Origin of the sequence: Halopseudomonas sp. MFKK-1, from assembly GCF_027474385.1 — a bacterium.
GTDB classification, from domain to species: domain Bacteria; phylum Pseudomonadota; class Gammaproteobacteria; order Pseudomonadales; family Pseudomonadaceae; genus Halopseudomonas; species Halopseudomonas aestusnigri.
Map to the genome: position 1 here is coordinate 2062696 of NZ_CP114836.1, position 227951 is coordinate 2290646.

Sequence of the window (227951 nt, forward strand, 5' to 3'; positions counted from 1 at the left end):
TCGCGCCGTCGTCCGGCGGTTTACGAGCTCCCGGTGCGGCTGGGTGGCAGCTTGCGTACCGGCAGGGGGGCGAGCGAATAAAGCTGCCGGGCAGGCCTACCCGGTCGGTCAAACAGCTGCTTCAGGAGGCCCGCGTACCTGCCTGGCTGCGTCCTTCGGTGCCGTTGCTATACTCAGGCGGCGAGCTGGTTTCGGTGGCGGGGCGCTGGAACGCCGAGCAGGCTCTGGTGGACGGAAATCAGAGTGGTTTTACGGTCAGTTGGAAGCCTGTTTCGGATTGAGCAAGCGGGGCCCGTCTGGTATCCTGACTTCCCATCTTGACGAGACTTTGGCTGACCCTTCAGGTCACCTCTGACTCCCTTCGAATTCCTCGCGGTGCAAACCGCTTAACTGTTCAATCTATGGGTTTTTCATGACGCGCTACATCTTCGTCACGGGTGGTGTTGTTTCTTCTTTGGGTAAGGGCATCGCCTCGGCTTCCCTCGCGGCTATCCTCGAGGCGCGTGGTCTGAAGGTCACCATGCTCAAGCTGGATCCCTATATCAACGTGGATCCGGGCACCATGAGTCCCTTCCAGCATGGTGAAGTCTTCGTGACCCATGATGGCGCGGAAACCGACCTTGATCTGGGGCACTACGAGCGTTTCGTCAACGCTACCATGACTCAGAACAACAACTTCACCACCGGCCGTGTCTATGCCGACGTGCTGCGCAAGGAGCGCCGTGGTGACTATCTGGGCGCGACCATTCAGGTCATTCCGCACATTACCGACGAGATCAAGAGCCGCATCATCAAGGGTGCCGGCGATGCCGACGTGGCGCTGGTTGAAATCGGCGGTACCGTGGGCGACATCGAGTCCCAGCCGTTCCTGGAAGCCATCCGTCAGCTGCGGGTGGAGGTCGGTGCCAAGCGCGCGATGCTGATGCACCTGACGCTGGTGCCCTACATCGCCACCGCTGGCGAGACCAAGACCAAGCCGACCCAGCATTCGGTCAAGGAGCTGCGCTCCATCGGCCTGCAGCCCGACGTGCTGATCTGCCGCTCCGATCATCCGATCGATCTGTCTTCGCGCCGCAAGATTGCGCTGTTTACCAACGTGGAAGAGCGTGCGGTGATCGGTCTGGAAGACGTCGACACCATCTACAAGATTCCGTCTGTACTGCACGCACAGGGCCTGGATGACTTCGTCGTCGAACGCTTTGGTCTGGAGTGCGGTCAGGCTGACCTGTCCGAGTGGGACCGCGTGGTAGACGCCAAGCTCAACCCCGAGCATGAAGTCACCATCGCCATGGTCGGCAAGTACATGGAGCTGCTCGATGCCTACAAGTCGCTGATCGAGGCACTCAGCCACGCCGGCATTCAGGCACGCACCAAGGTGAATGTGCGCTATATCGACTCCGAGAATATCGAACAGCAAGGCACCGGTCTGCTGGAAGGGGTCGACGCCATTCTGGTGCCGGGCGGCTTTGGCTCCCGTGGTGTCGAGGGCAAGATCTCGGCCGTGCGCTATGCCCGCGAGAACAAGATTCCGTACCTGGGCATCTGTCTGGGCATGCAGGTCGCGGTCATCGAGTACGCCCGCAATGTGCTGGGCTGGAGTGATGCCAACTCCACCGAGTTCGACAAGACCTCCGGTCACCCGGTTGTGGGTCTGATCACCGAGTGGCAGGATGCGACCGGTCAGACCGAGCTGCGTACCGAGGCGTCCGACTTGGGCGGCACCATGCGTCTGGGTGCGCAGGAATGCACGCTGGAGCCGGGCTCCAAGGCGCACGACTGCTATGGCAAGGACGTGATCGTCGAGCGTCACCGTCACCGCTACGAGGTCAACAATAATCTGTTGCCCGATCTGCAGGCTGGCGGTTTGAGTATTTCCGGTCGTTCCGGCGACGGCGCGCTGGTCGAGGTAGTCGAGGTCAAGGATCACCCGTGGTTCGTGGCCTGCCAGTTCCACCCGGAATTTACTTCGACGCCGCGTTACGGCCACCCGCTGTTCAGTGGTTTCATCGGCGCCGCGCTGCGTCAGCACAAGAACGGCTGAGATTAAGGAAGAAGCTGGCTTATGGCACAGAAAATCGTGCGCGTTGGTGACATCGAGATGGCCAACGACAAACCCTTCGTTCTGTTTGGTGGCATGAACGTACTGGAGTCGCGAGATCTGGCAATGCAGATCTGCGAGCACTACGTTGAAGTCACCGGCAAGCTGGGGATTCCCTACGTGTTCAAGGCCAGCTTCGACAAGGCCAACCGCTCGTCGATCAACTCGTTCCGCGGCCCCGGCATGGAAGAGGGTCTTAAGATCTTTGAAGAGATCAAGCGCACCTTCAACGTGCCGGTCATCACTGACGTGCACGAGCCCTATCAGGCTGCGCCGGTTGCCGAAGTGTGCGACATCATCCAGCTGCCGGCCTTCCTGTCCCGGCAGACGGATCTGGTTGTGGCGATGGCCAAAACCAACGCCGTGATCAACATCAAGAAGGCCCAGTTCCTCGCGCCGCAGGAAATGAAACACATCCTCACCAAGTGTGAAGAAGCCGGCAATGACCGCCTTGTGCTGTGCGAGCGCGGTTCGTCCTTCGGTTACAACAATCTGGTAGTCGACATGCTTGGCTTCGGCATCATGAAGCAGTTCGAGTACCCGGTGTTCTTCGACGTGACCCATGCCCTGCAGATGCCGGGTGGTCGCAGTGACTCGGCCGGCGGTCGCCGGGCACAGGTCACCGATCTGGCCAAGGCGGGCATGAGCCAGGGCCTGGCGGGTCTGTTCCTCGAAGCGCACCCCGATCCTGACAACGCCAAGTGCGACGGCCCCTGCGCCCTGCGCCTGGACAAGCTGGAGCCGTTCCTTGCCCAGTTGAAGGCCCTTGACGATCTGGTCAAGAGCTTCCCGGTGCTGGAAACGGCTTGAGCCGCTACCGCTTTCACCCGATTGACCCGATATACGGAGCTAGCAAGTAAAGATGGCAAAAATCATTGATATCAAGGGCCGTGAGGTTCTGGACTCGCGCGGTAACCCGACCGTTGAAGCGGACGTAATTCTGGAAGGCGGCATCATGGGCAGCGCCTGTGCACCCTCCGGCGCCTCTACCGGTTCGCGCGAAGCACTGGAACTGCGTGATGGCGACAAGAGCCGTTACCTCGGCAAGGGCGTGCTCAAGGCCGTCGCCAATATCAATGGCCCCATCCGTGAGCTGCTGGTTGGTCGTGATGCCACCGCTCAGGCTGACCTGGATCGCGCCATGATCGAACTGGACGGCACCGAAAACAAGGCCAAGCTGGGCGCCAACGCGATCCTCGCCGTTTCCCTGGCGGCAGCCAAGGCGGCTGCCCAGGCCAAGGGCGTGCCGCTGTACGCGCACATTGCCGACCTGAACGGTACCCCCGGTGTCTACTCCATGCCGGTACCGATGATGAACATCATCAACGGCGGTGAGCACGCCGACAACAACGTCGACATCCAGGAGTTCATGGTTCAGCCGGTTGGCGCCAAGAACTTCGCCGATGCGCTGCGCATGGGTGCCGAGATTTTCCATCACCTCAAAGCGGTTCTGAAGGCCCGTGGTCTGAACACCGCAGTCGGTGACGAAGGCGGCTTCGCGCCGAACCTGGCGTCCAACGAAGACGCGCTGGCAGCCATCGCCGAGGCCGTTGCCAACGCCGGTTACACCCTGGGTGACGACGTCACTCTGGCACTGGACTGCGCTTCCAGCGAGTTCTACAAGGACGGCAATTACGACCTGGCCGGCGAAGGCAAGGTGTTCGATGCGGCCGGTTTTGCCGACTACCTGGCTGGCCTGACCCAGCGCTACCCGATCATCTCCATCGAAGACGGCATGGACGAGTCCGACTGGGCTGGCTGGAAAGTCCTGACCGACAAGATCGGCGAGAAGGTACAGCTGGTTGGTGACGACCTGTTCGTGACCAACACCAAGATTCTCAAGCGCGGTATCGACGAGAAGATCGGCAACTCCATCCTGATCAAGTTCAACCAGATCGGTTCGCTGACCGAGACCCTGGAAGCGATCCAGATGGCCAAGGCTGCCGGCTTTACCGCCGTCATCTCGCACCGCTCCGGTGAGACCGAAGACAGCACCATCGCCGATCTGGCTGTGGGTACCGCTGCCGGTCAGATCAAGACCGGTTCGCTGTGCCGTTCCGACCGCGTATCCAAGTACAACCAGCTGCTGCGTATCGAAGAGCAACTGGGTGACAAGGCGCCCTACAAGGGTCGCGCCGAGTTCCGCGGCTGATCGGTCTGGCGGGTACGCGTGAGCGTACCCGCCGTTCCTTGACAGGAGCATCCGGCTTGAAATGGCTCTGGCTCATTGCGCTGTCGCTGCTGGCGGCGATGCAGTACCGACTCTGGGTCGGCGAGGGCAGTCTTGCCCACGTTTCCCAGCTCAAGCAGCAGATTGCCGAGCAGCAGCGCGAGAACGAGCAGCTGCTGGAGCGTAATCGTGTGCTGACGGCAGAGGTCATTGAACTCAAGCAGGGGCTGGAAACCGTCGAAGAGCGTGCCCGTCGTGAGCTGGGCATGGTCAAGCAGGGCGAGACCCTGTTCCAACTGAGCGACCAATGAGCGTCGCTACACCCGATTTCTGGGTCGTTCTGCCCGCCGCCGGTGTCGGCGCGCGCATGCAGGCAGACCGTCCGAAGCAATACCTTCTCTGGGGTGAGCGCACCCTGATCGAACACACCCTGGCCTGCTTCCTGGATCAACCGGGGCTGCGCGGGTTGGTGGTGTCCCTCTCTGCAGATGATGGCTGGTGGCCGACGCTGCCCTGCGCGCAGGATGCGCGTATCACCCGTGCAGTCGGCGGCCGCGAGCGTGCCGACTCGGTACTCAATGGCCTGATTGCGTTGCGGGAGCTGGGCGCGACCGATGACGACTGGGTGCTGGTGCACGACGCGGCTCGCCCCAATCTCGCCGATAGCGACCTGCACAAGCTGCTCAGCACGTTAGCCGATGATCCGGTCGGTGGACTACTGGCTGTACCGGTGCGCGATACTCTCAAGCAGATCGGTCCGGATGGCCGGGTGTCATCAACACCCGATCGCAGCCTGTTCTGGCAGGCTTACACGCCACAGATGTTTCGTCTCGGGCCATTGCAGCAGGCGCTGGCCGAGGCGCTGGCCGCTGGCGCCCGGATTACCGATGAGGCCTCGGCGATGGAGTGGGTCGGTCAGGCACCGCTGCTGGTGGAAGGCCGTGCCGACAATCTGAAAATTACCCGCCCCGAAGATCTGGAGTGGCTGCGTCAGCGCGAGCGCTGATGTTGACACGCTTGCGCCAAATCAGTGGTTACGCTGTGCCGTCAGTCAGGCCAAGGCCCTGCTGCAGTGCGCAGTTGGCTGCGGTGACCACCCAGCCCTGTTGTTCGGCAAACGCCTCGCTAAGCAGCAGGCCCCCCGTTGGCTGGGCGACCAGTTCGCCGCGTTGCAGATGATATAGCTCGCCGGTGGGTTCGCCGTTGCGGTATTCGGCCAGAAACAGGTCCGGTTGCTGGTGGTCAACCCGGGCGATCAGTTCCCTGCTGTCCGGATCAAGATATTCGTCGGCATGCAAGAGCGAAGGGGCGTCTATGTCGTCCGGCAGAGCAAGCTGCATCTGGTAGACCAGTTGCAGCGAACTGGTCGGCAAGTGGACGTATGCCCGTGGGCGCTCAAGCAGGTTCAGCTCACGGCAGAGCACCGGCCTGGTATTTCCGGCGCGTGCGCCAAGGGTGAAATGGCGTTCACTGTCCAATGGCAGGCTCTCTGCATAGGGCGTCGGCAGCCAGGTATCCTGATAGCGCCCCTGCAGCCAGCCGCTTCGGGTCTCGATCAGCAATTCCTCGGCGATCTCGGTCATGACGGTCAACAGTGGCACGCGCAGTTCGTGGGAAGGAACGTAGCCGGACAACAGTTTCAGAACCTGGTCGCCGTGGTCCGGCCGGTCCTGACGTACCAGCAGGCGGAAATCCCGCTGCTGCCAGTGCAGATACAGATCGACCGAGACCCCCAGGTTGGCCAGAACGACATTGAAGTGGTTGGGGTCGCTGAGCTGGAGCGGGACGCGACGCTCCTGTATCTGGGCAAAACTCAAAGGGCTGCCGGTTGGTTCGTAGCGTAATACCTCTGCACTGGCGGTAACCGCGATGGCCTGGGTCTTGAATGCGACGGGGTTTTTCCGGGCAACGATTTGAGTCATGCCTTACTCCATGCTGGATAGTACCGACAGGGCCGCGCTGACATTCTGCGCAAGGTGGCTGGGGGTTATGGTGCCGATAATCGCGCTGGTCACGCCGGGGTGTCCGAGAACCAATTCCAGGCTCTTGCGTATCGGATCCTCGCCATTCAGGCAGACGTGCCCGCTGGCCAGCGCTTTTTTGATCAGAATGCCCTTGTTGTGTTGCAGGGCGAAGTCGAGCACCTCGCGTTCTGCCTGTTCGTGCAGGTTGTAGGTCACCATGGCGCAATCGCCCTGCTGCAGGGCACGCAGACCACCGGCTACCGTCTTGCCGGAGAACCCGTAGGCGAGAATCAGGCCTTGTTGCTTGAGCTGGGCCAGCGTCGGGTAGACTTCCTGATCCAGCACTTCAAGATCGTTGCCGTCGGAGTGCACCAGTACCAGGTCCAGTCGATCGGTGCCCAGGCGCTGCAGTGACCGTTCTACCGAATGGCGGGTATGTTTGGCCGAGAAATCAAAATGCGACTGGCCTTCGACAAACTCCTCGCCAACCTTGCTGCAGATGATCCAGTTGTCCCGCTGGCCCTTGAGCAGCGGGCCAAGGCGTTGCTCGCTGGTGCCGTAGGCCGGCGCGGTGTCTAGCAGGTTGATGCCCAGATCATGTGCGAGCGCGAGCAGGTTGCGCACAGCGTCGTCGTCTGGCAAGTCGAAACCGTTCGGATACTTTACGCCCTGATTACGGCCGATCTTGACGGTACCCAGCCCGAGGGGAGACAGGCGCAGGCCGGTGTCTCCCAGGGTGCGGTAGAAGGGGTGCAGGGTACTCATTGGAAGCAGGCGTCCCAAAGCGGTGCTGCCACACGAGGGCGCGGCAGGTCTGACGGCAGCGGCGGATGCCCGGTCGATGTTACCTGCTGGCGGTTCAGTTCCTGCATTACCAGATCGCTCAGATTGGGTGCCAGGGCCAGCTTGGTCGGCCAGCTGATCAACGCGTTGTGGCAGGCTTGAACGTAGGCGTTATCGGGGCGTACCAGCCCGCTCTGGGCCGGCTCGGCCCGGTTGACCGGCAGCGTGGTCCACTGGCACGCGCTCAGGTCGATCCACGGCAGCAGCTCACGGAGTTCGCGGCGAGCCTGGTCGATCAACTGGTCCGGTGCTTGATTGACCCCTTGCTCTGCGAGGTCGCCACCCAGATACCAGCACCACTGGCCGTCTTCACAGGGGTGAGTGGTGACGGTCAGGCGCGGCTTGGGGCTGGCGCCGAGACAGTGGGCATACAGGGGTGGCAGATCCGGGCCCTTGACCAGCACCATTTGCAGCGGGCGACGCTGCATTGCCGGCTCGCTGACGCCCCAGTCCTGCAGCAGGCCTTCGGTACCTTCACCGGCGGTAAGCACATAACGGCTCGCGCGAACCCGTGTGCCGGCCAGCTGAATCCCGGCTATCTCGCCGCTGTCGTCACGCAGGATGTGTGGGTTATTGTCGCTGATCAGGCTGTCGCCCGAGAGCTCTGCCAGACGCTGGATGACATCCGGCACGTCCAGTACCAGCTCACCGAGCTGATACACCTTGCCCTTGAAACCCGGGTTGTTGAATACGGTGGGTAACGCCTTGCCCTTGATCTGATCCACCCGCCCGCGCAGGGCCTTGCTGGCAAAAAAACCGGCCAGATTGCTGATCAGGCTGCCGGGTGACCACAGATAATGGTGCTGGGAAAGCACCCGCACGCCACTCAGATCCAGTTCGCCTTCGCCGGTCAGGCACTGCCGCCAGCGGTTGGGCATGTCGGCGATCGCCTCCGTTGCGGCGTTGAGCTTGCCACCGAGTGCATACTTGATACCGCCATGGATGATGCCCTGTGACTTGACGCTCTGACCGCCTCCCAGGGCGCCACGCTCAATCAGCACGGTATGATAGCCAGCCTTGCGCAGGCGCGCATTGAGCCATAGTCCGGCGACGCCGCCGCCGATAATGCAGATGTCAGTATCCAGGGTTGTACTCATGTGCTCCCGCAGCTCTGGTTAAAAAGGCTCCCTAGTATAGTCACTGGGGGCCTGCCTGGTCACATCTGTTACCCTAGGAGCCAGCGCTGTTTTAGCGCAGCCCTTACCGGACGCCTAGCTGCTACAGGATGCTTTCATGGCCCGTCGTCTCTATACCCTGTTTTTCTTCCTTTGCCTGCCGCTGATTTTGTTGCGTCTGCTGTATCGCGCGATCAAGGCGCCTGCCTATGCCCGCCGCTGGGCCGAACGTTTTGCTCTGGGAGGCGATGTGCGCAGCGGCGGAATCTGGGTGCACGCCGTGTCGGTCGGCGAGAGTATTGCCGCCGCGCCCATGGTGCGTGAATTGCTCAAGCGGTATCCGGCGCTGCCGATCACCGTCACCTGCATGACGCCGACCGGTTCCGAGCAGATCCGCAAGCTGTTTGGCGGTCAGGTTGGTCACGCCTATCTGCCCTATGACCTGCCGTGGCTGCAGCGTCGGTTATTGCGCCGGCTGCAGCCAAAGATCGGCATCATCATGGAAACCGAGCTGTGGCCGAATCTGGTGGCCGAGGCCGGGCGCGCAAGGGTGCCATTGGTGCTGGCCAATGCGCGGCTGTCGGCTCGCTCCGCCCGTGGCTATCAGCGGGTAGGCGCGCTGGTTCGGCCAATGTTTGCGGCGCTGGACTGGGTTGCCGTGCAGAGCCAGGCCGAGGCTCTGCGTTTTATCGAGCTGGGTGTGGGGCGCGAGCAGATGCAGGTGACTGGCAGCATCAAGTTCGATTTTCGTCCCGATCCGCAGCAGGTGCAGCAGGCGCAGGAGCTGCGCGCGCGCTGGGGCAGCGACCGCCCGGTATGGATTGCGGCCAGCACCCATGCTGGTGAGGATGAGCAGGTGCTGCGAGCGCATCGTCAGGTACTGGATACGCTGCCCGATGCGCTGCTGATTCTGGTACCGAGGCATCCCGAGCGCTTTGATTCGGTCGCGCGCCAGGTCAGTGAGACGGGTTTCGGTATGGTACGGCGCAGCAGTGGTGCGCTGCCGGCTGCTGACCAGCAGGTGCTGGTTGGCGACACCATGGGCGAGCTGGTGTTTCTCTACGCCTGTGCTGATCTGGCGTTTGTCGGCGGCTCTCTGGTGCCGAACGGCGGTCACAACTATCTTGAGCCGGCGGCACTGGGGCTGCCGGTGTTGTCCGGGCCGCACCGCTTCAATTTCACCGAAATCAGCGAGTTGCTTGAAGGCGCAGGCGCCCTGCAGGTGGTCGCTGACGAGACAGCGCTGGCGGTCGCCGTACAGCAATGGTTGCAGGACAGTCCTGCGCGTCAGCGCGCGGGCCAGGCAGGGCAGGCAGTAGTGGCTGACAATCAGGGGGCGCTGGAGCGCTTGCTGCAGGGGATCGACCGGTTACTGCATTGAATGCTCAGAACAAACCAAAACAGCGCCCTCGGGCGCTGTTTTGGTTTTCGTGCTCCGCGTTCAAAACGTGCTGCTGTCGCCGTTGGCTGGCATGGCAGGCGGCTGCGGCTGGCCGCCCATCGACATCTGCCGGGCTTCCTCTTCGGTTGTCTGCGGGATGAAGTCCCGATCCGGGTCGTAGTTCGGGTTCAGCCACTGTGACAGGTCCTGCAGATCCTGCGGGCTGAGTGTACCGGCCGCCTGCTTCAGGCTGAGGTTGTTGATGATGTAGTTGTAGCGCACGGTGTTGTAGTCGCGCACGGTGCGGAACAGGTTGCGCTGGGCTTCCAGCACATCCACCACGTTGCGTGTGCCGACCTCGTACCCGGTCTGGGTGGCGTCGAGCGCGGCCTTGGCGGAGACGATGGCCTGACGCCGTGCGGCCACTTCATCAACGCTGGAGGTGACGGTGCGGTAGAGGTTGCGCGTGCTTTCCACAACCCGGCGCAGCTGCGCCTCGCTGCTCTGCTCGGCCTGGGTCAGGCGGTAGGTCGACTCGCGCACGCGGGAGGTGGTCAGGCCGCCGGTAAACAGCGGCATGCTCAGTTCCACGCCAAAGCTGGTCAGCTCTGTATCGGTGCTGGCCTGACCGGTACCGGCGATACTGGCGCCGCCGTTGTCGTTGCTGTAGCGCACAAAGGCATCGACGACCGGTGCATAGCCGGCCTTGCTGCTGCGCAGGCTGTCTTCGGCGCTGTCGATGGCGTAACGGCTGGCCTGAAGGGTCAGATTCTGTTCGGCGGCGGTTTCGACCCACTGCTGCATGCTGGCCGGTGTCGGCGGCAGGATCGGCAGCTCGTGGCTAATGCCGTACAGGCTGTCGTAGTCCTGAGTGGTCAGACGGGTCAGCGCCTGGTAGCTGACGTCCAGATTGGTCTGGGCGGTCAGGCGCGCTGCGCGGGCGCTGTCGTATCCCGCCTGTGCCTCGAGGACGTCGGTGCGTGCGGACAGGCCGACTTCAAAACGCTCCCGTGCCTGCTCCAGCTGGCGGGAAAAGGCTTTTTCCTCGGCTTTTGCCGTTGCCAGGTTGTCTGAAGCGCGCAGGACGTTGAAGTAGGCCTGGGAGACCTCAAGGATCAGGTTCTGCTGGGTCGCCGAGAACTCCAGCTGGGCCTGCTGACTCACCGACTTGGCGGCCTGGTAGCTGAACCAGCGGTCAGCCCGGAACAGGGGTTGGGTAAGGCTGGCCTGATAGTAGTGGTTGGAGTATTCGTCGCCGCCTACGTTATCAATGTCGAGGTCCTGGCGTGAGGCGCCGGCGGCGACGCCGAGGTTGGGCAGCAGCTGCGAGCGGGCCTGGGGCAGGGCTTCCTGACGGGCCAGTGCATCCGCTTGTGCTGCGGCCAGGTCAGCGCTGTTGAGCACCGCCTGCTGGTAAACGGTCATCAGATCGGTATTGGCAGCGGCGTGAGCGGAAGCTCCGGCCAGCAGCAGTGCAACGGTAAGCGGACGCAACATGCACGAATCCTTCGCATGAGAGGAGGTCAGGCAAGGCTAAAAGGGTCGGGGGCCGGGGTCAAGCGGCTTTGGGGGACACAATTGGGAACAATCTGTTGTTGCGACTTTTGCTGACGTTTTCGCGGATTTTGTCAGCCATCACGGGCGCTTTGATCTGCGTGTCGGGAAGGGATATCTGTCGTGGGCTTGAGACGGTAACAGCATATCTCTAGACTGTGCGGACATCTTGACGGGGTGCTGCCTGCTTGCAGGGGGCTGAGATGATACCCGTTGAACCTGAACCGGTTAGTACCGGCGTAGGAATCGAGATCGATCGCAGGCTTCAGTCCGTCCGGGCTGGGGTGGTCGTGGTCATTCGGTTCCCTGCGCACCTCAACGCAGTGGAGCACAATAATGAACAGCACGTTGCCTGATACCGCCATCGCCACCTCTGGTGCCGACAGCGCCGCCACCCAGCCTTTCCCCAATTCCCGCAAGGTCTACCTGACCGGCTCGCGCCCGGATATCCGCGTACCCATGCGGGAAATCAGCCTGGCCGACACGCCAACCGACTTTGGTGGCGAGGCCAACGCACCGGTGCTGGTCTATGACACCTCTGGCCCCTATACCGATCCGGGTGTCAGCATCGATTTGCGCGCGGGGCTTGCCGATGTGCGCAGTGCCTGGATCAACGAACGTGGTGATACAGAAGTGTTGCCGGGGCTGACGTCCGAGTTTGGCGCCGCGCGTCTGGCTGACCCGTCACTCGACCATATGCGTTTTGCCCACGTGCGCACGCCGCGCCGCGCCAGGGCCGGCTGCAACGTGACGCAGATGCACTACGCCCGCCGCGGCATCATTACGCCGGAAATGGAGTTCGTCGCGATTCGCGAGAATATGAAGCTGCAGCAGGCGCGTGATGCGGGGCTGCTCAAGGATCAGCATGCCGGTCACAGTTTCGGCGCAAGTATTCCGAAGGAAATTACCCCCGAGTTCGTGCGCGAAGAGATCGCCCGTGGTCGAGCGATTATCCCGGCCAACATCAACCACCCGGAACTGGAGCCGATGATCATCGGCCGCAACTTCCTGGTAAAGATCAACGGCAATATCGGTAACTCGGCCCTGGGCTCCTCCATCGAGGAGGAGGTCGAGAAGATGACCTGGGGTATTCGCTGGGGCTCCGACACGGTGATGGACCTGTCGACCGGCAAGAATATTCACGAAACCCGCGAGTGGATCATCCGTAACTCGCCGGTGCCGATTGGCACCGTGCCGATCTATCAGGCGCTGGAGAAGGTTGGCGGCGTGGCCGAAGACCTGACCTGGGACATCTTCCGCGACACGCTGATCGAACAGGCTGAACAGGGCGTGGATTACTTCACCATTCACGCTGGCGTGTTGCTGCGCTATGTGCCGATGACCGCCAAACGGGTCACCGGCATCGTGTCGCGCGGTGGCTCGATCATGGCCAAGTGGTGTCTGGCGCACCACAAAGAGAATTTCCTCTATACCCACTTCGAGGACATCTGCGAAATCATGAAGGCCTACGACGTCAGCTTCTCGCTCGGCGATGGCCTGCGTCCCGGCTCCATTGCCGATGCCAACGACGAAGCCCAGTTCGGCGAGCTGGAAACCCTGGGCGAGCTGACCAAGATCGCCTGGAAGCACGATGTGCAGGTCATGATCGAAGGTCCGGGCCACGTGCCGATGCAACTGATCAAGGAGAACATGGACAAGCAGCTGGAGTGCTGCGATGAGGCACCGTTCTACACCCTGGGTCCGTTGACGACCGACATAGCTCCCGGCTACGACCACATCACCAGCGGTATCGGTGCGGCGATGATCGGCTGGTTCGGCTGCGCCATGCTGTGCTATGTAACGCCCAAGGAACACCTGGGGCTGCCGAATCGGGATGACGTCAAGACCGGCATCATTACCTACAAGATCGCCGCCCACGCTGCCGATCTCGCCAAGGGGCACCCGGGCGCGCAGATTCGTGACAACGCCCTGAGCAAGGCGCGCTTCGAGTTTCGCTGGGAAGATCAGTTCAACCTGGGTCTGGATCCGGATACCGCGCGTGCCTTCCACGATGAAACGCTGCCGAAGGAGTCGGCCAAGGTGGCGCACTTCTGCTCGATGTGCGGCCCCAAGTTCTGCTCTATGAAGATCACCCAGGAAGTGCGCGAATACGCAGCCGAACAGCGTATTGCTGCGGTTGATCTGGCGGTTGAAGAGGGCATGAAGGCCAAGTCGCAGGAGTTTCGCACTACCGGATCGCAGCTCTACCACAAGCTCTAGCAAGTCAGTGCGGCGAGGGTTCTGGCACGTCTGAACCCTTGCCGTTGCCCCGAAAGATATGCGAGCTTAGACGCTCGGCAGCCGATCCTGCTCCGTTATGGATATGCCTGATCTGCTGCGATTCGTTTCCTTTGGGGGTATTGCCTTGTCCTTTACGCGTGCCGACGTGGAGATCATCAGCCGGGAAGATGGCTTCCGTGGTTTCTATCGCCTGGATGTCCTGCAGCTGCGCCATCGTCTGTTCGACGGTGGCTGGGGCCCGGTACTGCGCCGTGAGCTGTTCGTGCGCCACGACGCTGTCTGTGTCTTGCCCTACGACCCCTGGCTGGATCAGCTGGTGCTGATCGAGCAGGTGCGGGTGGGTGCGCTGGAAAAAAGTGACAGTCCGTGGATGCTGGAGCTGGTCGCCGGCCTCATCGATACCGATGAGGCGCCGGAGCAGGTCGCTCTCCGCGAAGCGCAGGAAGAGGCCGGTTTGACGCTGCTGTCTCTGCACCCCATTACCCGCTATTTCCCGTCCCCCGGCGGCAGTGACGAGCGTGTGTATCTGTATTGTGCGCTGGTCGACAGTCGTGGTGCGGGCGGTATTCACGGATTGGCCGAGGAAGGCGAGGATATTCGCGTCAGCCTGTGGCCGCGGGCCGAGGCCATTGCCGCGGTTGAGGATGGCCGGATCGACAATGCCGCCAGCATCATCGCGCTGCAGTGGCTGCAGCTGCATGCCGAGCGCTTGCGCGCCGAGGCGGGGCCCCAGCCATGATGACCTTGCGCAAGCCCCGTTATCACGTTGACCTGATTGGCCTGCAGGCGCTGTGCGAGAGCAATTACTGGAAGCTGCTGAAGCTGATGCCGCGTATGCACGAGGAGGATGAGCACCGCATTGTGGTCGATGCTGGCGATGGTGCGGTTCAGGCGCTGGTCATGCGCGTGCTTGAGCGTTGCCCCTATACCTCGACGCTGCAGCTGTTTCACGAGCGGCGGCACGAGTGGGTAACACCGCCGAGTATGGAAGTTCGGCTTTATCACGATGCGGGCCTGGCGGAGGTGGTTGCGGCCTATAACAGTCGCCGGTTTCGGGGGGTGTACCCCTATCCGAACGAGCAGATGTTGCAGCCGGACGAAAAGTTTCAGTTGAATCAGTTTCTCGGGGAGTGGCTGGGATACTGTCAGCGCAATGGACAAAGCGCGCAGCCGTTATCAATTGCCGGCCAGGGTCTGTGACCGAATCGCTGGATTCCTGTGGCGGCAACGGCCAAGATTGAGTGTAAACAAGGAGCGAGAAGTGGGGGCACGATGTCGTTAGGGGCGGATTTCGTCTGCGTGGTGCAGTTGACGGACAGTCACCTGTTTGCCGATGCGGGTGCTGACCTGCTGGGGCTGGATACGCACGCCAGTTTGAACGCTGTCATTGATATGGTGCTTGAACAGACACCCGAGATGGACGTGGTGCTGGCGACCGGGGACATAACCCAGGATGGCAGCGAAGATGCCTACCGTCGGTTTATCGCCGCCAGCCAGCGCCTGCCCGCACCCTGCTACTGGATTCCCGGCAATCACGATGACGCCGAATTGATGGCCGAGGTTGGAAGGCCTCTTGGCCTTAGCCGGCCCTGGGTTGACCTCGGCAACTGGCGAATTGTTCTGCTCGATACCAGTATTTCCGGTGCCGTGCCTGGCCGACTGGCAGCATCACAGCTCCAGATTGTGGATGACGCACTGGCGTCAGCAGACGAGCGCCACGTCATGGTTTGTCTGCATCACCAGCCGGTCGACATCGGCAGCGACTGGATGGCGCCGATCGGGCTGCTCAATCCGCAGGACTTGCTGGGCCGTATCCAGCATCGCCCCGAGGTAAAGGTGGTGCTTTGGGGCCATATTCACCAGCAGTTCGACCAGCAGCTTGGTCATTTGCGTCTGCTGGCCACGCCTTCCACCTGCGTCCAGTTTGCCGCGGGCAGCAGCGATTTTGCTACTGATACGCTGGCGCCTGGTTATCGTTGGCTGCGTCTGTACGACGACGGTCGTATCGAAACGGCTGTTCGCCGCCTTCCGGAAGGCCTGTTTTTGCCTGAGCCGGGAGCAGTGGGCTATTGAGTTGCAGCCGCACTGACGGTGGCAGGCAGTCCGCTCGCCGGATACTATGTGACCCCATGCAAGCTCACTCCGATGGCCGGCGTCAGTCAGTCAGGCAGGCGGGTGGGCGTTGAAGAAATTCAAGAAGGATACCTGCTCACACCATGTCAGATTCGACCTATAACGCGGATGCGCTTGAAGTACTCAGCGGTCTCGATCCGGTGCGCCGCCGACCGGGCATGTACACCGACACCACGCGTCCCAACCACCTGGCGCAGGAAGTCATCGACAACAGTGTCGACGAGGCACTCGCCGGGCATGCCCGCAGCATCAGTGTGGTACTGCATCAGGACAATTCGCTTGAGGTCAGCGATGATGGTCGCGGCATGCCGGTGGATATTCATCCTGAGGAGGGCGTCTCGGGTGTTGAGCTGATCCTTACCCGCCTGCATGCCGGCGGCAAGTTCTCGAACAAGAACTACCAGTTCTCCGGCGGTTTGCACGGGGTTGGTATCTCGGTGGTCAACGCGCTTTCGCTGCGGGTTGAGGTCCGGGTCAAGCGCGATGGACAGGAATACGCCATGGCGTTCGAGAATGGCGAAAAGGTCCGTGAGCTGGAGGTCATCGGTACCGTCGGCAAGCGCAATACCGGCACCACGGTCATCTTCTGGCCGGATGCCAAATATTTCGATTCCCCCAAATTCAGCATCAGCCGGCTCAAGCATCTGCTCAAGGCCAAGGCTGTACTGTGCCCGGGCCTCAAGGTCGACTTTGACGACCGTCAGGCCGGGGAAAAGATCAGCTGGTACTACGAAGACGGTCTGCGCGATTACCTGGTCGACAGCTGCGCCGAATGGCCAAAACTGCCGGAAGAACCTTTCGCCGGCAGTTTCAGTGCCAAGCAGGAGGCGGTGGACTGGGCCGTGTTCTGGTTGCCCGAAGGCGGTGAGCTGGTCCAGGAAAGCTACGTCAACCTGATCCCGACCGCCCAGGGCGGCACCCACGTCAATGGCCTTCGCGCAGGGTTGCTTGAAGCGATTCGCGAGTTCTGCGAATTCCGCAACCTGCTGCCGCGTGGTCTGAAGCTGGCGCCGGAGGATATCTGGGAGCGGGTCAGCTATGTGCTGTCACTGAAAATGGCCGAGGCGCAGTTCTCCGGCCAGACCAAGGAGCGACTGTCGTCCCGTGAGTCGGCTGCCTTCGTATCAGGCGTCGTCAAGGATGCCTTCAGTCTGTGGCTGAATCAGCACGCAGAGATCGGTCAGCAGATCGCCGAGATGGCGATCAGCCATGCCGGGCGTCGGCTCAAGGCGGGCAAGAAGATCGAGCGCAAGCGCATTACCCAGGGGCCTGCCCTGCCGGGCAAGCTGGCGGACTGCGTCGGGCAGGACAGCAAGCGCTCGGAGCTGTTTCTGGTGGAAGGTGATTCCGCCGGCGGTAGCGCAAAGCAGGCGCGAGACAAGGAGTTTCAGGCCATCATGCCGCTGCGCGGCAAGATTCTGAATACCTGGGAAGTGGAATCCAGTGAGGTGCTGGGCTCGCAGGAAGTGCACGACATTGCGGTTGCCATCGGGGTTGATCCGGGCGCGGCCAGTCTCGAGCAACTGCGCTATGGCAAGATCTGTATCCTCGCCGACGCGGACTCGGACGGCCTGCACATCGCGACGTTGCTGTGTGCCTTGTTTGTCCGTCATTTCCGCCCGCTGGTTGAAGCCGGTCATGTTTTTGTGGCCATGCCGCCGCTCTATCGTATCGACATCGGCAAGGATGTTTACTACGCACTGGATGATGCCGAAAAGCAGGGCATCCTCGACCGTATCGAAGCCGAGGGCAAGCGCGGCAAGATTCAGGTTACGCGCTTCAAGGGCCTGGGCGAAATGAACCCCTTGCAGCTGCGCGAAACCACCATGGCGCCGGAAACCCGCCGACTGGTGCAGCTGACCGTCGATGAGACGCAGGATACAGAGCAGTTGATGGACATGCTGTTGGCCAAAAAGCGCTCCTCCGACCGTAAGGTCTGGCTCGAGAGTAAGGGCAATCTGGCTGAGGTGCTGCTTTGATGAGTGGCATCCGTCTGCGCCTGCTTGGCGCATTCCTGATGGCAGTCAGCGGTGCTGCGCTGGCATTTGAGCGCGCCCCGGAGTTGCAGCTGGAGTCTGCCTTGCCGCTGGATGGCATGCCGCGTGGCAATCTGTCTGCACTGCAGCGCTGCGACGGGCGCTTGCTGGCTGTATCTGATCGCGAAGATAGCAGTCTGTTTGTGCTGCAACGTGCCGAAGACAGCTACCAGGCTGAGGTTGAAGCGTTTTTGCTGCCGGCACAAGCGCCTTCGATGCTGCCTGTGCAACTGCTTGCAGGTGCCTGGTTGCGCGGTCTGAGTGGCCCGGCACTGGATTTCGAGGGTCTGGCGTGCGACAGCGAGGGCAACCGCTATCTGGTGAGCGAAAGCCAGTTGGGGGTGTTGCGTCTGCCGCCGTCGGCTGAGCAAGCGGTGACCGGTGAATGGCTGACGCTGGATGCGACCGTTTACACCGAAGGTGAGGCGCGTGGCTTATGGCAGCAGATAAACGCGCTGGCTGAAGGCATCGCGGTTGACGCCGAGGCTGGAACCCTTTGGCTCGCTGCCGAGCGCCAGGCGCGGGGCCTGATCAAGTTGCAACGTCAGGGCGATGAATGGAAATGCCCGCTGGCCGGTTGTGTCCTGCTGGCGGAGCGTCGATTCCTGCCAACCGAGCCCTTTGGTCCCGGTATTTTGAATCGAGAAGTGATGCCGGTGGATTTTTCTGATCTGGTGTTCTGGCAGGGGCGGCTGTGGACGCTGGAGCGCAATGCGCATCAGGTCTGCCGCCGCAATCCGCTATCGGGCAAGCGTGAGCGCTGCTGGTCCTTTGCCCAGAGCGTTTTGGTCGAACCGTATTTCTATCCGGACGCTCCCTTCGGATTGGCCGAAGCGCTTCTGATCAGCGATGACGGCATCATCATCGGTCTGGATAACAACGGCCGGGCGCGTCCGGATGGTGATAAGCGGCCCTGGTTGTTCCTCTTTGCTCTGCCTGACGACTGGCGTGAGGGCTATCAGCCGTGACCGAGCCGTTGCCACCCTCACAGCGCAAGCTGGGGACCGGGATGATGATTCTGGCCTGGGTGGCCGGGCTGCTGCTGGCGGCCTACTGGTTCAGCAGCGTGGAAGAGCGTCAGCGCAATCCCAATCAGCGACCGGCATCGAGTCAGTTGGGCAATGCCGTGGAAGTGAGGCTGGAGCCGAACAGGCAGGGGCACTATCTGCTCATCGGTCAGATCAACCGCAAGGCGGTGACCCTGCTGGTTGATACCGGTGCCAGTTTTGTCGCCGTTCCTGCCGCGCTGGCTGACGAGCTGGGGTTGCCACGTGGTCGGCAGTTCATGGTCGATACCGCCAACGGCACCGCCGAGGGCTACGCCACGCGGCTGCAGACGCTTCAGCTGGGCGACATTCTGTTGCACGACGTCGAGGCCGGTATCGTGCCCGGTATGGCGGGTGAAGAGGTATTGCTGGGCATGAGCGCCCTCAGGCAACTGGATTTTCGTTCGCAGGGCGGTGATCTGCTGCTGCGACAGTATCAATGAGTTATCTGGCAGGCAGGGCAATGCGCGCTGCCGCCTGTGTGGAGAACAAGCATGAGTGATGCACTGGATCTGAGCCTGGACGGTATTGAGCGACGTTCGCTGGCGTCCTTTACCGAGGAGGCTTACCTCAACTATTCCATGTACGTCATCATGGATCGGGCGCTGCCGCATATCGGCGACGGCCTCAAGCCGGTGCAGCGCCGTATCGTCTATGCGATGAGTGAGCTGGGGCTGTCAGCCAGCTCCAAGCACAAGAAATCGGCACGTACCGTTGGCGACGTACTGGGCAAGTACCATCCGCATGGCGATTCAGCCTGCTATGAAGCCATGGTGCTGATGGCCCAGCCATTTTCCTACCGTTACCCGCTGGTGGATGGTCAGGGCAACTGGGGGGCTCCGGACGATCCCAAGTCGTTTGCCGCGATGCGCTACACCGAGGCCCGTCTGGCGCGCTACAGCGAGGTATTGCTGACCGAATTGGGGCAGGGCACCGTCGACTGGCAACCCAACTTTGACGGCACAATGGATGAGCCCATGGTTCTTCCCGCACGGTTGCCGAACCTGCTGCTGAACGGCACCACCGGTATCGCCGTTGGCATGGCCACTGACATTCCGCCGCACAACCTGAAGGAAGTTGCCGCGGCCTGCATTCGTCTGCTGGACGATCCGGGCGCCGGCCTTGACGAGATTCTCGAGCATATACAGGGGCCTGACTTTCCGACCGAGGCGGAGATTATTACCCCTCGCCAGGAGCTGCTGAAGATGTACGCCAGCGGCCGCGGTTCGGTGCGTTGCCGCGCCGTCTGGAGCAGGGAGGACGGTGAGGTGGTTATCACCGCGCTGCCGCATCAGGTGTCCGGTGCCAAGGTACTCGAGCAGATTGCCGCGCAGATGCAGAGCAAGAAGCTGCCGATGGTAGCTGACCTGCGTGATGAGTCCGATCATGAAAACCCGACGCGTATCGTGATCGTACCGCGCTCCAATCGGGTCGATCTGGACGATCTGATGCAGCATCTGTTTGCGACCACCGACCTTGAGCACAGTTATCGGGTCAACATGAACGTGATCGGCACCGACGGCAAGCCGGCGGTGAAGGACCTGTGGGGCATGCTCAGCGAATGGCTGGGTTTCCGGGTTGCCACGGTGCGTCGCCGTCTGCAATTCCGTCTGGACAAGGTACTGGCGCGTCTGCACCTGTTGGACGGTTTGCTGGTCGCCTTCCTCAATCTGGATGAAGTCATTCACATCATCCGCACTGAGGAGCATCCGAAGGCGGAACTGATTGCGCGCTTCGACTTGAGCGAGCTGCAGGCCGACTACATTCTTGACACCCGTCTGCGTCAGCTGGCGCGGCTGGAAGAAATGAAGATCCGAGCCGAGCAGGACGCGCTGCGCGAAGAGCGCGACGAGTTGCAGAGCATTCTCGGCGACGAGCGCAAGCTGCGCACGCTGGTGCGCGACGAGCTGGCTGCCGATGCCCAGACTTATGGTGACGAGCGCCGCTCGCCGCTGGTTGAGCGTAAGGAAGCGCGTGCGCTGTCGGAAACCGAGCTGGTACCTTCCGAGCCGGTGACGGTGGTGCTGTCCGAGAAGGGCTGGGTGCGTTGTGCCAAGGGCCACGATGTGGATGGCACTGCGCTCAGTTACAAGGCGGGTGACGGCTTCCTAGCGCAGGCCAGTGGGCGGTCCAATCAGCAGACGGTATTCATCGACAGCACTGGTCGCAGTTACTCACTGTCGGCGCATACACTGCCGTCGGCGCGTGGCCAGGGTGAACCGCTGACCGGTCGCTTCAGTCCGCCGACCGGGGCAGGATTTGACGCGGTATTGATGCCGGATGAGCAGGGCTTGTATCTGCTGGCATCCGACGCCGGTTACGGCTTCCTGGTCAGGGGCGAGGACATGCTGGCCAAGAACAAGAACGGCAAGGCGTTGCTGAACATTCCGGACGGCGGTCGAATTCTGGCTCCGCAGCCGGTCCGCTATCCGCAAAGCAGTCACCTTGCTGCGGTATCCAATGAGGGGAGGCTGCTGGTATTTCCGCTCAAGGACCTGCCGCAGTTGTCCAAGGGTAAGGGTAACAAGATCATTTCGCTGCCTGCGGCGCGGGTGAAATCGCGTGAGGAGTTCGTTGCCGGGCTGGCGGTGTTGCCACCGGGTGCGCAGCTGGTCCTGACCGCCGGCAAGCGCACATTGACGCTGAAGGCGGCCGATCTTGAGCACTATAGCGGTGAGCGTGGCCGGCGCGGCAACAAGCTGCCTCGCGGCTTCCAGAAGGTTGATGCGGTTGCGGTAGAGCTGGGAGCTGCGGCAAGCAGTGAATCTGCCGCAGAGTAGCGAGGCTGGCGCCAGTGTCAGGACTGGCGCTGGTTGTACAGTGCGCTGAGCTGACGCTCAAGCAGCGACTGATAGGGCTCGAGCAGGCGTTCGATGCAGAAGGTGCCAGGCTGGCTTGCCAGACGCCGCGCCGATGCGCATTGCGACAGGCCTTCGCTGGCGGCCAGTTCGGCATCCACCAGCAGCAGGTTACGGCTGTGCTGCAGGTGTTCCATAACCTGCTGACAGGCCGAATGCTGCCCCAGGGCTTCATCGCTCATCCCTTCAAGGCCGGCCGCATGACCCAGCGCCAGTTGCAGATGCAGCGCGATACCGGTGTCGGCAATCTCGATCTGCAGATCATGGCCCAGCACGCGCAGCAGTTCGCCGCAGCACAATCCGTGTTTCAGTTCTGATCCATCCCCTGTGCTATCTCGGAACAGTACGATACTGGTGCCATCGTGCAGGGTATGTTGTTCTCCACCGTAGAGTTGACAGGCATGCTGTACTTGCTGACGGTAGCGTTCCAGCAGTCTCATCAGGCGGTCGCGGGGCAGGCGGCGAAGGGCGTCGTGGTTACCCAGGCGCACTGCCAGCAAGCCCTGTTTCTGAAGCGGTGCTTCGGACTCTGCTTCGGTCTCGCTCTCTGTTTCCCCTGCAGTCTGCCCATGCTCGACGGCCTCGCCATCGCTGTCGCTCGTTGACTGCGAGTCTGCGGGTGTTTGCGGGTAGTCTGCGGCGTCATCGTCGTCCTGCGGCGCGTCAGGCACCAGTATCGGGATGGCACCGGTGTTGAGTGCGGGTGCGCTGGTAATCGGTGCCGGTTCGGTTAACGGCTCGGGCTCGGCCATTATTTCTGGCTCTGGCTCTGGCTCTGGCTCTGGCTCTGGCTCTGGCATAAGGCCGCGATTGTTGAGCAGCGTCCGTGACAGTTCACCCAGTTCATCGTTGCGTTTGCAGGCAGGTGCCGGGTAGACGGGGGTGCTGTCCCACAGCGCCAGGGCGTTGAGCTGACGCGCCAGTTCGCGGCCGCGATGCCAGGCGAAAAGCCCGGCGACGCAGCCAATCAGCAGTAGGCCCCAGATCAGGCGCTCCAGCATCAGGTTGGCGGGCTGGATGAATGGCGAGGCTGCCAGTGTCAGCTGGACCTGGCCGGTGAGCTGATCCTGCAGATGTATCGCCGCAATGTATTTCCCCTGGCCGGGTGCACGCTGCTGGCGGGGCGGTTCGCTGCCAGCCTCGGCGATCAGGCGATTGCTCGGTGAGTAGAGGCTGGCGTGGGCGATCATCGGGTTCTGGTTCCACTGGGCCAGCAGGATGTTGAGACTCAAGCGATCTTCCGCTGCCAGTGGCTCGGCGGCACTCGCCGCTATCTGACGCGCCAGTGTGCTGCCAACGCGGTCGGCCTGCTGGGCGACATCCTGTTGTAACTGCACCTTGCCCAGCCAGAGGATGAGCGCCAGGATCAGGACCAGGGGCGCGACCACCATCAGCGGCATCGTGCCGGCCAGCGTCGGTGAGCGGCGGCGCAGGTTGGCATAGCAGCGCAGGAACAGATTTTCGTGGGATGGCGTCTTGTGGCTCAAAGCGGGGCTCTATGGTTGCGCAGGTATGGATCTCGGAGGAGACGGGACATTGCCGGTTTCGCGAGTATAGCCATTCCCTATATGGGGCAAAAGGCTGATCTGTGAGGTGTTGGGCAAATGCGGGTAGAATAGGTGCCTCACTTTTAACTGGGAGCGAGCGTCTTGAAGGAAATCGTTCTGATCAACATCACCGGTCCTGATCGCCCGGGTCTTACCGCGGCCATCACCGGGCTGCTCGCCCGGGCGCAGGTCAATATTCTCGATATTGGTCAGGCGGTCATCCATGACACGCTGTCCTTCGGCATTCTGGTCGAGATCCCAGCCGATCACGGTAGTTCCGATGTGCTGAAAGAAGTGCTGTTCCGAGGCTACGAGCTGGATCAGCAGGTACGTTTTACCCCTGTCAGTGCGGACGAGTACAGCCGCTGGGTCACCGGGCAGGGCAAGGCGCGTCATATCGTAACCTTGCTGGCTCGCCGGGTAACTGCCGAGCACATTGCCCGGGTCAGCGAGATTACTGCGCGCTATGGCCTCAATATCGACCATATTGACCGTTTGTCCGGCCGTATCCCGGAGGGCTTGCCCGAGGATCAGGGCAAGGGCTGCATAGAGTTCTCGGTGCGCGGTGAGCCGGACGATCCGGCAGCGCTGCGTGCGGAGTTTCTTGCCATCGCCCAGGAGCTGAATGTCGATATCGCCTTCCAGCAGGACAGCATCTTCCGTCGCAACCGTCGTCTGGTCGTTTTCGACATGGACTCCACGCTGATTGATGCAGAGGTAATCGACGAGCTGGCCAAGGCGGCAGGCGTTGGCGAGGCGGTAGCGGAGATTACCGAACGGGCGATGCGTGGCGAGCTGGACTTTCGCGCCAGTTTTCGCGAGCGGATGGCCCTGCTCAAGGGGCTTCCGGTGTCTACCCTCGACAGCATTGCCGAATCGCTGCGGCTGACCGAGGGCGCCGAAACGCTGATTTCCCAGTTACGTCGGTTGGGCTACAAGACGGCCATCCTCTCCGGTGGCTTCAACTACTTTGCCGAGCGCCTGCAACAGCGTCTGGGTATCGATTATGTCTATGCCAATGCGCTGCCGGTAGAGGACGGGCTGGTCACCGGCGAGGTGCAGGAGCCGATTGTCGATGGTCAGCGCAAGGCCGAGTTGCTGCGTCAACTGGCCGCCAGGGAGGGAATCAGTCTGGAGCAGACTATCGCTGTGGGCGATGGGGCGAACGACCTGCCGATGCTGTCGATTGCCGGCCTGGGTGTCGCCTTCCGGGCCAAGCCGCTGGTCAAGCAATCGGCCAAGCAGGCGATTTCGACACTGGGGCTGGACGGCATCTTGTATCTGCTGGGCTTTCGCGACCGCGACGGCATGTAGCAGCGTGCACCGGGACCGTCCTGATGGCGGTGCCCGGTGCAGGGTCAGTCTGCGGAGAAGTCGTAGTTCATGCTGTCGCTGGGTGGCTGCAGGTAGTGGCCCTGAATGTAATTGGCACCTGCCTGCCAGAGGGTTGGCATCATGGCTGCGCTATCGACGTAGGGCACAATGGTCAGCTTGCCCTGGCTGTGCAGGGAGTTGATGATTCCCTTGAGCGTCTCTACGGCTTTCGGGTCGGACAGGTCGCGGGTGAATGAACCGTCGATTTTGATGTAGTCTGCGTGCACATGTTTCAGCGCCGCATACGGGTTTAGTGCGCCGCCAAAATGGCTGATGGAGACCCGGCAGTGCATGCGGTGCAGTGCCTCGGTATGCACCTTGGCCTGCTTGAGGTAGGTGTTTATATCGGCGTCATGGAACTGGAATATGATGGCGTCAGCCGGCAGCCTGGCTTCCTTCAGCTTGCCGGCAATCCATTCCACCATGTCCGCTTCCTGCAGGCTTGCCCCGCTCAGATTCAGAAGCAGGTGGGTGTCGGCGCCGCGTCCGCGATGATTGCTGAGGAGCTTGACTGCCTGGGTGATTACCCAGCGATCAATCTCCAGTGCCAGCCCGGCTTCCTGGGCCGCTGGCAGGAAGTCGGCCGCTGGTACTTCCTCGCCTTCATGGTTCAACAGGCGCAGGAAGGTCTCGTAGTTTTCCGCTTCGTCACCACGCAGGCTGATAATCGGCTGGAACAGCAGGCGGAAGCCGTTGGTTTCCAGGGTGTGTCTGATCAGGGCAATCAGGTTGCCGCGGTTGGCCTGCAGTGCCAGCTCTTCCAGCGGGTTGAACACCTTGATGCCGTTGCCGCCGCTGTTGCCCAGTTGCTCGGCGAGGCGGTGTGCGCGATCAATGGCTTCGACCGGATCGGCGTTGGTTTCGCTGATGGATGCGACACCCATGCTGACGGTCATCCGAACTGTCCGGCCGTTGGTTTCAAACAGATGGGTCTCGATCTTGGTTCGCAAGGCTTCGAGTTGCTCTGTGGCCGCCTCGGGCTCCTGGCCCTCAATGAGGATGCTGCAGGCGTCGTCGGCGAAGCGCGCCATCAGGGTGTCTTCACTGAAATGGGTACGGAGCATCTGTGCCAGATCGGTCAGCAGCAGGTCGGCAGCGCCGATGCCAATGTCGGCTTGCAGGCTGCTGAAGCCATCTATGCTCAGGTAGACGAGGGTACTTGGCTGACCTTGGCGAACGGCCTGGTCGCGCACGCTATCCAGTTGCTCCTGGAAGTAGGCGCGATTGAACATGCCGGTCACCAAGTCACGGCTGGCCATCGCCTTGAGTTTTTCCTCGAAGTCGCTGCTGGCCGTTTCTGCCCGGATGACGACCTGGGTGCAGGGTTCGCCGTCATAGCTGGCTGGAGAAAAGTTCAAGACCACCGGGAAGCGCTTGCCGCTGCTGTCCACTGCCTTGCAGCGAATCTCGTTCTGGCCACCCTGGCTGGCGTAGTGGCGAAGGAAATCCTTGAAGGCGCCCTGATCATCGCCATCGATAAGCCCCACCATCGGTTCTGCTGCCAGGTCATCCGGATCTTCATAGCCGAACAGCTCGCCGTAAGCACGGTTGGTATAGATATGCATGCCGTCATGCACGTAGGCGATGGCGTCCACGGAGCTGTCCAGCAACAGCTGGCAGCGCTTCTCGGCTTCGCGCAGGGTCTGTTCGACGATGCGACGTTGGCGGCGCGCATTCAGATTGGCCAGCTCGCGGTCGACGATCAGGGTCAGAAGTACGTCGGCATCATGCGGGACTGCGTCGGTCATGCCGCTGCGGAGCGCTTCGGTGCGCATTTCCAGATCAATTTCGGGCTTGAGCAGGATGAACGGGATGTCTCTGGATTGGCGTTTGATCAGGGTGATGGCGTCTTCCGCCGTCATGTAACTGGTTTCGGTCTGGGCCAGGCAGATATCCCAGTTCTGCTGCAGGCATTCCTGCAGATCTTCGATGGAGGTAACCCTGTGGGCGCGTGTGGCGTGGCCTGCATTACGCAGCAGACTGACCATACGCTCGGCATTGTTCTGGGAGTCGTCGAGGATCAGCAGCTTGATGGCTTGGTTGTCGTTGGCCATGGTCTTCCGGGGGGTGCAGGGCCGGTTTGAATGGCCCCTTACAGATCAAGGAATTTGAATCTACAGAGACTTCCAGAGTGAGTCAAAGTCATCCTCGGGGCCAGTGGTCAGAGATGCGCGCCCCGTCTCAGATTGGCTGGTCCCAGCGGTCTCCTGCTCGATCAGGTGATACTCGAACTGACTGAAACTGCCGGTCGCGCTGACGCGATTGCTCAGATTTGCCTTTTCGACCTTTCCGCCCTGCAGAATGTTGATCTTGCTGTTGACCTGAAATGGCAGACGCGGGGTGATGATGGTGGCCGGGCGGTCGATCGCTGTCACGGCGGGCAACAGCAGTGCACGCAGGTACTGGCTTGGTTCGCCCGTCTTGCGGATCAGCTTGGCGGCGCAGGGTATGCAGTGCGGTGCAATCAGTTCGATGCCCATCTGCGTGCCACCACCGCGAACCTGACGAATCCAGCGCACGACGGCCAGGCTCCAGTCCTGTTCGTTTGCTTCCTGGATACCCAATAGTTCGCCTGCCTGCAGTTGTTTTGGAACCTCTTTCGGCCAGGTCAGGCAGAAGCCGCCGGGGCTGTGGTTGACAATCGGCAGGTTGTGGATCGGATATTGCTCGTCACCCTCTTCGGCTTCTTCCGAGTTGCTGCCGTAGTTGATTTGCTCGACGCCGGCGGCATGCCACTCTACCGAGTCACCACCATCAAACGCGCTGCTCCAGCCGCCTTCACGGGCCCGCTGCGCCGCGTCCGAGAACGGATTGAGCTCGGCATCGCTGGCGTCGATCATGCGTGCGAAGCTCTTGCCGGAAATCCGGTAGTGAGTCGCGCTCATGCCAATGCTGACACGCAGGTGCCCTTGGCTCGGGATTCGGTTGAAGGTGCGCTCGGCCAGGTCTCCCCAGGACTGGCTGACGTGCTGCAGCAATTCCACGCCCAGAACACTGGGGATGTGCAATTCGCCCCGGTAGTCGCTGCCGGTGGTCATGAATTCCTTAATGCCGTTGACCAGCTTGCGGGTGTCGAGTCCCAGGCTGTGGTCAAGGCTTTCGCCACGAATCAGCGATTTGTAACGTGGCGGGCAGTCCATGTCAGGGTTGATGATGAACAGTGCCTTCGAGTCTTCCGGGGAGACCAGCCGTGCATAACGGCTCCAGTCTTCCAGAGTGGCAAACAGGCGACCCATTGCGCTCTGGCGCATCTGATTGGGGCGGCTCGCGCCCATCAGCAGGGCGACCAGATAGCATTGTTCGATACTCAGGGGGCGGCGGTCAGCGCTCTCGCTGTCCGGTACCGGTGTCTGGTGGAGGTTGCGTTTGCGTGCAAGCTGGTACAGCTGGTGCAACTCAAGCCAGACCCCATCTGCTACCGGACAGTAAAGCTGGAAGGCACGCAGAAGTGGCCCGCACAATCCGCGGATTGATCGCTGCAGGGCCAGTGTCATCAGGTTGGCGTGATCGCGTGATTTGATGCTGCGCTCCTGAGCAACGATGATCTTGTAGCCGTTGGCCAGGTGGTTCTGCAGCGACTGGGACAGATTGGCAACCTTGCGCGGCTTGTCCTCGAGCACAATCGATTGGCCCAGGTAGTAGCGCGAAAGGGCGGTGCAGACATAGTGCACCTCGGGCCGAATGCGCTCCAGCATGGCCAGGCGCTTGTCGGCAGGCACGTCGTACTGGTTCAGTTCAATCAGTCCCTGATAGAGCTGGCGCGCCGTTTCACCGATATTGGCTTTTGGCAGGTTGGCTAGCCACTGGGCTATGCCTTTCTCGGACCCTTCTGCAAAACTCAGGTTGCTGAGTGTCTGCTGGGGTATCCGCAAATGCAGCTTTTGCGTTGTGCTATCCATAACTGTCGTATCCAGTACAAGCGTCTATGGCCTGATTCCGGCCCACGGGGTGTGCCGGTCTTCCGTGGCTCAGTGGGGGAAACAGCCTTCCGAAAACACACTCTAGCAGCTTAGCTGACAACTGGCTAAGCCTGCTCCCTGCCGTTGTCACCAAGTCTGATGATTATGCCTGATTGCCCGTTTGGGGCGCGTTCTGTTGCAGCTCGACGCTGACCGGCACCTTGCCCGGCTCGCCGGCAACTTCCCGCACCAGCCTGGGTACCAGGTAGCCCGGCATGCGGGTAAGCATGGTGCCGACCAGCGCGCGAGCCTCGTCGTCCGGGACCATGAAGTGGCTGGCGCCGCGGACGCGGTCGAGCAAGTGGAGATAATAGGGCAATATACCGGCATCGCCTAGTGCCTCACCCAGCGCTTGCTGCGCCTCCAGGCTGTCGTTGACGCCGCGCAGCAAGACGGCCTGATTGAGCAGTATGACGCCGGCCTGGCGCAAAAGGGCTGCTGCTTCTGCGGTTCGGGCGTCCAGTTCGGCTGCATGATTGCAATGCCAGACCATGGTGACCGGCAGGCGTGTGCCGCACAGCGCGTCGATCAGCTCCGGGGTGATGCGTTGCGGTATGACGACAGGCAGCCGGGTGTGCACGCGAAGGCGTCGCACGTGGGCAATGGCGGCAATTTCGCGGGTCAGCCAGGCCAGACGGCGGTCGTTGGCTGCGAGCGGATCACCGCCGCTGTAAATGACTTCGCTGATGCTGCTGTCGTTGCGGATATAGTCGAGGGCCTCGTTCCACTCGCTGGTGCTGAGGTTGTTGTCGTCGTAGGGGAAATGGCGACGGAAGCAATAGCGGCAGTTGACGGCGCAACCACTGCTGACGACCAGCAGCAGGCGACCATGGTACTTGTGAATGATCCCGGGCCTGGCATTGGTGTGCTGTTCTCCGAGGGGGTCGAGTACATACCCGGTCTGCTCTGCCAGCTCTTCGCCGATCGGCAGGACCTGACGCAGCAACGGGTCATTGATATCGCCCGGACGCATCCGGCTGAGGTAAGGCTCCGGAACCCTCAGCGGAAATGTCTCCGCTGCAGCCAGAGCCGCTGGCAGCAGTGTGCTTTCGAGATGCAGGCGGCGCAGAAGCTCGGCGGGGCTGGTGATGCTGTTGGCCAGAATATTTTGCCAGCTGGCGGACTCAACACGAACTGCAGAACCATGTATCATTGGCGTTTTTCCGCGCATGGGTGTCAGGGTGTCCGACTGACTGCCTCGCACACTGGCTGGTGTGGCGCGAGTCGGATCATCCATTCAATTTAAAGTGGGAACTTGTATGGCCAACTATTCTACCAACGAATTCAAACCGGGTCTTAAGGTGATGCTGGACGGCGATCCGTGCTCGATTCTCGAGAACGAATACGTCAAACCGGGTAAGGGCCAGGCGTTTAACCGCGTCAAGGTTCGTAACCTGAAGACCGGTCGCGTCAACGAGCGTACCTTCAAGTCGGGCGACAGCCTGGAAGGCGCCGACGTGATGGATCGCGAGATGGAATACCTGTACTCCGACGGTGAGTTCTGGCACTTCATGGCGACCGACGGCTCCTTCGAGCAGTACGGCGCTGACGAGAAGGCGGTTGGCGACTGCATGAACTGGATGAAAGAGCAGGTTATTTACACTGTAACCCTGTTCAATGGCGCACCGATTGCCGTTACTCCGCCGAACTTCGTTGAGCTGGAAGTGGTCGAGACCGACCCGGGCGTGCGTGGTGATACCTCCGGTGGCGGCAACAAGCCGGCCAAGCTGGTAACCGGTGCCGTGGTCAAGGTGCCGCTGTTTATCAACACCGGCGACGTGCTGAAGGTTGATACCCGTTCCAGCGAGTATGTTGGTCGCGCGTAACGGTTTTGGTGGTTGAAGAAACCGGGGCCCGTCCCCGGTTTTTTGTGTCCGTAAATCGAGGTAGGCAGCATGAATCGACCGTGGCAACCCAGTGCAACCATCGACGCTCTGCGTCGGCGCGCGGGCATTATCAATCGTATTCGCGAGTTCTTTGCCGAGCGTGGTGTGCTGGAGGTGGATACGCCCAGCCTGTCGCATGCCGCAGTCAGTGATCCGTTTCTGCACCCCTTTGCCACCGAGTATGTCCCGGAGGGCGGCGGCCAGGCGGCGATGCTGTATCTGCATACCTCACCGGAATATCCGATGAAGCGTCTGCTGGCGGCGGGCAGTGGTGCGATCTGGCAACTGTGCAAGGTCTATCGCAACGGCGAGATTGGCAGGCGGCATAATCCTGAATTCAGCATGCTCGAGTGGTATCGCCCAGGGTTTGATCACCATCAGCTAATGGATGAAGTTGATGCGCTGGTGCGCGCGGTGCTTGCCGGCGAGTCGGCGCGGCGGGTTACTTATGCCGCCGTGTTTGCCGAGCATACCGGTCTGGATATTCACCAGTGCAGTGATGCCGATCTGCAAAGCCTGGCCGCCGCGCGCTGCGGCTTTCAGGGTGAGTTGTCGCGCGACGGCTACCTGAATTTGCTGTTTTCCGAATGTGTCGAGCCCCGGTTGCAGGCGCCGACCATGGTCTACGCGTTTCCCGCTTCGCAGGCGGCGCTGGCGCGCGTTGTCGAGGGCGATGATCGGGTGCCGAGCGCTGCGCGCTTCGAAATGTTCGTCAAGGGCATGGAGCTGGCCAACGGCTACTTCGAGCTGACTGATGCCGATGAGCAGTTGCGGCGCTTTGAGGCAGATCAGGCGCAGCGTGAGGCGCTGGGTATTGCGGCATTACCGATCGACATGCCACTGGTAGACGCGTTGCGCTCTGGCATGCCCTCGTGCGCAGGTGTGGCGCTGGGGGTGGATCGGCTGGTGATGCTGGCGCTGGGCGCCAGCACGATTGGTGAGGTTATCGCGTTCGATACGCAGCGTGCCTGAGGATCAGGCAAGGCTGCCCATCAGTTGCCCCATCTGCACGCTATCCCCGGCCTTGAGGGTTTCGTTCCAGCGCATCGCATCTGGGCCGAACAGCACGATAGCGGTTGAGCCCAGTTTGAAGCGGCCCATCTCGTCACCTTTTTCCAGGCTCGGTGCGGCCTGGCCGTAGGCGGTGCTGCGCAGCGTGCGGCTGGGCGGGGCAACCAGGCCAGCCCACACTGTCTCAACCGATGCAACGATCATGGCGCCGACCAGAACCAGTGCCATCGGGCCTGCCTCTGTATCGAACAGGCACACCACGCGCTCATTGCGGGCGAACAACTCCGGTACGTTCTCGGCGGTCGTCTGGTTGACCGAGAACAGTTTGCCCGGCACGTAGATCATTTCCTTCAGGGTGCCGCCCAGGGGCATGTGTACGCGGTGGTAGTCCCTGGGTGAGAGGTAAACGGTAGCGAATTCTCCGCCCTGGAATGGTGCTGCCAGCTCGGCGTTACCGCCGAGCAACTCCTGCACGCTGAAGCTGTGCCCCTTGGCCTGGAAGATACGGCCGTGTTCGATCTTGCCGAGCTGGCTGATGGCGCCGTCGGCCGGGCAGAGGATGCCACCCGGGGTTTGATCCAGCGGGCGGGCATTGGGCTTGAGCGCGCGGGTGAAAAAGTCGTTGAAGCTGCTGTAGGCAGTCGGGTTCTCTTCTTGTGCCTCGCTCATGTCGACCTGGTAGCGTTTGACAAACCAGGTGATGAACGGGTTTTTGACCCAGCCCCAGGTGCAATTGGCCAGGCAGCCTGCCAGACGCGAGAGCAGGTGGTGCGGCAGCAGGTACTGAAACAGGATAAACAGACGATCAGGCATGGTGCTTCCTTAAAATTCTACTGCGGTGTCTGGATGGTTGCCCCACTCGGACCATGAGCCTGCGTAGGCTTTGACGCGCGGGTAGCCCAGCAGCTTGGCTGCCAGATAGGTGAAGCCGGAACGGTGGTGCGTCTGGCAGTGGGTGACGATTTCCTTGTCCGGTGTGATGCCCAGCTTGAGCAGCTGTTCGGCCATGTCCGAGCGCATGCGCAGGCCTCGCTCGGGGTCCATCCCGGCAGTCCATTCAAAATTGACTGCGCCGGGAATATGGCCGCCTTTGCTGGCGACAACCTTCTCACCACGGTACTCCTGTGGCGAGCGAGCATCCCAGATGACCCGGTCGGGATTGTGCAGGTCTGCCATCAGCTGCGCCAGAGTGATGGTGTGGTCGTTGTTCGGTGTAATTGTTGGCGTCGTGGGTGTGGCCAGCTGCGGTGCACTTTCCAGCGGCAGCCCGTCTTCGATCCAGGCCTTGAGGCCGCCGTTGATATAGCTGTAGCGGGTGTGACCAATGCAGTCGAGCATCCAGATAAAACGCCCCGCCCAGCCTCCACCCTCGTCGTCATAAACGACATAGTGGAGATCGTCACGGTGACCCAGCTCGGCAAAAATGGCCTGCAACTCGGGCAGGCCGGGCAGCGGGCCCGGACGTGGTGCGGGTGAGGCGGTACGTGCGGGCGCAAGATGCACGGCGCCGGGAATATGCCCTGCCTGATATTGGGCCGTGCTGCAGAGATCAACCAGGCGGACCTGTTCGCTGTTCAGAGGCAGCGGTAGCTCAGCGGGTTCAATCAGTAGTGGCAGCGTAAGGGATGCCATGAACAAGGTCTCCTGCAGTGGAGCAAACTGGCGCTCCGTCAAAAAAAGGGTGGATGCTAGGCGCGTTGCTTGAGGTGAAGCAAGGCTTTATGCAGACATTCGGCGGTTTTAACCACGGCCTGCTGGCGTTTGCTGTCAAGTGGCTGGGGGCTGCCGTTACTGACATAGATCAGACCGACCAGCTGCTCGTTGTGGGTCAGGGGCGCCAGATAAAAGATACTTCCTGCGCCGAGTTCGAGCACCTTCTCGGGCATGGCGCCAGGCGCTTGCTGCGGCTGTACCTCATGGCAGCTGGCGCTGCGTAGCCACGCGGGCCAGTGACCTTCGCGGCTGCTGCCCACGGCTGTGCCAGACAGCGGCTGCCCTGAGGCAAAGCCGCTGGCAACGGCAATTACCAACTGATGGTTGCGAGCGCTGGAGAGGGCGATCCAGCAGGTCGTAAGGCCGAGCCCCTTGATCAGGGCGTGTTGCGCGCATTCGAGCAGTTGGGCCAGGTTGCCGAAGGAGTCGGGTTGTTTGCTCAGGCGCAGGCACAGGCTGCGCCAGAGATCCGGATCAGCTGATCGCGGCTCTGGTCTTGCCGGCTCGGGTTGTGCTTTGGGCGGCGCCCCGGTGCATGCTGCAGGCGTCTTGCCTGTCGCGGGGGGCGGTTGCGGAAGCGTGCTGGCAGGAAGAAAAATGTCGTTGCTGCAGCGCGTAAATTGGTCATGCGCACTATTGACGGCGTTCTCGTGCGTCAGGCGCTGGGCGTCAGCGACCTCAATATTGAGATACAGGGCGCTCAATTTCTGCCAACGGGACGTATGTCGGTTGTACCAGCTGTGATGGGTGCCCAGCGCCATGCCATTGGCGATCAGCGCGCTATTGGCGGGCTGGGTCAGCCAGCGGTAAAGCTCCCGGTCGCCGTCGAGTTGGGCTTGCTGTTCCTGCGGATGAGCGCTGTCCCGCGCTACGCGAAGAGCCTTGACCATGGTACGACGATTGGCGTTAAGCGAGCGGTACCCCTGCAGGATCCAGGGCGGCAGCCACCAGTCCTGCGCTACCAGCTGAACCAACTGAAAGCCGTTTGCGGTGGTATCGGCAATCTGGCGCCGGCTGACGCCGTCAGGCAGAACGCCGTCATTCAGTCGCTCCCACTGCTCGAACAGGTGTGGCTTGAGGTAGGCAAGTGTCCACAGGGGGGAGAGAAACAGCAGGGTCGCCAGTGACATCTCGTGCCACAGCCGGGCAATGCGGTTTGCAAACAGCCCCTGGGCCTGGCTGACAGCGTGTTCGCTTATGCTCAGGAGCTGCCGGTAGGCCCAGGGCAGTTGATCGGGTTCGACCACCGGAATGCCCTTGAGCAGGTCTGAAATGCGCTGGGTCCCGAGTAATGAGCAGGCCTGTTCCAGCGTCAACACGTCCACATCCCTGTTGCGCGCTGCGGCACCGGCTGCGCGGCAGATATGCAGCGCCGCTACCGGGGCGCGCATGATCGCCTGGGTCAGCTCGTTGATGCTGAGCAGGTCACCTTCCAGCTGTTCCACCAGTTGTCTTTGCTGGTCGCGAGTGATCGGCAGCACGCATGCGTTCAGTTTCTGACGCAGCTCGCCGATAACCTCTTTACTACCGATGTTGGGGTGTGTGCTCATGCGCTTCACAGCTTTATACTAGTCTTCTGCACGACTATAACTCGAATGGCAGCAGTTTGCTGCTCTGCGCGGTGATGCGCACCGGCTTGTTCTGGATACCTCGAATATATGTTGAAAATTGGTGGTTTCGTTGTCGTCATCGTCAGTGTTCTGGGGGGGTTCCTGCTGTCCGGCGGGCATATCGCCGCACTCTGGCATCCCTTTGAAATCCTCATCATCGGTGGCGCCGCATTGGGGGCCTTTCTGGTAGCCAACAGCATTGCGGTGGTGAAAAAGTGCCTTGGCGCGGCGCCGGCCATCATTTTCGGGCACCGCTTTTCCAAGCCGTTTTATCTGGATGTGCTGGGTCTGCTGTACGAGGTGCTGAACAAGAGCCGGCGCGAGGGCATGATGGCCATCGAGCAGGATATCGAGGAACCGAACGAGAGCCCGATCTTCAGCAAGTATCCAGCCATTCTCAAAGATCGGATGATGACCGAGTTCATCTGCGACTATCTGCGCATTATGTCCACCGGCAATATGGCTCCGCATGAGCTGGAAGCGCTGTTTGACGTGGAGATTTCCGCGATTTCCGAAGAACTTCAGGAGCCGTCGCATGCGGTGACCCGTGTAGCCGATGCCCTGCCCGGGTTCGGTATCGTTGCTGCTGTCCTCGGTATCGTTATCACCATGAGCATCCTGGGGGATGCGGACAAGGCAGAGATCGGCGAGAAAGTGGCCACCGCGCTGGTGGGTACCTTCCTTGGTATTCTGGCTGCCTATGGTTTTGTTGGCCCCTTCGCCACGGCCATGGGGCATACGGCCCACGAAGAGGCCAACACCTACGAGGCGATCAAAATGACGCTGGTTGCCAGTGCCCAGGGCTTGCCGCCGGCCCTGGCTGTCGAGTTCGGGCGCAAGTCGCTGCTGCCGGAGCATCGACCCAGCTTCACCGAGCTGGAAGATTCGGTGAAGGGACGCTAAGCGGTGGATAACAATCAACCCATTATCGTCAAGCGGGTGACCCGCAAGGAAGCCGGTCATCATGGCGGATCATGGAAGATCGCCTTCGCCGACTTTGCCGTAGCGATGATGGCGTTTTTCCTTGTCATGTGGCTGGTGACCGTCGCGACTCCGGAGCAGTTGCGCAATATTTCCGGTTACTTCAACGATCCTGTCGGCTTCAGCGAGGGCGGCAGTCCTTTTGCCATTGATCTTGGCGGCTCCCCTGCGGTGGCGCCGGAGCGGACCCTTAACAAGACCGAAGACCCCGAGGATCAGCAACTGATTGACGAAGATTCTGCCCGGCAGTTGGCCGATCAGATCGAGCGCCAGGATATGGAGGCGCTGCTGCAGGAGCTGCAGAATCAGATCGACAATGAACCTGTGTTGCAGCGCTTCAAGGATCAGATTCTGATCGAGATTACCCAGGATGGTCTGCGCATTCAGATCGTTGATGCCGAGAATCGGCCCATGTTCTCCAGTGGCAGCGCCCAGTTACAGCCGTATTTTGAGGACATTCTGCTCTCGCTCAGCGATACCATTGCCAAGGTGAACAAGAAGATCAGTATCAGTGGGCATACGGATGCGCAGCCCTTTGTCGGTCGCCGTGGTTACGGCAACTGGGAGCTGTCCAGCGAGCGCGCCAATGCGGCACGCCGCACCCTGCTCGCGGCGGGCTATCCCGAACAGCAGGTCGCGCGAGTAGTCGGTTACGCGGATTCGGCGCTGTTCGACCGTGATGATCCTCTGAGTCCGACCAATCGGCGCATTGATATCGTGGTGCTTAACCGGCATGCCGAAGAGCAGATGCTTGAGGGTGTCGAGGCGGCCGGGGCGCAGGTGCCGGACGAGCCGGTTGTGCCTGAGTCTGAATCTGAGCAGTCCGAGCCTGAGCCTGCAGAGCCGGCTGTCGAACTCCCGGTTGAGCCTGAAGAGCTGCAAGAGGCTGCGCCGGTTGATCAACCGGCTTCAACCGAGCCTGCTCGCGAACGACGTCTAAACCTGTTCGATAACGCCGAGCCGATCAGGCGTCTGCAGCAGTGAGGCAGCTCAGCCGGTAAGGGTCGAGAGGATGTGGCGATAGCTGCTCATGCGAATGGGCGATATCGCTCCGGCCTCAACCGCCTGAAGCAGGGCGCAACCAGGTTCGTGCAGATGCTGACAGTCGCGGAAACGGCAGTGGCCCAGAAACGGGCGGAACTCGATAAAGCCCTCCAGCAGTTCGTCGTGCGAAATATGCGTCAGGCCGAATTCGCGAATACCGGGCGAGTCGATCAGGTCGCCGCCCGCCGGGAAATGAAAGAGCCGGGCCGTTGTTGTGGTATGAGTGCCTTTACCGGTGCTTTCGGAAAGGGCACCGACGCGTAGATCCTGGCCCGGCAGCAGCGCGTTGATCAGGGATGACTTGCCGACCCCCGATTGCCCGACAAAGACACTGGTGTGGTCTTTCAGCTCGGCGCGCAGCGTGTCCAGACCATCCCCCTCGTCGGCGGACAGCAACAGGGTGTGATATCCCAGCTGACTGTAGTCATCCAGCCACTGCAGCAACTCGGGATCGGGGCTGGTTTTCAGCAGATCCGACTTGTTCATTACCAGCAGCGGCTCGATGCCGGCCTGCTCGGCGGCAACCAGATAGCGGTCGATCAGGTTGGTGTAGGGCGTCGGCAGGGGAGCGAAGACGATAATCAGGCGGTCGACATTGGCGGCAACCGGCTTCAGCTGGCCGCGTTGATCGGGGCGGCAGAGTTCGGTCTGGCGCTCCTGCTGCGCGACGATAACCCCGCCTTGCTGGTTGTCTGGCCGCCAGATAATACGGTCGCCAGTGACCAGTGCCGGCAGGTTGGCGCGTCGGTAGCAGCGTCGAATCTGGCCGGCCAGCTCGCCGCTGGTGGCTTCGACGTCAACCTGAACGCCAAAATGCGCAATCACCAGGCCGGACTGCTCGGGGCCAAGGTCGCCACCGACCAGGCTTTCCTCAGCACGTTCGGCGCGACGTTCGGCGCGAGCTGCGCGCTCGTCCTGGATTTTCTGGATGCGCCAATTCTGGCGGCGGGTAAGATTTCGTTTGGCCATGGGCTCTGCGTCTGAATAATCGGCGGCAGTTTAGCACGCTGCAGTTATACTGCAGCCATCGCGCGTTTAGCGCGCCTTTACGCCTAGCCAGGAGCTCCCATGCAACACCCTGACAACCTGATCTGGATCGATCTTGAAATGACCGGCCTTGATCCGGACAACGACGTCATCATCGAGATTGCGACCATTGTCACTGACCCGCAGTTGAATGTGCTGGCCGAAGGGCCGTCGCTGGCGATCAAACAGCCCGATGCATTGCTCGATGGTATGGATGAATGGAATACCCGGCAGCATGGTCAATCCGGGCTGACCCGCCGGGTGCGTGAAAGCAATATCAGTCCGGCTGATGCCGAGCGGCAGACAATCGACTTTCTGTCCGCCTGGGTTCCGGCGGGCAAGTCTCCGATGTGCGGCAACAGCATTTGCCAGGACCGGCGCTTTCTCTATCGGGGTATGCCAGAGCTGGAGAAATACTTCCACTACCGCAACCTGGATGTCTCGACCCTGAAAGAGTTGGCGGCGCGCTGGGCGCCCGAGGTGAAGAACGGCTTCAAGAAGCAGAGCAGTCACCTGGCGCTGGACGACATTCGTGATTCGATCGCCGAGCTGAAGCACTACCGCGAGCATTTCATCAAGTTTTGATAGTCAGCTTGCGCCGTGCTGTTCAAGCGCCCAGCGAACATGCTCACGAACCAGCTCTGAGGTATCGGCGCGCCGTCGTTTAAGGGCTTCGACGACCAGGATACTGGTGGTGGCGTTGCCCAGCCCTACGGCGAGATTGCGCAGCCAGCGTTCATGGCCGATACGGCGTATCGGCGACCCCTCGGTACGTTGCAGAAATGTCGCCTCGTCCCAACTGAACAGCTCGACCAGGTCCGCCTGATCGAGCTGGTGGCGCGGGCTGAAGTCGGGCTCCCCGGTTGGCTTGGCAAACCGGTTCCATGGGCACACCAGTTGGCAGTCGTCGCAGCCAAATACCCGATTGCCCATGGCTGCTCGCAGGTTTTCGGGGATCGCGCCCTTGAGTTCAATAGTCAGATACGAAATGCAGCGCCGGGCATCCAGCACGTGCGGGCCGACAAAGGCGTCGGTCGGGCAGCGCTCCAGGCAGGCCGTACATTTGCCGCAGTGTTCGGTTTGCTGGGGCGAGTCAGTCGGCAGTGGCAGATCGGTGTACAGCTCGCCGAGGAAGAAGTAACTGCCGGCCTTGCGGTTTATCAGCATGGTGTTCTTGCCGATCCAGCCGAGCCCTGAACGGCTGGCCAGTGCGCGTTCCATCACCGGGGCGCTGTCGACGAATGCCCGGTAGCCAAACGGGCCTATCAGTTCCTGTATGCGGTCGGCCAGTTGCTGAAGGCGACGCCGGATCAGTTTGTGGTAGTCGCGGCCCAGCGCATAGCGTGAAATGTAGGCAGTGTCCGGGCTGGCCAGGCGCCTGGCCATGGCTGCGTCGGCAGGCAGATAGTCCATGCGCACGGAGATAACCCGTTGCGTGCCGGGCACCAGCTCCGGCGGCCGCGTGCGTTTGCTGCCGTGGCTGGCCATCCATTCCATCTCGCCCTGATAGCCGGCATCAAGCCAGCGTTGCAGCCACTGTTCATGCTCGCCAATATCAGGCGCGCTGATGCCCAGCTGCTGGAACCCCAGATCCTGCGCGAAGACGCGAATCTGCTCAGCAAGTGCCTGGTAGTCTGGTTGGTCGGACATGATGATGTTGGGGCTGGCTGTCTGGAATCTCGTATAATTGTGCCAGACAACCCCTGCAGGAGCCTATCAATGTCCGACCCGATGCCAGCGTGGGTGCATTCCCGGCAACAGACGCGCCAGCTTGATGCCGCCCTTATCGCCTCTGGTATTCCCGGGATCGATCTGATGCAACGCGCCGCGATGGCGGCATGGCAGGCGGTGTTTGCACGCTGGCCTGATGCAGGCTGCATCACTTTGTTGTGTGGCTCCGGCAATAATGCCGGCGATGGCTATCTGATTGCCCGTCTGGCGTTGCTGGCGGGATGGCGGGTGCAGGTGTGGGCCGTGTCGGCACCGGAGCGGTTGGTTGGAGATGCTGCACTTGCCTGGCAGCAGGCGCGGGACGCCGGCGTGCCGATAGCTAACTGGTTTTCCGGCGCGACACTGGACGGTGTATTGGTTGACGCGCTGCTGGGCACCGGGCTGACCGGCAGTGTGCGCGCGCCCTTCGCCGAGGCCATCGCAGCGATTAACGGCGCCCGCTGCCCGGTATTGTCTGTGGATGTACCCAGCGGACTCGACGCCGATCGGGGCGTTGCGCTGGGTGTGGCAGTGAAGGCCGATGTCACGGTTACCTTTATTGCCTTAAAGCTCGGTCTGCTGACCTCACAGGGGCCCGACCTGTGCGGCGAGCTGGTGTATGCGGCATTGGCTGATCCGCTGCCGAGTAACGTGCCGGCCGCGTTGGAGCTGCTGCAATGGTCGCGTTGGCAGGGCTGTCTCCCTGCGCGCATGAAATCTGCCCACAAGGGGCGTTTCGGCCACCTGCTGCTGGTTGGTGGTGGGCCCGGAATGGGTGGGGCCATCATGCTGGCGGCGGAAGCCGCGTTGTGCAGCGGAGCCGGCAAGGTCAGCGTGGCCACCTCTGCCGAGCACGTGGCACCCTTGCTGGCGCGCTGTCCTGAGGTAATGGTGCGCGCGGTTGCTGATGCCGAGGCGTTGGCGCCCTTGCTGGCAACGGCCGATGCGCTGGTGCTGGGTCCGGGGCTTGGGCGCAGTCCCTGGGCTGAACAGATTATCTCGGCGTGCCTGGATGCCGCGTTGCCGCGGGTGCTGGATGCGGATGCGCTGAACTTGCTGGCCTGCCAGTCCGCCATGCCCGAACTGGGTGCCGATACCGTGATCACTCCCCATCCGGCGGAGGCTGCCCGGTTACTGCGGTGTTCAACGGCCGAGGTGCAGGATGATCGTTTGGCTGCGTTGCAGCAGCTGATCGAACCTCTGGGCTGTCACGCGGTTCTAAAGGGGGTCGGTTCCCTGGTTGGCAGTCCCGCCCGCTTTGAAATGTTGCCGGCGGTCTGTGCCGCGGGTAATCCGGGGATGGCGGTAGGCGGCATGGGTGACGTGCTGTCCGGTTTGTTGGGTGCGCTGCTCGCGCAGCGCGTTCCCGCGGGGCAGGCGGCACGGTATGCTGTGCTGGTTCATGCCCTGGCCGGCGATCTGTTGGCTGGGGAGTTGGGGGAGGTCGGCATGCGTGCCGGCGAAATGATGCCTGCCATGCGCAGGGTTTTGAATCGGCGGGGCGTTGAATGAAGCTGGAGCTGCATGCGGTGGGGGAAAATGCCATGACAGCGCTTGGCGGCGATATTGCCAGGGCGCTGGAAGGGCGGGGGATCGTCTATCTGGAGGGTGACCTCGGGATGGGCAAGACCACGCTGAGTCGCGGCATCATCCGGGCTCTGGGCCAGCAAGGGCCGGTCAAGAGTCCTACCTACACGCTGGTCGAACCCTACGAGCTGGGTGAGGCGAACGTCTATCACTTCGACCTTTATCGCCTGGCGAATCCGGAGGAGCTGGAGTTCCTTGGTGTTCGTGACTACTTTGACGGTGAGAACCTGTGTCTGATCGAGTGGCCGGCGAAGGGGCGGGGGGTTTTGCCAACAGCCGACCTGACGATTACCATTGGCGCCGAGGGTGAGGGGCGTCGTCTGACGCTCGTTGGGCAAACCACCCACGGTGAACTGACGTGTCGACGGATTCAACAGATGCGGAGTGAAGGCTAGCGTGGCGCGCATGAACGCAAGGAAAGGCAGCCGGTTGGTTGCGGGTGGGGTGCTGTTGCTCCTTGGCCTGCTGTCAGGCTTTGTGCAGGCTGCCGATATCAAGAGCGTTCGCCTCTGGCGCGCGCCGGATAATACGCGTCTGGTATTTGATCTCAGTGGTCCGGCTGAACATACCCTGTTTACCCTGTCCAATCCCGAGCGGATTGTCATCGATATCAGTAATGCCCGTCTGATGGCTGATACCAGCGCGCTGGCGCTGGAAAATACGCCGCTTCGTGGCTTGCGCGCTGCACCCCGCGATGGTGACGGCCTGCGTGTGGTGCTGGATCTGTCCGAGCAAGTCAATCCCAAGAGTTTTGTGCTGCCGCCCAACCAGCAGTACGGTGATCGTCTGGTTGTTGACCTCTTTGATAACGGTCGCCCGACTGCTTCCCTGCCGCAACCGGCGGCGCCATCGGCATCTCCCCTGCCGCAGACACCGACCCGCTCTGCGGCCGAAGCGGGCAATCGCGATATCGTGATTGCAATTGATGCCGGTCATGGGGGGGAAGATCCCGGAGCCATCGGGCACGGTGGGGCTCGTGAGAAAGAGGTCGTGCTTGCTATCGCACGCGATCTCAAGCGCCTGATTGATGCAGAGCCGGGGTTCCGCGGGGAGCTGGTGCGTACCGGCGACTACTTTATTCCGCTGCGTCGACGCACGGAGATCGCTCGCCAGCACAACGCCGACCTGTTTGTCTCGATTCACGCGGATGCCTTCACTCGCGCCAGTGCCAATGGCGCCTCCGTATTCGCCCTGTCTGACCGGGGTGCGACGTCGGAGACGGCGCGTCTGCTGGCAGATCGGGAGAACCGCTCCGATTTGATCGGCGGCGTGGGTGGCGTCAGTCTCGACAACAAGGATCAGGTGCTGGCCAGCGTCCTGCTGGATCTGTCCATGACTGCCACCCTGTCTGCCAGTCTGGATGTGGGGCAACAGGTGCTGTCCTCGGTTGGTCAGGTCAATCGTCTGCACAAGCCAAGGGTGGAGCAGGCCGGGTTCATGGTGCTCAAGTCGCCGGACATCCCGTCGATTCTGGTGGAGACCGGCTTTATCTCCAATCCCGGCGAGGCGCGCAAGCTGGTTACCCGCAGCCATCAGCAGGCCATGGCCCGGGCCATTTATACTGGCGTTAGAGGCTATTTCCATCGCAATCCTCCACCAGGTACGCGTATCGCCGCGCTGAAGGCGGGCGGGCAGCTGGCACAAGGGCCCAGGCAGCATACCGTCCGCCGTGGCGACAGCCTGTCTATGATCGCGAACATCTATCAAGTCTCGCTGGCGAGCCTGCGCGCGGCCAATGATCTTTCTACCGACCAGATCCGGGTTGGCCAGGTGCTGAATGTGCCGGCCAGCAGCATGCTGGTCCAAAACGAACGCTGATATGTCCCGAATTCAATTGTTGAGCCCGCGTCTGGCCAACCAGATCGCGGCTGGTGAGGTCGTTGAGCGTCCGGCATCGGTTATCAAGGAGTTGCTTGAAAACAGCCTGGATGCCGGTGCAAGGCGCATCGACATCGATGTTGAACAAGCTGGCGTCAAGCTGCTTCGTGTGCGTGATGATGGCTCCGGGATCGAGCAGGATGATTTGCCGCTGGCGCTGTCTCGCCATGCAACCAGCAAGATTCGTGATCTGGACGATCTGGAAAGAGTCGCCACGCTTGGCTTTCGGGGTGAGGCACTGGCATCGGTCAGCTCGGTATCGCGTCTGACGCTGACGTCCTGTCCCGAAGGCGGCGATCAGGCCTGGCAGGTCGAGACCGAGGGGCGTGACATGGCCCCGAACATCCGACCTGCCGCGCATCCGCAGGGTACGACTGTCGAGGTGCGGGACCTGTTTTTCAATACGCCGGCCCGGCGCAAGTTTCTGCGTACCGAAAAGACCGAGTTTGCGCACCTGGAAGAGGTGGTCAAACGACTGGCATTGTCGCGTTTCGATGTGGGTTTCAATCTGCGGCATAACGGCCGTCCGGTGTTCGGCTTGCCGCCGGCACGTACCGAACAGGAAGCGCGTCGCCGCGTGGCCACGGTGTGTGGTCCGGCGTTCGTTGAACAGTCGCGCTTCATCGATCATGAGCGCAGCGGCTTGCGGCTGTGGGGATGGGTGGGCTTGCCGACGTTCTCGCGCAGCCAGGCCGATCTGCAGTATTTCTTTGTTAACGGCAGAATGATTCGCGACAAGCTGGTGGTGCACGCGGTACGCCAGGCTTACCGCGATGTGCTGTTCAACGGGCGGCATCCAACCTTCGTGCTGTTTATGGAGCTGGACCCTGCTGTGGTCGATGTAAATGTGCATCCGACCAAGCATGAGGTTCGCTTCCGGGACGGCCGGATGGTGCATGATTTTCTGTTCAGCACTCTGTACCGGGCGTTGGCTGATCAGCGTCCCGGCGATCAGTCGGCAGGGGAAGAGGGCGAGGGAGGCGGCGCTCCGGCGTTGAATCCGGTGCAGGCGCAGCCTGCCGTCATTGGCATTGATGCGGGCGTATTTTCAGGGCAGCAGCGAATGGCGCTGAACGAACCGCCCGCCCGCTGGGAAGCTGGAACCATGCCGTTGCCCGGTCAGCAGGTGCAGTCAAGGCCTCCGGCCGCTACCGGCGCAGCCTACGCCGGTCTGTACGGGGCACCAGCGGCTGACGCAGGCCTGCCCGATAGCGGCAAGGACGAAGCCATTCCGCCGCTGGGTTATGCGGTCGCACAACTTCATGGGGTGTACATCCTTTCCGAAAATGCGGCCGGTCTGGTTGTCGTGGATATGCATGCTGCCCACGAACGCATTACCTACGAGCGGCTGAAGCTGGCGATGGATCAGGAGGGGCTGCGCAGTCAGCCGCTGCTGGTCCCGGAAACCCTTGCGGTGAGTCAGCGGGAAGCTGATTGCGCGGATGAACATGCGGACTGGTTTGCGCGGCTGGGCATGTCGTTGCAGCGAATGGGGCCCGAATCGCTGGCCATCCGCGAGGTGCCAGCCCTGTTGCGGCAGGCGGATGCCGGGCAGCTGGTCCGTGATGTGCTGAGTGATTTGCTGGAATACGGCACCAGTGATCGTATTCAGGCGCATCTCAACGAGCTGCTGGCGACCATGGCCTGCCATGGTGCCGTGCGCGCCAACCGGCGTCTTACACTGGCGGAAATGAACGGACTGCTGCGGGATATGGAGCAGACCGAGCGCAGCGGGCAGTGCAACCACGGACGCCCGACCTGGACGCAGCTCAGCATGGCTGAGCTGGACAAGCTGTTCCTGCGGGGGCGCTGAGTATGGACCTGCCAGACAGCGACGCATCGGCCGTGCGTCCGCCGGTCATTTGTCTGATGGGGCCAACCGCCTCGGGCAAGACCGAACTTGCCATGCATCTTTACGACCGGTTTCCGTGTGAGCTGGTCAGCGTTGACTCGGTGCTGGTCTACCGTGGGATGGATATCGGTGCGGCCAAGCCTGATGCTCAGACGCTGCAGCGTTATCCGCACCATTTGATCGATATTCTTGACCCGGCCGAGGCCTATTCTGCCGCGCGCTTTCGGGATGATGCGCTGGCGTTGATGCGCGATATTACGGCGCGGGGCAAGGTGCCGCTGCTGGTGGGCGGGACCATGCTGTATTTCAAGGCATTGACCGACGGCCTGGCAACAATGCCTTCGGCCGATCCGGTGATACGGGCCAGGATCGAACGCATGGCGCTGGAGGGTGGCTGGGAGACGGTGCACGCTGCGCTGGCCGAGGTCGATCCCGAAGCTGGAGCACGCATTCATCCGAACGATCCGCAGCGGATTCAGCGGGCGTATGAGGTATTTCTCAGCAGTGGTATTACACTGAGTCAATGGCACCGTCGCCAGCATGCAGAAAAAGCCTCGGGGCAGGCGCCGGAGAGCGGTGTTTTACCTTATACTGTGCGCTATCTGGCGGTCGCACCGCAGGAGCGTTCGGTGCTGCATCAACGAATTGCCGAACGTTTTTCGCTGATGTTGCAACAAGGGCTGCTTTCCGAGGTCGAAGCGTTGCATGCGAGAGGGGATCTGGATGTCGGTATGCCCTCGATCCGTGCGGTTGGCTATCGGCAGGTCTGGGATTATCTGGAAGGGCGGCTTGATTACGAGCAAATGCGTGAGCGCGGCATTATTGCGACGCGGCAATTGGCCAAGCGGCAGTTTACCTGGTTGCGCGGTTGGCATACTTCAATCGAGTGGCTCGACAGTCTCGATCCGAAAAGGTTTGAGCGGGCCTTGAAAGTGCTGGATACCGTCGCAATATAGGCGTGACGTTTCTGCCAGTTCCCTGTCTGTTCGCGGTACATGCCTGCTCGTCTTTTGGATAATGGACAGGCCGGCCAAATTGCATTGTTATGATGCGTAAAAATTATACGGTTTCCATGAAAGGAGTGAGGCAATGTCAAAAGGGCATTCTCTACAAGACCCTTACCTGAACGTTCTGCGCAAGGAACGTGTTCCGGTATCCATTTATCTGGTTAACGGCATCAAGCTGCAGGGTCAGATCGAATCTTTCGACCAGTTTGTCATTCTGCTGAAGAATACTGTCAGTCAGATGGTTTACAAACACGCCATTTCTACCGTCGTTCCGGGTCGTCCGGTACGTCTGCCGACCCAGCCCGGTGCTGACGACGCTGAGGTTGGCAATCCCTGATGATGCAGGAGGCCTGATTGTTTTTTGAGCGTCATGAAGGGGGTGAACGTGCCATCCTCGTTCACCTTGAGGGCGTTGATGAACAGCGTCGTGAAGACCCGCATGAATTCATCGAGCTGGTGCGTTCGGCCGGGGCTGAAAACGCAGGCTTCCTTACCATCACGCGTCACAAGCCCACGCCGCGATTCCTGATCGGACCTGGCAAGGTCGAGGAATTGCGGGCGCTGGTCAAGGCCAGTGAAGGCGAAGTGGTGATCTTCAATCACACACTGACACCGAGTCAGGAGCGCAACCTCGAGCGTGAGCTTGAGTGTCGTGTGCTTGACCGTACCGGCCTGATTCTCGATATCTTTGCCCAGCGTGCCCGGACCCACGAGGGCAAGCTGCAGGTGGAGCTGGCCCAGCTTGATCACCTGAGTACCCGCCTGGTTCGCGGCTGGACCCACCTTGAGCGCCAGAAAGGCGGTATTGGTCTGCGCGGGCCGGGGGAAACCCAGCTTGAAACCGACCGCCGCCTGCTGCGTGTGCGGATCAAGCAGATCAACAAGCGCCTGGAGAAGGTGCGCAGCCAGCGCGATCAGGCCCGTCGAGCTCGTCAGCGTGCAGAGATTCCGGTGGTGTCGCTGGTGGGCTATACCAACGCCGGCAAGTCAACGCTGTTCAACGCCCTCACTACCGCTACCGTTTATGCGGCTGATCAGCTGTTCGCTACCCTGGATCCGACACTTCGACGCATTGAGCTTGACGACGTCGGGCCGGTCATTCTCGCCGATACGGTGGGTTTTATCCGCCATTTGCCGCACAAGCTGGTTGAGGCTTTCCGCGCGACACTTGAAGAGTCAAGCCAGGCCGATCTGCTGCTGCATGTGATTGATGCGGCGGACGAGGAGCGCGAGTCCAACATGGAGCAGGTGCTCGCGGTGTTGGGGGAGATCGGTGCGCTCGAGTTGCCCATGCTGGAGGTCTACAACAAGATCGACCTGCTGGATGACTTCGAGCCGCAGATTCAGCGTAACGAGGACGGTGTCGCGGTACGCGTCTGGATCTCAGCGCAAAAGGGGCTTGGGCTGGAGCTGCTGCAGCAGGCAATCGCCGAGCGGGTGGGTGATGAGGTGGTGCACGCGCAGATTGTGCTCGAGCATGCCGAGGCGAGACTGCGTGCCCAGTTCTATGCTGTGGGGGCGGTGCTGAGCGAGCAGGTCGGCGACGACGGACGCCAGCAGTTGAATGTGCGCCTGCAGCGCAGTGATTTCAATCGGCTGCTCAAACGTGAAGGCTGGTTGCCCGAGCAGTTTCTGCAGCAACATACTTTGCAATGAAAGTGCGAGGGCGCGGTTCGCGTCCGTCGCGCCCTTTACGGTAGGATGTCACCCGGTTACGGGGCAACTCCCTGACCTTGAACGTTACAGACAACGGAGAACGCTATGGCCTGGAATGAGCCTGGTGGCGGCAATAATTCAAACGACCAGGACCCTTGGGGTAGCGGCGGCAATCGCGGCGGTAATCGCGGCGGCAAGCAAGGTCCGCCGGATCTGGACGAGGCGCTGCGCAAGTTGCAGGACAGCCTGAATAATCTGTTTGGCTCGGGCAAGCGCAGCGGTAATGGCGGGTCTGACCGCGGTAACGGCAGTGGTGCTGGTGTTCCCGGCTGGATCTGGGGGCTGGCGCTGGTTGTGGTGCTGGGTTTCTGGGCGTTCAAGGCTGTGTATATGGTCAATGAGCAGGAGCAGGCCGTGATTCTGCGCTTCGGTGAGTATCACCGGACCGTCGGCCCCGGTCTGCACCTGTATTTCCCGCCAGTGGAAAGCAAGTTTCAGCGCAATGTCACCCAGGTGCGTTCCTATCGCCAGAAGGGGCAGATGCTGACCGAGGACGAGAATATCGTTGAGGTGCCGGTCGCAATTCAGTACCGCATTTCCAATCTGGAAAACTTCGTGCTCAAGGTGGAAGACCCGGAAACCAGTCTGCGCCACGCTACCGAGAGCGCCGTGCGTCATGTGGTGGGTTCCACGCCGATGCACCAGGTGTTGACCGAGGGTCGTGAGCAGATGGCGGTAGAGGTGACCGAGCGGCTTCAGCGTTATCTTGATGCCTACAACACCGGTATTACCGTCACTCAGGTAAACATCGAGAATGCCCAGGCACCGGCCGAGGTGCAGGATGCTTTCGACGACGTGATTCGTGCCAAGGAAGACGAGGTGCGTGCTCGCAACCAGGCTGAAGCCTATGCCAATGGCGTTATCCCGGAGGCCCGTGGTCGCGCCCAGCGCATGCTCGAGGAAGCCAGCGGTTACCACGATGAGGTGATCGCGAGGGCAGAGGGTGAAGCTCAGCGCTTTGATCTGTTGCTGGAGCAGTATCAGGCTGCGCCGGGCGTGTTGCGCGAGCGTCTTTATCTGGACGCCATGCAGGATGTGTTGAGCAACACCAGCAAGGTCTTGATCGCGGGTGGCGAGGGCAGTAACAACCTGCTTTACCTGCCGCTGGACAAGATGATCGGCCAAGGTGGTTCGACATCATCTGCTACCGGTGCTTCCAGTCTGCCGTCGATGTCGCAGGGCGACGCTTCGACACGCTCAACTACATCGCAGCAGCGCGATCTGCGTTCCAGGGAGTCTCGCTGATGAGTAACAAGTCTCTGATGGGTTTGATTGGTCTGCTGGCGGTAGTGATCGTCGGCTGGAACAGCTTCTTCGTGGTCAACCAGACCGAGCGCGCCATCGTGCTGCAGTTTGGTAAGGTTGTGCAGAGCGATGTAGCGCCTGGACTCCACTTCAAGCTGCCGTTCGTGCAGGAGGCGCAGATTTTTGATGGTCGCCTGCTCACCCTCGATACCGCCACCCAGCGTTACCTGACGTTGGAGAAGAAGGCATTGATGGTGGACTCCTATGCCAAGTGGCGCGTTGCGGATGTTCAGCGTTTCTACACTGCTACATCCGGCCTGCGTGCAATCGCGGAGGAGCGTTTGTCGCGTCAGCTCGAATCCGGTCTGCGTAACGAGGTGGCTCGCCGCACGTTGCATGAAGTGGTTTCGGGTGAGCGGGACCAGTTGATGGCTGACATCACCGCTACCCTCGACGAGAATGCTCGCCGCGAGCTGGGTATCGAGGTTGTGGATGTTCGGGTCAAGGCCATTGATCTGCCTGCTGAGGTCAACCGCAGCGTCTTTGATCGCATGAGTACCGAGCGTGAGCGTGAAGCGCGCGAGCATCGAGCCAAGGGCGCGGAACTGGCAGAGGGTATTCGTGCAGATGCGGATCGTCAGCAGCGCGTAATTTTGGCTGAAGCCTTCCGTGAGTCCGAAAAGATTCGTGGTGATGGTGATGCCAAGGCCGCAGCCATCTATGCCGAGGCGTATAACAAGGATCCTGAGTTCTACTCCTTCACGCGTAGCCTGCAGGCCTATCGTGAGAGTTTCGCGGAGCGGTCCGACATGCTGGTGCTGGATCCGGAAAGCGAGTTCTTCAGATACATGCAGGGCAATCAGGCCAATCCCTAACAGGCTGACTAGAGCCATGAAACGGGTCACCCGACAGGTGGCCCGTTTTGCTGTCGGCGTAACGTTAAATTGGCTGAATGCCCGGGTGTCTGCTGCGTAAAACGTGTTACACTTGCGCAGCCGGGAAATCCCGGCTTTTTTGTGACCGCTCCACGCCTATGGCTGGCGGGTCGGCGCTGGAAGAGGCTCGCATGTGGCAGGATTTTCTTACCGCGCTGTGCCTGGTGCTGGTACTCGAGGGTATCCTGCCCTTTCTGGTGCCTGAGCGCTGGCAACGAATGATGAGTGGTATCGGCGACCTGAGTCCGCGTCAGGTTCGGCTGGCAGCGCTTGCCAGTATGGTGCTCGGTACCCTGTGTCTGTATCTGGTTCGCCAGGTGGCGTGATGTGGGCAGGGCTATAGTCCTCCCCCTCGTCACCCTGTATGAAAGGTTCTGAAAATGCCTACTGTAGATCGCTGGTTGCTGCCCGATGGCATCGACGAGGTGCTGCCCCGCGAGGCGGTGCGTATCGAGTCAGCCCGTCGGCAGTTGCTGGATCTGTTCTCCCGCTGGGGCTATGACCTGGTCATCACCCCGCATATCGAATACCTCGAATCCCTGCTGACTGGTGCCGGTCACGATCTTGAACTGCAGACGTTCAAGATGATCGACCAGATGTCCGGGCGCATGCTCGGCTTGCGGGCGGATATTACCCCTCAGGTAGCGCGCATCGATGCGCACACGCTGGGGGCGGAAGGGCCTTCCCGTCTCTGTTACTGCGGTAGCGTACTGCATACCCTGCCACGACCGCTGTCTACCTCTCGCAGCCTGATTCAGCTGGGTGCGGAATTGTACGGGGACGCGTCGAGTGCCAGTGACATCGAAGTCATTTCCCTGATGCTTGAGACCATGGCGGTCTGTCGGGTAAAGGGTGTTCACCTGGACCTCGGGCATGTCGGTATCTATCGTGGTCTGGTGCAGGCTGCAAATCTGGACGAGGCTACCGAGCAGGCACTGTTTGATGCGCTGCAGCGCAAGGCGCCCGATGAGGTGGCAGCTCTGGTTGGAGGTCTGCCGCAGGCGTCTATCGGGGCCATGCTGTGCAGTCTGGTTGAGTTGTCCGGTGGGGTCGAGGTGCTTGACCGGGCCCATGCGTTGCTCGATGGGGCGCCCGAGTCGGTCATGGCTGCGCTGGATGATCTGGCCGAGGTTGCCCAGGTACTGACGCGTCGGTATCCGGGTGTGCCGCTGTATTTCGACCTGGGTGAGTTGCGTGGCTATCATTACCACACCGGGGTGGTGTTTGCAGCGTTTGTACCAGGTATCGGTCAGAGTGTGGCTCAGGGTGGTCGTTACGACGATATCGGTCGCGACTTCGGTCGTGCCCGTCCGGCCACCGGCTTCTCCACTGATCTGCGTTTTCTGGTCCAGCGCGGCGAACTGCCTGATGCCGGCGTCCCTGCTTCAATTTGGGCGCCGCACAGCGCTGAGGCGGATTTGCAGGATGTGGTTGCCGGGCTGCGGGCTCAGGGTGAGCGCGTAATAGTGGCGCTGCCCGGGCAAGGGGATGCCGAGGCTGCGCAGCATGGCTGTAGCCGGCGGCTTGCCTATTCGGGCGGTGGTTGGCAGGTAGTCGAACTGAATTCGTGATTACAAGGCCGAAAGGTCATTTTATTTCTAGTGAGGCATGGGCTGAACATGGGTAAGAATGTTGTCATCCTGGGGACCCAGTGGGGCGATGAAGGCAAGGGCAAGATCGTCGACCTGCTGACCGATCAGGTGTCTGCAGTAGTGCGTTATCAGGGCGGGCATAACGCCGGTCACACGCTGGTAATCGATGGTGAGAAAACCGTACTGCACCTGATTCCTTCCGGGATTCTGCGTGACAACGTCCAGTGCTTTATCGGTAACGGCGTTGTGCTGTCGCCCGAAGCGCTGCTCAAGGAGCTGACCGAGCTTGAGGCCAAGGGTGTGCCGGTTCGCGAACGTTTGCGCATCAGCCCGGCCTGTCCGCTGATCCTGCCTTATCACGTAGCCCTGGATCAGGCGCGCGAGAAGGCTCGCGGCGAAGCCAAGATCGGTACTACCGGTCGCGGTATCGGGCCGGCCTACGAGGACAAGGTGTCGCGTCGCGGCCTGCGCGTGGCGGATCTGTTCCACCGCGAGCGTTTCGCTGCCAAGCTGGGTGAGGTGCTCGACTATCACAACTTCGCGCTGCAGCATTACTACAAGGTTGATCCGATCGATTTCCAGAAAACGCTGGATGAGGCGATGGGCTATGCCGAGTGGCTGGCACCGTTGATGACCGATGTAACCTCGCGCCTGCACGAACTGCGTCGCGAAGGTGCGAATATCATGTTCGAGGGTGCTCAGGGTTCGCTGCTGGATATCGATCACGGCACCTATCCCTTCGTTACCAGCTCCAACACTACGGCTGGTGGTACTGCGACCGGTTCCGGTTTTGGTCCGCTGTATCTGGATTATGTGCTGGGTATCACCAAGGCCTACACCACGCGCGTGGGCTCCGGTCCGTTCCCGACCGAACTGTTTGACGATGTGGGTAGCCGGCTTGCCGAGCGGGGTCACGAGTTTGGTTCGACAACCGGTCGCGCTCGCCGTTGTGGCTGGTTCGATGCAGTCATCCTGCGCCGCGCCATCGAGATCAACAGTATCAGTGGCCTCTGCCTGACCAAGCTGGACGTGCTGGACGGTCTGGATGTGATTCGTATCTGTGTTGGCTATCGCAATGCAGCCGGTGATGTGCTTGAGGCGCCGACCGATGCAGACAGCTACATTGGTCTGGAGCCGGTTTACGAGGATATGCCGGGCTGGCAGGAGTCTACTCTGGGCATCAAGACCATTGAGGGGCTGCCGGCTGCCGCGCGTGCGTATATCGCCCGCATCGAAGAGTTGGTTGGTGCGCCGATCGATATTATTTCGACCGGCCCTGATCGCAACGAAACAGTGATTCTGCGTCAGGTATTCTGACGCGGTTATTGGTTCGGTGCTGAAAAGGCGTCCTGCGGGGCGCCTTTTTTGTTTGGGGTGCCTGGCGGTCTGCGCAAGAGGGTGGCGGTGTTGCGTGTTGTCTGCGGGGGAGGGGATTTGCAGGCATAAAAAAACCGAGCGCAAGGCTCGGTTCTTTTATGAAATTGGTGCCCAGGAGAAGACTCGAACTTCCACGGCCGTGAGGCCACTAGCACCTGAAGCTAGCGTGTCTACCAATTTCACCACCTGGGCGATTTACTACTGTTGAAAATCAGGAGAAGATAATCCGATTTTCGAAATTGGTGCCCAGGAGAAGACTCGAACTTCCACGGCCGTAAGGCCACTAGCACCTGAAGCTAGCGTGTCTACCAATTTCACCACCTGGGCATGTCATGCGGACCTGCTATGCTGAACCGAAGTTCGTTGCAGTAGCTGTTTCCTGCTGACGGCGCGAATCTTAGATAGTCCCGGCGCACTTGTAAACCCCTGGCACGGAAAAATTATTTTTTTAAACAGGTGCATGCAGGCTTCATTTTCGGTTCAATAGGGCCCTATGACGAAAAAGACGAAATCCCCCGGTTCGACCTCTCGGTCGACCACCTCAAACGCTTCCCCCGATCTCGATTTGACCAAGGACTGGAGTCATCTCGACCCGGAAGCTCGGCGCGAAGCCGAAAAGTACGATAACCCCATTCCGAGCCGCGAACTGATCCTGCATCTGCTGGAGTCCCGTGGCGCGCCTGCGACCCGTGCGCAGCTGCAGCAGGAGTTCGGCCTGTCCGATGAAGACAGTATCGAGGCGCTGCGCCGCCGTCTGCGCGCCATGGAGCGCGACGGGCAGGTAATCTATACCCGTCGCGGCGCCTATGCCCCAGTCGACAAGCTGGATCTGATTCCCGGACGTATCCAGGGGCATCGTGATGGCTTCGGTTTCCTGATTCCCGACGACAGCAGCGGTGATATTTTTCTCGGCCCGTCGCAAATGCGCCTGGTCTTCGACGGTGATCGCGCGTTGGTGCGCATCACCGGGGTCGACCGGCGCGGGCGCAACGAAGGTGCGGTAGTCGAAGTGATCTCCCGCGCGCACGAAATTCTGGTTGGCCGGTACTACGAGGAAGACGGCATAGGCTATGTCGTCGCCGATAACGCCCGTATCAATCAGGACGTGCTGATTGCTCCCACCGCCAAGGGCGGTGTAAAGCATGGTCAATATGCCGAGGTACGCATCACCCACTGGCCGACCCCGAGTCGTCAGGCCCAGGGTGAGGTCATTGAGGTGGTGGGCGACTATATGGCGCCCGGGATGGAAATTGAAGTTGCGCTGCGCAGTTACGATATCCCCAGCGAGTGGCCCGAGGCGGTGTTGAAAGAGGCCGCTCTGCTGAAAGATCATGTGGTCGAAAAGGACAAGCAGAAGCGGGTTGATCTGCGCCATCTGCCGCTGGTCACCATTGACGGCGAAGATGCGCGTGACTTTGACGATGCGATTTACTGTGAGCCGCATAAGGCCAGCGGCTGGCGTCTGTTCTCGGGTGGCTGGAAGCTCTATGTTGCCATTGCGGATGTCTCGCACTACGTGCCGCTGGGCTCGGCGCTGGATGAAGAGGCCGAACTGCGAGGTACCTCGGTCTACTTCCCCAGTCAGGTCATTCCGATGCTGCCTGAGGAGTTGTCCAACGGGCTGTGCTCGTTGAATCCGCATGTTGATCGCCTTGCCATGGTCTGCGAAATGACCGTGTCGAAGAGCGGCGAGCTGACTGACTTCGAGTTCTACGAGGCGGTTATCCACTCGCATGCGCGCCTGACCTATAACAAGGTCTCCAGCATGCTTGAACATCCGCGCAGTCGTGAAGGCAAGGCGCTGCGTGACGAGTATTCCGAGGTGGTTGCCCATCTGGAAAACCTGTATGAGCTCTACAAGGCCCTGGCCAAGGCGCGCCAGGGGCGAGGGGCGATCGATTTCGAAACGACCGAAACGCGTATGGTGTTTGGAGATGATCGCAAGATCGTCGAGATTCTGCCGACAACGCGCAATGATGCACACAAGATTGTCGAGGAATGCATGCTGTGCGCCAACGTGGCGACTGCGCGCTTCCTTCAGGAGCTTGAGCTGCCGGGGCTGTATCGTGTGCACGACAGTCCGCAGGCGGAAAAAATCGAGCGTTTGCGCGAGTTTCTCAACTCGCTCGGCCTGAGTCTGACCCGCAAGAAGGGTGATCCGACGCCGGAAGACTATGCAGCAGTGCTCGCGCGCGTACAGGGTCGTCCCGATGCCCAGTTGATTCAAACGGTGATGCTGCGCTCGCTCAGCCAGGCGGTGTACAGCCCGGACAATGCCGGGCACTTTGGTCTCAACTACGAGGCCTATACCCATTTCACCTCGCCCATTCGTCGCTATCCGGACCTGCTGGTGCATCGCGCCATTCGCAGTGTCATCCGCTCGCGTCGTAATACCTCTCTGGTACGTCGCGCCGGCGCCGGCGTGATTCCGAAGGCGAAAATCTATCCCTATGACCATCAGCGTCTGGTCGAGCTGGGCGAGCAGTGTTCCCAGAATGAGCGGCGTGCCGACGAGGCGACTCGGGATGTGGTGAGCTGGCTCAAGTGCGAGTTCATGCAGGATCGCGTCGGTGACAGTTTTGATGGTTTGGTTACTGCGGTCACCGGCTTTGGGTTGTTCGTCGAGCTCACAGATATTTATGTAGAAGGGTTGCTGCACATTACGGCATTGCCTGCCGACTACTACGAATTTGATGCGGTGCATCACTCGCTGATCGGCGAGCGTTCCGGTCGCCGCTTCCGTTTGGGCGACTCGGTACGGGTTCAGGTGGCCAGAGTTGATCTTGATGATCGCAAGATCGACTTCGAGATGGCGGCAGATGCGCCACAGGCCCCTGTGGAACGTCAGGTATCGGCCAGTCGCGCCATGCGTGAAAAGCTGCTCGCTGATGCCCGTCGTGCCGCCGGAGAGGTGGCGCCGCGTGGCAATGCGCCGCGCAAGGGGCGCTCCGACGCCAGCACCGGCAAGCCGGGAGGGGGTTCGCGGAGCAAGACTGCTCGGCCCGCAAAGGCGCCTGCTGGTGGCAAGGCGGATGGCAAGGGTGCGGCGCCGACAAGTCGCGGCCCGCGAAAGCGCAAGGCGCGATAGGGTGAGTGCAGTTTGATGAGTGATCTTGAACGGGTGTTCGGCGTCCATGCCGTGCAGGCGCTGATTGAGCGTTACCCCAAGCGCGTCAAGCGTCTGATAATTCAGTCCGGTCGTCTGAATGAGCGTCAGCAGCGGCTTTTGTCCGAGGCGGAACAGGTCGGACTGAGTGTTGTTCGTTTGGCGGTTGATGAACTGGATGCCCAGGCAGATGGCGTTCATCAGGGCGTTCTGGCAGAAGTATCGCCCAGTCAGCTGTGGTCCGAGGAGATGCTGGGACATCTGCTGGACAGGCTCGATGGTCCGGCATTGCTGCTGGTGCTGGATGGTGTGACTGATCCGCATAATCTCGGCGCCTGCCTGCGCAGTGCGGATGCCGCCGGGGCGCACGCCGTGATTGTGCCCAAGGATCGCTCCGCGACCCTGAATCCGACGGTACGCAAGGTGGCCTGTGGCGCAGCGGAGACTGTGCCACTGGTGGCTGTAACCAACCTCAGTCGTACGCTGAGGCAGTTGCAGCAGCGCGGACTGTGGGTGGTTGGTACTGCCGGCGAAGCGGAACAACTTATTTATGATGTGGATTTCACCGTTCCGTCGGTGATTGTTATGGGTGCGGAGGGCGCGGGTATGCGTCGTCTGACCCGTGAGCACTGCGATTATCTGGCCAAGCTGCCGATGGCCGGCAGTGTCAGCAGTCTCAATGTCTCGGTCGCTACCGGCATCTGCCTGTTTGAAGCGGTACGCCAGCGCGGGGCATCGAGCTGATCCGGATGCCGACGGTGCCGAGGGCGCCGTCGGTGTAACTCAACCCTTGCAGGGTAGCTAGCCCCCACCCACACTATTGGCTTCCAGCTTCCAGCTTCCAGCTTCCAGCTTCCAGCTTCCAGCTTCCAGCTTCCAGCTTCCAGCTTCCAGCTTCCAGCTTCCAGCCAAGAATTGCGTCTTGCTGGCATTTCCCTTGCAAGCTCGGCGGCCGTTCACTATGATGTGCGCCCCAAACCCTATGTTCCACTCCTTGCCAGACTGTTTGGGCAGCTGGCTATAACCCGTAAGGAGCTTGTATGCGTCATTACGAAATCGTATTTCTGGTTCACCCGGACCAGAGCGAGCAGGTTAACGCGATGGTTGAGCGTTACACCAAGCTGATCGAAGAAGACGGCGGCAAACTGCACCGTCTGGAAGACTGGGGCCGCCGTCAACTGGCTTACCCGATCGACAAGGTTCACAAAGCTCACTACATCATGATGAATGTTGAGTGCAGCGCCAAAGCACTGGAAGAGCTGACTGAAAACTTCCGTTACAACGATGCCGTTATCCGTAACATGGTCATCCGTCGTGACGAAGCCGTTACCGAACAGTCCGACATGCTCAAGGCTGAAGAGAGTGGTCGTGGTGAGCGTCGCGAGCGTCGCGAGCGCAACGACGATAATGACTCCGGCGATAACGCTGACAGCAACGACACCGATGACAACGGTGACGACGAGTAAGTTTTTTCAGTTCCCATTCCAGAATTAAGGAGACGCTGCCATGGCACGTTTTTTCCGTCGCAGAAAGTTCTGCCGTTTCACCGCTGAAGGCGTTAAAGAGATCGATTACAAGGATCTCAACACTCTGAAGGCCTACGTTACCGAGACCGGCAAGATTGTCCCGAGCCGCATTACCGGTACCAAGGCTAAGTACCAGCGTCAGCTGGCCGTTGCTATCAAGCGCGCCCGCTACCTGGCTCTGCTGCCTTACACCGACGGCCACGGTCGTTAATTGGTAGCCAAAAGTAATTGATCAGGAAACCGAATCGGCATGCAGGGGCTGGCTGAGTTCATCATGCGCGGTCGCAGACAAGCCACACTGGTGGTGGGTTTGTCGGTCGCAGTACCCATGCTGTTCTGGTTTGGTGCGGTGGCAATGGCGTTGGTGCTGTTGCGCCGCGGGTGGTCGGAAGGCCTTCCGGTGCTGGGTTGGGCGTCCTTGCCTGCAGTTGCCTGGGCGCTGTTGGGTGATCCTACCCCGCTGATGGTGTTGTTGGGCTGTTCGGCGTTGGCGCTGTTGTTGCGCCAGCGCAGTGAGTGGTCACTGGTGGCGATGGCGACTGCGCCGCTCGGGCTGGTTTTTGCACTGGTACTGCTGGTTACCCTGCAGGGCCCGTTGCAAGAGGTGGCAGATCAGATTCGCTCTGCGCTGCCGCAGATGCTGACCGAGTTGAGCGCAGAAATCGACGAGGCTGCACTGGCCCGCCTGCAGGCACTTATGGTGCCGCTGCTGGCCGGTTTGATGGGGGCTACCCACGCAGCCATGACACTGGTGTGCCTGATTCTCGCGCGCAGCTGGCAAGCCCGGTTGTTCAACCCTGGCGGGTTTCGCGACGAGTTTCACCGTTTGCGCTTGGCTCCGTGGATGAGCATCGTTTTGGCCTTGCTGGTGTTTGTTGGCCCGCAGTTTGATGGGCTGGCAATGCTTGCACCGATTGCCACAGTGCCGCTGCTGTTTGCCGGACTGGCGCTGGTGCATGGCGTTGTCGGTATCAAGCGGCTGGGTATCGGCCCGCTGGTGGTGCTTTACGCGACGCTGATTTTTGTCTGGCAAGTGCTGTACCCCCTGATCATGTTTTTGGCGTTTATTGATAGTCTGTTTGATTTCCGTTCCCGCTTGCAGCCGGCTTCCGGTGCCAGTGGAAACGATGACTCAAACGGTCAAGGTTGAATTTAAGAGGTCATCGCAATGGAAGTTATCCTGCTCGAAAAGATCGCGAACCTGGGTAACCTGGGCGACAAAGTCGCTGTCAAGGCTGGTTACGCTCGCAATTTCCTGCTGCCTTTCGGCAAGGCTACTCCGGCTACCGCTGAAAACGTTGCCGCGTTCGAAGCACGTCGTGCCGAACTGGAAAAACTGGCTGCAGAGAAGAAGGCCGAGGCTGACGCCCGTGCCGCTCAGCTGGCTGAACTGACTGTTACCATCGCCGCCAACGCTGGCGAAGAGGGCAAACTGTTCGGTTCCATCGGTACTCGCGACATCGCCGATGCCGTTACCGCAGCTGGCGTTGCCATCGAGAAGAGCGAAGTTCGTCTGCCCGACGGCGCGCTGCGCAACGTAGGTGAGTTCGATGTCGTCGTGCAGCTGCACACTGACGTTGAAACCACCGTCAAGCTGGTTGTTGTAGCCGGCTGATAACGGGTTGCACTGGCAGTGCTCGCCCGTGGCGGGTGATTTGCCGGTGCATTCTCGTTAGACTTGTCACACGGCGCCTGTCTCCGGACAGGCGCCGTGTTGCATTTCTGTACCAGCCGTTTTGAGCGCCCTTTCATGACTGACACACTGTATAGCGAACATCCGGAACTCGATCTGCAGACCGCAGCATTGAAGGTACCGCCGCACTCCATTGAGGCCGAGCAGGCTGTGCTGGGCGGGGTCATGCTGGACAACATGGCCTGGGAACGCGTTTCAGAGCTGCTCAGCGAAAGTGATTTCTATCGGCACGATCACCGAATGATCTTCAAGGCGCTGGTGCGCCTGGCCTCGCGCAACCAGCCATTCGACGTGGTGACGCTGGCGGAAGATCTCGACAAGGAAGGTCTGATTGATCAGGTGGGCGGGCTCGCCTATCTCGGCCAACTAGCCAAAAATACCCCTTCGGTTGCCAACATCAGCGCCTACGCGCAGATTATTCGCGAGCGTTCAACGTTGCGGCAACTGATCAGTGTCAGCACCGAAATTGCCGACACCGCCTTCAATCCCAAGGGAATGCAGGCGACCGAAGTGCTCGATGAAGCCGAGCGCAAGATTTTCTCGATTGCTGAAAGCCGCCCCAAGACCGGTGGCCCAGAGGGCGTCAACAGCCTGCTGACCAAGGCCATTGACCGAATCGATACCCTGTTCAACAGTGAAGGCTCGATTACCGGCCTGTCCACCGGGTTTACCGAGCTGGACAACATGACCTCGGGCCTGCAGCCGGCTGACCTGATTATTGTCGCCGGTCGTCCGTCGATGGGCAAAACTACCTTTGCGATGAACCTGGTCGAAAATGCAGTGATGCGCAGCGATAAAGCTGTACTGGTGTTCTCCCTCGAGATGCCGGGCGAGTCGCTGATCATGCGTATGCTCTCATCGCTTGGGCGCATTGATCAGACCAAGGTGCGTTCCGGCCGTCTGGACGATGAGGATTGGCCGCGCCTGACCTCGGCGGTCAACATGCTGAATGACCGCAAGCTGTTCATTGACGACACCGCCGGCCTGTCCCCGATGGAGATGCGCACGCGCGCGCGTCGTATCGTGCGCGAGCACGGCGATCTTGGCCTGATCATGATCGACTACCTGCAGCTGATGCGCATTGGTGGGGCCAGCTCGGAAAACCGGACCAACGAGATTTCCGAAATTTCCCGCTCGCTCAAGGCGCTGGCCAAAGAGTTCAACGTACCGGTTATTGCGCTGTCGCAGCTTAACCGCTCGCTGGAGCAGCGCCCGAACAAGCGCCCGATCAACTCTGACCTGCGGGAATCCGGCGCGATCGAGCAGGACGCGGACGTGATCATGTTCGTCTACCGTGATGAGGTCTATCACCCAGATACCCAGGACAAGGGTATCGCCGAGCTGATCATCGGCAAGCAGCGTAACGGCCCCATCGGCACGGCACGGATGGCGTTTCTGGGCAAATACACCCGTTTTGAAAACCTCGCACCCGGTTCCTATTCCGGCTACGGGGAGGAGTAAGCATGGCGGTCAGCATTCCGGTCGCGAAGCACCAACTGTTCGACTACCCGCGTTACTGGGCCGAGTGCTTCGGTCCGGCGCCTTTCCTGCCGATGAGTCGGGAGGAGATGGACCTGCTCGGCTGGGACAGCTGCGACGTGATCATTGTTACCGGCGACGCCTATGTCGACCATCCGTCGTTCGGCATGGCCATTATCGGGCGGCTGCTCGAGGCGCAGGGTTACCGCGTTGGTATCATCAGCCAGCCGGACTGGCACAGCAAAGATGACTTCATGAAGCTGGGCAAGCCAAACCTGTTTTTCGGTGTGGCTGCCGGCAATATGGACTCGATGATCAACCGCTACACGGCTGACCGCAAGGTGCGCTCCGATGACGCCTATACGCCCGGTGGCAGTGGCGGCAAGCGCCCGGATCGTGCCAGCCTGGTCTACAGCCAGCGTTGCCGTGAGGCTTTCAAGGACGTGCCGGTTGTGCTCGGCGGGATTGAGGCATCGCTGCGCCGCATTGCTCACTATGACTACTGGCAGGACAAGGTTCGCCATTCGCTGTTGATCGATGCCAAGGCCGATATTCTTCTCTACGGCAATGCCGAGCGGGCGATCGTCGAGGTGGCCCATCGTCTGAGCCGCGGCGAGCCGATCCAGAGTATTACCGACGTGCGTGGCACGGCCTTTGTGCGTCGTGATACCCCCGAGGGCTGGTTCGAGCTGGATTCGACCCGCATTGATCGCCCTGGCAAGATCGACAAGATCATCAATCCCTACGTCAATACTCAGGACACAGCAGCCTGTGCTGTAGAGCAGGCCAAGGGCCCGGACCAGCAAAGTGACGATGATGTTCAGGTAGTCGAGCTGCTGCCGCATCCGCGCCTGGAGCGTGACCGCACGGTGATCCGCCTTCCCGCGTACGATAAGGTCAAAGGCGATCCGGTTCTCTATGCTCACGCCAACCGCGTGCTGCATCTGGAAACCAACCCGGGCAACGCCCGGGCTCTGGTGCAGCGCCATGGTGACCGCGACGTGTGGTTCAACCCTCCGCCAATTCCGTTGTCGACTGAAGAGATGGACTACGTGTTCGGTCTGCCGTACGCCCGTGTTCCGCATCCGGCCTATGGTGATGCACGCATTCCGGCTTACGAAATGATTCGTTTCTCGGTCAACATCATGCGTGGCTGCTTTGGTGGCTGTACCTTCTGCTCGATCACCGAGCACGAGGGGCGGATCATACAGAATCGGTCACACGACTCGATCATTCGCGAAATCGAAGAAATTCGCGACCGGGTTCCCGGCTTTACCGGGGTGATTTCGGATCTCGGCGGGCCAACGGCCAACATGTATCGCATCGCCTGCAAAAGCCCGGAAATCGAGGCTGCCTGCCGCAAGCCATCCTGCGTGTTCCCCGGTATTTGCGAGAACCTCAATACCGATCACTCGTCATTGATCTCGCTGTATCGCAAGGCTCGGGATCTGCCGGGGGTGAAGAAGATTCTGATTGCCTCCGGGCTGCGTTACGACCTGGCCGTGGAGTCGCCGGAATACGTCAAGGCGCTGGTCACCCACCACGTGGGCGGTTACCTGAAGATTGCACCGGAGCATACTGAAGAAGGGCCGCTGACCAAGATGATGAAGCCGGGCATCGGCTCCTACGATCGCTTCAAACAGATGTTCGAGAAGTTCTCGAAAGAGGCGGGCAAGGAGCAGTACCTGATCCCGTACTTCATCGCCGCGCATCCGGGCACCACCGATGAGGATATGATGAACCTGGCGCTCTGGCTCAAGCGCAACGGCTTCCGCGCTGATCAGGTGCAGGCGTTCTACCCTTCACCGATGGCGACTGCGACGGCCATGTACCACTCGGGCAAGAACCCGCTGCGCAAGGTCACCTACAAGAGCGACGGCGTGAACATCGTCAAGGGCGAGCGCCAGCGGCGCCTGCATAAGGCTTTTTTGCGCTATCACGATCCGAACAACTGGCCGATGCTGCGCGAGGCGCTGACCAATATGGGTCGCGCTGATCTGATTGGCAACGGCAAGCATCAGCTGATTCCGGCATTCCAGCCCGCAGTGGCCGGATACCAGAGCGCCCGCCGCAAGAACTCGACACCCGCCGGCAGCAAGAAGGCCGGGCGCGTGCTCACCCAGCATACCGGACTGCCGCCGCGCGAGACTGGCGCGGGCAAGGGCGCAGGGAAGGGGGCTGGCAAGCCGTCAGGCGGAAGGCGCAAGCCGGCCCGTCGCGGATAGAGGCGACGGGGCTATTGTGCTGATAGCCGTTTTCGAATGGCCGTGAGCGCATTCTCTGCCTACAGTGATTATCAGGTGGCGTCGTCAGGCGCCGCTGCAATTCACAGAGGGCTCCGTCATGCTGAACGAAATCTGGATGCGCTGGTGGGCCGACTATGCCGCCGCGTCGGCCTGTTAGAGGCGAGAACCTCAGAGCAGGGACAGGTCGCTCTCGGCCTTGAGTTCGCGCCAGTGTTGCAATTGCTCGCGTAACTGGCTCAGCTCCACCGGTTTTGCCATATGGCCGTTCATGCCGGCCTTGCGTGCCCGCTCGCGGTGCTCGGGAAGGATATGGGCGGTCAGGGCGATGATTGGAATCGGCTGGCTGCCAGTACGCTGCTCCCACTGGCGTATGCGTTCGGCAGCGGTGAAGCCATCCATTTCGGGCATTTCGCAGTCCATCAGTACCAGGTCAAAGGGCTGCTGTTGCACTGCCTCCAGCGCTCTGGCGCCGTTATCCACCGCTGTGGCAGACACCTGCAGCTTTGCCAGCATGCCGAGAATGACCTTGGTTGAAATCGCGTTGTCTTCGGCAACCAGAACCCTGAAGTGGTTTTCCTCCCGGGTCGCGACCGGCTGGTCGCGGTCACTGCTGTCCTGGGCCGGGGTACGGCGCTGTGCCCACTCGTCTATCAGAGTGGTGCGCAGGGTATAGCCGGCAACCGGTTTGCTGAGTATCCGGCGAATACCGGCATTGCGGGCAATGACCCGACTGGGTACCTGATTGATTCCGGTCAGCATGATGATCAGCAGATCGCTGTTTATGGTCGGGTCGTCCTTGATGCGGGCGGCCAGTTCAACGCCGCTCATGCCGGGCATCGACTGATCGAGCAGAATGATTTCGAACGGATTGCCCAGATTGGCCTGGCTGCGCAGCAGGGCCAGTGCCTCGCGACCGTTTGATGCGCATTGCGCGCGCATTCCCCAGGCTGCGGTCTGCTGTTGCAGGACCTTGCGGCAGGTGGCGTTGTCGTCAACGATCAGCACATTGCGGTCAGTCAGGCTGCTGCCATCCGTGTCTGCGTCAAGCCCTGCATCGATGCTGCTTGCCGGCAGGGTAAACCAGACGGTGGTGCCCTGGTCGTTGGCATACTTGATGCCGAGTTGGCCCTTCATCATGCCGATCAACTGGCGGGTGATCACCAGTGGCAACTTGCCGTCAGTATCGGACTGATCGAGGAAGCGGGTGACCTTGAAATCGCTGTTGAGCAGACTGTTGCACGCATCTTCCGGCATGCCGGCGCCGGTGTCCTGAATTGCAAAGCGCAGCTGAGGAGCGCCATCTTTCTGTTCCATTCCGACCACCAGCAGCACCTCACCCTGTTCCGTATAGTGCAGGGCGTTGGCAAGGAGGTTCATCAGGATCTGACGCAGGCGTGTAGGGTCGCCCTGAAGGGTGCGAGGTACCTCCGGGTGGACGAAGCCGATTAGTTCAATGCCCTGTCCTTCGGCGCGGGCGCGGTAGATATCGAGGCAATCGTTGACCAGCGCATGCAGATCGAACTGCACCCGTTCGAGGGTCAACTGACCGGACTCCAGCCGCGACATGTCGAGAATTTCGTTGATCAGGTTGAGCAGGTCGTTGCCGGAGCCATGGATGGTCTGCACGTAATCACGCTGTTTGGCGGACAGGGCGGTATCAAGCAGCAGTTCACTCATGCCCAGAACACCGTTCATCGGCGTCCGGATCTCGTGGCTGATACGTGCCAGAAACTCGGCCTTGGCGCGTTGCTCGGCACGCGCGGTTGCGCTGTCCTGGCGGTCGCGTGCGCGGCGACTGATGATTCCCTGCAGGCGGCGATAAAGGCTCCAGCTGTAACCCACCAGCGCACTCCAGAGCAGCAGCTCCGCCAGATAGGCCTCCGGCTGTTGCTGGCCAGCCATGGCCTCCATCAGGCCGTTACCCAGCAGCAGGCAGGTTGCACTGGTGAAGGGGACGTCCAAACGTTGCTCGCGGATGCTTACCCAGTACGCAAGCAGCAGCAGGGCCGCGGGCAGGCCGATGTGAACGGTATGGATGAGCAGACGCGAAAGCGACGGGAACACCGCGCAGCCAGCTGTCAGCAGTGCTGTTACGACCGCCGCTGCGTAAATGGCATGACGTCGATTGCTGCGGCTGTCGTTACCCAGCAGCGAGCAAGTCAGCAGGGCCAGCAGCGGATAGGCACTGAGATGAACGATTTCGCCGGGATGACCGTACAGTCGCGGCATAGCCTCGGCAATCCAGCTCAAACCGCTCAGGCTGCTGATCGACATCAGCAGGCTTGCACCGCCCAGCAGCAGGTGGAACGGGTCGCGTCCCAGCACGCCGTGCAACAGACAGTGCAGCACCAGGGCCAGCATCAGACCGACCAGTATGCCCTGGAGCGTCTGCTGCATGCTGTGGCGTGCCGAGGCTTCCTTGACATCCAGTAGCTCGATTCGGGTGCTCAGCGGGTAATCGTTCTGCAGGCGCAGAATCAGGGTGTCGCCAGCGCTGGTACTGGCCTCAAGCGGGAAAGCAAAGCCATGGAATGGCAATGGCCGGGTGTCGGCCGGCATCCGGCTGCCCGTGCGATAGAGGTGGCGGGCCTCGCCGTTTTGCAATCGATAGACCTCGATCAGCGCGATGCTGGGGTTTTCGAGGATCAGTAATCGGTTCTCGACATTGTCGAGACGGACTTCGACCCACAGCGCACCCGGTTTGCCGGGCAGGCTAAGAGGCGCGGAAGGTGCGGGTACGAAGCGGTTGGCGTAGCGGTTGGACAGGATGTCCTGCAGCAGCAACTCGCCGCTGGCGTCGACATAGGTTCGATAAGCGGGCGTGCCGCTTTGTACCTTGTCGATCCAGGTAGTGAACGTGAAGGCGATACCCAGAATCAGGGCGAGTATCAACGAGCTGATCTGCTTCACGATTGAGTCCTGTCCTTGGTTCTGGTGTCCGGTTGATACAATGCGTTGGCCAGTATAGCGCAGCCATCTGCCTGCAGAAATGCAACGGCCGGACAGTCTCCTGTCCGGCCGTGCCTTGTTCAGCTCTCCCGGGCGATGGCGCGGTAGCCGATATCGCTGCGGTAGAAGCTCCCTTTCCAGCTTATCTGTCGGGCCAGCTCGTAGGCGCCCTGCTGGGCGGCCTTTACGGTCTCGCCAAGCGCGGTGGCGCAGAGGACCCGACCGCCGCTGGTAACGACCTGGCCATCTTTCAGCGCAGTGCCGGCATGGAACACCTTGCCATTGTCGCTGACCGCCTCTTCCAGTCCGCTGATGACGTCGCCCTTGGCGTAGTCGGCAGGGTAGCCGCCGGCTGCCAGCACAACACCAAGACTGCAACGCGGATCCCACTGTGCACTGACCTGATCCAGCGTGCCCGCATTGGCTGCTTCAATCAGGGTAACCAGGCTCGACTGCAGGCGCAGCATGATCGGCTGGGTTTCCGGGTCGCCGAAGCGGCAGTTGAACTCGATGACCTTGGGATTGCCGTCGGCGTCGATCATCAGGCCGGCGTAGAGGAAGCCGGTATAGACGTTGCCTTCGGCCGCCATGCCACGCACGGTCGGCCAGATGACCTGTTCCATGACCCGCTGATGGACCTCGTCGGTCACCACCGGGGCAGGGGAATAGGCGCCCATGCCGCCGGTGTTGGGGCCGGTATCGCCATCGCCAACGCGCTTGTGATCCTGGCTGGTCGCCATCGGCAGCACGTGTTCGCCGTCGACCATGACGATGAAGCTGGCCTCTTCGCCGTCGAGAAACTCCTCAATGACCACGCGTGAACCTGCTTCGCCGAAGGCGTTGCCGGCCAGCATGTCGCGCACGGCATCCTCGGCTTCCTGCAACGTCATGGCAACGATCACGCCCTTGCCAGCAGCCAGGCCGTCGGCCTTGATGACGATCGGTGCGCCTTTCTCGCGCAGGTAAGCCAGCGCGGGTTCGATCTCGGTAAAGTTCTGGTACTCGGCAGTTGGAATCTGGTGACGGGCCAGAAAGTCCTTGGTGAAGGCCTTGGAGCCTTCCAGTTGCGCGGCCCCGGCGGTCGGGCCAAAGCAGGGCAGGCCGTGCGCGCGGAAACGGTCAACAACACCAGCAACCAGCGGGGCTTCGGGGCCGACGATGGTCAGGCTGACATTGTCCTTGGCAAAGGCAACCAGCTTGTCCAGTTCCAGCACGTCGATGGCGACGTTTTCGCACTTGGCCTCAATCGCTGTGCCGGCGTTGCCTGGGGCGACAAAGACCTTCTCGACGCGCTCGTCCTGCGCCACTTTCCACGCCAGCGCGTGCTCACGCCCGCCGCTGCCGATAATGAGTACATTCATGTAACTCTCCTGTGGAGAGAGCTTCAAGCTTCACGCTGCAAGCGGCGCTGTTTGGGCGCTCTGCTTGCGGCTTGCAGCTTGCGGCTCAGGGATTAGTGACGGAAATGGCGCATGCCGGTGAAGACCATGGCCATGCCGGCTTCGTCGGCTGCGTCAATCACTTCCTGATCGCGCATGGAGCCGCCGGGCTGGATAACGGCGCTGATGCCCACCTTGGCGGCGTTGTCGATACCGTCGCGGAACGGGAAGAAGGCATCGGATGCCATGACCGCGCCGGCGACCTGCAGGCCTGCGTGCTCGGCCTTGATGGCAGCGATGCGGGCGGAGTTGACGCGGCTCATCTGGCCGGCGCCGACTCCGATGGTCTGGCGGCCTTTGGCGTAGACGATGGCATTGGATTTGACGAACTTGGCGACTTTCCAGGCGAACACCAGGTCGTGGATTTCCTGTTCGGTCGGCGCGCGTTTGGTGACCACCTTCAGGTCGTCTGCGGTGATCATGCCGATGTCTCGGCTCTGCACGAGCAGGCCGCCGTTGACGCGCTTGTAGTCCCAGTCTGCCTGGCGCTCGGTGCCCCATTCGCCGCATTCCAGCAGGCGCACGTTGGCCTTGGCGGCGACCGCAGCACGGGCTTCGGCGCTGATGCGCGGGGCGATGATGACTTCAACAAACTGACGCTCAACGATGGCGGCAGCGGTGGCGCCGTCCAGCTCACGGTTGAAGGCGATGATGCCGCCGAAGGCGGATTCGCTGTCGGTCGCCCAGGCCAGATCGTAGGCCTTGCGGATGCCGCCTTCGTCTTCCGGTACCACCGCCACGCCGCAGGGGTTGGCGTGCTTGACGATGACGCAGGCCGGTTTGGTGAAGCTCTTGACGCATTCCAGCGCGGCGTCGGTGTCGGCCACGTTGTTGTAGGACAGTTCCTTGCCCTGCAGCTGGGTCGCGGTGGCGATGCTGGCTTCGGCCGGGGCAGCTTCCTTGTAGAAGGCTGCGGCCTGGTGCGGGTTCTCGCCGTAGCGCATGTCCTGCACCTTGATGAACTGGCTGTTGAAGGTGCGCGGGAAGGTAGCGCGGTCTTCGGTGCTCAGGGTGTCGCGGGTCTGCTCAATGGTGCCGAGATAATTGGCGATCATGCCGTCGTAGGCAGCGGTGTGCTCGAACGCCTTCAGGGCCAGGTCAAAGCGCTGGGCGTAGGTCAGGCCGCCGCTCTTCAGGGCTTCCACGATGCTGTCGTAATCGCTGGCGTTGACGACGATGGCGACGTCCTTGTGGTTCTTCGCTGCGCTGCGAACCATGGTCGGGCCACCAATGTCGATGTTCTCGATGGCGTCGGGCAGGGTGCAACCGGGCTTGGCGACGGTGGCGGCGAACGGATAGAGGTTGACCACGACCATGTCGATTGGCTGGATGCCGTGCTGCGCCATGACGTCGCCATCGAGGTCGCGACGACCGAGGATACCACCGTGGATCTTCGGATGCAGGGTCTTCACCCGGCCGTCCATCATTTCCGGAAAACCGGTGTAGTCGGCTACTTCAACAGCCTTGATGCCCTGTTCGCACAGCAGCTTGTAGGTGCCACCGGTGGAGAGGATTTCAACGCCCTGGGCGGTAAGCTCGCGGGCAAAGTCGACGATGCCAGTCTTGTCGGAAACGCTGATCAGTGCGCGGCGTACCGGCAGGCGGGTAGTTTGATCGGTCATCTTGGATCCAGGCTAGGTTCAAAAAATCAGCTTCAAGCTACAAGCCTCAAGCTTCAAGTGGAGGCAATTCTGGCTGGCAGCTTCAGAGCAGTCCGTACTGTTTGAGCTTCTTGCGCAGCGTTCCGCGGTTCAGGCCCAGCACTTCCGAGGCTCGCGTCTGGTTGCCCTTGACGTAATTCATCACGCTCTCAAGCAGCGGTGCTTCGACCTCCGAAAGCACCATGTTGTAGACGTCGGTAACGTCCTGGCCTTCGAGATGCTGGAAATAGTTGTGCAGGGCCTCTTCGACACTGTCGCGCAGCGTTCTCGGGGTGCGGATGTCATCAATCCCGGTTGCCGGGATGATGGATTGACTGCTGTCACTCACGGTGTGGCTTCCATCAGGTAGGGTGGTGTCGTAAATCATGCTGCCAGATCTCCTTCCAGCAGACGGGCGAAGTAATGCGCGATGGCGATGTGTTGCTGGTGCGCATCGGTAATGCGGTTGAACTCCCTGCGAAACTCGGTGGCGCCAGGCAGGGTTTGCAGATACCAGCTGACGTGCTTGCGGGCTATACGGGCGCCGTGCTCGGCGCCGTAAAAGGCATGCAGTGCGCTCAGATGGTCGGTCAGAATCTGCTGCTGCTCATCCAGTGACGCGGGCGGAAGGTATTGGCCTGTACGCAGAAAGTGGTCAATCTCGCGGAAGATCCACGGGCGGCCCTGGGCAGCACGGCCAATCATGACGGCGTCAGCGCCAGTGTGCTGCAGGACCTGGCGGGCCTTGTCCGGGCTGGTGATATCGCCGTTGGCGAATACCGGGATACGGATGCTTTGCTTGACTTCGGCAATGGTGTCGTACTCGGCGTGACCGGTGTATAGCTCGGAGCGGGTGCGGCCATGCACGGCAAGCGCCTGAATGCCACTGTCTTCGGCAATCCGCGCTACCCGCAGGGCGTTGCGATTCTCCGGATCCCAGCCGGTCCTGATTTTCAGGGTAACGGGAATATCAACGGCCTGAACCACGGCCTCGCAGATGGCTGCAACCAGCGGCTCGTCGCGTAACAGCGCAGAACCGGCGGCCTTGTTGCAAACCTTCTTTGCCGGGCAGCCCATATTGATGTCGATAATCTGTGCGCCCAGCTCGGCGTTCATCCGCGCCGCCTGTGCCATCATCTCGGGATCGCCACCGGCAATCTGCACCGAGCGTGGCTCGGGCTCACCCTCATGCACCAGACGCAGACGTGACTTGCGGCTGTTCCACAGCCGGGTATCACTGGTCACCATTTCGGACACGACCAGCCCGGCACCCAGTCGCCGGCACAGCTGCCGGAAGGGCTGATCGGTAACGCCGGCCATCGGGGCCAGAATCACACGATTGGTGAGTTGATAGGGTCCGATACTGATCACTGCTGGTCCATCCCTGTACTGTCGGTTTTCAGTGCGGCTGGCGGGTCGCTGTATCCCGTCCGCTCTGGCTCAGGGCGAAGATGGGCGAAAAGGGCGCACATGATACCCGCAAAGCATGACCGGTTAAAGACTGTTCTGGGTGTTTTTTGTACAGCTGACCAGCGAGTTTAGGCCAATTGGCGGCACCGCGCGACAGCCAGCGGTGCGCGCCGACGAAAGGCTCAGGGCGTGACGAAGTCCAGCTGGTAACTGGTTGCCTGCTGGCTCGGGGCGACCATGCTCAAGGCGATATGTATCGGCGTCTGTGACGGCATCAGAGTGCGCCCCGCCAGCTCGCCGGCCAGGTACTCGGTGGGACGAAAGTCGCGGGTCGTTGTAACGCGACCGCGGCTATCGCTGAATGCCATGCGGATGACCGGGAATGGCTGGTCGAAATCGGCTCGGTTGTAGATGATGAGATTGATGTCCAGCGTGTTCGGAAACTCCGGGTGCGGGCGGACCAGCAGGTTGCTGCTCCGAATCTGGCTGATATCGACGCGCGCCGGCAGGCGGCAGCCGGTAATCAGACAGATACTCTCCAGCGTGGGGCGCAACTGTGCATTGCGCGCCCACGCATCCAGGTTGTACAGCGCAGCCTGGGTGGCCAGAGCCGCTATTGCGAGCAGACACAGGATGCCCCACAGCCAGTTGTGGCGTGCGCGACGTCGGCTAAGTGGTGCTTCGAACGGCAAGGGCTCATCTTCCAGCTCCGGCAGGTGCAGCAGATCGCCAAAGGCCGGCTCTCTTTGTGCCGGTACGCTGTCCGTCTCCGTATCGGGCACCACTGAGAACGCGGGCTCCCTGCGATCACGGTGTATCGGCTCGTCGGTGTCGTCCGGTTGCGGCACGATGCGGTCGTCGGGCATGAGGGGAGTGGACGGCACCACCTGTGCCGGCGCTGAGGCGGTATCGTTGGTGGTCGAGCGACTGGCGCTTAACGGGCCGATATCACGCGCAGGTGGCGTCGCCAGAAAGGATTCGTCGAGATCCGGCTCATCTTCAATCAATGCGTCAAGGCTGGTTCCGATCCTGGCGTCGGTTTTACCGCGGGCCGGCGTCACGTCATCTGCAGGGTCGACGTCGCCGGTTGCAGGGGGTGGGCTGCCCGCTGCAGATGGATTGATCTCGTCGAGAATGGACTCGTCCAGACCCAGGGCTTCCAGATCCAGGTCGTCCAGTTCCAGGTCGTCATGGATCAGAAAATCCTCCCGATGGGAGCTCGCGGGCCGTTCGGGCGCTGCCGGCAGGTCTGCCATTGCGCTCTGAGGCAAGGCGTTGAACACCTTGAGGCAGGCGCCGCAACGGACATGCCCTGCGGCGGCATGCAGTTGCTCATGAGTCAGACGAAAGTGCGTCTTGCAGAAGGGGCACTGGGTGACCTGCAGTTCACTCATGGATGGCCGGCTGTCCTGTTGCGGAGGTTTGCTGTTCGAGTCGGTATTCTGCCCGGATCAGGGGCGGGCTGTCACCGGCGACGGCCGCTGACCCGAATCCAGCCTTCCTGGTTGGCGACCGGGTCCAGCTCGAAGTCGTCGCGGTAAGCCTGCAGAATCTCGTCGGTCTGTTCCGCGAGGATGCCGGACAGGGCCAGCAGGCCCCCGGGTTTTACCAGGCTGGCCAGACGCGGCGCCAGGCTGACCAGCGGGCCGGCGAGGATATTGGCCACCAGCACATCAGCCGGTGTATCCGGCATCTGCTCGGGCAGATAGAGATCAAAGCGGTTATCGGCAACCTGGTTGCGCTGGGCGTTGTCGCGCGAGGCCTCGAGTGCCTGAATGTCGATATCGGTACCGACGGCGTGCTCTGCACCCAGCAACAGGCCGGCGATGGCCAGGATACCTGAGCCGCAGCCGAAGTCGATCAGTGTCTTGCCTTGCAGCTGCTGTGCGTCCAGCCATTGCAGGCACAGTGATGTCGTCGGGTGGGTACCGGTACCGAACGCCAGACCGGGATCCAGCAGCAGGTTGACCGCGTCGGGCTCTGGCGCTGCATGCCAGCTGGGTACGATCCACAGACGCTCACCGAAACGCATGGGGTGGAAATTGTCCATCCAGCTGCGCTCCCAGTCCTGATCCTCGATTTTTTCCAGCTCGTGCGGCGGCAGCTCGGCTTGCCACAGCAGGCGCAGATGCTGCAGCAGTGCTTCCGGGTCGGTGTCTGCTTCGAACAGCGCGAGCAGGTGAGTGTTTGACCACAGCGGGGTGGTGCCCAGGTCCGGCTCGAAGATGGGCTGGTCTTCGGCATCCATAAAGGTGACCGACACAGCGCCGAGTTCCAGTAGCTGATCTTCCAGCGTGGGGGCCTGTTCGGGGGTAATGGCAAGACGCAGTTGCAGCCAGGACATGGGGGCTCCTTTGGCGCAGCTTCAAGCGGCAAGCTTCAAGCTGCAAGATCAGCAGAAAAAGAAGGGGAGCGATAATTCGCTCCCCCGAATGGTGCAGATAATACGCTGTGAGCCTGCAGCTTGCAGTTACTTCCCTGCCAGCTTGTGCTCCAGATAGTGAATGTTGACGCCGCCCTTGCAGAAGCCGGGGTCGCGGACCAGTTCACGGTGCAGTGCGGTATTGGTCTTGATGCCGTCTACTACCAGCTCGTCGATGGCGTTGCGCATACGTGCAAGTGCTTCATCGCGCGTCGCGCCGTAGGCGATCAGCTTGCCGATCAGCGAGTCGTAGTTCGGCGGAACCTTGTAGCCACTGTACAGGTGGGAGTCGACACGGATGCCGTTGCCGCCTGGAGCGTGGAAGAAGGTGACCGTGCCGGGGCTGGGCATAAAGGTCTTCGGATCTTCGGCGTTGATGCGGCACTCGATGGCGTGGCCACGAATGACAACATCTTCCTGGCGAATGCTCAGCGGCTGGCCCGATGCGACAAGGATCTGCTCCTTGACGATGTCGATGCCGGTGACCATTTCCGAAACCGGATGCTCAACCTGTACGCGGGTATTCATTTCGATGAAATAGAACTCGCCGTTTTCATACAGAAACTCGAAGGTGCCTGCGCCACGGTAGCCCAGATCGATACAGGCCTGAACGCAGCGGGCCTGAACTTCGGCGCGCGCCTTCTCGTCGATGCCGGGTGCCGGCGCTTCTTCGATGATCTTCTGGTGACGGCGCTGCAGCGAGCAGTCGCGGTCGCCCAGGTGAACGGCATTGCCCTGACCGTCCGACAGTACCTGCACTTCCACGTGACGCGGATTGGTCAGGAACTTTTCCAGATAGACCATCGGGTTGCCGAAGGCAGCGCCCGCTTCAACCTGGGTCAGCTTGATCGACTTGATCAGCTCGGACTCTTCATGCACGACGCGCATGCCGCGACCGCCACCGCCACCGGCGGCCTTGATGATGACCGGGTAGCCGACGCGCTGGGCAATCTTCAGGCACCCGGCTTCGTCTTCCGGCAGTGGGCCATCGGAGCCGGGCACGGTTGGTACGCCGGTTTCCTTCATGGCGGCAATCGCGGAGACCTTGTCGCCCATCAGGCGGATCACGCTGGCGCTCGGGCCGATGAAGGTGAATCCGGAGTTTTCCACCTGCTCGGCAAAGTCTGCACGCTCGGCGAGGAAGCCGTAGCCGGGGTGGATACCGTCAGCGCCGGTGACCTCTGCAGCGCTGATGATCGCCGGAATATTCAGGTAGGAATCGGTCGCCGGTGCCGGGCCGATGCAGACGGTTTCGTCTGCCATGGCCAGGTGCATCAGCTCGCGGTCGGCAGTGGAGTGCACTGCCACGGTTTTCAGACCGAGTTCCTTGCACGCGCGGATCACGCGCAGGGCAATTTCACCTCGGTTGGCAACTAGTACTTTTTGCATCTAAGCCTCCGGCCCGGGCTCAGGCGATGCTGAACAGCGGTTGATCGAATTCGACCGGCTGGCCGTTGTCTACCAGAATCGCCTGGACCACGCCGCTCTTGTCGGCTTCGATGTGGTTCATCATCTTCATCGCCTCGACGATGCACAGCACGTCGCCGGCCTTGACGGTCTGGCCCACTTCAACGAATACGGCCGCAGTCGGGGACGGCGAGCGGTAGAAGGTGCCAACCATCGGCGAGCGAACCAGGTGGCCACTCGGTTCGGCCGGAGCTGCTGGCTCGGCGGCCGGTGCGGCGGCCGGTGCAGGCGCGGCGGCAACCGGGGCCGGAGCAGGGGCTACCTGATACTGCGGTACCGGTGCGTGCTGGCTGTGACGGCTGATGCGAACCGACTCCTCGCCCTCATGTATTTCCAGTTCGTCGATGCCGGACTCTTCCAGAAGTTCGATGAGTTTTTTGACTTTGCGAATATCCATTGATGCATGCACTCCAGAGCAGGTTGCGTAATCAGTTTTGGTCGATCTTGTGTATCGCGGCTTGCAGGGCCAGCTCGTAGCCCTTGGCTCCCAGACCGCAGATCACTCCCTCGGCTACGTCCGAAAAGTAGGAGTGATGACGGAAGGGTTCGCGCTTATACACGTTGGATAAGTGAACTTCGATGAATGGGATGCTCACTGCGAGCAATGCGTCACGTATTGCGACGCTGGTGTGGGTAAAAGCAGCCGGATTGATGATGATGAAGTCGATGGCTTCGTCACCCGCGGCATGAATGCGTTCGATCAACTCATGCTCGGCGTTGCTTTGCAGGCTGAGCAGATGATGCCCCTGCTGGCTGGCCAGTTCGCGCAGGTGCTGGTTGATCTGATCCAGTGTCGTCGCGCCGTAGACGCCGGGTTCACGGCTGCCGAGGCGGTTCAGGTTGGGTCCGTGGAGGACCAGGATGCTGGCCATTGTGCGTGTATTCCATTGCAGGACGGGTGCGCTGCGGCAGTGACCCGTCAGTCAAGATTTTTCCGGCAGTTTGCCGTAATCAGGTCGGCCTGTCCAGAAGTGGACTGTTGACATCAGATGTCAGCATGATGGCTGCATTATGGCGCAATCTTTTCCTGCGCGGACTGGCTGGCGAGGCTGCTGAATTCTTCCAGTGAGACTTCGCCCTGAATGCGCAGGTCACGGCGTTCCTGTCCGTTGGTGGCAAAAAACAGGTAGGCGGGTGGGCCGAACAACTGGTGGCGGGTCAGCCAGGCTCGTTGTTCCGGGCTGTTGTCGGTCAGATCAAGCTTGATGCGCAGATGGTTGGCCAGCAGTGCCTGTACCTCTGGTTGGCTGAGGATGGTGCGCTCCATGATCTTGCAGCTGATGCACCAGTCGGCATAAACATCGACGATCGCGGGCTGGCCGCGCTCGGCAGCCAAAGCCAGCTGGCGTTCGAGTTCGACGGGCTCCCTGATCAGCGTGAAAGCCGCAGTGGCCGGCTGAGTCGCGCTGCCGCCAGCCAGTGGCTGCAGCGGCCTGAGCGGGTCTTCGCCGCCAGCCAGTGCGCCGAACAGCGCGGCTGCGGCATACAGCGCAAACAGCAGGGCTATGGTCTGACGAAGGTAGTTGCCGCCTTGCATCAGCCCGAGCCGCACGGCGAGACCTGCGGCCAATGCAGCCCACAGGGCGAGGCTTATCGGGCCCGGCAGGACACGTTCAAGCAGCCAGATGGCGACTGCCAGCAAGCCAAAGCCGAACAGATGCTTGACCGTTTCCATCCACGGGCCGGAACCGGGCAGCAGGCTCTTGCCGAACAGGGTTACCAGAATCAGCGGCACCCCCATGCCCAGACCCAGGGCGAACAGGTTTAGGCCGCCGCCTATGGTGTCCCCGGTGCTGCTGATGTAGACCAGCGCGCCGGCCAGCGGTGCAGAGATGCAGGGCGATACCACCAGTGTCGACAGCGCACCCATGGCAGTGGCGCCGGGCAGCGAGCCGCCGTGGGCTCGGCGATTCAGGCGTTCCAGCGGTTCGCGCAGGAACTCGGGCAAGCGCAGATCGAACAGGCCGAACATGGCCAGTGCGAACAGCACGAAGAACACCGCGAAGGTGCCCAGTATCCAGGGTGATTGCAGCCGCGCCTGCAGGTTGAGGGCGGCGCCGAAGCTGCCGATCAGGGCGCCGACAATGGCCAGCGTCACGGCCATGCCAAGCACGTAGCCAAGCGAAAGCGACAGCGCGCGGCCACGGCTGATATGGCTGCGGCCCAACACCATGCTGGAGAGAATCGGCAGCATGGGCAGTACGCACGGGGTAAAGGTCAGGCCGATGCCGGCCAGCAGAAACAGCAGCCAGGTCATCAGGCGATCATGCTCCTGATCGTCGGGGGCTGTTGCCGTTGCCGGCTCTGTGGCAGAGGCGTTGCTGCTTGCTGTGGTGCCGCCGGCAGCCGGTGCCGGCAGATCCAGCATGACGGTTTCCGGCGGGTAACAAAGACCCGCGTCGGCGCAGCCCTGGAAGCCGACCCGCAACTGGGTCTGACCTGCGGTCAATTGGCTGGCGTCGAGCTGAATCTGCAATTGGTCGTAGTAGACCTCAACGTCGCCGAAATACTCGTCTGTCTTGTGTTTGCCTTCCGGCAGGCTGATCTGCAGGTCTTGGTCCGGGCTTTGCGGGTTGCTCAGGTGCAGGCGGTGGCGATACAGGTAGTAACCAGGCGCCATTTCAAAGATGACCGTGACCTGTTGCGCGCTGGCGTCAAGAATATCCGGGCGAAAGGCCTGATCAACCGGCAGAAAGGTATTTTGGCTGCTGCCGCTCTGGATCAGCCCGGTAAGAGAGCCATTGCCGGAGAGTTGGGCGTGGACGCTGGCGCTTAGCAATACCAGCAGCATCAGGCAAAAACGAAACGCGCGCATGGGATAACCGACCGAAAAGTGGACGGTCATCATAAAGGCTGACGCAGGCAGGTGAAAGGCACTGGCCATGAGGCGCAGTGCCGCAATTGTTGCTGAATGGCTCAGCCGGTCAGATTCGGAAGGCGGAGACCGCCGACAGCAGGGCGCGGCTGCGCTGGCTGATCTGCTGGGTATGCTGGCGGGTATGCACCACCATGCCGAGGTTGGCCTCGCTCAGATGGTGAATCTGCTGGCTGTTTTCTCGGATGGTGCGCACCCGATCAGACTGGGCGTCGGTGTGGGTGGCGATATGCTCGGCCAATTCATTGATGCGCTCGATGGCGTTGACGATGCGGCCCAGTGCCGCGTCCGCCAGTTGGCCTTGCTCGGCGGTATTGCGTGCGTGCTTGACCTGCTCCTCCATCTGACCGGCGGACTGGCGAGCCACCTGTTGGAGCCGTTCGATAAGCTGACGGATTTCCTGGGTCGAGCCGGCAGTGCGCTGGGCCAGCCCCCGCACTTCATCGGCGACCACGGCAAAACCGCGCCCGGCCTCACCAGCCCGGGCCGCCTCAATGGCGGCGTTCAGGGCCAGCAGGTTGGTTTGCTCGGCAATGCCCTGAATAACCTCCAGCACGCTGCCAATGGTGTCTGATTCGGCCACCATGCGGTCGATGGTACGGGCGCTGTTCTGTACCTCGACCACCAGTTGCTGCATCTGGGCGATGGTGCCGCCAATCACCTGCTGGCCATCGCGCACCTCGCGGTTGGCGATCCGTGCCAGCTCGGCGCTTTCGCCGGCGTTGGTGGCCACCAGACGGATGGCTTCGTCCATGCCGCCGATATCCTGGTTGATTGACTGGGTGTCGCGCTGTTGCTGGGCTGCCCGGTCATGGGTGTCGGCAGACAGTCTTTCCAGGTCGTCGCTGGTGCCGCTCAGTGCCTCGGCCTGCTGATTGATGGTGGTCACCAGTTCGATCAGATACTGGCGCAACTGGTTGGCCGAATGCTCGAGCTGTTTCAGTTCCTGTACCCGACTGCGGGTAGCAACGGGCTTGGTGAAGTCACCGCCGGCGTAGGTCGACAGGACCGGCGCGAACTGGCTGATGCCGTTGGCCAGGGAGCGCTGCATGCGCTCGATCAGAATCGCGATCAGAATCAGCATGGCGATGATGCCCAACTGAACGTTGCGCACCTGGGCGGTGACACGGTCGCGGGCAGCGGTCAGTGCCGGCCGCATTTGCTCGGCCCCTTGCAGCAGGCCGGCGATCCGCTCGCCGGTGATCTGTTGCAGTCTGGCGCGCTCGCTGATCAATGCGCTGGTTCGTTCCAGTTCTGCCGGGTAGCGGTTGAGCAGCGATTGCAGGGCGCGCTTGTAGTCGCTGCCAGGGTCGCTGGCGCTTGCCTTGCTGCCTGTATCGACACCCAGCAATGAGGCGAAGGGGTCGTTGCTTTTCTGCTGCGCCTCGACCACGCCGAGCAGCGGCAGCCGGTCGAGCTCGTCGGCGTTCTGGCGTGTGGTGGCAAGCAGGCGCTGCAGGTTTTCAATCAAGGCGGGATCGTTCTGGCTGAACAGGCGGGCTCTTGCCAGGCTGATCCGCACCAGGTTGGCCTGCAATTCGTCAATCAGGCGCACATAATCTGCCGCCGCCTCAGCGCCCTGGCGTTGTCCGTCGCGGCTGTAGGCAGCCAGGTGTGAAAGTTCGGCCAGCACTTCGCGCTCGGCCTGAATCAGTAATGCCTGCGGATCACCGGCCAGCTTGCCGACCGCCAGCAGATCGGTCTGCATAAACTCGACAAACTCTGCCAGAGGTGCGTCGAATGGCTGGCGGATGGTTTCCGGGAACTGCTGCAGGTTTTGTTGCAAGGCGGCAGCCGTATTCTGGGCCTGTTGCAGGCGCAGGGCATCACCGTGCTGGCGGTAGGCCTCGGTGTCCTGTTGCAGGGATTGGGTCTGTCCGACCATGTTGAGATAGGCGTCCATCAGTGCATAGGGAGCCTTCAACGCTTGTTGCGACCACCACAGGCTGGCACCCAGCGCTACGCCGGCAGCAGCGAGCAGCACGGTATTGAACAGGGTGAGAGATTTCAGGCGCATGGCAGTACCCCGGTAGAATCGGACTGCCGGGATAATAATGTCAGTTGTGTGACAGCTTGATGAATGCGCTGGCCGGATGATGGCGCGCCCCCGGCAGTGCGTTTTCGCTGATCTGCGCAGCCATTCAAACAGCCGTGATATGCTGGTCCGCAGAATAGCCACAGGAGTCGGAATATGAAATTTGGCAAGCGCAACGCAGCTACGGGCGGCGACGGTCATGGCTCACTGGTAAGCAGCGCAGTGCTGGCACTGGTTGTGATCTGGCTCTTTATCTGCCTGCTGGTGGGCTGGTACTGGAGCAGCGAGCCTGATCTGGAGTCGGTTGCCGGTGCCCCGCAACCCGAGATGGTCAATGGCGAATACACCGCCCGCACCCTGCGAGCTGTGGTGCAGACCCTGCTTGAGAAGCCGGGTGGCTACCTGAGCAACGACATCATGCCGCCCGGTCTGTGGCTGGATAACATGCCGCGCTGGGAGTATGGCGTGCTGGTTCAGGTGCGTGACATGACCCGTGCGCTGCGCCGCGATATGGCGCGTTCGCAGTCGCAGTCTACCGAGGACCGTGATCTGGCCAAGGCGGAGCCGCGGCTGCATTTCGACAACAACAGCTGGGCCATGCCGGCCAGCGAAAGCGAATACCGCGACGGTATTCGCTCACTCGACAGCTATATCGAACGCCTGCAACGCGGTGAGGCGGACTTCTACTCCCGTGCAGACAACCTCTCCAGCTGGGTAGGGGATGTCAGCACCCGTCTTGGCTCCATGTCGCAACGCCTGTCTGCCAGTGTGGGGCGCGCGCCGTTGACGACCGGCGGAAAGCTTGGCGAGACAACGCCCTGGCTGGAAATCGACGACGTGTTCTACGAGGCTCGCGGTACTTCCTGGGCCCTGGTGCAGCTGCTTCGTGCGGTTGAGCATGACTTCGCCGATGTGCTTGAGAAGAAGAACGCGCTGGTGAGCCTGCAGCAGATCATCCGTGAACTGGAAGCCACCCAGCAGACATTGTGGAGTCCGATGGTGCTGAACGGTGACGGCTTCGGCATGCTGGCCAACCATTCGCTGGTCATGGCCAACTATCTGTCCCGTGCCAACGCCGGCATGATTGAACTGCGCCGTTTGCTGGAACAGGGCTGATTTGTGGATCAGCAACACATCGTGGCCTATCTTCAGGCTTCCGGCAGCGAGCGGGTGATTCATGTCGATGAGCAGGATCGTGAACTGGGTGTCGTGTCGCGTGCCGACGCTCAGTCGCGTGGTCTGATTACCCGTTGTACCTTTATTTTCGTATTCAACTCCCTCGGTGAGCTGTGTGTGCATCAGCGCACGCCGCATAAGCGTCTTTATCCTTCCTTCTGGGATGTGGCTGCAGGCGGTGTGGTGGCGGCCGGTGAGAGTTATCTGCAGGGCGCTGAGCGGGAGCTGGCAGAGGAGTTGGGAGTGTCCGGCGTGCCGTTGACCGAGCACTTCCGGTTTTTCTTCAACTCGGCCGAGAGCCAGCTGTGGGGTGGGGTATTCAGTTGCTGCTGGGATGGCCCGCTGACGCTGCAGCCGGAAGAAGTGCAAGCGGTGCGCTGGGTGGACCCGCGCAGCGACTGGCAGCGTGCGGGGGAGCAATATGCTCCCGACTCCCTGGAAGCGCTGGCGCGTCTGCTGCAACACTCGTCATTGGAACTTCATGCATGAAAAAAACCGGTTTGCAGGCCCTGGGTGGCCTGGTGTATTCGACCGATGCCGGGCGTCTGTGCCCGGGCTGTGAACAGCCGGTGGCGCAATGTCGCTGTGCTGACCAGGCTATTCCCGAGGGTGACGGCATCGCCCGGGTGCGCCGGGAAACCAAAGGCCGCGGTGGCAAGACGGTAACCACCGTGACCGGTGTACTGCTGAACGCCGATGACCTCAAGGCGCTGGCCAAGCGGCTGAAGAATCGCTGCGGCTGTGGCGGCGCGGTAAAGGACGGCATTATCGAGATTCAGGGCGACAAGGCCGATCAGGTCTGCGAGCTGCTGGTGGCGGAAGGGTTCAAGGTCAAGCGCGCCGGAGGCTGAGCGGGTGATCCTTCGGCGGCAACTGCTGAGCGCCTGGCGCGACCCGCTGGCGCAGCGCCGGGTTTGGCATATCGCGCTGCCGCTGATTCTCTCCAATATCAGTGTGCCGCTGGTCGGGTTGGTCGATACCGCGGTTATCGGGCATATGGACGGGGCCCATCATCTGGGCGCTGTGGCTGTTGGCAGCACGCTGTTTACCTTCGTGCTCTGGGCAACGGGCTTTCTGCGCATGGGTACCACCGGGTTTGCGGCGCAGGCCTGTGGCAGCGCAGATGGCGATCAGCTCCGACGTATCCTGCTGCAGGCAATCTGGCTGGCGGTGTTGATCAGTGCACTGGTCTGGCTGTTTCGCACGCCGCTACTGAATATGGGGCTGCACTATCTGCAGAGCAGTGAGGCGCTGCTTGAGCAGGCCCGCGCCTATTTTCAGATTCGCCTGATCAGTCTGCCGGCGGCACTGGCCAACTTTGTGCTGATCGGCTGGTTTATCGGCGCCCAGAACAGCCGCGTGCCGTTCGCGATGCTGCTGACCGTCAACCTGACCAATATGCTGCTGGATGTGCTGCTGGTGGTTGGGCTGGATCTGGGCGTGCAGGGTGCGGCCTGGGCCAGCGTCTGCGGTGATGTGCTCGGCTTGCTGCTCGGGCTCGCGCTTGTGCGGTCTATCCTGCGGCAATACCCCGGGGCGTTTGACTGGGTGCGAGGTCTCAGGCTCAAAGGCGCGGCGCCGCTGCTGCGGGTCAATCGGGATATTCTCATTCGCACCCTGGCGTTGCAGTCGGTGTTCTATCTGCTGGTGGTGCAGGGTGCCAGGCTCGGAGATGAGGTGGTCGCGGCCAACGCGGTGCTGCTCAACTTTCTGCTGATTACCTCCCATGCGCTTGATGGTCTGGCACATGCGCTCGAAGCGCTTGGCGGTCACGCCCTAGGCAAGCGGGACAGGCGTGGGCTGGTCCAGGTGCTGGTGATTACCACCGGCTGGTCGCTGGTGCTGAGCCTGGCTTTTGTTGCGGCGTTTGCTCTGGGCGGCGATCTGCTCATTCGTTTGCTTACGGATTTGCCGGAGGTGAGGGCACTGGCCCGGCAGTATCTGGTCTGGGTTACGATCATGCCGCTGGTGACCGTCTGGAGTTATCTGCTTGACGGCTTGTTCATCGGCGCGTCCCGCGCGTTGGCCATGCGCAATACCATGCTGCTCGCGCTGGTGTGCTACTTGCCGCTGGCGTGGGCCTTGCAAGGCCAAGGTAATCATCTTGTCTGGTTTGGCTTTTTGACGTTTATGGCGTTGCGCTCGCTGCTTCTGGGGGGCTGGTTTGCCTGGCTCTGGCGCACGGACCGCTGGATGCAGCTAGATTAGAAGTGATGCTGAAAGGGCTGGGCAGTAATGGGAGAAGAGCAATGATAGAGGCGTCCATACCGGCAGATGAACAGCAGCGTCTGGCCGCGCTCCGCGCCATGCAACTGCTGGATACGCCACCTGATCCGCATATTGATGCATTGCTGCGCATCGCTCAGCGGATGTTTGGCGTGGGCAGTACGCTGGTGACCCTGATCGACACTGATCGCCAGTGGTTCAAGGGGCGCATCGGAGCGACGAATCTTGAAGGGCCGCGCAACGTTTCGTTCTGCGGTCACACCATTCTGTCCGACGATATTCTCTACGTGCAGGATGCGCACGCCGATGAGCGCTTTTTCGATAATCCGGCCGTAACCGGCTATCCGTTTGTGCGTTTTTATGCGGGCATTGCCCTGCATGCGCCCGATGGCAGCAGGATCGGCTCGTTCTGTGTGCACGATACCGCGCCGCGTGAGCTGACCGACAGCGAACGTGAGGCGATGGGCGACTTTCAACAGTTGCTGGAGGCCCTGTTTGTTGCGCATCAGTTGCGCATGGATGCGGCCTGGCTGCAGGAGGCGCTGGGTGCGGCCGAGCGGCGGGCGCTGATTGATCCATTGACGCAGTTGTGGAACCGTCAGGGGTTGCGCACCATGTTGCCTGCGATCATCAGTCGTGCCGAGCGCGAGGGGTTGCTGGTCGGCTTTGTCTATGGCGATCTGGATCATTTCAAGCGGATCAATGATGAGCGTGGGCACGCTGGTGGTGACCAAGTGCTGATTCAGGCCGGCCAGCGCATGGTGGCGACGATTCGTCCGCACGACCTGGCATTGCGGCTGGGCGGCGAGGAGCTGGCGGTATTAGCGCTGGTACAGGGTCAGGATGAGCTGGATACCGTTGCAGAGCGTTTGCGCGATAGTTTCTGTCGCCACGCCTTCGAACTGGAAGATGGTCCGCTGGAGGTCACCATCAGCCTGGGGACCGCATTGGCCGCAGCGCAGGATGTGGATGGCGCTGCTCAGAATCTCATCGCCCGTGCTGATGCTGCACTTTACCGGGCAAAGCGTGAGGGGCGTAACCGTGTGGTTCGCGGTTAGTCGAGCGTAGTAGCCGGGCGCAGCCACCAGTGCAGGTAGCGTCCCAGATGCTGGTAGGCAGGATGCTGGCTGTAGCGCAGCTCGTATTCAATCAGATCTTCGAGGCTGCTGTTACTGCAGAAGGGCTCCGGCATGTAGTCATAGAACACCCGTACGCCGCTGGTGGCCAGGCAGCTAAGGCTCGCCGCGGCGATCCACTGCATGGCGTCACGCGGGTCAATCGGCTGCTGCGGGGTCAGCCCGCTCGTGCCCTGGCCGGACAACGGCTTCTTGCGCAGCTTTTTGAACTGACCCTTGACCAGATTCTTGTAGATCAGTGCGTCGCGGTTGTAGAACGCGAGGGACAGCGCGCCGGCGGGCTGCACGAGGGCGGCCAGTTGCTGCAGCGCCTGCGCCGGGTCGGCCAGCCATTCCAGTACCGCATGACAGATCACCAGGTCATACCGTTCACCCTGCGCGGCGAGATCCTGCAGCGGCGCCTGCATGAAGCGTACGGGCAGGGCGGGGTTGCTGGCGTTGATGCGCTCACGGGCCGCATCAAGCATCGCTTCTGAAGGTTCGGCGACGGTGAGCTGATGGCCAAGGCCGGCCAGCCAGCCGCTGATCTGGCCGAGGCCGGCGCCAATGTCGAGAATGTGCAGCGGCGATTCTGCCTGCAGCAATGCCGGCAGCCATTGCTGCAGGTCGCGCTGCAACACGGCCAGACGAATGGCACCCTTGGGGCTGTCATAGATGCGCTGGGCGAAACGGGCGCCCAGGTGGTCAAAGTAGCGGTCGGTCATGGCGAGACTCTGCCGTGCAGGCATAAAAAAAGCCAGCTTGTGGCCGGCTTTTTAGCGGGGCGAAACGCTTATTTTTGGTAAGCGTTTACAGCCTTGACGATTTCCGCGCGGGCTTCATCAGCGCCGCCCCAGCGGTCAATCTTGACCCACTTGCCGGGTTCGAGATCCTTGTAGTTCTCGAAGAAGTGCTGGATTTGCTGGATCAGCAGTTCCGGCAGGTCGGTGTATTCCTTGATATCGCGGTACAGCACGCTCAGCTTGTCGTGCGGGACGGCGATCAGTTTGGCATCTCCGCCGCCATCGTCGGTCATGTGCAGAACGCCAACCGGGCGTGCGCGGATAACTGCGCCGGGAGCGACCGGATGCGGGGTAACGACCAGCACGTCCAGCGGATCGCCGTCGTCAGCCAGGGTGTTCGGGATGTAGCCGTAGTTGGCCGGGTAGAACATAGGGGTCGCCATGAAGCGATCAACGAACAGGGTGCTGCTGTCCTTGTCGATCTCGTACTTGATCGGCGCATGGTTGGCTGGGATTTCGATAGCGACGTAGATGTCGTTGGGAATGTCTTTGCCGGCGGGGATCTTGTCGTAGCTCATGGGTTACCTGAGGGGCCATAGTTGAAAACTGGCCGGCATTATAGGCGCATCGCCGGCCGATACCAAGCAAAAACGGGGTGAACCTTGGTCGTAGATGTGCTCTGGCCGAGAGTGTCGGCCACGGCTGTCGGGAAATGGGCGCACAAGCGCCGCCACGCGTGCATCGGCGCGGCGGCGCAGGGCGTCAGAGTTTCAGTGCGAAGTACATGAAATCGTGGTCGTTGGAGAAGCCCAGCGAGCGATACAGACTTTGTGCAGCCACGTTTTCCTCGCCGGTCATCACGGTCATTCGCTTGACCCCGGCCTCGCGCGCCATGTTCTTGGCGTGATTGATCAGCTTGTCGGCAACCAGTTGACGACGCGCCTCCTCGGTGACGTAGATGCCTTTGAGTACCCAGCTGGCCGCAAGCGTCAGGGCCGAGAAACTGGGAATGAACTGGCAAAAGCCGAGGGCCTTGCCGCTGTCTTCATCCTCGGCGATCAGAATGATGGCCTGTTCGTGTACCAGCCGCGCTTCGAGGAAGCGGCGCGATGCCTCGGGCAGCGGCGGCTGGCCGTAGAACTCGCGGTACTTGATAAAGAGCGGCGTCACCTCGTCGAGTCGATCGATATCAGCCTGGACTATGCGCATACGAGTGCTCCAATTATGGTCATTAAGTGGCTGGCAGGTTTTGGGTGGTCATTAACAGCATCGTGCATCAGTACTTTTGAATCTGCAATCGCAGGCCCCTAAAAAAGCTGGGATGCGGTGCTTGCGGGCGCACAGACGCGTTGTGTCGGCCGGCTTTTGGAGCGCTGTCGCGCGGCGGCAGGCGTTCAGGTGGTTCCGATGCTTGACATACTGCCGGCCGTCGCCATGCTGTTGCGCTTTCAGCTTTCAGCTTTCAGCTTTCAGCTTTCAGCTTTCAGCTTTCAGCTTTCAGCTTTCAGCTTTCAGCTTTCAGCTTTCAGCTTTCAGCGTAAGCTGTAGCCATTCGATTGTGACAAGGACATTTCATGCATCTCCACATTCTCGGCATCTGCGGTACGTTCATGGGGTCGCTGGCGTTGCTGGCACGCGAACTGGGCCATCAGGTCAGCGGCTCGGACGCCAACGTCTATCCGCCGATGAGTACCCAGCTCAGCGAACAGGGTATTGCCTTGCAGGAGGGGTACCGTCCCGAGCATCTGCAGCCGGCCCCGGACATGGTCATCGTCGGCAATGCCATGGCCCGCGGCAACCCGGCAGTGGAGTACATGCTGGATCAGGGCATGCCCTACATGTCCGGCCCCGAATGGCTGGCGCGGCATGTGTTGCAGGATCGCTGGGTACTGGCGGTAGCAGGCACCCATGGCAAAACCTCGACCTCCAGTCTGCTGGCCTGGCTGCTGGAAGACGCCGGCATGTCGCCCGGCTTTCTCATCGGCGGGGTGCCGCAGAACTTCGGGATTTCCGCGCGCCTGGGGGGCACGCCGTTCTTCGTCGTCGAGGCGGACGAGTACGACAGCGCCTTTTTCGACAAGCGCTCCAAGTTCGTGCACTACCGTCCACGCACGGCGGTGCTGAACAACCTTGAGTTTGATCACGCGGATATCTTCCCGGACCTGGCCGCCATCGAGCGGCAGTTCCACCATCTGGTGCGTACGGTTCCGGCTACCGGCTTGATCATTCATCCGGCCCAGGATGAGGCGTTGCAGCGCGTGATCAAGATGGGCTGCTGGACCCCGTGCCAGACCACTGGCGAGGGCGGCAACTGGCAGGCCCGGCTGCTGAGTGACGACGGCTCGCGCTTTGAAGTCTGGCTCGATGGGGAGCTGCAGGGCGTCGCCGAATGGCAGCAGACCGGCCAGCATAGCGTTGCCAACGCGCTATCGGCGCTTGCGGCCGCGCGTCACGTTGGCGTGACGCCGGCGCAGGGTATCGCTTCGCTTGGCGGGTTCCGCAATGCCAAGCGGCGCATGGAGAAGCTGGCCGAGATCAATGGCATCAGCGTCTACGATGACTTTGCCCATCACCCAACGGCGATTGCGACCACGCTGGCCGGTATTCGGGCGCAGATCGGTGACGCGCCGTTGATTGCGGTAATTGAACCGCGCTCCAATACCATGCGTCTGGGTAGTCACATGGCTGCGTTGCCGGCCAGCGTTTGTGATGCCTCGCAGGTGTTCTGGTATCAGCCGGCAGGGCTGGACTGGTCGCTTGAGAGCGTGGTTGCAGATAGCCCTGTACCGGCGCAGGTGGCCAGTGATCTGGATGCCATTGTCGAGCAGGTGGTCGCTGCGGCGACCCCGCAAACACGGGTAGTGGTGATGAGTAACGGTGGCTTTGGTGGTATTCATCAGCGCCTGATTCAGGCCCTGGAGGCGCGCCATGGTTGAGCGAGTTACGCTGGCGGTAACCGGTGCCTCGGGCGTGCAGTATGCGATGCGGCTGCTTGGCTGCCTGGTCGAGGCCGGGGTAGAAGTGTCGTTTCTGATTTCGCAGGCAGCGCAGCTGGTCGCGGCAACGGAAACCGAGTGGCGGTTGCCGCCCAAGCCGCAGGCACTGGAGCAATACCTGACCGCGCAGTTCAAGGCGGCCGAAGGGCAGATCCGGGTGCATGGCAAGCAGGACTGGATGGCGCCGGTGGCTTCGGGCAGCGGCGCGCCAGCGGCGATGGTGGTGTGTCCCTGTTCGACCGGCACGCTGTCGGCGATTGCAACCGGAGCCAGCAACAACCTGATCGAGCGGGCGGCGGATGTGGCGCTGAAGGAGCGGCGCAAACTGATTCTGGTACCACGCGAGACGCCGTTCTCCAGCATTCATCTGGAAAACATGCTCAAGCTCAGTCAGATGGGGGCGGTCATCATGCCGGCCAGTCCCGGCTTTTATCACAAGCCGCAGTCGATTGATGATCTGATCGATTTTGTGGTGGCGCGGATTCTGGGGCAGTTGGGGATGGAGCAGGCACTTATCCCGCGCTGGGGAGAGTAGCCCGCGACCCGCGACCCAGCTGTCGTGGGTCGCGGGTTGCAGCACTTGTCTGAATCAGACGAAGTACAGCGACAGGCCTTCGGAGATGAACGCGGGCTTGTCGACGCCTTCAATTTCCAGCGTGTTGCGGGCTTTCATCAGCCACTGTCCCGGGTTCTTCTCAGTCACGTCGAGGATGGTGGTGTGCAGACGAACGCGCGAACCCACGCGCACCGGCTGGATGAAGCGCAGGCTGTCCATACCGTAGTTGACGGCCATTTTCAGGCCTTCCGGGCGCGGCATCAGGCCGGCTGACAGGGCCGGCAGCAGCGACAGCGACAGGAAGCCGTGGGCGATGGTGCCGCCAAACGGGGTCTGCTTGGCCTTTTCTTCGTCAATGTGGATGAACTGGTGGTCGCCAGTGCACTCGGCGAACTGGTTGACGCGCTCCTGGTCGATCTGCAGCCAGTCAGAATGGCCCATATCCTTGCCGATCAGGGACGTAAGTTCAGAAACGGGAATGGCTTTCATCGTGCTCTCCGTGACTCTTATTGTGAGGGTGTGCGTGCCCGCGGCATTGTTGCTACCCTGCCGCAGGAAAATAATGTTCGCAGGCATGGTTGCAAGTGGGGCGGGCGGCGGTCAATGCAAGCCGGGCTTCCATAGGTTTGCTGAATGATTCGACCACCTGTCGGCAGGCTATGTCGTGTCGCAGTTGATGGCAAGGGGGATGTTGTGAGCGAGCAGGTCGCGCTTTTTCCGCTGAAGACCGTGTTGATGCCGGGCTGTTATCTGGATTTGCAGATATTTGAAGCGCGCTATCTCGATATGGTCAGCCGCTGCTTTCGTCAGCAGCAGGGTTTCGTTGTGGTCGGGCTTGAGGAAGGTTCTGAGGTGGGTTCGAGCAACCTGCGTTTCAGCGCCATTGGCTGCGAGGCGCGGATTATTGACTGGCAGCAGCGCGACAACGGCCTGTTGGGGATTCGTGTCGAGGGGCACCGCCGGGCTCGGCTTGCGCAGGTCGAGGTGGCCGCCGATGGCTTGGTATGTGCTGAAGCACAGTGGTTGCCGGAGGCCCTCGATGCGCCGCTGGAGGCCGAGCACGACGAGTTGCTGGCGTTGCACGCGGCTTTGCTGGAACACCCGCTGGTCAGCAATCTGCAGATGCCGGCGGTTGCCGGGAGTCAGCAGGCGCTGGCCTGGCAGCTGGGCTATCTGCTGCCGCTCAGCATGGAACAGAAGACCTCGTTGCTGGCAATGACGCCGCCATTGGAGCGGCTTGATCAGATTGGTGACTGGCTGGCGCAGATGCAGGCATAAAGGCTACGGCGCCGTCAGCAGCAACCAGCATGCGATCAGATAAGGCCAGGATGCGACCAGCAGTCTTGCCAGGGGCGGCATTGGTGCCAGCGGGCTGGCGCGCTGGACCAGCCAGCTGGACAGCAGCACTGCACTGCTGGCGCACAGCAGGCTGCTCAGCAGCGCCATCGGATCGGCAACCTGTTGCAGCAGCAGGTTGCTGTCGAGCAGCGCCAGCAGTGGCAACGGATAGAGTAACCAGCTGACCCGGGTCCAGAATCCCTGCCCACGGTTGCAAAGCACGATGCTGACTCCCAGCATGGCCGTGATCAGGGCGGCAATGCTGCTGGCCGTGGACAGCTCGGCCAGCCAGCTCAGAGCAAGGGTCAGCGTCAGGGCGAGCAGAAGCAGCCAGCACGCGCCCCATTGCCGGGCCAGCAGCAGGCTCAGGGGGATCGGCAGGGCCAGCAGCAGCACCTCCGGCTGTGGCCGGGCAAGCGCTGGCAGGCCAGGCAGCTGCAGGTGCTCCCGGCTGGCAACCAGAGTGGCGCTGAATACATCCAGTGTGTGCTGCTGCAGGATCAGCACCAGCAGTGCCAGCAGGCACAGGCCGGCAGCTGCCAGCGGGCTCCAGCGGCGCTGCCAGCGCAACAGGTAAAGGCTACCGCCCAGCACAATCGCGGCGCCGGCGGCCAGGTTCAGCGCCTGGCCCCAGAACAGTGGGGGGACGGCCCAGCTTGCTGCCTGCCCTGCGGTGTAGCCGGGAATAAGGTAAGCAGGCGCCCAGGCCAGAGCCGAAAGAACGTTGATGGCGATAAAGCGCCAGGCAGGCATGTCGAACATGCCGGCGATCATCGGGATGATCGGGCGCAGCGGGCCGATAAAGCGGCCAAGTACCACGCTTAGCCAGCCGTAGCGGCGGAAAAAGCGTTCCCCCTGGTCAATCCACTGCGGATTGCGCCGGAACAGCGGGAGGCGGCGAATGTCCTGATGAAACCAGCGGCCCAGGGCAAAGCTGAGCAAGTCGCCCAGCACGGCTCCGGCAAAGGCCCAGATGACGGCCTCGGTCAGTGATACGCCGGCGCCCGCTGCCAGTGCGGAAATGGCGAACAGCAGGAAGACGCCAGGCACCACCAGTCCGGCTACCGCCAGCGATTCGGTGAGCGAGACCAGGAAAATGGCAATGCCGAGCCACTGCTGGTGGCTTGCCAGCCAGTCCGTGAGGGAACTCAGCATGTCACATCCCCTGTGCTCGCGCTGGCGTTGGCCAGAGCCTGTGCATGATCCATTGTCCGATAGTCGCGGCCGGGCAGTCGGCTGCGCCCCAGCGGGTTGCGGGTGCAGTGCGGGGCATAGGCAGCGTCTACCCAGCGATACGGCAGATGTTCATCGCGGCCGCTCGGAATGCCGAGGCGAGGAGCCTGAATCACCTGCTCGGGGCGGTAGCCGTCATCCTCAATCAGCAGCCAGTGTGCATCGAACCTGCGGGCGTTCCATTCCGGTACCCGAATGGCCAGCGAGCGGCACAGCAGCGTCTGTCCGGCGCACAGGCGCTCGGGACGGCGTGGCTGGCCATTGCGCTGCGGGTTGAGTTGTTGCATGCGCGTGAGGCTGCTTGGCGGGCTGATGGCATCGATGACCGGATGCGCTGATTTGAGCAGTACGCCACAGCCTTCGCCCAGCGCGCTGCAATTCATCGAGTCGCCGCCACGGGCGTAGTACATGTAAATGGTGCCAGGGTCCATGAACAGGGCGCGCCTGGCCTGGGTGAACCCCAGCGAAGCGTGACTGCCGCGCTCCTCCAGCAGGTAGGCCTCGGTCTCGATGATGCGGGCGGCCAGCCACTGGTCGCCGAGCCGTCGGCGAATGACCTTGCCCAACAGCGCAACCGCCAGTTCGCGTGCGTCGCGCTGAAAGAACCGCTCTGGCAACGGGGTCGGAGAGGGACGGTTGGTACGGGTATCGGGCATGGGATCATGGTAGCAGGGGTTGCATGACACATTGAATTGCACAGCGACCGCAGGCGGCGCTGTCAAGCCAATGGCGAGCCCGCTATAATGCCGCATTTGGCCAGACAGGGGCAGGTGACAGCATGAGCGTTGAACAGGTAGCGGTATACATGACCGAGCTGGGGCAGAAGGCCCGCAAGGCCTCGCGAGTGATTGCCCGCACCCCGACCGCCGTCAAGAATGCTGCCCTGCTGGCTACCGCCGAGGCGATTGAAGCGGCCGCCGAGCGTCTGGTTGCAGCCAATGAGCTGGACCTGCAGGCCGGCCGCGACAACGGCCTTGATGAGGCGATGCTCGACCGTCTGGCGCTCACGCCGGCCCGTCTGGCCGCTATGGTCGAAGGCTTGCGCCAGGTGGCGGCACTTCCCGACCCGGTGGGCGCCATTCGCGACATGAAGTTTCTGCCTTCGGGCATCCAGGTTGGCAAGATGCGCGTGCCGCTCGGTGTGATCGGCATCATCTATGAGTCGCGTCCGAACGTGACCGTCGAGGCTGCCAGTCTGTGCCTCAAGTCCGGCAATGCCTGCATTCTGCGTGGTGGTTCCGAGTCCATCCATTCCAACCGAGCGATCGCCGAGTGCCTGCGTGAAGGGCTGGCGGCAGCGGGTCTGCCCAACGAGGTCGTGCAGGTGGTGGAAACCACCGATCGCGCCGCCGTGGGTGCGTTGATCACCATGCCCGAATACGTTGACGTGATCGTGCCGCGCGGTGGCAAGGGCCTGATCGAGCGCATCAGCAAGGACGCGCGTGTGCCGGTGATCAAGCACCTGGACGGCATCTGCCACGTCTATGTCGATGACCGCGCCGATTTCGACAAGGCCGAGGCTATCGTCATCAATGCCAAGACCCACCGCTATGGCGTGTGCAACGCGATGGAGACGCTGCTGGTTAACCAAGCCGTCGCCGAGCCGTTCCTCAAGCGTGTTGCCCCGCTCTATGCCGCCAAGGGCGTTGAGCTGCGCGGCTGTGCGGCGACCTGTGCGCTGCTGCCGGAGGTGGTCGCAGCGACCGAGGAGGACTGGTCGACCGAGTATCTGGCGCCGATTCTGTCGATCCGCATCGTTGCCGACATGGACGCCGCGATTGAGCACATCAACATCTACAGTTCGCAGCACACCGATGCGATGGTCTCGGAAGATTACACCCGTGCCCGTCGGTTCATTGCCGAAGTGGATTCCAGTTCGGTGATGATCAACGCCTCGACCCGCTTTGCCGATGGCTTCGAGTATGGTCTGGGTGCGGAGATCGGTATTTCCACCGACAAGATTCACGCTCGCGGTCCGGTTGGCCTGGAAGGGTTGACCAGCGAAAAGTACGTGGTGTTCGGTGACGGCCATATCCGTCAGTGAGCCGTTATTGATGCGCCGTGTCGGCCTGCTTGGCGGCACCTTTGATCCGGTGCATTTCGGGCATTTGCGCAGTGCGGTTGAAGTGTGCGAGCAGCTGCAGCTGGATGAGCTGAGGCTGATCCCAAGTGCGCGTCCACCGCACCGCGGAATGCCGGGAGCCACAGCTGCACAGCGGTTGCGGATGGTGGAGCTGGCGCTGGGGCAGGGTGGCGGTCTGCAGGTGGATGATCGGGAGCTGCAGCGTGAACGCCCGTCCTATACGGTAGAAACACTGGAATCGCTGCGCCAGGAACTGGGATCGGACGTGGCTCTGTTCATGGTGCTGGGCTGGGATGCCTTCTGCGGACTGCCGAGCTGGCACCGCTGGGAGTCGCTGCTGGAGTTGGCCAATCTGGTTGTGCTGCAGCGCCCTGATTACGACCTCGAAGTGCCGGAGGTGCTCAAGGATTTGCTGGCCGCGCGCAGCGCAGACCAGCCCGAGCGCAGCCACGGGCAGATCATCTGCCTGTCGCAGACGCCGCTGGCAATCTCGGCAACCCATATTCGCACGTTGGTAGGCAGCGGCGCGTCGCCGCGTTTTCTGTTGCCGGATGCGGTGCTTGACTATATTGAAAACGAAGGGCTGTATCGGCCCTCTACTAAGGATTGAAAATCTACATGCAGATTGAAGAACTGGTTCAGTTGGTGGTCGACGCGCTCGAAGAGCTGAAGGCCAAGGACATCGTCAAGATCGATGTGCGCGAACACACCAGCGTTACCGACTACATGATTATCGCCAGCGGCAGCTCCAACCGTCAGGTCAAGGCGCTGGCAGACAACGTCGTGGAGAAGGCCAAGGATGCCGGCCGTCAACCGATGGGCGTTGAGGGCAAGGAGTCTGGCGAGTGGGTGCTGGTCGATCTGGCCGATGTGGTCGTGCACATCATGCAGCCGGCTACCCGCGAGTTCTATGACCTTGAGCGCCTGTGGCAGAGCGCCGAGTCACGTCGGGCACAGCACCAGCCGACGGAGTAATCGACCTTGCGCATTCGCCTGATCAGCGTGGCCTCACGCATGCCGCGCTGGGTCGAGGACGGCTATCAGGAGTACGCCAAGCGCATGCCGCCTGACTTGCCTCTGGAGCTGGTCGAGATCCCGTTGACGACCCGCGGCAAGAATGCCGACGTGGCACGCCTGATGCGCCGTGAGGGTGAGCAGATGCTGGCTGCGGTGCAACCGGGGGAACGTATCGTGACTCTGGAGGTCAATGGTCGCGCCTGGTCTACCGAGACGCTGGCGGAGCAGCTCGAGAGCTGGCGGCTGGATGCGCGCAACGTGAACCTCATGGTGGGCGGCCCTGAGGGGCTGGCCGAAGAGGTTGCCGCACGCAGCGATCAGCGCTGGTCGTTGTCGCCGCTGACGTTGCCGCATCCGTTGGTGCGTATCCTGCTGGCGGAGCAGCTGTACCGGGCCTGGACCATTCTCAATCGTCATCCCTATCACAAGTGATTCATGGCCAAGCCGATTCACCTGAAAGATCATAACCATGATGCCCGTATCGTCCAGCGTCGCCTGATTCTGGCTGCGGTGTTCATTCTGGGGCTGGTTGGCGCGCTGGTTGCGCGCATGTATTACCTGCAGGTGACCCAGTACGAGTATCACTCGACGCTGTCCGAGAACAACCGGGTCCATGTTCAGCCCATTCCGCCGACTCGCGGTCGTATCTACGACCGTAACGGGGTGGTGCTGGCGGAGAATCGGCCCAGCTTCAGCCTGACTATTACCCGTGACCGGGTTGAGGATCTGCCGGCCACCTTCGAGCTGCTCAAGTCCCTGCTCGAACTCAGCGAGGAGGACGCAGCGCAGGCAGAGCGCCGGCTGTCGCAGGCTCGTCGCCCGTTCGAGTCGGTGCCGGTGATGTTCGAGCTGACCCAGGAACAGATTGCGCGTATTGCGATCAATCAGTTCCGCCTGCCCGGCGTCGACGTTCAGGCGAGCTTCGTGCGCTATTACCCCTTCGCCGATCACTTTGCCCATGCTCTGGGTTATGTTGGCCGCATCAACGAGCAGGAGCTCAAGTCAATTGATCCGGTCGCCTATGCCGGCACCCACTACATCGGCAAAACCGGTATCGAACGGTATTACGAGCAGCTGCTGCACGGCACCGTCGGCTATGAGGAGGTGGAAACCAATGCCCGCGGCCGCGTGCTGCGGGTGCTCAATCGTACCGACCCGATTCCCGGCCGCGATCTGACTCTGGAGCTGGACGTCAAGCTTCAGCAGGTAGCCGAGGAGGCGCTGGGTGATCGCCGCGGCGCGGTAGTGGCTATCGATCCTGCCACCGGCGGGGTGCTGGCCTTTGTCAGCAAGCCCGGTTTTGACCCCAATCTGTTCGTGACCGGCATCAGCTATGCCGATTACGGCGCCTTGCGTGATTCGCTCGACCAGCCGCTGTTCAACCGGGTGCTGCGGGGCCAGTATCCGCCAGGCTCGACGATCAAGCCGATTGTTGCGCTGGCGGGTCTGGATGCGGGTGTGGTAACCCGTACCAGTCGGGTCTATGACCCTGGCTTTTATCAACTGCCCAATGTCAGCCACAAATACCGCAACTGGAATCGCTCAGGGGACGGCTGGGTTGATATGTCCTATGCCATTGCCCGTTCCAACGATACCTACTTTTACGATCTGGCCAACAAGCTGGGCATTGATCGGATGCACGATTTCATGAGTCAGTTCGGGATCGGTCAGCGTGTATCGATCGACATGTACGAAGAGGCTGCCGGGCTCATGCCGTCCAGTAGCTGGAAACGCACCAAGTACCGCCAGCCCTGGTATCCGGGGGAAACCCTGATTGCCGGCATTGGCCAGGGGTACATGCTGGCTACTCCGCTGCAGCTGGCCCAGTCCACTGCATTGATTGCCAGTCGCGGTGTCTGGCACCGCCCGCGGCTGTTGAAGAACGCCGAAGGCGTGCTGCCGGACGAATCCGAGACCCCGCCGAATATTCAGCTGCGCAACCCCGCAGACTGGGATTTCATTACCCAGGCCATGCAGGATGTCATGCAGTCGCCCCATGGAACTGCGAGGGCTGCAGCCGCAGGCGCGACCTACAACATGGCAGGCAAGAGCGGTACTGCTCAGGTGGTTGCGATTGCCCAGGGTGAGCGGTACGACTCCGCGGCGCTGCGCGAGCGGCATCGCGACCATGCCCTGTTTGTCGGTTTTGCACCGACCGAAAACCCGATGATCGCGGTGGCTGCCCTGGTCGAGAACGGTGAGGGCGGCGGCCGGGTTGCCGGTCCTGTGGTGAGGGCTGTGTTTGACGCCTGGGTAGTGCCGCGCCTTGAGGCCGAGCAGCAGCAGGGGCACGCCGAATCTCAGGAGAATGGACAATGAAGTCGATTCCGGTTTCCAGTCATGGTCTTCGGCGGCGCGAGTCGATCTGGATGCGCATTCACGTCGATCCTTGGCTCTTGCTGCTTATTCTTGCGCTGGCAACGGTGGATGCCTTTGTTCTCTATTCCGCCAGTGGCAAGAGCATGCCGATGGTAGTGCGACAGATGGCGTATTTCGCAGTAGGTATCTCGGCGATGATCGTAGTGGCGCAGTTCCAGCCGCGTTTTATGCAGCGCTGGGTGCCGGTTGCCTACATAGGCGGTGCGCTGCTGTTGCTGGCCGTACTGCTGGTGGGTACCGAGGCAAAGGGCGCTCAGCGCTGGTTGACGATCCCCGGGGTGACACGTTTCCAACCGTCGGAAATCATGAAGCTGGTCATGCCGATGAGCGTCGCCTGGTACCTCGGACGGCGTAATCTGCCGCCGAGCTTCAAGCAGGTGGTGGTCACCCTGGCGATCATATTTGTGCCGACCTTGCTGATTCTCAAGCAGCCTGATCTCGGTACCTCTTTGCTCATCGCCGCATCCGGCATTTTTGCCCTGTTGCTGGCCGGCCTGCGTTGGCGCTACATCATCGGTGCCCTGCTGGCGCTGGCTCCGGCGGCGGCCGGTATGTGGTACTTCGTCATGCATGGCTACCAGAAGCAGCGCGTGCTGACCTTCCTCAACCCGGAGAGTGATCCGCTGGGTTCCGGCTGGAACATCATCCAGTCCAAGGCGGCCATTGGCTCGGGCGGGGTGTTCGGCAAAGGCTGGCTGCAGGGCACCCAGTCTCATCTCGATTTTCTGCCAGAAGGGCATACCGATTTCATCATCGCGGTACTGGCCGAGGAGTTCGGCATGGTGGGTGTCTGCCTGCTGCTGGGGGTCTATCTGCTGGTTATCGCCCGTGGCATGGTGATCACGTTGCAAGCCCAGGATGCTTTCTGCAAACTGCTGGCGGGCAGTATTACGTTGACCTTTTTCGTATATGTCTTCGTCAACATCGGCATGGTCAGCGGCCTGCTGCCGGTGGTGGGGGTGCCGCTGCCGTTTATCAGCTACGGGGGAACCTCGCTGGTGACCCTGTTACTCGGATTCGGAATCCTCATGTCGATCCAGACGCACAAGAAATGGATGGCACAAAATTGATCGTATCTTCGTTTTTCCGGCGTGCCCGTTTGGGCGCGGCGTTGCGTACCTGCTCCACGGCGCTGGCTGCCGCGCTGCTTGCCACTGGCGCTGCCGCCTTGCAGGCGGGGGACTATGGCCCTGATCATCCGGGGGTACCGGATTTTGTGCGGCAGATGCAGAGTGAGCACGGCTTCAGTGCCGAGCACGTGCAGGCACTGCTGGATCAGGCGGTGCACCAGGACAACATCATCAAGGCGATCTCGCGTCCGGCCGAGCGGGTCAAACCCTGGCATGAGTACCGCGCTATCTTCATTACCGATCAGCGCATCGAGCGTGGGCTGGCGTTCTGGGCAGAACATGCCGATACGCTCGCGCGGGCCGAGCGGGAGTACGGTGTAGAGCCGGAGGTGATTCTGGCTATCATCGGCGTCGAGACCTTCTACGGCCGCAACATGGGCTCGTATCGCGTCCTCGATGCGCTCGCGACCCTGGGGTTCGACTACCCGCCGCGTGCCGACTTTTTCCGCAAGCAGTTGATGAGCTACATGGTGCTGACCCGTGAGCAGCAGATCGACCCGCTGACCCTCAAGGGGTCGTACGCGGGTGCGATGGGTTTCGGCCAGTTCATCCCGTCCAGCTACCAGGCCTATGCCGTCGACTTTGATGGCGACGGCAAGGTTGATATCTGGAACAACCCGGTTGATGCGATCGGCAGTGTTGCCAACTATTTCCACCAGCACGGCTGGACACACGGCGCCCGGGTCGCCATCGAGGCACAGGTCAGCGGCGACCGCTACCGGGACGGGTTGACCGAGCCCAAGGGCCTGGAAGCGCGGCAGAGTGTTGGCGAACTCAAGGCACTGGGCTGGACACCGCAGGCCACCCTGGCAGACGATGAGCAGGTCATGGCTTTCGAGTTCGACGCCGGGGAACGAATGCAGTACTGGGTGGGTCTGAACAACCTGTACGTCATCACCCGCTACAATCGCAGCGTCATGTATGCCATGGTGGTACATCAACTCGCAGACCTGTTACGTGAGGCCAGGCCCGAATGATGCCGAATGTCCTGTCATCCATGCGTTATGTGCTGCTCGGCGCTCTGGCCGCGCTCGCTGCCTGCTCATCCAATCCGCAGAGCGGACCCTCGACCAGCCCTGGCGCCGCTGCGGGCGCGCCGGCCGACAGCCGGCCGCTGCGTGACGGGCCACCCAGCTATATGCAGGATGTATCGCTGATTCCGGATGCGGTGCCGACGCCGCACACCGGGGCATTCAAGGCGTCGCCCTACACGGTCCTTGGCCAGCGTTACCATCCGATGCAGGATGGCCGCAGCTATCGGGAGGAGGGCACAGCGTCCTGGTACGGCACCAAGTTCCACGGTCAGCACACCGCCAATGGCGAGGTATACGATCTGTATGGGATGTCTGCCGCACACAAGACCTTGCCGTTGCCGACCTACGTTCAGGTCACCAACCTTGATAATCAGCGTAAGGTGATTGTCCGGGTCAATGACCGTGGGCCCTTCTATTCGGACCGGATTATCGACCTGTCCTTCGCCGCAGCAAAAAAACTGGGGTTTGCTGATCAGGGGACGGCCAGGGTGCGGGTCGAAGGCATTGATCCGGTGGCCTGGCAGCAACAGAACAACCCTGACTATCTGGTGACCCGAGAGGCCGTTGCCGCGGCACCGGTCATGGCCGCGCTGCCGCCAGAGCCGGTCGAGAACGTGCAGGCCGGGGGGTATTATCTTCAGGTTGGTGCATTTTCATCCGATCAGGCCGCACAGGCGCTGCGTCAGCGCGTGATGGGCCTGGTTGGCAACAATGTCCGGGTCAGCCCGGTACAGATTGATTCCCGTACCCTGCATCGTGTCAGGGTGGGGCCGCTGAATACTCAGGACGAGGCTCGACGGATGATGGAAACCCTGCGCGTAGCCAACCTGGGGACGCCTGCATTGGTCACTTCCAACTGATTTTAGTACCCGCGTAAACGCAACCCACCATTGATTGTGAGCACCATGTTGAAAAAACTGATTTCGACCCTGCTGATTACCTCCGTCGCGGCTCTGACGCTGACCGCTCAGGCACAGACGCCGGCCCGCCCGACCCTGAATGCGCCGTCGGCGGCTGCGCCGATCGTGCCGACTGCGCCGGAGCTGGCAGCGACCAGCTATCTGCTGATTGATGCCAACAGTGGCGCCGTGCTGGTGGAGCATAATGCCGATACTCCCCTGCCGCCGGCCAGCCTGACCAAGATGATGACCAGCTATATCGTCAGTCAGGAAATCAAGCGTGGCCAGATCGGCGAGAATGATCCGGTGCTGGTCAGCGAGAAGGCCTGGCGCATGGGTGGTTCGAAAATGTTCATCCGCGTCGGTACCGAGGTATCGGTAATCGACCTGCTGCGCGGCGTCATTATCCAGTCCGGCAACGATGCCAGTATCGCTTTGGCCGAGCACGTTGCCGGCAGCGAGGATGCCTTTGCCGACCTGATGAATGCGCAAGCGCAGCGGCTTGGCATGACCAACACGCACTTCGTCAACGCGACCGGCTGGCCGGCCGAGGATCACTATGCCTCGGCCCGTGATCTGGCGATTCTTGCGCAGGCGATCATTCGGGATGATCCGAAATCCCACTATGCGATCTACGGTGAGAAGGAGTTCGTCTGGAATGATATCCGTCAGCCCAACCGCAACCTGATGCTCTGGCGCGACAGTACGGTGGATGGCCTGAAGACCGGTCACACCGACGAGGCGGGTTTCTGTCTGGTAGCGTCGGCCAAGCGCGATGACATGCGTCTGATCTCGGTGGTGATGGGCACCACGAGCGAGGCGGCCCGGGCCGCAGAAACCCAGAAGTTGCTTACCTGGGGCTTCCGCTTCTTTGAAACCAAAACCTTCTATCAGCCGGGTCAGGTTCTGGCCGATGAACGGGTCTGGAAAGGCGCGCAGAGCTCCGTGCAGCTGGGGCTGCAGGACGGTCTGATGCTGACGCTGCCGAAGGGCCAGGCAGACAAGCTGGAGGCCAGCCTGAGCTTGAATAAGCCGCTCATTGCCCCCATTCAGGTGGGAGACGTGTTGGGTGAAGTCGAGGTGAAGCTCGGTGAAGAGGTTGTTCACAAGGCGCCTCTGGTTGCACTCACTGCGGTTGAAGAGGGCGGTTTGTTTGGTCGTCTGTGGGACAGTATTCGTCTGTTCTTCTACGGCCTGTTTGATTGAGGAGGCCGCATATGGCCGATGTAACCGAGCCTCAGGCTCCAAAAATCGAATTTCCCTGTCAGTACCCGATCAAGGTGATCGGGACTGCCGGTGACGACTTTGCCGAGGTGATCTGCGAGGTGGTGGAGAAACACGCCCCCGGCATCGATACCACCACGGTCGAGATCAGGGACAGCAAGAACGGTCGTTTTCTGTCACTGCGGGTGGTCATCACAGCCACTGGTCAGGAGCAGCTCGAAGCACTGCATCGTGACCTCAAGGCCACCGGTCGCGTGCATATGGTGCTTTGATGGCAGGTCCTTCCGGGCTGGTCATTCGCCGCCTCGGGCTGGTGGACTACCAGCCCACCCTTGATGCCATGCGCCGGCTAACCGAGGAGCGTGGCGCCGATACTCCCGACGAAATCTGGCTGCTGCAGCACCCCCGGGTATTTACCCAGGGGCAGGCGGGCAAGGCTGAACATGTGCTGGCGCCCGGTGATATTCCGGTCATCAAGGTCGAGCGTGGTGGTCAGGTGACCTATCATGGCCCGGGGCAGCTGGTGGCCTATCTGATGCTGGATCTGCGCCGCAAGAACCTGGGCGTGCGCGACCTTGTGACTGCCATGGAGCAGAGCTTGGTCGACGTGCTGGCGCTGCATGGCGTCGAGGCGGCGCCGCGTGCGGATGCGCCGGGTGTTTATGTTGGTGCAGACAAGATTGCCTCGCTGGGGCTGCGGGTACGCCGCGGCTGCTCGTTCCACGGGCTGGCACTGAATCTGGATATGGATCTGGAGCCGTTTCGGCGGATCAACCCGTGTGGCTACGCCGGTCTGCGCATGACCCAGCTGACTGAGCACGTCGAGGGGCCGGTGGATATGCTTCTGGTCGAGGAGCAGCTGGCAACGGCGCTACGCAAGCGCCTTGGATACTTCGCAGAGTAGAGTTGTTCGGGCGCGTCTGCGCCCGACTCGGTTTCAGCTCAGATTCAGGGTCGGAATCAGGCTGGCGTTGACTGCCTGGCCCGGCACTGGCGCAGGCGCGGCCAGGCCCAGGTTGTTCTTCTCGAATACCCTGTCGGCTCGGTAGCTGGAGCGCACCAGCGGGCCGGCGGCCACTTCCATAAAGCCCATCTCCAGACCGATCTCGCGATAGCGGTTGAACTCTTCAGGGCTGACCCAGCGTTGTACCGCCAAGTGATTGCGGGTCGGCTGCAGGTACTGGCCAAGGGTAACGATATCCACGCCGATTTCGCGCAGGTCCTTGAAGGTCTCCAGAATTTCGTCGTCGGTTTCACCCAGACCGACCATCAGGCTGGTCTTTGTCAGCACCTGCGGACGGTGCTTCTTGGCGTGGGCCAGCACGTCCAGGGTCTTGCGGTATCCGGCGCGCGGGTCGCGTACCTCGTGGGTCAGGCGTTCGACGGTTTCGACGTTCTGGGCGAAGACTTCCAGGCCTGAATCAACGACCGCTTCAATCGCGCTCAGCTCGCCGTCAAAGTCAGGCGTAAGGGCCTCGACGACCACCTGGGGCGTGCGTGCCTTGATGGCGCGCACGCAGGCGGCGTAATGGGCTGCGCCGCCGTCGTCCAGATCGTCCCGGTCGACCGAGGTCAGCACGATATAGCGCAGGGCCATCAGCTCGACGGATTTCGCGGTGTTCTCCGGTTCTTCCTTGTCCAGCCAGCCGTTCGGGTTGCCGGTGTCCACCGCGCAGAAACGGCAGGCGCGGGTGCAGACCGATCCCATGAGCATGATGGTGGCGGTGCCGTTGGACCAGCACTCGCCCATATTGGGGCAATGGGATTCCTGGCAGACCGTGCTCAGGCGATGTTCGCTGACATTACGTTTGACTGCCTCAAAACGGTCACCGCCCGGTGCCTTGACCCGCAACCACTTGGGCTTTGGCGAAAACACCTGGGGTTCAGTGTTGGCGCGACGTTTCTGGCCATCCTTGATGGCGGCAATGCCCTGGGCGTTGCGAAACTTTTCGCCGCTGGCAACGGACTTCTGCGGGGTGTCGGACATGATCGGCAGGGCTCCAGGTAGAGGCTCCGTAGGGTGCTGAAATAGGCACGGGTCGGCTTGTGGCCGTCGCAAATTCTACCACAGTGGCACAAGCGCGCGCAGCGCTGAGCTGCGCGCTGACGATCATGGCCGGCGCAACGCCTCGAGCAGCTCGACCGAGGCGTAACCGTCGGCCGGCCAGCCCTGTTGCTGCTGGAAGCTGCGAATGGCGCGCCGGGTATTGGCGCCGATAATGCCGTCGATGCCGCCCGGCTCCAGGCTTTTCTCGGTCAGCAGGGTCTGCAGTTCGATGCGCTCACTGCGTGACAGTGGGCGGTCATCGGTCGGCCAGTCGGCGACGATCCGTCCGCCACCCTGAAACCGCTCGGACAGCAGGCCGATGGCCAGCGCATAACTCGACGAGTTGTTGTAGCGCATGATGGTGCTGAAGTTGTGCAGCAGCAGGAAGGCGGGGCCACGATGACCGGCGGGCAGCAGCAGCGCGGCGCGCTGGTCGGCCAGATTATCGGCAAGGCGCTGGCCTCCGGGGGTGGTGACGCCCAGCGCTTGCCATTCGGCAACGGTCTTCTTCACCGCCGGGTCGGCCTGGGCATAATCGAAGTTGGCTGGCAGCAGCACTTCCTGGCCCCAGGATTGGCCGGAGCGCCAGCCGGATTGCTGCAGGTAATGCGCAGCCGAGGCCAGGGCGTCGGCTGGTGAGTTCCAGATATCACGCTTGCCATTGCCATCGAAATCCACTGCGTACTGGTTGTAGGTGGTGGGAATAAACTGGGTCTGCCCCATGGCACCTGCCCATGACCCAAGCATGCCTGCCGGTTCGATGTCGCGGTGCTGCAGGATATCCAGTGCTGCCAGTAACTGATCGTGGGCAAAGCGCGGGCGTCGGCCCTCGTGGGCCAGGGTGGCCAACGAGCGAATAACCGGGCGGTTTCCCATGTTCTGGCCGTAGTTGCTCTCCAGCCCCCAGATGGCGGCCAGAATGTGCCGGTCTACCCCGTAGCGCTGTTCGATGGCATTCAGCGTCTCGCGTTGGGCGGCCAGGCGACTGCGGCCGGTCGATACCCGCTGGCTGGACATGGCGCTGTCGAGATAGGCCCACACTGGCCGGGAGAACTCGGGCTGGCTGCGGTCCGCCCTGATGACATCTTCATCCGGGGTGACGCCTGCGAAGGCGCGGTCAAAGAGTTCGGCGTCGATACCCTTGTCCAGTGCCTCCTGGCGAAAGCTGTCTCGCCATTGGGCGAATGTCTGCGGTTTGGGCGCTTGTGCCGGCACCGCTGCCGGCGCAACGGCTGCGGCGGGCGGCTGGGTCGGTGCCGCTTGCGCGAGCGCGGCGCTGGGTGCGTCTGCGCAGGCGGTGAGCCAGATAAGGCTGAACGAGGTGATCAGATGGAGGCGGGCCTTGCGGCTGAGGGGTGTTGGCATGCAGATTCTCTGGATTCTTGTCTGGGCTGTCGGGTGCTTTACAAGCCCCGTCCTTGAGCTTTTCGAGGTTGTCTTACTGGAAAGGTTCCGGCAGCAAAATCCGACAATGACAGGTGACGCGCGACTCGGCAAGGGCGGCAAATGGCCGTATGCCGGCATTTATGCTAGAGTTCGCGGCCTCTATTGACCCTGCTTCCTTGCCCGCGCGCCTTCGGCGATTTCGCGGGGCATGTGACATTGTGTTGCCGCATGTGAACAGGGGCCCCGCACCCTGACGACGCTGCGGTGTCGTCTTCTGAATTGAAAACAGGTTTGCCTGCCCATGACTGTCATCGAAACCCTGCGCCGCGAATGGTTCTCCAACGTGCGCGGCGACCTGCTGTCCGGCCTGGTCGTTGCCCTGGCGCTGATCCCTGAGGCCATCGCCTTCTCCATCATCGCCGGAGTGGATCCCAAGGTTGGCCTGTATGCCTCTTTTTGTATTGCGGTGGTGATCGCATTTACCGGCGGTCGTCCCGGCATGATTTCGGCGGCAACCGGGGCGATGGCATTGCTGATGGTTACCCTGGTTCGCGAGCACGGCCTGGAGTACCTGCTGGCCGCTTCCGTGTTGTGCGGTGTGCTGCAGATCGGCGCCGGTTATCTGCGGCTCGGCTCGCTGATGCGCTTCGTTTCGCGCTCGGTGGTGACCGGGTTTGTCAACGCGCTGGCGATCCTGATTTTTATGGCCCAGCTGCCCGAGCTGACCGGCGTAACCTGGCACGTTTACGCCATGACTGCCGCCGGCCTGGGTATCATCTATCTGTTCCCCTTGCTGCCGGGCGTCGGCAAGGTTATTCCCTCGCCACTGGTGTGCATTCTGTTGCTGACCGCTGTATCAATCTATCTCGGGCTGGATATTCGCACTGTCAGCGATATGGGCGAGTTGCCCGATACCCTGCCGGTCTTCCTCTGGCCGGACGTGCCACTCAACCTCGATACGCTGATGATCATTCTGCCGTACTCTGCCGCGATGGCGGTGGTTGGGCTGCTTGAGTCGATGATGACTGCCACGATTGTCGACGATCTGACCGATACCAGCAGTGACAAGAACCGTGAGTGCAAGGGCCAGGGTGTAGCGAATATCGCATCGGGCCTGCTTGGCGGCATGGCGGGCTGCGCCATGATCGGTCAGTCGGTGATCAACGTGAAATCCGGTGGTCGCACCCGCCTGTCGTGCTTTGTGGCCGGCAGTGTGCTGCTGGTGCTGGTGGTGTTTGCCAGCGACTGGGTCGGGCAGATTCCCATGGCGGCGCTGGTGGCGGTGATGATCATGGTGTCGATCGGCACCTTCAGCTGGGATTCGATCCGCAACCTGCGTCACCATCCGTTGTCGACCAACCTGGTCATGCTGGCCACCGTATCAGTGGTGGTGGCGACCCATAACCTGGCCTATGGCGTGTTTGTCGGCGTGCTGCTGGCGGCAATGTTTTTCGCCAACAAGATTGGTCATTACCTGCATATCGGCAGCGTGCTGAGCGCCGATGGCGAAGAGCGTCGCTACGAGGTGGTGGGCCAGGTGTTTTTCAGTTCTGCGGACAAGTTTGCTGCGGGCTTTGATTTCAGGGAAGCGCTTGATAGGGTGGTGATTGACCTGAGTCGCGCCCACTTCTGGGATATCACCGCCGTGGGTGCTCTGGATAAGGTCGTCATCAAGTTCCGCCGGGAGGGTACAGCGGTTGAGGTCATCGGCCTGAATGAGGCCAGTGCCACGATTGTGGATCGGTTTGGCGTGCATGACAAACCTGATGCGGTAGACCACATCGGCGGTCACTGAAAGCAACGGAGAGCAGGATGAACGAACCACAGGTACTGGCCTGCATCGATGGCTCCGCATCCAGCGAGGCGGTCTGCGATTATGCCGCCTGGGCCAGCTTGCGCCTGTCCGCGCCGCTGACCTTGCTGCATGTATTGGAGCCTAACGTCGGCGCATCGCCTGCCGACCTGTCCGGCAGCATCGGACTGGGCAGTCGCGAGCATCTGCTGAGCGAGCTGGCGGAGCTGGACGAACGACGTGCACGCCTGCTGCGCGAACAGGGCAAGTTGATGCTCGATGCTGCGACAGCCCGGGTGCGCGCAGATGGAGTGGCAGAACCCGCTCTGCGGCAGCGCCACGGGCGCCTGGTCGACACCCTGCAGGAGCTGGAAAGCGATATCCGGCTGCTGGTGGTTGGGCGACAGGGTGAAGCCGGCGGCTCGGCAGCGAGCCAGGTTGGCAGTCAGCTGGAAAGCGTAATTCGCACCATGCATCGGCCGGTACTGGTCTCTACCGGCGTATTCCGCTCACCGCAGCGCGTGCTGGTGGCCTTCGATAACAGCCCAAGTGTTCGCAAGGGACTGGACCTGTTGTTACAGAGTCCCTTGTTGGCCGGTCTGGCGATGCACCTGCTGATGGTTGGTGCTGATACCGCTGACGCGCGGGAGGCTCTTGAGTTCGCCCGCTTGCAGCTGCAGCAGTCAGGCGTCACGGCAACGGCCGAGATCCGCGCTGGCGCAGAGGTGGACTCGGTGCTTTTGGCCTGTCAGCGCGAGCAGGCAATGGATCTGATCGTCATGGGTGCCTACGGCCATTCGCCCATTCGCCGGTTTCTGGTCGGCAGCACGACCACGTCCATGCTCCGCCATGCCGAGTGCCCGTTGCTGCTGCTGCGCTGACCGCCCCTGAATCAGAGCGCCAGACGCGCGCCCGAGGCCTCGACCAGAATCCGTGCCAGGCCATCCCAAGGCGAACCCGGTGCCTGGCCCTTGATCTGCTCGTCAACGGTTTGGGCATCGCCCAGCCAGCGTTCCCAGGCCATCGCCGGATGGCGTTGCAGTGCCGCGCGGAGCAAGGGTTTGCGCTTATCCCAGACCGGCGGACGCTGGCTGGCGAATACCTTGTCCAGCGGTATGCCGCGGCTGTGCTGCTGGGCCATATCGGCCAGGGCCCGCAGTTCACGGCTCACAGCCCAGAGAATCACCGGAGCCTCGACCCCTTCGCCGCGCAGGCCATGAAGCATGCGCAGGGCATGTTCCGGCTGCCCCTGCAGCATGGCATCGCTGAGGTTGAAAACGTCGAAGCGGGCGCTATCGGCAACAACCTGCTGCACCGTCTCCAGGCTCAGCTGGCCCTGCGGGCAGTAGAGTTTCAGCTTCTCGATTTCCTGCGCCGCCGCCAGCAGATTGCCTTCCACCCGCGCGCAGAGCAGGTCGATCGCCTCGGGGCCAGCCTGCAGGCCGGCGGCAAGCAGGCGCTCGCGAATCCAGTTGGGTAATTGGGCAGGCTCAATCGGCCAGATCTGGACGAACCGGCTGTCAGCGTGTTCGATCAGGGTTTTTGCCCACTTGCTGCGCTGGGTCGTGCCATCGAGCTTGGGCAGACTGATCAGCAGGGTAGTGTCTTCGGCAGGCTGTTCCAGATAGGCCAGTAACGCCTTTGCTCCGGCGTCACCCGGTTTGCCCGAGGGAATGCGCAGTTCGAGCAAGCGCTTCTGGGCAAACAGCGAGAGGCTGTGGCTGGCTTCGTACAGCTGGGACCAGTCGAAACTGCGGTCCACATCAAAAACCTGGCGCTCCTCGCTGCCGGCGGCGCGGCAGGCCTGGCGAATCAGGTCGCAGGCCTCGCCACAGAGCAGCGGGTCATCACCGCTGACAACGTAGACGGCGGCCAGCTCGTCCCTGAGCTGCTTGCCCAGCTGGGGGGCGTTGAGCTTCATTACCTGCTCAGTTGCCCTGCTGGTCGAGACGCGATTCGCGGCTGGACAGGTCGCCTTCGCTGATACTGGAGAGTCGGAACAGCAACTGGCGGGTGAGGTCCTGACGCATTTCCCGGCGCAGCAGCTCCTCTTCCTCGGTGGTGCCGATAATGTTGTCCTTATCGTTGACGTAAATACGGCGTGTGGCCAGGGTTTCCGGACCGATCAGCGGGCGACCCTGACGGTCGGCGATCTGGAAGGTCAGGTTGCTGGTCAGCTCGTATTCTGCCGGAGTCGAGCTGCTGGTATAACTTACTGCTCTGCGCTCCTGACCTTCGTTCAGCAGTTGCAGCCGGTAGGCTGCGGTCGGCGTGACCTGGACCCCGTCCACTTCCAGTGCCTCAAGCACTTGCTGGTAGGTTCGGCCGTAGCGGTTTTGCGCCGTTACATCGAGTTGGGTCAGCTCGACGCTGTCGACACCGGTGCCGCGCAGGTGGAACCCGCAGCCGGAGGCGAGCAGGGTGGCGCCGAGAACGGCACAGCTGAGCAGCAGGCGGGGGGTGGTCAGTGACATCTTGGCTCTCCGTTGCAAAATCAGTTGGCGACAATGTTGACCAGCTTGCCCGGGACGACGATCACCTTGCGGATCGTCAGGCCCTCGGTAAAGCGCAGCACATTCTCGTTTTCCCGCGCGGTGGCTTCAATCAGCTCGCGGCTGGCGTCGGCGGCGACTTCAATGTGACCGCGCAGCTTGCCGTTGACCTGAATAACCAGTTGCAGGCTGTCCTGTACCAACGCGCTCTCGTCGACGCTCGGCCAGCGCGCGTCGATGATCGCATCGCTGTGACCCAATGCCTGCCAGAGGCTGTGGCAGATGTGCGGGGCGATGGGCGCCAGCAGCAGGGCGACGGTTTCCAGGCCTTCCTGCATCAGGGCGCGGTCCTGCTCGGCGTCCTGCGGTGCCTTTTCCAGCACGTTCATCAGGGTCATCACGGCGGCGATGGCGGTATTGAACTTGTGGTGCTGGCCGATATCCTGGCTGGCCTGCTTGATGGCCAGATGGATGGCGCGGCGTACGGCTTTCTGCTCGTCGCTCAGGCTGCCGAGGTCGGCGTTTGCGGCCGGGCCCCTGGCATGGTGCTGCTGGCTCAGGCGCCAGACGCGGCGCAGGAAGCGCTGGGCGCCTTCAACGCCGGAGTCGGACCATTCCAGGCTCATGTCCGGCGGTGAGGCGAACATCATGAACAGGCGGCAGGTGTCGGCGCCGTACTGGTCGATCATGGCCTGCGGGTCAACGCCGTTGTTCTTCGACTTGGACATCTTCTCGGTGCCGCCGATCTCGACCGGCTGGCCGTCGCTGCGCAGGGTGGCAGCAACAATCTTGCCCTTGGCGTCGCGCTCGACATCCACGTCGGCCGGGTTGTACCAGGTCTTGCTGCCGTTGGCTTCAAGGCGGTAGTAGGTGTCGGCCAGGACCATGCCCTGGGTCAGCAGGTTCTTGAACGGCTCGTTGCTGCTGACCAGGCCCTCGTCGCGCATCAGCTTGTGGAAGAAACGCGCGTAGAGCAGGTGCAAAATAGCGTGTTCGATCCCGCCGATGTACTGGTCCACCGGCAGCCAGTGATTGGCCGCAGCCGGGTCGACCATGCCCTTGTCATATTGCGGGCTGGCGTAGCGGGCGTAGTACCAGGAGCTTTCAACGAAGGTATCCATGGTGTCGGTTTCGCGCTTGGCGGCGGCGCCACACTTCGGACAGCTGCACTCATAAAATTCGGGCATCTTGGCCAGCGGGCTGCCGGCGCCATCGGGAATCACGTCTTCGGGCAGGACGACCGGCAACTGGTCATCCGGCACCGGTACGTCACCACAGCTGTCGCAGTGAATGATCGGAATCGGGCAGCCCCAGTAGCGCTGACGGCTGATACCCCAGTCACGCAGGCGGAACTGGGTGCGTGGCTCGCCCAGGCCTTTCTGCTTCAGTACTTCGCCAATGGCGGTAAAGGCGCTGTCGTAGTCCAGGCCGTCGAATTCTTCTGAGTTGATCAGCTCGCCCTTCTCGGCGTAGGCGTCCTGCCAGGGTTCGGGTGTTTCGTCGCCGGCAGAAGTGCGGATTACCGGCTTGATCGGCAGGCGATATTTGCTGGCAAAGGCAAAGTCGCGCTCATCATGCGCCGGTACGGCCATCACGGCGCCTTCGCCATACCCCATGAGCACGTAATTGGCGACCCATACCGGCAGCTTCTCGCCGGTCAGCGGGTGCAGCACGTACAGCGGGGTCGGCAGGCCTTTCTTTTCCTGGGTAGCGATGTCGGCCTCGGCCACACCACCACGCTTGCACTCGTCGATGAACGCCTGCAGTTCGGGGTTGTTTTGCGCGGCCTGGGTGGCCAGCGGGTGCTCGGCGGCAACGGCAACGTAGGTCGCGCCCATCAGGGTGTCCGGGCGTGTGGTAAAAACCTTCAGGGTGCCGTCGTGGCCGATGCTGGCGGTGTCGTACGGGAACTGGACTTCCATGCCGACCGACTTGCCGATCCAGTTGCGCTGCATGGTCTTGACCTGTTCGGGCCAGCCGGTCAGCTCATCGAGCGAGCTCAGCAGCTCCTCGGCGTAGTTGGTGATCGCGAAGTAATACATCGGGATCTCGCGCTTCTCGATCACGGCGCCGCTGCGCCAGCCCTTGCCGTCGATTACCTGCTCGTTGGCCAGAACAGTCTGGTCGACCGGGTCCCAGTTCACGGTACCGTTCTTGCGGTAGATGATGCCCTTCTCGAACAGGCGGGTGAACAGCCATTGCTCCCAGCGGTAGTAATCCGGCTTGCAGGTGGCGATCTCGCGCGACCAGTCGATTGCCAGGCCCAGGCTTTTCAGTTGGGTACGCATGTAATCGATGTTGGAGTAGGTCCAGGCAGCCGGAGCGACTTTATTGTTCATCGCTGCGTTTTCCGCCGGCATGCCGAAGGCGTCCCAGCCCATGGGCTGCAGTACGTTCTTGCCCTGCATGCGCTGGTAGCGGGCGATCACGTCACCGATGGTGTAGTTGCGCACATGCCCCATGTGTAGCTTGCCGCTGGGGTAGGGAAACATCGACAGGCAGTAGTAGGTGTCCTGGTCGGGGGTTTCGCTGACCTTGAAAGCGTTGGCATTGTCCCAGTCGGTCTGGGCAGCGGCTTCGATTTCGCTCGGTGAATACTGTTCTTGCATGGCGTGGGGTCTGGTGACTCGTGGTGACGTGAAAAAGTAATGGGGCAGGATACACCACCCGGCGCTCATCAGGTAGTCACATGCCATTCGTCGCCGGCTCGGTAGACACCCGGTCGGTGGGTCTATTCTCTAGGTGGAAAGGCAGGTCACCGGGGCTTGCTTCAGGCTACTGCGGGAGGGTGCGAGATGTGTGGCGGATTGCCTTCGGTGGTAGCTCGACAGCCACAGGACAGTGCCTATGGTCGTTTGCTTAGACGGCTGGACCAGGCGCTGGATATGGCGCACACCCGGCAATGGCTCAGTGGCTATCCGGAATTGCCGAGTGAACTCGAGCTGCAAGGGCTGAGCCCCGAGGAGATGGCGCTGCTGCAGCAGATTCTGGTCGCCATCTCCACTCGCACGCCGCTACCGGGCGTGACGCCGGCGCCAGGCAACGGGCAGCAGTATTGCTAGTGCCATAGCGATCAGCGGCCAGCTGCGCCAGCGCAGATAGGGCGTCTGCCCGGTCATCGGCTGCACCTCGCCGATCAATACCTCCTGCTGAAACTGCGCAATCCGCTGGCGAATGATGCCGCGCGGATCGATCAGCGCGGTCACGCCATTATTGGTCGCACGGATCATCCAGCGCTGGCTTTCGATGGCGCGCATCTGCGCCATCTGCAGGTGCTGGAGCGGGCCAATGGAAGAGCCGAACCAGCTGTCGTTGCTGATAGTGATCAACAGGTCGCTCCGGGCGGCGAGCTTGGCGGCAAAATCGGGGTAGACCGCCTCGTAGCAGATCAGTGGCGCCAGCTGGTAACCGGCGGCCTGCAGTGGCGGCTGATCGGCCGGCCCGCGACTGAAGCTGGACATCGGCAGGTTGAAAAAATCGATCAGGCCGCGCAGCAGGCCTTCCAGTGGCACGTACTCGCCAAAGGGTACCAGCTTCTGTTTCAGGTACTGGCTGCGGGGCTCGCTGCCACCGACCATGATGCCGTTGTAGATGCGCATGCCATGCTCATCGTGGGTATCGACCGGGATGCCGGTGATGAGGGTGCGGCCTTGCTGCGCCAGATTGGCGGCGATGCCGTCAACAAAGTACAGCGATTGGCTCTGCAGGACCGGTACCGCGGTTTCCGGCCAGACCACCAGATCGGTTGGCGGTTGGGCGTAGGTCAGGTCACGGTACAGTTCCAGTGTGTGGGTAATGTAGGCCGGGTCCCATTTGTTGGCCTGCTCTATGTTGGCCTGCACCAGATTGACGCTCAGGCGCTTGCCGACTGGCCGGGTCCAGTCGACGTACTGCAGCAGCAACCCGCCGCCCCAGAACAAGCCGACCAGCGCAGCAACGGCCGCCGCCTGCAGTGGGCGTCGCAGCAGACGCCACTCGGTCAACAGGCATGCGATCAGCACTGATATCACGCCGAGCAGCCAGACACCGCCAACCGGCGCCCAGCCGGCCAGCGCGCTGTGAGTGTGCGCATAGCCGTGATAGAGCCAGGGGAAGCCTGTGAGGAACCAGCTGCGGAACATTTCCTGGGCAAACCACAGCAGGGCGAAACACAGGCTGGCGAGCCACGGGCCCTGCGGGCGCAGAAAACGCACCCAAAGCCAGGCCATCAGTGCAAAGAAGCAAGCCAGTCCCAGTTCCAGTCCGCCGGTCAGCAAGGCGGCCAGCGGCGGTGAGGCATTGCCGTGGACGTGGATGCTGATATAGATCCAGGAAACGCCGGAGACGAACAGCCCCAGCCCCCAGGCGCCACCGCGCAGGGCGGCCTGCTTTGGCGTGACGTCCTTCAGCCCCTGATACAGCAGGGCCACTGAGAGCATGCCCAGCGGCCAGATGTTGTAGGGGGCAAAGGAGAGGGTGCTGAGCGCGCCGGCGACCAGCGCGATCAGGTGGCCGACAAGGCCGGGGCCGCGCAGGCGGCTGAGCAGGGCATGCATGGAGATGTCCTTATCGGTGCCGGCTAGCGGTTGACCAGGGTGACGCGCAGCAGATGAACCCGGCGGCTGTCGGCGTTCAGCACGCGAACCCGGAAACCGTCCAGCTCGACCACTTCATTGCGTTTGGGCAGATGGCCGAAGGCGTTCATGACCAGCCCGCCAACGGTATCGAACTCTTCGTCGGAGAACTCGGTTTCGAAGTGTTCGTTGAACTCCTCGATGGGGGTCAGGCCCTTGACCAGATAATCACCGCTGGGCAGCGGTTTGATCTGACTGTCCTCGTCAACATCATGCTCGTCTTCAATGTCGCCGACGATTTGCTCCAGCACGTCTTCGATGGTAACCAGACCGGATACGCCGCCGTATTCATCGATGACAATGGCCATGTGATTGCGGGTGGCGCGGAACTCCTTGAGCAGCACGTTGAGGCGCTTGGATTCCGGTACAAAGGTCGCGGAACGCAGGATGTCCTTGATGTTGAAGCGCTCGGTGTTCTCTTCCAGCAGCAGCGGCAGCAGGTCCTTGGCGAGCAGAATGCCCAGCACATCATCGACGTTCTCGCCGATGACCGGAAAGCGCGAGTGGGCGGCTTCGATCACTGCAGGCAGAAATTCGCGCGGGCTGTGGCTTGCCTTGATAGTAGTCATCTGCGAGCGCGGCACCATGATGTCGCGGACCTGCATGTCCGACACCTGGAGCGCACCTTCGATGATCGACAGGGCCTCGATATCCAGAACCTCGTTACTGTGCGCCTCGCGCAGCAGCTCGAGCAGTTCCTGGCGGTTCTTGGGTTCATGGACAAAAGCCTGGACCAGTTTATCCAGCCACGACTTATGCCCGTTGGTCGATCGATCTTCGCTCATTGGTCCTTACTCATCATCTTCAAGATAGGGGTCGGCTATGCCGAGTTCTGCCAGCAATTCCCGTTCCAGGGCTTCCATCTCTTCTGCATCGGCGTCTTCGATGTGATCGTAGCCGAGCAGGTGCAGGCAACCGTGGATGACCATGTGCGCCCAGTGCGCGTGCAGGGGTTTGCCCTGCTCGTCAGCTTCACGGGCGACTACGGGGACGCAGATCACCAGGTCGCCAAGCAGCGGCAGGTCAAGTTCGGGGGGCAGGTCTGCAGGAAAGGACAATACGTTGGTGGCGTAGTCCTTGCCGCGATAGGTGCTGTTCAGCTGGCGGCCCTCATCGGCGTCCACCAGACGGATGGTCAGTTCTCGGTCGGTGCCGGTACCCAGGGCCAGCCCGACCCAGCGTATGAAGCTGTCGTCGTCGGGCTGATCGGGTGCGCTGGAAGCGCGCTGGATGTCGAGCTCAATGCTCATTGCGACGCTCCTTGCGGGCAGCTTCCTGCAGCGCGTCGAAGCGGTCGTAGGCCTCGACGATGCGCTGGACCAGCGGGTGTCGCACCACGTCCTTGGACTCGAAGTGGGTGAAGCCAATGCCCTTGACGTCTTTCAGCACTTCGGTGACGTGGGCCAGGCCCGAGCGGGTGCCGCGGGGCAGGTCGACCTGGGTAATGTCGCCGGTGATCACCGCGGTCGAGCCGAAGCCGATACGGGTCAGGAACATCTTCATCTGTTCCAGTGTGGTGTTCTGCGACTCGTCGAGAATGATGAAGCTGTTGTTCAGGGTGCGGCCACGCATGTACGCCAGCGGCGCGATCTCGATCACCTGCTTTTCGATCAGCTTGGCAACCTGCTCAAACCCGAGCATCTCGTACAGGGCGTCGTAGAGCGGGCGCAGGTAGGGGTCGATCTTCTGCGCCAGGTCACCGGGCAAAAAACCCAGCTTCTCGCCGGCTTCCACCGCCGGACGTACCAGCAGGATGCGCCGAATCTGCTCGCGTTCCAGTGCATCGACCGCGCAGGCCACCGCCAGATAGGTCTTGCCGGTGCCGGCCGGGCCGATGCCGAAGTTGATGTCGTGCTCGAGAATAGAGCGCACGTACTTCTGCTGATTCGGGCCGCGCGGCTGGATGCTCATCTTGCGCGTGCGCAGGATCACCGGCTTGTGGTCTTCACCATTGCTGAGGCTTTCGCCCAGGCTTTCCAGTCCCGATTCCTGCAGATACAGGTGCACGGTATCCGGGCTCAGGTCGTCGGTATTGCGGGTTTCGCGATACAGCTGACGCAGCACGGCTTCGGCAGAGCGGGTCAGGGAATCGTCGCCAATCAGCTCGAAGTGGTTGCCGCGGTTGCGGACTTCGATGCCGAGGCGTTGTTCGATCAGGCGGAGATTTTCATCGAACTGGCCGCAAAGGCTGGCGAAGCGGCGGGGGTCGACAGGTTCGATACTGAAGCGATGAATATGCTGGGGCGCGTTCAAAATGGTCTGTTGGTCGCCATATGGCACTGAGAAGCGCACAGGATAGCGCGCAAATATCCCGCTGCAAAGACCCGCCTATCCATACCTTTCACTGGATTATCAGCACAACGGTGGCGGTTTTGCAGCGGGGACGGGGCACACCTGTTCAGTGTGCCGTGTTGCTGATCAGGGTGCCGCGCAGTGAGTGTGGCAGCGCCTCTTCGATCCGGACGTCGACGAACTGGCCGATCAGGCCCGGGTTGTCGCAGCGGAAGTTGACCACCCGGTTGTGCTCGGTCCGGCCCTGCAGCATGCCCGGGTCCTTCTTGGAGAAGTCGCTGACCAGGATGCGCTGGGTGGTGCCGACCATGCGGCGGCTGTTCTCGAAGCCCTGCTGGTTCAGGCGTGCCTGAAGAATCTGCAGGCGCTGCTTCTTGGTCTCCATTGGCGTGTCATCATTCAGATCGGCCGCCGGCGTGCCGGGACGGGCGCTATAGATGAACGAGTAGGAGAAATCGAAGCCGACGTCCTCAACCAGTTTCATGGTCTGCTCGAAATCGCGGTCGGTTTCACCCGGGAAGCCGATGATGAAATCGGAGCTGAGGATGATGTCCGGCACCGCTGCTTTCAGCTTGCGGATGCGTGATTTGTATTCCAGCGCAGTGTGGTTGCGCTTCATCGCCGCCAGTACGCGGTCGGAGCCGGACTGCACGGGCAGGTGCAGGTACTTCACCAGCTTCGGAATCTCGGCGTGGGCCTGGATGATGGCGTCGGAGAATTCCAGCGGGTGGCTGGTGGTGTAGCGAATGCGCTCAATCCCGTCGATCGCTGCCACAGCGTGCAGCAGGTCGGCAAAGTCGGTACCGTCAAAACGGTAGCCATTGACGTTCTGACCCAGCAGGGTGACTTCCTTGACGCCGTTTTCGGCCAGGTGAACGATCTCGGCCAGCACGTCGGCCAGCGGGCGGCTGACTTCCTCGCCACGGGTGTAGGGCACCACGCAGAAGCTGCAGTACTTGCTGCAGCCTTCCATGATCGATACGAAGGCCGTCGGGCCGTCTACGCGTGGCTCGGGCAGGGCGTCGAACTTCTCGATCTCGGGGAAGCTGACATCCACCTGCGGCTGCTGTGTGGTGCGCGCGGCGTTGATCATCTCAGGCAGGCGGTGCAGGGTCTGCGGGCCGAAGACGACGTCAACGTAGGAGGCGCGATCGCGGATGGCGGTGCCTTCCTGGCTGGCGACGCAGCCGCCAACGCCGATGATCAGCTCCGGGTTCTTCTCTTTAAGCGGGCGCCAGCGGCCCAGCTCGGAGAAAACCTTTTCCTGAGCTTTTTCACGGATCGAGCAGGTGTTGAGCAGGATGACATCCGCCTCATCGGGGTTGTCGGTCAGCTCCATTGCCTGATGTTCGCCGAGCAGGTCTGCCATGCGCGAGCTGTCATACTCGTTCATCTGGCAACCGTGGGTCTGAATAAAGAGTTTCTTGGCCATGGGATTGTGCTGGGGGCTAGCTGGGAAAAGGGGCGATTATACACACATCTGCTTCTGCCGCCCCCTGTGCTATGATGCGCGCCCGCCGAGCGGCTGATGCCACGGTGTCCTTCCACGTTTTTCAAGGTGTTGATCAACCCGTCATGAGCAAAGAAAAGCAACCGGTTTTCCGGGTCATCTTCCAGAACCAGGGACAGGTGTTCGAGCTTTACGCCCAGCAGATCTTTCAGAGTGAGCTGTGGGGGTTCATGGAAATTGAAGAGCTGATCTTCGGCGAGCGGTCACAGATGCTGGTCGATCCGGCCGAAGAGAAACTGAAGAATCAGTTTGAAGGGGTCAAGCGCAGCTTCATTCCCGTGCACTCGATCATTCGTATTGACGAAGTTGAACGCGTCGGCACGCCAAAAATCACCGACGCTCAGGGCGGCAGCAACATCATGCATTTCCCGATGCCGCCGCGTAACGACGGCTGACAGACTCATGCAGCAGCCTCAAGGCTGCTGAAGTTCCTGATCCGTCTGGTCGATATCACCGGGTGGCTCGACGGGGGCGCCCGGCGCCATCGTGCCACTGAGCTGTTCCTCGCGAATCTGCGCCAGATAGTCCCGAAACAGGGTGCCGAGCACATGGTTGGCCACCTGAACTTCCTGTGCGTCCATCTCTTGCGCGACCAGGTCAGCAGCATCCATGGCGTCATCATTGCCGTTGACGGCGGCCATCTTGAGGATGATGTAGGCCTGCGGCAGGTTGCGCGGGATGCCTTCGCCGTTGAAGTGCATCATACCCAGAAGGTACTGGGCTCTGGGCTCACCCTGGATTGATGCCTTTTCCAGCCACTGCAGCGAGGTCGCATAGTTGCGCTCTACGCGCTCACCCTTGTAGTACAGCTGGCCCAATTCGAATTGCGCCTGCATGTCGCCGCCGTCGGCCGCGCGCTGGCATGCGTCCAGCGCCAGCGGCAGGCTTTCATCGTCAACCCGTTCAAAGGCGCAGCGGTCGTCGGCACTGATCAGTAGCGGGTTATCCGACTCTGCCAGCAGGGTGGACGCCGGCAGCATAAGCAGGCCGGTAAGGACAGCGGGCGTAAGCAGGCGTTGCATGACGGGATCAGGGCCTCGGCTGGTGATCGTCGGGTTCAGGTTGTGATCTATTGTGCGCCTGTTCACTCAACAGGCCAACTGTCACTGCCGCTCCCAGCAGGGCAGGGAATAGCAGAAGCAGTGTGTCGCCCGGAACAAACAGCTCAGCCAGGGGAGCTGCGCCCGGTTGCAGCAACGGTGTCAGCGTGCCGACGGCGCAGAGGGCCACGAAGGGCAGTGGTCGTCGGTCTTGCCGTGCGACCAGAAGGCAACCAGCGAGCATCACCAGCAACGCGGCGCTGTTGATCACCCACTGGTAGCCGAACAGCTGGTCCATCCGGCGCAGCAGTTCAAAGGCGGCCATCAGGCCGAGCAGGATGCGGCCCCAGGCTGCCGGCTGCCATTGCAGGCCGCGGCCAAGGTAGAACGCGGCCAGACCCAGTAACGGCAGGCTGAGGTTCTGCGCCGCCAGCCCGAGTATGCGCTGGGTATGTTCCAGCTCCTTTGCGAGTGAGCCAAGGCTCAGCAGCAGGCTGGCTGCGGCAGCCAGACCCAGTCCCAGCAAGGCGGCTGTCATGGCCCCTCGAGCCGCGGCAGACAGCGGCCTGCGCTGTCGCCACAGCCAGAAGCTGGCGGCGATCAGCAGCAGGGTCAGCAGGCCGTAGGCGAGCTGGCTCATAGCGCGGCAAAGGCCTTCTCGGCCGCATCCAGAGTCAGCTTCAGCTCGGTTTCGCCGTGGGCGATCGAGGTAAAGCCGGCCTCGAAGGCACTGGGTGCCAGATAGACGCCGCCATCGAGCATCAGGTGGAAGAACTTTTTGAAGCGCTCAACGTCGCTGGCCATAACATCCTCAAAGGTGACGATGTCATCGGCACCGGAGAAGTACAGGCCGAACATCGCGCCCGCCTGAGTGGTCACGAAGGGCACACCCGCGGCATCGGCGCGCTCCTGCAGGCCAGCCAGCATGCGGCTGGTGTAGGCGCTTACCTCGTCATGGAAGCCGGGACGGTTGATCAGGCGCAGGGTGGTCAGGCCGGCTGCCATCGCCAGCGGATTACCGGACAGGGTGCCGGCCTGGTAGACCGGGCCGAGCGGGGCGATGCACTCCATGACCGCACGTTTGCCACCGAAGCAGCCGACCGGCATGCCGCCGCCGATGATCTTGCCGAAAGTAGTCAGGTCGGGGGTGACGCCGTAGTGCGCCTGGGCGCCGCCGAGAGCCACGCGGAAACCGGTCATCACCTCGTCGAAAATCAGCACCACGCCGTGCTCGTCGCAGGCCTCACGCAGCCCCTGCAGGAAGCCGGGCGCCGGCGGCACGCAGTTCATGTTGCCGGCAACCGGCTCGACGATGATGCAGGCGACCTGCTGGCCGACGTCGGCCAGGGTCTTGCGCACCGCCTCGATGTCGTTGAACGGCAGGGTCAGGGTGTGCTTGGCGAAATCGGCTGGCACGCCGGCGGAGCTGGGCACACCCTGGGTCAGCAGGCCGGAACCGGCCTTGACCAGCAGGCTGTCGGAGTGACCGTGGTAGCAGCCCTCGAACTTGATGATGCTGTCGCGGCCGGTGTAGCCACGCGCCAGGCGGATGGCGCTCATGGTCGCCTCGGTGCCGGAGCTGACCATGCGCACCATATCCATCGACGGCACCAGCGAGCAGACCAGTTCGGCCATCTCGGTTTCCAGCGCGGTCGGTGCACCGTAGGACAGGCCGTGCTGCAGTTGATTACGCACCGCGTCCAGCACGTCCGGGTGGCTGTGACCGAGGATCATCGGGCCCCATGAGCCGACGTAGTCAACATAGCGCTTGTCGTCTTCATCAATGACGTAGGCGCCCTCGGCGTGCTTGAAGAACAGCGGGGTGCCGCCGACGCTCTTGAAGGCGCGGACCGGTGAATTGACGCCGCCCGGGATGTGTTTCTGGGCGCTGGCAAACAGGGATTCGGAACGGGACATGGTCAAGTCTCTCAGGATGCGTGAATGAGTTGGCTGAACTGGCGGGCGCATTGTTGCACCGCCGCAGCGTCGGGGGCGCCGAACAGACCGTTGATCACGGCCAGATAATCGGCGCCGGCGTCGAGCAGGGTCGACGCGTTGTCCAGGGTGATGCCGCCAATGGCGACAATGGGTACGGAAAATTGCTGGCGCGCCTCGCGCAGCAGCGCGGGGGTTGCTGCCGGGGCCCCGGGCTTGGTAACGGAGTTGAAGAAGCGGCCAAAGGCGATATAGCTGGCGCCATCAATCAGCGCGCGTTCGGCCAGCTGCAGGCTGGCGTGGCAGGTGCCACCGATCAGCGCCTGCGGGCCGAGCTGCTGGCGTGCCTCGCGCAGGGAGCCGTCGTCCTGGCCCAGATGCAGGCCCACGCCCAACTGGTCGGCCAGCGCCAGATCGTCATTGATCAGCAGCTCGCAGCCATGCTGGCGACACAGCGCGGCAAGCTGGCTTGCTTCGGCCAGCCGCTTGCCGGTATCGCCGGACTTGTCGCGGTACTGCAGCCAACGGGCGCCGCCGATCAGCGCGGCTTCGACGTAGGGCAGCAGCTTGCCGTCTGCCAGCAGGGCGCTGTCAGTGATGGCGTACAGACCGCGCTCGCTCACGAGCAGAAGTCCAGTGGCAGGCGGCGCGGCACGTACTGACCGTGGCCGGGCTGTTCGGCGTCACGCAGGGTGCGCCAGGTGTAATCGAGTGACGAGCGCACCGCGCTGACCAGCTCTTCGCCGAGCGCCAGACGGCCTGCCAGCGTACTTGCCAGCGTGCAGCCGGAACCGTGATAACTGCCGGGCAGACGCGGGCAGGTGAAGTCGTGCTGGCTGCCATCGGCGCAGTACAGGCGATTGTGGATTTCGGCCTCGTCGCCATGGCCGCCGGTGATCAGCAGGTGGCGAATATGGGGCAGCAGCTTGGCCGCGCACTCATCGGCGCTGCCGTCCGGCAGTTCGGCCAGAATGCGCGCCTCGGGCAGGTTCGGGGTAGCAATGGCGGCGACCGGGAACAGGCGCTCGCGAATGGCAAACCCAACATCATCCTTGCCCAGCGAACCGCCACCTCCGGCACGCAGCACCGGGTCGCAGACCAGCGGCACATTGGGCAGACGCAACATCAATTCCAGTACGGTGTCGACCATTTCGACCGAGCCGAGCATGCCCAGTTTCACCGCCGAAACCGGCATGTCGCTGATGATCTTGTTGGCCTGGGCCAGCACCCACTCGCGGTCGAGCACGCGAAAGTCGCTGACATCGACCGTGTCCTGCACGGTAAGCGCGGTCACTGTTGGCGCCGCGTGGCAGCCCTGCGCAATCAGTGCCTCGATGTCGGCCTGCAGGCCAGCACCGCCGCTCGGATCATGGCCGGAGAGGCAGAGGACGACGGGCTTGAACGGGTTGGGTTGGGTCATGGCGAGTTGTTCCGCGTGCTGACTGGCGATGGACCAGCGCCGGTGTTGGCCGGAGCTGGCATGACAGCGCGCTAGCATACCATCTTGCCCGTGCGGCGGGGTGTTCAGAGACTACGCAGATGCAGTGTCTGTTGTGCCGAATCGTAACGCCAGTGGGGCTGCCCCGGCTGCAGTTCAACTCCGCCGACCCAGTATCCCTCTGTGCGGCAGGCAAAGGCGTCGACCTGACCCTGCAGTACCGCTTCACCCTGTGGGGTGAGCCGAATGGTTCGCTGCGGCCAGTCGAGGTGATCGTCATCGCTGTGCAGCAGTGGTGCTGCGCCGTTCAGTAGTGGCTGCAGCAGCCACCAGTACATCAAGTCGCCGAGGTAGGGTAGCGGCTCGTCGTATCGCATCAGTGCCGCAAAGGCCTTGCCAGCCGGCAATGGGCCCTCGCGTTTGAGGATGTGCAGGGTCAGGCGTTCGGTTAGGCCGAGTCCATCGTGCACTCCCGGCAGCTGCTGCAGATGCCGTTCCAGCGCGCGTTGCATCATCGGCAGCGCCGGTGTGCCGGCTTTAACCTGAGCGAGTAACACGCGCGGGTCATTGGCGCAGAGCGCCGCCCAGAGTGGCGCGGCGCTGGCCAGCAAGGCGTCGCTGATCGGCTGGCGATGTGGCCACAGGCTGGCGAGTTGGGCAGGGGCAAGTTGGCCAAGGCCGATAAAACGCTCGATACCGGGGAACTGGTCGATGGCAATCAGTTCAAGTCGGGCCGTTGGCCGCAGGCGCGCGAGGTGCTGCAGCAGATAGATCAGGATCAGCTGGTCGTAGCTGTCGTGTTCGAACCAGAGCACCACACGCTGATAGGCGTTGAGCGTGTTGAGCCGCGCATAACTCTGCCGCTGACGAGCCAGCGTTTCGGCGGGATCAAGGTTGAAGGCGCTGGCGAGAAAGTGGCTTCGCAGCTTGATTAACTCGGTAGTGCTGCAGTCAGGCAACGGGCCGATACAGAAGGGATCGGCAAACTCCAGAAAGTCGCCGCTCAAGCCCGCGTCAGTCAGTGTCTGGCGAATGTCCGAGCCGCAGCGAAGGTGCAGGGTCTTGAGTGTTTGATCCATGCTTCGTCCTGCTGTTTGGGGGCTGCTGCGTTGCGTGATCATGGCGCGCAATGACACTTCCGCGCAGCGTTGCCGGGGCTACACTCTAGGTCATCCCTGATTCTCACAACAACGATACGACAAAGGGGGCACGATGAAAGCCATTGATCAATGGTTTGATGAATATGGTGAAAGTCACCGCAATCCCTTCAACAAATTGACGCATTGGATTTGCGTGCCGCTTATCACCTTCAGCGTGTTGGGCATGCTCTGGGCTATTCACCCATGGGTGGCCATGGCTGTGGTGGCAGCGGCGCTGGTGTTCTACGCATTGCTGTCCTGGCAGATCGCGTTGGCCATGCTGGTGCTCAGTTTGCTCATGCTGCTTGGGCTGAGCCTGATGTCGAATGTGTTCTGGTGGTCGCTGGGGATATTCGTGGTGGCCTGGATTGGGCAGTTTGTCGGTCATCACGTGGAGGGCAAGAAACCGTCGTTCTTCAAGGATGTGCAGTTTCTGCTGATTGGTCCGGCGTGGTTGCTGGGGTTTGTGTTCAGGCTGTTTGGGCTCCGCTACTGACAAAAAAGGGCGCCGATTGGCGCCCTTTTGCATGCAGCTGGCTTACGACAGTTGGTGCTTCATCACCTTGCCGTTGGCGTTGCGCGGCAGCACGGTGGCTTCGCCATACAGACGCGGGCGCTTGTAGTCGGCCAGCAGTGGCTCCAGGTAGGCAGACAGTTCTGCGTGCAGGTCGGCGATCGGCTCACGCAGCACCACCACCGCTTTCACGGTCTCGCCCCACTGCGGGTGCGGGACGCCAAACACCGCAACTTCGACGATGTTCGGGTGGCCTTCCAGCGCTACTTCAATCTCCCGTGGGTAGACGTTCACACCGCCGGAAATGATCAGTTCCTTGGCGCGGCCAAGTACCCAGTAGTAGCCCTCGGCGTCACGGCGGGCGAGATCGCCTGAGTCCAGCCAGCCGTCGCTATGCAGGCACTCGGCGGTGGCCTCGGGCTTGTTCCAGTAGCCGAGCATCATGCCTTCGGTGCGAATCTGGATCTGGCCGGTGCCTTCGCCTTCAACCTCGTTGCCATGCTCGTCAACCAGACGCAGCTCGGTATGCAGGGCGCCACGGCGGCCGATCGAGCCGGCTTTGCCGGGGTGCTCCTCCGGCAGCATGATGGTGCCGCTCGGCCCGGCCTCCGTGAGGCCGTAGACGCAGTACAGACGGTCGGTGTTCATGCGTTGGGCGATCAGTTGCAGCTGCTCGGTTGACAGTGGCCCGCCGCCATAGATCCAGTACTGCATGGAGCTGATGTCACGCTCGCTAATGTCGGGCTGCTGCGCGGTCATCATGAAGGCGACCGGAGCGCCGAAGAAGTGCGTGGTGCGTTCCTTCTCGACGGTGTCCAGCAGCAGCGTGGGGTGGAATTCGGGCAGTACCACGTGGGCTGCGCCGACGTAGGTGCCGCCGAGCAGGAAGACGTTAAGCGGCGCCGAATGGGTCAGCGGCATCATGTGCAGCATGCGGCTGTGCGGGCGCATGTTCATTTCCAGCGCCGAGGCGTTGGCGACGGTCAGCAGCGCGTGGTGGTGGAACAGCACGCCCTTGGGCTTGCCCGTGGTACCGGAGGTGTAGAGCAGGGTGCAAGGCTGTTCGGCCGGAATCTCGGCGACGTCCCAGCGGCTCTGCATGTCCAGTACCCGGGCGCCCGGCTGATCCAGACGCAGGCAGGGAGCCAGAGTGCTGGCGCGCTCGGCGTGGTCGCCCTGAGCGATGACCAGACGTGCGTCGCAGTCGCCGAGGATGTATTCCAGCTCGGCGGCAGTCAGGCGCGCATTGACCGGAACGACAATCGCACCGAGGTTGATAACGGCAAAGTAGCCCAGCACCCAGCTGTAGCTGTTGGGCATGTACAGGGCGACGCGGTCGCCGCTGCCGATCTGGTACTGCTCGTGCAGATGGGCAGCCAGACGCAGGCTCTGGTCATGCAGTTCGGACCAGCTCAGGCGGCAGTTTGCGCTGATCAGGGCTTCGCCCTCGGGAAACTTGCGGGCGTTGACCGCGAGCAGTTTGGGAATGTTCATGGGGTATCCATCCTGTTGTTGTCGTTAGGTGATGGGGTCTTGCTGTTCGGGTTTCAGCCGGTGCTTGGCAGTTCACGCCACTGCCCCGGCTGCAGATCGCCGAGGGTCCAGTCACCGATGCGCACGCGCACCAGGCGCAGCGTGGGTAGCCCGACCGCTGCGGTCATGCGCCGGACCTGGCGGTTGCGGCCTTCGCGGATGGTGATCGCCAACCAGCTGGTTGGCACGCTCTTGCGAAAGCGTACCGGAGGATTGCGCGGCCACAGGGCGGGTTCATCAATCTGCTCTACCTCGGCCGGACGAGTGGGGCCGTCGTTCAGCTCAGGGCCGGCGCGCAGCTGCGCCAACTGCTCCTCGCTGGGTTCGCCTTCCACCTGTACCCAGTAGGTCTTCGGCAGCTTGTGCTTCGGATCGGTGATGCGTGCCTGCAGGCGGCCGTCGTTGGTCAGCAGCAGCAGGCCTTCGCTGTCGCGATCCAGTCGCCCGGCTGGGTAGACGCCGGGGGTTTTGATGAAGTCGGCCAGTGTCGACCGACCGTCACCGTCGGTGAACTGGGTCAGCACATCGAACGGCTTGTTCAACGCGATCAGTTTTGGGTTGGCCGGCGGCGCCGCTGGCGTGCGGCGCGGCTTTCCGGCTGGTCGCGGGCGGTTCGACGGGCGTGGGCGTTGGTTCATCTGCGGCTATCCTGGGCTGGGTCAGCGCGGCAGTGTAGCGGCAAGCGGCAGCACCGCAAGGGTGACAGTCGTTTTGCTGAACAGCCGCTTTTCGCCGTTTTGCAAGGCAAAAACCTCGGCCTCTGCGACGCAGATCTGCTTGCCCGGTTTCAGTATCTCGGCGCGGCACAGCAGCGTTTCGCATTGCGCCGGACGCAGGAGGTTGACCTTGAACTCGACGGTCAGCAGGCTGTAGCCGTCGTCCAGCAAGGTGGCAGCGGCAGCGCCAGCTGTATGATCGGCCAGAGTGCTTTGCACCCCGGCGTGCACAAAGCCGCCCTGCTGGAAGTGCCGGGGCAGAATTGGCAGCTCTGCCTCTACCCAGCCAGAGCCACAGGCGGTTGGACGGATACCGAGATCGGTAATGAAGTTGGCCCGTTTGAAGCCGGCATCTACCCGGGCTTCGATGGTGCTTTGGTCGAGTGCCATGTGCGTTTCCTTACAGGCTGGCCGGCGTCGAGCGGGCGACCAAAGCTTCGACATCCAGACCGCGCGGCAGGGTGCCGTAGGCTTGGCCGTGTTCGCCGAGCCGGCTGGCGATAAAGGCGTCGGAGACGGTGCTGTTACCGGCTTCCAGCAGCAGTTTGGCTTGCAGTGCGACGGCCACGTCTTCGGTCAGCTGGCGGGCGCGGTATTGAATGTCGTCGGTGTCGGCGAACTGCTGCTTGATCCGCTCGATGCGCTGCTTGAGCGCACTGGAGCCATGACCGTCACCCAGTTCGGCGAACAGCGCATCGAGGACCCCCGGCTCCTTCGACAGCGCGCGCAGTACGTCCAGACACTGCACGTTGCCCGAACCCTCCCAGATCGAGTTGACCGGCGCTTCGCGGTACAGGCGCGGCAGAATGGTTTCTTCAACGTAACCGGCGCCGCCCAGGCATTCCTGCGCTTCGTTGATCATTCCCGGCGCACGTTTGCAGATCCAGTATTTGCCGATGGCGGTGACCAGGCGGGCGAACTTGTCTTCCTGCGCATCATGGGCGTTGTCGATGGCTTTGCCCATGCGCATGGTGAGGGCCAGCGCGGCCTCGCTTTCCAGCGCCAGATCGGCCAGCACGTTCTGCATCAGCGGCTGCTCATTCAGTACCCGGGTGCCTACCGTGCGATGGGCACAGTGGTGCGCGGCCTGGGTCAGCGCCTGACGCATCAGCGAGCTGGAGCCGATCATGCAGTCGAAGCGGGTCAGCGAGACCATCTCGATGATGGTCGGCACGCCGCGGCCTTCCGGGCCAATCATCCAGGCCAATGCACCGCGATATTCGACTTCACTGGAGGCGTTGGCCCAGTTGCCGAGCTTGTTCTTCAGGCGCTGCACGTAAAATTCGTTGCGACTGCCGTCCGGGCGGTGGCGCGGCAGCAGGAAGCAGCTCAGGCCCTTGTCGGTATAGGCCAGAGTGAGGAAGGCGTCGCACATCGGCGCCGAGCAGAACCACTTGTGGCCTACCAGTTCGTAGGCCTGGCCCGGGCCGCCGACGCCGACCGGGTAGGCGCGGGTGGTGTTGGCGCGCACATCGGTGCCGCCCTGTTTCTCGGTCATGGCCATGCCGATGGTGGCGCCGGTCTTCTGCGCAATCGGCAGGTTGCGCGGGTCGTACTGGCCGGACAGGATCTTCGGCAGCCAGATCTCGGCGAGGTCCGGCTGCAGACGCAGCGCAGGCACACAGGCATAGCTCATGGTCATTGGGCAGCTGGTACCGGCCTCTGCCTGGTTGTGCAGGTACATGGTCGCGGCGCGGGCGACCTGGGCACCGGGGCGCGGGTCATTCCAGGGGGCGCTGGTAATCCCCGCCTTGATGCCGGCGGCCATCAGTTCGTGATAGGCAGGATGAAAGTCGACCATGTCCACGCGGTGGCCGTAGCGGTCGTGGCTCCTGAATACCGGCTTGTTCTCGTTGGCAAGGAAGCCCGCTTCCATCAAGGCGCCACCGGCCAGTTGGCCGTAGGCGCTGAGCTGCCCGTCGGCCCAGCCGCCGTCGTAGCGGCGAACCCATTCCTGCAGCGGCAGGTCGCTGCGGTACAGGTTGAGGCCTTCCAGCGGTGGCACCTGATTGGTGACTTCATGGGTTTCGGCATACTGATGCAACTGACTCATGGGACCTCCTTGGCGTTGATGGCGCGCAGACAGAAACGAACAATGGCGAGGGTGACGGCTTCCAGCGTCTCGCTGGGCAGGCCGCTTTCGCGGTCTGCTCGGGCCTGGGGCGACAACGGGCCGACCAGTGATTCGGCGACCGCGCCAACCACGCAGGCGGATGTGAGGGGGATGTTTTCGACTTGAAAACTGCCATCGGCGATACCTTCGGCAATCAGTTCGCCGTACAGGGTGGCGTAGGCCTGACGAAAGTACAGTCTCTGGGTTTCGACTTCCTCTTCGGCAGGTTCGGCGATCAGTGCGTAGGCGAGTTGGCGGCTGTGCCAGGCGCGTGCGGCGAACTGGGTCAGGCCATTGCGCAGGCGATCAACGGCGCGCCCGGGGGCCTGGAATTGTTGCTTGAGTGTATCGAGTTCCAGGCGAGTTGCCTTGACAAAGACGCTGGCGGCCAGATCGCCTTTGCCGGCGAAGTGGCGGTACAGGCTGCCGGTGGCGACGCCTGCGCTGCGTGCCAGCGTACTCATTGTCAGTGACGAGAAGCCTCCATCGGCGACCTGCTGTACGGCGCAATCAAGAATATGTTCGCGCAGTACCTGATCGCGCTCGATGCGGCTGGCGGTGGTGCGGTAGGCCATGCTCTGAATCCTTATTCACTTCTTGTTGGTCTAGTGAATCAGGATTCAGATGTTGGGGCAGCGGGGATAATGGTCAGATGAGCGGCTGAATCGGTCAGTGCTCCAGCACCATGATCATGACTTCCTTGACGATAAAGGCAAACACGCCCAGGCCGAGAGCGAAGAACAGCACTGCGGTGCCGTAGCGTCCGGCTTTGGACTCCTTGGCCAGATCCCAGACGATAAAGCCCATGAAGGCAACCAGGCCAAAGATCATCAGCGGCATGGCAATGGTTTCGAACTGTTCGTAGGTCACGAGCGGCTCCGTTGAGAAAAAGGTGGGGCAGCAGTATACCGGCTAGTCGATCTGCCTGCCCGTCGGGTTCTGGCTAGTTCAGACCCAGATGTTTCAGCGGCAGTTCGGTGCTGGCGATGATCTGATTCAGTACAAAGCTGGAGCGGACGCTGGAAACCCCCTCGATACGGGTCAGCGTACCCAGCAGCAGTTGCTGGTAGTGTTCCATGTCCGGGACGACGACGCGCAGGTGGTAGTCGGCGTCCATTCCGGTCACCAGACAACAGTCCAGCACTTCAGGGCACTGGCTGATGACTTTCTCGAAACCGGCGAAGCGTTCCGGGGTGTGGCGGTCCATTCCTATCATCACGAAGGCTGTCAGCTTGAGGCCGAGCTTGGCCGGATCCAGCAGCGCTACCTGGCGCCGAATCAGTCCGCTTTCTTCCAGCGCTTTCACCCGGCGCGAACAGGGCGAAGGCGACAGGCCAATCCGCTCTGCCAGCTCCTGGTTGCTGATGCGGGCGTCGTGCTGCAAGGCGGCGAGAATCTTCAGATCGTAGCGATCCAGGTCGAGATTATTCATGGTGCTTTTCTCAGTTGCGCGTTTTTATGTATTTTTAGTTACTTGTTGCTCATATCGCAAGATTATGTGCAAAAACAGGTAATTTATTTCCCGCAGATAGGGATATTATTTTCACCAGATTCAGCCGAAGCCGATCGTCCAGACCGCTTCGTCCACAAGGCGAAACGGGGCCACAGCATCCAGAAGGTGTGAGGCCAGTCGGTTACCCAGCCCACGAGGCACGGGAGCAAAGGCATCATCCCAAGAGGGTGGAGGAGGACGTAAAAAGGCGAGCTGCCCTGCAGGCAGCTCGCCTTTTTTTATTTGCAGTCTGAAGGCTGCGGGCTTGCCCATAGATCAGCCACTTGCTCAAACTCATGGCTTCCAGCTGATGGTCTATGCCGGGTCCTTGTGAACCAGCACGTCGGCCTGCGGGAAGCGCTCGACAATTGCCAGCCGAACCTGCTCGCCACGCGCGTGGGCGTCGGCCAGAGTCAGGGTAGCGGGTAACTCAAGGTGCAGCTGCATGAACCAGTGCTGGCCGGACTCGCGGGTGCGCAGCTCGTGTACGTCGATGACGTCCGGCACCGCGCGGGCAATGCGCAGGGCTTCGGCGCGAACCTCGTCCGGCAGTTCGTGGTCCATCAGAATCTGAATCGCATCCAGTCCGATACGTACCGCGCCGTAGCCAATGAAGAGCGCAATGCCCAGACCAAATAGCGCGTCGGCCCGCTGAATGCCGAACTGGGCCAGCAGCAGCGCAACGATGATGCTCAGATTCAGCAGCAGGTCAGACTTGTAGTGCAGTGAGTCGGCACCAACCGCGGTGGAGTTGGTGCGGGCGATAACGTGCTTCTGGATCGCGAGTAGTGCAAGGGTTGCGATGATCGAAAAGACCATGACGGCGATGCCGGCCCAGGCGGCTTCCAGCGGTTCGGGGTGGAGCAGGCGGTTGATGCCCTGCAGCAACACCAGTACGGCCGAGCCGGTGATGAAGGCCGACTGTGCCAGGCCAGCCAGCGCCTCGGCCTTGCCGTGGCCGAAGCGGTGTTCCTTGTCGGCGGGTTTGAGTGCATAGCCAACTGCGAACAGGTTGATGATCGAGGCGGCGGCGTCCATCAGCGAGTCGATCAGGCCGGCCAGCAGGCTGACTGAGCCGGTGGTCAGCCAAACGGTAGCCTTCAGCGCGATCAGCACCAGTGCCACGCCGACCGAGGCGCGGGTAGCCAGCCGCAGCAGCCGGGCGCGCTCTTCTCCCATTGCGTGCGGTTTGCTCATCAGCCACGCCCCGTCAGTTGCAACATTGCCAACTGAGTGGTTGAGTCGGCCCTGATCTGGCGCGCCTGTGCCAACGGCAAGTCCTTCCCCAGCTCTTGCTTGAGAATGTGCTGCAGCGCGGCGGTATCGACCCGGCCATCAGCATCGACTGCCTGCTGCAATGTTTCTGGTGCCACGCTGTATTTGCCGCCCGGCAGATAAATGGCGCCGGTGGTGAAGTCGATGCCGAAGGCGATCAGCCCCGGGATGATAAAAATCAGCAGGCCGATACCGTTGAGAATGGCCACCCCCGGATCGATCTGGCCACTGATCTGACCACGGCGTTCGGGGTAGAAGATGGTGCCGCAGGCGCTGAGTTGGGTGGTCAGAGCAGTGCAGAGTACGACGGCGGCCAGCGATTTGAGACGGCTATTCACGGAGAAGGACTCACGGCAGGAGGTTGGACCGAAAAACCGTCCTAGCATAGCGGGCGACCCGAGTGACGGAAAGTCTGCGGCCGCTATAATGCGGGCTCATTTTTGTCAGTCCCGGCCTCATGAACAACCTTCCCGTTTCGCTGATTCTGCCCGAGCTCAAACAAACATTTGCTGAACAGCATTCGCTGGTTTTGCAAGCGCCGCCCGGCGCGGGGAAAACAACACTGGTGCCGCTGGCGCTGCTTGAATGCGATTGGCTGGCCGGGCAGAAGATCATCATGCTTGAGCCGCGTCGACTGGCGGCCAGAGCGGCCGCCGAGCGACTGGCTGAGCTGCTGGGTGAGCCGGTCGGGCAGACGGTCGGTTACCGCATCCGTCTGGACAGCAAGGTCAGCGCCGCCACCCGTATCGAGGTGGTCACCGAAGGGATTCTCCAGCGCCTGCTACAGGATGACCCGGAGCTGCCGGGTGTCGGCGTGGTGATCTTCGACGAATTTCACGTTTTGCCATTTGCATCAAAATATACCAGATACTTGTCAAGTACGCGTGCTGCTGATCAGCACCGTCAGAGGTGGCAACTGACGGCGGGAGCCTTTGACTGAACTGCTCTCCTGACTCCTGATAGACCGTTGACTCAACCGAGGTACGCTATGAATCACCTGCCAATTGATGAAGTGCTGTTAGACTTGAAAACAGCTCTTTTTGAGTGTGACGAGGTGATCCTGGAAGCGCCTCCTGGTGCAGGTAAAACCACACGCGTCCCCCTCTCTTTGCTGAATGAACCTTGGCTAGGTGATCAGACGATTGTAATGCTCGAACCAAGGCGTCTTGCTGCAAGAGCAGCTGCAGAGCGATTGGCCAGTGAGCTGAATGAGTCGGTTGGAGACACCGTAGGCTACATAATTAGGGCTGAGAGCAAGGTTGGGCCGAGGACTCGAATCGAGGTTGTGACTGAGGGGGTTCTCTCCCGCCGGTTACAGGAGGATCCGGCTCTTGAGGGGGTCGGACTAGTCATTTTCGACGAGTACCACCTTCGGACGCTTGAGGCAGACCTCGCTCTTGCGCTGTGCCTCAATGGTCGTGAGTTGCTGAGAGACAAGATTCAGCCGCTAAAAGTACTACTGATGTCCGCAACGCTTGAGGGGGAGCGGCTTTCTAAACTACTGAACGGCGCACCAGTTGTGTCCAGTAAAGGGCGAATCTTCCCTGTTTCCATAATCTGGGGAAGACCTTACCAACTGGGTGAGCCTTTAGAGTCGAGAGTAGTTCGGGCCTGCCAGCATGCGCTCGCTGAGCAGACAGGTAGCATTTTGGTATTTCTCCCAGGGCAAGCCGAAATTCGCCGTGTGCATGAACAATTGAACGAGGCGTTCGAGGGGTTGGTCGACACAGTGCTTTGTCCTTTGCATGGTGAACTTGATCTTGCCGCGCAGCGGGCAGCTATTAGCGTGCCGCCTGCTGGAATGCGAAAAGTAGTACTTGCGACCAATATTGCTGAAACCAGTCTAACCATCGAGGGTGTGCGAGTGGTTGTCGATGCAGGGTTGGCTCGAGTTCCTCGGTTTGATCCTGTCAGCGGTATGACTCGATTGGATACTCAAAGAGTTTCTCGCGCCGCTGCGACGCAGCGTGCAGGTCGTGCAGGTCGCCTTGAGCCAGGTGTCTGCTATCGGCTGTGGTCTGAGGCTCAGCATGATCAGCTTGCGGCGTTTGACTCAGCAGAAATTACGCAGGCTGATCTATGTGGTGTGGCGCTCCAGCTTGCGCTCTGGGGGGCGGCGCCAAATGATTTGGCTTGGCTGGATGTGCCTCCCGCATCGGCATTCGCGCAGGCGCAAGATCTGCTGCATCGCCTTGGTGCGCTAGATGAGCGAGGCTGTATTACATCGCACGGCCGAGCCATGGCTGTGCTACCGGTACATCCACGTATAGCGCATCTATTGCTTCGCGGTCAGGCCATTGGCGTCGGCGCTTTGGCAGCAGACTTGGCGGCGCTGCTTGGTGAGCGCGATATCTTGCGTGGTGAGGGGGCTGACTTGCATGATCGTCTAGGCTTGCTGACCGGCGACACGCGTGGCTCAGGCCGCGTGCGCGCCGGCGTGCAGAGGGCACGGCAGCAGGCTCGTCGGTTTCGTTCATTACTGCGAGGTGTGCCAAACGCGGTGGCGGTTGACCCCGATCATCCTAGATGGCTTGGCGCTTTGCTGGCTTTTGCCTATCCGGATCGTGTGGCCCGAAAGCGTAAGAACGGGGGCGGGTATCGTTTGGCTAACGGTCGCGCCGCATTTTTTGGTGAGCCGGATGCTCTGATGAGGCACGAGTGGCTGGTGGCTGTTGAGCTCGGAAGCCGTCAGGGGCAGCGCGATGAGCGCATCTATCTCGCTGCCGACCTTGATCCGGAACTGTTTGATTCAGTTCTGGGCGAGCAGGTAGCTGTGCGCGATGAACTTAAGTGGGACGAACGTGAAGGGGTTCTGCGCGCAGAACGACAGCGCCGGGTTGGTGAGCTGGTTATTTCTCAAGAGCCCTTAAGGGGGCTGGACGAGGCCGCGCGAGGCCGCGCGTTGCTTGATCTCGTGCGGCGGAAAGGGATGGAGCTGCTGCCTTGGACTTTGGAGTTACGGCAGTGGCAGGCACGGGTGGCACTGCTGCGTCGACTCGATATGGAGCAGCAGGGAGTCAGCGAATGGCCTGATCTGACGGCTCCAACCTTGTTGGATACGCTGGAGCTATGGTTGCTGCCTTACCTGACCAAGGTAACTCGGCTTAGTCATTTTGCAGCCTTGGATTTGCCGAACATTCTGTTGGCTCAATTGCCGTGGCCTTTGCCGCAACTTTTGGACGAGCTAGCACCTAGAACGCTGCAGGTGCCTTCGGGCTCTCGTATCATTATTGATTATTTGGAGTCGCCTCCGGTGCTGGCGGTACGCTTGCAGGAGCTTTTTGGTCTGGAGTCCACTCCGCGCATCGCTGGGGGACGTCAGATCCTCCTGCTGCACCTTCTGTCTCCGGCGCGACGCCCGGTGCAAGTGACCCAAGACCTGGCCAGCTTCTGGGCTACAACTTACTCCGAGGTGAGGAAGGATCTAAAGGGACGCTATCCCAAGCATTACTGGCCAGACGACCCCTTAGTTGCTGAGCCAACTGCACGGGCTAAGCCGAGAAAGTGAATGTCTGCATGTGTCGTTATAGACAGCACATGGGAGTTCACTTCTTTCGCTTGATTGATTCTGAGTAGGAATTGCTGCGCTGTATGTCAACTGAGGTCTCACTCCGAGGGTTGGTAAAACCATGCGAATGATGGCAGATTTACATTGTTAGATTTCTCGTGCGCTGATTTGGCGTTTTGGTTATAGAACAGGCTTGGAAGTCATGATGGCGCTGCTGTGGCTTTCCAGGCTGCTTTTCGAGTGAAATGGACTAGGGAAAATTTATGGAAAATGAACCAAACAATATGGACGTTACGACGGATTCGTGGGGCTGGGGGAAAATAATCAAACATGTTCTTCTTCCAAAGCCTAAAGGGTCACCAAAGGCAGGGAAGAAAGAAATTGGTGCTCGAATTGCGATCGCAGGGGCATGCGGTTTGATTGCCTTCTCCATGTTTTCTCGGGGCGGTCTTCCAGACTGCGACGCGGATGAAAGCGTAAACTTAGTCGAGCAAATAGTTGGGGACATGTCTTCTCTAAGGATTGCGGGCGTTCAATTCGTGTCGCTTGAGGGGATCCGAGAGCTTGGATACAACGAAAGAACTGAAATACGATCCTGCAGTGCTGTTCTCGTTACCAATCGCGGGGAGAATGATTCGACATACTCCATTGTGTGGGCGGACAAGGAGAAGGGAGAGTATTACATCGAATTTGAGATTTTCTGATCGCCACAGCACGTGTTTTCGATGCTCTATTTTTTAGTCTGCATCGATCATGTATTACCTCGCGCCGGCGTGTTCCGGCGCGGGGTTAGGGCGATGAAGCCCAAATGCTTAGCGGGATAGTGTGGGGTTTTGGCGGTGCCTTAGTTTGTCTACGAAACTAGGGGCGATTCACACTGTGAATCGCACCGGGATTTATGGAGGCCTCAATTCTTGAGAGAATGAGGCACGAAGAAATCGAATAGCTACCCCCTGAAGTCCGTCAGCGGGCCGTGCGCATGGTTTACAAGAAGAGCCCATTGGCAACATCTTGGAAGTACGCAGCCACAAGCTGCCCTGCTCGGTCGGTGCTCATGGCTGAGTCGGGGCAAAACTCTGGAATGCTGCCGAGCGGACGCTGGTAAGAAGCCTGCGCCCCCCCCCCCCCCGGCGACATGTTACATCTGGCTTTTAGTTACTCCAGTACAATTGTGGGTAGACAGAACAGTTTGCTTGAATCGCTGCAAACTACGGCCGCCACTTGGTGAGATAGAAACCGTAATGGGCCGTCCGAGAGAGGGGTGAGTCAACTTTCCGTGTTTGCCGCCACGTTGATAACCCCATCCGTGTCGCACTAGGCACCGTATGACGAGGTCGAAGTCTTTGTCTGAGCTGTACTTCCTCATGATGCCTCCTCCGGTGCTGTTATGTAACGGGAGCGGAAGCCGGCCGGGTTGAAGCGCATTTCGGAAAAGGCTGCGGCGGCGCCGGAAGGTAAAATCGGTCGGCTATAGAGGTAGCCTCCTTCCCCAGCTGCTTGGTTTTGGAAGAAACGGCCATATGGGTCGACCATAAGGTACGACTCACACATGTCGCTGTTGTCCTCGACGCACTGGATTGATTGGAAAGCGCTATGTCTTTCCACAAAGGCTGCAAAGGCCTCGTCGCTAACGGCAAGGGTGGCATCAACTATTGGTAGCATCCGCAGCACCTTCCAGCGCTCAGGGCGAACTCGTGTGATTATTCCGCTCAAGTCTTCATCGGCATTTAAGGCGTTGACGACGGTATTAATCTTGATCTTGAGTGCGGGGTTCATTTGACGCGCAAAGTCCAGGTTCGTGGCCAGCTCATTTAGACTCAGCTGTCGCCCGCTTCTTTCTACCCGTCCTATTGCAAGGTTGGTCCCAGGTTGTGTGGAGTCTAGGCTGATACCTAGGTAGGTCAGTTGCGGTGCAAGCTGCTTTATAACGTCAGATGTCAACCTTGAAGCATTGCTGATAAGTGAAACCTCAAACCCTACTTGTTTGGCCGAGCGGGTGATGTCTAGCAGGCGCTCTCCGAGTATCGATGGCTCTCCGCCAGCCAGATTCAGGCGCAGAGTGCGCCATGAGAGGGCATCACGCAGCGGATTACAGGTGTTTGTCGGCTGAAAATACTGGAACAACTCCGTGAGCAAGTGCTGGCTGCGGTCGCGATCATGAAATAGCTCGCGAGGACAGGGTTGATCTGTCCATTTCGCGTAACAGTATTGGCAGCGGTAATTGCAGGCCTCCGTCACGTGCCAGTTGATGGTCAGAGCGTCAACGTGGGCGGGAGCTGCTTTTACAGGGCTGATGGGGAAAATCAAATTATCTTTGGACATGCGTCAACTCCTTGGCGACTGCAGTCGTGCGGTCGGTAAAAGGTTCTGCATGGCGGACGCGAGGCTTCAGAGTAGGAGCATCAGGCTCCAGTACACCGTGACTTTTCTTTTTGAGGGTGGTTACGGATTACGCATCATACTGCGCCGTGTCTTGAGGCCTCCCTCTGGGTCTATCGGAAGATCGAGTGCGCGTCGCTGACACATGAGCAGCCACCACTCAGCGGCGATCAGCCCACGCTTGTAGTCCTGAACGCTTTTTTTACTTTTGGTTTCCCGGCGCACCGCGCGATAGGCCTCTTTCGCGACATCGCGGACGCTTTCATCAGGGTCGAACTGCCAGGTAAAAAAGATGGTTTTGTGCGCCTTACCGTTAGGGTCAAGGCCGATTTCCAGCAGCGCCTTCAAATATCCTTGACGCCAGATAGCCGATTGCTCGGTCACCTGGCTATCGGCGTACCGTTCATCTTGGGGCTTCTTTTCGCCTTTGCGCAGGCGCAGGCGGCTAAGGCAAAAATCGATCAGATCAAGGGCGAATGACTGGTAGATCTCCAGCTCAGCTGCTTCGCATTCCTGCCGGTCAACATAAGGCGTTCCGCTGAGTCTTTTTGCGTGAAAGTTCCTAGCTTGCTCGCTCAATGGGCTGTACCAACTGACAGCCTTGTCGCTGTGATGCGAGCTGAAGCGTGATAGTGACTCGTCGGCGAACGGCAAGTACGAGGAGCGCATGAGCATCAGGCGATGTCGAAGTGCTTTCCGCGGGTCTAGGTGCGATAGCCTGCTCAACAGTGCATCGAGTTGGTTGTTCAGATCAGACTCTGCCGCATTCGACAGTCGGCTGCGCAGCAGTCCGAGGCTCTTGTCGATGTAAGGCAGCACGACCTCATCACTCAGTCTGTCAATAGCAGCAACAGTCCATCGTGGGGTTAGAGCCAGTGGAAATTCGGGATCTTGAATCAACTTTTCGAGCAGGCTTGTCCACCAAGGATCAAACTCTCGAAATACCCTCTCACTGGGCAGTCCGTCTAGCCTGCAGGATAAGACTGTCAATGCATCTGGAGCGTCTAGACTATGAATCCTATCTTCAAACTGGGTTTGCCATGTAGCGGCATAGTCCGACGCCCACCACTTTCTGCTCCTCTGAACAGATAGTGTTGGGGACGCGTTCAGTCTGCTTTGTAGTGTTGCGATTACATCGCTATGGACAGATTGCTGAACCCAAGCCTCGGCTTTGTCGGAAGAGAGCAGGGAGAGTAGCCTGCGAAGGTGCTGCTGCTCGGCTACATCCCACTCACCGATTGGCAGCTGAGTGATTCGCCCCATGACACAGTTATCAAGCTGTACAGCCCAGTTAGCAAGCTGACCTTCATCTGCATTGGTGAGATCCATGTGGATCGCTAGGGTTTCCTCTAGCTGTAGTTCCAAGTTTATGAACCAATTTGTGGCAGAGTTAAACAGGGCCTTTTCATCGCTGTCGCCTGAACGTAGCGCCTCTAGGTCAGACCGTAGTGATTCCCTCTCGGTATATAGCTTTTGAAAAACGCCGTCGTGCGGGTTACGGAGTCTGCCGGCAGCAGCATCGGATTTAACCCAAGTCTCTAGAAACTTGGCCCGCTGAAGCCATTGGTATGCTGCAGGTGTTGGCGGGCCAGCATGCCTCTGTGTTGACGCAACTGAAATCAGAGCTTTGGCATCAGGGCTGAAAATTGATGCCAACTCAGTCTGGATTTGCTGCTCGTCGTGTGACCACTCAGGCAAGCACGACCAGAGCACCCGCACCCTTTCCCACTCACCTTCTGCAATAAGCGCTGGGTCATCGAATACTGCGCTGTGGAGAAAGTACTCGTTTCCGTACAGCGCGGTTATGAACCAACCGTACTGTGAGTCGGGTTTGAGCTTTTTGAACAGCTTGTAAGGGGAGTGCGGAAAGACAGTTTGGGCTACGTCTTTGGCAAAATCGAGCGTTTCTAAGGTGCGTCCAGTGACATCTTTATGTATGAGGACGAATAGTAGCTGCGCGCGCAGGCGCTCTGCCAGCGGGCCGGATGAGATTACGGCAGCGGCTTGGTCCTCCGTCGTCGCTTGGCTTCGAGCAAGGTCTAACGCCTCTTCCAGTCTGTTAGCGGAGCTGAATACGTGCTGCCAGGTGGTGGCGAAGTGGTCAGTTAGCAATGAGCGGAGTTGCCCGACGACTTCATATTCGTCAAGGGCTTGGATAAAGCGCTCGGAGGGGTCGGCTTTTTCGTCAAGGTCGTACTTGCCGAATTCGGCATCAATTCTGCACATAGTTTTCTCCCAATATCAGGATTAGGTTTCATGGGGTACGCACCAGATTGGATTCTGGTCTGCAGTTGAAACCTCCCGTGCAGCAGAGGGGAGCGGATGGGCGATTAGCCCGTGAGCATCAAGCTCGGTAGCCGACTGCAGTAACGCGCTCAGCAAAAATAGATGGGCTCGTATCTTTAGTCAAGCCTTGATCCAAAGGACGCCAGCTAGCATCACTGGCTACAGCCCTAGCTATTTTTCTCCTGACCGGCAGCCAGTAAGCCACGTAAAGGATATTCCGCCCATTTTTTTTAACATTGACTGACGGCCACGCATTAGAACGATGTGAACAGCGTCGGCTTATGTACACAGCTAATGATCGCTTCTGGCCGGATCCTGCCTATTGCGACAGGCGCCCTCCGGCCAGAAGCTGTTTACTGTGATCGATGCTATTCGTCTCCAACCTGATTCCAGTGATCGACCAACTCATCGGTACGATCCGGAATCCGCGGCGTTTTGCTTAGCACAAAACACTGGGCATTTTCGACGTACTCCTCGACCAAATAGAGGGTGTCGCCAATGTCGACGCCCAACTCCTGAAGGATCTCGTCAGGGATGCGAATTGCACCATCGCCATCCCAGTCTTCAATAACTACTGTTTTTGGGCCCATTTGCTCGCTCCTGCCTAAGGATCGCCTACGGGGTGGTTGACCCAAGGGTAAGGTCAACCATATGGTCTTGATCATACCCTGTGGTACGCAGTCTCTAACTAGGTAACAACTCCGTGGATCAACAGCGCCATGCGCGTAATAGTTTCGAGATGTGGCGATTTGATCCAGAAGGCTCCCGGTTACGTTGGGTATACGCCAACTACCTCATGCCCGAGCACACGACGGCAAGAAATGAGAGCTGGGCTGTTAATGAAACTACCGCTCACTACCGCATAGGTCGGCATAAAACGGCTAAACCATTGCCCGGTCATTTACTACTAATCCAAGAGGATGGGAAGCCGGGAAATCATTGGTAAGGGTTCGGACTGCCCTACAGTGCCTTAAAATCCGTCCAGATCGACTGATCAGTCTAGAGCGCCATTGAACTTACGGGTTGCGCAGCGCGCGCCACACATTGCTGGGTCGTGCAGGACTATCTTTGCAGCGATCTGTGGCCTGGCCCAAAAGTTGAGGCGCGTAAGTCGTTTAATGATGAGATTGTATGGATCTACGCCCAGGCTTGGGGCGGTAATTTTTTTTACAGTAAAGCTATTTACAGTGTGTATTTGCTTGGGCAATATCTCAGAAAGTTTCTTTCTAGGTAAGGCACATGCTGTCTCTCAAGCACGAAGTGCTCCTTCGTCTGCGCGCAATCGAGCTGATCGCCCTTTGGGAGGGGCGTCTGATCACGACCCGGTTGGTTGAGTGGTTTGGTATTACTCGCCAGCAGGCGTCCTCGGATATCAATCGATACAATACTGAGTTGAACGAAGGTGCGCTGGTTCATAGTCCTGCAGTCAAAGGCTACGTTCCTGTCGCAGGCTTTCAGCCGGTGCTTACGGCTGGGCATGTTAATGAATATCTCGAAATGCTTGTGAGTCAGGGCGGGCAGCCGATGGCTCAGGTGCTGGAATCCCATCCAGGGGTGGCCACTGTTCAGTTGCCCGACCGTGCAATTCGACCGGAGGTTGTGCGTGAGGTGGTCCGAGCTTGCCGGGCGGGGACCAGCCTTAGAATTCTCTATGCATCAATGAGCAACCCGGCGCCACACGAGCGAGTCATTTCTCCCCATACCTTGGTCTACACTGGCTTTCGTTGGCATGTAAGGGCTTGGTGCCACGAGCGGGATGACTTCCGTGATTTTCTTCTGTCGCGTATTGATCGCACGCCCAAGCCCTGTGATGAAGAGGCGCCTAAGGCGGAAGGCGACTGCCTATGGCAAGAGAAGGTTTCTTTGACACTCATCCCCAATCTGCTGCTCAGCGATTCTCAGAAAGCCTTGGTCGAGCGCGACTTTGCCATGCCGGACGGGCGCTTACTGTTGACTGTGCGTAAGGCTTTAGCCCATTACACCCTGCAGCGCTTTCAGGCTGCCATTACCGAGGACGATGCTTCCCGCGTGAGGGAGCATCCGTTGCAACTGTTACCAACGGATCGCAGAAGGCTTGAACCTCTCCTCTTTAGTGGAGGCCAGGGGTGAGCGTGCAGACTTTCAGTTATGACTCCGACCTGATCGGCGGCTCGTTGCAGGTTCGAGAGTCTCGCATTGTGGCCGACCTGTTGTTGCAGAACGCCAGCGCCGAGCACTGGTGCGAGGTTATCCAGCAAGAGAACCGGCTTCAAAAGCGCACCTCCGCTTCGGCCAAGCGTGTCGCTCAGGCCTTGCGTAAGCGTTTGGAGCGTTTGGACGCCTCCTTCTGGCGTGCCATTCGCGATGGTGACGACGAACTCGCCACTCAAGTGGTGTTCTGTTCAGCTCTGGAGCGCAATCTTCTCCTCGTCGAATTCATTGAAACCATCGTTCGGGATGCTTTTGTTACCCGCGCTGGGGTGCTTGAGCCCTACCACTGGAGCGACTTCCTAGATGAGCGCAGTCATCGAGATCTAGCCATCACGACTTGGACTGAATCTAGTCGCAAGAAGATGGCTCAAGTCGTCTACCGAATGCTGGCTGAAGTCGGTCTGCTGGAAAGTACGCGCAGCTTGAGATTGCAAAACCTGAAGATCCGGCCAGAGGTCCGCGCGTTGCTGGACAACAGCTACCGACAACGAATCAAAGCCTGCATGGAAGTATCCAGCGCCTCTGCGCAGTAGGCGCGGAATCAAGGAGTCAGTGATGAACCAGCAGCTACAGGATCGGCTGAATCAGATCCCGGATAAAATCCTCACAGAGGAATTTCTCAAAAGCCAGGGCCTCGGCAACGAGATCGGCTTCTGGATCTTCGACTATGACGCGGAGGATGAGCTACAGGTGCGTGGGTACCTGAGGTTTTTGGAGGGCCTCTTGGCCAAGAAACACAGCCATCTCAAGGTTGCCCACATCAACCTACTGCAGGCCATGCGCGAATACCTGGATCAGCGAAGCTTCACCGAAAAAGCAATCCAGATGCAGCGGAATAAGGGTGACCAGGCGCTGCTCAAGGCGCTCGCTGGGCCCTTGCACATGGATAAGTTTGCTCCCTTCCTGATGGAGCGCAGCGGCGCTGCCGAGAGTGATGTTGTCTTGATATCGGGCGTAGGGTCTGTTTGGCCAGTCCTACGTGCCCACAATCTGCTCAACAAGTTGCACGCTCTGCTCGGCCACACGCCATTGGTGCTGTTCTACCCCGGCCATTACTCAGGGCAGTCACTGTCGTTGTTTAACCGTATCCCTAGCAAAAATTACTATCGTGCGTTCAAGCTGGTGCCCTGATCAATAAGGACGATTGCCGTGAGTATTAGAGACATTTTCTTCAAGGAACTCGACCGCCCTATCAATGGTGTGGTCAAAGCGGACCAGTCTGATGACGCCACCGTGTACCAGGAGCTCGACGAGTATGTGGTTACCAACGAGCTGGAAAAGCACTTCCGCAGCTTTTTCGAGTCATATAGCACCGAGCTGAGTGATCCCTCAATTGCCAACCGTGTAGGCGTCTGGATCAGCGGTTTCTTCGGCTCGGGTAAGTCGCACTTCCTGAAAACCCTATCCTACCTGCTTGCCAACATCAGGGCTCGGGATGCTCAGGGTAACACCCGAAACGCTGTTTCCTTCTTTGATGCCAATAAGCTGCGCGATGCGATGATTCGCGCAGACATCGACAAGGCCGTCGCCAATAGCGCCGATGTCATCCTGTTCAACATCGATAGCAAGGCGAGTTCCAATGACGCCGGCAATCCGATCCTTAATGTCTTCCTGCGTGTTTTCAACGAGCATCAGGGGTTCAGCGGTGACCATCCACACATCGCCCACATGGAGCGCCACCTGACACAGCGTGGTGTATATGAGCGCTTTATTGAGGCCTTCAATGAATCGACTGGCTTGATCTGGACCGAAGAACGCGATGGCTACCAGTTCTATCAAGACGATATCGAGAAGGCCCTGGCACAGGTATTGGCTCTGTCCGCCGAAGCAGCGCACAAGTGGTTCGAGGAATCCGAGCAGACCTTCAGTGTCTCGGTCGAGAACTTCTGCCACTGGGTGCGCGAGTACCTCGATAGCAAGCCGGCCAAGCACCGTGTCCTATTCCTGGTGGATGAGGTCGGCCAGTTCATCGGCAGTGATACCCGCTTGATGCTGACCCTGCAGACCATCACCGAAAATCTCGGCACCATCTGTAAGGGCCGCGCCTGGATCATTGTTACCTCTCAGGCCGACATGGATGCGGTGCTCGGTGAGCTCTCGGCCTCCAAGGCCAACGACTTCTCCAAGATTGCCGGACGCTTCAAAACACGCCTGTCTCTGTCCAGCTCCAATACCGACGAGGTGATTCAAAAGCGCTTACTGCGCAAAACAGCAGAAGCAGAAACTGAGCTGCGTGCTGTATGGGAGAAGAAGGGAGACATTCTGCGCAACCAGATCACGTTCGACCGTTCAGGGCCGACGCTGCGTAATTACGACGGTCCGGAGAGCTTCATCGCCAACTACCCCTTTGCGCCGTACCACTTCCAGCTGGTGCAGAAGGTCTTCGAAGAAATTCGTAAGGTCGGCGCCACTGGCGCGCATCTGGCCTACGGTGAGCGCTCTATGCTCGATGCCTTCCAGATGGCGGCCCTATCGGTTGCCAACAAAGACATTGGCGCTTTGGTGCCCCTGCACAGCTTCTACCGTGCGGTGGAAGGCTTCCTCGACACAGCCGTCAAGCGCACCATCGACCAGGCCGGCGAAAGCGCCGTGCTCGATGCCTTCGACGTACAGATACTGCGCACCCTGTTCATGATTCGCTATGTCGATCTGATCAAGGGCACGCTGGACAATCTTGTCACCCTGTCCATCGAGCAAGTTGACGAAGACAAACTTGCCCTGCGCCGCCGTATCGAAGAAACCCTGCAGCGCTTGGAGAAAGAGAGCCTGATCACCCGCAGCGGTGAAGAGTTCGTGTTCCTCACCAACGAAGAGCGCGATATCACCCGCAAGATCAAGGCCACCGAGATCGCCTCGTCCGATGAGAACAAGGCTCTCGCCGATCTGATCTACAAGGATCTGCTCAAGGACAAGAACAAGTTCCGCTATAGCATCAACAAGACCGACTACAGCATTGGCCGTTATCTTGATGGCCACAGCTTGGAAGGCCGCTATGAGCATGACCTGCGCGTCGAGGTAATCTCGCCGCTCGACCTGGATTACGCCCTTCACGGTGAAGCTGGCTGCATCAACAAGAGCAACGAAGCGCCCACTGGCATGGCGCTGTTCAAGCTGCCGGACAACAAGGAGTTCTTCACCGAGCTACGCACCTGGCTGAAGACCAACAAGTTCATCCGCCTCAATGATGATGGCAGCCAGCCCGAGCTGAGCAAGATCCTCGCCGATCGTGGTCGGGAGAACCAGGAGCGCAAGAAGCGCCTGCGCCTGATGCTCGAAGAGCTTATAGAGCGCGCCGAAGCCTACGCCCTGGGCCAGCACCTCAAACTGTCCAGCAGCAACATCCAGAGCAAGTTTGACGAGGCCTGCCAATACCTGCTGGAGAACACCTACACCAAGCTGGGGTGCCTGAAGGTGCTGCAGCAGGAGCCCGAGCGCGAGCTCCATGCCATCCTGCACACCGACGACATTGGTCAACTGGGCCTGACCCTCGACGGCGAGGAAGGCAATCCGCAGGCGATCAAGGAAGTCGAGCAGTTCATCACCCTGCGCGCCTCAGGCAATGACCGCTTGCTGGTGGCCGACATCATCGAGCGCTTCAGCAAGCGGCCCTATGGATGGCCGGACGGCGAGATCCTGCTGATCCTTGGCCGCCTGGCTGCGACCAGTCGTATCTCCTTTCATGCTGCCGGCCCTAGCCTGCCGCTGCCGGATGCCTTCGACTACCTGAGCAACAGCCGCAAGCGTCGTGAAATCTCGGTGCAGAAAAAGCGCCAGACCGATGAAGTGCTGCTCAAACAGGTGCGTAATCTCAGTCAGGACTTGTTCAACGCCCTCGGCCCTGCCGGCGAGAAGGAGTTGTTCGAGTATTACCGTGGCCATTTCGAGACCTGGCTGGGCAACCTCAAAAACTACAAGAGCAAGACCGATGTTGGTCGCTTCCCCGGCAAAGAAGTGATCGAGCAGGCTCTGCTCAGTTTGCAGCGCCTCTTGAGCAACACCGACAGCGTCGACTTCTTCAAGACCGTGGTCGACAACAAGAACGATTACCTGGATCTGGAGGAGGACTACCGCGACCTCCATGAGTTCTTCACCAATCAGCTGCATACCTGGCAGCAGCTGCAGCAGGCCCTGCGTCGCTTCGACAAGAACAAGCCTGCCTTGGAAAAGAACGATAAGGCCCGCACGGCCCTCCTTGAGCTGCAAGCCATTGAGCAGAGCGCCGCCCCCTATAATCAGCTGCACAAGGTGGCCGGCCTGGTGGAAGCGGTGGAGGTGATCAATGCTGCGATCCTCTCCGAGAAACGCGAACATGCCTTGGCCCGTGTCGACGAGAAGATTGCCCAGCTGCAGGCTGAAATTGCCAAGAGTGGTATCGAAACTGCAGAGCTGAGCAACCGCCTACTGCGCCCGCTTCAGTTGGTCAAGGCGGATCTGGAGACCGAAACCAGCATCGCCAATATCTACCTGCTGCAAACCCAGACTGCCGATGAGCGCTTGCACGACGGTGTGTTCGAGCTGGAGCGTGGTATCCAGGCCGAAGCCGAACGCCAGCAAAAACTCCAGCAGGAACAGGCCAAGGCCGCACAGGTCGCCAATGCGGCCGCAGGCGTCAAGGAAGATAGAGCGCCTTCCCCAACGCCCACACCCAAACCGGTATCAACGCCCAAGCCGGTGGTCGAGGTGGCCGCCACCAGCGTATTCAACAAGCTCGGCAATGGCCTGTATCTGGAAAGCCAGGGCGATATTGATCGCTTTATCGACGTCCTCAAGGCGGAGCTGGAAAGCGTCATCCAGCAAGACAAGCGAATTCGTATCCGCTGACTCAGCGCAGCCTGGAGGGGGAGGCCACCTCCAGGCTGCTGCACTACGCCAAGACCGGCTCAAGAAGAATTAGGGAAAGCCAGCATGAACACCAACAACGTCAAAAACTACGCCCCCAAGGCACGAACCGCCTTTATCGCCGCCATGACTAAGCGAGCGGCGTTGTTTGGCATCCGCGAGTCTAGCATTCCCAGCATGGGCATAGCGCCAGTGGAGCAAAAGGGTGATCTGGCCCTGATCGGCGACCGCGCCTTTCCGGCCAACATCATTCGCCCTCGCGCCGCACTGGTGAAAAAGGTCGAGCAACTGGGCTTTGCCCAAGCCATGGAGCAGGCCGCCTACAGCTGGTTCAACCGCCTGTGCGCCATCCGTTATATGGAACTGCATGACTACCTCGACCACGGCCGCCGCGTGCTCAGCGCCGCCGACGGCAGCGCGGGTACCCCGCAAATTCTCGAAGACTGTTTAGAGGTTGATCTGCCGGGCCTCGATAAACAGCTGATTACCGAGCTCAAGCTCGACGGCAACAAGGACGAAGAGCTCTACCGCGAGCTGCTACTGGTCCAGTGTCACGCACTGCATCAGGCCATGCCGTTTCTCTTCGAGGCAGTGGATGACGCTACCGAACTGCTGTTGCCCGACAACCTGACCAAAACCGACTCGCTGATCCGCGAGCTGGTCAGCGCCATTCCCGAAGAAGACTGGGCCAACATTGAGATCATCGGCTGGCTCTACCAGTTCTACATCTCAGAGAAGAAGGACCTGGTCATCGGCAAGGTGGTGAAGACCGAGGACATTCCAGCCGCCACCCAGCTGTTCACGCCCAACTGGATCGTCAAGTACATGGTCCAGAATTCTCTAGGCGCGCAGTGGCTGGCGACCTACCCGGACTCGCCGCTGAAAGCCCAGATGGAGTATTACATCGAGCTGGCTGAGCAGACCGAAGAGGTCAAGGCACAGCTCGCTGCCATAACCCCGGAAAGCCTCAATCCCGAAGAGTTGACCCTGATCGACCCAGCCAGCGGCTCCGGGCACATCCTCGTTGAGGCCTATGACCTGTTCAAAGCAATCTACCTGGAGCGCGGCTACCGTCAGCGAGATTTGGCGCAACTGATTCTTGAGAAGAACCTGTTTGGCCTCGACATCGATGGCCGCGCCGCCCAGCTGACCGGCTTTGCTCTGATGATGAAGGGCCGCGCCGATGACCGGCGACTGTTTGAGCGCGGAGTGAAGCTCAATGTGATGGCGCTGGCGGGTAGTGGTGACTTTGATGCGGAGACCGTGATCAACGGCATCAATTTAGGCCTGTACGGGCTACAAGCGAGCGACCTCACTACGCTGAAGAGGCTGTTTGAGCATGCTACGACCTTTGGGTCGCTGATTCAGGTGCCGGAGGGGCTGGCGAAGAAGCTGCCCGCACTGAAGCACCTGAGTGAGGTGAGCAGTCAGGATCTGTTTGTGGCGGAGGAACTCAACCGATTGGGGCCGCTAGTGCAGCAAGCGAAGATGTTGGCGTCGCAGTACGACTCGGTAGTGGCTAACCCGCCGTATATGGGCAATGGTGGAATGGACGCACGCGTTAAAAAATTCGCCAAGGATCAGTATCCGAATGGAAAGACGGATCTCTTTGCCTGCTTTATCGAGCGCTCATACTCGCTGACGAGACCATATGGGCGAAGCTCTATGGTTACGATGCAGAGCTGGATGTTCTTGCAGTCTTTCGAGAAATTGCGAAGGCGTATGCTTGGAGAGAAGACCATCTGCACTATGGCGCAAATCGGATACAACAGTTTCCCTTCACTCAATTCCAAGATCGCGCAAGCAACCGTCTTCTCGCTACTCAATCGCCGAATTGAAAGTTTGGAAGGCGTCTACTTCAATCTAAACTCGGCTCCTCAGTCGGCAGATAAGGAACAAGTCTTCTTGTCTGGCGACCTAGCTCAGCGCTTTAGAGCTGCAGCGAGTCTATTTGAGAGAATTCCAGGAGCACCAATTGCATACTGGCTCAGTAGTGCATTTGTACGGCTCTTTGATGGACCAAGCCTCGGCACTGTATCCGACCCAAAGATGGGCATGCGCACAGGCGACAACGAGAGGTTCTTACGGCTTTGGTTCGAGGTCTCACATGCCAAGTCGGGCTTTGGCTTCAGTTGCGCCGCAGCCGCAGATGAGTCAAGGGCGAAGTGGTTTCCATATCAGAAAGGCGGCGAGAATCGCCGCTGGTATGGAAACCAAGACTTACTCGTCAATTGGGCGCGCGATGGTGCTGAGATTAAGGCACTGACCCGCGAGAATTACCCGGAGTTGGGTGACAACCTCTCATGGAAGATCACAAATGAACCTTACTATTTTCGCCCTTGCGGTGGATGGACAGCATTGACTTCAGGCACCTTTTGCATGCGTTTCTACCCACAGGGATTCTTGTTCGATACGAAGGGGCAAGCGCTATTCGCGCGGGAGCCGGATTCGCTCGACTTCCAAATTGGGATGATGAATTCGAAGGTCGTGGCCGAGGCTTTGAAAGTTCTTGCCCCAACTTTGGACTTCAATTCCGGACCGGTGGGCAAAGTTCCGTTTCTGCAGCTTGAGCGACGTCCGCTCGAGATCGTATCCAACAATGCGAGCATGGCGGTCAGCTATGGCCGAACCGACTGGAACGCCTACGAGCGCTCCTGGGATTTTGAATCTAACCCCATCCTAACGGCTGCCTCGGAATCTACTCCTACCCTGGAATCCAGTTACACCGCGTGGATCACCCAGAACCGCGACACCATCGCCGAGATGAAGCGTTTAGAAGAGGAAAACAACCGTATCTTCATCGACGCCTACGGTTTGGCGGACGAACTTACCCCTGACGTCCCCATCGAGCAGATCACTCTTACGGTGAACCCGGCCTACCGCTACGGCGGCAAGATGAGCGAGGATGAATTGTGGGCGCGCTTCCGTGAAGACAGCATGCAAGAGCTGGTGTCCTACGCTGTTGGCTGCATGCTCGGCCGCTACAGCCTCGATGAGCCCGGCCTGATCTACGCTCACAGCGGCAACCAGGGCTTCGACCCTACCCGCTACACAAGCTTCCCGGCCGATGCCGACGGTATCCTGCCGCTCACCGATAAAGAGTGGTTTGTCGACGATGCGGCAAACCGCCTGATCGAGTTTATCTCCGTGGCTTGGGATAAGACCCACCTCGAATCCAACCTGTGCTTTCTCGCCGATAACCTCGCGCCGAAAAAGGCCGAGTCCAGCCGCGACACCCTGCGCCGCTACCTCTGTGACAATTTCTTCAAAGACCACCTACAAACCTACAAAAAGCGTCCGATCTACTGGCTGTTCAGCAGCGGCAAACACAAGGCCTTCCAGTGCCTGGTCTACCTACACCGCTACAACGAAGGCACCCTGGCACGCATGCGCACCGAGTACGTTATTCCGCTGACTGCCAAACTCCACACTTATGCCACCAAACTTGAGCAGGAAATCGAAGCAAGTACCAACACCGCCGAGAAAAAACGCCTGGAAAAAGAACTCGCAGCCCTGCACAACCAGCAAGCCGAACTCGCCACCTTCGACGAGAAGCTACGTCACTACGCCGATCAGCGCATCAGTCTGGATCTGGATGACGGGGTCAAGGTGAACTACGGAAAGTTTGGTGATTTGTTGGCCGAGGTCAAGTCTGTAACAGGTGATAAATCTTCAGGTGCTTAAGGCATCGACGGGCTCTGAAACACTGTTATGGAGGGGAAGTGCAATGCATGATTATGCTGTTTTTGGTCACGACCGAGCGATGGTCGGCAGGTGGCTCGGTGTTGCATCAATCGCGGTTGCGGGTGGCATCTCGCAGCTCTTGGCTTGGACAACCAACCTCACCGGGGTTGATGCATTTACTCGGGCAACAATCACCACTGGTGCCATCTATTTTGCGCTGCACTGGGCCTTCAATAAATGGGCATGGAAAATTCCTTACTTTGAGATACCTGACCTGAACGGGACTTGGGCTCTCAAAGGCCAGACGTTGAATGAGGATGGCAGCACAAGGTTTGATTGGGAGGGGGAGATTGGAATTGAGCAAAACTGGAAGGCAATATCGGTTCACCTGAAAACAAAGAACAGTCAAAGCCTGAGTTATACCGCAACTCTATCTAAGCGCCACGGCCCGACGGGCGGGTGGCTGTTAAGCTATAGCTACAGGAATGAGCCAGAACTTGAACAGAGCCATGAGCTTAATTCTCATAAGGGTTATTGTGAAGTGGAAATAGATAAGGACCTGTCTACCGCTCGTGCTTCCTACTTTAATAGTGGAGGCAGAAGAACTTTCGGCACCATGTCATTGAGGAGAACGGCATGATTGACTTTGAAAATCGGCTGAAGTCCCTCAAGGAGCGTCGGCAAGGCTCCCGCGAGAGAGCGATATTTGAATCCATGGATTCTTTTGCTGCGAATCAAGCGATTCTGACAGGACGGGATGTTCGGAAAAGAGAATTTTTTGAGACGCTGAACGAATCTGCAGGAGTCAAGTACGCAATAGGTGCTATGGCGGCGGTTGATGAGGCGGCTACTAAGGTCTCTATCAGAGAGGGTGAGCGGGTTGCGGATAGCTTGATTAAAAGCCTTAGTGGTGAAGGGGAAAGTGTCACTAGAAGGCTTCAGGGGTCGGTTGCTTTAGATGTCCATATTAAAGGTCACTCCGACGTTGATATGCTTATTCTTGTGACTAATCCGGTGAATGTGGAGCTTCCGAAGGTTGTTCCAAACGGATATTTGCCATCTAGTGATCCTAGAAGTCTTTTGCAGATAATTCGTGATGTTCGCGCAAAGTCAGAGAGGATACTTCCGGTAAACTTCCCCAAGGCAAATGTCGACTGCTCAAGCAGTAAATGCATTTCCTTGAGCGGCGGCAGTCTGGCTAGGGAAGTGGATGTGGTTCCTGCGATCTGGTTTGATACTATTAAGTACCAGAGCTCTTCCCAAGATCATGATCGTGGCGTGAAGATATATAATAAGAGTGATGATGAGTTCTTGCTAAATTTTCCTTTCACTCACATAAAATTGGTTAATGATCGCGATGCTTTATATGGTGGGAACTTAAAATCCGTTATCCGGTTAATGAAGAACATGATTGCAGATATGCCGGATTACAAGAGGCGCGTGGTTAAAAAACTTAGCAGCTATGATCTGGCTGCAATCGGGTACCACATGAACGAAAACCTTTATGCGCCCTATTATATGAAGCTTTCTCTTGTTGAGAAAACAAGGGCTCACTTGGCCTTCTTGCTAGCAGCTAAAGATTACCGCTCATCGCTTTCTGTCCCAGATCAGAGCCGTAAAATCTTTGACAACGACGGCAAGGTGGAGGCTTTGTCGATTTTAAGCAAGGAGATGGACGATTTGGCGATTTCTATATTTAAAGAGTTGCAACCTCTCCGTGGTGCATATGATTCGTCTGCAATATTGACCAAGTCGATTTTTTAGATCGCTTGAATGCTCAACTGATTTTTTCTGCGCAGTAACTGCGTAAACTATTGCGCTTGACCTTAATAGGAGACCACCCATGCTGAACAGTCTCAAGCTCGAAGGCATCGGCCCCGCTGAGCGGTTGGCCGTTGACTTCAGTCCACGCCTGAACTTTTTGACTGGCGACAACGGACTGGGCAAGAGCTTTGTGCTGGATATTGCCTGGTGGTCGCTTACTCGTACGTGGGGCCGGGGGGTGGTGGCGGCTCCTCGTACTGATGCTAAGCAATCGAGCATTGATTACTCCTACACTGGGAGTGCAGGCCCCTTTACCTATAAAAGTAAGTTCGACCATCAAAGCCAACAATGGTCGGTCAAGCAGGGGCGGCCAGCCGTTCCCGGTGTGGTTATCTATGCCGGCGTGGATGGTAGTTTCTCGGTCTGGGATCCGGCCCGGAACTACTGGAAGGGGGACAAAGAGGTCGCTGCCACACCCGACCGGATGCGCAGTTTCGATTTCAGCCCCGATGAAGTCTGGAATGGCCTGCTTTCCAGTGATGGCAAGACGCAGCTGTGCAATGGCCTGATCAGTGATTGGGTACTGTGGCAGGAGGGTCGCAAAGAGGCCTTCGATGACCTGACAAAGGTACTTGATGTCCTCTCACCCTCAGGGCTGGAAAAGCTGTTACCCGGCGAACCCATGCGCGTCGGCTCTAGCGTAAAAGAGATCCCCTCACTCCGGATGCCTTACGGCCAAGACGTGCCATTAACTCACGCTTCGGCCGGGATGCGGCGCATTTCAGCCCTGGCTTATTTATTGGTCTGGACTTGGCGCGAGCATCAACTGGCCTGCAAGCAGTATCGGGTCAACCCTGCGAAGGAAATCATCTTCCTGATCGACGAAGTCGAGTGCCACTTGCATCCGCAATGGCAGCGCCGCATCGTCCCAGCTTTGCTTAACGTTATGCGTGCGCTGACAGGAAGTCGCGATGTGCCTGTGCAGTTGCTGGCCGCCACCCATTCCCCGCTTGTGTTGGCCTCGGTCGAGCCGGAGTTCGACCTTGATCGAGATTGCATCTGGGACTTCGACCTGGTCGAGGGGGAAGTAAAAGCTACTCTCTACCCGTATTCACGCAAAGGGAGCGTAAATGCCTGGTTGACTTCGTCAGTGTTTGACCTGAAAGAGCCGGCCTCTGTGGACGCCGAACAGGCTCTGGAAAAGGCACGCGCCTTCTTGAGGGAGGCAGCGGGTACTCAGCAGCCCCTTACAGCTCCACAAAGACAGGCGTTGGAACAAATTGACGCCGAGCTGCGTGCCAGTCTGAGTGACGTGGACTCTTTCTGGATTCGCTGGAGCCAGTTCCGCGAACAGCGGATGAGCGAAGCATGATCCGGGTAGAGTTGGCTGCTGAACCCCAGGATTTTGATGCAAAGGTCAGGCAGCCGGGATTGAGAGCTATTGCCGAGCTGGCGGGTGAGCTAGGCTTGCCCAAGCGCAAAGGCCGCCCTCGACAGGCGGTTGCTAATAGCAGGGAACAGATCCCGGCCGACAAATTCCCGTCTTACTGGACTGAGGCACTTCCTGAGCTGAGAGCGGCCTATGGGCATGTCTGCAGTTATGTGTGCGTCTATATTGAGCCGGTGACCGGCGCTGCTTCGGTCGACCATATGCTGCCCAAGTCGCTTTCTTGGCAAGAGGTCTACGAGTGGCACAACTATCGGTTGGCCTGCTCCTTGATGAACAGTCGAAAAAACGATTATCGCGATGTACTCGACCCGTTCGAGATTGACGATGACTGGCTCCATATTGAGCTCGTCGGCTACCAGGTGATTCCCAGTATGGATCTGGTTCCGGCAATCAAAACCCGTGTGCAAGCCACTATCGACCGTTTGAAGCTTAACGACCGGGACTGCCTGACGTTACGTGAGGATTACGCTACCGACTATTTCCAGGGTGATATCTCGCTTGGCTATCTGCGTCGCCGTGCGCCATTTCTGGCCAGAGAAATCGAGAGACAAGGCATGGCCCTGTGAAAGCTCTGTCAGCCAGTATCAAGGAACGCATTTGCTGGTATGCGCACCCTTATGACGCAGCCGACCAAGGATTGATTTGATGGATACGCAACAACTGACCCAAGGCCTGCGGCAGGCTTTTTTTACGGATAACCACCGCATCGTCTTCTGGTACGACCCTGATCAGAGCTTTGTTGGCGAACTGGGTCAGCTTGATCTGCCTGATGTTCAGGTGATGAACATGCAGGGCGAATCCACCTTCGGCATCAAACTCAAGCTAGAGCTTGAGGATGCCGAGGGGAAGTACCTGCTGTACTTCCCCTGTGCCGAGCCGGATGCCAATGATGATTGGCTGCTGGATATCAAGTTGTACTCGCGCAGCTTTTATGCGGACAAGGTGTCGCTGATTTTCAACGACTTGGGGCTGGAGCAGCAGAGTTTGCGCGAGCATCTGGCTGCTCGTGAGCACTTCCTTAGTAACAAAAATCGCTTGGCCAGCCTGAAACGACTGATTCAGCCAAACGACGCTGAGCAGGCGTTGGACCTGGCGATGATAGCCGTGGTATTGGGGGCTAACGCCAGCGACATCATGGCGCTGCTCTGCACCATGGCGGGGGCAGTAGTAAGCGATGACCTGGGTCTTGAGCAGAATCCCTTGGTTATCGATGAGCTTTATAAATTCGGCCTGATGCCTGCGTTCCTTCAGGCGCTGCGAGATGAGGTTGGCTACCCAGCGAGTGTCGAGGAAATCAACGGTGAAAAGCCATTCAGCTTTGGGCATTTCCTGATTCGTCTTCTCGCCACCGGTTTCTGCGAAAGTCTCGGCGATATCCCAAGCTGGGCTTCTACAATTGCCATCCCGTCTGCCAATGCCCGAGCGACTTCTCGGGCACTGCTTTCGCGTTGGCGAGATAGCTCGCGTTACTACAAGGCTTACGACGAAATCTCCAGCTGGGTGGCCGACGCTCTGCATGTCGAGCAGAAGATCGGTGATATTTCATTGGAAACGCTGGCCAATGTGGCCACCTTCGAGGCCGTCGAACGGCAGATCATCGTGGACCTGAGCAGGGCCATTCCGGAGTCTGATCCGCGCGACCTTGGCTTGTTCTCGAAGATCATTGCCGAGCGTTTGGATAACTACTGGGCGTCGCGTCACAAGGACGATGAGATCCGCCGCAAGTACCGCCTGCTCTACTCTGCACTGTCAGCGGCGATTGATCTGTTCAACCTGCGGCAGCAGCATGCTGCTGGATTCCACTTCACCAATACCGAAGCAATCTACAAAGCTTATGAAGGCGAGCTGTATCGCTTTGACAGGGCTTACCGCCACTATTTTGTGGCTTCCCAGCGCGCTCACGTAGAGCTGCTGAAGAAGCTCGACGAAGCCGTCGAGCAATGTTATGCCTACTGGTACCTCGACCAGTTGGGTCGAAGCTGGGGCGACAGGGTTGAGGCCGAGGATCGGCTAGGGCACTGGAAGATCGCCGGAGTGCCCAACCAGCAGAACTTCTTCGATCATTGGGTGCAGCCACAATTTGGGAAGAATCGCAGCAAGCGCCTAGTGGTCATTATCAGCGACGCCTTCCGCTACGAGGCGGCGGTTGAACTGCGTGACCGCATCAATGAGAAACGCTATAGCGAGGCAAGTCTGGCCAGTCAGCTCGGCGTGCTACCTAGCTACACGACACTGGGCATGGCCTCGCTACTGCCACACAATACCCTGGAGTATCGGGAAGGTGCGGGGGATACGGTGTTCGCAGATGGCCAGTCCACCGCCGGTACAGTCCAGCGCGACAAGATCCTTGCTCAGCACAATGGCATGGCAGTGACGGCCGACCAGGTCAAAGCCTGGTCACGGGATGAAGGCCGAGAAGCACTGAAAGATCAGCAACTGATCTACGTCTATCACAACGTTATTGATGACCGTAGCGACAGTGGTGGCCCGTCTGAGTCGGACACATTCCACCATGTGGACGTGGCCATTGAGGAACTGACTGAGCTGACTCGCAAGATCCTCATGCACTTCAACACCAGCACGGTCCTGATTACCGCCGACCATGGTTTTCTTTTCCAGCAGAGCAAACTGGAGGTCGCGGACCGCACCTCGCTCGCCGAGAAGCCCGAGAACACTATCAAGAGCAAAAAACGCTACGTCATCGGGCACACCCTGCCTGCAGCCAAAGATGTATGGCAGGGCTCCACCAAGCAGACAGCAGGTACAACCTCGGATACCCAGTTCTGGATTCCAAAAGGCGCGAACCGCTTCCACTTCGTTGGTGGTGCGCGTTTTGTTCATGGCGGTGCCATGCCCCAGGAGATTGTTGTGCCGGTGCTGACGGTCAACCAGCTGCGCGGCGAGAAGGCCGAGAAGCGCACCAAGCGCAAGGTAGGCGTGATTTCACCGAAGTCCGTGTTGAAGATGGTGACCAATATACAGCGCTTCGATCTGATCCAGACGGAGTCAGTTAGCGAACAGGTCCTGCCAGTCACTGTTTCGGTCGCCATTTTCGAGGGCGAGCAGCCGATATCCAGTGAGGAGATTGTGACCTTCGATTGCGTCACTGATTCGATGAGCGAACGCATGAAACAGGTGCGACTGTCGCTGCTCGGCAGTGACTTCGACCGCAAAAAGGACTACTTCCTGGTCATCCGTGACAAAGACCTCCATACAGAGTTGGAGCGCTACCGGGTCACCATCGATTTGGCCTTCACCGACGATTTTTTTTGAGAGCATGACACGCAATGGATACCTATCAGGACAAAGACCTGGACCAGCTTCTCAACGAGCACTTTGCCGGCCGCGTGGTGCGCAAAGACCTGACTAAGCTGATCAAAGAGGGAGCTAACGTTCCAGTTTATGTGCTCGAATACCTGCTGGGTATGTACTGCGCATCGGATGACGCCGAGGTCATCGAGCAGGGCCTGAAGAACGTCAAGACCGTGTTGGCCGAAAATTATGTGCGCCCTGACGAGGCCGAGAAGGTTAAATCTCTTGTGCGCGAGCGCGGCACCTACAAGGTGATCGACCGGGTAACCGTGCGGCTCAATGAGCGCAAGGACCGTTACGAGGCCTCTTTCAGCAACTTGGGCATCAAGGATGCTGAGATTTCTGCCGGCATCGTCAAGGAATACGAGAAGCTGCTGGTAGGCGGGATCTGGGTAATTGCCACCTTGAGCTACTACCACGAGGAGGGCCAAAACGGCTCTCCCTTCGGTGTGACGCTGCTCAAACCGATTCAGATGCCGAACATGAACATGCAGGAGCTTTTCTCGGGCCGGGTGGCGCTGACCACTGAGCAGTGGCGTGAGGCTCTGATTCGCTCCATCGGCATGGAACCCTCGACCTTGGACGAGTCCGTGCAGTGGCACTTGCTGGCTCGCATGGTTCCCTTCGTCGAGAACAACTACAACGTCTGCGAGTTGGGGCCGCGTGGCACCGGAAAGAGCCACATTTACAAGGAGTGCTCGCCCAACAGCATGTTGGTGTCCGGTGGGCAGACCACGGTGGCTAACCTGTTCTACAACATGAGCAACCGGCGCATTGGCTTGGTCGGACTGTGGGATGTTGTTGCCTTCGATGAAGTGGCTGGTATCAACTTCAAGGACAAGGATGGCGTCCAGATCATGAAGGACTTCATGGCCTCTGGGTCTTTTGGCCGGGGGCGTGAACAGATGGAAGCCTCGGCCTCGATGGTTTTCGTTGGCAACATCAATCAGAGCGTAGAGTCTCTGGTGAAAACTAGCCACTTGCTGGCTCCCTTCCCGGAGCAGATGATCGATTCGGCCTTCTTCGACCGCTTCCATGCCTACATCCCCGGCTGGGAAATCCCCAAAATGCGCCCTGAGTACTTCACTAATAGGTACGGCCTAATCGTCGACTATCTGGCAGAGTTTTTCCGTGAAATGCGCAAGCGCAGTTTCGCCGATGCCATCGATAAGTTCTTCAAGCTTGGCAATAATCTCAACCAGCGCGACGTGATCGCCGTACGCAAGACCGTTTCTGGGCTACTCAAGCTGCTTTATCCCCATGACCAGTTCACCAAGGAAGACGTGCGGCAGTGCCTGGAGTACGCCTTGCAGGTGCGTCGTCGGGTCAAGGAGCAGCTGAAGAAAATAGGTGGCATGGAGTTTTACGATGTCCACTTCAGCTACATCGACAATGAAACGCTGGAGGAGCACTTTGTAACGCTGAAAGAGCAAGGGGGCGGGACGCTGATCCCTGAGGGCCAGAGTAAGCCTGGTTTCATTCACACCATCGGCTTGAGCGGCAAGGGTATGCCAGGGCTGTACCGTCTTGAGCTTCAGGTCACCAAAGGTTCTGGGAAACTTGCCACCTCTGGCTTCTGGAACTCCAGCATTGCCAAAGAGCAGGTAAAAATTGCTTTTGACTACTTCAAGGCAAATGCCTCGCGTATCAGCGCCTCGGCGAGGGTTTTAGAGCATGATTTTCACCTGCATGTGGTGGAATTGCAGAACACTGGTCCGCTGACCCACATGGCGCTCGCTAGCTTAGTGGCTTTCGCTTCCGGCTTGCTGGGGCGCCCCGCGCAGGGGCAGATGGTGGTGCTTGGTGATATGAGTCTGGGTGGCAACATCACTCCGGTGGAAAGTATTGCGGAGTGTCTGCAGGTGGCTTTTGATGCAGGCGGCAAGCGGGTCGCGTTGCCTATGAGCAGTGCGGTGGATCTGCCCACCATTCCCCCGGAACTGTTCACGAAGTTTCAGACGAGTTTTTACGCGGATCCCGTAGACGCGGTGATCAAGGCTTTAGGTGTGGATTGAGCTTTATTGCTTAACCTGTGCTTCTAACGCTCCAATGCATCTGAGAGGGGCGGCAACAGGCCCGCAGGCTCGCATCCGAGTGTGCGGGCAATGCGGTACAGCTTCTCGATCGTGACGTTGACCTCCCCACGTTCGATTCTTCCAACGTAGCTCCGATCAAGATTGCAGGTTAACGCCAAGACATCCTGGGAGAGCCCACACTTCTTCCGCTCTTTGCGGATACGGTTTCCTAGCTCTATCGCCAACCTGTCCATGACAATCTCAATCTACATTGAGACGGTACTATCATGGGTTTGCGGACATGCGGGCCACGGATTATAATCCGCATTTTTTATGCTTCTCTTCCTTGGAACCTAAATGAAACCGGCCGTGTTTACTCTCGACAGCAGACTTCATGATTTGCTCCAAGAGCCAGGCCTTACAACGTTCACTACCGCAGAGCTGCGCGATGCTTATGCAGCTAGGTTGAGCGGTGGGAGTTTTCGTCTTGCTGACGTCCGGCTTTACGTTTATGAACAGATCCGCAGGTTGGTGCGCGTGGGATGGGTTATTGCTGATGGTGAACGCCGCCCAAGAGGACAGCGCTATCAGGTACTTAACGCACCCAAACACCTGCAAGTGAAGCTGGTAACCGGTAGTTTCGAGGGTAACCATCACTCGTCCGATACAATCGGCACGAAAGATCTTGCAGATACTGCTGTCAACGCTGTGTCGAGTAGTTCCGACCAAGAACTAGACCGGCTGCATAAAGAAACCCGAATGGACTTTCTATCTTCCATGGGCGAGGCAGAGTGTTTCAAAAAGCTCCTGAGGGACATGCCCCACCTTAATCACTTGCTCGAAAGTCAGTACCTGGAAGCTAGAGACCGCAGTTCACGTTTGCTCGGCCATCTTCGAGCCCTCGAAAAGGCGCTCGATAGCCTAGCCGCACCCTAATGACTGACGGACTTCGTCTTTGGCAGCGCCGCTGCATATCTCAAGCGAAGGAGCGCTATGCGGCTTTTCCGCACTTCTTTTGTCAGGCCACACCCGGTGCTGGCAAGACCAGGATGGCTGCTGAATTGGCGAGGCAGCTGTTTGACGAAAACAAGATAGACCTCGTCTTGTGTTTTGCACCTTCGTGTCAAGTGGTTGAGGGGTTTCGGACAACCTTTTCGTCTGTCCTCGGGCGACGCCTAGATGGACGGATAGGCGCGTTGGGCGGCGCCTACACTTACCAAGCAATGGAATTCCGAGATCATGAGTTTTGGCAGCTCTTTGCTGACTATCGGGTGCTCGCGGTTTTTGACGAAATCCATCATTGCGCGGGAAGTGCCCCATCGTTTGGTAATGCTTGGGGGCTCCAAATACTTTGCAGAATTCAGGACCGCGCTACATTCACATTAGCTCTTTCGGGCACCCCCTGGCGCACGGACGACAAGGGCATCGCGCTTGCTCGCTACTCGACGCCTGACGGACAACTGATTTGTGACTATCGCTACTCACTGAGAGAGGCGATTGCCGATGGCGTATGCAGAAGCCCGCGTATCGTGCTCCTCGATAACAACGAGGTGACGTTAAAGGAGGAACAGGGGGCTGATAGCTTCTTAAGGCTATTCAGTGGCGTAGAAAAACTGCTGAGTGAATCCCAGGTGAGCTACGAAGAGTTGTTACGTCATGAGGAGGTTGTCGAGCGCATTCTGGATCTCGGTTGCAGTCAGCTTGATGAGCTTCGTCTGATAACGGTTGATGCTGGCGGCTTAGTGGTCGCGACTGACATTGAACACGCGGCACAGATTGCTCGCTCTCTAGAAGCCAGGGGCGAAACGTATAGCGTAGTCACAAATAAGACCCCGAACGCACAGCAGGCCATCAACGACTTCAGGGCGGGTAGCAGTCGATGGATCGTCGCTGTAGGAATGATTAGTGAGGGTACTGATATTCCCCGGCTGCAGGTATGCTGCTATCTAAGTCGCATTCGCACAGAGCTACACTACCGTCAGGTGCTTGGCCGAGTGTTGCGACGTTCTGGTGAACGGGATGGGTTGGCTTGGTTGTATATGCTTGCCGAGGAGAAGTTAAGGGGGTTTGCTGAACGTATTTCTGACGACCTGCCGGAGGACTTGGCTGTACTTAGGGAGTTGTCAATGGCGACGCTTGAGACCAGTGTGACCGATAACGGGCTCGAAGGTGAGGCAGATATTGCTAGTGCGCCCACTCAAGACGGTACGGTAGCAGATCTCAAGCCTGGCATTGAGGGTTCCCCAGCACTATCCCTAGGTATTGTCGATTCGACGTACAAGGTCAGCTTTTCTCAGCAGTACAGGCAGCAGCTACTGGCATGTTTTTGAGGACTGACACATACGTCTGCACCTGCAGAGTTAGCAAGCCATTGAGGCCTACGGTGTGGGCTGCTGTTATACGCCGGCCAATGAGATGAACAGAGGTACCACCGTGACTCTTGCTCATGAACGAACCCGAAGCGTTGTGGAAACTGAGAGGTTTCTGCGCGAAATCTGCCGAAATTCTGATTTACCACCGGATATCCGCAGCCATGCTGAAGAGCTGCTCAGGCATTACCCGTCCGCAGAGCAGGTGTTTTCGCTTGGTCGCTTGGAGGAGTGCTTGATTAATGACCAGGCGGACGCGGAGGTTCGAAGGCGGCTTGTGGCGTTTCATCAACCTCTCTTTTGCTCCAGCCTAGCCACTGGGGTAGATGAGGCGCGGATCTTGCCGAACGCAAAGCACAGTCCAAGTGTTGGAAACCCTGAAAATCAACGAAAAGCGCCGGAGAGTGAAGGATCTTCAGGTGATAATGTAGCATTTTCACGTCACTTGGACCGGATTCGTATTCGAGCATCAGAGGTTTTCAGCGACGACGCGGTTGCCGCTGCTTGGCTAGCCGAGCCGAATGCTGTGTTGGGAGCGGTAAGCCCGGAATCGCTTTGCGCTACGGAGGCTGAGGCACAAAGGGTACTCAAAGCTCTTAACGCGGTAGAGTGGGGAGGCGTTGTATAAAAAATGCTCGAATCCTATGATAAAGCGCATTTCTGTGCGAGGCGCTACAGATAAATTGCAGTGGTACACGCGAGCGTGTCACTTCTCAGGAGGTGCTGATGGCTTGTGGCCACTGTGCAGTTTCTTGGCTTCCGCCAATAGCTCCGCCGAAGAAACTTGGCCGCTTGCGTATTCATTTATTTTTGCTGCCATGAATTGGCTCACGCGAACCCCTGAGAGCCTGTTGGTCGCTTGAACGTGGAGCGCGTTTGAAAGGTGCTTCTCTAGGTCTTTATCTTGTGCCATATGGAGCTCCGGAGAAGTTGTTTGGCTTCGACTTGGGCCCTCAACAATAGCCTAGGCAGCCCAAAGTAGGCCACCTGTATCGTTTGTCTCGTGGGCATGTGCTTCGATGTATCCGTGTTCTGCTTTCGGCCGATTCATTTGAGAAAGTGAGCTGACTATAGCGACTACTCAAGGTTGGCCTGAACTCAAGTATCTGCGACGCCGTTACGCAAAGTGCAGAACGTTCACGGTGTGAAGGTCAGGCGGCGTTAAGTAACGGGATGTTCAAATCCGGTGCGCTTAAGTATTGTAGGTTAGCTGCGTTGGCTCACGCTCCTTCGCAATGGTGAAGTCTATCTGTGCCATCTCTCTTAAGGATAACAGCTGTTTTTTATACTCTTCAATTGGCATGCCCTCTTCCAGCATAGATAATAGCTCGTTTTCATCGGCGAAGTATTTATCCATTGCCATCACTAGGTGCACAGAGCTAACTGTCTCGGTGTAGTTAGATAGGTCGCGGAAAGCCAAATGAATGTACCGCTCGACAGACTGGTGTTCTAACTGACCTGTCCAGCTGGTAATCTCCGCCAAAAAAGTTCGACTGTCTAATAGAGCCTTTCGAAATTGGTCTGGATTGGTCATCTCATGTCGTCGAAATAGACGGATAAAAAGATTGGTAATAAAAGCGTGGCGGAACATATGAGGTGTTACTTGGGATTTGATGCCGGCGATCTTCCTAAGATGATTGATTTCGTTAGATATAACCGAGCTTTTTAGTGGGCTACCGTTTCTGCTTGAGACAAATAAAAAACCATGGTCTACTCCTCCTCTGTATACCTTGCGCATGATTTTTCTGCGCTCCACCTCAATATACTGGCGTACTTTATGTAGAACTGTAATAAATATTGGGATATATCGCTCTGCTTTGTCTTCCCGTTTAAGGGTTTCTAAGCGAAGGAGTGGATGCTCCATCTCCAGGGCATGAAATACGTCGCTGACTTTGAGGTTGGCAAGCTCCGTTCTCCGTGCTCCTGTGCAGGTCAGCAAGTCGATCAAGCAGGCTCGTCTAACTTTCACAACAGCAGGTGCATTGTCTTTGCGGATAGCGGCCTTTAGCCTTTCAATCTGATCTTTGGTTATCGGCATCCTTCTATGTTCTCTATGAGGTTGCCCAAATGAGTGATGAGTTAGAGAAGTCCGACTAATCCTTTTTCCACTACGAGTAAGAGTAGAAAATTGCACTCGCCGAGCTCTTATAGTGCCGCCTTCGGAAACGAAGTGATCATCACCATAGAGTCTACCGACGAAACCTAGGAAGTCCAGCCAGACCTTACCCGTAGCGATGACAGATGACTCGGACTTTTTAGGCTGAGAAGGATTTATTTTTGACGGCTCTTTACGGATTTCTGTAATGTAATCACTAAACTTCCCGTCAGATAGGTTGATGGGGTCTAATCCGTCTCTATAGCAGCGCCGGAGTAGTTGCCCAAGTTTTGCAGCGTAATCACCTATCGAGCCTCCCTTGTCTCCTTTACGAGATAAACCTTGTCGACCGCGACCGGCTCGATTTAGTAGGGATTGCATGTACAAATTGCCAATCAGACATGGCGAACCGTTTGGCCAGATCATAAATGGGAGGTTAGTCGCGTCGCGTGTACTCAACTTATCCACAGAGAAGTGGCTGAACATCTTGAACTCACCGAGGAGATGGTAGAGCTGTCGATTTGTTTCGTTAGGCATCTAGTCACCATTATCGGTAATCATCAATATTCGTAACCACCAGCTTTCCTTTGGTAGGCTCTGCGATTACAGGAATAACGTTGAACGGTGGCAAGTTCATGCTCAGAATGGCGCGTATGGTTTGGAGTGCATCTTGAGTGCGCTTTTTTCTTATTTTCTCGTCAGATGCGTCTTGAATGCTAGTGAATTGATGAATTGACTCGGAAATAGAGCGCAGAAGCAGCATGTTGGTCTGTCGTTGCATCTCTAACTCTTGTTCCAATTGCTGAACCCTTCTGTTAAGCCCTGACTTGGTCCGCTTGTTTGTGTATTTTTCTCTCTTGTCTGCGCGATCGAGTGCGCTTGTCGCGGAAATTCTCAAGTCATCCAGTATCTTGAATCCGCCGTTTAAAACCGCGTTCGAGTGTGTTTTTAGGGTGTTCAGGCTCATTGGGTGTGTCGCTAGTTTTTCTCCTGTTTCAAGCTCAAATTTTCTGTGAATCTTGGCAAGGCTACTTTGGCTTTTTAGAGAAGTTCGAAGCTCCTGATCGTTCTTGAACTGAAATGGCTTCTGGCATACTAGGGTGAGTAGCGCATGCAGGGCCTTGATGCCTTCGGATGCTCTCGATGATCTTTTCGAGTCGTTAATCATGTCTACTCCTTATTACGAATAAGGCGAGCTACAACCTTAAACTTCTTGCCTTCGTGATCGGAAAAGAACTCAGGTTCAATCTCTAGCCAACCTTCCTGCATTAGGTCGCTGATTTGATCCTCTAGGTCGTTTGTGTCTATCAGGCTAAAATTATCTGTGCCATATTTCTCCTTAAGTAAGTCTGCAAGGTCTGAGTAGTCTTGGGTGTTTCCTTGATGTAATTGTTCCGCTATAAACTGAGCTTTTGTGCCGGCAAGCACAGCTCCGTCGGTGGATTCGGTGATGTATCGATACACGTGAGTTGGGTCTGTATGGCCTAACATCCATTGAAGAGTGTCCAATTTAGCAAAGCTGCCGCAGTAAAAAAATAGCATCGCAAAGAAACGCCGTAGTTGATGTTGTCGTAAATAGTAACGTGCACCATCTGAGTTTGTTGGCGTCTCAAAATAGTCGCAAAATAGATCAAGGTTGCGATCAAATACGTGACGGCTGGAGTCTATCAGCTTGGCGGAGCCTTTTAAGCTGGGAGTGGCAAAAAGTGTTTGGGTGCTTTCTATGTAGCCAATGTCCTTCAGGGAGGTTTGCATCCTAATCAATGTTTTTATCATCTCTGATGCGATGGGTTCAATGGGGCGCGCCTCTCCCTGACGGTAGCCAAAAAGGTGTCGGGTGCTTTTGGCATTTTTGAATATTAAGTACGATTCTGAATCGTCTAGGCAATGCTCGCATTGAAGCGAGTATAGCTCGCTTGCGCGTCTAGCCATAAGTATGCCGGTAGTAAGCTGGACGCCACCGATATAAATCGCAATAAGTTCTAGAAAACCAGAATTTGCACGGAGGCTTTTAAAGTATTCAGACTTGCTTGGTTTAACTGTTTTGATTTTTGTATGTGGGTTCTCGGCGCGGGTCGATAATGATAGCCTATTTACGCCTAGTCTTTTAAGGTTGTCTCCAACTATCGCAGAAATTTCATTTGACGTTAAGTTGGTGGGCTGGATGTCGCGATTTTTGCACTCCATTGCTATTCGGCAAAATGCGTTGGTTAATTCCTCTCCGTACTCAATATGAAGCTCAATAGCTTGCCTAAGGGCAGTAAACACTATGGCTGATGGAAGGGAACGAAATCTACCGGTAGAGGGTAACTGGGGTGTGAATTTGTCTGCTCGAACAAGCGCGTCTACTGGAGGCGCTGGGAGTCCTATTTCATGCAGGACGCCAAGGTTGTAAAGCGCCCGTTTATACAGTTTATAGGTTGGGTCTTGCATGACGCCCTCAGCGCCATGTTTTACTGGAACGGCAGGGTGTTCGCGAATAGCCATGCTAGGATTTTTATTGTAACAAAGGATGGGGTATAGCGGCTTGGATTGGTGTTTGCCCTAGAAAGTGTCTTTATATAATTCTCTTGAGATTAATGCTGTGTTTGGCTGATTCCCATGTTTTACCTGCCTATGATAGAGGTTGTTTAAAAGAAGGGCCGCCCTTACTTCTGGTATTTTGTAAGTGGGGATTCTTAATGTGTTGCTGTCGATTTGGTCGTCTGTGACGATGGTTAGCTCCGGCTTTGAATTAAGTGCTTTTGATATGGCTTCTGGGTCTGCTTCTTCAAGTAATTGTAGACAGTATTCTCTTAATCTAGTGCTCCAGTTGTATATTTTTTCTTCAATTGTTGCGCTTGAAGATATGGTTTCGAGTATTTCAATAAGGTTGCCCTCTGTAAGGCCTTCCAATCCATAATTTAAGAGCTTAAATCGTCCGCTGTTAATTAGTAAGATGTCGATTATGTGGCATGTTATATAAAATTTTCGCGCCTGTGCTCCTAGCGAATTTGTTTCAGAAAGGTGCCCGTGGTGATCTCGAGTGCTTGCGGTTAAATAGTACTTTAGTCCTAGTAGCAAGTTACGGTTTTTCTTTTCGGTCAGAACGCTGCCGTCCTCGAGAGCAACCGACCAACTTATTTCTCTTTCCGTTTTATGGTCGAATCGAATGGTCCATAAGTCGTTTTCGAAGTCGCTTGTTAGCCAGGTTGCACTTTCGTACTCTGTTTTAGGGTTTAGGAGGTAGGTTGATAAAAATTCAAGCTCTGGAGGTAGTTTCATAAATTAAGTTTTCCATTTTCTCTGGGTTCGCGTGATTACGAGCGATGCCTAAGTATCTTTGCAGGTCACTATTGAAGCTTGACTCGATGTCCTTTGTTACTAATCTCGTAAACTTAGACCAGTAGAGCGCTTTGGCGCATATCTTGGCTTTATCCTTAGCTCTGGATACTGCTTGCTCTATAGATATCAGTGCGGTTAGTGTTCCTACGTCTACAGGTACAAGCACTTTTTCTTCGACTTTGGTGGGGCTGTTTTTTTTAGCACCATTGGTCAGCTTATATGGATTTTCGAGATGCGCCGGTAAAGCGCGGAGTGCATGGTTCTCGAGGAATTTATGAAGTTCTTCCATGCTTGTAAATTGCGCGGCTCTAAGTAAGTGTCGGCTCTCTTTCATCGCCTCGCAGACTATTCCTCGCTGAAATGCTCTTATCCAACGGGTCTGGAAAAACGCAAGGATCGGCTCTGGAAGGTACCTGCTTAAAAGGGAAGAGTTATATGCGCGGTGTCCGAGCGCCTTTGCCATAGCCACGACATCATTAGTATTAAGATAGAGTTCTACCGCGCAAGATGCTCTATAAGCTGTAATGGATACTCTTAAAAGAAGATTTTTGGTTTCTTCCCGGGTTCTTGGGGATATCGCTAAGAACTCGTCGAAAAGGCCTCCTCGTTTGAATGTGGTAGCATTAATTTTGAAAGGAAGGGCGGCTTTAGGTATGCCTAGGATTCGAGTGCAGCGGAGAAACAAAAGTCTCCAAGCGTCATCGTTTTTTTTCTTGAGTTCATTTCTTAGTGGATCGGTCGCTGAAATTATTAGCTGGACCCAGTGTTGCTCTTCAGGATTTAGTTGTATTGTTTGCTCGCTAAGCCTACTCCCTTTTCGGTCTTTATAGCCTACCAGCTGGTAGCCAGTGTCTGTTTCTATGACTCCAGATAGTTTTCCGTGCTTATTGTAAAGCTCGAATTTGTCGAAGAATGACTCCGTCAGACATTGATGGTTTGATATCAATAGGAGTTGTAGTGCAAAAAAATGTTGCGGTGTTGGTATGGCTAATATGTCTGCCAGCTTGAGTACGTCAGATCTTCCGTATATCTGTCTGCCATTTTCTCTAATATGAGCTAGTCCTAAAGTTTCAAATGTGGTACATAGATCGTTTATTCCTACTTCTTCTAAGTTTTTTTTATAGGTTTTCCCACCATGGATGGCTTTGCCAGTTTTGGCTAGCGTAGATCTATTTTTCTGAGATTTTTCTAGCTCTATTAGCTTGCTTTTGGCCCATTTTAGTACTATCTGATTGTCTGATTTTATTGTTTTAAATATTATTTCAATGGCTTCGGAGTCGCTTAACTCTATTGGGATTGGTGTAATTAGTTTTTCTTTTACTAGTGTGCCATCAGGCATTTTTTTTATCTTGGATTCAGAACTTGGCGTCGTCAGCGCCTTGGGGTGCGGAAGTGAGCCGTTGAAAGGTCGTGCCCACACACCAGGCTGAATGAAGGCCTCCTCCATTTGATAGATAAACTGAGCGTACCCGATTGTTTTCCATGAGATCACTACACCATTTTCTACCGCCGACTTGAAGCTTTCTATCAAGTTTTGAATGAATAGTTCATTTAATTTCACCGGGTCGTAGAATGTAGATTCCGGCCATTTCTTTGCGTTTTGTGATAGGTAAGTAATAAAGAAGCTAAATTCCGTATGTGAAGGGGCGAGTTTTTTTTCTACATACCGGGCATACTGAGTATAAGTTTTTTCAGCGAACTCCTTTCCGTGAGAGTTCCATAATAAGCATATAGGTAGATAGCTTTTCTTGTCTTTTCGTCCTTTTACCTCCCAGCCATTCCAGTAGCGGAGTGCATCCTTATCTAGGCGGTACTTTTTTTCTTCCCAGAGGTGCCTGTTGTTTGACGGAAGCCTTTCTTCGTCGGTCAGTTTGGGGATGAGCGGGATTTCGCTCCTCATCTCGTCAATCAATTTATTAAATTCCTTGGCGTAGCGAGTCCTCGTTTGCGCTGCTAGTGCAATAAATTCTTCGTCTGCGAAGGCGCCCAAAAAACCTCTTATGACGCCAAGAAAGGTTTGTGAGGACAACGTTAAGTAGTTGATTTCGAAACCAGTTATGTGGCAGTACGCCTCAAACCATTTCAGTAGCTTTTCAGATGCTTGGGGGCTGACTTGAGATAGGCAGCGTCGCATCACTGTCAGAACCTCAGGTGCAATGACTAAGTACGGATAGCTAGTGAGTGCTTGGTAACCTTTGATGATTGTCAATGCGAATACTCCAGTTTTTTGCGCATAAGACCTTGTATTTACGGATATTGTGTATATTGATATCGTTGTGCAAGTGGCAAAATCTACGAGCGCAGCCTGGATGCCGATCTGGGTCTGGCGCTCTGCGTGCAGACCCAGCAGTACCTGCGGGATGATCCGCCGCTGCGGCTGCTGGTCATGTCGGCGACGCTTGACGCAGAGGGCGTCAGCCGTCTGCTGGATGACGCTCCGATTATTACCAGCCAGGGCCGTCAGTATCCGGTGGATATTCGCTATGGCGCACCGGCAACCCTGGGGCGCCCGAATGATGCCGAGGTGGTGCAAACCGTGCTGCGCGCGCTGGACGAGGAAAGCGGCAGCGTGCTGGTGTTTCTGCCGGGCATGGCCGAGATCCGCCGGGTATTGGCGCGGCTGGAAGAGGCGCTGGGCGAGCAGCAGAACGTGCTGCTCACGCCGCTGTATGGCGACCTGGATCTCGCTGCTCAGCGCCGTGCCATCGAACCGGCACCGGCGGGTCAGCGCAAAATCGTGCTGGCGACCGCCATTGCCGAGACCAGTCTGACCATCGAGGGTATTCGCGTGGTGGTGGATGCCGGTCTGTCGCGTGAGGCGGCGTTTGATCCGCTGTCAGGCATGAGCGCATTGCAGACCCGACGGGTGTCGCGCGCCGCCGCCGAGCAGCGCGCTGGCCGGGCCGGGCGCCTGGAGCCCGGCGTCTGTTACCGGCTGTGGTCGGCCCAGCAGTACGAGCGGCTGGCGGCGCAGCGCGATGCTGAAATACTGCAGGCCGATCTCGCACCGCTGGCACTGCAGCTGGCGCAGTGGGGCGTGCAGCAGCCCGATGAGCTGGTATGGCTGGACCCGCCGCCAACCGCCGCGCTGGATCAGGGGCGTGAGCTGCTGGAACGGCTCGGTGCCTTGCAGCGCGATGGCGCTAACTGGCAGCTCACCGAGCACGGGCGCGTGCTGGCCGGTTTACCGATGCACCCGCGGCTGGCGCATATGCTGGTGGAGGGGCAGCGCCTTGGGCTGGCCAAGTTGGCCGCCCGCATCGCGGCGATAGTCGATGAGCGCGATCTGCTGCGCCGCGCCGACAATGCCGATCTGAGTGTACGTCTGGCGCTGTTTGACGACCCGCGCGGCGCGGATGTAGAGCGCGGCGCATTGCAGCGCGCCAAGCGTCTGGTTGAGCAATGGTCGCGTCTGCTCGCCCGGTTGCCGGCCACCGATCCGGTCAGTGACCCGCAGCACGACGACTGGCACGGCGTGCTGCTGGCGCTGGCCTATCCGGACCGTATCGCGCAGCGCCGCGGTGCAGCCGGCGCCGACTACCGTCTGGCCAATGGTCGTTCAGCCGGGTTTGCCGAGGTTGACCGCCTTCAGCAATCCGAATGGCTGGCGGTGGCGGCGCTGGGCGGGCAGGGCGGCCAGCGTCAGGCGCGGATTTTTATGGCTGCCGAGCTGAATGTGGCGCGTCTGCTGGCGGTTGAACCGGCGCTGCTGAGCGAACGCGATACGCTGGAGTGGGACAGCCGCAGTGAAACCCTGCTGGCCGAACGGCAGCAGCGCATCGGCGAGCTGATCTGGCAGCGCAAGGCGCTGCCGCAAGTGGCGCCCGAACAACGCCAGCGCGCGCTCTGCGATGTGGTGCGCAGGCAAGGCATTAACTTGCTGCCGTGGACACCGGAGCAGCGGCAGTGGCAGGCGCGGGTGCAGTTGCTGCGCGAGCTGGATTTGGCGCAGGGCAATGATAGCCGCTGGCCCGACCTGTCGGACGAGGCCCTGCTCGCCACTCTGGAGGACTGGTTGGCACCCTATCTGGACAAGGTCAACCGGCTGGCGCATTTCGCCAACCTGGAGCTGGGCAATATTCTCGCCGGATTACTGCCCTGGCCACTGCCCAAGGAGCTGGATGAGCAGGCACCGAGCCACTTGACGGTGCCGACCGGCTCGCGCATTCGTATCGATTATAGCGAGACGCCACCGGTGCTGGCGGTGCGTCTGCAGGAGATGTTCGGTAGCGCCGATACCCCGCGTATCGCCGGCGGTCGGCAGGCGCTCAAGCTGCATCTGCTGTCACCGGCCCAGCGCCCGGTGCAGGTGACCCAGGATCTGGCCGGCTTCTGGCAGGGCAGTTATGCCGAGGTGAAGAAAGACATGAAGGGCCGCTACCCCAAGCACTACTGGCCGGATGACCCGTTACAGGCGGAACCAACCCGCCGGACCAAGCCGCGCGGTACTTGAGCCGCGCACTAAATCAGCACATCCCTTACAATGCGCCCCTTTGCACCAGTCAGCGGAGAGCCCGATGGACAACACCAGCCAGATACTTGAGCGCAGCGCCGAGCTGTTCAGCGGTCAGCGCCTGCTGCTGGTCAATCCGCCGGCGGACGGCCTGACCCGCAGCCTGTCGGCCGACTGGACGCTGTGGAGCTGGGATTACGCCAGCAGCCGCGGCCTGGCCGGTGCGCTGCCGGAAGATCGCCTGGTGTTCTCTCATCTGTGCCCGCAGGTCGATGATCTGGATGCTGCGATTCTGGTCATGCCCAAGGCGATCGAGCGCGCCGAGTATGCGCTGGCGCAGATGCTGCCGTTGCTGGCGCAGGGCAAGCCGGTCTATCTGGTTGGCGAAAAGAAGGGCGGCATTACCCGGGCGGAGAAACTGCTGGGCCGCTATGGAGCGCACCCGGAGAAACTTGATTCGGCGCGGCATTGTCAGCTCTGGCGGGTGATCGTCGATCAGCCGGTTGCGCCATTCCGGCTTGAGGACTGGCGGCAGCAGTACGAGTTGAGGTTTGACGATCAGCCGCTGCAACTGGTCAGTCTGCCGGGCGTGTTCAGTCATGGCCGACTGGACGAGGGCAGCGAGCTGTTGCTGGCCGAGCAACAGGCGCTGCCGGCCGGCCGGGTGCTGGATTTTGGCTGTGGCTCTGGCGTGCTGTCGCTGGTCATGGCGCGGCGTAACCCGGGTTGCCGGTTTGAACTGGTCGATATCGATGCGCTAGCCATTTACTGCGCGCGGCAGTCGCTGGCGCTCAACGGCGTTGCGGCCGAGGTGCATGCCTCCGACGGGCTGAGTGACGTACACGGCCGCTTTGCCGCGGTTATCAGCAACCCGCCGTTTCATACCGGTATCCGTCAGGACACCAGCATCGCCGAACGCTTCTTCGAGCAGGTGACCCGTAACTTGCAGCCGGGAGGAGAGTTGCGCATCGTTGCCAACGGCTTTTTGCGTTACCCGCCGCTGATCGAGGAGCACATTGGGCCCTGTCAGGTGTTGCGTGAGAACAACCGGTTCAAGGTCTACTCGGCGGTCGCGCCGGGTTGATTCAGCCGGCCTTTGCCGTTATATTTGCGCCCGTCTTAGGGGAGTAGCCTCTGCGCAAGCGCCTGCTTGCACCGGCAAACGTCAACATAATTGATCCGCAGATCATGGCGTTTGCGACCCTCCACCGCTCAATGCGGTATCGGGTTTGACGAGACCTTTGACACGCGACCACCAGCCGAGGGCGGGGGTAGTCGTGTGTCAATGGAACCGTAATCCCGCCCTCTTCTGGAACCTCCGTGGAAGCTTTTTTCGTATCGAGCGGGATCGTCACGCTGGCTGAGATCGGCGACAAGACCCAACTGCTGGCACTGCTGCTGGCGGCGCGTTTTCGCCGGCCGTGGCCAATCATCTGGGGTATTCTGGTGGCGACTGTGGCCAATCACGCGATGGCCGGTGCCATCGGCCAACTGGTTGCCGACTACCTGAACGACACCTGGCAGCACGCCATTCTTGCTGTGTCGTTTCTGGCGGTTGCCGCCTGGACGTTGATTCCCGACAAACTGGATGAAGACGACGCGCCACCGGTTGGGCGTTATGGCGCGTTCGTTGCGACCGTCATTGCCTTCTTCCTCGCGGAGATGGGTGACAAGACCCAGATCGCAACGGTGGTGCTGGCTGCGCAATTCGATGCCTACGTCTGGGTAGTTCTGGGCACGACCGTTGGCATGCTGCTGGCCAACGTACCGGTGGTGATTTTGGGTAATGTCGCGGCAGAGCGCCTGCCGCTGACCCTGATCCGCCGCATTACCGCCCTGGCATTCCTGCTGCTGGGGTTGTACTCGGCGTGGCTGCTGGTGCAGCCGATGCTGACAACGGCGGGCTGAGTCAGGCGCCGTTGACGATACGGTTGCGGCCCTGCTGCTTGGCCTGATACAGGCTGCGATCCACGGCGTCGAGGAAGGCCCGTGGGTCGTCATGCTGACCGGGCACAATGGTGCCAATGCCCATACTGACAGTCAGAATCTGGCCCGCTTCCGAGTTGGCGTGGGGAATCTGCTCCTTGAAAATCAGCGAGCGGCAACGCTCTGCCACGCGCTCGGCAGCCTTGGCGTCGGTCTCCGGCAGCACCAGTACGAACTCTTCACCGCCGTAGCGGGCAAAGAAATCGCGCGAACGCGCTGCGGCGCCACTCAATGCCTGGGCAACCCGTTTAAGGCAGTCGTCGCCGCTGATATGGCCGTAGTGGTCGTTGTACTGCTTGAAGTAGTCGATATCGAGCAGAATGACCGACAGCGGCTGGCCGTTGCGCCGGGCATTGGTCCATTCCAGCTGCAGAATGGAGTCGAACATGCGACGGTTGGCGGCGCCGGTCAGGCCGTCCTTGAAAGACAGCTCCTCCAGTTCCTTTTGCAGGGTTTTCAGGCGTTCTTCGGTTTTCTTGCGCTCGCTGATGTCGAACATGAAGCCGATGAGGGCCTCAACCTCGCCATCCTCGTCACGTACCACATGAACCACGTCGCGAATCCACACGTACTCGCCGTCGGCAGTAAGTGCCCGGTAGTCGGCTTCGTGATCGGTTCCGGCCTGGGACTGGGATATGCAGAAGTTCACTACCCACTCGCGGTCCTCCGGATGCATGCGGTTGGCCCAGTCGTCGGCGCTGATCCAGCTGTCCTGTGTCCAGCCCAGCAGGTGTTCGATCTGCGGGCCGATGTAGGCGAAGGTCATGGTCTTCCAGTCGATCTTCCAGGGAATGGCCTTGGTTGATTCGAGCAGTGTCTTATAGACCGCGCTGTCGTGGGCTATCTCGGTGGCGATGTCGCTCATACCCGTATCCTGTTGACGTTTTTTTGTTCAGTGCTGAATGTAAGCATGCTTCATGCCAGTTGGCCATCACTTGGCGTTACACCTGATGACGTATTGCCTGCTGTGTGCCGTGCGCGCTGATACAGCGTCAGCAGCTTGGCCGGCTGGTCATAGACGATGCGCTGGCCGGCGCGCAAGTCGCGGCGCATCAGCCGGATCATTTGCTCCAGAACAGGCTGGGCGAAGCTGTCGGCAGGCTGTCCGGTGACCTCTGCCAGGCGCCCGGCAATCACGGGTGCATCGCTGACAACCGGGCAGATGCGGTAACCATAGCTGCCACCGATGGCCTGGGGAACCAGATCCATGAAGCGGTCGGGACGTTGGCGGAAGAAGCTCAGCGGCAGCCGGTAGGCGTTATTGCCGAGAATTGGCAGGTCGTCAGGTACCGCTTCCTCTTCGTCCAGTACCTGCAGGCGGGTCGCCAGCGGCAGCAGCCGGTCGAGCCGGTAGGTAGATGCCATGTGCCGATTGCCGACCCGAACCAGATTCGCAATCAGTTCCCCCAGAGACGCATGGCCGATAATGGCAGCACGTTTGGGTAGCCCGCCCCAGGCACCGTCTGCCCCGTTGAGCAGGGCCTCGATGACGGAGGCGTTCTCGACGCCTGCGCCGGCATGAATATGTACCAGCAACTTGAGTGGCGCAGGCAGACAGCGGCGAGCGACGGCGACAAAGGCGCCAACCTGGAACGGCAGGTAGGTGCCTCGATCATCTTCCATGCTCAGCCCGAAGATCGGCTGCTGTGCCAGCAACTGCAGTATCTCGATGGTTTCGTCAGGATTCTGGATGAAGGCATCGCAGCCATCGACGACGTTGATCATGATCCTGGGTGCGCCGCCGTCATCGCCACGGATGTTTTGCTGCAGCCAGGCGATGCTGGCGGGAATGCTGCGACGCAGGGTAGCGAAGTCGTATTGGCCGGCCATACCGTCCCGGCTCAGGTAGATCTCGTGCAGCGTATTGGGCACGCGGTAGTCGCGCAATTTGAGCATCGACGGCGAGGGCGTGAATTCACCGGTGTCGTTGACCAGCCCGAGATCGGTAAAGGCGTAGCAGCCGCTCATGTCGACCTGATGGTCGCGCAGGTAGATCATAAAGTCGTCGTCGACTTCCAGCTCGTCGGGCATGGCGTAGTCGAGGGTGCCCAGCAGAATGTTGCGAAAACCGAATTCGCGCAGCTTTGGCAGGATCTCCAGCTTGTCCTGCAGCGTCTGACCAACCCGGGCGCCGACCGGGTTCTCGCGCAGCGACAGGTCGATAAAGAACGGATCAATAGAGCGCAACCGGTCAATCTTGTCCTGGGCACCGGCCAAAATGGCGCGGGCATCGGCGAGCAACGTATTGTCTGGCATCATGGCGACCTTCCATGGTGGTCAAAAAACACTCTGTATAGCACTGCGCCGCCTGGTCAGCCAGTGTGCAGATGTATACAGGTGCGACCAAAGGACACTGCCGGGATGTCATCTTGCTGTGGAATGATGCGGCCTTTTGCGGAGTTTCTCGCTGATTCAAGGACGCCTGTCATGACCACTTATCCTATTTCACCCGTACGCTGCTGCCTGGCTGGTCTTGCCATGCTCTGGGCCGGCCTTGCCGGCGCGGCCGAGCCTATTGCCATTGGTCTTAATCTGCCACGCACCGGCCAGTATGCCCAGGAGGGCCTGATGCAGATGCGCGGGGCGATGCTGGCGCTGGACGAGATTAATCAGGCCGGCGGGGTGCTGGGACGTCCACTGGAGCTGCTGGAGCGCGACAGTGCGTCCAATCCCGAGCGGGCTGTGCGCAATGTTGACGAACTGGCCGATGCCGGCGCGCGCATGCTGTTTGGCGGTGCCAGCAGCGCCGTGGCCATTGCCGCAGGCAAGCGGGCCCGCGATCGTGGCCTGCTGTATTTCGGCACACTGACCTATTCCAACGACACCACCGGGCGCGATGGCCAGCGATACATGTTCCGCGAGAGCTACAACGCCTGGATGGCAGCGCGGGTACTGGCAGCACAATTGCAGGAGCAGTACGCCGGCAAGCGCTACTACTACGTGACCGCGGACTACACCTGGGGCCACAGCACCGAGGAGTCGATGCGCCACTTTACCGGCACGGATGATGTGGCGGTGCACGGAGCTGTGCGGATACCGTTCCCGAATGCGTCGCTGCGTGAACTGCGCGAGGCGCTGCAGCAGGCCCGTGCTGCCGAGCCCGAGGTGCTGGTGCTGGTGCTCTTTGGTGATCAGATGGTCAAGGCGATGGGCCTGGTTCGTCAGCTTGGCTTCGAGAATGTGCAGGTGGTGGTACCCAATCTGACCCTGAGCATGGTCGAGCAGGCCGGGCCGTCAGTCATGGCCGGTGTGCTGGGTGCGGTGCCATGGACCTGGAATGTGCCGCGCGAGTTCGGCTTTGAACGGGGCGAGCAATTTGTCAGCACCTTTGCCGAACGCTATCAGACTTATCCTTCCAGCTCGGCCGCATCGGCTTACAGCATTGTCTACCAGTGGGCTGATGCGGTTGAGCGCAGCGGGTCGCTTGAGAGCGAAGGGCTGATTCGTGCGCTGGAAGGGCACAGCTATCAACTGCTGAAGGATACCCAGACCTGGCGTGCATTCGACCATCAGAACCTGCAGACCGTCTATGCGGTCCGTATCAAGCCGCGCGCCGAGGTGATGGCTGATCCGCTGCGCCAGGACTACTTCAAGATCATCGGACAGCTCTCGGCTGAAGAGGCGGCGCAGACGCTGGAGCAGTGGCAGGCCGAGCGCAAGGCGGCCGGTCAGCCCCTGCGCTTGCGCTAAGCGACGCTCAAAACCCCTGTTGCTCCAGCAGTGTCGCCAGCTGCTGGAGAATCCCGATGCCCTGCACGTCAGTTTCCAGCCAGGGCAGTTGCGGACGCGGCAGGTGGCCAAGCTCGCGATCAATTCGCTGCAGATAGCTGGCTTCCTGCAGTCGACGCTGCTGCAGGAAGTGGCCGTCGGCGCTGTCGGGTATGACCCGGTTGACCAGCGCCGCAGCGACCGGAATCTGCGCCTGCCGCAGACTCTCTACTGCCCGTACCGTCTCCAGAATCGGTAGCCGCTCGGCTGTCAGCACAAACAGAAAACCGCTGTCTGCCGGATCCTCCAACTGGCGGCGGGCCTGGTGAAACAGCCGCCTGCGGTTGCGCAGGGTTTCGGCAACGCTGCGGGTGCGCTGATCCAGACCGCTTAGCGGATCCTCGTTGGGATCGTCAAACGGGCTATTGAGATCACGGCCGCTGCGCGGGGTCAGGTGCTGCAGCACCTTGCCCAGCTCGGCGGACTTGCGGTTGTGGCTGAGCAGGCCATCGGTCCAGGCGGCCATGGCCTCAGGCAGGGTGAGCAGGCGCAGGGTGTGCCCGGTCGGGGCAGTGTCGAAGATAATCAGGTCGTAGTCGTCCGGCGGTGCGGTGACCAGTCTGGCAATGCGCTCGAGCAGTGCCGCTTCCTGGGTGCCCGGTGAATGGCGGGTCAGCTGCATTTGTCGGGTGAGCTCAGTCAGCATCTCGGGTGCTGCCAGCTTGCGCATTTGCTCAATCACCCGCTGCAGGTGGGCGTCCACCTCGGCATCGGGGTCGATTTCCAGCGCGTCCAGATTGGGCAGCAGGCGTCTGGGGCGATCATCCAGCGGGCGGTCGAACACATCGCCCAGGCTGTGCGCCGGGTCAGTCGAGACGATCAGGCAGCGCTGCCCCCGGCTGGCCGCCAGTACGGCCAGCGCCGCAGCGACCGTGGTCTTGCCGACGCCGCCCTTGCCGCCGACCCACAGCAGGCGGCGGTGCAGCAGGTCAAGGTTGGAAGTGGAAATATCGACTCTCCCGGTCAGCAGCAGCGGAAATGGTCCAGCGGCGAGTGTTCCATACCCATGCGCCGGTGCCAGTCGTGGAAGCGTTCAAGCAGCAGCGGCTGCAGCTCCAGCGTGTAGTAGGAAGCCGGGTTGGGTACGCCCATCATCTCGCTGAACACCAGCAGCATGAACAGGTCATCGTGGTCACGCCGGCTGCGGGCAATCGCGCCCCGGTAGCGGGAGCTGTAGGCCTCTTCCAGGAAGAAGCGCGCCTGACTCAGCCAGGCGCGCCATTTCTCGCCACGGTCAGCGGCCATCGGCTTGCTCCGCTGCTGCCAGTGCCAAGTGCCGTTTCAGCGCCGCAGCGCACTCCAGCGCGACCAGAATGGCGGCAATCAGCACGACGATATCCAGCGCAAGCAGGAAGTAGTTCTGCTGGTCGTAGAAGGTCTTGAGCTGGATCACCAGCGCGGTCACCGTCATCACCAGCAGGAAGCACAGCGGCAGCAGGGTGTACCACATGGGGCGGCGGTAGTGCACCAGCATCACCGTAATCACCAGCAGGGTCAGACCGGCGAGCAACTGGTTGGTGGTGCCGAACAGCGGCCATATGATCATGCCGCCGGAGCCGTCCGCTCCGCCGGCGCCGAAGGCCAGCAGCAGGCAACTGCCGATCGCCAGCAGGGTGGCGGGCAGCGGCTTCTTCATCCACTCCTGATGATAGATCTCGCCCCATTCCTGGAAGATATAGCGCTGCAGACGCAGCCCGGTATCCATGGTCGTGCCGGCGAACAGGGCGGCCATTACGGTCAGCAGGGTGGCGGCGGTCACTTCGGGCAGGCCCAGACCGTTGTGGATGACGTAGGCGCCGCCCTGCACGAAGGCGGTGACCCCGCCCTGGCCAAAGGCGCTGTACATGGCTTTCCAGTCTGTCAGGCTGGCAAAGCCGGCACAGGCAACCAGAATCGCTGCCAGTGACAGGCAGCCTTCACCGATGGCACCGAAGTAGCCGACGAAACGGGCGTCGGTTTCCTTGTTCAGCTGCTTGGAGGTGGTGCCGGAAGACACCAGCCCGTGGAAGCCGGAAATGGCGCCGCAGGCGATGGTGACAAACAGCAGCGGCACAATCGAGGGGGTGCCTGCCGGCACGTCGTCATTGATCATCGGCGCGACCAGCGCCGGGTTCAGCAGCATGATTGCGCCGTACAGAATCAGCAGGCCGACGAACAACTGCAGGCCGTTGATGTAATCACGCGGTTGCAGCAGCATCCACACCGGCAGCACAGACGCGACGCCTGCGTAGAGGAACAGCAGCAGAATCCAGATGGCGTTGCCCGAGAGTCCTGCAACCTCGGCCGGCATCTGAATCGGTACCGATGGGCCGGCCCAGATCAGCGCGTAGAGCGCGACGACCCCAACCACTGAAACGACCGGCAGGCTGATCATGCGACGATAGATCAGCTGGCCGACGATCAATGCGACGACAATCGCACCCCAGACTGGCAATACGGCAGTCGGGAAGCTCATCATCAGCTTGGCGATGACCACCGCAAATACGGCGTTGACCATCAGCAGTACCAGGAAAATCACGATCATGAAGATGCTGCGGGCGCGCTTGCCCACTACGTCGCCGGTTAGCGAGCCGACCGATTTGGCCTTGTTGCGCACACTGGCCCAGACCGCGCCCATATCGTGGACGCCGGCGAAGAAAATGGTGCCCATCACCACCCAGATGAAGGCCGGAAGCCAGCCCCAGATGACTGCAATGGCCGGCCCGACGATGGGCGCGGCGCCGGCGACGGAGGTGAAATGGTGACCCCACAGCACAAAGCGGTTGGTCGGAACGAAGTCGATGCCATCCTCGAATTCGTGCGCTGGCGTACGAAAATCCGGGTCGAGGCGATAGATCCGGTTGGCAATGAAACGGGAGTAGATGAAGTACCCCAGGGTCATCAATCCCAGCCCGATCAGTAGCAAAATGGCTGCGCTCATGCTGTGGCTCCAGTGTTATAAGTTTTGTCGGATCGCCTGTCGGAGCATCTGCTCCGCCGCACTGCCTACTATAGCCCAGGGCGGGCCGGCGGGTCGCCGGGAGGAACAGGGCAATGTGAAGCAGGTACGCAGCAGCCTGATATCAGGTCAGTAGGTCAACGGCTTGCCAGATACAGGCCGCAACCAATCAGCAGCCCGCCCCCCAGACGTTGAAGTCCCCGGCTCTGGCGGGGCAGGGCAAGGCGACTGCCAAGCACTGCATAGAGTGTCTTGACCAGCAGCAAGGCCACTGCGGTGGTAATCAGTACTTGCAGCGCTACCCCGGACGACAGTGGTGTGGTTACAAACAGAGGCAGGAAGCTGGCGTAGAAAATCAGTGCCTTGATATCGCCGAGGGTAAGCAGCAACCCCGCGATCAGACTGTGCCAGCTGCTGCCGGTCGAAATGGGCAACGCCTGCTTTGTATGCGGTTGACGCCACAGGGACCAGCCAAACCAGATCAGGTAGGCCGCTGCCAGCCAGCGCAGCAGGTTGAACACCCCGCCCAGGCTGTCGATTACCACCTGCCAGCCCGCCAGCGCCAGCGCGGCCAGCAGCAAATCGCCGAGGGTGATGCCGATTGCTGCCGCAACACCCTGGCCAACGCCGTATCGGGCACTGCGCACAACGACCAGCGCCACACTGCTGCTGGGCAGCGCCGCCAGCACCGTCAGGGCAAGAAACAGCGAGAGCAGCTCGCCGGCGTTCATCAGTGGATGTGTGGCTTGAGCACCCGGTCACGGCTGGCCGGGTAGCGTTCAAGCAGATGTGCCGGGCGAGTCGGGCGGGTGACCAGGTTGCCGCCGCAGTTCGGACAGCAGCCTGCGAAGCGCTGCGCGCAGTCGTGGCAGAAGGTGCATTCGAAGCTGCAGATCAGAGCATAGGATGCATCGGCGGGCAGGTCGCGGTCGCAGCATTCACAGTTGGGGCGCAGTTGCAGCATGGCAGATACCGGCAAGATGATTATTTGCAGTTATAGCAGCGGCTGATGCCCGATGAAACCCGCTGTATATGGTGTAGTCTCATCTGTTAAACCCAGTCAATCGTGAGTAACACCATGCAGAACCTGACCATTGATATCGTCTCCGACATTGCCTGTCCCTGGTGCGCCATCGGCTATGCTCGCCTGGAGCAGGCTCTGGCGGCGCTGGAAGGCGAGGTGGGAGCAAAGGTGGAGTGGCACGCCTTCGAGCTCAATCCCGATCCGGCCCAGCGGCCGATGCCGATTGTCGAGGCGCTGTGCCGCAAGTACGGTCGTAACGAGTTCGAGGTGCGGGCGGCGCAGGATGACATGATTCGTATCGCCACCGGTCTCGGGCTGAATTTCACCCATATGCAGGAACGCTACACCGCCAATACCTTCGATGGTCACCGCTTGGTGAAGTGGGCGGCTGAGCACGATCGTCAGACGGCGATGAAACAGGCCCTGTTCGACGCCTACTTCGGAGAAGCAAAGGACGTCAGCAACAGGGACGTACTGCTCGATGCCGTGTGTGCCGCCGGGCTCGATGCGGCAGAGGCCGAGCAGGTGTTGACCAGTGACAGGTTCGCCGACATTGTTCGCGCCGACGAGGCGCACTGGCAGCAGGCGGGTATCTCGTCGGTACCGGCCTTCGTGATCAACGGCCAGTACCTGATTTCCGGGGCACAGGAACCGGATTATCTGGTTCAGGCGCTGCGCGAGATTGCCGGGCGCCAAGGGGCGTCGGCCTGAGCGTCAGAGGACTCTGATATGGATTTGGCAGGACCTGCAGCAAGGGTGAAATATTGTCCTGTCATCATGAGGCTTACGGATGTCCTTACAGAAGGTATGTCATGGCAACTGCCCCCTCATCTGAAACCCTGCCTCCGGGCCCGTCTGATCTGAGTCGCCGAGAGGCATTTCGCTTTTGGCTGAAGCTGGGGTTTATCAGTTTCGGTGGCCCTGCCGGGCAGATCGCATTGATGCATGACGAGCTGGTTTCCCGGCGTCGCTGGTTATCCGAGCGGCGTTTTTTGCACGCCCTGAACTACTGCATGCTGCTGCCCGGGCCGGAGGCGCAGCAGTTGGCGACCTATCTGGGCTGGTTGCTGCATCGCAGTTGGGGTGGGGTGGTGGCTGGGCTGCTGTTTATTCTGCCATCGCTGGGTTTGCTGATCTTGCTGGCCTGGGTGTATCTGGTTTATGGCGACGTGCCGCTGATTGCAGGGGTGTTCTACGCGATCAAGCCGGTGGTGGTGGTCGTGGTTGTTCAGGCGGCCTGGCGGATCGGCAGTCGGGTGTTGCATAACCGCTGGCTCTGGGCAATTGCGCTGGCCGCTTTCGTAGCGATATTCGCCTTGCAGCTACCTTTTCCTCTGATCGTGCTGGCGGCGGCGTTGGCTGGCACCGTTGGCGGGCGATTGCTGCCGTCGGCCTTTTCGCCTTCTACGGCGGCTCACGCGCCGTCTGACGGCGGCGGGGATGCGCTGTTGAATGATCACAGCCCGATACCCGAACATGCCCGCTTCAGCTCATGGCGTTTGGCGAAGCTGCTGCTGATCGGAGCTGCGCTTTGGGTCTTGCCGATGGGGCTGCTGACGTTATGGCAAGGCTGGCATGGGCCGTTGACCCAGATGGCCTGGTTCTTTACCAAGGCAGCCTTGCTGACCTTCGGGGGGGCCTATGCTGTGCTGCCCTATGTTTATCAGGGTGCTGTACTGCAATACGGCTGGCTCTCGCCGCTGCAGATGATCGACGGGCTGGCGCTGGGCGAAAGCACCCCGGGGCCTTTGATCATGGTGGTGGTGTTTGTCGCGTTTCTTGGTGGCTATCAGGGCGCATTTTTAGGTGCTGATCAGGCGCTGGCTGCTGGCATGCTGGCGGCGCTGCTGGTCTGCTGGTTCACCTTTCTGCCGTCGTTTCTGTTTGTGCTGGGCGGTGCGCCGCTGATCGAAGCTACCCGTGGCGAACTGCGTCTGACTGCCGCCCTGACTGGCGTAAGTGCTGCTGTTGTGGGCGTTATCGTCAATCTGGCGCTATTTTTCGGCTGGCACGTTGTCATGCCTGCCGAGACTGCCGGGCCGGACTGGCTGGCACTGGGCATCGGGCTGATCGCGGCCGGTCTGCTGTTTGGGAGGGGCTGGACGGTGCTGCAGACCCTGCTGCTTGGTGCTGCAGCAGGGCTCTTGCTGGGTGTATCAGGGTTGTTGTCCTGATACCGCTCAGGCGGCTGAGGTCGCCGGGCCGCCGAGGCGGTTCATCAGGGTGCGCAGCAGCACGCCGTAAAGCGGCAGGAACAGCAGCATGCTGATGAGCAGTTTGATGGCATAGTCGACGGTAGCGATCTCGACCCAGTGCTCGGCCATGAACGGATTGCTGCTGTGCCAGAAGGCGACCGAGAAGAAGGCGAAGGTGTCTGCCAGGTTGCCCAGCACGGTCGACAGGCTTGGTGCGATCCACCAGGCCTTGATACGGCGCAGCCGGTCGAATACCTGGATGTCCAGCAACTGGCCGATCACGTAGGCAACGAAACTGGCCAGCGAAATGCGCAGCACGAAGTCATTGAACGACAGCAGTGCGTCGATGCCGCGGTAGCTGCCTTCCTGAAACACCACCGACACTACATAGGACGCAACCAGCGCCGGCAGCATGACGCGCGCAATAACGCGGCGCGCAGCCTGTTTGCCGAGCAGGCGAACGGTCAGATCGGTAGCCAGGAAAATGAACGGAAAGCTGAAGGCGCCCCAGGTGGTGTGGTAACCGAACAGGGTGATCGGCAACTGCACCAGGTAATTGCTGGCGATGATGATGGCAATGTGAAAACTGATCAGCAGTGCGAGCGCGCGGCGCTGCATGCCGGAGGTAAGTACGGTCATGGTCTGTCCTTTTTTACGATTCGAGTCTGCTGACTCGCCGTTTTGTCAGATGGGGTGAGGGAACCCATGTCGTTCGGGGTCGAACGGCGCGCAATTGTACCGGTTTTGCACGGATTGACCAGCGTATTCGCTGCATTCCGACCGGCGGAGCAAGCTCGCCGGCCGGGATCTGCTTACTTGGCAGCTTCGTACAGGCCCTGAACGCGGGGAGCAGCAGAGCGCAGTGTCTCAATACGGCCGGAGGAAGAGGGGTGGGTGCTCATGAATGCCGGTGGCTCGCCCTGCGATGCGGCCTGCATTTTTTGCCACAGAGTCACGGCAGCCTGCGGATCGTAGCCGGCGCGTGCGGCCAGCTCCAGGCCAATCAGATCGGCTTCGCTCTCGTTGGCTCGACTGTTCGGCAGCGTCAGGCCATATTGCACCGCCATCTGAGCAGCCTGACTTCCGCCTTCGCCCAGGCCCAGCAGGGCGCTGGCCAGTTGGGTGCCCATCTGGGTGGCATAGGCTCGAGAAATAGCCTCGCGGCCATGCTCGCGCAGGGCGTGGGCAATCTCGTGCCCCATGATCTGGGCTATTTCGGCATCGGTCAGTTGAAGGCGATCGATAATTCCCGAGTAGAACAGAATCTTGCCGCCGGGTGAGCAACTGGCATTGAGCTGGTCATCCTTGATCAGGTTGACTTCCCAGTCCCAGCTGCTGGCATCGGGGCGGAAGTGCGGGACCTGTGCGATCAGCTTGGCAGCGATACCATTGAGTCTGCGCACGGTGGCAGCGCTGGTATTCAGCAGCCCCTGCTTTTTGGCTTCAGCCAGGGTCTCGTTGTACGACTCGGCAGCCATCTGGTTGACCTGCTCGCTGGACAGGCCGCTCATCATATACTGGGTGCGGTTGACGCCGACGTTACCGCCTTGAGTGGTCTGCACGCTCTGACAGCCAACCAGCAGCACAACAGGCAGGAGAAGGGTGAATCGCAGTCGCATTGGGCTCTTCCTTGCAAAACGAAGTTGAAATTCGGCCGATGCTCCGCCTGGAAGCACCGGCCCCGCGTTATCGGTTGGCAGCGTCTTCGATGCTGTCGCCGACCTTCTGAATGTCCTTGCCCAGCCCTTCCATCGTGTTGCAGGCGCTCAGGCCGGCAAGACTGAACAGGACAGACAGCAGCAGTACCCGTGATCTCTTCATGCTCTATTCTCTCATCAGGCGTAAAATAATGTTGCAGGCCTCTGGGGAACAGCCCCGCGGGCATTCAACGGTGAAAGATTACGTTATTGGACCGGTATTTGGACAATTGTATGCAACGGGCTGCAGATTTTTATGCTGTGGCCGATATTACGGATGAACCGGTGTCCTGCGCCGCTCTGTCGTTCCCACGTCGAGGTATTTCATGAAATTCAGGTCAATTCAGCTTTCCATTACTGTGCTGGCAGGTGCCTGTCTGTTTATCGCTGTTGGCGTCATGACGCTTTACTCGGTTTATTCCGCCGAACGCAGTCAGGCGTTGGTGCAGGAACGGTCGCGGGTGTTGATCGATGATCTGGTCAGGGACCGCGTGATGGCGATAGCGGGTGGTGAACAGGCGCGTATTCGTCGCTATCTGGAGTATCCGCTGACGGTAGCCACGCAATTGGCGCAGCTCAACTCGATGTTGGGACAGATTCAGGATGACGGGATGCCGGCGTTGATGATGGGGCGCGAGGAAATGACCCGCGTAATCCGCATGACGCTGGAGCAAAGCCCGCAGCTGTGGGATGCCTACGTCGGCTGGGAGCCAAACTCGCTGGATAACCTGGACAGCTTTTTTGAGGGAGTTGAAACCGACGGCTACAACGGCACAGGGCGCTACATGCCCATGTGGTTCCGTAACGAAGATGGCAGCCTGTCGCTGGAAGCACTCGGCGATATGGAGAATGAAACCATCCTCGAAAACGGCGTGCGTACCGGCGAGTATTATCTTTGCCCCCGTGAAACGCTGAAGCCCTGTGTAGTTGACCCAGCCCCTTATGAGGTTGGCGGCAAGACAGTGTTGCTTGCCTCCTTTACTGTGCCGATCGTCAGCGACGGTGAGTTCATGGGTATCGCCGGTGCCGATCTGTCGATGGAGTTTCTGCAGCAGATGCTGCATGAGAGCAATCAGGATCTCTACGACGGCCAGGGCGAGCAGGCTCTGGTGAGTGCTTCCGGGCGGCTGGTTGCGTTCACGGGCGAGGGTGCCAAGCCGGGCGATCATGCCTCTTTGGTGCTTGATCAAATGGAAATGGACGCCATTACCGCTGTGGGCAGGTCCAACGAGCCGCTTTTTCAGATCGAGAGTGAAGGTGTGGATCATCTGCAGTTGATCATGCCGGTCACGCTGCCGGGCACAGATGTGCGTTGGTCGCTGCTTATCAAGTTACCGCTTGCGGTGGTCATGCAGGACTTCAATCAGCTCGATACCGAGCTGACTGACATGCGCCAACAGGATTCCATGCTTTTGACCGGCATCGGTCTGCTGGTTGCGCTGGCGGGTCTCGGTGTGATGGTGTTGCTGGCTTACGGTCTGGCCAAGCCCGCGCGCCAGCTGGTAGCCATGCTGGACGATATTGCCAAGGGCGAAGGCGATCTGACCAAGCGTCTCAATGTGGATCGGGCGGATGAGCTGGGTGATATCGCCCGGGGCTTCAATGCGTTTCTCGACAAGCTGCAGGGCATGATTCGTGAGGTTGTCGGTTCGGTTCAGCAGGTCACCGATGCCTCGGAACACACCGCCGACATCGCGCTGCGGACCAATGACGGGGTACAGCGTCAACTCAGCGAGATTGATCTGGTCGCGACGGCCGTGACAGAAATGACTGCGACCGCACAAGATGTTGCACGTAACGCCTCGCAGGCGGCCAGCGCGGCTCAAAATGCCGACGGTTCCGCTTCGCACGGACGTGAGGTGGTGCGGGCAACGTCCGAAACCATTCAGAACCTCTCGCAGGATATTCAGCGTGCGGTCGACAGCGTGCAGGCACTGGCACGCGACAGCGAAAATATCACCGGTATTCTGGACACCATTCGCGGTATTGCAGAACAAACCAACCTGCTGGCGCTGAATGCGGCCATCGAAGCGGCTCGCGCCGGTGAGCAGGGTCGCGGCTTTGCGGTGGTTGCCGATGAGGTTCGTAACCTGGCGCAGAAAACCCAGAGCTCGACCGAAGAAATTCAGCATATGATCGAGCAGCTGCAGAATGGAACCCGCGAGACCGTCAAGGTGATGGAGCAAAGCCGTGCCCGCACCGATCAGAGCGTACTGCAGGCGGAAGAGGCGGATGCAGCCTTGACCTCGATTACCCAGGCAGTATCAGTGATCAATGATATGAACAATCAGATCGCGAGTGCCGCCGAGGAGCAGAGTGCGGTTGCCGAGGATATCAATCGCAACGTCATGACCATCGACACGGTCGCCAAGGATGTGGCCAAGGGTGCCGATGAGGCCTCCCAGGCCAGTGCGTCACTGACCAAGCTGGCAGAGCATCAGCGCCGTCTGATCAATCAGTTCAAGGTTTGAGCCGGACCTGCGGGGCTGCAGCAATGCGGCCCCTGGGTAGCCGGGTTGCTGACTGCTGTGCTGACAGGGTAGGCCATCTCGATACGGCTGTCGGCATTCAGCAACAATGGCTGCAGGGCCGTCACCGCCGTGCTCTCGGCCAGCCATATGGCTTGCTCCGCGCTGTTCAGGGCTGCCGGCATACGGTCGCCAAGCCGGTTTGCCAGGCCTTTGGCAGGTACGGTGATCAGCGCGCAACTGTCCCAGTACTGACCGTCATCCAGCTGGTAGCGTTCCCAGATACCCGCCAGTGCCAGCCCGCCTTCCTTGCGCCGCAGATACCAGGGTTGCTTGCGTTGCCCCTGCTGCAGCCAGAGGAAATAGCCGTCGACGGGCAGGATGCAGCGCCGCTGGGCGAAGGCCTGCCGGAACATGGGTTTTTCGTGCAGGTATTCAGCCCGGGCCGAAAAGCTGGCCCGGCTGAGGTCCTTTAGCCAGCCCGGCGTCAGGTTCCACAGGACAGAGGCGCACTCCAGCTGGCCTGCTGTCTTGCGCAGAATCAGCAACGGTTTGCCAGGGGCAATATTCCACTGTGGCTTCCAGTCGTCGGGCATTGTGGTATGGGGCTGATTGAACTGGGCCAGGCGACCGCTCATGGCTGGGGTAGCTCGCTGTCTTCTTCGTTGATGGGGCTTGCCTGGAGATAGGCATGGATCAGCTCGGTACTGCGATCGACGTCTTCGTCTTCAACCCACAGGCCAAGCAGGTCATGCACTGGCAGATCGCCAATGGCCCCCTGCAGATAGCCGCCGCTGATGTGGCTGCGGATGTGATGGTCGGCCAGTACGGCGGTCAGCAAGCTGGCCTCCGCCATGTCGGCGGGACGGTAGATACGCTGCATGCTCAGTCCTGTTCGCGGCGCAGGTCGACGTGATAGTCGTCGCCTGCGTCGTCGATCCATAGGCTGACGTGGATCGGCTGGCAGCAGACCTGACAGTCCTCGGTATAGGATTGGGCTCCACCGCTCAGGTCAAGCAGCAGGGTGATGGGCTCGCCGCAGTGAGGGCAGACCAGATTCGCTTCTTCCAGTGCCTGCACCGTAAAGTCCCCGTACGTCTTGTATGTGACATGCAGTGTAGCTGCATCGTCAATCTGGCGAAACCACGGTGGGCAACGCATAATGCCCGGCTGACGACAAGACTCTGAGGGTGACATGAGCGAGTTCGAGGGCATTCGCCCCTACAACGATGCCGAAGTGCCAGCTGTGCTGGAGCGTCTGCTGTCTGATCAGGAACTGATGCGCATGCTGGCTGGCTACCGCTTCCCGCGCCTCAATCGCTGGCTACCGGGTGTTGCCCGGTCGCTGGTGCAACTGGCGCTCGGACGCGAGGCCCGTGGCGTCGAATCGGTTGATGATCTTCAGCACAGGCTGGAACCCTATCTGGATCGCCTGATAGAAAGCAGCACACTGGCTGTCACCTACAGTGGCCTGGATAACCTGCGCAGCGATCAGCCCCACCTGTTTATCGCCAATCATCGTGACATCGTGATGGATCCGGCGTTTGTCAATTATGCGCTTTACCACGCGGGGCACCCGACGCCACGTATTGCGATTGGAGATAATCTGCTGCAGCGGCCCTTCGTTGCCGATCTGATGCGCCTGAACAAGAGCTTTATCGTGCACCGCTCACTGACCGGTCGGCGCGAGAAGCTGCAGGCTTACCAGACCCTGTCTGCCTATATCAGCCACTCGATTGCCGAGGGGCAGTCGATCTGGATTGCTCAGGCGGAGGGGCGAGCGAAGGACGGTCTGGATGAAACCGATTCGGCGATCATCAAGATGTTCTGCATGAGCCGCAAGGCCGAAGCTGTTGCGGATGTGATTCGCTCGCTGAGCATGGTACCGGTATCGATTTCCTACGAATGGGATCCGTGTGACGGCATGAAAGCGCGCGAGCTGGAGCAGCGTGCGCATGCTGGCAGTTACAGCAAGGAGCCGGGCGAGGATGACCGCTCCATTGCCATTGGCCTGACGGGCTACAAGGGGCGGGTGCATGTGGCGTTTGGCAAGCCGCTGACGGAGGCCTTTGACGATGCCAGACAGGTAGCTGCGGCAGTGGATCGGCAGATTCTGGGTCAGTATCGCCTCTATCCGAGCAACTTTCTGGCATTTGAGCACTCAGGCGAACAGGTGCCAACGGCGCTGTCGAACTGGCGTACGGACTACACAGCCAGCGAGCTGGCGGCCGAGGAACAGCGTTTTGCAGCACGGTTGTCGGCGTTACCCGAGGCGCAGCGGCCATTCTGGCTGCTGCAGTACGCTAACCCGGTGCGCAGTCGCTTGCGGGTGATCGAGGAATCGGCCGGCGTCTGATCGAGGTCAGGTTCAGACGCGGGTGCTGACCAGACTGAGGAGCAGGGCCAGGCTGAGGCAGACGGTGCCGACGCTGTAGAACAGGCGATTGATGCGCTGATCGCGTTGCTGGCTGATGTCGGTTTCGCTGGGTGGCAGGGTCGCCAGGCGCTGGCGGCCGAGGCTGCTGCGCAGTTGGGTCGCAATCCACAGCCAGCTGCCATTGACGGCGAAGAACAGGGCCAGGCCGTTGAGGACCAGCGCCGGGTTTTCAAGGTAATACAACCAAGCTGCCTGCAGCGGGAACATGGCAGAACCTCCGGTGTCTCGGATTCGGGCAACCAGGTTCTATTGGCTTTTTTGTTGGTTACGACGAAACGCAAAAGGAATGTAACGACGCGCCGGAGTGGGCTCGTCTATTAATAAGCGCCGCAGATGTTATGCCAAGAGGCGATTAAATTCGACTCGATCTGTTCAAAATCCGATCAACGGTTACCACCTCCGGTGGTCGGTATTGCCTCTCTGCGAGACTGCGCGCACCCTTGTGAAACGGGCCTTGATGCAAGGCGGACCAATTGAGGTGACGATATGAAAAATCGGTATGTGGTGACTCTGATGCTCGGTGCCCTGCTGGCATTGGGCGGCTGTGCATCTTCGCTGAGCGGCGATGTTTACAGTCGGGATGATGCGCGGGCGCCGCAGACCGTGCGTATGGGGACAGTGGAATCGGTGCGTCTGGTGCAGATTGAAGGTACCAAGACCGTGATTGGCCCAGCCGCAGGGGCGGCCATCGGTGGTGTCGCCGGCAGCTCGGTGGGTGGCGGTCGTGGCAGCGCGATTGCCGCTATTGTCGGCGCAGTGGCTGGCGGCATGGCCGGTGCGGCAGCCGAGGAGGGGATTACCCGTACTCAGGGCGTGGAAATTATCGTTAACGAAGATGGTGGCTATACTCGTGCCTACGTTCAGGAAGTGGTTGAAGGGGTTAATTTTGCCCCGGGTGATCGCGTGCGCATCATGTCGGTGAATGGTCAGTCCCGGGTCGTCAAGTAACGCGCATGGAACCGGAATGGCAGCAGCCAGGGCGCTGCTGCCATAGCGTTGTTACGCATTTTGTAACGGATTCAGCTGCTTGCGTTGCTCGGCGATGGCAGCTTGCCCCTATAATGACGTGCGCCTCCTGACCATGCCCATTCCGTAGTTGCGGTATTGCTGGAACGGGAGCCGCAATGGCCATATAAGGAGTAAGTCCTGCATGACCCTGGCGCTGATCGTCATCCTCCCGCTGCTTGGCAGCCTGCTTCCACTGCTGTTCAAGAATCAAGGGCGTTCTCTTTGTGCCACGATGGCCATGGTTGCACCGGTCATCGGTCTGGCATTGCTCTGGCGGCATGCCGATGCGGTATTCGCCGGGCAAACTCTGATCCAGTCGCGGCCCTGGCTGAGCGAACTGGGGCTGAATATCAGTTTCCGGCTTGATGGCCTGAGTTTCCTGTTTGCCCTGATGATTCAGGGTATCGGCCTGCTGGTTATTCTCTACGCCCGCTACTACCTCTCCAAACACGACCCGATGGGCCGTTTCTTCTGTTATCTGCAGCTGTTCATGTCGGCCATGCTTGGCGTGGTGCTGTCCGAAAACCTGTTGCTGCTGATGGTGTTCTGGGAAATGACCAGCCTGTCATCCTTCCTGCTGATCGGCTATTGGTCGCACTCTACCGATGCGCGCAAGGGCGCGCGGATGGCGCTGGCTGTTACCGGCGCCGGTGGTCTGGCACTGTTGGCTGGTATTCTCCTGCTGGGCCAGATTGTCGGGAGTTACGAGCTGACGGATGTGTTTGCCGCTGGCGAGCAGATTCGTCAGCATGCCCTTTATCCGGTGATTCTGGTGCTGGTGCTGCTCGGGGTGTTTACCAAGTCGGCACAGTTTCCGTTCCACTTCTGGCTGCCGCACGCCATGGCGGCGCCAACGCCGGTGTCGGCGTATCTGCACTCGGCAACCATGGTCAAGGCAGGGGTGTTTCTGCTGGCGCGCCTCTATCCGGCACTCGCTGGCACCGATCTGTGGTTCTACATCGTCAGCAGCGCCGGTATGGCAACGCTGCTGGTGGGCGCTTGTACTGCGTTGTTCCAGCATGACCTCAAGGGGCTGCTGGCCTATTCGACAATCAGTCATCTGGGCCTGATCACCCTGCTGTTTGGTCTGGATACGCGGCTGGCAGCTGTCGCAGCGGTGTTTCATATCATCAACCACGCCACCTTCAAGGCCTCGCTGTTCATGGCCGCAGGGATTATCGATCACGAGACCGGTACCCGTGACATGCGGCGTATCAATGGCCTGCTGCGTTTCATGCCGCATACTGCGGTGCTGGCGATGGTGGCCGCCTCGGCGATGGCCGGTGTGCCGCTGCTCAACGGCTTTCTCAGCAAGGAGATGTTCTTCACCGAGACGCTGGAGCAGCACATGCTCGGTAACTGGAGCTGGCTGATTCCGCTGGGTGCGACCCTGGGCGGGGTGTTTTCGGTGGCCTATTCGCTGCGCTTCGTGCACGACGTGTTTTTCAACGGCAAGCCGGTGAATCTGCCCAAGTATCCGCCACACGAACCACCGCGCTATATGCGCGTGCCGGTCGAAATTCTGGTGGTGATGTGTCTGGCGGTCGGTCTGGCGCCGGGCTTTACGGTGGCGGGTCTGCTGGCGGTAGCGGCGGAGTCGACGGTGGGTAACGCCTTGCCGGAGTACAGTCTGGCGATCTGGCACGGCTTCAACCTGCCTCTGTTTATGAGCTTCGCGGCCATGGTGCTGGGAATTCTGGTCTATTCACTGCGTCGGCCGCTGTTCGACTGGTATGCCCGCCAGCGGGATGTGGATGCCAAGCTGGTATTTGAGGCGGCGGTGCAGCGTCTGGTGCGGGGCGCGGGTCAGATAACCCTGCTGCTGGAAAATGCCTCGCTGCAACGCTACCTCCTCTGCCTGTTGCTGGCCGCACTGGTGGTGACCGGTTTCTGGCTGATCCAGCTGCCGGCGCTGCGGGGGCCGGTTGCCATGACCCCCGTTGACGGCGTAACCCTGGCCGGGGCCGTGCTGACCATGTTGAGTGCGGTTGCTACCGCGTACTGGCATCGCCTGCGGCTGGTATCGCTGGTGACCCTCAGTGTGGTGGGGCTGGGCGTGGTGCTGGCATTTGCCCGCTTTGCCGCGCCGGATCTGGCGTTGACCCAGATCTCGGTCGAGGTGGTCACCATCGTCCTGCTGATGCTGGCGCTGTTCTTTTTGCCGGCGCGGACCCCACGTGAGTCCTCGGGCCTGCGCCGTGGCCGTGACCTGATTATCGCACTGCTTTGTGGCGCTCTGGTGGGCGCGCTTGCCTTCGCCATGCTCACCCGTCCCTACGACAGCATCGCCGACTTCTTCCTCGCCAACAGCGTGACGGGTGGCGGTGGCCACAATGTGGTGAACGTTATTCTGGTCGACTTCCGTGGCTTCGATACCATGGGTGAGATCACCGTGCTGGCGATCGCAGCCATCGCCATCTATGCGCTGATCGATGGTCTGCGTCTGCGGGTGCCCGGTGCAGACAGCCTCGGCAAGCCCTGGGCGCAGCGTGGTGACCTGCTGATGCTGGTTAATTTGTCGCACGTCCTGTTGCCGCTGGCGCTGATGATCTCGGTGTACATCTTCCTGCGCGGACACAACCTGCCGGGTGGCGGCTTTATTGCCGGCCTGATTACCGCGGTCGCGCTGATCCTGCAGTACGTCGCCAGCGGCGAGGCCTGGACTGCCCAGCGCTGGCCGGTTAACTACCACTGGCTGGCAGGCGCCGGGGTGCTGATCGCCGGTGCTACCGGGGTAGGGAGCTGGGCCTTTGGCTATCCGTTCCTGACCAGCAGCTTCGGGCATTTCCATATTCCGCTGGTCGGTGAGATCGAACTGGCGACCGCAATGCTGTTTGATCTTGGTGTGTATCTGACGGTCGTGGGCGCAACACTGCTGATTCTGGCAAACCTTGGCAAATTGCCGCAGTCGCGGGTAGTCGGAGGAGATTTCTGATGGAGCTGCTGTATGCCATTACCCTTGCAGTGCTGACCAGTTGCGGTGTCTACCTGATGTTGCGGGCGCGCACCTTTCCGGTGGTGGTCGGGCTGGCACTGCTGAGTTACGCGGTGAACCTGTATCTGTTTGCCACCGGTCGTCTCGGTGATGCAGCGCCGGCGGTGCTTGGCAAGGCAGAGGTGTACGCAGACCCCTTGCCGCAGGCGCTGGTGCTGACCGCAATCGTCATCGGCTTTGCCATGACGGCCTATGCGCTGGTGCTGGCGCTGCGGGCGCAGGGCGAGCTCGACAGCGACCACGTTGACGGCAAGGGGGACCATTGATGAGTCACCTGCCAATTTTGCCCGTACTGGTACCGATGTTTGCCGGTGCACTGTTGCTGGTGCTCGGCGCGAGCATGGACACCAAGCGGGCACTGTCACTGCTGGCGACCTTTCTGCAGATTCCGCTGGCGGCGATGCTGGTAGTCGAGGCCGGACAGGGTATCGGGGTCTACGCCCTCGGTAACTGGATGCCGCCGTTCGGTATCGTGCTGGTGGTCGACCGGCTGAGCGCCCTGTTGCTGCTGGTAACGGCAATACTTGCCGCCGCAGCCATTATCTATGCGGTGCGTGGTGACGATGCCGCCGGTCGCAATTTCCATCCGCTGTTCCAGTTTCAGCTGATGGGCATCAACGGCGCCTTTCTGACCGGCGATCTGTTCAACCTGTTCGTGTTCTTCGAGGTCCTGCTGATTTCCTCCTACGCGCTGCTGCTGCATGGCGCGGGGTCGGCTAGGGTGCGCTCCGGCCTGCATTATCTGCTGCTGAACCTGACCGGCTCGGCGCTGTTTCTGATAGCCGTCGGAACCCTGTACGGCGTGACCGGAACGCTCAACATGGCCGACATGGCGCTCAGGGTGCGTGAGCTTGATCCGGCAGATGCGCCTCTGGTCGGGGCGGCGGGTATGCTGCTGCTGGTGGTGTTCGGTTTGAAGACAGCGGTCTTTCCACTCTACTTCTGGTTGCCGCGTGCCTACGCGGCGGCGGGTGCACCGGTCGCCGCGCTGTTTGCGATCATGACCAAGGTGGGGCTGTACTCGATCCTGCGCGTGTATACGCTGATTTTCGGGGCCGATGCCGGCGAGCTGGCCAATATGGCGCTGTCCTGGCTTTGGCCGCTGGCTCTGGTAACCCTGTTGCTCGGTGCTATCGGTGCGCTGGCCGCCAGCACGCTGAGTTCGCTGACGGCCTATCTGGTCGTGGTATCGGTCGGCACCATGCTGGCAGGGCTGGCGATCGGGACGGCGGAGTCGCTGCAGGCGACTCTGTTCTACCTGATGCACTCGACCTGGATTACCGGCGCGCTGTTCCTGCTGACCGGTATCCTCCAGCGAGTACGCGGGCCGCGTTTCTCGGCAAGGCTGATTGCCGGGCCGCAATTACCGCATCCGATGCTGCTGGGAGGCGTGTTCTTCCTGATTGCCATGTCCATCGTTGGCTTGCCGCCGCTGTCCGGTTTCCTCGGCAAGCTGTTGCTGCTCGGCTCGGCAGGGCAGGGTGTCACTGCCGCCTGGCTTTACACCCTGGTGCTGGGTAGCGGACTACTCGGACTGGTTGCCTTGAGCCGGGCAGGCAGCACCCTGTTCTGGCGTCAATCCGATCAGGTCGCCACAGGTGAGCCGGTCGATGGCGCGCGCATGGGTGCCGTGCTTTTGCTGCTCGCGGCAAGCCCCGCGTTGGTGGTGATGGCCGGGCCGCTGTTGTCTTACCTGGCGCACACCGCAGAGCAACTGCTTATGCCGCAGTTGTATATCGACGCGGTATTGTCGCTGCAACCGATTGCCGGAGCCGCCCAATGAAGCGACCTGATCGCGTGTTTCCGCACCCCTGGCTCAGTGTGTCTCTGCTGATAGGCTGGCTGCTGCTGATGAACTCGGTATCGGTTGGCAACGTCATCATGGCGGCCGTGCTGGCCACCCTTATTCCCTGGTTGACCCATGTCTTCTGGCCGCGGTCACCGCATCGGCTGCGCTTTGGTCGTTTGCTTATTTTTGCCTGCCGGGTGCTCAGTGACATCGTGCTGGCGAACCTGCAGGTCGCCAGGCTGATTCTCGGCTCGCGCCGTCGACTGCGGCCAGCCTTCGTCCATTATCCGCTGCAGTTGCAGCAGGACTTTTCGATCAGCGTGCTGGCCAGCACCATCTCGCTGACGCCGGGCACGGTATCGGCCGATATCAGCCCTGATCGCAGCACCCTGCTGATTCACGGTCTGGATGTGGGCGACGAACAGGCGCTGATCGAACATATTCGTCAGCGCTATGAAGAACCCATTCGGGAGATTTTCGAATGCTCGACACCGTAGTTCTGCTCTGTCTGGGCATCATCTGCGCAGCGCTGCTGCTGACCTTTGCCCGTCTGATCAAGGGCCCGGATCTGCCGGACCGGATACTGGCGCTCGATACGCTGTATATCAACGCTATCGCGTTGATCATGCTGCTGGGTCTGTATCTGGACTCCAACCTGTTTTTCGAGGCCGCACTGCTGATCGCGGTCATGGGGTTTGTCAGTACAGTGGCCATCGCCAAGCATTTGCTGCGCGGCAATATCATCGAATAGGAGAGGGACATGAGTGACGCGAGCTGGGTTGAATGGCTGGTTGCCGCACTGCTGCTGATCGGCAGCGTATTTGCCCTTGTCGGCGCCATCGGCCTGTTCAAGCTGCCTGATTTCTTCATGCGCCTGCATGGCCCGACCAAGGCTTCGACCCTGGGTGTCGGGGCGCTGGTACTGGGATCCATGGTCTACTTCAGTGCCCAGAGCGGCAGCATCAGTCTGCATGAACTGTTGATTACCTTCTTTTTGTTCCTGACTGCGCCGGTCAGTGCCAATATGCTGGCCAAGGCTGCCATGCATGAAAAGCTGCGCCGCGAACCCCGCACCCGCGGGGAACCCTGGGAGCAGTAGGGGCACAGCATGCTGTGTCCGAAAGGCCTTTGGAGTATCTCGTAGCTGGATCGCTCCGGTCGATCTCGACTCCGGACGGCATGCCGCGCTCCACGCACGCGTCTTACCCCAACCTCTGCGTAGGGTCACGGCATGCCGTGACCGTGCCAATTCGCAGTGCTCCAGCAATCGCACGGACGCGACATGTCGCGTCCCTACGAGGTTGCCGCGGTCTTCAGCCGCGGCAGTCCGAAGACAATAGCCAGTACCGCCATTACACCCAACAGCCAGCAGTAGTGAACCTGGGTGATCAGCACCATCGGTGACAGCGCGGCCAGTGATCCGGCCAGCAGTATCTGGGCACCGTAGGGAATCAGACCCTGAATCACGCAGGAGAAGATATCCAGCAGACTGGCGCTGCGGCGCGGATCGACCTGGTAATGGCTGGCCAGATCCTTCGCTACGCTGCCGCTGATGATGATGGCGACGGTGTTGTTGGCTACAAACAGGTTGGTCAGACTGACCAATCCGGCGATCCCGGTTTCTCCACTGCGACGGCCCGCAGAGCGTGAGGTCAGCGCCTGAATGCGCTCGCGCAGCCAGTCCAGTCCGCCTTCCTGCTTCATGATGGCCGACAGGCCGCCAATCAGCATCGACAAAATGGTGATTTCCAGCATCCCGGCGAAGCCCTGGTAAATGTCGTTGCCGTAGCTGGCCAGTGCGTAGTCGGGCTTGATCAGCATACCGGTCACACCGGAGAGAATAACGCCAGTCATCAGCACGATCATCACGTCCAGACCGCAGAGTGCCAGCACCAGCACGCTCAGGTAGGGCACGACCAGCCAGGGATTGAAGTCTTCTGCTGCGGCGGCGCCGTGGGCGTCACCGACAATAAACAGCACCACCAGGGTGACTGCCATCGCCGGCAGGGCAATAATCAGGTTCAGGCGGAACTTGTCGCGCATGCCGACGCCCTGGGTGCGGGTAGCTGCGATAGTGGTGTCGGAGATGATCGACAGGTTGTCCCCGGCCATGGCGCCACCAATCACGGCGCCTACGGCCAGCGGAATCGACAGGCCAGTGGCCTCGGCAAAACCAAGTGCGATGGGGACCAGCGCGCCGATGGTGCCCATTGAGGTGCCCATGGCAGTGGAAATGAACACGGCAATCATGAACAGGCCGGGCAGGATCAGGCTGGGCGGCAAGATGCTCAGGCCCATGTTGACGGTTGCATCAACGCCGCCGATCGCCTTGGTGACACTGGAAAACGCGCCGGCCAGCAGGAATACCAGCGCCATGGTGATGATGTTGCGATCACCGATACCGTCGATAAAGGTCTGCAGATTCTCGCGGTAGCTGGGCTTGGCCAGCAGCAGGCCCAGGATAATGGCAGGCAGGATCGCGACGGGTGCCTTGATCTGGTAGAAGGCGAAGTCGGTCCCTGCGAGGCTGTAATAGATGCCGCTGCCGAGGAAGATCAGCAGGAACAGCAACAGGGGCAACAGGGCGCTCGCCCGGGGTTGTACGGGTGTAGGCATTGGGTGGTCTCTGACAGCAAAGGGAGTACGTCGGGCTATCCGACGTTAGCCGGCCAGTTTAGCAGAGGAATCCGACCTGCAGGGCACAGGTGGTCGGGAGTGGGCGGGCCGCAGCGGCCCGCCCGGATCGGATTCAGGGCGCCAGGGCAACGCTGGAGGCAGGGATCCGCGGGGTTATATTGATGACCACACGGCGGTTTTGCTCGCGACCGGCGGCGGTGGCGTTGTCGGCCCGCGGGTCGGCCTCGCCGAGGCTGATCAGCTCCATGTTGTTGCGGCTGACGCCGCCGAGCTGCAGTACGCTGGCTACCGCCTGTGCGCGTTCCAGGCTAAGGCGCTGGTTGATGGTGTCGTCGCCCACGCTGTCGCTGTAGCCGGTCACCTGGATGTGACTGTCGGTGGCGCCGCGCAACAGCTTCGCGACCCGCGACAGTGGAACCAGGCCGGAGGGCAGCAGCAGGGTGCGCTTGGGGTGGAAGTTGCCATTGACCGGAATGATCAGGCGCACATTGTCACCCTCGTGCTCAAGTTCGTAGCGCTCCTCGGCGGCGATGGCGCGCAGTTCGTCGAGGTGCAGGTGAGTCCAGGGGGTAACCGGCTTTGGTGCAGGAGGTGGCGGTGGAGTCGCTTTGGTGCTTGAGCAGGCGGTCAGCAGGAGCAGAACACTTCCAAGTGAAATGGCAGAAAGCAGCTTCATTGTTATCTATCCACACGCGGGTCGGGAACCAAATGCGCTTGCGCGTATCGCAAGCGGGTTGATGTGGCACAGATTACCACTGGCTTGCTGGTTTGTGATCTCCCGTATGTCATGATTCAGACCTGAGTCCGCTTAACGCAAAGGAGTTCACAGATTGAGTCCGATTCGCTGGGGTAGGGCGGCGCTGCTGGCGCCACTGCTTTTGAGTGGCTGTAGCGTGATGCAGGGTTTCTGGAGTGGCGAGCCGCAGCGCGTCAGTGGCTTGCTGGAGCGCACCACCGATGGCTTCGTGCTGCGTGAGTGCGGGAGTGAGCGGGTCATGGCATTGACAGAGTCGCAGATGCTGGACGGGATTTATCAATTGGCCAGTCAGCCGGGGCAGATCGCCATCTTCACCGATCTGATAGGTGAGATTGACCGGCATGGCCGGCTGCACCCGGAGCAGGTGCTGCGAATGCAGTCGCACGGACGTGGTTGCAGTGATGACAGCGCGGACTCCGCGCAGTGGGTCGCATTGGGCTATCAACCTGCCTGGCAGGCCTGGCTGTCGCCAGCAGGGCTGGTGCGATCTGATGGAAATCTGACTTATCCGGCGCGCTCGGTGGTGATTGAACAGTTGCCGGTCGGCGCGCTGAATGCAGCCACGCCGTCGGATCATCAGGTCGAGCTGTGGTTGTATCCGCAGGCCTGTCAGGATCCGGTTACCGGTGATTACTTTCACCTGCGGGCAACACTGACGGTCAATGGCGAGCAGCAGCGCGGATGCGGCTATCAGGGGGCGATCATCGCGCCCTGATAGCCTGCGGAGTGAGCTGGCCGAGATCAGCCGCCGAGGTAGGCCTTGCGCACATCCGGATTGGCCAGCAGCGCCTCGCCGGTGTCTTCCAGCACGATATGGCCGTGCTCCATCACGTAGCCACGGTCCGCCAGTTTGAGCGCCTGGTTGGCGTTCTGTTCAACCAGGAAGACGGTGACACCCTGTTGGCGCAGTTGCTCGATGATATCGAAGATCTGCTGAATGATGATCGGTGCCAGGCCCAGTGACGGCTCATCCAGCAGCAACAGCCGCGGTTTGCTCATCAGTGCCCGGCCGATCGCCAGCATTTGTTGCTCGCCGCCGGACATGGTGCCGGCCCGTTGCTGGTAACGTTCCTTCAGCCGCGGGAACAGCGTCAGCACGGTATCGAGCTGCACCTGACGTGTCTCCTTGTCGCTGAAAAAGGCGCCCATGCTGAGGTTTTCCTCAACCGTCAGGCGCGAGAACACGCGGCGCCCTTCCGGCACGATGGCAATATCCTTGCGCATGATTTCGGCTGTGGTCATGCCGGTCAGCTCGTCGCCTTCGTAGCGAATGCTGCCGGTGGTGGCTCGCGGGTCGCCGCACAGGGTCATCAGCAGGGTGGTCTTGCCGGCGCCGTTGGCGCCGATCAGGGTAACGATTTCGCCGCGACGCACCTCAAGGTTGACGTCATGCAGCGCCTGAATCTTCCCGTAGTGGGTCGACACGTTCTTCATATACAGCATGCGGTGCTTTCCCTCAGGTCTCGCCAAGATAGGCTTTGATGACGTCTGGATTCTGCTTGATCTCATCCGGGGTGCCGGCGGCCAGCGGGCGGCCCTGGTTGATCACGACGATGTGGTCGGAGATGCTCATCACCAGCTTCATGTCGTGCTCGATCAGCAGCACAGTGATCTGGTGCTCATCGCGCAGCTCGCTGATCAGTGCCTTGAGATCGTCGGTTTCCTTCGGGTTCAGACCCGCTGCGGGCTCATCCAGCATCAGCAGTTTGGGCTGTGTCACCATGCAACGGGCGATCTCCAGACGGCGCTGCTGACCATAGGCCAGGGTGTTGGCCGGGCGGTTGGCAAACTCGCGCAGCTCGACTCGATCCAGCCAGTAGGCGGCGCGCTCCATCGCTTCCTGCTCGCTGCGGCGATAGCCCGGTGTCTTGAACAGGCCGGCCAGCAGGTTGGTGTTCATATGCTGGTGCTGCGCTACCAGCAGGTTTTCCACCACGGTCATTTCCTTGAACAGGCGCACATGCTGGAAGGTGCGGATCATGCCGCGTCGGGCAACCTTGAAGCCGGGCATGCCCTGGATTTCACGGCCATCGAACACGATCTTGCCGCCACTCGGTTTGTAGAAACCGGTCAGGCAGTTGAACACGGTGGTCTTGCCGGCCCCGTTGGGGCCGATCATCGACACGATCTGACCGGGCTGTACGCTGAGGTGAACGCCGTCAACGGCCAGCAGGCCGCCGAAGCGCATGGTCAGGCCCGATACATCCAGAAGGGGGCGGCTCATGTACGTAACTCCATGTGCGGACGGCTCATCGGCAGCAGACCCTGGGGACGCCAGACCATCATCAGGACCATCATCAGGCCGAACAGCAGCATGCGGTATTCATCAAATTCGCGGGCCATCTCCGGCAGGATGGTCATGATGATCGCCGCCAGAATGACGCCGATCTGTGACCCCATGCCACCCAGCACCACGATGGCGAGGATGATGGCGGACTCGATGAAAGTGAACGACTCCGGGCTGATAAAGCCCTGGCGCGCAGCGAAGAAGCAGCCGGCAAAACCGGCGAAGCTGGCGCCGATGGTGAAGGCGCCGAGTTTGACGGCGGTCGGGTTGATGCCCAGTGCGCGGCAGGCGATCTCGTCTTCGCGCAGGGCTTCCCAGGCGCGACCGATCGGCATGCGCAGCAGGCGGTTGATCACGAACAGGGTGATCAGTACCAGCAGCAGTGCCAGCAGGTAGAGGAAGATTACCCGGTGCTCGGAGTTGTAGCTGATGCCGACAAACTCATGAAAGCTCTGCATGCCCTCGCTGGCACGGCGGCTGAATTCCAGGCCAAACAGGGTGGGCTTGGGAATGCCGCCGATACCGTTCGGGCCGTTGGTCAGCCAGGTCATGTTGTTCAGCAGGATGCGGATGATCTCGCCAAAACCCAGCGTCACAATGGCCAGATAGTCGCCGCGCAGGCGCAGCACCGGGAACCCCAGCAGAAAGCCGAACAGGGCCGCCAGGCAACCGGCGATGACCAGGCCGGTCCAGAAGCCGACATCGAAATACATCGCCATCAGTGCGTAGCCGTAGGCGCCAACCGCGTAGAAGCCGACGTAGCCCAGATCCAGCAGACCGGCCAGACCCACAACGATGTTCAGGCCCAGGCCCAGCATCACGTAGATCAGCACCAGGGTGCCCAGGTCCGTGCCGCCGCGGTTGGAGAGGAACGGCCAGAGGATCGCTGCGGCGATCATGAAGCACCAGAACAGCCGCCGCAGTGCGGGCTTGTCGCCGAGGCTGGTCAGCTTCGGCGGCGCCTTCGGCAGTCCTGGCAGGCCCTTCCAGAGGGCGCTGAGTTGATCGCGGAACAGGTTGAAGAAAAACAGGAAGGCGGCTGCTGCCGCGATCTTCCAGTACACGTCCGGGCCGGCACCGACCAGACCGAGGGTAGTACCCTGCTGATCTAGGCGCACGCCCAGCAACAGGCCGGTGAGGATGGCAACCACAACGGCTGAGATCACCGCCGGTTTCAGGTTCGAACGGATCATACCTTCTCCACCTCCGGACGACCGAGGATGCCACTGGGACGGAACAGCAGAATCAGGATCAGCAGACCGAAAGCGACCACATCCTTGTATTCGGTGCTGAAGTAGCCGGCGGTAATGGCCTCGGTGACGCCCAGCAGCAGACCGCCGAGGACAGCCCCCGGGATACTGCCGATACCGCCCAGAACCGCTGCGGTGAACGCCTTGAGACCGGCCATGAAGCCGATGTAGGGATTGATCACGCCGTAGTACATGCCCAGCAGTACGCCGGCAACGGCAGCCAGCGCGGCGCCGATGACGAAGGTCAGGGCGATGACGGCATTGGTGTTGATCCCCAGCAGGTTGGTCATCTTCAGATCCTCGGCGCAGGCGCGACAGGCGCGGCCCATGCGTGAGCGGGAGATGAACAGGGTGAGCAGGGTCATGGTGATCAGGGTGACTACAAAGATAATCATCTGCATGTAGGACAGGGTGGCGTGGAATCCGTCCTGCGGGCCGATATCAATGCCACCGCTGATCATGGTCGGCATGGCAATGTCGCGCGAGCCCTGGGCGATACGCACCAGATTCTGCAGGAAGATCGACATGCCGATAGCGGAAATCAGCGGAATCAGGCGGTTGCCGCCGCGCAATGGGCGGTAGGCGACGCGCTCGATGCTGTAGCCGTAGGCGCTGGTCACCATCATGCTGATGGCAAACGCAGCGACAATCATCACCGGCACCGACTCGATACCGAACATGGCCAGCGCGGCGATGACGATAAAGGCGATATAGCTGCCGATCATGTACACCTCGCCATGGGCGAAGTTGATCATGCCGATGATGCCGTAGACCATGGTGTAGCCGATGGCGATCAGGGCGTAGGTGCTGCCGACGGTCAGACCGTTGAGCAGCTGTTGGATAAGGTAGTAAAGGGACTCTGGCATGGCCATGACACCGAAAGGGCAAGGGAAACAGTGCAGGTCCGCACAGCTGTGCGTTCGACAATAAAAAGCGGGCCTGCCAACGTATGGTTGAACAGGCCCGTTGCGGGTCGATTACTCGGTCAGTGCGGTCTTGCTGGCGTCAGCGTGCCACTCATAGACGACGAAGTTGAAGTTCTTCAGGTCGCCCTTTTCATCGAAGCTGAGAGTGCCGGTGGGGGTTTCGAAGCTGTTGCTGCGCAGTGCTTCGGCGACGGCTTCGGTGTCGGTGCTGTCGGCGATCTTGATGCCGTCGGCAATGACCTGAACGGCGGCATAGGCCGGGAATACGAACGGACCTGACGGGTCCTCGTTCTTGGCCTTGAACGCCTCGACCAGATGGGCGTTCTTGGGATCCTGGTCAAAGGCTTTGGGCAGGGTAACCAGCAGGCCTTCGGAGGATTCGCCGGCGATGGCGGAGATGTCTGTGTTGCCAACCCCTTCCGGACCCATGAAGCGAACATCCAGGCCCTGCTCGCCAGCCTGACGCAGGATCAGGCCCAGTTCGGGGTGGTAGCCGCCGTAGTAGACGAAATCGACACCGGCCTGGCGCAACTTGGCGATCAGCGCGGAGAAGTCCTTGTCGCCAGCGGTAATACCTTCAAAGACCGGCACCTCAACATCGTTGGCCAGCAGCACGTCCCGTACGGCGGTGGCGATACCTTCACCATACTGCTGCTTGTCGTGGATGACGGCGACTTTCTGCGGTTTGATCTGCTCGACGATAAAGTTGCCGGCGGTCGGGCCCTGCAGGCTGTCCAGACCGATGGTACGGAACACCATCTGGTAGCCGCGGTCGGTGATGTCCGGGCTGGTGGAGGCCGCGGTGATCATCAGGATGCCTTCTTCCTCGTAGATGTCGGAAGCGGGCTGGGTAGAGCTGGAGCAGAGGTGGCCGACAACAAAGCTGATACCCTCGTTGACAATCCGGTTGGCGACCGCAACGGCCTGTTTGGGATCGCACGCATCGTCAAATACCACACCTTCCAGCTGGGCACCGTTGACGCCGCCTGCCTGGTTGATCTGCTCAATGGCCATTTTGGCGCCGATGAACTGCATGTCGCCGTACTGGGCGACGGGGCCGGTAACCGGACCGGCCAGGGCGATCTTGATGGTGTCCGCTGCGACTGCACAGGTGCTGGCGCCAGCCAGCGCCGCGGCGGCGATCATCCGGGAAAGTGCTTTCTTGTGTGCCATTTTCATGTCATCTGCTCACTTGTGTTGTTATGCCGAAAAGGGGTGTTACGCCAGTGATGTCGTGCTGCCGGAACATCGGTTCGGAACTGTACCGGCGCAGTTTAGCAATCGTCCTGCAGGCAATGGAATCTGGGGTGTGCAAAAAATAAACCGATGTCCGCAAACTGAAATATTCTGTCTGTATGGCGACATCTCCGCTCTTAGAATAGTCATTTTTGGCGTATTTGCCCCATCAGGGCGGGCAGCAGACTTGCGTTCACGTCTCAGCTCATTAGTATTCAGCGGCTGAAACCATAGGGAGCGCGAGCAATTATGACGGTATCGGATGAGGCCTACGCGGCCATTCTCGGCGCGACAGCGCAGATCGAGTGGAAAGTGCTGGAGCCGCATTTTGCCCGTGGCGACCTGCTTGCGGTTGATGCGGCACTGGATCTGGTTCAGGTTGCGGCGGCGATGATGGATGACAACAGCGAAGCCATCAAGGGCTGGATGGATGCCGGACAGCTGCAGGTTGCGACCGACAGCTGCGCCGCTGATTGGGCCGAACGCAACCCGGATACGCTTTGGGCCGTGGTGATCCGGCCCTGGGTGCTGGTGCAGGAGCGGACTGGCTGAGCGTTGGACGCTGCGGCCACGACATGTCGTGGCCCTGTGTCAATGGCGCGTTGGCACAGGTACAGGCGCCGACCACACCGAGAGGCAGGGACGCGACATGTCGCGTCCGAGCGGCCCCGGTCTTACCGTCTAACCCAATCTTGCCCGCAACCAGCCGCTGAGGGCATCGACCAGCAGCACCATCGCCAGCATGGCGATGATGACACTGGATGCCTTGGACTGCTGGAACAGACTGAGGGTGACGTGCAGCATCTGGCCCAGACCGCCGGCACCGACAAAGCCAAGCACAGCCGCCATGCGGATGTTGTTTTCCCAGCGATACAACGTATAGGACAGCCACTGCGGCAACACGCCCGGCAGCGTTCCATAGAGGAAGGCAACAATGCGTCCGGCTCCCGCCTCGCGCAGCGCGGTCGCAGGCGCGGTCGGGGTGTTCTCCAGCGCCTCGGCAAACAGGCGGCCCAGCACGCCGGTGGTGTGCAGCGCCAGTGCCAGGGTGCCGGCAAAGGGGCCGAGCCCGGCGGCCAGCACCATCAAGGCTGCCCAGACCAGCTCCGGTACCGAGCGTAGCGCATTGAGCAACAGGCGACAGAGGCTGCGCGCAAGAGTGCCCATTCGCCCGGCCGCCAGCAGACTCAGGGCGGCGCCGAACAGTGCAGCCAGCAGCGTCCCGATCGCCGAGATGGCCAGTGTCTCCAATGCGCCTTGCCAAAGCTTGGCCAGCCAGGCCGGGCTGGTGTTGGGTGGGAAGAACGCCGCCACATAGCGGGCCATCTGCTCGCGACCATCCACGGTAACCAGAGAACTGAAATCCAGTTGCAGCCAGATAAATGACGCGGCGACCGCGGCGCAAAGGAGCGTCAGGGTCAGTGCGTTGAGCAGCGTACGCTTCATGCCAGCCTCCGGCGCAGGTAAAGGCTGATCTGGTCTGCAACCAGCACCAGCAGCAGGAAGGTCAGCAGGATGCTCACCACCTCGCCACCGGCAAACATGCGAATCGACAGGTCAATCATCTGGCCCAGTCCGCCGGCACCGACAAAACCCATTACCACCGAGGCCCGCACTGCACACTCCCAGCGGTACAGGCTATAGGATGTCAGCTCCTGTGCTGCATTTGGCAGCAGACCATAAAAGAAGGCGGCGATGCGCGAGCTACCGCTCTGCAGCAGTGCCCGAGCGGGGGCCTGATCCACCGACTCGAGTATCTCGGCGTAGACCTTGCCGAGCATGCCGCTGTAGGTAATGGCAATGGCCAGTACGCCGGCGGTTGGGCCCAGGCCTACGGCCCGCACGAACAGCAATGCCCAAACGATCTCGGGAATGCTGCGCAGTACGATCAGCAGCATCCGCACCGGGTAGCGCAGCAGCCGGCCGAGCCAGTGCGCTCGCCCGCTCAGCAGGGTGGAAACCGACAGCGCCCGGGTGGCTGCCAGAGCCGCGGGGATTGCCAGAATCAGTGCCAGTGCCATGCCGGCTGTGGCCATGGCGAGGGTTTCCAGCGTCGCACGAGCCAGCAGATGCAGAAATTCGGCGTCGCTGGCCGGTGGCCAGAAGCCGCTCAGGAAGCGGCCCATGGTGTTCAGGTTGTCACCGCTGAACAGATTCTGGGGACGAAACTCGGTCAGTTGCAGGCCCGGCCACAGGAGTAGAAGCAGTATCGCGGTCAGCAGGGCGCGGGGCAGGGCGGCCGGGTCGCGCTCGCGCCAGTGGGTTGAAGGCCTGTTCACAGACAACGGACCGGCCGGGCAATTGCCGGATTGGCAGGCTCGGACTGGCGGGCGGTCAGGCTTTCGTTGGCATACAGCGCCGTCAGGTCCTGCTCGCTGACCTCGCCTGCCGGCTTGTCAAACAGGATTCGGCCTGCGCGCAACCCGAGAATCCGCGGGAAGTGCTTGAGCGCGAGATCGACCGCATGCAGGCTGGCCACCAGCGGCAGCTGTCGTTCACGGGCTACTTCACCCAGCAGACTCAGGGTGTGGTCGGCCAGTACCGGATCCATCGCCGAAACCGGCTCGTCGGCCAGCAGCAGGTCCGGACGCTGGTACAGCGTGCGGGCAATCCCGACCCGCTGCTGCTGCCCACCTGATAGCTGGTCGCACCGGTCAAACAGGCGGTCGCCGAGATCCAGCCGAGCCAGCTCCTGTCGAGCACCCGGGATATCCAGCGGGTAGCACAACGAAACCAGTGCGCGGGCGAGTGACCACTGGCCCAGGCGGCCGGCGAGCACCGCAGTGACGACGCGCTGGCGCGGCGGCAACGGCGGGCTCTGGTGGATCAGACCGATACGGCTGCGCAGTCGGCGCAGGTCGCCGGAACCCAGCCGGGCAGGCTGGCGGTTCAGCAGACTCAGTTCGCCACTGCTGGGCAACAGGCTGGTCGCCAACAGGCGCAGCAAGGTCGTCTTGCCCGCGCCGGAGGGTCCGATGATGGCAACCTGCTCACCCGGGTTCAGGGTCAGGTCAATGCCGTGCAGTGCGGTCTGGCCGTTGGGGTGAACATAGTCCACCCCGGACAGCCGGATACTCACTCCAGCAGACCCGCGGAGCGGGCGGCCTCTTCAATGCCGATGTAGTTTTCGGCGCTGGTCGGCACAAAGCGCGAGGCTCGTTGCAGGTCAAGGATCGCCTTATGCGCCGGGTTGGCCGGGTCCAGCGCCAGGAAGGCCGCACGGATGCGCTCGACCAGTTCAGGCTCCAGGTCGCCACGCACGGTCCAGTTGTAGTCGTAGTAGGTTGGCGTTGTGGTGTAGACGCGCACCTTGCTGGTGTCGACCTTGTTCTCTTCCAGCAGCTTTTCCCAGACCGAGGAGTTCAGCACGCCGGCGTCGACCTTGCCGGATTCGACCCAGGCGACAGTGGCGTCATGGGCGCCGGAGAAACCGACACGGCTGAAAAAGGTGTCAGGATCGATGCCGTCCTGCTGCAGGAAGTAGCGGGGCATCAGGTGCCCGGAGGTCGAGGACACCGAGCCGAAGGCGAAGCTCTTGCCCTTGAGGTCAGCGTGGCTGTTTACCTGTGGGTCGGCGGTGATGAAGGTGCTGGTAAACACTTCATCCTGCTCGCGCTGAACCAGCGGGATGGCGTTGCCGGTGCGCAGCTTGGCCTGAACGAAGGTAAAACCTCCCAGCCACGCCATATCCAGACGCTTGGCACCAAGCGCTTCAACCACGCCGGCATAATCGGAGACCGGCTGGAATACGACTGGAATACCCAGCTGTTCCTGTAGGTATTGACCGAGAGGTTCGAACTTGCGCAGCAGCTCGGTGGGCGCCTCATCCGGGATGGCGGAGACACGAAGCTCAGTTGTTTCAGCACTGACAGCGGCAGAGAACAGGGTAGCGACAGACAGGCAAAGGCCTGCCAGCAGCGCGGCGGGGCGACGACGTGGGAACATGTTTTTCTCCGGTTCAATAGCGGATTACTCGTGCCGAGCGTTGTTGGCCCGGTACGGCGTGTGCGAAGTGTAGTGAAAAAATGCAGCGAGGCGAAGTGCTGCCGTGCTGTGCTCCCATTCTGTCTGGCATCCATTACACTGCTGGCTTTTTGTGGAGGCACTCCATGCGCTGGCCCGTCGCTGCCAACCTGTCCCTGCTGTTTGCCGATCTGCCCTTGCCCGAGAGGGTCGATGCTGCCCGTGACGCAGGTTTTTCCGGTGTCGAGATCCAGTTCCCCTATGTGCTGGAAGCCGCAGCGCTCAGAGCCGAGCTGGAGCGCCTGGCGCTGCCGCTGGTACTGATCAACCTGCCGGCCGGTGACCTGATGGAAGGCGGCGCGGGGCTCGCGGCAGTACCTGAGCGTCGGCCGGCCTTCGCTCGGGCGCTGGAGCAGGCGCTGCGTTATGCCGAAGTAGTCAGACCCGAGCGTGTCAATGTGCTGCCTGGGCGGCTGGTTGAAGGCGTTGAGCGGGAGGCTGCCCTGGCGTGCCTGGCGGACAATCTGCGGCTGGCGGCCGACGGCTTCGCCGGTCTGGGCATTGGTGTTTGCTGTGAGGCAATCAATCGGCTCGATATGCCCGGTTTTCTGATTGCCGGCTCAGCGGAGCTGGTCGACCTGATGGACCGCGTGGCGCATGCCAATGTGGCCGCCCAGCTGGATCTGTATCACATGGTCCGCATGGGCGAGAGCCTGCCTGTTGCGATAGACCGCCTGGCTGGTCGTATCGGCCACGTTCAGTTTGCCGACGCGCCGGGGCGCGGCGCTCCCGGCACGGGGGATATTGATTTTGCCGAGGCGATGCAGGCGCTGGCATTGGCAGACTACCGCGGCTGGCTGGCGGCCGAATACCGCCCAGACCCGGCTGATGCCCTGCGCTGGCTGGACAACTGGCGTTCGGCCGGCTGGGTTGGCTGATCAGACACCGGGGCCGCAGCGAACCTCACGCGCTCTTGTCAGCAGGTTGCCGCGATCATCATATAACCAGCCGGCCGGTCGCCAGCCGCGACGGGCCAGTTCAAGGCGATAATGGCGGCCTGGGGCGAAGTCATGACTGATGGCCATGATGCAGGTGCCCCGGCCGCTGCTCATTACTCCTGGCACCGCGCCTGCGGAAGGCGTCTCGAAGTCATAGCGTACCTGCAGCTCGTGCGGCCCTGTGCTGAGATCGTCGAAGCGCAGGCTGCGCTGCGGCTCGCCATCCAGTCGGTAGGCCTGGGCCAGGCTGCCCACGTCAGGGTCAAGGGTGATGCGGGCTCTGTCTTGTGCCAGTGGCGGCAGGGGCGCTGAGGCGCAGCCGATGAGCAGCAGTGCGCAAGGAAGTACACGGATCGTCTTCATGGGCCTGTTGCAGTCAGTGGTTGAGGAAACAGCAGGTCATCCATACGCAGGGCCTTTTCGACATCCAGTCCAATGATCAGTACGCCAATGACGCTGTTCGTCAGCGGGTCACGTATGCCGGTACTGAGGTGAACCTGAAAGCGCCGGGTGGACTGGTCATAGTCGAGCGTACTCATGTACGGCTGGTCTGAAAAGAATGGCTCGACGAACTTGGTTTCGTCGCCCTGCCAGTAATCGGTCGTCAGGTCGCTGATCGCCACGTTTAGGCCGTGCTGGTCGGTCACTATCAGCTCGCTGATGGCTCCGTTCTGGCCGGACTGGATGTTCCGTAGCCAGTCCGACAGCACCGTGTTCAGCACGCTGGTCGTCAGCGGGCGCTGATCTGCGGGCAGGTGCTGCTCCGCCAACCATTGCCTGTCCAGCTGTTCGATTGCCTGGATTGATAGCTCTTGGTGCCTGCGGTTCTGTTCCCGCACTGCAGATATTAATGCAGAGTCCTGCCGCCATTGCGCAAACAGGTTTTCGTAAAGGCTTTGCAGGCGCTGGCGCTCCCCCGCAGTCAGCACGCCAAATTCCGGCAGGCAGCCGAATACCCGATCATTGAATTGTTCTATGAAGCCAGGATGGGCATCGACATAGCGATTGGAGAAGTAGACGCCGAGGGTCGTGTATTGCTGAAAGTGGGCGTAGGCCGGGCGCAGCGTTGTGGGCGCCCGGGTCAGTTCGATTCGCAGGGTCTGCTGATCAGCAAGAAAGGCATCAATACGGCCGCGCTGCAGCAATTGCAGCAGTTGCCCGGTGTTGCTCACCAGCGGGTCAACGCGATAACCATGCTGCTGCAGCCACTCCACCTCGTTGCTCCCGCGGATACCGGCGATCCTCAGGCTTGATGCCTTTCCTATGCTCGGCGGGCGGGTAGGGCTGTTGCTGAACCAGTACCATTTTTCCAGTGCCAGTGGTGCAGACAGGACCGCAAAATTGCTGGCGCGGTTCATTCTGGTCGCCGAGAAGAAGCCGTCGGCCTTGCCGGCACTGACCTCCTGGATGGCGCGTTCCCACGGCAGGACCCGGATGTCGTACTCGACCTGCATGCTGTCGAATATGCATTCCAGAGCTCGGACAGAGCTGCCGGTCAGACGGTCTCCTTCGCGCACCTGGTAGGGGGGGAAGATGTCAGTGTTCAGGCGAATGCTTCCAGCCTGTGCAGTGCAGGCCAGCATAAGCAGCAGTGACAGCATCAATACACGCGACATCGTCGAAGGTCCCTGTCGAGTTTCAAGGCAACTATAGGTTAAATCGGCGGACTTATCGGCGGTCTGACATATTTCGATAAACCCGGTTGCTGCTGCCTGATCAAGCAGACCGATAGCGCTGGTCGAACGTTGCCGCCCGGCGCATCCTATTCAGACAACTTATTACCAGCAAGTCTGCGCATAAGCGATGTAGTGCATTTTACGAGGAGACACGGCATGCAGGACCTTCAGGGCAAGGTAGCGGTAATCACGGGTGGTGGTAGCGGTCTCGGCCGCGAGCTGGCGCTGTGCTGCGCGGCACGCGGCATGAAGCTGGTGCTCGGCGATGTGGATGAGCGCGGCATGCAGGAAACCGTGCGCCTGGTTGAGGAAGCGGCGCCGGGTACCGAATCCGCCACCATGCGGCTGGATGTCTCCAAGCTGGAACAGGTGCAGGCGCTGGCCGATCTGTGCAAGTCGCGCTTTGGTGGCGCTCACCTGCTGTTCAATAACGCTGGCGTCAGCGTCGGTGGCGCCGCCTGGGAAAACACCCCGGACGACTGGGAGTGGGTGATGGGTGTGAACGTCTATGGCGTGATCTGGGGCGTCAAGGTGTTCACCCCGATCATGCTGGAGCAGGGCGAGGGTCACATCGTCAATACCGCCTCTGCTGCAGGCTGGCTCAATGGCCCCAACATGGCGGTCTACAACGTCAGCAAGCACTCGGTGGTAGCGCTTTCCGAAACCCTGGCGCTGGATCTGCAGGACATTGGCGCCAATGTCGGCGTGACCTGCCTTTGCCCGGCGTTTTTCCCCACCGGTATTTCCGACTCTCAGCGTAACCGTCCGGCGGACAAGGCTGATACCGTTGCCCTCAGTGAAACGGCACTCAAGCGTGCCGAGATGACCAAGGCTGCGGTTGCCAAAGGCAGGATTCAGGCGTCTGACGTAGCTGAAATGACCGTCAAGGCGGTGGAGGCCAACCAGTTCTATGTCTTCCCGCACCGCAAGATCAAGCAACTGATCGCTCTGCGCGCTCAGGCGGCTGACAACGAGCAGACGGTATTCGACTCGCTGAATCCGTAAAGCTCTGATGCAGCAGATCCAGGTCATGCGGCAGGCCTGGACATGGTGCACTTGCGGACGCGACATGTCGCGTCCCTACGCTGGCGGGAGCTCGGCGTCATACAACAGCGTCAGGGCAGGCGGTTTCCGGGAAGGTCGAGCGCCCGCTCGACCAGCAGGCAGGAATGCCGCGCTATGGCCGAGTTGGAACTCGGCCGTCCCGGAGTTCAGCCAGCCAGCGCCAGTTTCTGTCTGTCGGCGCCGGCCGTATCGCCCAGCACAAATCCTGCTACCGCCGCGCGCGTGTCCTGCAGCGCCGTCTTGTGCTCCATCTCCAGAAAGTGCCCGGTATGCGCAATGCTGACAAAACGCGCATCGCTCGCCAACTCGCCGAAACAGCGTGCGTCTTCTGCGCTGGTGTACTTGTCCCAGGCGCCATTGATAAACAGCAGCGGTATATCGATGTTGCGCACACAGCTCATGTATTGCCCGGCATCCAGCTCCAGCACCTGACGCACGTGAAACAGCATCTGGCTGTACTCGTGTTCCTCCAGGCTGCTGACATGGCGGAAGTTGCAGCGCTTGTATAGCGGCGGCAGGTACTCGCCGATCGTGTCGTTGATCAGCATGGCGACGGCCTGGCGGTCGCAGGCTGCCAGGTGCATCCTGCCGCGGCTCAGGTAGTCCTGCATGTGCGGGTTGAGTATTGGCGAGAAGGATGTGACGACGGCCCGCCGAACACGCGCCGGCCGCTGCGCCAGTGCCAGCATGGTCGCCACGCCTCCCCACGAGAACGACATCACCTGGTCGGCCCGAAAGTGCTCAATCAGGTCCAGCAGAATCAGTGCTTCATCTTCCTTGCCTATCAACGGCAGCGACGGATTGTGCGGGCGTGAGTGACCGCTGTAGGGCTGGTCGAATAACACGACGTTGCACAGCGGCTGCAGATAGCGCAGCGTCTGGCCGAAGGCGGCGCTGGTCGCCAGCGAGCCGTTGACCAGAATGATGGTCGTGTCGCTGGCCGGGTTGGGGTAAAACCAGGTGTGCACCTTCAAATCACGGTGCACGCGAACAACAGCTTTCTCAGCGTACATGGGCACCTCGATATCAGTGGGCTTGCCGACGCAGGGCGACGACCGGGGTGCTCACAGCTAACCCCAGTCAGATGACAGGCGGGTTGCATCGGGGTGCCGTTTGTCTGTGTTCATCGGGGTGTCATCTGCTGGTGGTTTGACGCCGGCCTAAAGTTTTTTTCGGTAGTGCCGAAATGCTGGCATGGGGGCGGTGCGTCGGCTAATGAACAGGGCCGGCGCTACCATCATTTCGCAGTCGGTCTTCACTGAGAGTCATGCCATGGCCTTGACCGTCAATACCAACGTCGCGTCGTTGAACGCGCAGCGTAATCTAGGTAGTTCGTCTAGCAGCTTGCAGACGTCGCTGGAGCGATTGTCGTCCGGTTCGCGTATCAATAGCGCGAAAGACGACGCGGCAGGTCTGCAGATATCCAACCGCCTGACCAGCCAGATCAATGGCCTGGGCGTGGCGGTCAAGAACGCTAACGACGGCATCTCGTTGGCGCAGACCGCTGAAGGCGCACTGCAGGAGTCCACCAGCATTCTGCAGCGCATGCGCGATCTGGCCCTGCAATCGGCCAACGGCGGCAACGGCGACTCCGAGCGCAAGGCGCTGAACGATGAAATGGTACAGCTGAAGAACGAGCTGGACCGTATCTCGACGACCACCAAGTTCGGCAGCAAATCGCTGTTCGACGGCAGCTTTTCGGAAAATATTCAGGTTGGCGCGCAGGCCAATGAAACCATCAGCGTCAAAATCGACAGCTTCCGTACCACTGATCTGGGCACCAAGGGCTCGCGCGATGCGACTGCAGCGTCGTTGGTGGCAGGGAGTGCGCCGGCGAGTTTGACGGTAGCGGCAGGCGGGACTGCGGCATCGGTTCAGGGTGTTGGGGTTGCAGAGACCAGCTATGGCAACCCCGCTACCGCTGAGTTTGTCGGTTCTACCGTATTCGCAGGTTCGATCACCATCGATAACTCCAACGATACGATGACTGCTCAATCCTATGCCGTGCCGTTTCCGGGGCCAGCGGTGGTTCAGGATATCTCGGTTCCTCAGGGCACCTATAACACGGTGACGGACCTGGCTGACGCTGTTAACGCGCAGCTGCTACTCGATTATGGTCCGGGCGGTGTAACTCTTGAGGCGTTTGACAATGGTGACGGGCGCTTAGGCTTCAGAATGCTCAGTCCGACGCCAACCAGCGAGTTTGCGGTTGGCGGAATCTTCGGCACCTTTATTGGTTCGCCGGGCATCGTCACTGCCGACGGTGGTCCCGGTAGTTTGTCTATTGATCTGGGTGGTACGTCGCAGTCAATTACGTTGGATCAGAACTACGCCAGCGCCGCGACTATGGCTCAGGCTATTCAGAGTCAGATTGATGGCGGTGGTTTGGCTGGTCGAGTCATGGTTTCCGAATCTGGCGGTGTGCTCAGCTTGCAGCAGACAGGTGCGTTTGCCGGTGAGGCTCTCACGGTATCCGGCGATTCCGCTGACGAGGTATTCGGTGCGGGGCGTACGAATACGACGGGTACGGGCAGTGACGTAGGAGGCTTTACGATCGCTGTTGGTAGTGGTTCTGCACAGACCATCAATATCGATCAGGCCAACTACACCACGCTGGAATCGCTGGCCGACAACATCAACCAGCAGATCGCCAGTAACGCGACCCTGGTCGGTGAGGTGCGCGCCACGGTCAGCGAAGGCAAGTTGCAGTTTGTCACCACCGACAAAGGCACCGACGCCACCATTACCTTGGGCGCGTTGGCTGGCAACAGCGGTTTGACTGACCTCGGTTTTACCGATGGCGCAACCGCCAGCGGGTTGGACGAGGGCGCGCGTGATGCCTCGGTGGAGCAGTTGGATATCACCACCGCAGCGGGCGCCCAGGCGGCAATCAGCACCATTGACGCGGCGTTGAGTGAAATCGACGTTACCCGTGCCTCGCTTGGTGCGATCCAGAACCGCTTTGATTCGACCATCAGCAATCTGCAGAACGTCGCCGAGAATGCTTCCGCCGCCCGCGGCCGTATTCAGGACACAGACTATGCCACAGAAACCGCCAATCTGACCAAGAACCAGATTCTGCAGCAGGCCGGCACGGCGATTCTCGCCCAAGCCAATCAGCTGCCGCAGGCGGTGCTGAGTCTGCTCGGCTAAGGGCGCCTTCGCAGAGCTCTGCCGGGTAGGGTGGAGACGCGCAACGCGTTCTCCGCTGTGGCTTCTCTCTGTGCTGTGCCTGGTGTTGACCTCAAGGCCGTCTGGTGGAGAAGCCTGCGGCGTTCTCCACCAGACGCCGCCAAATCCTCCGCACGCCGTAGGGACGCGACATGTCGCGTCCGTTTCTCGTTGCGCTGCGCGGTCAACGACTGCGCCGACCGACGAACGGCCATGGATTGGCTGAAATACGGCTAAAGATTGGCTTAGTACGAACGATATAGGTAACAGCTTTGATGCAGTTGTGGCGCTGGGTTTTTGACAGCTCCCTGTCGAACAGCGCCGAGATGGCCCAGGCCATTGATGGCAAAGCAGAAAAAAAGATTGCAAAAAAGCCTAAAGGTCGCTTGAAAAGCGCCGATACAGTAATCGAATGCGAACTCAATGGGTGCCTGGGCAAAGCCGGCCCGCGGGTCGCAAGCTCAGGCAAACATCACTAGGTCGAGGTACTTATCATGGCTCTTACAGTCAACACGAACGTAGCTTCCCTGAACGCCCAGCGTAACCTGGGTTCTTCCTCCAGCAGTCTGGCTACTTCCCTGGAGCGTCTGTCCTCCGGTTCGCGCATCAACAGCGCCAAAGACGACGCCGCAGGTCTGCAAATCTCCAACCGTCTGACCAGTCAGATCAACGGTCTGAGCGTAGCCGTCAAAAACGCCAACGATGGTATCTCTCTGGCGCAGACCGCTGAAGGCGCCCTGCAGGAGTCCACCAACATCCTGCAGCGTATGCGTGATCTGGCCCTGCAGTCCGCCAACGGCGGTAACGGCGATGCAGAACGCAAGGCTCTGAACGACGAAGTCGTACAGCTGAAAAACGAGCTGGATCGTATCTCCACCACTACCAAGTTCGGCAGCAAGTCGCTGTTCGACGGTGGTTTTGCCGAAAACATCCAGGTTGGCGCTCAGGCCAACGAAACCATCAGTGTCAAGATCGGTAGCTTCCGTACCACTGATCTGGGCACCACTGCCAGCCGTGATGCCACCAAGGCATCGCTGACTGCCGGCGCTGCGCCGACTTCGCTGACTATTGCTGCCGGGTCTGCGGCGGTTGCAGGTTCTGCATCTGTGTACACGGGTACCGTCGATCTGGACGGGGACTTGAGTGGTGCTCCGGTAACCTTCGCGATCACTGATGGAACCAACACAACGGCAGACATCACCCTGAACGATGCGTCAGCTGCCAACAACTTGACCACTGTTAACAACGCTCTGACCGCTGCGGGTATTAGCGCCACTGCAACCTTTGATGGGACCTCCGGTGCCCTGGTTCTGACTGAAGACGCGGACGGTGGTGGTAACTTCAACGCGCTTGCTTTGGATGTCGTTGATGGTACCGCCGGTGATGCTACCGACGTCGGTGGTGCCAACGTGCTGGGTACAGCGACGACTGCTGCAGTTGTCGGCAATAATCAGTTCGATATCGCTGTAAACGGTGGCACTGCATCGACCATCTCCATTGATGCTGGCACTTACACCACTCTGGAATCTCTGGCCGACAATATTAACCAGAAGATTGCGGCTGACGCAGGTCTGAAAGGGGAAGTTCGCGCCACTGTCAGCGAAGGTAAGCTGCAGTTCGTTACTACCGATACAGGTTCTACTGCCGACATCACCATCACTGACACCACCGGCAACGTTGGTGGTGTAGCAAACCTGGGCTTCACCACTGGCGCTACTGCCGCCGGTGTTGATGAAGGCGCTCAGGCTGCCAACTCGGTTGAGAAGATCGACATCACCACTGTTGACGGCGCTCAGGCTGCGATCGCAACCATTGACGCTGCGCTGCAGGAAGTGGACGTGACTCGTGCCTCCCTCGGTGCGATTCAGAACCGCTTCGATTCGACCATCAGCAACCTGCAGAACGTATCCGAAAATGCTTCCGCTGCCCGCGGCCGTATCCAGGACACCGACTACGCTGCTGAAACTGCAAACCTGACCAAGAACCAGATCCTGCAGCAGGCGGGCACTGCGATCCTGGCCCAGGCCAACCAGCTGCCTCAGGCGGTTCTGAGCCTCTTGGGCTAAGAAACGATCAGGGGTAATATGCGGGGGGAGGGCATTGGCCTTCTCCCCGCTTTGTCCGTTGCGAGGTAAGCACCATGGATATGGGTGTTATCAAACCGTTTGAAGTGACCCGTCCTGCCAACAGCGCAGCTGCGGTGGAAGCGGGTGCTGGCGTGAGCCAGATCAAGCAGATGGATGCTGCACAGAATCGTTCCTCCTCATCCGAGCCAGTGGCTACCCAGACCCGTTCCGCGGTCGGCCAGTCACCCGAAGCCGAGCGCGAGAAATTGCAGGCGGCGGTGTCGGATATACAGGGTTTTGTCCAGTCGGTTCGCCGAGACATCAATTTCAACCTTGATGAAGATAGCGGCCGGGTGGTGATTAATGTTACCGAGGCAACCAGTGGCGACGTGATTCGCCAGATTCCCTCGGAAGAGGCGTTGCGCCTGGCCGAGAACCTCTCGGAAATCCGCAGCGTGCTGTTCGAAGCAGAGGCCTGACTCTGCTTGCCGGTTTTGCTGGCACGCAACTTGCCTGATAGACCGGAACCTTCTTTTCGGCAAGCGAACCGTCAGAAAACGGTCGCGAGGTAAGGATTATGGCTATCACCGGTATTGGCTCCGGCCTGGATATCAGCAATATTGTCAGCGCGCTGGTTAACGCCGAGGGCGCGCCCAAGACGGCTCAGCTGAATCGTCTCGAGAAAGCGACGACGGAAAAGTTCACTGCACTTGGGTCTTTCCGCGGTGCTCTGTCTACCTTTCAGGACACCCTCAAGAATCTCAGCTCGCCAGACACGTACGAAAAGCGCACGGCAACCAGCGGCGATAGCAACCTGTTTTCCGTCAAGGCGGACTCCAAGGCGGGTGCCGGGAACTACAGCGTGCAGGTGTTCAACCTGGCGCAGACCAGCAAGGTTGCGCTCAGGGGAGTTGATGATCCGGCAGCAGAAATCGGCACCGGAACCATGACGATTGCTGCCGGAGACAAGTCTTTCAGTATCGACGTCAGCGAGAACAACAACAGCCTGACCGGTATCCGCGATGCGATCAATGCGGCGGGCAAGGATAGTGGTATCAGTGCCACCATCGTGACCGATCCCAGCGGTATGGGCGGCTCGCGCCTGGTGCTCAGTTCATCTGCCTCGGGTACCGGTAACGATGTCAGCGTGACTGTCAGCACCGATGCCGGGGATACCGGTGATCTGAGTGTGTTGGCATTTACACCCCCTGCAACCACTGACTTTGAGCCGGTAGAGCCCGCGGATCTCCGCGAGCCCAAGGTGATTTCCTATGCCCGCGACGCCAGCATAGCCATTGATGGCATCACTATATCGAGTGATACCAACACCATTGATGACGCAATCGAAGGCGTCACGATTACACTGAAGAAGGCCCAGACTCAGGAAGAACTGGACGCGGCAAACACAGTCAGCCTCGCTGTTGGCGCGGACAAGGCCGGTGTCAAAAAATCGTTACAGTCCTTCGTTGATGCCTACAACAAGATGATGTCGACGACCAACTCACTGACGTCGGTTACCGAGGTAGGTGGGGATGATAGTCAGCCACTGGCGGCAGCGCTGGTCGGTGATGCGTCGGTGCGCTCGGTGCTCTCCGGTCTGCGCAGCGAAATGGCGAGCGCTGGTGAGGGCAGTATCCGGATTCTGGCGGATCTGGGGATTCGTACGGAGCGTGACGGGTCGCTGAGTATTGATACAGAGAAGCTGGATGCCGCTCTGGAAGACAACTTTGCGGCGATCGGTAATTTCCTTGCCGGTGATGATGGCCTGATGATGCGGCTCAACAACAAAATTGATCCGTATGCAAAAGATGGCGGGATCATCGATACCCGCAACAACTCGCTGCAGAACACCCTGTCGGACATCGATGATCAGCGCGAGCGGCTCAACACCCGGCTTGTGAGTCTGGAGTCGCGTCTGCTGGCGCAGTTCAACGCAATGGACACCCTGGTGGCGAATTTGTCGAACACCAGTACCTATCTAGCAGGCCAGCTGGCTAACCTGCCTGGCGTCGTAAGGGAGAAACAGTAAGCATGGCCAATCCGATTGATACCTACAAACAGGTCAAGGTTTCCCAGGAAGTATCGCAGTATCGCGCGGTGCAGTTGTTGCTGGCCGGCGCCATCGAGCGCCTCAAGCTCGCACGCCATGCCCAGTCGATCGGCAATCCCGAGCGCCGCGGTGTGGCGGTCAGCAGCACCCTTAGCATCATCGGTGCGCTGCAGGCCTCGCTGGACAAGGACATGGGCGGCGAAATCGCCGAAAACCTGGATGCGCTGTATGACTACATGACCCGCAAGCTGGCGGGTGTGGCGCTGGATGACACGCCGCGCTCACTGGATGAAGTAATCCTGCTGTTGGGTGAAATCAAGGAAGCCTGGGATGCCATCGAGCCGGCGTGATTGACGGCGTTAAAGGCGATTTGTGGGTAACAGACCGGCCCTGGTGGGCCGGTTTTTTTATGTAAAAGGTGCTTCAGCTTTCTGCCTGCTAGCCGATACAGGGTCATGTGCCACAGCAACGCAGGATTTTGCAGATGAACGCCTACGCAGCAATGAAGCAGTACCAGACCGTCAACGTCAACGCGCAGGTCAGCGAAGCTGATCCGCACCGCTTGATTCAGATGCTGATGGAAGGTGGTCTGCAGCGTATTGCCCAGGCCAAGGGCGCCATGCAGCACGGTAACGTTGCGCTCAAGGGCGAGCGGATCGGCAAGGCGCTGGGGATTATCGGCGGTCTGCGCGATGCGCTTAACGCTGAAAAGGGCGGAGAACTGGCGCTCAACCTGGATCGACTTTATGCTTTCATGCAGGATCGCCTGACACAGGCCAACCTGAAGAACGACGTATCTATGCTGGATGAGGTGGCCGACCTGCTTCGTGAGGTCAAGGCCGGCTGGGACGGCATCCGCCAATCGTGAGGACTCAAGCATGGCCAATGCCGTGGAAAAACTGCAGGAAACCCACGCGTCGCTGATTGCCGCTGTTCAGGCGGGTGACTGGCAGCAGGTTGGCGAGCTGGACAAGGCCTGCCGCGAGCAGGTGCGTGTCGCCATGGAGGATCCTGCGCGTGATGATCTGCAGGTTGCTTCCACGCTTGAGGAGTTGAGTGAAACCTACCGCGAGGTCGTGGCGCTGTGTCAGGCCGTCCAGGGCAAGATTGCCGAAGAGTTGCAGGGGTTGCAACGCGGGCGGCAGGGCGCGAAGGTGTATCAGATGTTCCGCTAGTCGGACTGGGGGCTGGCTGTTTTCCGATGCCGCTTATGCAGCAACGGAGGGTCAGGCGTGTTGCTGTCTGATGACTTGCGTGACCATCGGCGGACGGTGGAGCAGCCAACCTTGGCTCATAACATTTGACTGTGATTTTCGTGCCGACAAAGGCGCGCCAACTATTTGACTCGATAGTCGTTTCTGACTACAGTAACCGACCATAACAGAGTGTGGCGCAGCGCCATCATGGTGTTGCGAGCCGCTCCCGCCTGCTAACAGGAATAGCGCCCCGTCTATGCTGCCAAACAGTCATATCCTGCTGATTGATGATTCTGCTCAGAGTCGTCACGATCTGAGTGTCATTCTGGAGTTTCTCGGGGAAGATGCGATCATTGCCGACAGCGCCGGTTGGTTGCAGGTTGTGACCGAGCAGGTCGAGTCTGCGCGCGAAATCAAGTGCGTGATTCTCGGTCGCTGCGAGCTGGAGCAGGGCTTGCCCGCGCTGTTGGGGCAGCTCGACAAGTGGGATGAGAATCTGCCGGTTATTCTGCTCGACCCGACCCAGTCGAGCAGTTGGCCTGATCATCTCAAGCAGCGTCTGCTGGCGGTCATGGAACCGCCGCTCAGTTACAACCATCTGCTCGATGCCCTGCACCGCGCGCAGGTCTATCGTGAGGTGTTTGAGGTAAACGCCAACCGCCAGCGCCAGCGCGAACCCAACCTGTTTCGTAGCCTGGTGGGCACCAGCCGTTCAATTCAGTCTGTGCGTCAGATGATGCAGCAGGTGGCTGACACCGAGGCCACGGTACTGATTCTGGGTGAATCGGGGACGGGCAAGGAAGTGGTCGCCCGTAACCTGCATTACCATTCGCGCCGTAAGGACGCGCCGTTCGTGCCTGTCAACTGCGGAGCCATTCCGGCCGAGTTGCTGGAAAGCGAACTGTTCGGACACGAGAAGGGCGCCTTCACCGGCGCCATTACCAGCCGGGCGGGGCGTTTCGAGCTGGCTCAGGGTGGAACCCTGTTTCTTGACGAGATAGGGGACATGCCGCTGCCGATGCAGGTGAAACTGCTGCGGGTGCTGCAGGAGCGTACCTTCGAGCGTGTAGGCAGCAACAAGGTGCAAAGCGCCGACGTGCGGGTGATTGCAGCGACGCACAAGAATCTGGAGCAGATGATCGAAGAGGGTACCTTCCGTGAGGACCTCTATTACCGCCTTAACGTGTTCCCCATCGATATGCCCGCCATGCGCGAGCGTATCGAAGACTTGCCGCTGCTGCTGAACGAGCTGATTACCCGCCTCGAGACCGAGAAGCGTGGCTCGATCCGGTTCAGTACCTCGGCCATCCTGTCGCTGTGTCAGCATGATTGGCCGGGTAACGTGCGGGAGCTGGCCAACCTGGTAGAACGTATGGCGATCATGCATCCCCATGGGGTGATTGGCGTGGGCGAGCTGCCGCGCAAGTTTCGCTATGTCGAGGATGATCAGGATGACCTGCGCCAGCTGCGCGAGACCGAAGACGAGCGCAGCGATGCGTTCAATGGTCTGGTCGGGCTCGACAGCCCGGCATTCCTGCCGCCCGAGGGGCTGGACCTCAAGGAATACCTGGCAGGTCTTGAGCAAACGCTGATCCAACAGGCCCTGGACGAATGCAGCGGGGTGGTTGCCCGTGCGGCTGAACGCCTGCGCATTCGCCGTACCACGCTGGTTGAGAAGATGCGCAAGTACGGTCTGAATCGCGGTACTGACTCGTCAGAAGACTGACGCTCTCGGGTTTGGTGTTTTTTAGGTTTTTGATTTTTAAGTCTTTTTCTGTATTGGCATAAGGCTTGCTGTGAGATCCCTGTGTGCTTCATGTATTCAGGGGATACCCCATGGCGGCCAACGTGCAACCCAGTCAAAACCCGGCAGATGATCTTGGCGATATCGTTCGTCAGGTACTGGCCTCCGATCGGACGACAGACAGCGATCAGCTTCAGGACGCGTTCGAGCGCTTCCAGTCAATGTCTGCCCAGCTGGGCGCTTCCCATGCGCTGCTGGAGCGGCAGGTCGCTCTGCTCAAGCGTCAACTGGCTGACAGTCAGGCGCAGCGTTCCCGTGAGCTGGCAGAGAAGGCGCGCCTGGCTGGACGGCTGCAGAATGTGCTCAATCTGCTGCCTGGCGGCGTGATCGTTCTGGACGGGCGTGGCGTCGTGCGTGAAGCCAATCCCGCGGCCCGTGAGCTGCTCGGCGAGCCACTGGAGGGGCAGCTCTGGCGTGACCTGATTCAGCAACGCTTTGCTCCACGTGAAGACGATTACCACGAAGTGTCACTGCGCAGCGGTCGCAGAGTTTCGTTGGCAACCCGGTCGTTGCAGGGGGAGCCGGGTCAGTTGATCCTGATCCAGGATCAGACCGAGACCCGCGCGCTGCAGTCGGAACTGGCACGCAATGAGCGCCTGTCCGCACTGGGGCGGATGGTGGCGTCGCTGGCGCATCAGATTCGAACCCCGCTGGCCTCGGCGTTGCTGTATGCCGAACACCTTAATGATGCCGACCTGCCGACTGAGCACCGCACCCGGTTCTCCAGTCGTCTGCACGGGCGATTGTTGAGCATCGAACACCAGATCCGTGACATGCTGCAGTTTGCCAAGGGCGACCTGCCAATCAACGATTTGCTGCCGGTGTCCATTTTCTTCGAATGGCTGCAGAGTCAGGCTGAAAGCCTGATTGAAGCGCGCGGCGGAATCTGCCGCTGGGTCAACCTGCTGCCTCAGGATGCAATGCTTCGCTGCAACCGCGACACGCTGGTCGGCGCCGTTATCAACCTGATCGAAAATGCGCTGCAGGCGGGTATGCCAGCGCCGCGGCTGAAGGTGGTTGCCCGCTTGATGGAAGGTCAACTGAGCCTGAGTGTGGTGGATGCCGGTCAGGGCATGACCGCCGAGCAATTGGCACTGATCGGTGAGCCCTTCCATACCAGCAAGCCGCAGGGTACCGGGCTGGGCGTGACGGTTGTGAAGTCGGTGGTCAATGCACACGGCGGGGCATTCCACCTGCACAGCAAGGCCGGCTGGGGAACCAGTGCCGAGATTCTGCTGCCGCTGCGGTTGCTGCCTGCAGCCAAGGAGCCCCTGCATGAGCAAGCCTGATATTCGCATCCTGCTGGTCGAGGATGATGCCGATCTGAGTGAGGCGCTGGCCGATACGCTGATGCTGGGTGGCTATGCCTGTCTTCAGGCGGCTGATGCCGAGTCTGCACTCGCCCTGCTCGGGCGCGAAAGCGTGAGCATGGTGGTCAGTGATGTGAACATGCCCGGTATGGACGGGCATGCGCTGCTGCGCACCTTGCGTAGCCAATATCCGCATTTGCCCGTGCTGCTGATGACCGCTTACGGCACTGTGCAGCAGGCGGTCAGCGCCATGCGCGAGGGGGCGGTTGATTATCTGGTCAAGCCCTTTGCACCCAAGGCGCTGCTGGAGCTGATTGCTCAGCATGCGCAAGGACGCCTTGAGGGGGCTCCCGGTACGGGGCCGGTTGCGGTCGATCCCGCCAGTGTGCAGCTGCTGGAACTGGCTGCGCGGGTTGCTGGCAGTGACTCGACTGTACTGATTTCGGGTGAGTCCGGGACCGGTAAGGAAGTGCTTGCGCGCTACATCCATCAGCAATCTCCGCGGGCCGATCAGCCTTTTATTGCCATTAACTGCGCGGCTATTCCGGATAACATGCTGGAGGCCACCCTGTTCGGGCATGAGAAGGGCGCCTTTACCGGCGCGGTAGCGGCGCAACCGGGCAAGTTCGAGCAGGCCAATGGCGGCACTCTGCTGCTGGACGAGATTTCCGAAATGCCGCTGGCGCTGCAGGCAAAGCTGTTGCGGGTGCTGCAGGAGCGTGAGGTCGAGCGCGTGGGTGGTCGCAAGCTGATTCGGCTGGATATCCGTATCATTGCCACCACCAACCGGGACTTGCCGGCGGAGGTGGCTGCCGGGCGCTTCCGTGAGGACCTCTACTATCGCCTGGGTGTGTTTCCGCTGCAGTGGCGGGCGCTGCGCGAGCGCCCGGCGGATATTCTGCCGATTGCCGAGCGCCTGCTGAGCAAGCACGCGAGCAAGATGAATCTGCCTAGCGTCAGTTTTTCGGCGCAGGCGGTCAAGGCACTGGAGGCGCATCCCTGGCCCGGTAATGTCCGCGAGCTCGACAACGCGGTGCAGCGCGCACTGGTGCTGCAGGCGGGGGGTGTCATTCAGCCGTCGGATTTGTGTCTCGATCTCCAGGCCGGTGGTGCAACGCCGTTGCTACGCGCGGTACCGCCAGTCCCGCCAGTTGAATCGGTACAGCCGGCGTCACCGGTATTGCCCGTCGCCGACAGTGGCTGTGATCTGGGCAGCGGGGTGCGTCAGCGCGAATTCCAGATGATCATCAATGTACTGCGTGCCGAGCGTGGGCGCCGTAAGGAAGCCGCCGAGCGCCTGGGTATCAGTCCCCGCACCCTGCGTTACAAGCTCGCGCAGATGCGCGATGCCGGGCTGGATGTCGAAGGCAGTCTGTTCGCCGGTATCTGATCGTCAATTATCGTCCTCTCTCTGGCATCGGCTATTCGGCCGGTGCTGCCTTGCATTTGTCCATATGGTGGCGGGCTGGCCACTGTTGGCATCAAACTTGCTGAATACCCTGTAAAGCGACTGTAGCCGTCAAAAAACCGGACGGCGTGGAGGCAAGCGTGACTCAGGGTGTTGAATTCAATCGATTGATGCTGCAAATGCGCACCATGCAAATGGAGGCCATGGGCAAGCCGCAGGCGGTCAAGCCAGCGGAGCCCGGCGTCAACGGCCCGGGCTTCGATGATCTGCTCAAGCAGGCTGTTGATCGCGTCAACGAATTGCAAAAAACCACGTCTGAACTGCAAACCGGCTATGAGCGAGGTGTAGAAGGGATCGATCTGACCGAGGTGATGATTGCCTCGCAGAAATCATCGGTTGCCTTTCAGGCGATGACGCAGGTGCGTAACAAGATGATTACCGCCTACGAAGACATCATGAAAATGCCAATCTAATCTCCCATGAGCCTGACTGTCTGAGGAAATGACAATGGATTCTGCCGGCAGCAATACCCCAGCTACCCGTGATCCGCTCGGTGCCGATCGCAAGCCGCTGATGGGGCTGACCTTTCTGGACAACCTGTCGCAACTGCCGATGTTGCGCCAGTTCGGTCTGCTGGTTGGTCTGGCTGCCAGTGTGGCAATCGGGTTTGCCGTGGTGCTGTGGTCGCAGGAGCCCGAGTACCGGCCGCTTTACAACAGCATGGACGGTTTCGACGCGGGTCAGGTGGTGGAAATGCTGCAGCAGAGCCGTATCGACTACAAGGTCGAGCCCAACAGCGGCGCGCTGCTGGTTCGCAGCGAGGATCTGGCCGATGCACGTCTGCGTCTGGCCAGTGCCGGCATTTCGCCGACCGACGGCAACGTAGGCTTCGAGATTCTGGATCGTGAGCAGGGTCTTGGTACCAGTCAGTTCATGGAAACCACGCGTTACCGCCGCGGCCTTGAGGGGGAGCTGGCACGCACCATCTCCAGTCTCTACAACGTCAAGGCAGCGCGCGTGCACATCGCCATTCCACGCTCCACCGTGTTTGTTCGCGATGATCGCAAGCCCAGCGCGTCCGTGCTGCTGGAAATGTACGCCGGTCGACGACTGGAGCCTGCACAGGTGATGGCCATCGTCAATCTGGTGGCAACCAGTGTGCCCGAACTGGGCAAGGACGAAGTCACGGTTGTTGATCAGAACGGCAACCTGCTGTCCAATCAGAGCGAGCTGAACGAGCTGACAGTGGCCGGCCGCCAATTTGATTACACCCGTCGCCTGGAAGAGACCTACACCCGCCGGGTACACAATATCCTCCAGCCGGTGCTGGGAACCGGGCGTTACAAGGCCGAGGTGTCGGCGGATGTGGATTTCAGTGCAGTTGAGTCCACTGCGGAAATGTTCAGCCCCGATGCTGCGCTGCGCAGCGAGCAGGTGGTGACCGAGGCGCGTTCGGCCAATGCTGGCCCCCAGGGCGTGCCGGGTGCGCTGTCGAACCAGCCGCCGGGTGCCACCCAGGTGCCTGAGCAGGTGATTGACCCTGTAACCGGCCAGCCTGTTGTTGCCGCCGTACCGCAGGACAAGCGCGAGCAGGCGGTACGCAATTACGAGCTGGATCGGCAGATCAGCCATACCCGCCAGCAGCTGGGCCGTCTCAAGCGTCTTTCGGTTGCCGTTGTGGTAGACGACCCGGCACAGGTGGATCCGCAGACCGGGGAAGTCACCCGGACGCCGATCAGCGAGGCGGAAATGGCGCGCTTGACCCGCCTGGTCCAGGACGCGGTGGGGTATGATGCCAGCCGGGGTGACAGCGTCAGCGTGATCAATAGCGCGTTTGTTGCTGAAGCCGAACTGGAACCGCTGCCGGCCATCCCGTTCTGGGAGCAGCCGTGGTTCTGGGATGTTGCCAAACAGATATTGGGTATTCTGTTTGTTCTGGTGCTGGTCTTCGCGGTGCTGCGCCCGGCGCTCAAGAACCTGACAGTCGCCGGCAAGGGCGGCAGTGACAACTATCCGGCGCTGGCAGGCGGAGGTTACGATGGCATGGACGGCGGCCTGCGTGATGATCAGGTGAGTCTGTCCGGTCCATCCTCCGGTCCGGTATTGTTGCCGCCGCCCGGCGCCGGCTACGAACAGCAGCTCAATGCGATCAAGGGCCTGTTGGCCGAAGACCCGGGTCGGGTGGCACAGGTCGTGAAAGAGTGGATTAACGCCGATGAGTGATGACGCCAGCAAACGCCCGGCCAAACTGTCCAAGCTGGATAAGGCGGCCATTTTCCTGCTCAGCCTCGGTGAGTCCGATGCGGCGGCGATTCTCAAGCACATGGGGCCCAAGGAAGTTCAGCGGGTCGGCAGTGCCATGGCTGGATTGCGCACTGTACAGCGCGATCAGGTTCAGGAAGTCATGGGCGACTTTATCGAGGTGGTGGGCGAGCAGACCGGTTTGGGCGTTGGCGCCGATTCCTATATCCGCACCATGCTTACCCAGGCATTGGGGGAGGACAAGGCCAACAGCCTGGTTGACCGCATTCTGCTTGGCGGCAGCACCTCGGGTCTGGACAGCCTGAAGTGGATGGAGCCGCGTGCCGTTGCTGATGTGATCCGCTACGAACATCCGCAGATTCAGGCCATTGTGGTGGCCTATCTTGACCCTGATATGGCCGCTGAGGTGGTTGGCTATTTCGACCACAAGGTGCGGCTGGACATTCTCCTGCGCGTGGCCGCTCTCAATACCGTGCAGCCATCGGCGCTGAAAGAACTGAACGAGATTCTCGAGAAGCAGTTTGCCGGCAACTCCAATACCTCGCGCGCGTCCATGGGCGGTGTCAAACGCACGGCCGACATCATGAACTTCCTTGAGTCCAGCGCCGAGTCGCAGCTGATCGAGTCGATCCGTGAAATCGACGAGGACCTGTCCTCCAAGATCGAGGATCTGATGTTCGTGTTCGATAACCTGGCAGATGTGGATGACCGCGGCATCCAGGCGCTGCTGCGCGAGGTCTCCTCCGAGGTGCTGATTGTCGCGCTCAAGGGTGCCGACGAGGCAATCAAGGAGAAGATCTTCCGCAATATGTCCAAGCGCGCGTCCGAGTTGCTGCAGGACGACCTGGAAGCCAAGGGGCCGGTCCGTATCAGCGAGGTCGAGGCTGCACAGAAGGAAATTCTCACCATTGCACGCCGCATGGCCGACGCCGGCGAAATTGTGCTCGGCGGCAAGGGTGGCGAAGAGATGATCTGAGCCCGGCAATCGCTGCCCTGCACATCGCGCGGTGGTATGCTGGCCGGGTTTTCCAAGCGGGGTAGGGTGTCATGTCGCAGGTCAAGAACGAAAGCGAGCTGTTGCGCAGTGGTGATGTATCAGCGTTCAGTCGCTGGGATCTGCCGAGCTTTGACGCCGAGCCGCATCATATTCCACTTGAGCGAGCGGCTGAGGCTGCGGCCAAGCCGGAAGCCGAAGCAGAAGCGGCGGCCGATCCGCAGGAGCTGGACGTGGAAGCGGTCAAGCCTTTCACCGTGGAGGAGCTTGAGCAGATCCGCGAGGAAGCCTACAACGAAGGCTTTGCCACCGGAGAAAAGGACGGCTTTCATTCCGGTCAGCTCAAGGCGCAGCAGGAAGCCAAGACTGTGCTGGCCAAGCGCACTGCCGAGCTGGACGCCCTGATGGCCCAGTTGATGGCGCCGCTCAAGCAGCAGGACGAGCAGATCGAAGACATGCTGCTGATGCTGCTGGAGCAGATGCTGCGCGCCGTGCTGCAGCGGGAAATGCAAGTCGATCGGGCGCAGGTGGTCAACGTCCTGCGTTCGGCGCTCAAGGCGCTGCCGGTGGGTGCCGAGAATATCCGGATTTACCTCAGCCCCCTCGATTTCGAAAGCATCAAGGCCCTGCGTGAGCGCCACGATGAGAGCTGGCGTCTGCTTGAGGACGATCAGTTGATGCCCGGCGGCTGCCGTATTGAAACCGAGCACAGCCAGGTTGACGCTACGCTGGAAACCCGTCTGCAGCAATTGATCGCGCAGCTGTACGAGCAGCGCCGCGAGCAACGTGCGCATCCTCCCGCCGCCGATTTGCCGATTTCCGAGCGTGGTGCGGATCCGCAATGAGCAAGCCCCAGCGCATCAGTTTCGCCCGACGGCTGTCGGGGTATCAGCAGGCGCTGCACTTGCCGGCGCAGCCGGTGGTCGAGGGCCGCCTGATCCGTATGGTGGGTCTGACCCTTGAAGCCGAGGGCTGCAAGGCGCCGGTCGGCAGCCGCTGTCTGGTCATCAGCGACACGCTGCAGGGCGAGAGTCAGATCGAAGCCGAGGTCATGGGCTTTGCCGGCAGCAAAATTTACCTGATGCCGGTTGATCGTCTCGAGGGGCTGCAGCCAGGGGCTCGGGTGGTACCTTCAGCCGGTGGCGGCAAGCTGCCGATGGGGTTTGCCATGCTGGGCCGGGTAGTGGATGGCATTGGTCGTCCGCTGGACGGCAAGGGTAACTTCAAGGCCGAAGACTGGGTGGATATCAACGGCCCGACGATCAATCCGCTCAAGCGCCACCCCATTGAAGAAACGCTGGATGTCGGCATTCGCTCCATTAACAGCTTGCTGACGGTCGGCCGTGGCCAGCGTCTCGGCCTGTTTGCCGGCAGCGGTGTCGGCAAGAGTATGCTGCTGGGCATGATGACGCGCTTCACCGATGCCGATATCACCATTGTCGGGCTGGTTGGCGAGCGGGGCCGGGAGGTCAAGGAGTTCATTGAACAAATCCTCGGCGAGGAGGGCATGGCGCGCTCGGTGGTGGTTGCCTCTCCTGCCGATGACGCCCCCTTGATGCGGTTGCGCGCTGCAATGTATTGCACCCGCATCGCTGAATACTTTCGTGATCAGGGCAAGAACGTGCTGTTGCTGATGGACTCCCTGACCCGCTTTGCCCAGGCCCAGCGCG

The 227951-nt window shown here is 60.1% G+C and carries 212 protein-coding genes, 2 tRNA genes, 1 pseudogene and 2 riboswitches (2 of these 217 only partly in view); of the genes and pseudogenes, 119 read left to right on the forward strand and 96 right to left on the reverse strand.

Annotated elements, in window-relative coordinates:
• From tilS to ispD, 6 genes are all read left to right on the forward strand, one after another.
• On the forward strand, positions 1–281 hold the final stretch of the coding sequence (gene tilS / locus O5O48_RS09655) for a tRNA lysidine(34) synthetase TilS (RefSeq protein WP_269686871.1). It extends 1051 nt beyond the left edge of the window; the window shows 281 of its 1332 coding nt (coding positions 1052–1332); the start codon falls outside the window, past its left edge; the stop codon is at positions 279–281.
• 131 nt (positions 282–412) lie between these two features.
• Positions 413–2041, forward strand: a complete 1629-nt coding sequence (locus O5O48_RS09660; protein ID WP_269686872.1) for a CTP synthase — start codon at positions 413–415, stop codon at positions 2039–2041.
• Positions 2042–2062: 21 nt separating this feature from the next.
• A complete protein-coding gene (gene kdsA / locus O5O48_RS09665) occupies positions 2063–2908 on the forward strand; it encodes a 3-deoxy-8-phosphooctulonate synthase (protein ID WP_269686873.1) in 846 nt (281 codons plus the stop codon).
• Positions 2909–2960: 52 nt separating this feature from the next.
• Positions 2961–4250, forward strand: coding sequence for a phosphopyruvate hydratase (gene eno, locus O5O48_RS09670; protein WP_269686874.1), 1290 nt, complete (start codon positions 2961–2963; stop codon positions 4248–4250).
• A 98-nt stretch (positions 4251–4348) separates the two neighbouring features.
• Positions 4349–4579: a septum formation initiator family protein gene (locus tag O5O48_RS09675; RefSeq protein ID WP_088273905.1), complete on the forward strand. Its 231-nt coding sequence runs from the start codon at positions 4349–4351 to the stop codon at positions 4577–4579.
• A complete protein-coding gene (gene ispD / locus O5O48_RS09680; protein ID WP_269686875.1) occupies positions 4576–5274 on the forward strand; it encodes a 2-C-methyl-D-erythritol 4-phosphate cytidylyltransferase in 699 nt (232 codons plus the stop codon). Before O5O48_RS09675 ends, ispD begins: the two co-directional genes overlap by 4 nt.
• Before the next feature lie 28 nt (positions 5275–5302).
• Here the strand turns inward: ispD and O5O48_RS09685 are convergent, their stop codons facing one another.
• From O5O48_RS09685 to O5O48_RS09695, 3 genes are read right to left on the reverse strand one after another with little or no spacing between them, the layout of a single operon-like run.
• Positions 5303–6190, reverse strand: a complete 888-nt coding sequence (locus O5O48_RS09685; protein WP_269686876.1) for a metal ABC transporter ATPase — start codon at positions 6188–6190, stop codon at positions 5303–5305.
• 3 nt (positions 6191–6193) lie between these two features.
• Complete coding sequence (locus tag O5O48_RS09690) at positions 6194–6997, reverse strand: aldo/keto reductase (protein ID WP_269686877.1); 804 nt, start codon at positions 6995–6997, stop codon at positions 6194–6196.
• The gene (locus O5O48_RS09695) at positions 6994–8172 is read right to left on the reverse strand and encodes an NAD(P)/FAD-dependent oxidoreductase (RefSeq protein WP_269686878.1); all 1179 of its coding nucleotides are present in this window, start codon (positions 8170–8172) and stop codon (positions 6994–6996) included. The genes O5O48_RS09690 and O5O48_RS09695 overlap by 4 nt, the downstream gene beginning before the upstream one ends.
• Positions 8173–8308: 136 nt before the next feature.
• Here O5O48_RS09695 and waaA point away from each other — a divergent pair, with 136 nt between their 5' ends.
• Entirely contained in the window at positions 8309–9571 is a 1263-nt protein-coding gene (gene waaA, locus O5O48_RS09700; RefSeq protein WP_228245166.1) for a lipid IV(A) 3-deoxy-D-manno-octulosonic acid transferase, read from the forward strand.
• A 60-nt stretch (positions 9572–9631) separates the two neighbouring features.
• Here the strand turns inward: waaA and O5O48_RS09705 are convergent, their stop codons facing one another.
• Positions 9632–11068: a TolC family outer membrane protein gene (locus tag O5O48_RS09705; RefSeq protein WP_269686879.1), complete on the reverse strand. Its 1437-nt coding sequence runs from the start codon at positions 11066–11068 to the stop codon at positions 9632–9634.
• Between the two features lie 220 nt (positions 11069–11288).
• A riboswitch (TPP riboswitch) is annotated at positions 11289–11388 on the forward strand.
• 73 nt (positions 11389–11461) lie between these two features.
• Between O5O48_RS09705 and thiC the strand changes: the two genes are divergently transcribed.
• The 8 genes from thiC (at position 11462) to parC (ending at position 21361) form a co-directional block, all read left to right on the forward strand.
• Positions 11462–13345 carry a phosphomethylpyrimidine synthase ThiC gene (gene thiC, locus O5O48_RS09710; protein ID WP_228245168.1) on the forward strand — a complete coding sequence of 628 codons (1884 nt, stop codon included), beginning with the start codon at positions 11462–11464 and terminating at the stop codon, positions 13343–13345.
• 103 nt (positions 13346–13448) lie between these two features.
• Positions 13449–14105 carry an NUDIX domain-containing protein gene (locus tag O5O48_RS09715; RefSeq protein ID WP_269688685.1) on the forward strand — a complete coding sequence of 219 codons (657 nt, stop codon included), beginning with the start codon at positions 13449–13451 and terminating at the stop codon, positions 14103–14105.
• A complete protein-coding gene (locus tag O5O48_RS09720; RefSeq protein WP_228245361.1) occupies positions 14105–14566 on the forward strand; it encodes a DUF1249 domain-containing protein in 462 nt (153 codons plus the stop codon). The genes O5O48_RS09715 and O5O48_RS09720 overlap by 1 nt, the downstream gene beginning before the upstream one ends.
• Before the next feature lie 72 nt (positions 14567–14638).
• On the forward strand, positions 14639–15439 hold the full coding sequence (gene cpdA, locus O5O48_RS09725) for a 3',5'-cyclic-AMP phosphodiesterase (protein WP_228245172.1): 801 nt from the start codon (positions 14639–14641) through the stop codon (positions 15437–15439).
• Between the two features lie 143 nt (positions 15440–15582).
• On the forward strand, positions 15583–17478 hold the full coding sequence (gene parE / locus O5O48_RS09730; protein ID WP_088273420.1) for a DNA topoisomerase IV subunit B: 1896 nt from the start codon (positions 15583–15585) through the stop codon (positions 17476–17478).
• Complete coding sequence (locus tag O5O48_RS09735) at positions 17478–18503, forward strand: esterase-like activity of phytase family protein (protein WP_269686880.1); 1026 nt, start codon at positions 17478–17480, stop codon at positions 18501–18503. Before parE ends, O5O48_RS09735 begins: the two co-directional genes overlap by 1 nt.
• 41 nt (positions 18504–18544) lie before the next feature.
• Entirely contained in the window at positions 18545–19024 is a 480-nt protein-coding gene (locus O5O48_RS09740; protein WP_228245362.1) for a retropepsin-like aspartic protease family protein, read from the forward strand.
• A gap of 51 nt (positions 19025–19075) precedes the next feature.
• A complete protein-coding gene (parC, locus tag O5O48_RS09745; protein ID WP_269686881.1) occupies positions 19076–21361 on the forward strand; it encodes a DNA topoisomerase IV subunit A in 2286 nt (761 codons plus the stop codon).
• A 17-nt stretch (positions 21362–21378) separates the two neighbouring features.
• On the opposite strand, the gene O5O48_RS09750 is transcribed toward parC, so the two are convergent.
• Positions 21379–22926: an AhpA/YtjB family protein gene (locus O5O48_RS09750; RefSeq protein ID WP_269686882.1), complete on the reverse strand. Its 1548-nt coding sequence runs from the start codon at positions 22924–22926 to the stop codon at positions 21379–21381.
• Between the two features lie 162 nt (positions 22927–23088).
• On the opposite strand from O5O48_RS09750, the gene serB reads away from it, so the two are divergent.
• A complete protein-coding gene (gene serB / locus O5O48_RS09755; RefSeq protein ID WP_228245177.1) occupies positions 23089–24300 on the forward strand; it encodes a phosphoserine phosphatase SerB in 1212 nt (403 codons plus the stop codon).
• A gap of 44 nt (positions 24301–24344) precedes the next feature.
• On the opposite strand, the gene O5O48_RS09760 is transcribed toward serB, so the two are convergent.
• The 3 genes from O5O48_RS09760 to epmB all read right to left on the reverse strand — a co-directional run bounded on the left by O5O48_RS09760 (position 24345) and on the right by epmB (position 29472).
• Positions 24345–26414: a GGDEF/EAL domain-containing response regulator gene (locus O5O48_RS09760; protein WP_269686883.1), complete on the reverse strand. Its 2070-nt coding sequence runs from the start codon at positions 26412–26414 to the stop codon at positions 24345–24347.
• Positions 26415–26474: 60 nt separating this feature from the next.
• Positions 26475–28259 carry a molecular chaperone gene (locus tag O5O48_RS09765; protein WP_228245179.1) on the reverse strand — a complete coding sequence of 595 codons (1785 nt, stop codon included), beginning with the start codon at positions 28257–28259 and terminating at the stop codon, positions 26475–26477.
• A 163-nt stretch (positions 28260–28422) separates the two neighbouring features.
• Complete coding sequence (gene epmB / locus O5O48_RS09770; protein WP_269686884.1) at positions 28423–29472, reverse strand: EF-P beta-lysylation protein EpmB; 1050 nt, start codon at positions 29470–29472, stop codon at positions 28423–28425.
• Positions 29473–29578: 106 nt separating this feature from the next.
• Here epmB and efp point away from each other — a divergent pair, with 106 nt between their 5' ends.
• Both efp and epmA read left to right on the forward strand, forming a co-directional pair.
• Positions 29579–30145, forward strand: coding sequence for an elongation factor P (gene efp, locus O5O48_RS09775; RefSeq protein WP_228245181.1), 567 nt, complete (start codon positions 29579–29581; stop codon positions 30143–30145).
• A gap of 69 nt (positions 30146–30214) precedes the next feature.
• On the forward strand, positions 30215–31177 hold the full coding sequence (gene epmA, locus O5O48_RS09780; protein WP_269686885.1) for an elongation factor P--(R)-beta-lysine ligase: 963 nt from the start codon (positions 30215–30217) through the stop codon (positions 31175–31177).
• A gap of 3 nt (positions 31178–31180) precedes the next feature.
• Here the strand turns inward: epmA and asd are convergent, their stop codons facing one another.
• Genes asd through O5O48_RS09795 form a run of 3 tightly spaced genes read right to left on the reverse strand, consistent with a single transcriptional unit; the run spans position 31181 to position 34479 of the window.
• Positions 31181–32029, reverse strand: a complete 849-nt coding sequence (asd, locus tag O5O48_RS09785; protein WP_269686886.1) for an archaetidylserine decarboxylase — start codon at positions 32027–32029, stop codon at positions 31181–31183.
• 9 nt (positions 32030–32038) lie between these two features.
• The gene (locus O5O48_RS09790) at positions 32039–32848 is read right to left on the reverse strand and encodes a rhodanese-like domain-containing protein (protein ID WP_228245185.1); all 810 of its coding nucleotides are present in this window, start codon (positions 32846–32848) and stop codon (positions 32039–32041) included.
• Between the two features lie 56 nt (positions 32849–32904).
• Positions 32905–34479, reverse strand: coding sequence for a hypothetical protein (locus O5O48_RS09795; protein WP_269686887.1), 1575 nt, complete (start codon positions 34477–34479; stop codon positions 32905–32907).
• Positions 34480–34587: 108 nt separating this feature from the next.
• On the opposite strand from O5O48_RS09795, the gene motA reads away from it, so the two are divergent.
• Together motA and motB are read left to right on the forward strand one after the other, a co-directional pair.
• Positions 34588–35442 carry a flagellar motor stator protein MotA gene (gene motA / locus O5O48_RS09800; protein WP_228245187.1) on the forward strand — a complete coding sequence of 285 codons (855 nt, stop codon included), beginning with the start codon at positions 34588–34590 and terminating at the stop codon, positions 35440–35442.
• A 3-nt stretch (positions 35443–35445) separates the two neighbouring features.
• Complete coding sequence (gene motB, locus O5O48_RS09805) at positions 35446–36504, forward strand: flagellar motor protein MotB (RefSeq protein ID WP_269686888.1); 1059 nt, start codon at positions 35446–35448, stop codon at positions 36502–36504.
• A gap of 6 nt (positions 36505–36510) precedes the next feature.
• Here motB and rsgA read toward each other — a convergent pair whose 3' ends face one another.
• Positions 36511–37533, reverse strand: coding sequence for a small ribosomal subunit biogenesis GTPase RsgA (rsgA, locus tag O5O48_RS09810; protein ID WP_269686889.1), 1023 nt, complete (start codon positions 37531–37533; stop codon positions 36511–36513).
• A gap of 99 nt (positions 37534–37632) precedes the next feature.
• Here rsgA and orn point away from each other — a divergent pair, with 99 nt between their 5' ends.
• Positions 37633–38175, forward strand: coding sequence for an oligoribonuclease (orn, locus tag O5O48_RS09815; protein WP_269686890.1), 543 nt, complete (start codon positions 37633–37635; stop codon positions 38173–38175).
• A 3-nt stretch (positions 38176–38178) separates the two neighbouring features.
• Here orn and queG read toward each other — a convergent pair whose 3' ends face one another.
• A complete protein-coding gene (gene queG, locus O5O48_RS09820; RefSeq protein ID WP_269686891.1) occupies positions 38179–39240 on the reverse strand; it encodes a tRNA epoxyqueuosine(34) reductase QueG in 1062 nt (353 codons plus the stop codon).
• A gap of 69 nt (positions 39241–39309) precedes the next feature.
• On the opposite strand from queG, the gene O5O48_RS09825 reads away from it, so the two are divergent.
• From O5O48_RS09825 to O5O48_RS09880, 12 genes are all read left to right on the forward strand, one after another.
• Entirely contained in the window at positions 39310–40812 is a 1503-nt protein-coding gene (locus O5O48_RS09825) for an NAD(P)H-hydrate dehydratase (protein ID WP_269686892.1), read from the forward strand.
• Positions 40809–41282, forward strand: coding sequence for a tRNA (adenosine(37)-N6)-threonylcarbamoyltransferase complex ATPase subunit type 1 TsaE (gene tsaE, locus O5O48_RS09830; RefSeq protein WP_269686893.1), 474 nt, complete (start codon positions 40809–40811; stop codon positions 41280–41282). Before O5O48_RS09825 ends, tsaE begins: the two co-directional genes overlap by 4 nt.
• Positions 41283–41292: 10 nt before the next feature.
• Complete coding sequence (locus O5O48_RS09835) at positions 41293–42705, forward strand: N-acetylmuramoyl-L-alanine amidase (protein WP_228245198.1); 1413 nt, start codon at positions 41293–41295, stop codon at positions 42703–42705.
• 1 nt (position 42706) lies between these two features.
• Positions 42707–44578: a DNA mismatch repair endonuclease MutL gene (mutL, locus tag O5O48_RS09840; RefSeq protein ID WP_269686894.1), complete on the forward strand. Its 1872-nt coding sequence runs from the start codon at positions 42707–42709 to the stop codon at positions 44576–44578.
• A gap of 2 nt (positions 44579–44580) precedes the next feature.
• Entirely contained in the window at positions 44581–45573 is a 993-nt protein-coding gene (gene miaA, locus O5O48_RS09845; RefSeq protein ID WP_269686895.1) for a tRNA (adenosine(37)-N6)-dimethylallyltransferase MiaA, read from the forward strand.
• A gap of 133 nt (positions 45574–45706) precedes the next feature.
• On the forward strand, positions 45707–45961 hold the full coding sequence (gene hfq / locus O5O48_RS09850; RefSeq protein ID WP_088273441.1) for an RNA chaperone Hfq: 255 nt from the start codon (positions 45707–45709) through the stop codon (positions 45959–45961).
• Positions 45962–45978: 17 nt separating this feature from the next.
• A complete protein-coding gene (gene hflX, locus O5O48_RS09855) occupies positions 45979–47280 on the forward strand; it encodes a ribosome rescue GTPase HflX (RefSeq protein WP_228245201.1) in 1302 nt (433 codons plus the stop codon).
• Positions 47281–47385: 105 nt separating this feature from the next.
• Complete coding sequence (hflK, locus tag O5O48_RS09860) at positions 47386–48585, forward strand: FtsH protease activity modulator HflK (protein ID WP_228245202.1); 1200 nt, start codon at positions 47386–47388, stop codon at positions 48583–48585.
• On the forward strand, positions 48585–49460 hold the full coding sequence (hflC, locus tag O5O48_RS09865; RefSeq protein WP_269686896.1) for a protease modulator HflC: 876 nt from the start codon (positions 48585–48587) through the stop codon (positions 49458–49460). Before hflK ends, hflC begins: the two co-directional genes overlap by 1 nt.
• Positions 49461–49651: 191 nt before the next feature.
• The gene (locus O5O48_RS09870; RefSeq protein WP_088273909.1) at positions 49652–49846 is read left to right on the forward strand and encodes a DUF2065 domain-containing protein; all 195 of its coding nucleotides are present in this window, start codon (positions 49652–49654) and stop codon (positions 49844–49846) included.
• Between the two features lie 54 nt (positions 49847–49900).
• Complete coding sequence (locus tag O5O48_RS09875) at positions 49901–51091, forward strand: ATP phosphoribosyltransferase regulatory subunit (RefSeq protein WP_269686897.1); 1191 nt, start codon at positions 49901–49903, stop codon at positions 51089–51091.
• A 48-nt stretch (positions 51092–51139) separates the two neighbouring features.
• Positions 51140–52429, forward strand: coding sequence for an adenylosuccinate synthase (locus tag O5O48_RS09880; RefSeq protein WP_088273446.1), 1290 nt, complete (start codon positions 51140–51142; stop codon positions 52427–52429).
• Positions 52430–52594: 165 nt separating this feature from the next.
• On the opposite strand, the gene O5O48_RS09885 is transcribed toward O5O48_RS09880, so the two are convergent.
• Both O5O48_RS09885 and O5O48_RS09890 read right to left on the reverse strand, forming a co-directional pair.
• Positions 52595–52681, reverse strand: a tRNA-Leu gene (locus tag O5O48_RS09885).
• Between the two features lie 48 nt (positions 52682–52729).
• A tRNA-Leu gene (locus O5O48_RS09890) sits at positions 52730–52816 on the reverse strand.
• 238 nt (positions 52817–53054) lie between these two features.
• Between O5O48_RS09890 and rnr the strand changes: the two genes are divergently transcribed.
• The 8 genes from rnr (at position 53055) to O5O48_RS09930 (ending at position 62518) form a co-directional block, all read left to right on the forward strand.
• Positions 53055–55577, forward strand: coding sequence for a ribonuclease R (gene rnr / locus O5O48_RS09895; RefSeq protein ID WP_269686898.1), 2523 nt, complete (start codon positions 53055–53057; stop codon positions 55575–55577).
• A gap of 15 nt (positions 55578–55592) precedes the next feature.
• Positions 55593–56339 carry a 23S rRNA (guanosine(2251)-2'-O)-methyltransferase RlmB gene (rlmB, locus tag O5O48_RS09900; protein WP_269686899.1) on the forward strand — a complete coding sequence of 249 codons (747 nt, stop codon included), beginning with the start codon at positions 55593–55595 and terminating at the stop codon, positions 56337–56339.
• Positions 56340–56635: 296 nt separating this feature from the next.
• Positions 56636–57061 carry a 30S ribosomal protein S6 gene (gene rpsF / locus O5O48_RS09905; RefSeq protein ID WP_088273449.1) on the forward strand — a complete coding sequence of 142 codons (426 nt, stop codon included), beginning with the start codon at positions 56636–56638 and terminating at the stop codon, positions 57059–57061.
• Positions 57062–57101: 40 nt separating this feature from the next.
• Positions 57102–57332, forward strand: coding sequence for a 30S ribosomal protein S18 (rpsR, locus tag O5O48_RS09910; RefSeq protein WP_083723771.1), 231 nt, complete (start codon positions 57102–57104; stop codon positions 57330–57332).
• Positions 57333–57371: 39 nt separating this feature from the next.
• Positions 57372–58271: a hypothetical protein gene (locus O5O48_RS09915; protein ID WP_269686900.1), complete on the forward strand. Its 900-nt coding sequence runs from the start codon at positions 57372–57374 to the stop codon at positions 58269–58271.
• Between the two features lie 18 nt (positions 58272–58289).
• On the forward strand, positions 58290–58736 hold the full coding sequence (rplI, locus tag O5O48_RS09920) for a 50S ribosomal protein L9 (protein ID WP_088273451.1): 447 nt from the start codon (positions 58290–58292) through the stop codon (positions 58734–58736).
• A gap of 135 nt (positions 58737–58871) precedes the next feature.
• The gene (gene dnaB, locus O5O48_RS09925; protein WP_088273910.1) at positions 58872–60275 is read left to right on the forward strand and encodes a replicative DNA helicase; all 1404 of its coding nucleotides are present in this window, start codon (positions 58872–58874) and stop codon (positions 60273–60275) included.
• 2 nt (positions 60276–60277) lie between these two features.
• A complete protein-coding gene (locus O5O48_RS09930; RefSeq protein ID WP_332367343.1) occupies positions 60278–62518 on the forward strand; it encodes a YgiQ family radical SAM protein in 2241 nt (746 codons plus the stop codon).
• A gap of 189 nt (positions 62519–62707) precedes the next feature.
• On the opposite strand, the gene O5O48_RS09935 is transcribed toward O5O48_RS09930, so the two are convergent.
• The 12 genes from O5O48_RS09935 to O5O48_RS09990 form a co-directional block, all read right to left on the reverse strand.
• Positions 62708–65449, reverse strand: coding sequence for a response regulator (locus tag O5O48_RS09935; RefSeq protein ID WP_269686901.1), 2742 nt, complete (start codon positions 65447–65449; stop codon positions 62708–62710).
• A 119-nt stretch (positions 65450–65568) separates the two neighbouring features.
• Positions 65569–66849, reverse strand: coding sequence for a phosphoribosylamine--glycine ligase (purD, locus tag O5O48_RS09940; protein ID WP_269686902.1), 1281 nt, complete (start codon positions 66847–66849; stop codon positions 65569–65571).
• Positions 66850–66941: 92 nt separating this feature from the next.
• Positions 66942–68549: a bifunctional phosphoribosylaminoimidazolecarboxamide formyltransferase/IMP cyclohydrolase gene (gene purH, locus O5O48_RS09945; RefSeq protein ID WP_228245213.1), complete on the reverse strand. Its 1608-nt coding sequence runs from the start codon at positions 68547–68549 to the stop codon at positions 66942–66944.
• A gap of 82 nt (positions 68550–68631) precedes the next feature.
• A complete protein-coding gene (fis, locus tag O5O48_RS09950; RefSeq protein ID WP_088273456.1) occupies positions 68632–68955 on the reverse strand; it encodes a DNA-binding transcriptional regulator Fis in 324 nt (107 codons plus the stop codon).
• Positions 68952–69887, reverse strand: a complete 936-nt coding sequence (dusB, locus tag O5O48_RS09955; protein WP_269688686.1) for a tRNA dihydrouridine synthase DusB — start codon at positions 69885–69887, stop codon at positions 68952–68954. The genes fis and dusB overlap by 4 nt, the downstream gene beginning before the upstream one ends.
• Positions 69888–70159: 272 nt before the next feature.
• Complete coding sequence (locus O5O48_RS09960) at positions 70160–71371, reverse strand: DUF3426 domain-containing protein (RefSeq protein WP_228245216.1); 1212 nt, start codon at positions 71369–71371, stop codon at positions 70160–70162.
• A 71-nt stretch (positions 71372–71442) separates the two neighbouring features.
• A complete protein-coding gene (prmA, locus tag O5O48_RS09965; protein ID WP_269686903.1) occupies positions 71443–72321 on the reverse strand; it encodes a 50S ribosomal protein L11 methyltransferase in 879 nt (292 codons plus the stop codon).
• A 126-nt stretch (positions 72322–72447) separates the two neighbouring features.
• Positions 72448–73788, reverse strand: a complete 1341-nt coding sequence (gene accC, locus O5O48_RS09970) for an acetyl-CoA carboxylase biotin carboxylase subunit (RefSeq protein ID WP_269686904.1) — start codon at positions 73786–73788, stop codon at positions 72448–72450.
• A 19-nt stretch (positions 73789–73807) separates the two neighbouring features.
• Entirely contained in the window at positions 73808–74263 is a 456-nt protein-coding gene (gene accB, locus O5O48_RS09975) for an acetyl-CoA carboxylase biotin carboxyl carrier protein (RefSeq protein ID WP_233048328.1), read from the reverse strand.
• A gap of 31 nt (positions 74264–74294) precedes the next feature.
• A complete protein-coding gene (gene aroQ / locus O5O48_RS09980; protein ID WP_228245221.1) occupies positions 74295–74738 on the reverse strand; it encodes a type II 3-dehydroquinate dehydratase in 444 nt (147 codons plus the stop codon).
• Between the two features lie 137 nt (positions 74739–74875).
• Positions 74876–76681 carry a protein-disulfide reductase DsbD gene (gene dsbD / locus O5O48_RS09985; protein WP_269686905.1) on the reverse strand — a complete coding sequence of 602 codons (1806 nt, stop codon included), beginning with the start codon at positions 76679–76681 and terminating at the stop codon, positions 74876–74878.
• Positions 76682–76790: 109 nt separating this feature from the next.
• A complete protein-coding gene (locus tag O5O48_RS09990; protein WP_233048326.1) occupies positions 76791–78758 on the reverse strand; it encodes a methyl-accepting chemotaxis protein in 1968 nt (655 codons plus the stop codon).
• A gap of 174 nt (positions 78759–78932) precedes the next feature.
• On the opposite strand from O5O48_RS09990, the gene O5O48_RS09995 reads away from it, so the two are divergent.
• The 5 genes from O5O48_RS09995 to O5O48_RS10015 are packed head-to-tail and all read left to right on the forward strand — an operon-like array spanning position 78933 to position 83236.
• Positions 78933–79892 carry a DUF2333 family protein gene (locus O5O48_RS09995; RefSeq protein WP_269686906.1) on the forward strand — a complete coding sequence of 320 codons (960 nt, stop codon included), beginning with the start codon at positions 78933–78935 and terminating at the stop codon, positions 79890–79892.
• Positions 79893–79895: 3 nt separating this feature from the next.
• Positions 79896–80441, forward strand: a complete 546-nt coding sequence (locus O5O48_RS10000) for an NUDIX hydrolase (RefSeq protein ID WP_269686907.1) — start codon at positions 79896–79898, stop codon at positions 80439–80441.
• Entirely contained in the window at positions 80438–80803 is a 366-nt protein-coding gene (locus O5O48_RS10005) for a translation initiation factor Sui1 (protein ID WP_088273464.1), read from the forward strand. Before O5O48_RS10000 ends, O5O48_RS10005 begins: the two co-directional genes overlap by 4 nt.
• Before the next feature lie 4 nt (positions 80804–80807).
• Complete coding sequence (locus O5O48_RS10010) at positions 80808–82160, forward strand: MATE family efflux transporter (RefSeq protein ID WP_269686908.1); 1353 nt, start codon at positions 80808–80810, stop codon at positions 82158–82160.
• Positions 82161–82201: 41 nt separating this feature from the next.
• Entirely contained in the window at positions 82202–83236 is a 1035-nt protein-coding gene (locus O5O48_RS10015) for a GGDEF domain-containing protein (RefSeq protein ID WP_269686909.1), read from the forward strand.
• On the opposite strand, the gene O5O48_RS10020 is transcribed toward O5O48_RS10015, so the two are convergent.
• The 3 genes from O5O48_RS10020 to O5O48_RS10030 all read right to left on the reverse strand — a co-directional run bounded on the left by O5O48_RS10020 (position 83233) and on the right by O5O48_RS10030 (position 85245).
• A complete protein-coding gene (locus tag O5O48_RS10020) occupies positions 83233–84018 on the reverse strand; it encodes a methyltransferase domain-containing protein (protein ID WP_228245233.1) in 786 nt (261 codons plus the stop codon). The genes O5O48_RS10015 and O5O48_RS10020 overlap by 4 nt on opposite strands.
• Positions 84019–84086: 68 nt before the next feature.
• Positions 84087–84614: an inorganic diphosphatase gene (ppa, locus tag O5O48_RS10025; RefSeq protein WP_088273467.1), complete on the reverse strand. Its 528-nt coding sequence runs from the start codon at positions 84612–84614 to the stop codon at positions 84087–84089.
• A 184-nt stretch (positions 84615–84798) separates the two neighbouring features.
• A complete protein-coding gene (locus O5O48_RS10030; RefSeq protein WP_088273468.1) occupies positions 84799–85245 on the reverse strand; it encodes a GNAT family N-acetyltransferase in 447 nt (148 codons plus the stop codon).
• Between the two features lie 198 nt (positions 85246–85443).
• On the opposite strand from O5O48_RS10030, the gene O5O48_RS10035 reads away from it, so the two are divergent.
• The 3 genes from O5O48_RS10035 to O5O48_RS10045 are packed head-to-tail and all read left to right on the forward strand — an operon-like array spanning position 85444 to position 87567.
• Positions 85444–85584, forward strand: a complete 141-nt coding sequence (locus O5O48_RS10035) for a hypothetical protein (RefSeq protein ID WP_269686910.1) — start codon at positions 85444–85446, stop codon at positions 85582–85584.
• A 26-nt stretch (positions 85585–85610) separates the two neighbouring features.
• The gene (gene mpl, locus O5O48_RS10040) at positions 85611–86972 is read left to right on the forward strand and encodes a UDP-N-acetylmuramate:L-alanyl-gamma-D-glutamyl-meso-diaminopimelate ligase (RefSeq protein WP_228245234.1); all 1362 of its coding nucleotides are present in this window, start codon (positions 85611–85613) and stop codon (positions 86970–86972) included.
• On the forward strand, positions 86965–87567 hold the full coding sequence (locus O5O48_RS10045) for a flavin prenyltransferase UbiX (RefSeq protein ID WP_269686911.1): 603 nt from the start codon (positions 86965–86967) through the stop codon (positions 87565–87567). Before mpl ends, O5O48_RS10045 begins: the two co-directional genes overlap by 8 nt.
• Before the next feature lie 54 nt (positions 87568–87621).
• Here O5O48_RS10045 and O5O48_RS10050 read toward each other — a convergent pair whose 3' ends face one another.
• Positions 87622–88077, reverse strand: coding sequence for a MaoC family dehydratase (locus tag O5O48_RS10050; RefSeq protein ID WP_088273471.1), 456 nt, complete (start codon positions 88075–88077; stop codon positions 87622–87624).
• A gap of 246 nt (positions 88078–88323) precedes the next feature.
• Between O5O48_RS10050 and O5O48_RS10055 the strand changes: the two genes are divergently transcribed.
• Positions 88324–88866 carry an LON peptidase substrate-binding domain-containing protein gene (locus O5O48_RS10055; protein WP_269688687.1) on the forward strand — a complete coding sequence of 181 codons (543 nt, stop codon included), beginning with the start codon at positions 88324–88326 and terminating at the stop codon, positions 88864–88866.
• A 3-nt stretch (positions 88867–88869) separates the two neighbouring features.
• On the opposite strand, the gene O5O48_RS10060 is transcribed toward O5O48_RS10055, so the two are convergent.
• Both O5O48_RS10060 and O5O48_RS10065 read right to left on the reverse strand, forming a co-directional pair.
• Positions 88870–90081 carry a DedA family protein gene (locus tag O5O48_RS10060; RefSeq protein ID WP_228245238.1) on the reverse strand — a complete coding sequence of 404 codons (1212 nt, stop codon included), beginning with the start codon at positions 90079–90081 and terminating at the stop codon, positions 88870–88872.
• Positions 90075–90845 (reverse strand): DNA-3-methyladenine glycosylase, encoded by a 771-nt coding sequence (locus tag O5O48_RS10065; RefSeq protein ID WP_410172310.1) that lies wholly within the window; start codon positions 90843–90845, stop codon positions 90075–90077. The genes O5O48_RS10060 and O5O48_RS10065 overlap by 7 nt, the downstream gene beginning before the upstream one ends.
• A 92-nt stretch (positions 90846–90937) precedes the next feature.
• Here O5O48_RS10065 and O5O48_RS10070 point away from each other — a divergent pair, with 92 nt between their 5' ends.
• Genes O5O48_RS10070 through lipB form a run of 11 tightly spaced genes read left to right on the forward strand, consistent with a single transcriptional unit; the run spans position 90938 to position 100829 of the window.
• Complete coding sequence (locus O5O48_RS10070) at positions 90938–92203, forward strand: glutamate-5-semialdehyde dehydrogenase (protein WP_228245241.1); 1266 nt, start codon at positions 90938–90940, stop codon at positions 92201–92203.
• Between the two features lie 10 nt (positions 92204–92213).
• The gene (nadD, locus tag O5O48_RS10075) at positions 92214–92852 is read left to right on the forward strand and encodes a nicotinate-nucleotide adenylyltransferase (RefSeq protein ID WP_228245242.1); all 639 of its coding nucleotides are present in this window, start codon (positions 92214–92216) and stop codon (positions 92850–92852) included.
• 8 nt (positions 92853–92860) lie between these two features.
• The gene (rsfS, locus tag O5O48_RS10080) at positions 92861–93217 is read left to right on the forward strand and encodes a ribosome silencing factor (RefSeq protein ID WP_088273476.1); all 357 of its coding nucleotides are present in this window, start codon (positions 92861–92863) and stop codon (positions 93215–93217) included.
• A 6-nt stretch (positions 93218–93223) separates the two neighbouring features.
• Positions 93224–93691: a 23S rRNA (pseudouridine(1915)-N(3))-methyltransferase RlmH gene (rlmH, locus tag O5O48_RS10085; protein ID WP_228245243.1), complete on the forward strand. Its 468-nt coding sequence runs from the start codon at positions 93224–93226 to the stop codon at positions 93689–93691.
• A 3-nt stretch (positions 93692–93694) separates the two neighbouring features.
• The gene (gene mrdA / locus O5O48_RS10090; RefSeq protein ID WP_228245245.1) at positions 93695–95578 is read left to right on the forward strand and encodes a penicillin-binding protein 2; all 1884 of its coding nucleotides are present in this window, start codon (positions 93695–93697) and stop codon (positions 95576–95578) included.
• The gene (rodA, locus tag O5O48_RS10095) at positions 95575–96708 is read left to right on the forward strand and encodes a rod shape-determining protein RodA (protein WP_228245246.1); all 1134 of its coding nucleotides are present in this window, start codon (positions 95575–95577) and stop codon (positions 96706–96708) included. The genes mrdA and rodA overlap by 4 nt, the downstream gene beginning before the upstream one ends.
• Positions 96705–97745, forward strand: a complete 1041-nt coding sequence (gene mltB, locus O5O48_RS10100; protein WP_373314995.1) for a lytic murein transglycosylase B — start codon at positions 96705–96707, stop codon at positions 97743–97745. Before rodA ends, mltB begins: the two co-directional genes overlap by 4 nt.
• Positions 97745–98662, forward strand: coding sequence for a septal ring lytic transglycosylase RlpA family protein (locus tag O5O48_RS10105; protein WP_228245363.1), 918 nt, complete (start codon positions 97745–97747; stop codon positions 98660–98662). Before mltB ends, O5O48_RS10105 begins: the two co-directional genes overlap by 1 nt.
• A 45-nt stretch (positions 98663–98707) precedes the next feature.
• Positions 98708–99907: a D-alanyl-D-alanine carboxypeptidase family protein gene (locus O5O48_RS10110; RefSeq protein ID WP_228245249.1), complete on the forward strand. Its 1200-nt coding sequence runs from the start codon at positions 98708–98710 to the stop codon at positions 99905–99907.
• Positions 99908–99918: 11 nt separating this feature from the next.
• On the forward strand, positions 99919–100197 hold the full coding sequence (locus tag O5O48_RS10115) for an HP0495 family protein (RefSeq protein ID WP_228245250.1): 279 nt from the start codon (positions 99919–99921) through the stop codon (positions 100195–100197).
• Complete coding sequence (lipB, locus tag O5O48_RS10120) at positions 100197–100829, forward strand: lipoyl(octanoyl) transferase LipB (protein ID WP_269686912.1); 633 nt, start codon at positions 100197–100199, stop codon at positions 100827–100829. The genes O5O48_RS10115 and lipB overlap by 1 nt, the downstream gene beginning before the upstream one ends.
• Before the next feature lie 33 nt (positions 100830–100862).
• Here the strand turns inward: lipB and lipA are convergent, their stop codons facing one another.
• Positions 100863–101912 carry a lipoyl synthase gene (lipA, locus tag O5O48_RS10125; RefSeq protein WP_269686913.1) on the reverse strand — a complete coding sequence of 350 codons (1050 nt, stop codon included), beginning with the start codon at positions 101910–101912 and terminating at the stop codon, positions 100863–100865.
• Between the two features lie 123 nt (positions 101913–102035).
• Entirely contained in the window at positions 102036–103337 is a 1302-nt protein-coding gene (locus tag O5O48_RS10130; RefSeq protein WP_269686914.1) for a lytic murein transglycosylase, read from the reverse strand.
• 322 nt (positions 103338–103659) lie between these two features.
• On the opposite strand from O5O48_RS10130, the gene O5O48_RS10135 reads away from it, so the two are divergent.
• Both O5O48_RS10135 and O5O48_RS10140 read left to right on the forward strand, forming a co-directional pair.
• Complete coding sequence (locus O5O48_RS10135) at positions 103660–105153, forward strand: SulP family inorganic anion transporter (protein WP_228245257.1); 1494 nt, start codon at positions 103660–103662, stop codon at positions 105151–105153.
• A gap of 17 nt (positions 105154–105170) precedes the next feature.
• Complete coding sequence (locus O5O48_RS10140) at positions 105171–106031, forward strand: universal stress protein (protein WP_269686915.1); 861 nt, start codon at positions 105171–105173, stop codon at positions 106029–106031.
• 11 nt (positions 106032–106042) lie between these two features.
• Here O5O48_RS10140 and holA read toward each other — a convergent pair whose 3' ends face one another.
• The 3 genes from holA to leuS are packed head-to-tail and all read right to left on the reverse strand — an operon-like array spanning position 106043 to position 110251.
• On the reverse strand, positions 106043–107071 hold the full coding sequence (gene holA, locus O5O48_RS10145; protein ID WP_228245260.1) for a DNA polymerase III subunit delta: 1029 nt from the start codon (positions 107069–107071) through the stop codon (positions 106043–106045).
• Between the two features lie 7 nt (positions 107072–107078).
• On the reverse strand, positions 107079–107624 hold the full coding sequence (locus tag O5O48_RS10150; protein WP_088273489.1) for an LPS-assembly lipoprotein LptE: 546 nt from the start codon (positions 107622–107624) through the stop codon (positions 107079–107081).
• Between the two features lie 20 nt (positions 107625–107644).
• Positions 107645–110251: a leucine--tRNA ligase gene (gene leuS, locus O5O48_RS10155; protein WP_228245261.1), complete on the reverse strand. Its 2607-nt coding sequence runs from the start codon at positions 110249–110251 to the stop codon at positions 107645–107647.
• A 186-nt stretch (positions 110252–110437) separates the two neighbouring features.
• On the opposite strand from leuS, the gene O5O48_RS10160 reads away from it, so the two are divergent.
• Positions 110438–110704, forward strand: coding sequence for a hypothetical protein (locus O5O48_RS10160; RefSeq protein ID WP_088273491.1), 267 nt, complete (start codon positions 110438–110440; stop codon positions 110702–110704).
• Here O5O48_RS10160 and lnt read toward each other — a convergent pair.
• The 5 genes from lnt to miaB form a co-directional block, all read right to left on the reverse strand.
• Complete coding sequence (gene lnt, locus O5O48_RS10165; RefSeq protein ID WP_269686916.1) at positions 110657–112177, reverse strand: apolipoprotein N-acyltransferase; 1521 nt, start codon at positions 112175–112177, stop codon at positions 110657–110659. The genes O5O48_RS10160 and lnt overlap by 48 nt on opposite strands.
• A 23-nt stretch (positions 112178–112200) precedes the next feature.
• Positions 112201–113040: an HlyC/CorC family transporter gene (locus O5O48_RS10170; RefSeq protein ID WP_088273493.1), complete on the reverse strand. Its 840-nt coding sequence runs from the start codon at positions 113038–113040 to the stop codon at positions 112201–112203.
• 6 nt (positions 113041–113046) lie between these two features.
• A complete protein-coding gene (ybeY, locus tag O5O48_RS10175; RefSeq protein ID WP_233048309.1) occupies positions 113047–113505 on the reverse strand; it encodes an rRNA maturation RNase YbeY in 459 nt (152 codons plus the stop codon).
• Positions 113495–114508 (reverse strand): PhoH family protein, encoded by a 1014-nt coding sequence (locus O5O48_RS10180; protein WP_088273495.1) that lies wholly within the window; start codon positions 114506–114508, stop codon positions 113495–113497. The genes ybeY and O5O48_RS10180 overlap by 11 nt, the downstream gene beginning before the upstream one ends.
• Positions 114509–114653: 145 nt before the next feature.
• Complete coding sequence (gene miaB / locus O5O48_RS10185; RefSeq protein WP_088273496.1) at positions 114654–115979, reverse strand: tRNA (N6-isopentenyl adenosine(37)-C2)-methylthiotransferase MiaB; 1326 nt, start codon at positions 115977–115979, stop codon at positions 114654–114656.
• A gap of 143 nt (positions 115980–116122) precedes the next feature.
• Here miaB and O5O48_RS10190 point away from each other — a divergent pair, with 143 nt between their 5' ends.
• Positions 116123–116452: a DUF1820 family protein gene (locus O5O48_RS10190; RefSeq protein ID WP_228245264.1), complete on the forward strand. Its 330-nt coding sequence runs from the start codon at positions 116123–116125 to the stop codon at positions 116450–116452.
• 18 nt (positions 116453–116470) lie between these two features.
• Here the strand turns inward: O5O48_RS10190 and O5O48_RS10195 are convergent, their stop codons facing one another.
• The 6 genes from O5O48_RS10195 to O5O48_RS10220 form a co-directional block, all read right to left on the reverse strand.
• On the reverse strand, positions 116471–117079 hold the full coding sequence (locus O5O48_RS10195) for a tetratricopeptide repeat protein (RefSeq protein ID WP_228245265.1): 609 nt from the start codon (positions 117077–117079) through the stop codon (positions 116471–116473).
• A 7-nt stretch (positions 117080–117086) separates the two neighbouring features.
• Positions 117087–117737, reverse strand: a complete 651-nt coding sequence (locus O5O48_RS10200) for a hypothetical protein (protein ID WP_269686917.1) — start codon at positions 117735–117737, stop codon at positions 117087–117089.
• The gene (gene hemL / locus O5O48_RS10205; protein WP_269686918.1) at positions 117734–119014 is read right to left on the reverse strand and encodes a glutamate-1-semialdehyde 2,1-aminomutase; all 1281 of its coding nucleotides are present in this window, start codon (positions 119012–119014) and stop codon (positions 117734–117736) included. The genes O5O48_RS10200 and hemL overlap by 4 nt, the downstream gene beginning before the upstream one ends.
• A gap of 11 nt (positions 119015–119025) precedes the next feature.
• Positions 119026–119655 carry a thiamine phosphate synthase gene (gene thiE / locus O5O48_RS10210; protein WP_269686919.1) on the reverse strand — a complete coding sequence of 210 codons (630 nt, stop codon included), beginning with the start codon at positions 119653–119655 and terminating at the stop codon, positions 119026–119028.
• Positions 119652–120452, reverse strand: coding sequence for a hydroxymethylpyrimidine/phosphomethylpyrimidine kinase (locus O5O48_RS10215; protein WP_228245273.1), 801 nt, complete (start codon positions 120450–120452; stop codon positions 119652–119654). Before O5O48_RS10215 ends, thiE begins: the two co-directional genes overlap by 4 nt.
• A 104-nt stretch (positions 120453–120556) precedes the next feature.
• Positions 120557–121549, reverse strand: a complete 993-nt coding sequence (locus tag O5O48_RS10220; protein WP_269686920.1) for a DUF1835 domain-containing protein — start codon at positions 121547–121549, stop codon at positions 120557–120559.
• Positions 121550–121682: 133 nt separating this feature from the next.
• Between O5O48_RS10220 and O5O48_RS10225 the strand changes: the two genes are divergently transcribed.
• On the forward strand, positions 121683–122105 hold the full coding sequence (locus tag O5O48_RS10225) for an Mpo1 family 2-hydroxy fatty acid dioxygenase (protein WP_269686921.1): 423 nt from the start codon (positions 121683–121685) through the stop codon (positions 122103–122105).
• A 42-nt stretch (positions 122106–122147) separates the two neighbouring features.
• Here O5O48_RS10225 and O5O48_RS10230 read toward each other — a convergent pair whose 3' ends face one another.
• The 9 genes from O5O48_RS10230 to O5O48_RS10270 all read right to left on the reverse strand — a co-directional run bounded on the left by O5O48_RS10230 (position 122148) and on the right by O5O48_RS10270 (position 129590).
• Complete coding sequence (locus O5O48_RS10230; protein WP_269686922.1) at positions 122148–123617, reverse strand: class I adenylate-forming enzyme family protein; 1470 nt, start codon at positions 123615–123617, stop codon at positions 122148–122150.
• Positions 123618–123670: 53 nt separating this feature from the next.
• Positions 123671–124294: a pseudouridine synthase gene (locus tag O5O48_RS10235; RefSeq protein WP_228245278.1), complete on the reverse strand. Its 624-nt coding sequence runs from the start codon at positions 124292–124294 to the stop codon at positions 123671–123673.
• A gap of 21 nt (positions 124295–124315) precedes the next feature.
• Positions 124316–124762, reverse strand: a complete 447-nt coding sequence (locus O5O48_RS10240) for a PaaI family thioesterase (RefSeq protein WP_269686923.1) — start codon at positions 124760–124762, stop codon at positions 124316–124318.
• Between the two features lie 10 nt (positions 124763–124772).
• Positions 124773–126425 carry an acyl-CoA dehydrogenase family protein gene (locus O5O48_RS10245; RefSeq protein WP_269686924.1) on the reverse strand — a complete coding sequence of 551 codons (1653 nt, stop codon included), beginning with the start codon at positions 126423–126425 and terminating at the stop codon, positions 124773–124775.
• Positions 126422–127060 carry a TetR/AcrR family transcriptional regulator gene (locus O5O48_RS10250; protein WP_228245282.1) on the reverse strand — a complete coding sequence of 213 codons (639 nt, stop codon included), beginning with the start codon at positions 127058–127060 and terminating at the stop codon, positions 126422–126424. The genes O5O48_RS10245 and O5O48_RS10250 overlap by 4 nt, the downstream gene beginning before the upstream one ends.
• Positions 127061–127154: 94 nt before the next feature.
• On the reverse strand, positions 127155–127325 hold the full coding sequence (locus O5O48_RS10255; protein WP_088273917.1) for a DUF2788 domain-containing protein: 171 nt from the start codon (positions 127323–127325) through the stop codon (positions 127155–127157).
• Positions 127326–127428: 103 nt separating this feature from the next.
• Positions 127429–127917, reverse strand: coding sequence for an Lrp/AsnC family transcriptional regulator (locus O5O48_RS10260; RefSeq protein WP_233048302.1), 489 nt, complete (start codon positions 127915–127917; stop codon positions 127429–127431).
• Positions 127918–128292: 375 nt separating this feature from the next.
• Positions 128293–129174 (reverse strand): cation diffusion facilitator family transporter, encoded by an 882-nt coding sequence (locus tag O5O48_RS10265; protein ID WP_228245285.1) that lies wholly within the window; start codon positions 129172–129174, stop codon positions 128293–128295.
• On the reverse strand, positions 129174–129590 hold the full coding sequence (locus O5O48_RS10270; RefSeq protein WP_233048300.1) for a polyribonucleotide nucleotidyltransferase: 417 nt from the start codon (positions 129588–129590) through the stop codon (positions 129174–129176). The genes O5O48_RS10265 and O5O48_RS10270 overlap by 1 nt, the downstream gene beginning before the upstream one ends.
• A 119-nt stretch (positions 129591–129709) precedes the next feature.
• On the opposite strand from O5O48_RS10270, the gene O5O48_RS10275 reads away from it, so the two are divergent.
• The 3 genes from O5O48_RS10275 to O5O48_RS10285 all read left to right on the forward strand — a co-directional run bounded on the left by O5O48_RS10275 (position 129710) and on the right by O5O48_RS10285 (position 133464).
• The gene (locus O5O48_RS10275; protein WP_269686925.1) at positions 129710–130192 is read left to right on the forward strand and encodes a DEAD/DEAH box helicase; all 483 of its coding nucleotides are present in this window, start codon (positions 129710–129712) and stop codon (positions 130190–130192) included.
• Positions 130193–130240: 48 nt separating this feature from the next.
• Positions 130241–132760 (forward strand): ATP-dependent helicase HrpB, encoded by a 2520-nt coding sequence (gene hrpB / locus O5O48_RS10280; RefSeq protein ID WP_269686926.1) that lies wholly within the window; start codon positions 130241–130243, stop codon positions 132758–132760.
• 263 nt (positions 132761–133023) lie between these two features.
• Positions 133024–133464: a hypothetical protein gene (locus O5O48_RS10285; RefSeq protein ID WP_269686927.1), complete on the forward strand. Its 441-nt coding sequence runs from the start codon at positions 133024–133026 to the stop codon at positions 133462–133464.
• Between the two features lie 658 nt (positions 133465–134122).
• Here O5O48_RS10285 and O5O48_RS10290 read toward each other — a convergent pair.
• The 3 genes from O5O48_RS10290 to O5O48_RS10300 all read right to left on the reverse strand — a co-directional run bounded on the left by O5O48_RS10290 (position 134123) and on the right by O5O48_RS10300 (position 138015).
• On the reverse strand, positions 134123–135082 hold the full coding sequence (locus O5O48_RS10290) for a viperin family antiviral radical SAM protein (RefSeq protein WP_269686928.1): 960 nt from the start codon (positions 135080–135082) through the stop codon (positions 134123–134125).
• 120 nt (positions 135083–135202) lie between these two features.
• Positions 135203–137365 carry a hypothetical protein gene (locus O5O48_RS10295; protein ID WP_269686929.1) on the reverse strand — a complete coding sequence of 721 codons (2163 nt, stop codon included), beginning with the start codon at positions 137363–137365 and terminating at the stop codon, positions 135203–135205.
• A 428-nt stretch (positions 137366–137793) separates the two neighbouring features.
• Complete coding sequence (locus O5O48_RS10300) at positions 137794–138015, reverse strand: AbrB/MazE/SpoVT family DNA-binding domain-containing protein (protein ID WP_269686930.1); 222 nt, start codon at positions 138013–138015, stop codon at positions 137794–137796.
• 649 nt (positions 138016–138664) lie between these two features.
• Here O5O48_RS10300 and O5O48_RS10305 point away from each other — a divergent pair.
• The 11 genes from O5O48_RS10305 (at position 138665) to brxL (ending at position 156679) form a co-directional block, all read left to right on the forward strand.
• Positions 138665–139534 carry a helix-turn-helix transcriptional regulator gene (locus O5O48_RS10305; RefSeq protein WP_269686931.1) on the forward strand — a complete coding sequence of 290 codons (870 nt, stop codon included), beginning with the start codon at positions 138665–138667 and terminating at the stop codon, positions 139532–139534.
• Entirely contained in the window at positions 139531–140148 is a 618-nt protein-coding gene (locus O5O48_RS10310; RefSeq protein WP_269686932.1) for a DUF1819 family protein, read from the forward strand. Before O5O48_RS10305 ends, O5O48_RS10310 begins: the two co-directional genes overlap by 4 nt.
• 22 nt (positions 140149–140170) lie before the next feature.
• Positions 140171–140746 carry a DUF1788 domain-containing protein gene (locus tag O5O48_RS10315; RefSeq protein WP_269686933.1) on the forward strand — a complete coding sequence of 192 codons (576 nt, stop codon included), beginning with the start codon at positions 140171–140173 and terminating at the stop codon, positions 140744–140746.
• Positions 140747–140764: 18 nt separating this feature from the next.
• On the forward strand, positions 140765–144436 hold the full coding sequence (gene brxC, locus O5O48_RS10320; protein ID WP_269686934.1) for a BREX system P-loop protein BrxC: 3672 nt from the start codon (positions 140765–140767) through the stop codon (positions 144434–144436).
• Positions 144437–144520: 84 nt separating this feature from the next.
• Positions 144521–148138, forward strand: a complete 3618-nt coding sequence (gene pglX, locus O5O48_RS10325; protein WP_269686935.1) for a BREX-1 system adenine-specific DNA-methyltransferase PglX — start codon at positions 144521–144523, stop codon at positions 148136–148138.
• Between the two features lie 43 nt (positions 148139–148181).
• Positions 148182–148778 carry a Cap15 family CBASS effector gene (locus tag O5O48_RS10330; protein WP_269686936.1) on the forward strand — a complete coding sequence of 199 codons (597 nt, stop codon included), beginning with the start codon at positions 148182–148184 and terminating at the stop codon, positions 148776–148778.
• Entirely contained in the window at positions 148775–149902 is a 1128-nt protein-coding gene (locus O5O48_RS10335; protein ID WP_269686937.1) for a hypothetical protein, read from the forward strand. Before O5O48_RS10330 ends, O5O48_RS10335 begins: the two co-directional genes overlap by 4 nt.
• Positions 149903–149981: 79 nt before the next feature.
• Positions 149982–151274, forward strand: coding sequence for an AAA family ATPase (locus O5O48_RS10340; protein WP_269686938.1), 1293 nt, complete (start codon positions 149982–149984; stop codon positions 151272–151274).
• Positions 151271–151918, forward strand: coding sequence for a hypothetical protein (locus tag O5O48_RS10345; RefSeq protein ID WP_269686939.1), 648 nt, complete (start codon positions 151271–151273; stop codon positions 151916–151918). Before O5O48_RS10340 ends, O5O48_RS10345 begins: the two co-directional genes overlap by 4 nt.
• Positions 151919–151997: 79 nt before the next feature.
• A complete protein-coding gene (pglZ, locus tag O5O48_RS10350; protein ID WP_269686940.1) occupies positions 151998–154625 on the forward strand; it encodes a BREX-1 system phosphatase PglZ type A in 2628 nt (875 codons plus the stop codon).
• A gap of 14 nt (positions 154626–154639) precedes the next feature.
• The gene (gene brxL, locus O5O48_RS10355) at positions 154640–156679 is read left to right on the forward strand and encodes a protease Lon-related BREX system protein BrxL (protein ID WP_269686941.1); all 2040 of its coding nucleotides are present in this window, start codon (positions 154640–154642) and stop codon (positions 156677–156679) included.
• Between the two features lie 23 nt (positions 156680–156702).
• On the opposite strand, the gene O5O48_RS10360 is transcribed toward brxL, so the two are convergent.
• A complete protein-coding gene (locus O5O48_RS10360; RefSeq protein ID WP_269686942.1) occupies positions 156703–156933 on the reverse strand; it encodes a helix-turn-helix domain-containing protein in 231 nt (76 codons plus the stop codon).
• 103 nt (positions 156934–157036) lie between these two features.
• Between O5O48_RS10360 and O5O48_RS10365 the strand changes: the two genes are divergently transcribed.
• The 4 genes and pseudogenes from O5O48_RS10365 (at position 157037) to O5O48_RS17760 (ending at position 159676) form a co-directional block, all read left to right on the forward strand.
• Positions 157037–157615: a hypothetical protein gene (locus tag O5O48_RS10365; protein WP_269686943.1), complete on the forward strand. Its 579-nt coding sequence runs from the start codon at positions 157037–157039 to the stop codon at positions 157613–157615.
• Complete coding sequence (locus O5O48_RS10370; protein ID WP_269686944.1) at positions 157615–159009, forward strand: DEAD/DEAH box helicase; 1395 nt, start codon at positions 157615–157617, stop codon at positions 159007–159009. The genes O5O48_RS10365 and O5O48_RS10370 overlap by 1 nt, the downstream gene beginning before the upstream one ends.
• An 85-nt stretch (positions 159010–159094) precedes the next feature.
• Positions 159095–159214: pseudogene (locus O5O48_RS17755) on the forward strand (BPSL0761 family protein); the annotation flags it as partial.
• Positions 159215–159574: 360 nt separating this feature from the next.
• Positions 159575–159676 (forward strand): hypothetical protein, encoded by a 102-nt coding sequence (locus tag O5O48_RS17760; RefSeq protein ID WP_434006963.1) that lies wholly within the window; start codon positions 159575–159577, stop codon positions 159674–159676.
• 78 nt (positions 159677–159754) lie between these two features.
• Here the strand turns inward: O5O48_RS17760 and O5O48_RS10375 are convergent, their stop codons facing one another.
• The 6 genes from O5O48_RS10375 to O5O48_RS10400 all read right to left on the reverse strand — a co-directional run bounded on the left by O5O48_RS10375 (position 159755) and on the right by O5O48_RS10400 (position 166676).
• Positions 159755–159961, reverse strand: coding sequence for a hypothetical protein (locus O5O48_RS10375; protein WP_269686945.1), 207 nt, complete (start codon positions 159959–159961; stop codon positions 159755–159757).
• Positions 159962–160240: 279 nt separating this feature from the next.
• Positions 160241–161680: a tyrosine-type recombinase/integrase gene (locus O5O48_RS10380; protein WP_269686946.1), complete on the reverse strand. Its 1440-nt coding sequence runs from the start codon at positions 161678–161680 to the stop codon at positions 160241–160243.
• 10 nt (positions 161681–161690) lie between these two features.
• On the reverse strand, positions 161691–162311 hold the full coding sequence (locus O5O48_RS10385) for a hypothetical protein (RefSeq protein ID WP_269686947.1): 621 nt from the start codon (positions 162309–162311) through the stop codon (positions 161691–161693).
• Positions 162312–162313: 2 nt separating this feature from the next.
• Complete coding sequence (locus O5O48_RS10390; RefSeq protein WP_269686948.1) at positions 162314–163630, reverse strand: hypothetical protein; 1317 nt, start codon at positions 163628–163630, stop codon at positions 162314–162316.
• Positions 163631–163687: 57 nt separating this feature from the next.
• Positions 163688–164407, reverse strand: coding sequence for a hypothetical protein (locus O5O48_RS10395; protein WP_269686949.1), 720 nt, complete (start codon positions 164405–164407; stop codon positions 163688–163690).
• Positions 164385–166676, reverse strand: a complete 2292-nt coding sequence (locus O5O48_RS10400) for a hypothetical protein (protein WP_269686950.1) — start codon at positions 166674–166676, stop codon at positions 164385–164387. Before O5O48_RS10400 ends, O5O48_RS10395 begins: the two co-directional genes overlap by 23 nt.
• Before the next feature lie 126 nt (positions 166677–166802).
• On the opposite strand from O5O48_RS10400, the gene hrpB (O5O48_RS10405) reads away from it, so the two are divergent.
• The 3 genes from hrpB (O5O48_RS10405) (at position 166803) to O5O48_RS10415 (ending at position 170828) form a co-directional block, all read left to right on the forward strand.
• Positions 166803–168920 carry an ATP-dependent helicase HrpB gene (gene hrpB, locus O5O48_RS10405; protein ID WP_269686951.1) on the forward strand — a complete coding sequence of 706 codons (2118 nt, stop codon included), beginning with the start codon at positions 166803–166805 and terminating at the stop codon, positions 168918–168920.
• Positions 168921–168984: 64 nt separating this feature from the next.
• Positions 168985–170004: a class I SAM-dependent methyltransferase gene (locus O5O48_RS10410; RefSeq protein ID WP_269686952.1), complete on the forward strand. Its 1020-nt coding sequence runs from the start codon at positions 168985–168987 to the stop codon at positions 170002–170004.
• 26 nt (positions 170005–170030) lie between these two features.
• Positions 170031–170215, forward strand: a riboswitch (yybP-ykoY riboswitch).
• A gap of 25 nt (positions 170216–170240) precedes the next feature.
• Positions 170241–170828, forward strand: a complete 588-nt coding sequence (locus O5O48_RS10415; protein ID WP_088273512.1) for a TMEM165/GDT1 family protein — start codon at positions 170241–170243, stop codon at positions 170826–170828.
• A 1-nt stretch (position 170829) separates the two neighbouring features.
• Here O5O48_RS10415 and O5O48_RS10420 read toward each other — a convergent pair whose 3' ends face one another.
• Positions 170830–171771, reverse strand: a complete 942-nt coding sequence (locus tag O5O48_RS10420) for a GGDEF domain-containing protein (RefSeq protein WP_269686953.1) — start codon at positions 171769–171771, stop codon at positions 170830–170832.
• A gap of 50 nt (positions 171772–171821) precedes the next feature.
• Entirely contained in the window at positions 171822–173165 is a 1344-nt protein-coding gene (locus O5O48_RS10425) for a hypothetical protein (protein ID WP_269686954.1), read from the reverse strand.
• 168 nt (positions 173166–173333) lie between these two features.
• On the opposite strand from O5O48_RS10425, the gene O5O48_RS10430 reads away from it, so the two are divergent.
• The gene (locus O5O48_RS10430) at positions 173334–174596 is read left to right on the forward strand and encodes an ABC transporter substrate-binding protein (protein ID WP_373314994.1); all 1263 of its coding nucleotides are present in this window, start codon (positions 173334–173336) and stop codon (positions 174594–174596) included.
• 7 nt (positions 174597–174603) lie between these two features.
• On the opposite strand, the gene O5O48_RS10435 is transcribed toward O5O48_RS10430, so the two are convergent.
• The 5 genes from O5O48_RS10435 to O5O48_RS10455 all read right to left on the reverse strand — a co-directional run bounded on the left by O5O48_RS10435 (position 174604) and on the right by O5O48_RS10455 (position 178576).
• Positions 174604–175647 (reverse strand): ArsA family ATPase, encoded by a 1044-nt coding sequence (locus O5O48_RS10435; RefSeq protein ID WP_332367358.1) that lies wholly within the window; start codon positions 175645–175647, stop codon positions 174604–174606.
• The gene (locus tag O5O48_RS10440; RefSeq protein WP_088273516.1) at positions 175638–175919 is read right to left on the reverse strand and encodes a cory-CC-star protein; all 282 of its coding nucleotides are present in this window, start codon (positions 175917–175919) and stop codon (positions 175638–175640) included. Before O5O48_RS10440 ends, O5O48_RS10435 begins: the two co-directional genes overlap by 10 nt.
• The gene (locus O5O48_RS10445) at positions 175909–177594 is read right to left on the reverse strand and encodes a carbon starvation CstA family protein (protein ID WP_269686955.1); all 1686 of its coding nucleotides are present in this window, start codon (positions 177592–177594) and stop codon (positions 175909–175911) included. Before O5O48_RS10445 ends, O5O48_RS10440 begins: the two co-directional genes overlap by 11 nt.
• A 155-nt stretch (positions 177595–177749) precedes the next feature.
• Positions 177750–178343, reverse strand: a complete 594-nt coding sequence (locus O5O48_RS10450; RefSeq protein WP_269686956.1) for a LysE family translocator — start codon at positions 178341–178343, stop codon at positions 177750–177752.
• Positions 178343–178576, reverse strand: a complete 234-nt coding sequence (locus O5O48_RS10455; protein WP_269686957.1) for a DUF1272 domain-containing protein — start codon at positions 178574–178576, stop codon at positions 178343–178345. The genes O5O48_RS10450 and O5O48_RS10455 overlap by 1 nt, the downstream gene beginning before the upstream one ends.
• A 114-nt stretch (positions 178577–178690) precedes the next feature.
• Here O5O48_RS10455 and O5O48_RS10460 point away from each other — a divergent pair, with 114 nt between their 5' ends.
• Both O5O48_RS10460 and chrA read left to right on the forward strand, forming a co-directional pair.
• The gene (locus tag O5O48_RS10460) at positions 178691–179347 is read left to right on the forward strand and encodes a DsbA family oxidoreductase (protein WP_269686958.1); all 657 of its coding nucleotides are present in this window, start codon (positions 178691–178693) and stop codon (positions 179345–179347) included.
• A gap of 101 nt (positions 179348–179448) precedes the next feature.
• Positions 179449–180810 (forward strand): chromate efflux transporter, encoded by a 1362-nt coding sequence (chrA, locus tag O5O48_RS10465; protein WP_269686959.1) that lies wholly within the window; start codon positions 179449–179451, stop codon positions 180808–180810.
• A gap of 6 nt (positions 180811–180816) precedes the next feature.
• Here chrA and O5O48_RS10470 read toward each other — a convergent pair whose 3' ends face one another.
• From O5O48_RS10470 to O5O48_RS10480, 3 genes are all read right to left on the reverse strand, one after another.
• Positions 180817–181470 (reverse strand): 7-cyano-7-deazaguanine/7-aminomethyl-7-deazaguanine transporter, encoded by a 654-nt coding sequence (locus tag O5O48_RS10470; protein ID WP_228245313.1) that lies wholly within the window; start codon positions 181468–181470, stop codon positions 180817–180819.
• A gap of 173 nt (positions 181471–181643) precedes the next feature.
• Entirely contained in the window at positions 181644–182450 is an 807-nt protein-coding gene (locus O5O48_RS10475) for a M48 family metallopeptidase (RefSeq protein WP_228245315.1), read from the reverse strand.
• 67 nt (positions 182451–182517) lie between these two features.
• Entirely contained in the window at positions 182518–182652 is a 135-nt protein-coding gene (locus O5O48_RS10480) for an entericidin A/B family lipoprotein (protein ID WP_088273524.1), read from the reverse strand.
• Between the two features lie 202 nt (positions 182653–182854).
• Here O5O48_RS10480 and O5O48_RS10485 point away from each other — a divergent pair, with 202 nt between their 5' ends.
• Positions 182855–184999 carry a methyl-accepting chemotaxis protein gene (locus O5O48_RS10485; RefSeq protein ID WP_269686960.1) on the forward strand — a complete coding sequence of 715 codons (2145 nt, stop codon included), beginning with the start codon at positions 182855–182857 and terminating at the stop codon, positions 184997–184999.
• On the opposite strand, the gene O5O48_RS10490 is transcribed toward O5O48_RS10485, so the two are convergent.
• The 3 genes from O5O48_RS10490 to O5O48_RS10500 are packed head-to-tail and all read right to left on the reverse strand — an operon-like array spanning position 184984 to position 186076.
• Positions 184984–185634 (reverse strand): SOS response-associated peptidase, encoded by a 651-nt coding sequence (locus O5O48_RS10490; protein ID WP_233048289.1) that lies wholly within the window; start codon positions 185632–185634, stop codon positions 184984–184986. The genes O5O48_RS10485 and O5O48_RS10490 overlap by 16 nt on opposite strands.
• The gene (locus O5O48_RS10495; RefSeq protein ID WP_228245321.1) at positions 185631–185879 is read right to left on the reverse strand and encodes a putative signal transducing protein; all 249 of its coding nucleotides are present in this window, start codon (positions 185877–185879) and stop codon (positions 185631–185633) included. The genes O5O48_RS10490 and O5O48_RS10495 overlap by 4 nt, the downstream gene beginning before the upstream one ends.
• A gap of 2 nt (positions 185880–185881) precedes the next feature.
• The gene (locus O5O48_RS10500; protein WP_200818393.1) at positions 185882–186076 is read right to left on the reverse strand and encodes a CPXCG motif-containing cysteine-rich protein; all 195 of its coding nucleotides are present in this window, start codon (positions 186074–186076) and stop codon (positions 185882–185884) included.
• Between the two features lie 115 nt (positions 186077–186191).
• Between O5O48_RS10500 and O5O48_RS10505 the strand changes: the two genes are divergently transcribed.
• Complete coding sequence (locus O5O48_RS10505) at positions 186192–187352, forward strand: 1-acyl-sn-glycerol-3-phosphate acyltransferase (protein ID WP_269686961.1); 1161 nt, start codon at positions 186192–186194, stop codon at positions 187350–187352.
• Between the two features lie 12 nt (positions 187353–187364).
• Here the strand turns inward: O5O48_RS10505 and O5O48_RS10510 are convergent, their stop codons facing one another.
• Positions 187365–187640, reverse strand: a complete 276-nt coding sequence (locus O5O48_RS10510; protein ID WP_233048287.1) for a hypothetical protein — start codon at positions 187638–187640, stop codon at positions 187365–187367.
• 279 nt (positions 187641–187919) lie between these two features.
• On the opposite strand from O5O48_RS10510, the gene O5O48_RS10515 reads away from it, so the two are divergent.
• The 7 genes from O5O48_RS10515 to O5O48_RS10545 all read left to right on the forward strand — a co-directional run bounded on the left by O5O48_RS10515 (position 187920) and on the right by O5O48_RS10545 (position 194324).
• A complete protein-coding gene (locus O5O48_RS10515) occupies positions 187920–188381 on the forward strand; it encodes a glycine zipper domain-containing protein (RefSeq protein WP_228245329.1) in 462 nt (153 codons plus the stop codon).
• Positions 188382–188583: 202 nt separating this feature from the next.
• Entirely contained in the window at positions 188584–191376 is a 2793-nt protein-coding gene (locus O5O48_RS10520; RefSeq protein ID WP_269686962.1) for a monovalent cation/H+ antiporter subunit A, read from the forward strand.
• Positions 191376–191702 carry a Na+/H+ antiporter subunit C gene (locus tag O5O48_RS10525; RefSeq protein WP_228245333.1) on the forward strand — a complete coding sequence of 109 codons (327 nt, stop codon included), beginning with the start codon at positions 191376–191378 and terminating at the stop codon, positions 191700–191702. The genes O5O48_RS10520 and O5O48_RS10525 overlap by 1 nt, the downstream gene beginning before the upstream one ends.
• Entirely contained in the window at positions 191702–193219 is a 1518-nt protein-coding gene (locus O5O48_RS10530; RefSeq protein ID WP_269686963.1) for a monovalent cation/H+ antiporter subunit D, read from the forward strand. The genes O5O48_RS10525 and O5O48_RS10530 overlap by 1 nt, the downstream gene beginning before the upstream one ends.
• Positions 193216–193722 carry a Na+/H+ antiporter subunit E gene (locus O5O48_RS10535; protein WP_088273535.1) on the forward strand — a complete coding sequence of 169 codons (507 nt, stop codon included), beginning with the start codon at positions 193216–193218 and terminating at the stop codon, positions 193720–193722. The genes O5O48_RS10530 and O5O48_RS10535 overlap by 4 nt, the downstream gene beginning before the upstream one ends.
• Positions 193707–193976, forward strand: coding sequence for a K+/H+ antiporter subunit F (locus O5O48_RS10540; RefSeq protein ID WP_088273536.1), 270 nt, complete (start codon positions 193707–193709; stop codon positions 193974–193976). The genes O5O48_RS10535 and O5O48_RS10540 overlap by 16 nt, the downstream gene beginning before the upstream one ends.
• A gap of 9 nt (positions 193977–193985) precedes the next feature.
• Positions 193986–194324: a Na+/H+ antiporter subunit G gene (locus tag O5O48_RS10545; protein ID WP_088273537.1), complete on the forward strand. Its 339-nt coding sequence runs from the start codon at positions 193986–193988 to the stop codon at positions 194322–194324.
• A 194-nt stretch (positions 194325–194518) separates the two neighbouring features.
• On the opposite strand, the gene O5O48_RS10550 is transcribed toward O5O48_RS10545, so the two are convergent.
• Both O5O48_RS10550 and O5O48_RS10555 read right to left on the reverse strand, forming a co-directional pair.
• Positions 194519–195841: a Na+/H+ antiporter NhaC family protein gene (locus tag O5O48_RS10550; protein WP_269686964.1), complete on the reverse strand. Its 1323-nt coding sequence runs from the start codon at positions 195839–195841 to the stop codon at positions 194519–194521.
• A 133-nt stretch (positions 195842–195974) separates the two neighbouring features.
• A complete protein-coding gene (locus O5O48_RS10555) occupies positions 195975–196538 on the reverse strand; it encodes an OmpA family protein (RefSeq protein ID WP_088273539.1) in 564 nt (187 codons plus the stop codon).
• A gap of 154 nt (positions 196539–196692) precedes the next feature.
• Here O5O48_RS10555 and O5O48_RS10560 point away from each other — a divergent pair, with 154 nt between their 5' ends.
• Positions 196693–197334: a hypothetical protein gene (locus O5O48_RS10560; protein ID WP_269686965.1), complete on the forward strand. Its 642-nt coding sequence runs from the start codon at positions 196693–196695 to the stop codon at positions 197332–197334.
• 26 nt (positions 197335–197360) lie between these two features.
• Here the strand turns inward: O5O48_RS10560 and O5O48_RS10565 are convergent, their stop codons facing one another.
• The 5 genes from O5O48_RS10565 to O5O48_RS10585 all read right to left on the reverse strand — a co-directional run bounded on the left by O5O48_RS10565 (position 197361) and on the right by O5O48_RS10585 (position 202261).
• Entirely contained in the window at positions 197361–198062 is a 702-nt protein-coding gene (locus O5O48_RS10565; RefSeq protein WP_228247199.1) for an ABC transporter ATP-binding protein, read from the reverse strand.
• A gap of 13 nt (positions 198063–198075) precedes the next feature.
• On the reverse strand, positions 198076–198843 hold the full coding sequence (livG, locus tag O5O48_RS10570; protein WP_088273542.1) for a high-affinity branched-chain amino acid ABC transporter ATP-binding protein LivG: 768 nt from the start codon (positions 198841–198843) through the stop codon (positions 198076–198078).
• Positions 198840–200096, reverse strand: a complete 1257-nt coding sequence (locus O5O48_RS10575; RefSeq protein WP_269688689.1) for a high-affinity branched-chain amino acid ABC transporter permease LivM — start codon at positions 200094–200096, stop codon at positions 198840–198842. The genes livG and O5O48_RS10575 overlap by 4 nt, the downstream gene beginning before the upstream one ends.
• Positions 200096–201022, reverse strand: a complete 927-nt coding sequence (gene livH / locus O5O48_RS10580) for a high-affinity branched-chain amino acid ABC transporter permease LivH (protein ID WP_228247201.1) — start codon at positions 201020–201022, stop codon at positions 200096–200098. Before livH ends, O5O48_RS10575 begins: the two co-directional genes overlap by 1 nt.
• Before the next feature lie 111 nt (positions 201023–201133).
• Complete coding sequence (locus O5O48_RS10585; protein WP_088273543.1) at positions 201134–202261, reverse strand: branched-chain amino acid ABC transporter substrate-binding protein; 1128 nt, start codon at positions 202259–202261, stop codon at positions 201134–201136.
• A gap of 306 nt (positions 202262–202567) precedes the next feature.
• On the opposite strand from O5O48_RS10585, the gene O5O48_RS10590 reads away from it, so the two are divergent.
• Positions 202568–202870 carry a DUF2288 domain-containing protein gene (locus O5O48_RS10590; protein WP_269686966.1) on the forward strand — a complete coding sequence of 101 codons (303 nt, stop codon included), beginning with the start codon at positions 202568–202570 and terminating at the stop codon, positions 202868–202870.
• A 129-nt stretch (positions 202871–202999) separates the two neighbouring features.
• Here the strand turns inward: O5O48_RS10590 and phnE are convergent, their stop codons facing one another.
• From phnE to O5O48_RS10610, 4 genes are read right to left on the reverse strand one after another with little or no spacing between them, the layout of a single operon-like run.
• Positions 203000–203764, reverse strand: a complete 765-nt coding sequence (phnE, locus tag O5O48_RS10595; RefSeq protein WP_269686967.1) for a phosphonate ABC transporter, permease protein PhnE — start codon at positions 203762–203764, stop codon at positions 203000–203002.
• Complete coding sequence (locus O5O48_RS10600; protein ID WP_088273545.1) at positions 203761–204597, reverse strand: PhnE/PtxC family ABC transporter permease; 837 nt, start codon at positions 204595–204597, stop codon at positions 203761–203763. The genes phnE and O5O48_RS10600 overlap by 4 nt, the downstream gene beginning before the upstream one ends.
• The gene (locus tag O5O48_RS10605) at positions 204594–205397 is read right to left on the reverse strand and encodes a phosphonate ABC transporter ATP-binding protein (RefSeq protein ID WP_269686968.1); all 804 of its coding nucleotides are present in this window, start codon (positions 205395–205397) and stop codon (positions 204594–204596) included. The genes O5O48_RS10600 and O5O48_RS10605 overlap by 4 nt, the downstream gene beginning before the upstream one ends.
• Entirely contained in the window at positions 205394–206263 is an 870-nt protein-coding gene (locus O5O48_RS10610; RefSeq protein ID WP_269686969.1) for a putative selenate ABC transporter substrate-binding protein, read from the reverse strand. The genes O5O48_RS10605 and O5O48_RS10610 overlap by 4 nt, the downstream gene beginning before the upstream one ends.
• Before the next feature lie 164 nt (positions 206264–206427).
• Between O5O48_RS10610 and O5O48_RS10615 the strand changes: the two genes are divergently transcribed.
• Entirely contained in the window at positions 206428–207219 is a 792-nt protein-coding gene (locus O5O48_RS10615) for a hydroxypyruvate isomerase family protein (protein ID WP_269686970.1), read from the forward strand.
• Here O5O48_RS10615 and O5O48_RS10620 read toward each other — a convergent pair whose 3' ends face one another.
• Positions 207220–207642 carry a PA0061/PA0062 family lipoprotein gene (locus tag O5O48_RS10620; RefSeq protein WP_269686971.1) on the reverse strand — a complete coding sequence of 141 codons (423 nt, stop codon included), beginning with the start codon at positions 207640–207642 and terminating at the stop codon, positions 207220–207222.
• On the reverse strand, positions 207639–208895 hold the full coding sequence (locus tag O5O48_RS10625) for a substrate-binding periplasmic protein (RefSeq protein ID WP_269686972.1): 1257 nt from the start codon (positions 208893–208895) through the stop codon (positions 207639–207641). The genes O5O48_RS10620 and O5O48_RS10625 overlap by 4 nt, the downstream gene beginning before the upstream one ends.
• Before the next feature lie 216 nt (positions 208896–209111).
• Here O5O48_RS10625 and O5O48_RS10630 point away from each other — a divergent pair, with 216 nt between their 5' ends.
• The gene (locus O5O48_RS10630) at positions 209112–209960 is read left to right on the forward strand and encodes an SDR family NAD(P)-dependent oxidoreductase (protein WP_088273551.1); all 849 of its coding nucleotides are present in this window, start codon (positions 209112–209114) and stop codon (positions 209958–209960) included.
• A gap of 206 nt (positions 209961–210166) precedes the next feature.
• On the opposite strand, the gene O5O48_RS10635 is transcribed toward O5O48_RS10630, so the two are convergent.
• Entirely contained in the window at positions 210167–211033 is an 867-nt protein-coding gene (locus O5O48_RS10635; protein WP_269686973.1) for an alpha/beta fold hydrolase, read from the reverse strand.
• A 259-nt stretch (positions 211034–211292) separates the two neighbouring features.
• On the opposite strand from O5O48_RS10635, the gene O5O48_RS10640 reads away from it, so the two are divergent.
• From O5O48_RS10640 to fliI, 16 genes are all read left to right on the forward strand, one after another.
• A complete protein-coding gene (locus O5O48_RS10640; protein ID WP_269686974.1) occupies positions 211293–213173 on the forward strand; it encodes a flagellin N-terminal helical domain-containing protein in 1881 nt (626 codons plus the stop codon).
• 293 nt (positions 213174–213466) lie between these two features.
• Positions 213467–213670 carry a hypothetical protein gene (locus tag O5O48_RS10645; RefSeq protein WP_269686975.1) on the forward strand — a complete coding sequence of 68 codons (204 nt, stop codon included), beginning with the start codon at positions 213467–213469 and terminating at the stop codon, positions 213668–213670.
• Between the two features lie 15 nt (positions 213671–213685).
• Positions 213686–215257 (forward strand): flagellin N-terminal helical domain-containing protein, encoded by a 1572-nt coding sequence (locus tag O5O48_RS10650; RefSeq protein WP_269686976.1) that lies wholly within the window; start codon positions 213686–213688, stop codon positions 215255–215257.
• A gap of 74 nt (positions 215258–215331) precedes the next feature.
• Complete coding sequence (locus O5O48_RS10655) at positions 215332–215736, forward strand: flagellar protein FlaG (RefSeq protein ID WP_269686977.1); 405 nt, start codon at positions 215332–215334, stop codon at positions 215734–215736.
• Between the two features lie 98 nt (positions 215737–215834).
• A complete protein-coding gene (fliD, locus tag O5O48_RS10660; RefSeq protein WP_269686978.1) occupies positions 215835–217286 on the forward strand; it encodes a flagellar filament capping protein FliD in 1452 nt (483 codons plus the stop codon).
• A 2-nt stretch (positions 217287–217288) separates the two neighbouring features.
• Positions 217289–217657 (forward strand): flagellar export chaperone FliS, encoded by a 369-nt coding sequence (gene fliS, locus O5O48_RS10665; protein ID WP_269686979.1) that lies wholly within the window; start codon positions 217289–217291, stop codon positions 217655–217657.
• Positions 217658–217791: 134 nt separating this feature from the next.
• Positions 217792–218175, forward strand: coding sequence for a flagellar export chaperone FliS (gene fliS / locus O5O48_RS10670; protein ID WP_269686980.1), 384 nt, complete (start codon positions 217792–217794; stop codon positions 218173–218175).
• A gap of 10 nt (positions 218176–218185) precedes the next feature.
• Positions 218186–218482 carry a flagellar protein FliT gene (locus O5O48_RS10675; RefSeq protein WP_160003124.1) on the forward strand — a complete coding sequence of 99 codons (297 nt, stop codon included), beginning with the start codon at positions 218186–218188 and terminating at the stop codon, positions 218480–218482.
• A gap of 277 nt (positions 218483–218759) precedes the next feature.
• Complete coding sequence (locus O5O48_RS10680) at positions 218760–220229, forward strand: sigma-54 dependent transcriptional regulator (RefSeq protein ID WP_269686981.1); 1470 nt, start codon at positions 218760–218762, stop codon at positions 220227–220229.
• 110 nt (positions 220230–220339) lie between these two features.
• Positions 220340–221596: a sensor histidine kinase gene (locus tag O5O48_RS10685; RefSeq protein ID WP_269686982.1), complete on the forward strand. Its 1257-nt coding sequence runs from the start codon at positions 220340–220342 to the stop codon at positions 221594–221596.
• Positions 221583–223007: a sigma-54-dependent transcriptional regulator gene (locus O5O48_RS10690; protein ID WP_269686983.1), complete on the forward strand. Its 1425-nt coding sequence runs from the start codon at positions 221583–221585 to the stop codon at positions 223005–223007. The genes O5O48_RS10685 and O5O48_RS10690 overlap by 14 nt, the downstream gene beginning before the upstream one ends.
• Before the next feature lie 158 nt (positions 223008–223165).
• Entirely contained in the window at positions 223166–223498 is a 333-nt protein-coding gene (gene fliE, locus O5O48_RS10695) for a flagellar hook-basal body complex protein FliE (protein ID WP_233048261.1), read from the forward strand.
• A 34-nt stretch (positions 223499–223532) separates the two neighbouring features.
• Positions 223533–225248: a flagellar basal-body MS-ring/collar protein FliF gene (gene fliF, locus O5O48_RS10700; protein ID WP_088273563.1), complete on the forward strand. Its 1716-nt coding sequence runs from the start codon at positions 223533–223535 to the stop codon at positions 225246–225248.
• Entirely contained in the window at positions 225241–226263 is a 1023-nt protein-coding gene (gene fliG / locus O5O48_RS10705) for a flagellar motor switch protein FliG (RefSeq protein WP_088273564.1), read from the forward strand. The genes fliF and fliG overlap by 8 nt, the downstream gene beginning before the upstream one ends.
• A 71-nt stretch (positions 226264–226334) precedes the next feature.
• Entirely contained in the window at positions 226335–227126 is a 792-nt protein-coding gene (fliH, locus tag O5O48_RS10710) for a flagellar assembly protein FliH (protein ID WP_269686984.1), read from the forward strand.
• A protein-coding gene (fliI, locus tag O5O48_RS10715; RefSeq protein ID WP_228247222.1) for a flagellar protein export ATPase FliI crosses the window boundary here: on the forward strand, positions 227123–227951 show its 5' portion. Its footprint extends 524 nt past the window's final position; only the first 829 of its 1353 coding nucleotides appear in the window; the start codon lies at positions 227123–227125; its stop codon lies beyond the right edge, outside the window. The genes fliH and fliI overlap by 4 nt, the downstream gene beginning before the upstream one ends.

Bases quoted from the DNA above. Each gene is read 5' to 3' on its own strand.
- O5O48_RS09685 (WP_269686876.1), bottom strand. From the start codon at position 6,190: ATGACTCAAATCGTTGCCCGGAAAAACCCCGTCGCATTCAAGACCCAG.
- O5O48_RS10345 (WP_269686939.1), top strand. From the start codon at position 151,271: ATGATCCGGGTAGAGTTGGCTGCTGAACCCCAGGATTTTGATGCAAAG.
- O5O48_RS10635 (WP_269686973.1), bottom strand. From the start codon at position 211,033: ATGTACGCTGAGAAAGCTGTTGTTCGCGTGCACCGTGATTTGAAGGTG.
- fliS (WP_269686980.1), top strand. From the start codon at position 217,792: ATGAACGCCTACGCAGCAATGAAGCAGTACCAGACCGTCAACGTCAAC.
- tsaE (WP_269686893.1), top strand. From the start codon at position 40,809: ATGAAGCTGGAGCTGCATGCGGTGGGGGAAAATGCCATGACAGCGCTT.
- fliF (WP_088273563.1), top strand. From the start codon at position 223,533: ATGGATTCTGCCGGCAGCAATACCCCAGCTACCCGTGATCCGCTCGGT.
- efp (WP_228245181.1), top strand. From the start codon at position 29,579: ATGGCCAACTATTCTACCAACGAATTCAAACCGGGTCTTAAGGTGATG.
- mrdA (WP_228245245.1), top strand. From the start codon at position 93,695: ATGGCCAAGCCGATTCACCTGAAAGATCATAACCATGATGCCCGTATC.
- O5O48_RS10675 (WP_160003124.1), top strand. From the start codon at position 218,186: ATGGCCAATGCCGTGGAAAAACTGCAGGAAACCCACGCGTCGCTGATT.
- O5O48_RS10615 (WP_269686970.1), top strand. From the start codon at position 206,428: ATGCGCTGGCCCGTCGCTGCCAACCTGTCCCTGCTGTTTGCCGATCTG.
- O5O48_RS10520 (WP_269686962.1), top strand. From the start codon at position 188,584: ATGACCCTGGCGCTGATCGTCATCCTCCCGCTGCTTGGCAGCCTGCTT.
- O5O48_RS10485 (WP_269686960.1), top strand. From the start codon at position 182,855: ATGAAATTCAGGTCAATTCAGCTTTCCATTACTGTGCTGGCAGGTGCC.
- O5O48_RS10620 (WP_269686971.1), bottom strand. From the start codon at position 207,642: ATGAAGACGATCCGTGTACTTCCTTGCGCACTGCTGCTCATCGGCTGC.
- O5O48_RS10230 (WP_269686922.1), bottom strand. From the start codon at position 123,617: ATGAACATTCCCAAACTGCTCGCGGTCAACGCCCGCAAGTTTCCCGAG.
- O5O48_RS10690 (WP_269686983.1), top strand. From the start codon at position 221,583: ATGAGCAAGCCTGATATTCGCATCCTGCTGGTCGAGGATGATGCCGAT.
- nadD (WP_228245242.1), top strand. From the start codon at position 92,214: ATGCGCCGTGTCGGCCTGCTTGGCGGCACCTTTGATCCGGTGCATTTC.
- O5O48_RS10525 (WP_228245333.1), top strand. From the start codon at position 191,376: ATGGAGCTGCTGTATGCCATTACCCTTGCAGTGCTGACCAGTTGCGGT.
- O5O48_RS09720 (WP_228245361.1), top strand. From the start codon at position 14,105: ATGACCTTGCGCAAGCCCCGTTATCACGTTGACCTGATTGGCCTGCAG.
- rodA (WP_228245246.1), top strand. From the start codon at position 95,575: ATGAAGTCGATTCCGGTTTCCAGTCATGGTCTTCGGCGGCGCGAGTCG.
- O5O48_RS10055 (WP_269688687.1), top strand. From the start codon at position 88,324: ATGCCGGGCTGTTATCTGGATTTGCAGATATTTGAAGCGCGCTATCTC.
- mutL (WP_269686894.1), top strand. From the start codon at position 42,707: ATGTCCCGAATTCAATTGTTGAGCCCGCGTCTGGCCAACCAGATCGCG.
- O5O48_RS10545 (WP_088273537.1), top strand. From the start codon at position 193,986: ATGAGTGACGCGAGCTGGGTTGAATGGCTGGTTGCCGCACTGCTGCTG.
- queG (WP_269686891.1), bottom strand. From the start codon at position 39,240: ATGTCCGACCAACCAGACTACCAGGCACTTGCTGAGCAGATTCGCGTC.
- orn (WP_269686890.1), top strand. From the start codon at position 37,633: ATGCAACACCCTGACAACCTGATCTGGATCGATCTTGAAATGACCGGC.
- O5O48_RS10160 (WP_088273491.1), top strand. From the start codon at position 110,438: ATGTGTGGCGGATTGCCTTCGGTGGTAGCTCGACAGCCACAGGACAGT.
- O5O48_RS10630 (WP_088273551.1), top strand. From the start codon at position 209,112: ATGCAGGACCTTCAGGGCAAGGTAGCGGTAATCACGGGTGGTGGTAGC.
- O5O48_RS09695 (WP_269686878.1), bottom strand. From the start codon at position 8,172: ATGAGTACAACCCTGGATACTGACATCTGCATTATCGGCGGCGGCGTC.
- dusB (WP_269688686.1), bottom strand. From the start codon at position 69,887: ATGGCCGGCGTTACCGATCAGCCCTTCCGGCAGCTGTGCCGGCGACTG.
- O5O48_RS10650 (WP_269686976.1), top strand. From the start codon at position 213,686: ATGGCTCTTACAGTCAACACGAACGTAGCTTCCCTGAACGCCCAGCGT.
- cpdA (WP_228245172.1), top strand. From the start codon at position 14,639: ATGTCGTTAGGGGCGGATTTCGTCTGCGTGGTGCAGTTGACGGACAGT.
- rsgA (WP_269686889.1), bottom strand. From the start codon at position 37,533: ATGGCCAAACGAAATCTTACCCGCCGCCAGAATTGGCGCATCCAGAAA.
- fliG (WP_088273564.1), top strand. From the start codon at position 225,241: ATGAGTGATGACGCCAGCAAACGCCCGGCCAAACTGTCCAAGCTGGAT.
- lipA (WP_269686913.1), bottom strand. From the start codon at position 101,912: ATGTCCGACACCCCGCAGAAGTCCGTTGCCAGCGGCGAAAAGTTTCGC.
- O5O48_RS09880 (WP_088273446.1), top strand. From the start codon at position 51,140: ATGGGTAAGAATGTTGTCATCCTGGGGACCCAGTGGGGCGATGAAGGC.
- O5O48_RS10685 (WP_269686982.1), top strand. From the start codon at position 220,340: ATGGCGGCCAACGTGCAACCCAGTCAAAACCCGGCAGATGATCTTGGC.
- accB (WP_233048328.1), bottom strand. From the start codon at position 74,263: ATGGATATTCGCAAAGTCAAAAAACTCATCGAACTTCTGGAAGAGTCC.
- chrA (WP_269686959.1), top strand. From the start codon at position 179,449: ATGGCAACTGCCCCCTCATCTGAAACCCTGCCTCCGGGCCCGTCTGAT.
- lipB (WP_269686912.1), top strand. From the start codon at position 100,197: ATGGCAGGTCCTTCCGGGCTGGTCATTCGCCGCCTCGGGCTGGTGGAC.
- O5O48_RS10140 (WP_269686915.1), top strand. From the start codon at position 105,171: ATGAACGAACCACAGGTACTGGCCTGCATCGATGGCTCCGCATCCAGC.
- O5O48_RS10455 (WP_269686957.1), bottom strand. From the start codon at position 178,576: ATGCTGCAACTGCGCCCCAACTGTGAATGCTGCGACCGCGACCTGCCC.
- hflC (WP_269686896.1), top strand. From the start codon at position 48,585: ATGAGTAACAAGTCTCTGATGGGTTTGATTGGTCTGCTGGCGGTAGTG.
- rpsR (WP_083723771.1), top strand. From the start codon at position 57,102: ATGGCACGTTTTTTCCGTCGCAGAAAGTTCTGCCGTTTCACCGCTGAA.
- O5O48_RS10050 (WP_088273471.1), bottom strand. From the start codon at position 88,077: ATGAAAGCCATTCCCGTTTCTGAACTTACGTCCCTGATCGGCAAGGAT.
- O5O48_RS09790 (WP_228245185.1), bottom strand. From the start codon at position 32,848: ATGGCATCCCTTACGCTGCCACTACTGATTGAACCCGCTGAGCTACCG.
- O5O48_RS10035 (WP_269686910.1), top strand. From the start codon at position 85,444: ATGCTTGACATACTGCCGGCCGTCGCCATGCTGTTGCGCTTTCAGCTT.
- O5O48_RS10250 (WP_228245282.1), bottom strand. From the start codon at position 127,060: ATGGCCTACCGCACCACCGCCAGCCGCATCGAGCGCGATCAGGTACTG.
- O5O48_RS10225 (WP_269686921.1), top strand. From the start codon at position 121,683: ATGAAAGCCATTGATCAATGGTTTGATGAATATGGTGAAAGTCACCGC.
- rlmB (WP_269686899.1), top strand. From the start codon at position 55,593: ATGAGTGATCTTGAACGGGTGTTCGGCGTCCATGCCGTGCAGGCGCTG.
- lnt (WP_269686916.1), bottom strand. From the start codon at position 112,177: ATGCATGCCCTGCTCAGCCGCCTGCGCGGCCCCGGCCTTGTCGGCCAC.
- O5O48_RS09760 (WP_269686883.1), bottom strand. From the start codon at position 26,414: ATGGCCAACGACAACCAAGCCATCAAGCTGCTGATCCTCGACGACTCC.
- hemL (WP_269686918.1), bottom strand. From the start codon at position 119,014: ATGTCCCGTTCCGAATCCCTGTTTGCCAGCGCCCAGAAACACATCCCG.
- rplI (WP_088273451.1), top strand. From the start codon at position 58,290: ATGGAAGTTATCCTGCTCGAAAAGATCGCGAACCTGGGTAACCTGGGC.
- O5O48_RS09660 (WP_269686872.1), top strand. From the start codon at position 413: ATGACGCGCTACATCTTCGTCACGGGTGGTGTTGTTTCTTCTTTGGGT.
- O5O48_RS10370 (WP_269686944.1), top strand. From the start codon at position 157,615: ATGACTGACGGACTTCGTCTTTGGCAGCGCCGCTGCATATCTCAAGCG.
- O5O48_RS10045 (WP_269686911.1), top strand. From the start codon at position 86,965: ATGGTTGAGCGAGTTACGCTGGCGGTAACCGGTGCCTCGGGCGTGCAG.
- O5O48_RS10420 (WP_269686953.1), bottom strand. From the start codon at position 171,771: ATGAGCGACATCGCCACCGAGATAGCCCACGACAGCGCGGTCTATAAG.
- O5O48_RS10135 (WP_228245257.1), top strand. From the start codon at position 103,660: ATGACTGTCATCGAAACCCTGCGCCGCGAATGGTTCTCCAACGTGCGC.
- pglX (WP_269686935.1), top strand. From the start codon at position 144,521: ATGAACACCAACAACGTCAAAAACTACGCCCCCAAGGCACGAACCGCC.
- asd (WP_269686886.1), bottom strand. From the start codon at position 32,029: ATGCCTGATCGTCTGTTTATCCTGTTTCAGTACCTGCTGCCGCACCAC.
- O5O48_RS10005 (WP_088273464.1), top strand. From the start codon at position 80,438: ATGAAAAAAACCGGTTTGCAGGCCCTGGGTGGCCTGGTGTATTCGACC.
- O5O48_RS10430 (WP_373314994.1), top strand. From the start codon at position 173,334: ATGACCACTTATCCTATTTCACCCGTACGCTGCTGCCTGGCTGGTCTT.
- fliD (WP_269686978.1), top strand. From the start codon at position 215,835: ATGGCTATCACCGGTATTGGCTCCGGCCTGGATATCAGCAATATTGTC.
- O5O48_RS10550 (WP_269686964.1), bottom strand. From the start codon at position 195,841: ATGCCTACACCCGTACAACCCCGGGCGAGCGCCCTGTTGCCCCTGTTG.
- fis (WP_088273456.1), bottom strand. From the start codon at position 68,955: ATGATTTACGACACCACCCTACCTGATGGAAGCCACACCGTGAGTGAC.
- O5O48_RS10020 (WP_228245233.1), bottom strand. From the start codon at position 84,018: ATGACCGACCGCTACTTTGACCACCTGGGCGCCCGTTTCGCCCAGCGC.
- pglZ (WP_269686940.1), top strand. From the start codon at position 151,998: ATGGATACGCAACAACTGACCCAAGGCCTGCGGCAGGCTTTTTTTACG.
- O5O48_RS10285 (WP_269686927.1), top strand. From the start codon at position 133,024: ATGGAAAATGAACCAAACAATATGGACGTTACGACGGATTCGTGGGGC.
- O5O48_RS10565 (WP_228247199.1), bottom strand. From the start codon at position 198,062: ATGCTGTATATGAAGAACGTGTCGACCCACTACGGGAAGATTCAGGCG.
- O5O48_RS10240 (WP_269686923.1), bottom strand. From the start codon at position 124,762: ATGGCACTCGACCAAAGCACCATCGAAGCCCGGGTAGATGCCGGCTTC.
- O5O48_RS10245 (WP_269686924.1), bottom strand. From the start codon at position 126,425: ATGAGTCAGTTGCATCAGTATGCCGAAACCCATGAAGTCACCAATCAG.
- O5O48_RS10275 (WP_269686925.1), top strand. From the start codon at position 129,710: ATGAACAACCTTCCCGTTTCGCTGATTCTGCCCGAGCTCAAACAAACA.
- O5O48_RS10440 (WP_088273516.1), bottom strand. From the start codon at position 175,919: ATGGCCGCTGACCGTGGCGAGAAATGGCGCGCCTGGCTGAGTCAGGCG.
- O5O48_RS10475 (WP_228245315.1), bottom strand. From the start codon at position 182,450: ATGCGACTGCGATTCACCCTTCTCCTGCCTGTTGTGCTGCTGGTTGGC.
- O5O48_RS09795 (WP_269686887.1), bottom strand. From the start codon at position 34,479: ATGAGCACACACCCCAACATCGGTAGTAAAGAGGTTATCGGCGAGCTG.
- O5O48_RS10450 (WP_269686956.1), bottom strand. From the start codon at position 178,343: ATGAACGCCGGCGAGCTGCTCTCGCTGTTTCTTGCCCTGACGGTGCTG.
- O5O48_RS10150 (WP_088273489.1), bottom strand. From the start codon at position 107,624: ATGTCACTGACCACCCCCCGCCTGCTGCTCAGCTGTGCCGTTCTCGGC.
- brxL (WP_269686941.1), top strand. From the start codon at position 154,640: ATGGATACCTATCAGGACAAAGACCTGGACCAGCTTCTCAACGAGCAC.
- O5O48_RS10340 (WP_269686938.1), top strand. From the start codon at position 149,982: ATGCTGAACAGTCTCAAGCTCGAAGGCATCGGCCCCGCTGAGCGGTTG.
- purD (WP_269686902.1), bottom strand. From the start codon at position 66,849: ATGAATGTACTCATTATCGGCAGCGGCGGGCGTGAGCACGCGCTGGCG.
- O5O48_RS10395 (WP_269686949.1), bottom strand. From the start codon at position 164,407: ATGAAACTACCTCCAGAGCTTGAATTTTTATCAACCTACCTCCTAAAC.
- O5O48_RS10335 (WP_269686937.1), top strand. From the start codon at position 148,775: ATGATTGACTTTGAAAATCGGCTGAAGTCCCTCAAGGAGCGTCGGCAA.
- O5O48_RS09765 (WP_228245179.1), bottom strand. From the start codon at position 28,259: ATGGATAGCACAACGCAAAAGCTGCATTTGCGGATACCCCAGCAGACA.
- O5O48_RS09675 (WP_088273905.1), top strand. From the start codon at position 4,349: ATGCAGTACCGACTCTGGGTCGGCGAGGGCAGTCTTGCCCACGTTTCC.
- miaA (WP_269686895.1), top strand. From the start codon at position 44,581: ATGGACCTGCCAGACAGCGACGCATCGGCCGTGCGTCCGCCGGTCATT.
- ybeY (WP_233048309.1), bottom strand. From the start codon at position 113,505: ATGAGCATTGAGCTCGACATCCAGCGCGCTTCCAGCGCACCCGATCAG.
- prmA (WP_269686903.1), bottom strand. From the start codon at position 72,321: ATGTCCTGGCTGCAACTGCGTCTTGCCATTACCCCCGAACAGGCCCCC.
- O5O48_RS09930 (WP_332367343.1), top strand. From the start codon at position 60,278: ATGGCGGTCAGCATTCCGGTCGCGAAGCACCAACTGTTCGACTACCCG.
- livG (WP_088273542.1), bottom strand. From the start codon at position 198,843: ATGAGCCGCCCCCTTCTGGATGTATCGGGCCTGACCATGCGCTTCGGC.
- rsfS (WP_088273476.1), top strand. From the start codon at position 92,861: ATGCAGATTGAAGAACTGGTTCAGTTGGTGGTCGACGCGCTCGAAGAG.
- O5O48_RS10445 (WP_269686955.1), bottom strand. From the start codon at position 177,594: ATGAGCGCAGCCATTTTGCTACTGATCGGGCTGGGATTGATGACCCTG.
- O5O48_RS10260 (WP_233048302.1), bottom strand. From the start codon at position 127,917: ATGAATAATCTCGACCTGGATCGCTACGATCTGAAGATTCTCGCCGCC.
- O5O48_RS10330 (WP_269686936.1), top strand. From the start codon at position 148,182: ATGCATGATTATGCTGTTTTTGGTCACGACCGAGCGATGGTCGGCAGG.
- O5O48_RS10585 (WP_088273543.1), bottom strand. From the start codon at position 202,261: ATGAAAATGGCACACAAGAAAGCACTTTCCCGGATGATCGCCGCCGCG.
- O5O48_RS10410 (WP_269686952.1), top strand. From the start codon at position 168,985: ATGGACAACACCAGCCAGATACTTGAGCGCAGCGCCGAGCTGTTCAGC.
- O5O48_RS09960 (WP_228245216.1), bottom strand. From the start codon at position 71,371: ATGAGTGAACTGCAGGTCACCCAGTGCCCCTTCTGCAAGACGCACTTT.
- ispD (WP_269686875.1), top strand. From the start codon at position 4,576: ATGAGCGTCGCTACACCCGATTTCTGGGTCGTTCTGCCCGCCGCCGGT.
- O5O48_RS10070 (WP_228245241.1), top strand. From the start codon at position 90,938: ATGAGCGTTGAACAGGTAGCGGTATACATGACCGAGCTGGGGCAGAAG.
- O5O48_RS10460 (WP_269686958.1), top strand. From the start codon at position 178,691: ATGCAGAACCTGACCATTGATATCGTCTCCGACATTGCCTGTCCCTGG.
- O5O48_RS10510 (WP_233048287.1), bottom strand. From the start codon at position 187,640: ATGTTCCCGCTGCAGGCAGCTTGGTTGTATTACCTTGAAAACCCGGCG.
- leuS (WP_228245261.1), bottom strand. From the start codon at position 110,251: ATGCAAGAACAGTATTCACCGAGCGAAATCGAAGCCGCTGCCCAGACC.
- O5O48_RS10495 (WP_228245321.1), bottom strand. From the start codon at position 185,879: ATGCAGCGTATCTACCGTCCCGCCGACATGGCGGAGGCCAGCTTGCTG.
- O5O48_RS10490 (WP_233048289.1), bottom strand. From the start codon at position 185,634: ATGAGCGGTCGCCTGGCCCAGTTCAATCAGCCCCATACCACAATGCCC.
- O5O48_RS10105 (WP_228245363.1), top strand. From the start codon at position 97,745: ATGCCGAATGTCCTGTCATCCATGCGTTATGTGCTGCTCGGCGCTCTG.
- O5O48_RS10535 (WP_088273535.1), top strand. From the start codon at position 193,216: ATGAAGCGACCTGATCGCGTGTTTCCGCACCCCTGGCTCAGTGTGTCT.
- O5O48_RS10290 (WP_269686928.1), bottom strand. From the start codon at position 135,082: ATGTCCAAAGATAATTTGATTTTCCCCATCAGCCCTGTAAAAGCAGCT.
- O5O48_RS10385 (WP_269686947.1), bottom strand. From the start codon at position 162,311: ATGATTAACGACTCGAAAAGATCATCGAGAGCATCCGAAGGCATCAAG.
- O5O48_RS10190 (WP_228245264.1), top strand. From the start codon at position 116,123: ATGAGCAAAGAAAAGCAACCGGTTTTCCGGGTCATCTTCCAGAACCAG.
- O5O48_RS10425 (WP_269686954.1), bottom strand. From the start codon at position 173,165: ATGATGCCAGACAATACGTTGCTCGCCGATGCCCGCGCCATTTTGGCC.
- miaB (WP_088273496.1), bottom strand. From the start codon at position 115,979: ATGGCCAAGAAACTCTTTATTCAGACCCACGGTTGCCAGATGAACGAG.
- O5O48_RS10300 (WP_269686930.1), bottom strand. From the start codon at position 138,015: ATGGGCCCAAAAACAGTAGTTATTGAAGACTGGGATGGCGATGGTGCA.
- O5O48_RS10170 (WP_088273493.1), bottom strand. From the start codon at position 113,040: ATGAGCGAAGATCGATCGACCAACGGGCATAAGTCGTGGCTGGATAAA.
- dsbD (WP_269686905.1), bottom strand. From the start codon at position 76,681: ATGCGCGCGTTTCGTTTTTGCCTGATGCTGCTGGTATTGCTAAGCGCC.
- O5O48_RS09915 (WP_269686900.1), top strand. From the start codon at position 57,372: ATGCAGGGGCTGGCTGAGTTCATCATGCGCGGTCGCAGACAAGCCACA.
- fliS (WP_269686979.1), top strand. From the start codon at position 217,289: ATGGCCAATCCGATTGATACCTACAAACAGGTCAAGGTTTCCCAGGAA.
- epmA (WP_269686885.1), top strand. From the start codon at position 30,215: ATGAATCGACCGTGGCAACCCAGTGCAACCATCGACGCTCTGCGTCGG.
- aroQ (WP_228245221.1), bottom strand. From the start codon at position 74,738: ATGGCCAGCATCCTGGTCCTCCACGGACCCAACCTGAACCGCCTCGGC.
- dnaB (WP_088273910.1), top strand. From the start codon at position 58,872: ATGACTGACACACTGTATAGCGAACATCCGGAACTCGATCTGCAGACC.
- O5O48_RS10515 (WP_228245329.1), top strand. From the start codon at position 187,920: ATGAAAAATCGGTATGTGGTGACTCTGATGCTCGGTGCCCTGCTGGCA.
- O5O48_RS10030 (WP_088273468.1), bottom strand. From the start codon at position 85,245: ATGCGCATAGTCCAGGCTGATATCGATCGACTCGACGAGGTGACGCCG.
- hfq (WP_088273441.1), top strand. From the start codon at position 45,707: ATGTCAAAAGGGCATTCTCTACAAGACCCTTACCTGAACGTTCTGCGC.
- O5O48_RS10610 (WP_269686969.1), bottom strand. From the start codon at position 206,263: ATGTTCCCACGTCGTCGCCCCGCCGCGCTGCTGGCAGGCCTTTGCCTG.
- O5O48_RS09705 (WP_269686879.1), bottom strand. From the start codon at position 11,068: ATGTTGCGTCCGCTTACCGTTGCACTGCTGCTGGCCGGAGCTTCCGCT.
- O5O48_RS10530 (WP_269686963.1), top strand. From the start codon at position 191,702: ATGAGTCACCTGCCAATTTTGCCCGTACTGGTACCGATGTTTGCCGGT.
- hrpB (WP_269686926.1), top strand. From the start codon at position 130,241: ATGAATCACCTGCCAATTGATGAAGTGCTGTTAGACTTGAAAACAGCT.
- O5O48_RS10315 (WP_269686933.1), top strand. From the start codon at position 140,171: ATGAACCAGCAGCTACAGGATCGGCTGAATCAGATCCCGGATAAAATC.
- O5O48_RS09995 (WP_269686906.1), top strand. From the start codon at position 78,933: ATGAAATTTGGCAAGCGCAACGCAGCTACGGGCGGCGACGGTCATGGC.
- O5O48_RS10060 (WP_228245238.1), bottom strand. From the start codon at position 90,081: ATGCTGAGTTCCCTCACGGACTGGCTGGCAAGCCACCAGCAGTGGCTC.
- O5O48_RS10555 (WP_088273539.1), bottom strand. From the start codon at position 196,538: ATGAAGCTGCTTTCTGCCATTTCACTTGGAAGTGTTCTGCTCCTGCTG.
- O5O48_RS10015 (WP_269686909.1), top strand. From the start codon at position 82,202: ATGATAGAGGCGTCCATACCGGCAGATGAACAGCAGCGTCTGGCCGCG.
- parC (WP_269686881.1), top strand. From the start codon at position 19,076: ATGAGTGATGCACTGGATCTGAGCCTGGACGGTATTGAGCGACGTTCG.
- mpl (WP_228245234.1), top strand. From the start codon at position 85,611: ATGCATCTCCACATTCTCGGCATCTGCGGTACGTTCATGGGGTCGCTG.
- O5O48_RS09690 (WP_269686877.1), bottom strand. From the start codon at position 6,997: ATGAGTACCCTGCACCCCTTCTACCGCACCCTGGGAGACACCGGCCTG.
- O5O48_RS10305 (WP_269686931.1), top strand. From the start codon at position 138,665: ATGCTGTCTCTCAAGCACGAAGTGCTCCTTCGTCTGCGCGCAATCGAG.
- O5O48_RS10380 (WP_269686946.1), bottom strand. From the start codon at position 161,680: ATGCCTAACGAAACAAATCGACAGCTCTACCATCTCCTCGGTGAGTTC.
- O5O48_RS10195 (WP_228245265.1), bottom strand. From the start codon at position 117,079: ATGCAACGCCTGCTTACGCCCGCTGTCCTTACCGGCCTGCTTATGCTG.
- O5O48_RS09825 (WP_269686892.1), top strand. From the start codon at position 39,310: ATGTCCGACCCGATGCCAGCGTGGGTGCATTCCCGGCAACAGACGCGC.
- O5O48_RS10265 (WP_228245285.1), bottom strand. From the start codon at position 129,174: ATGAGCAAACCGCACGCAATGGGAGAAGAGCGCGCCCGGCTGCTGCGG.
- O5O48_RS10255 (WP_088273917.1), bottom strand. From the start codon at position 127,325: ATGCCGCTGATGATCTTTGGCCTGGTTGCCTTCATGGGCTTTATCGTC.
- O5O48_RS10115 (WP_228245250.1), top strand. From the start codon at position 99,919: ATGGCCGATGTAACCGAGCCTCAGGCTCCAAAAATCGAATTTCCCTGT.
- O5O48_RS10130 (WP_269686914.1), bottom strand. From the start codon at position 103,337: ATGCCAACACCCCTCAGCCGCAAGGCCCGCCTCCATCTGATCACCTCG.
- waaA (WP_228245166.1), top strand. From the start codon at position 8,309: ATGGCCCGTCGTCTCTATACCCTGTTTTTCTTCCTTTGCCTGCCGCTG.
- O5O48_RS10640 (WP_269686974.1), top strand. From the start codon at position 211,293: ATGGCCTTGACCGTCAATACCAACGTCGCGTCGTTGAACGCGCAGCGT.
- O5O48_RS10480 (WP_088273524.1), bottom strand. From the start codon at position 182,652: ATGAAGAGATCACGGGTACTGCTGCTGTCTGTCCTGTTCAGTCTTGCC.
- motA (WP_228245187.1), top strand. From the start codon at position 34,588: ATGTTGAAAATTGGTGGTTTCGTTGTCGTCATCGTCAGTGTTCTGGGG.
- O5O48_RS10645 (WP_269686975.1), top strand. From the start codon at position 213,467: ATGCAGTTGTGGCGCTGGGTTTTTGACAGCTCCCTGTCGAACAGCGCC.
- holA (WP_228245260.1), bottom strand. From the start codon at position 107,071: ATGAAGCTCAACGCCCCCCAGCTGGGCAAGCAGCTCAGGGACGAGCTG.
- fliH (WP_269686984.1), top strand. From the start codon at position 226,335: ATGTCGCAGGTCAAGAACGAAAGCGAGCTGTTGCGCAGTGGTGATGTA.
- ppa (WP_088273467.1), bottom strand. From the start codon at position 84,614: ATGAGCTACGACAAGATCCCCGCCGGCAAAGACATTCCCAACGACATC.
- O5O48_RS10505 (WP_269686961.1), top strand. From the start codon at position 186,192: ATGAGCGAGTTCGAGGGCATTCGCCCCTACAACGATGCCGAAGTGCCA.
- O5O48_RS10235 (WP_228245278.1), bottom strand. From the start codon at position 124,294: ATGAACCAACGCCCACGCCCGTCGAACCGCCCGCGACCAGCCGGAAAG.
- O5O48_RS10110 (WP_228245249.1), top strand. From the start codon at position 98,708: ATGTTGAAAAAACTGATTTCGACCCTGCTGATTACCTCCGTCGCGGCT.
- O5O48_RS10625 (WP_269686972.1), bottom strand. From the start codon at position 208,895: ATGTCGCGTGTATTGATGCTGTCACTGCTGCTTATGCTGGCCTGCACT.
- O5O48_RS09740 (WP_228245362.1), top strand. From the start codon at position 18,545: ATGATGATTCTGGCCTGGGTGGCCGGGCTGCTGCTGGCGGCCTACTGG.
- hflK (WP_228245202.1), top strand. From the start codon at position 47,386: ATGGCCTGGAATGAGCCTGGTGGCGGCAATAATTCAAACGACCAGGAC.
- O5O48_RS09875 (WP_269686897.1), top strand. From the start codon at position 49,901: ATGCCTACTGTAGATCGCTGGTTGCTGCCCGATGGCATCGACGAGGTG.
- O5O48_RS10680 (WP_269686981.1), top strand. From the start codon at position 218,760: ATGCTGCCAAACAGTCATATCCTGCTGATTGATGATTCTGCTCAGAGT.
- O5O48_RS10470 (WP_228245313.1), bottom strand. From the start codon at position 181,470: ATGACCGTACTTACCTCCGGCATGCAGCGCCGCGCGCTCGCACTGCTG.
- O5O48_RS10360 (WP_269686942.1), bottom strand. From the start codon at position 156,933: ATGGACAGGTTGGCGATAGAGCTAGGAAACCGTATCCGCAAAGAGCGG.
- O5O48_RS10200 (WP_269686917.1), bottom strand. From the start codon at position 117,737: ATGAGCCAGCTCGCCTACGGCCTGCTGACCCTGCTGCTGATCGCCGCC.
- eno (WP_269686874.1), top strand. From the start codon at position 2,961: ATGGCAAAAATCATTGATATCAAGGGCCGTGAGGTTCTGGACTCGCGC.
- O5O48_RS10390 (WP_269686948.1), bottom strand. From the start codon at position 163,630: ATGGCTATTCGCGAACACCCTGCCGTTCCAGTAAAACATGGCGCTGAG.
- O5O48_RS10295 (WP_269686929.1), bottom strand. From the start codon at position 137,365: ATGTGCAGAATTGATGCCGAATTCGGCAAGTACGACCTTGACGAAAAA.
- epmB (WP_269686884.1), bottom strand. From the start codon at position 29,472: ATGATACATGGTTCTGCAGTTCGTGTTGAGTCCGCCAGCTGGCAAAAT.
- O5O48_RS09715 (WP_269688685.1), top strand. From the start codon at position 13,449: ATGCCTGATCTGCTGCGATTCGTTTCCTTTGGGGGTATTGCCTTGTCC.
- parE (WP_088273420.1), top strand. From the start codon at position 15,583: ATGTCAGATTCGACCTATAACGCGGATGCGCTTGAAGTACTCAGCGGT.
- kdsA (WP_269686873.1), top strand. From the start codon at position 2,063: ATGGCACAGAAAATCGTGCGCGTTGGTGACATCGAGATGGCCAACGAC.
- O5O48_RS10220 (WP_269686920.1), bottom strand. From the start codon at position 121,549: ATGGATCAAACACTCAAGACCCTGCACCTTCGCTGCGGCTCGGACATT.
- thiC (WP_228245168.1), top strand. From the start codon at position 11,462: ATGAACAGCACGTTGCCTGATACCGCCATCGCCACCTCTGGTGCCGAC.
- O5O48_RS09735 (WP_269686880.1), top strand. From the start codon at position 17,478: ATGAGTGGCATCCGTCTGCGCCTGCTTGGCGCATTCCTGATGGCAGTC.
- livH (WP_228247201.1), bottom strand. From the start codon at position 201,022: ATGCCAGAGTCCCTTTACTACCTTATCCAACAGCTGCTCAACGGTCTG.
- O5O48_RS10540 (WP_088273536.1), top strand. From the start codon at position 193,707: ATGCTCGACACCGTAGTTCTGCTCTGTCTGGGCATCATCTGCGCAGCG.
- O5O48_RS10655 (WP_269686977.1), top strand. From the start codon at position 215,332: ATGGATATGGGTGTTATCAAACCGTTTGAAGTGACCCGTCCTGCCAAC.
- accC (WP_269686904.1), bottom strand. From the start codon at position 73,788: ATGCAAAAAGTACTAGTTGCCAACCGAGGTGAAATTGCCCTGCGCGTG.
- O5O48_RS09990 (WP_233048326.1), bottom strand. From the start codon at position 78,758: ATGCGCCTGAAATCTCTCACCCTGTTCAATACCGTGCTGCTCGCTGCT.
- O5O48_RS10590 (WP_269686966.1), top strand. From the start codon at position 202,568: ATGACGGTATCGGATGAGGCCTACGCGGCCATTCTCGGCGCGACAGCG.
- O5O48_RS09835 (WP_228245198.1), top strand. From the start codon at position 41,293: ATGAACGCAAGGAAAGGCAGCCGGTTGGTTGCGGGTGGGGTGCTGTTG.
- phnE (WP_269686967.1), bottom strand. From the start codon at position 203,764: ATGAAGCGTACGCTGCTCAACGCACTGACCCTGACGCTCCTTTGCGCC.
- O5O48_RS10365 (WP_269686943.1), top strand. From the start codon at position 157,037: ATGAAACCGGCCGTGTTTACTCTCGACAGCAGACTTCATGATTTGCTC.
- O5O48_RS10215 (WP_228245273.1), bottom strand. From the start codon at position 120,452: ATGACCCAACCCAACCCGTTCAAGCCCGTCGTCCTCTGCCTCTCCGGC.
- O5O48_RS09870 (WP_088273909.1), top strand. From the start codon at position 49,652: ATGTGGCAGGATTTTCTTACCGCGCTGTGCCTGGTGCTGGTACTCGAG.
- purH (WP_228245213.1), bottom strand. From the start codon at position 68,549: ATGACCGATCAAACTACCCGCCTGCCGGTACGCCGCGCACTGATCAGC.
- rpsF (WP_088273449.1), top strand. From the start codon at position 56,636: ATGCGTCATTACGAAATCGTATTTCTGGTTCACCCGGACCAGAGCGAG.
- O5O48_RS10375 (WP_269686945.1), bottom strand. From the start codon at position 159,961: ATGGCACAAGATAAAGACCTAGAGAAGCACCTTTCAAACGCGCTCCAC.